Raw genomic sequence first — 207411 nt, 5'->3', positions numbered from 1 at the left:
ACTTGATCCCCTGAAGAGCCGTTCAAGACCAGGACGTTGATAGGCTGGGTGTGTAAGCGTTGTGAGGCGTTGAGCTAACCAGTACTAATGACTCGTGCGGCTTGACCATATAACGCCAAAGCGATCTTGCTCTTGTTAAAAGACAAGAGACAGTGAAGCAAGTAACGCGATGAACGATCGACACATACTAAGTGTCAGCAACTAGCAGACAGATTTCATAGATTGTTGTCCACAAGACAGCAATCACCGTTTTCGCCTGGCGACCAAAGAGCTTTGGAACCACCTGACTCCATCCCGAACTCAGCAGTGAAACGAAGCATCGCCGATGGTAGTGTGGGGCCTCCCCATGTGAGAGTAGGTCATCGCCAGGCACCAAATTCGAGTAATAAGCCGATTACTTATTACTCAAACAGTTTTGCTTGACGGCAAAAGAGCTTTGGAACCACCTGATTCCATCCCGAACTCAGCAGTGAAACGAGGCATCGCCGATGGTAGTGTGGGGTCTCCCCATGTGAGAGTAGGTCACCGTCAAGCTTTAAATAAGAAAAGCCCGAACACTTAGTGTTCGGGCTTTTTGCTATGTGCTGTTTTCCTCCAAAAGGTTTCTCCATGTCTACAGTGCTTATCACCGGTGCTAATCGTGGTCTTGGTCTTGAGTTCGTCCGTCAGTACGCTGAGAGCGGCTGGCAGGTAATCGCCTGTTGTCGTTCACCTGAGCAGGCTGAGAGTCTTGCAGGGCTAGCTGAGCAATACAGTGCTGTTGAACTCGAAAGGCTGGATGTTGCTAGCGAGCATGAAATCAATGCTTTGGCTGAGCGCCTGCAGGGACGTGCGATTGATCACCTTATCCTTAATGCCGGTGTTTTGGGTGAAAAGTGTGCCAATCTTGGAGAAATGACACAGGCTGGCTGGTTGGAAGTCCTCACAGTAAATACAGTTGCTCCTGCACTGTTGATACAGGCGCTGCAAGACAATGTGGCTGCAAGTGAACACAAAGTTATTGCCGGTATCTCAACCCGCGTAGCAAGCATTGACGATAACAGCTCAGGTGGTATGTACAGCTACCGTGCCTCCAAGGCTGCCCTGAACCAGATTCTTGTGAGTGCTGCGAAGAATCTGGCGGAGCAGGGTGTAAAGACAGTCGCTCTCCATCCTGGTTGGGTGCAGACAGATATGGGCGGTGAAAATGCACTCTTCACCGTTGAAGAGAGTGTTCAAGGTCTGAGAAAGGTCATCGGTGAGCTTACACTGGCAGACTCTGGCTGCTTCCGAGTCTTTGATGGTTCTTCTGTGGCCTGGTAATCAGTTAACGCTGAATGGATTAAAAAAAGCCTCACCTTATTGAAGGTGAGGCGCTAGGGTCAACAGACCCTAGTCAGAGATTGATGCCTCGTGCTTTCAATAGGGCGGTTTTAAAATCGTCTACGCAATCCTTGGCAATTCCGGGAATCATTGCATCCTTATCTTTGCCACGCATCTTGAGGTGATAAATCAGGATGTCATCCGTTAAGGTTGAGAGATCGCCTTTATGTCCGGCTTCGTCGGCCAGTACCTGAAGGAAGTCGACAAGGTTGAGATGACCATCTTTGTTCCATTCCGGTCCCAGCAATTCAAAAAGCTCGGTAATTTTATGGCAGGTGGACATATAAATAATCCGGATCATTTAATATGGCCTGATTATACGCCAAGGATTACCTGCAAAAATTACTGACCATAAGTTTTTGCCCCGTCATCAAGATACGACTGTTCTTCGAGAGTGCTTTCTCGACCCAGGACGGAATTCCTATGGGGGAAGCGCCCAAAGCGGGCAATAACATCGCGATGATCTTTGGCGTACCAGACAGAACCTCCGGCATCTTCTTTCTTATCTGCGGGAACGTCATTCTGTAATTGTGTAAAGACTTGAATGCATAGTTCCTGGTCTTCGATTTGTTCGGAGTGCATAAGAGGCATATAGGCAAACTGGCGCTCCGAGAAGCTCAGTTGTTTATCCCACTCGTTCTCGATGCACTTATGAGAAAGTGCCAAAGCATAATCATCACCGGAGAAAGCGGCGGGTGTCTTTCTATATATACTGCGGGTGAACTGATCAGTAAGGATGATGAGAGCAAGCAGGCTTTGCGGGGAGGTAGATTCCCAGTCAATAAGTTCCTTGTTCAGAGCTTTTTCAACCAGGTTGCCGAAAGACGTATGTATCGTCTCATCAATATCATTACCACCACCGAACCAAAGTTTGCCACGTGGTTCGATGGGATAGCCGTCTTTTTGTTCGCCAAACCAAAATAAGAGAACTGATTCAAACGTGTCTTCTGACATAACTTGCCCCCCAAAGACAAGGTTGCAGTAAAGTAGGCTCCATAGAAGACACGCCCCAAGCTTTGATTTCTGAGAATAAAGTCTTAAGGCCAGTGTTTTCGCGATAGGTGACCTGAAACGGCAAATTACGGCCATCGCTGTCTTCTCTGTTATCGACACTATATTATCAGTCACTCGACAGGTGTAGATGCCGCTGTATGGAAAATCTAATTCGATTGCTGGGAGACGGACGTTTCCACTCTGGTGAAGAGCTTGGCGCTGCGATGGCAATCAGCCGTGCGGCAGTATGGAAAAAGCTGAAAACACTCTCAGACTATGGTTTGGAGCTGGATGCCGTTAGAGGGAAAGGGTACCGACTTCCGTCAGGTATTGAGCTGCTTAATCGCGAGAGTATATATAAAGAGTTGCAGGGCGAGACTGCGGCACAGCTGGCTCTCGACCTGAAAATGATTACGGCTTCGACCAATGATGATGTTCGGAACATAATCGATGATAGCCGCTGGCGTGTTGCTATTGCCGAGTATCAGAGTCAGGGGCGTGGTCGTAGAGGCAGAGTCTGGCAGAGTCCTTTAGGTGCTTCTCTCTATTACTCCATGCTGTGGCGCATTGATGGTGGGCTTACCTCTCTGGATGGTTTGAGCCTGGCTGTCGGTCTTACGGTGGTAAAAACCCTGGAATCCTTAGGTGTCAGTCCACTAGGTTTGAAGTGGCCGAATGACATTCTGGCCAATGGGAAAAAACTGGCGGGAGTGTTGTTGGAAATCAGTGGCGATCCGACCGGAAGCTGTGAAGTCGTTATTGGTATTGGTATCAATCTGTCGCTCAGTCTTGATCTAAAAAATAAAATTGATCAGCCTGTAACGGATGTACACGCGCTGCTTGGACATCCGGTCAGTAAAAACAAGCTGGCAGGACGGTTAACAGAAAACCTGGTGATGATGCTGGAAACATTTGGTCAGCATGGTTTTACGCCGTTTCAAAGAGCATGGCAGGATTATGATGCTTTTGCCGGCAGCCCTGTCGTACTACATGCCGGCAATACCACCATTACCGGGCAGGCGGCAGGTATTAGTGAAAGCGGAGCCGTTCTTATCAGGAATGAGGCGGGTGTCACGGCATATTCGGGTGGTGAGATATCTCTGAGGAAATTATGAGCATTCTTGAGATAGATGCCGGCAATACGCGTTTGAAGTGGCGCGTTACCAAACAGGGAGACGTTATTGCTCGTGGTGTGGTTAATAACACCAGTCCTGAGGATATGGTTGAAGCAATAGCAGGCGAAGTTGAGTCTACAGAAGAGTGCTGGCTGGCATCGGTACGCGGCGCTGAAGTGATTGCGGCACTCTCTCTGGCAATACAAAAAAGGTTTTCTGTGAGTGTGCAGATTCCTAAACCTGAAAATGGTGTGGGAGGTCTGTTCGTCAATGAGGTTGATCCGGCCCGATTGGGGATGGATCGCTGGCTGGCTATGTTGGGGGCTCGAAAGCTCTATCCCGATCAGCCTGTTATGGTCGTGGATAGCGGAACCGCTCTGACCCTTGATGTGGTTAATGGTGCGGGAGTGTTTCAGGGTGGGCTGATCTGCCCGGGTTTAAAGACCATGCTGAAAGCTATGGCGGATTCAGCAGATCTTTTAGTAATGCCACCTGAGCCTGTATTGGAGCGAGGTCTGACGTTTGCCAGCATTCAGGCTGTTCAGAATGGTGCCCTTACCATGGCTGTTTCATTGGTCGAGCGTGAAGCGGAGCGTTTTGGTCAGAACATCAAGGTCATCCTTTGTGGCGGTGATGGGCAGCTGTTAGCAGGGAATATGGCTATACCGGTTCAGTTAGAACCTGAACTTGTATTTGAGGGGTTAAGCGTCGCATTAAAAAATGCGGAGCGTGAGGAATAACAAAAATGGTCATGCGATGGATTCTGGCGCTCCTTGTTGCCGCTAACATCGGTTACTTCGTTTACCACGGCTGGTTTGGTCCTGTTGATGCGGATGTAAAACCTGAAAAGGAGCCGGTCGCGACATCTGGTGAAAGGATTCAGCTGCTGGATGAAGCGATTGCACGTGGTAATGCTGTGCGTGCTACAAATCCGCAGCCTGGCGTAACCGAGGTGCCTGTTCGTCGTGCACAGTTATGTACTCAGATTGGCGCATTTCAGGCTCAGGAGACTGCCGGGCAGGTTCAGCAAAGGCTGATGTCGGCATCTATTGGTAGTGAAATAAAAGAAGTGAAGGTGCCAACCGCACCAGACTATTGGGTTTTTATTCCACCTTTGCCAAGCCGTGATATGGCTCTGCGGAAGTTGCGCTCACTCCAGGCGAGCAAGATTGATAGCTTCATTATTACAGAAGGTGAGCTGGCAAATGGTATATCTCTGGGGTTGTTCACCCAGCGCGCCCATGCGGACAAGCTGCTGAAGCAGCGTTTGGCTGCAGGCTATGAAGCGGAACTCAAGGAAGTTGAGCGCTTCCAGAGTGAATACTGGATAGAAGTTCGCCGAGAAGATCGTGAGCTGTTGAGTAAAGAGTTGTGGGAAGGAATCCATTCTCGGTACGGGTTTGCCGAAAAGGTGGATAATTTGTGTGACACCACTGTTGCAAGGCCGGGGGAGTTTCAATAGTATACGCCTCGCGCTGAAGAGGCAGGTGTCGCAAACGACAGATGACTTGTTCGATGGCTCGCTAAGAGTCATAACGAAATCGTCTAAACGTTTGAAAAGCTAAAAAAACTTAGCTTGACAACGAAATGCTTCGAGATAAAATAGCGGCGCAAATCAGGTGGGGTTCCCGAGCGGCCAAAGGGATCAGACTGTAAATCTGACGCGAAAGCTTCGCTGGTTCGAATCCAGCCCCCACCACCAGATTCTAAAGGCTTGAGTTATCGGCCTTGAGGGTAGCCCAGGATGAGCTAGCTCGTAATTCAGCTCATAGGGTTGTGATGCGGGTATAGTTCAATGGTAGAACCTCAGCCTTCCAAGCTGATGATGCGGGTTCGATTCCCGCTACCCGCTCCATATTCTCTGAATAAGAGGCTCTTATAGCTCAGATGGTAGAGCGCATCCTTGGTAAGGATGAGGTCACCGGTTCAATTCCGGTTAAGAGCTCCATATTTAAAGGGGTAGACAGTTGTCTACCCCTTTTCTGTATGTGATTTTTTGTTTCCGTACTTGTAACTTGGCAGGTGCTGGGATAGAAATAGCGTACAAAGAAAAAGCCGTAACTTCTGATCGTTGGTGGTGCGGTAAAACACAGTAAGGGGTGATAGCGTTCCCGTTTGAATTTGCTTTGGGATCATGTATAGTACGCGACCCGAGGCTAAGCAATTCCTGTGGGAAATAAAGCTGTTAGGCTTCAAGGCAGTAGGCTAGTAGCTCAATTGGTAGAGCACCGGTCTCCAAAACCGGGGGTTGGGGGTTCGATTCCCTCCTGGCCTGCCAGACTCCTTCCCGGACGAATTCCTGATCTGCGAGAAAATCTGGATGAGTGGTAAAACGGACGTGGAAAACGTCAGTCGCCTGGACGGCCTTAAGTGGCTGGTAGTGGCGATTCTCGTTGCCGGTGGTGCATACGGGAATTCCTATTTCGCTGGTGAGTCTATTCTCTACCGGGCAATTGCTCTGGTGGCGCTCGCTGCGGTTGCAATCTTTGTTGCTCTGCAGACTGAGAAAGGTCAGGCATTCTGGGGTTTGCTCCGTGATGCCAAGGCTGAGGTTCGCAAGGTCGTATGGCCAACGCGCCAGGAAACTGTGCAAACCACAGTTATTGTAGTGCTTGTAGTGCTGCTCATGAGCCTGGTTTTATGGGGACTGGATAGTCTGCTAGGCTGGATCGTTAGCAGCTTGATTAGATAAGGACAGAAGATGGCTAAACGTTGGTACGTCGTCCACGCCTATTCCGGATATGAGAAGCAGGTGATGCGCTCTTTGAAAGAGCGGGTGAAGCTGTATGGCATGGAAGATAAGTTTGGCGAGATTCTGGTTCCTACAGAAGAAGTTGTAGAAATCAAGAACGGGCAGAAGCGTCGTAGTGAGCGCAAGTTCTTCCCGGGTTATGTTCTGGTTCAAATGGATATGGAAGAAGATTCCTGGCATTTGATCAAAGACACCCCTCGCGTTCTTGGTTTTATTGGTGGTACTGCTGACAAGCCTCAGCCGATCACCCAAAAAGAAGCCGATATTATTCTGCAGCGTGTTCAGGAAGGTGGCGAGAAGCCGCGTCCGAAGACGTTGTTCGAGCCAGGTGAAATGGTTCGCGTAATTGACGGTCCTTTCGCAGACTTTAACGGAGTCGTGGAAGAGGTTAATTACGAAAAGAGCCGCCTTCAGGTGGCAGTAATGATCTTTGGTCGGTCTACTCCGGTGGAGCTGGAGTTCTCTCAGGTAGAGAAAGGCTGATCTCTCGACGTTAAGTCGGGCTGAAGATGGAATTTTAAGCCCCGCCTTTTGTACAGTTTAAACAACTATGCATCAGCGGGGTTTTCAACATCCGGGGTTCACTCTCCGGTTGGGGAGCCAAGGCTAAGGCGTAAGTCTTTGTTAAGGCGTTTGAACCCTCTACGAGGTATATCATGGCTAAGAAAGTCCAGGCTTACATCAAGCTGCAGGTTGCAGCTGGTAAAGCAAACCCTTCTCCGCCTGTTGGTCCAGCACTGGGTCAGCACGGTGTGAACATCATGGAATTCTGCAAAGCGTTCAATGCTGCTACTCAGAGCATGGAACCTGGCATGCCAATTCCAGTTATCATCACTGTTTACAGTGACCGTAGCTTCACCTTCATCACCAAGACTCCTCCGGCGTCTGTTCTGCTGAAGAAAGTGTGCAAGCTGCCTAAGGGCTCCAGCCGTCCAAACACTGAGAAGGTTGGTACCGTTACTCGTGAACAGCTGCTGGAAGTTGCCAAGATCAAAGAACCTGATCTGACTGCTGCTGACGAAGAAGCTGCTATCCGCACCATCGCCGGTTCTGCCCGGTCCATGGGTCTGAACGTGGAGGGTGTGTAAGATGGCAAAACTGACTAAGCGCGCCAAGCTGATCAAAGAGAAAGTAGAAGCTACTAAGGCTTACTCTTTTGAAGAAGCTGCCAAGCTGCTGGCTGAACTGTCCACCGTGAAGTTCAAAGAGTCTGTAGAAGTGGCTGTAAACCTGGGTGTTGACCCACGTAAATCCGACCAGGTTGTTCGTGGCTCCGCCATCATGCCTGCCGGTACTGGCAAAGACGTTCGCGTAGCTGTATTTACTCAGGGCGCAAACGCTGAAGCCGCAAAAGCTGCTGGTGCTGACATCGTAGGTATGGAAGATCTGGCTGAACAGGTTAAAGCTGGTCAGATGGACTTCGACGTAGTTATCGCTTCTCCAGATGCGATGCGCGTAGTTGGTATGCTGGGCCAGATCCTGGGTCCACGTGGTCTGATGCCTAACCCTAAGGTTGGCACTGTGACTCCTAACGTTGCTGAAGCTGTTAAGAATGCCAAGTCTGGTCAGGTACGTTTCCGTACTGACAAGAACGGTATCATTCACGCTGCAGTAGGCAAGGTAGACTTCGACGCGGCTTCTCTGAAGACCAACGTTGAAGCTCTGATTGCTGAGCTGAAGAAGCTGAAGCCTTCTTCTGCTAAAGGTCAGTACCTGAAGAAGATTTCTCTGTCTTCTACCATGGGTCCTGGTCTGACTATCGACGCTTCTACTCTGGACATCTAAGAGTAGGAATCGATAGACGATTTCGTGATTGCGAAGTGGGTTTAACGATCTATCTTCGCAATTGCAAACCATCTTTGGGGTCCTCTCATTCGAGGACTGTCAAAGATCGCAGGTGTAGACAGCTCTTTTCGGTTAGTTCCGATGTTGTAGAGATTGAAAACTTAATTTCCTGCGTAGACGGTGAATCGATTGTGTGAACAATTGGCCCTTCACCGTATTAAGTGTCACTGAGCTTTGTGCCATTCTTTGTAAGCAATGTGCCCCTCAGTGAGTGAAAGCACTTTACCAAACTGGAGTAAAGCCCCATGGCGTTAGGTCTCGAAGACAAAAAAGCGATTGTCGCTGGTGTCAATGAGGCTGCACAAAGCGCTCTGTCGGCTGTAATCGCGGACTACCGCGGCCTGACTGTTGACCAGATGACTGCACTGCGTAGCGAAGCTCGCAAAAACGGTGTTTATCTGAAGGTCGTTCGTAACACTCTGGCCCGTCGCGCTGTTGAAGGTACTGAATTCGAGTGCCTGCAAGAAGCGCTGGTAGGACCTACTATCCTGGCATTCTCCCAGGTTGACCCAGGCGCTGCTGCCCGTGTCATCAAGGATTTCGCCAAGGAAAATAACGCCCTGGAAGTGAAGGCACTGGCCGTAGGCGGCAAACTGCTCGGAGCCGAGCAGATTGACGTACTGGCTAAGATGCCGACCCTGGATCAGGCGCGTGCGATGCTGATGAGCGTAATGATCGCACCTGTGACCAAGCTGGCACGTACTTTGAACGAAGTACCAGCAAAGATCACTCGTGTAATTGCAGCTGTTGCAGACGAGAAGAAGAACGCCGCTTAATTCTGTTCTTACAGATTTTTGTTGGTCTCTTGCTCGTTACTAACTTTTTTCGCTCTCATTTGAGAGCACAGGTTTTACCCTGAAAGATTTTTGGAGAAGAAAATGTCTCTGACTAAAGAAGATATCCTGAACGCTATCGCTGAAATGAGCGTAATGGACGTTGTTGCTCTGGTTGAAGCAATGGAAGAGAAGTTCGGCGTTTCCGCTGCTGCAGCTGTTGCTGTTGCTGCTGCTCCTGCTGAAGCTGGTGCTGCTGCTGAAGAACAGACTGAGTTCGACGTAGTTCTGACTTCCGGTGGCGACAAGAAAGTTAACGTTATCAAGGTTGTTCGTGCAGCTACCGGTCTGGGCCTGAAAGAAGCCAAGGCAATGGTAGACGGCGCTCCTGCTACCGTTAAAGAAGGCATCGCTAAGGCGGACGCTGAAGCTCTGAAGAAAGAGCTGGAAGAAGCTGGCGCAGCTGTAGAAATCAAGTAATTTCTGCGCAACGCACTAACGGCTCATTGAGCGTATTTCGTTAAAATGAGTCGAATGGCTGGTGCCTACGGGCACCGGCCTTTTTCCGTTCTGCGGTTTGGTAATATTTACGGTGAAAAAGTTGTTTGCCGTAGCTATTTTTCGTAAAAGCACCGTTGGCTGTTATGTGAAACGAAGCGAGCAGGTATATGCTCATGGCGGTTCACTTATTTGCAAGTGCTGGTTTTCGGGATAAGATTTTTCTGAAAACAGATGCACTTCTTCTCAGTCTTGTTAAAATGTGGGGTTATCCCCGTTTGACAGGCTTTGATGCAAGAAGCGGTACGCGCGATGCCGTGTAACGGGAAAAATCCTTCGTTCGCGAAGGTGACTGGTCTGTCCAGGCAGTCTAGTTTGAAAGCAAATGTGCTCTGGTCAACTTGGTTTGGCGGTTTATGATCCACAGGAAGGTGGGTTTGCGGGGGTAGGCACTCGGCTTGCGGCATTTATTGCGAGTGAGTTTAAACAGAATTTGATGACTTCATGTTCAACGGGGTTACCGTGGGGCAGAGGTCTTTTTCTGCGTTAAAAAGCCTAAAAATTTCCGCATTGATGTCTTTCTGTAGGCTCTGGCTTACAAAGCATAATAGCCGGACAAACCAAGTTAACCGGAGCACCGGTCGTAAGCAGTAGGGGGAAACTCCGGGCTGGCTTATGAAAAAGGAAAAGAGAGGCTACCCGCCCTCAAGACAAAGGTCGTGGCCTATGCAGGCTTGCACGACAGATCCGCAGGTGACCTAGCTGGGGAACGCTGATGGCTTACTCGTACACAGAGAAAAAACGTATCCGTAAGGATTTCGGCAAATTGCCGCAAGTCATGGATGTGCCCTATTTGCTGGCAATCCAGCTGGATTCTTATCGGAAGCTTCTGCAGACCGATACGAATCCGGAGGGGCGTAACGATATCGGATTGCACGCGGCTTTCAAGTCCGTATTTCCGATTGTCAGCTATTCCGGCAATGCTGCGCTGGAATATGTCGGATACCGTCTGGGTAATCCGGCGTTTGACGTTAAAGAGTGTCAACTGCGTGGTGTAACCTACGCCGTACCTCTGCGCGTTAAAGTCCGTCTAATCATTTATGATAAGGACAGCGCCAACAAGGCAATCAAAGACATCAAGGAACAGGAAGTCTACATGGGCGAAATTCCGCTCATGACTGACAACGGTACTTTCGTAGTGAATGGTACCGAGCGGGTTATCGTATCCCAGCTGCACCGTTCTCCTGGTGTGTTCTTTGACCACGACCGTGGTAAGACTCACTCTTCCGGTAAGCTGTTGTACTCCGCGCGTATTATTCCTTACCGTGGTTCCTGGCTGGACTTCGAGTTCGATCCTAAGGATCAGCTCTTTGTTCGTATCGACCGTCGTCGTAAGTTGCCTGCAACTATTCTGCTGCGTGCTCTGGGCTACAGCAGTGAAGAAATTCTGAACCTGTTCTTCGACAGTAACGAATACAAGATCGGCAGCAACGGAATCACCTTCGATCTGGTTCCTGAGCGTCTGCGTGGTGAAGCTGCGAGCTTCGATATCCACGATGCCGACGGCAACGTTATTGTAGAGCAGGGACGTCGTGTGACTGCGCGTCACATCCGTCAGCTTGAAAAAGCCAACATCAGCACTCTGGAAGCACCGCCTGAATACATTCTGGGCAAAGTGCTGGCCAAGCCTGTTATTCACTCTGCAACCGGCGAAATCCTGGTTGAGTGTAATACCGAGCTGACCATGGAAATCTACGAGAAGCTGCTGGCTGCCGGTGTTAAGTCTGTTGAGGTGATCTACACCAACGAGCTGGACTGCGGTGACTATGTTTCCCAGACCCTGCGTACTGACAGCACCACCAACGCCATGGAAGCACTGGTAGAAATCTACCGCATGATGCGTCCTGGTGAGCCGCCAACCAAGGAAGCTGCCGAGCAGTTGTTCCAGAACCTGTTCTTCACCGCCGAGCGTTACGATCTGTCCGCTGTTGGCCGCATGAAGTTCAACCGTCGTCTGGGCCGCGATTCCGACACCGGTTCCGGCATTCTGGACAACGACGACATCGTACAGGTTATGCGTACCCTGGTATCCATCCGTAACGGCCAAGGCGTTTGCGATGATATCGATCACCTGGGTAACCGTCGCGTACGTTCTGTCGGTGAAATGGCAGAGAACCAGTTCCGTGTAGGTCTGGTACGTGTTGAGCGTGCAGTTAAAGAACGTCTGTCCATGGCGGAATCAGAAGGCCTGATGCCTCAGGATCTGATCAACGCCAAGCCTGTTGCAGCGGCCATCAAGGAATTCTTCGGTTCCAGCCAGCTGTCCCAGTTTATGGACCAGAACAACCCGCTGTCCGAGGTTACTCACAAGCGTCGTGTTTCCGCGTTGGGCCCAGGTGGTCTGACCCGTGAGCGTGCCGGCTTTGAGGTTCGTGACGTACACCCAACCCATTACGGTCGTGTATGTCCAATCGAGACCCCTGAAGGTCCGAACATCGGTCTGATCAACTCCCTGGCTACCTATGCGCGTACCAACGCCTACGGTTTCCTTGAGTCCCCATACCGTAAAGTTGTTGATGGCAAGGTAACTGACGATATCGATTACCTGTCCGCGATCGAAGAGGGCGAATTCGTAATCGCTCAGGCTTCCGCGACCATGAACGATAAAGGCGAACTGACCGAAGATCTGGTTAACGTTCGTCACCGCAACGAGGTAACTCTGACTCCTCCGGAAAATGTTCAGTACATGGACGTTTCCCCTCGTCAGGTTGTATCCGTTGCTGCGTCCCTGATTCCATTCCTGGAACACGATGACGCGAACCGTGCATTGATGGGTTCCAACATGCAGCGTCAGGCTGTACCTACCCTGCGTGCTGACAAGCCGCTGGTTGGTACCGGCATGGAGCGCAACGTTGCCCGTGACTCCGGTGTGTGTGTGGTTGCCAAGCGTGGCGGTACCATCGAATCCGTAGACGCCAGCCGTATCGTTATCCGTGTAGCGGATGATGAGGTACAGCCAGGTGAAGCGGGTGTTGATCTGTACAACATGACCAAGTACACCCGTTCTAACCAGAACACCTGCATCAACCAGCGTCCGCTGGTAAAAGCTGGTGACTCGGTTTCCCGTGGTGACATCCTGGCCGACGGTCCATCCGTAGATATGGGTGAGCTGGCTCTGGGTCAGAACATGCGCATCGCGTTCATGCCTTGGAACGGTTACAACTTCGAGGACTCCATGCTTGTTTCCGAGCGTGTGGTTCAGGAAGACCGCTTTACCACTATCCACATTCAGGAACTGACCTGTGTGGCTCGTGATACCAAGCTTGGACCTGAAGAAATTACTGCTGATATCCCGAACGTGGGTGAGTCTGCGCTGAACAAGCTGGACGAAGCCGGTATCGTTTACGTGGGTGCAGAAGTTGAAGCCGGCGATATTCTGGTTGGTAAGGTAACGCCGAAGGGCGAAACCCAGCTGACTCCGGAAGAAAAACTGCTGCGTGCGATCTTCGGTGAAAAAGCCTCTGACGTGAAGGACACCTCTCTGCGTGTGCCTACTTCCGTTAAAGGTACCGTTATCGACGTGCAGGTGTTCACCCGTGATGGCGTGGACAAAGACAGCCGTGCTCAGCAAATCGAGAAGGCCCAGCTGGATGAAATCCGCAAGGACCTGAACGAAGAGTTCCGTATCGTGGAAGGCGATACCTTTGCCCGTCTGGCGACTGCGCTGGAAGGTCAACTGGTTGACCGTGGTCCTGGCCTGAAGAAAGGCGATGCGATCACCCGCGAGTTCCTGAACTCTCTGGAACATGAACAGTGGTTCAAGCTGGTTATGTCCGAAGAAGAGCTGAACACTCAGCTGGAAGCTGCGCACAACCAGCTGAAAGAGCTGCGTGCACAGCTGGACGAGCGTTTCGAGGACAAGAAGAAGAAGCTTCAGACTGGTGACGATATGGCACCGGGCGTCCTCAAGATTGTTAAGGTTTACCTGGCAATCAAGCGTCGCATCCAGCCAGGTGACAAGATGGCCGGTCGTCACGGTAACAAGGGTGTTATCTCCATCATCATGCCTGTCGAAGACATGCCGCACGATGAGTTCGGTAACCCGGTTGATATCGTACTGAACCCTCTGGGTGTACCGTCCCGTATGAACGTTGGTCAGGTTCTGGAAATCCACCTGGGTGCTGCGGCACGCGGTCTGGGTCACAAGATCAACGAAATGATCGAATCCCAACAGGCAATTGCGAAAATTCGCAAGTTCCTGGAAGAGATCTACAACGTGGTTGGCGCTGGTCAGACCAAAGAAGACATCGCATCGTTCTCTGATGCTGAAGTCATGGAGCTGGCTCGCAACCTGCGCGGTGGTGTACCGATGGCAACACCGGTATTCGACGGCGCGAAAGAAGCTGAAATCAAGGAACTGCTGCGTCTGGCAGACCTGGATGACAGTGGCCAGGTATCTCTGTACGACGGCCGTACCGGTGACCGCTTCGAGCGTCCGGTTTCTGTCGGCTACATGTACATGCTGAAGCTGAACCACCTGGTAGACGACAAGATGCACGCGCGTTCTACCGGTTCTTACTCCCTGGTAACCCAGCAGCCTCTGGGCGGTAAGGCTCAGTTTGGTGGCCAGAGATTTGGTGAGATGGAAGTGTGGGCACTGGAAGCATACGGTGCTGCTTACACACTGCAGGAAATGCTGACCGTGAAGTCCGATGACGTGGCCGGCCGTACCAAGATGTACAAGAACATCGTGGATGGCGACCAGCGGATGGAACCAGGCATGCCTGAATCCTTCAACGTACTGGTGAAGGAAATCCGCTCTCTGGGTATCGACATTGAGCTGGAGACTGAATAAGGGCTTGCCCCTATTTCAGAACCCAAGGGTTAATGATTCGGCGGGTGTAATGCCCGCCGGCTTCTGCGAGGAGAAGCGATGAAAGATTTACTTAATCTGCTGAAATCCCAGGGACAGACGGAAGAATTTGATTCTATTCGCATCTCCCTGGCCAGCCCGGAAATGGTCCGGTCCTGGTCTTACGGCGAAGTTAAAAAGCCGGAAACAATCAACTACCGTACGTTCAAGCCTGAGCGTGAAGGTCTGTTCTGTGCCAAGATTTTTGGCCCGGTAAAAGACTATGAGTGTCTGTGTGGCAAGTACAAGCGCCTCAAGCACCGTGGTGTTATCTGTGAAAAGTGTGGCGTAGAAGTTGCTCTGGCCAAAGTGCGTCGTGAGCGCATGGGTCACATCGAGCTGGCCGCACCGGTTGCACACATCTGGTTCCTGAAGTCCCTGCCGTCCCGTATCGGTCTGCTGCTGGACATGACCCTGCGTGATATCGAACGTGTTCTGTACTTTGAATCATACGTTGTTATCGATCCGGGTATGACCACGCTGGAAAAAGGTCAGCTGCTGAACGACGAAGAGTACTATGAGTCTCTGGAAGAGTTTGGTGATGACTTCGACGCGCGCATGGGTGCTGAAGCTGTTCAGCAGCTGCTGGGTGATATCGACCTGAAGGAAGAGATCGACCAGCTGCGTGAAGAGATTCCTTCTACCAGCTCCGAAACCAAGATCAAGAAGCTGACCAAGCGCGTTAAGCTGCTGGAAGCCTTCTACAACTCCGGCAACAAGCCAGAGTGGATGATCATGAACGTTCTGCCGGTTCTGCCGCCAGATCTGCGTCCACTGGTACCTCTGGATGGCGGTCGTTTCGCGACTTCCGACCTGAACGATCTGTACCGTCGCGTGATCAACCGTAACAACCGTCTGAAGCGTCTGCTTGAGCTGAACGCTCCTGATATCATCGTACGTAACGAAAAGCGTATGCTGCAGGAGTCTGTTGACGCCCTGCTGGATAACGGTCGTCGTGGTCGTGCGATCACCGGTTCCAACAAGCGTCCTCTGAAATCCCTGGCCGATATGATCAAGGGTAAGCAGGGTCGTTTCCGTCAGAACCTGCTGGGTAAGCGTGTTGACTACTCCGGTCGTTCCGTAATCACCGTAGGTCCTACCCTGCGTCTGCACCAGTGTGGTCTTCCTAAGAAGATGGCTCTGGAACTGTTCAAGCCGTTCATCTTCGGCAAGCTGGAGACCCGTGGTCTGGCGACCACCATCAAAGCTGCCAAGAAGATGGTTGAGCGCGAAGAAGCTGTCGTTTGGGATATCCTGGACGAAGTGATCCGCGAACACCCGGTTATGCTGAACCGTGCACCAACCCTGCACCGTCTCGGTATCCAGGCGTTTGAACCTGTCCTGATCGAAGGTAAGGCAATCCAGCTGCATCCGCTGGTTTGTGCGGCGTACAACGCTGACTTTGACGGTGACCAGATGGCTGTTCACGTTCCGCTGACTCTGGAAGCTCAGCTGGAAGCCCGTGCCCTGATGATGTCCACCAACAACATCCTGGCGCCTGCTAACGGTGAACCAATTATCGTACCTTCCCAGGACGTTGTACTGGGTCTGTACTACATGACCCGTGACCGCATCAACGCCAAGGGCGAAGGTGCTGCGTTCAAGGATACCAGCGAAGCTCTGCGTGCTTACCGCACCGGCGCCGCCGACCTGCACGCCAAGGTTAAGGTTCGTGTTACCGAATGGATGAAGAACGAAGAAGGCGAGCTCGAGCCTCGTACCTTCCTGGCAGACACCACCGTTGGTCGTGTACTGCTGTGGGAAATCGTTCCTAAAGGTCTGCCTTTCACCATGGTCAACCAGGCCATGAAGAAGAAGGCGATCTCCGGTCTGTTGAACTCTGCCTACCGTAACGTAGGTCTGAAAGAGACCGTTATCTTCGCTGACCAACTGATGTACACCGGTTTCAGCTACGCTGCGATCTCCGGTGCATCTATCGGTGTTAACGACTTCGTTATCCCACCGCAGAAGAAGCAGATCATCGACGAAGCGTACAACGAAGTGCGTGAAATCGAGCGCCAGTTTGGCCAGGGTCTGGTTACTGCCGGCGAAAAATACAACAAGGTTATCGACATCTGGTCCCGTGCCAACGAGGTACTGGCCAAGAAGATGATGGAAAACCTGAAGGTGGACAAGGTCATTGACCGTGACGGCAATGAAGTTGACCAGGAATCCTTCAACAGCGTTTACATGATGGCCGACTCCGGTGCGCGGGGTTCCGCAGCACAGATTCGTCAGCTGGCCGGTATGCGTGGTCTGATGGCCAAGCCAGATGGCTCCATCATCGAGACGCCAATTACCGCGAACTTCCGTGAAGGTCTGAACGTACTTCAGTACTTTAACTCCACTCACGGTGCTCGTAAGGGTCTTGCGGATACCGCACTGAAGACCGCTAACTCCGGTTACCTGACTCGTCGTCTCGTTGACGTGGCACAGGATCTGGTTGTTACCGAACACGACTGTGGCACTTCCCACGGCCTGCTGATGACTCCGGTTATCGAAGGTGGTGAGGTTGTACAGGATTTGGGTGAACGTATTCTGGGTCGTGTTGTGGCCGAGACTGTTTACGTACCAGGTTCTGACGAGATCGCAGTTGAAGCCGGCGTCCTGATCGACGAAGCATGGGTTAAGCGTCTGGAAGAACTGAACGTCGACGAAATGATGGTTCGTTCTTCTATCTCCTGTGAAACCCGCCACGGTGTGTGTTCCAAGTGTTACGGTCGTGACCTGGGTCGCGGTCACCTGGTTAACCCGGGTGAAGCTGTTGGTGTTATCGCTGCTCAGTCTATCGGTGAGCCGGGTACCCAGCTGACCATGCGTACGTTCCACATCGGTGGTGCTGCATCCCGTGCCGCTGCTCAGGACAACATTACGCTGAAGAGCAAGGGTTCCATCCGTCTGAGCAACATCAAGACTGTTGAGCGTAAGGACGGCAACCTGGTTGCTGTATCCCGTTCCGGTCAGCTGGCTCTGGCTGATGAATTCGGTCGTGAGCGTGAGCGTTACAAGCTGCCATACGGTGCGGTTCTGTCTGTTAAGGACGGTTCCGAGGTGGAAGCGGGTGCCGTGGTTGCCAAGTGGGATCCACACACTCACCCAATCGTTTCTGAAATCGCTGGTAAGGTTCGCTTTATCGGTATGGAAGAAGGCATCACCATCAAGCGTCAGACCGACGAAATCACCGGTCTGTCCAGCATCGAGGTTATCGATCCTAAGGATCGTCCAGCTGCTGGTAAGGACATCCGTCCTGCGGTTGAACTGGTTGACGAAAACGGTAACGAACTGCTGCTGCCAGGTTCCAACAACCCGGCTCAGTACCTGCTGCCTGCGAACGCGATCGTTGGTCTGAAAGACGGAGAAAGCATCGAGATCGGTCAGGTTATCGCCCGTATGCCTCAGCAGTCTTCCGGTAACCGAGACATCACCGGTGGTCTGCCACGAGTGGCTGACCTGTTTGAAGCCCGTAAGCCGAAAGAAGCGTCGATCCTGGCGGAAATCTCCGGTGTGGTGTCCTTCGGTAAGGAAACCAAGGGTAAGAAGCGTCTGGTGATTACTCCAACCGACGGTTCTGATCCTTACGAAGAGCTGATTCCTAAGTGGCGCCAGCTGAACGTGTTTGAAGGTGAAAACGTTGTTAAGGGTGAGGTTATCTCCGATGGCCCATCCAACCCGCACGACATTCTGCGTCTGCTGGGTGTGACTGCACTGGCGAACTACATCGTTAAAGAGATTCAGGAAGTTTACTTGCTGCAGGGCGTTAAGATTAACGACAAGCACATTGAAACTATCCTGCGTCAGATGCTGCGTAAGGTTGAAGTGACCGATTCCGGTGACTCCACCCTGATCCGTGGTGAACAGGTTGAGTACGTACGCGTACTGGAAGTGAACGACGAGATGAATGCATCTGATCGTTTCCCTGCCAAGTACGAGCGTATCCTGCTGGGTATCACCAAGGCGTCTCTGGCAACAGAATCCTTCATCTCCGCGGCTTCCTTCCAGGAAACCACCCGCGTACTGACCGAGGCAGCGGTAACCGGCAAGTCCGATCCACTGCGTGGTCTGAAGGAGAACGTTGTTGTAGGTCGACTGATCCCGGCTGGTACCGGTCTGTCCTACCACGAGTCTCGTCGCAAGCGTGACGCTGAACAGACTCTGACTATCTCTGCTTCTGATGTAGAAGCAGCGCTGTCTGAAGCTCTGAGCCAGGATGGCTTCTAAGTTCTGACTTAGAAGTTATTTCGCAAAAAGCCGGTAAGGAAACTTACCGGCTTTTTTTATGTTTGGTATTTATCGACCCTCTAACGAGGGTGTTGTATCAGAAAACTTGCCGACTCTGTTTGTGTCCATAAACGAGGATATAAACAATGAAGGTAAGTTGTTATGGAAGCGTTAAGGAATCCTGAGCGTTGGCATGGTGAAGGGAAGGGGAGCGATGAAAGCACGGCTCAAAGCGCTCGTGCTGCTGAGAATCAAACCTATCGAAGAGTCAATGTACAAGAAACTGCGGGGCTTCGTTTGCCCTCAGAATCGGGCATAAGGCTCGCTCAGGAATTGGCGGGTGCCGATATTGCGCCGAAGCCAAAAGAGTTAAGCAAATTCAAAATAGCATCTATATTCTACTCTCACTGCTTAATGTCCGTAGGCAGGCTAAAGAGAAATTGGTTGCGTCCGGCATTTGCAGCTCCATTTATTTTCTATCTAGCTCGTGCCTGTTATCGCGGGATGGCAAACCATCTTATAGGTGCTGGCTTGCCGGCCAGTATTGCCGGTGGAGTGAGTGGGGTATGCCTTGGCGTCATTTGTGTCAGCCTATGTGCTCCAAAGATCTGGGGAGTTATTGAAGGCGCTCAGGATAAGGTAGACAAGTATAAAAACAGCCAACGCCAAATAGAGGAATCCCTTGCTGCGGAGCGTGAGCAGCAGATCGAATCTGGGGATCGTCATTAGTTATACCCTGTGCAAAATCTGGTTCCCCTGCTCTGCGTGGGAATCTACAGCCAGAACATTAAAGTCTCGACTCATTTGGCATTACAGCCGATAAGAAAACTTATCGGCTTATTTTATGGTTAGATTTTCTGACTTTGCAGTCACCCCGAATCTCATTAACTCAGCAAAGCCACGGTCAAACGTGTCTTATCAGGAATAACACTGACACAGGACGCATCGTGATGATTGATCTAGGTAATGGGGCGTTAAGGCAAAGAGTGCCACGTTGGGGATGTATTCCATTTGAAGAAGGGCTCCATAATTCTACCAGGCACTGGCGGCCAGCGGATGAGCAGGCCACAGAAGGTCTACGTTTGTCATCGCTTGAAGCGATGTTTTTTGCGCAGGATTTGGCTGACAGGGATATAGATCCAAAAAAACTGGGGCACTATAAGGTGGCTCAGGTGTTTTGTCGTGCTGTTTGTAATGAATTATTGAAGCCTATGGCTTGGGGAGTCTTTGTGGTCGCGTGGGTGGGTTGGCCAATTGCATTGTTTGGGGCGTTGGTTTGGTGGGATTGGGATGACACATGGCGCGAGAGAAAAGCCGAGCTAACAAACGTCGGGCTAACAAAAAAAGTCGGGCTAACAATTTATGGTGGGGTGATTGGGTTGGTAGTCGGGGAATCCTGTTTATCCTGTGTATGCGTTAAACTTTCAAAAGCTATCAATAGAATCAAAGAGGCTGTGAATATTGCCAGGGGAAGGCAAAATGCTCAGGTACAGCTGGAGGCGTGTCTGCAAGCCGAAGAGGAGCAGCAGCTTATTGATGGGGTTGATGACGATCTGCCAAGAGAGCTGGAATGCCCGGGTAAAATGCATATCTTGTCAGACCCGGTCTATATCACTCACCATTCTGAATTGTACTCCAGTGGTTTTGTGTGGACGGGGATTGCTAAAGCAGTCAATCATCCCATCATGACAGATGAACAGTTAACAAATAAATCTGTGATTCCCTTCAGAAGGTTATCCAAGAAGCGAAAACAGCACCTTGCAGAGATAAAGCAGGCTAGCCAGGAGTGGAGAGCCAGAACGAGTCAACCGGGTTCTACCATACCTTTTCACGCTGCGGGTTAACGCTGCTCACTTTGTAGAAAAATGGACATCACTGAGATAGGCCGATCAGGAAACTGATCGGCCTATTTTATGGTTATATTTTCTGACTTTGCAGTCACCCCGAATCTCATTAACTCAGCAAAGTAACGGTCGCGCTTGTCTCATCAGGAATAACTCTGACATACGGAGAATCGTGATGGTTGATCGGGGGAATGAGGCGACGGGGCAAAGAATGCTAAGTTGGGGATATATTCCATTTGAAGAAGGGCTTCACGGTTCTAACGCTAAGCATTGGCGACCAGCGAATGAGAAGGCCACTGAAAGTTTACGGCTATCATCGCCCGAGGCGATGGCATTTGCACAGGATTTGGCTTATGGGGAAGTGAAGGTTGAGAGAAGAAAGCTGAATTGCTGCAAAGTCGTCCATGTTTTTTGTCGTACTCTCTGTACAGGAGTGAAGGATTTCTTTGTTGAAGCGGTGGCGGACAGAATACTGCTTTTACCGGGCCTAACGGCAATGGCTCAATATGTATATCAGCACTGGGATGAGTTGGAGCCGTCTGGTAAATATTTGTTCATCACCTGGTGCGGACTTTGCGGGGGGGCAGTGATTTTAGAGAGAGTGTGGTTTATTGCTCCAAGGCTAATCAACAGAATCAAAGAGGCAGTAAATACAGTCAGAGAAAGACAAGCTCATCAGACGCGTTTTGAGGCGTGTATGCACGCTGAAGAGAAGCAGCAACTGATTGACGGAGTGGATGACAACATACCAGGCAACTTGGTATGTCCGGTAAAAATGCATCTATTGTCAGATCCTGTCTATATCACTCACCATTCAGAATTGTACTCCAGTGGCTTTGTGTGGAATGGGATTGCTGGCACGATTAATCATCCAACCGTACCGAGCCGTCCATTAACGAAAGGTTGTGTGATACCCGATAGAAAGCTGTCCAGGAAACAAAAGAAACACCTCGTGAAGGTAAGGAGAGCTTGCGAGGAGTGGCGGTCTAGATTGAGCTATCCAGATTCATGTAAGCATTATCAGGCAACGGGTTAATAGAGCTCTATTTGAAGGATAATCAATAGCCATATTAAACCTGTCAGTTAAACATGATTGTTTCCAAAAAAACGCTTCGGACTTGAATTCTGTACATAAACAAAGACCAGATGGGTAACCGTCTGGTCTTTGTTTATGTACAGAGGCTCGATAGAGCAGGAACTTTAGTTAACTCGGCCACTCCACCACTTGTTGTTCAGTAAACTAAGTGTGAGTAGAGGATAATTAATATGATGCAGGTGGCAGAGCGTGCTCGCAATGAGCAGCAGATTTCAGACGGTTCAAATAGTGGAATTTCCAAGCGTCAGGGACAGGCTTTTACTGGTGAACGAACTGTCACCCAAGTAGACCAGCCAGTGGATAACAATGTAAATGGTGTTGCTGATACCCCAGAACACAAGGAAGGAGGTCTTTTTTCCAGAGCGGTCAATACATGCAAACCTTTGATAGGGGCTGGGGTGGCGTGGGCTGTGGTGATGGGTGCGGCCATTTTTTTTATCGAGGGTATTAAGCATGCTAATGCTCATGGAAGAGTGGGTGATGCTTTTAAAGTTATAGCAAAAGATCCAAGCGTAGTAGTGACGGCGCCTCTGTTCGTTACGGTTGTGGGTTTGGCAGCGCTCTTCTCATTAGGGCTTTTCTGTCACTGCGTAGAGTACGCACAACACCGTGCTGAGCAGGCTGCAATGGAGCGGCAGCGTCAGAATTAATGATGAGGCAGTATCAAGCTTGAGTTATGACCATAAACAAAGACCAAGTGGGTAACCGTCTGGTCTTTGTTTATGTGCAGGATGCCCGATAGAGCAGGAACTTTAGTTAACCCAGCCACTCCATTAGTTGTCGCTCAATAAACTAAGTGTGAATAGAGGGTAATTAATATGATGAAGGTGGCAGAGCGTGCTCGCAGTGAGCAGCGGATTTCAGACAGTTCAAATAGTGGAATTTCTAAGCGTCAGGGGCAGGCTTTGACTGGTGAACGAACTGTCGCGCAAGTAGACCAGCCAGAGAATCACAATCGGGGTGGTATTTTTGGTCCCTCAACCCCGGATGACGGAGCTATTTTAGAAAGGGCGGTTAAGTCCTGCCAACCTTGGGCTCTGTGTACATTTGCTCTTTGGCTGCCGTTTGGTCTGGCGGTGGCTGCGGGTAGTTTTTACGCACTTAGTAACATTGCTCCAGACGCTAATGGTGATGTGGGAGAGGTTTTCTCAGTTATGGCAAAAAATCCAGCCTTTGCGGTAACGTCTTATGTGTGTTTTCTGGTGGCTATGGCAGCGTTCGTCCCATGCCTGTTTTGCTGTCAGTTGTCAGTGTATATGCAAAGGCGTGCTGAGCAGGCTGAAATGGAGCGCCGAACTCTGTGAGGCGCGGTGCAAGGGCGATGAATCTAAATAGCCGGTAAGGAAACTTGCCGGCTTTTTTATAAGTTTTCAAAGGAATTGAAGGTTGTGGAGGGAAGTATGCGCCTGGAAGGAGTATCTACAGATGTAAATAAAGGGAGCTTATCCTGCGATTGTGCTGAAGCAGTAATCAATGTGTTCGGCCTTAATGTTAAAGGGGTGCGCTTGTCGTCGGCTGAAGCGATGAAGGTTGCGAAAAAAATGCGAAAGCAAAAGACGATATTGGGTGCTGGGCTTAGCTACAAAAAGATCGCTATGCGTTTTTCAGTAAGAAAATTACTGCTCGGTTTGGGGAACGCAGTTGTAAACAATAAAGTGGGTGTGAGTATTTTTTTGTTAATAGGCTCTTGTGCGTTAGCCCGTATCATTGCGCAGCCTGACGGTGGGGCAAGCGGTGCTCAAAAAGAGGATGCAGAGAAGGTTTATTGGGACTGTACAGTTGCGATATTAACAAATTTCATAGGTTTGATTGGATATATGGTTACGCCTGCTCTGAATACGGCGTACTCTTGGTTTAGGGTGGTGAACGCTGAGGACAACTTCAAACGTCAGGCTGGCAAGCAGCGATTGACTGATAAAGATGATGGTCTTCCGGAAGAGCTGGTATGCCCGGCCATGATGCATAAATTATCGGACCCTGTTTTTTTAAAAGACTCTCATGGGCTCCACTCCAGCGGATTTGTCTGGGAGTCAATTCTGAACGGTTCCAAGTACCCGTATCGGTATGTGATCAGAGCAGACGATGTTATCACTGGGGAAAATCTTAAGCCGTGGCAGAGATTAAAGATTCTCGCTGCAAGAAAGGCTTACCGGGAGTGGTGTTCGAGAGGGGTTGTAGATATGCGCCTGTTAAAAATAATAAAAGGGAGCAGTAAGGAAAAGCCGACCGGGGAACAGATCGGCTCATTAATTACCAGCTGAGTTCAAGAGAGCCGGTGTTACAAACCCTGTATCTCTCTTTCCAGCAGAATAGGCAGCCCGGAAATATCCGTCAGCTCAAAATAATTATGCTCGGCTGCATGCTCGGCGGTAACAGTTTCGTGAGCCCAGGTGGACTTATAAGGAATGTGTACGGCATGGCCGCCAAGGCGGGCTATAGGCAGCACATCGGACTTGAGTGAGTTACCGATCATCCAGAAAAACTGCGGGTCAATTTGGTGTTTGATCAGTAGTTTCTGGTAGGTGGCATCATCCTTCTCGGACACAATCTCCACAATATCAAAGAGGTCCGCTATGCCGGAGCGGGCAATCTTACTCTCCTGATCAAACAGATCACCCTTGGTAATAATCATCAGTTTGTAACCGAAATCATTTCTCAGGGTTTCAACGGTCTCTTTTACGCCGGGAAGAAGCTCTATTTTGTAAGTCATGATCGACTTGCCAATGTCGATTACGCGCTGAATATCGGCTCCAGTGACCTTCCCCTCAGATAGCTCGATCAGGCTCTCGATCATGGAGAGGGTAAAGCCCTTGGCACCATATCCAAAAATATGCAGGTTACGGATTTCCTGTTCGTATAGATGCTGAAGAAGGTTGTCGCCTTTGTAATAAGGTTCCAGCAGGGCAATCAGTTGCTTTTCGCCATCGCGGAAATAGTCTTCATTGGGCCAGAGGGTATCATCGGCATCAAAGGCGATAATTGGCTGTAGAGAATCGGACATAACCTGCCTTGTGGGTGAAATTTTCACTATATCAATAAGTTAGCGCGCGGGATTAAACCAGAATCATGGGCCCAGAGGCCACAGGGAAATTGGAAGCCTGTAAGTGTTGATGATGGTTTTGGCGTTATCAAGGTGATGTTTGTCACCGTGGCTTTTCAGAATTAAAACAATCCCGGCTTCCTTACCTGTCAGGTGGGCATAGTGGAGCGCCTGACCGATCGCTTCATGCCACTTCTTGGCAAAGTCCATCTCTATAGCGTGGGTTTGGGTGAGGCAGTCAACCCTTGGCCCTTCTTCGAGTTCGACCTCAATCTGGCCATTCATGCCTTCACACCAGACTTTCTGATACCAGTTTTCGTTGGTGGCTTGTGCGGAATTTGTTGCGAAAATTAACAAGGTGAAGCAAGCCATAGCGATAAAAAAGGCACACTTGTGTATAATCTTTGCAGGGTTCATATCGTAGAAATCCATTAAATAACGCCCGATCTGACAGGGGATAGTGATTTCCTTGCCCGCAGACTTCTTGACGCGGAAATCCACACTATTTACAATCCCGTGCCTTTTAGTGTGCCCGGCTTTTGCTTCCTTACTTAAAGGGTAGCGAAAAGCTGGGTGCGGCTGTAAGACCAGTTTTTTGGACTTGCCGCCAAATGGTTCTGGCACTTAATCCTCTGAGTGGCGGGACTTATTTACGTTTAAAAGAACTTAGAAACGCCGTTTCAGCCCTCCGGCTGAAGCGTAAACAACTGGAGAGAGTGCCTAATGGCAACTATTAACCAGCTGGTACGTAAGCCGCGTAAGCGTAAAGTCGTTAAGACTGACGTTCCTGCGCTGCAGAGCTGCCCGCAGAAGCGTGGCGTATGTACTCGTGTATACACCACTACCCCTAAGAAGCCGAACTCCGCACTGCGTAAAGTATGTCGTGTTCGTCTGACCAACGGTTACGAAGTGACTTCCTACATTGGTGGTGAAGGTCACAACCTGCAGGAACACTCCGTTGTTCTGATCCGTGGCGGTCGTGTAAAAGACTTGCCAGGTGTTCGTTACCACACCGTTCGCGGTACTCTGGATACCCAGGGTGTTAACGGCCGTATGCAGGGTCGTTCCAAGTACGGTACCAAGCGTCCTAAGTCCTAATAAGGGCCTGCGCTTTATTTGTCATAGTGTAAAGTTGTTCCAAGTGGTTGCTTAAGCTGTGACGAAATATCAGATTATTTGCATCTGGTACGTTTGCTGACAGAGGCTAAGGTTTCTGAAAAGCATTAAAGAGTAAGGCCGAGTCGAAGGCTGATCTCGGACTAACCTGAAAATCGAGGGTATTTTCATGCCAAGAAGACGCGTTGTCGCCAAGCGCGATGTGCTTCCAGATCCTAAGTTTCACAACAAGGTTCTGGCTAAATTTATCAACCACGTAATGATCAGCGGTAAGAAAGCTGTTGCAGAGCGCATCGTATATGGTGCTCTGGACAAGATCGCTGAGCGTTCCGGCAAAGACGCTCTGGAAGTGTTTGAAGCTGCTCTGGAATCCATCTCTCCAGTGGTTGAGGTTAAGAGCCGTCGTGTTGGTGGTGCTACCTACCAGGTGCCTGTAGAAGTTCGTCCTTCCCGTCGTATGGCTCTGGCTATGCGTTGGTTGGTTGACGCTGCTCGCAAGCGTGGCGAGAAGTCCATGGATCTGCGCCTGGCTGGCGAGATGATGGATGCTGCAGACAAGAAAGGTTCTGCAGTTAAGAAGCGTGAAGACGTTCATCGTATGGCAGAAGCTAACAAGGCATTCTCCCACTACCGTTTCTAAAACGTTCTTTCAGAGGATTGAGTCGTGGCCCGTAAAACCCCGATACGCCGCTACCGTAACATCGGTATCTGTGCCCACGTCGACGCGGGTAAGACCACTACCACGGAGCGCGTACTGTTCTACACCGGTCTGTCCCACAAGATCGGTGAAGTACATGATGGTGCAGCGACCATGGACTGGATGGAGCAGGAACAGGAGCGTGGTATTACCATCACTTCTGCTGCTACCACCTGTTTCTGGCGTGGTATGGATGCCCAGTTCGACGAGCATCGTGTAAACATCATCGATACTCCAGGACACGTTGACTTCACTATCGAAGTAGAGCGTTCCCTGCGTGTACTGGATGGTGCGATTGTAGTTCTGTGTGGTTCCTCCGGTGTTCAGCCTCAGACTGAAACCGTATGGCGCCAGGCGAACAAGTACCAAGTTCCTCGTATGGTCTTCGTTAACAAGATGGACCGTACCGGTGCTGACTACCTGATGGTTGTCCAGCAGCTGAAGGATCGTCTGGGTGCTAATGCTGTACCTATGCAGATGACTATTGGCTCCGAAGACGACTTCAAGGGCGTAGTCGATCTGGTGAAAATGAAGACCATTCTCTGGAATGAAGAAGACCAGGGTATGACCTTCGAGTACGGCGATATTCCTGCTGACCTGGTTGATGAATGCCAGGAAATGCACGAATACCTGGTCGAATCTGCTGCTGAATCCAGCGAAGAGTTGATGGAGAAGTACCTGGAAGAAGGTGAACTCTCCGAGGAAGAAATCAAGGCTGGTATCCGTGCGCGGACCCTGGCTAACGAAATCATCCCTGTCTTCGGTGGTTCTGCATTCAAGAACAAGGGCGTTCAGGCCGTTCTTGACGCAGTAATCGAATACATGCCTTCTCCTCTCGAGGTTAAGGCGATTGAGGGTATCGTCGGTGATGACGCCGAAGGTAACCCAATCATGGAAGAGCGTGTTGCTGATGACGCAGCGCCTTTCTCTGCACTGGCATTCAAGATTGCTACCGACCCATTCGTTGGCACCCTGACTTTTGCTCGTGTGTACTCCGGTGTCGCTACCACTGGTACTTCCGTAATCAACTCCGTGAAGTCCAAGAAAGAGCGTATCGGTCGTATGGTGCAGATGCACGCCAACAACCGTGAAGAGATCAAAGAAGCCCTGGCGGGTGACATTGTTGCTCTGATCGGTATGAAGGACGTGACCACTGGTGAAACTCTGTGTGATCCTGATCATCCGATCATTCTGGAGCGCATGGAATTCCCAGAGCCAGTAATCTCCGTTGCTGTTGAGCCTAAATCCAAGGCTGACCAGGAGAAGATGGGTATCGCACTGGGCAAGCTGGCTCAGGAAGATCCATCTTTCCGCGTTAAGACTGACGAAGAAACTGGTCAGACCATTATCTCCGGTATGGGGGAGCTTCACCTGGACGTACTTGTTGACCGTATGCGTCGCGAGTTCAAGGTAGAAGCAAACATCGGTAAGCCTCAGGTTTCCTACCGTGAGAAGATCCGTGGCTCCGTTAACGCTAACCACAAGTTTGCCAAGCAGTCTGGTGGTCGCGGTCAGTACGGTCACGTTGTTGTTGAGTTCTCCCCGGCGGATGACGGTGAAGAAGGTCTGGTATTCATCAACGAAATCGTTGGTGGTGCAATTCCTAAGGAATACATCCCGGCTATCCAGAAGGGTATCGAGGAGCAGATGCAGAACGGTGTTATCGCCGGCTATCCGCTGCTCGGTCTGAAGGCCCGTCTGTACGATGGTTCCTTCCACGAGGTTGACTCCAACGAGATGGCGTTTAAAATCGCCGCATCTCAGGCACTGAAGAAGTACGCACCTCAGGCCAACCCTGTTCTGATGGAACCTATGATGCAAGTTGAGGTGGTAACACCTGAAGACTACATGGGTGACGTTATGGGTGACCTGAACCGTCGTCGCGGTATTGTACAAGGTATGGACGATACCCCATCCGGCAAGGTCATCAATGCTCAGGTGCCACTGGGTGAAATGTTTGGTTACGCTACTGATCTGCGTTCTGCGACTCAGGGCCGTGCTACATACTCTATGGAATTCGCAGAGTATGCAGAGGCTCCAAACAGCATCGCTGAAGCTGTGATCAAGGCAAACCAGGGTTAAGTAACTCTCGTTTAGTAAATATCGCTATTCGCAAGAAGGTAAGTGAAAAATGGCTAAGGAAAAGTTTGAGCGTACGAAGCCGCACGTAAACGTCGGCACCATCGGTCACGTTGACCACGGTAAAACCACTCTGACTGCTGCTCTGACTCGCGTTTGTGCAGAAGTTTGGGGCGGCACCATGAAGGCGTTCGACCAGATCGATAACGCTCCAGAAGAGCGTGAGCGTGGTATTACCATCTCTACCGCACACGTAGAGTACGATTCTGCTGAGCGTCACTACGCTCACGTAGACTGCCCAGGACACGCTGACTACGTTAAGAACATGATCACCGGTGCTGCTCAGATGGACGGCGCTATCCTGGTTTGTGGTGCGACTGACGGCCCTATGCCTCAGACTCGTGAGCACATCCTGCTGTCCCGTCAGGTTGGTGTACCTAAGATCGTTGTGTTCCTGAACAAAGCAGACCTGCTGGCTGATGACTGCGGCGGCTTCGGCACCGAAGAATACAGCGAAATGCTGGAACTGGTTGAAATGGAACTGCGTGAACTGCTGGATACTTACGAGTTCCCAGGTGACGACACTCCAATCATCGCTGGTTCCGCTCTGATGGCTCTGAACGGCGAAGACGAAAACGGTCTGGGTACTACCGCCGTTAAGACTCTGGTTGAAACTCTGGATACCTACATCCCAGAGCCAGAGCGTGCTATCGATCAGCCGTTCCTGCTGCCAATCGAAGACGTATTCTCCATCGCTGGCCGTGGTACTGTAGTAACTGGCCGTGTTGAGCGTGGTATCATCAAGGTTGGTGAAGAAGTCGAAATCATCGGTATCAAGGAAACTTCCAAGACTACCGTTACCGGCGTTGAAATGTTCCGTAAGCTGCTGGACGAAGGTCGTGCAGGTGAGAACGTTGGTGCTCTGCTGCGTGGTATCAAGCGCGAAGAGATCGAGCGTGGTCAGTGTCTGGTTAAGCCAGGTTCTGTTAAGCCTCACACCAAGTTCGAATCTGAAGTATACGTTCTGTCCAAAGAAGAAGGTGGTCGTCACACCCCATTCTTCAAGGGCTACCGTCCTCAGTTCTACTTCCGTACTACTGACGTAACCGGTAACGTAGAACTGCCAGAAGGCGTTGAAATGGTAATGCCAGGCGATAACATCCAGATGGTTGTTACCCTGATCCACCCAGTTGCAATGGAAGATGGTCTGCGCTTCGCGATTCGTGAAGGTGGCCGTACCGTTGGTGCTGGTGTTGTTGCCAAGATCATCGAGTAATTTTTTCTGAAAGCGAGGGTTTGTTGCTCTCGCTTCTGAAAAATTTTCGTTAATCGTAGAACCCTCAGCTTCGGCTGGGGGTTTTTACGATGCGGTTGAGGGTAAGTGCTTTTTGGGGTTTGGTTGACATGGTTGTTGACAGCTCTTAAAATGCCGCTCTCTTTTGTATCTGCCCGCCGTTGAGCGGGCAGATTTTCGTTCTTTATATGCCCTAGGTAAGAAAGATGAGTCAGCAGCCTAAAGCTCAACAAATCCGAATCCGACTCAAGGCTTTTGATCATCGCCTGATCGATCAGTCCACGCAGGAAATCGTAGATACTGCCAAGCGCACTGGTGCTCAGGTTCGTGGTCCAATCCCCCTGCCTACCCGCAAGGAAAAGTTCACCGTACTGATCTCCCCGCACGTTAACAAGGACGCGCGTGACCAGTACGAAATCCGTACCCACAAGCGCCTGCTCGACATCGTAGAGCCAACAGAAAAGACTGTTGACGCTCTGATGAAGCTCGACCTGGCGGCTGGTGTAGAAGTACAGATCAGCCTTGGCTAAAAGAATTCAGGCTTGAGCGGATCCGCCTGAGAGGGCGTGAGAGGCTCTGGCTTGTGTAACGCTCTGGAATGGGCGGCCATAGCGGGTGATAGCCCCGTACACGTAAGAGGTAGACTATGTCTAGTCAAGAAAATGGCAAGCAGACCTTGGGTCTGGTCGGTAAGAAGTGTGGCATGACCCGCATCTTCACCGAAGATGGTGCATCCCTGCCTGTAACCGTAATCGAAGTAGAACCAAACCGCGTTACTCAGATTCGTTCTGAAGACGTTGATGGTTACACTGCAATTCAGGTTACCACCGGCACCAAGAAAGCTTCTCGCACTACTAAGCCAGAAGCTGGTCATTTCGCCAAAGCTGAAGTTGAAGCTGGTCGTCTCCTGAAGGAGTTCCGTCTGGAAGCAACTGAGCTGAAAGTTGGCGACGTTCTGACTGTTGAGATGTTCTCTGCAGGTCAGAAGATCGATGTTACCGGTCGCTCCAAGGGTAAGGGCTTCCAGGGTGCTGTAAAGCGCTGGAACTTCCGTACTCAGGACGCTACCCACGGTAACTCCCTGTCTCACCGTGCTCCTGGCTCCATCGGTCAGTGTCAGACTCCTGGTCGCGTTTTCAAAGGTAAGAAAATGGCTGGCCATATGGGCGACGCTCAGGTGACTGTACAGTCCCTGGAAGTTGTTCGTGTTGACGCTGAGCGTAACCTGCTCCTCGTTAAGGGTGCGGTACCAGGTGCCACTGGCGCTGATGTTGTTGTTAAGCCAGCCGTTAAGGCCGGTAACGCAGCCTGATAGGGGGTTTGAACATGGATCTGAACGTAATTGGTGCAGACGCCCTCAAGGTTTCCGACGTAACCTTCGGCGTTGAATTCAATGAAGCCCTGGTTCACCAGGCCGTTGTTGCATATCTGGCAGGCGCCCGTCAGGGTACCAAAGCTCAGAAGACTCGCAGCGATGTAAGTGGCGGTGGCGCTAAGCCTTTCCGTCAGAAGGGTACTGGCCGTGCTCGTGCTGGTACCACTCGCAGCCCTCTGTGGCGTTCCGGTGGCACCACTTTTGCCGCCCGTCCTCAGAACCACAGCCAGAAGCTGAACAAGAAGATGTACCGTGGTGCTCTTCGTTCCATTCTGTCTGAGCTGGTTCGTCAGGAGCGTCTGGTTGTTGTTTCTGAGTTCAATGCAGAAACTCCTAAGACCAAAGTTATGGTAGCTAAGCTGGCTGAGCTGAACGCTACTAACGCCCTGATCGTAACCGACACCGTAAACGAAAACGTTTACCTGTCTGCCCGTAACATTCCACACGTTGACGTTCGTGACGTGCAGGGTGTTGATCCGGTAAGCCTGGTTGCTCACGAAAAAGTCATCATGACTGTTGACGCGATCAAGAAGTTCGAGGAGATGCTGGGATGAACCAGGAAAGACTGCTGAAAGTCATCATCGGTCCCCACATTTCCGAGAAAACCTCGATTGTGGCTGAGGCCAACAACCAGTACGTGTTCAAAGTCGCTACCGACGCGAACAAGCTGGAAATCAAAAAGGCTGTCGAGCAACTGTTCGAAGTCAAAGTTAAGGCAGTAACTACTGTCAACGTGAAGGGCAAGACCAAGCGTACCATGCGTGGCATGGGCAAGCGTAACGACACCAAGAAGGCGTACGTTACCCTGGATGCTGGTCAGGAAATTGACTTCGCGGACGCTGAATAAGGAGACAGACAATGGCTGTTGTTAAGTGCAAACCCACTTCTCCAGGGCGCCGTTTTGTAGTCAAGGTCGTTAATGCTGACCTGCACAAGGGCAAGCCTTACGCTCCCCTGCTCGAGAAGAAGACCCGTACCGGCGGTCGTAACAATGCTGGCCGTATCACTACCCGTCACGTTGGTGGTGGTCACAAGCAGCATTACCGTCTGGTAGATTTCCGTCGCAACAAGGATGGCATCCCGGCTATCGTTGAGCGTCTGGAATACGACCCGAACCGTACTGCGCACATCGCTCTGCTGAAGTACATGGACGGTGAGCGTCGTTACATCATCGCACCCAAGGGTGTGAAGGCTGGTGATCAGCTGGTATCTGGCGCTCACGCTCCGATCAAAGCTGGTAACACTCTGCCACTGCGTAACATCCCACAGGGTTCTGTAGTTCACTGTGTTGAACTGAAGCCTGGCAAGGGTGCGCAGATGATTCGTTCCGCTGGTACTTCCGCACAGCTGGTTGCTCGTGAAGGTGCCTATGTAACCCTGCGTCTGCGCTCCGGCGAAATGCGTAAGGTTCTGGCTGACTGTCGCGCAACTCTGGGTGAAGTGTCCAACGGTGAGCACGGCCTGCGCTCTCTGGGTAAGGCTGGTGCCAAGCGCTGGCGCGGTGTTCGTCCTACCGTTCGCGGTGTGGCCATGAACCCGGTTGACCACCCACACGGTGGTGGTGAAGGCCGGACTTCCGGTGGTCGTCATCCTGTTACTCCGTGGGGCGTACCTACGAAGGGCAAGAAGACTCGCTCCAACAAGCGCACCGACAAGTTCATTGTCCGTCGCCGCACCAAGTAAGTTTGAGAGGATAACACTGTGCCACGTTCACTGAAGAAAGGTCCTTTTATCGACCTGCACCTGCTGAAGAAGGTGGAGGACGCGGTAGGGGCTGGTAACAAGCGCCCAATCAAGACCTGGTCTCGCCGTTCCATGATTATTCCGCAGATGCTCGGTCTGACTCTTGCGGTTCACAATGGTAAGCAGCACGTGCCTGTCTTCGTAACTGAAGAAATGATCGGCCACAAGCTGGGCGAGTTTGCAGCCACCCGCACCTACCGCGGTCACGCTGCAGACAAAAAGGCCAAGAAGCGCTAAGGGGTATTGAGATGAAAGAAGTAGCTGCTACACACAACGGCGCTCGCATTTCTGCCCAGAAGGCTCGCTTGGTTGTTGACCAGATCCGCGGTAAGAATGTTGAGGAAGCTCTGAACATTCTGGCTTTCAGCACCAAGAAAGCTGCCGTCCTGGTAAAGAAAGTACTTGAGTCTGCTGTGGCTAACGCCGAGCACAACGAAGGTATGGATATTGATGAGCTGAAGGTGTCTTCTGCTTTCGTTAACGAAGGCATGACAATGAAGCGCATCAAGCCACGCGCCAAAGGCCGTGCTGATCGCATCCTGAAGCGGTCTTGCCACATTACCGTTAAGGTTGCAGAGGTTTAAGGAGCGATCAGATGGGTCAAAAAGTACATCCTACAGGCATCCGCCTGGGTATCGTTAAAGAGCATACCTCTGTTTGGTATGCCGAAGGTGCCGACTACGCTGACAAACTGAACGCGGATCTGAAAGTTCGTTCTTACCTTGAGAACAAACTGAAGAACGCTTCTGTTAGCCGTATCGACATCCAGCGTCCTGCGCAAAGCGCTCGCGTAACCATCCACACTGCCCGTCCTGGTATCGTGATCGGCAAGAAGGGTGAAGACGTTGAGAAGCTGCGTCAGGAACTGAACAAGATGATGGGCGTGCCTGTTCACGTCAACATCGAAGAAGTGCGTAAGCCTGAAACCGACGCCAAACTGGTTGCCCAGAGCATTGCTGGTCAGCTGGAGCGTCGCGTAATGTTCCGTCGCGCTATGAAGCGTTCCGTACAGAACGCAATGCGCCTCGGCGCTAAAGGTATCAAGATTCAGCTGTCCGGCCGTCTGGGCGGTGCTGAAATCGCACGTACCGAATGGTACCGCGAAGGTCGTGTGCCGCTGCACACCCTGCGTGCTGATATCGATTACGCCACCTACGAAGCCCACACCACTTACGGTGTGATTGGCGTCAAGGTGTGGATCTTCAAGGGCGAAGTTATCGGTGGTGTTCGTGAGGAAGAGAAGGAGCAGAAGAAGCCTGCTCGTCGTCCTCGCAAGAAGCCAGCCGCTAAGAAGTAAGGAGTTTTAACGATGCTCCAACCTAAGCGCACTAAATTCCGCAAGCAGATGAAAGGCCGCAACCGTGGTCTGGCACAGCGCGGTAGCAAGGTCAGCTTCGGCGAATACGCCTTGAAAGCTGTTGGTCGTGGACGTATAACTGCACGCCAGATCGAATCCGCTCGTCGAGCGATGACTCGTCACGTTAAGCGTGGTGGTAAGATCTGGATTCGTATCTTCCCAGACAAGCCGATCACCAAGAAGCCTCTTGAGGTTCGTCAGGGTAAAGGTAAGGGTAGCGTTGAGTACTGGGTAGCACAGATCCAGCCGGGTCGTGTCCTGTACGAAATGGAAGGCGTTTCTGAAGAGCTGGCTCGTGAAGCATTCGCTCTGGCCGCCGCCAAGCTGCCTGTACAGACAGTTTTCGTTAAGCGGAGTGTGATGTGATGAAAGCGGCAGAACTGCGTGAAAAGTCTGTCGAAGAGCTGAACGCTCAGCTCATCGATCTGCTGCGGGATCAATTCAACTTCCGCATGCAAATGACCACTGGTCAGCTTCAGCAGACTCACGTCCTGAAGCAGACTCGTCGGGATATCGCCCGAGTAAAGACGGCGATCGCTGAGAAGGCAGGTAAATAAAGATGGCAGAGACCAAAAAAGTCCGTACACTGACCGGCACGGTCGTGAGCGACAAGATGGACAAAACCATTACTGTCCTGATCGAGCGTCGTGTAAAGCACCCGCTGTACGGTAAAATCGTAAAGCGGTCAACCAAGCTCCACGCTCACGATGAACAGAACGAGTGCCGCATGGGTGACAAAGTTGTTATCCGTGAGACTCGTCCTCTGTCCAAGAACAAGTCTTTCGAGCTTGTTTCTATCGAAGAGCGCGCAACTCAAATATAAGGCTATCAACCGGGCGCGTAGTCAGCGCCCGGCTTGAGTCTGCAGTTTGAGGAGAACTGGAATGATTCAAACCGAGACTAACCTCGAAGTAGCAGATAACAGCGGTGCTCGCCGCGTTCAGTGCATCAAGGTACTGGGCGGCTCCCATCGTCGTTACGCTGGCATCGGTGACATCATCAAGGTCACCGTAAAGGAAGCAATTCCTCGCGGTAAAGTGAAGAAGGGCCAGGTAATGAATGCCGTGGTCGTTCGCACTCGTAAGGGTGTTCGTCGTCCTGATGGATCTCTGATCCGTTTCGATGGCAATGCTGCTGTTCTGTTGAACAACAACAACCAGCCTATCGGCACCCGTATCTTTGGCCCGGTGACTCGTGAATTGCGCGGTGAGCAGTTCATGAAGATCATCTCTCTTGCACCAGAAGTGCTGTAAGGAGTTACCGTGAAAAAGATTCGTCGTGACGATGAGATCGTAGTCATTGCTGGCAAAGACAAAGGCAAGCGTGGCAAGGTAATGGCGGTTCGCGCCGATGGTAAGGTCCTGGTTCAGGGCATTAACATTGTCAAGAAGCACCAGAAGCCGAACCCAATGCTGGGTCAAGCTGGCGGCATCGTAGAAAAGGAAATGCCTATCCAGGCTTCCAACGTTGCTATCTGGAACCCTGAAACCAGCAAGGCTGACCGTGTTGGCTTCACCTTCTCCGAAGAAGGCAAGAAGCAGCGCGTGTTCAAGTCCACTGGCAAAGCAGTTGACGCGTAAGGGGCTGGCAAATGGCTGAATTCAAAAAGCTGTACCGTGAGACTATTGTACCTGCTCTGATGGAAGAGCTGGGCTACAAGAACATCAACGAAGTTCCGAAGATCACCAAAATCACCCTGAACATGGGTGTTGGTGAAGCTATTGGCGACAAGAAGGTTATCGAGCACGCTGCCGGCGATATGGAAAAAATCGCTGGTCAGAAGCCTGTTGTAACCATGGCTCGTAAGTCTGTAGCTGGCTTCAAAGTTCGTGAAGGTTGGCCGATTGGCGTTAAGGTGACTCTGCGTGACGAGCGCATGTACGAGTTCCTGCAGCGTCTGGTTGACATCGCTCTGCCACGTGTTCGTGACTTCCGTGGTGTGAGTGCAAAATCTTTCGACGGTCGTGGTAACTACTCCATGGGTGTGAAGGAACAGATCATCTTCCCAGAAATCGATTACGATAAGATCGATGCTCTGCGTGGTCTGGACATCACCCTGACTACCACTGCCAAGACTGACGACGAAGGTCGTGCGCTTCTGAAAGCGTTTAACTTCCCTTTCCGTAACTAAGGTATCGAGGTTTATGGCTAAGGAATCCATGAAGCAGCGCGAACTCAAGCGTCAAAAGCTTGTTGCTAAATTCGCTACGAAGCGCGCTGAACTGAAAGCTATTATCAACAACCCAACTAGCTCTGACGAAGAGCGTTGGGACGCCACTGTGGCCCTGCAGAAGCAGCCACGTGACGCTTCCAAGTCTCGTCTGCGCAACCGCTGCCGGATCACCGGCCGTCCTCACGGTTACCTCCGTAAGTTCGGTTTGAGCCGCATCAAGCTGCGTGAAGCAGCGATGCGTGGTGATGTTCCTGGACTGACAAAGTCCAGCTGGTAAGGTCGTTGATCTAGGAGAGTGCAATAATGAGTATGCAGGACCCGTTAGCAGATATGCTAACTCGCATCCGTAATGCCCAGATGGCAGAACACGCTTCTGTCGTTATGCCAGCTTCAAAAATTAAGGCTGCTGTAGCCGAAGTACTGAAGACCGAAGGCTACATCGCTGACTACAAAGTAGAAGGCGACGTTAAGGCTCAAATGACTGTTGAGCTGAAGTACTTTGAAGGCAAGGCTGTTATTGAAGAGATCAAGCGCGTAAGCCGTCCTGGTCTTCGTAACTACCGTGCTTCCGCTGACCTGCCAAAGGTTAACGGCGGCCTGGGTATTGCTGTAGTTTCCACCAGTAAAGGCGTGATGACTGATCGTGCCGCCCGTGCTCAGGGTATTGGTGGTGAAGTTATCTGCACCGTATTCTAAGGGAGTATCGGAATGTCTCGTGTAGCGAAGGCACCGGTTGAACTTCCAAACGGTGTACAAGTAACTCTGTCTGCTGGCCACATCGCTATCAAAGGCGGTAAAGGCACCCTGCAGATGGACATCCATAACGCAGTGGAAATCAAGCAGGAAGACAACGTCCTGACTTTTGAAGCTCGTGATGGCAGCAAACTGTCTCGCGCAATGTCCGGTACTACCCGTGCATTGGTGAACAACATGGTAACTGGCGTATCTGCGGGCTTCCAGAAGAAGCTGCAGCTGGTCGGTGTTGGTTACCGTGCCCAGATGAAGGGCAAGACTCTGTCTCTGTCCCTGGGCTTCTCCCACCCGGTAGACTATGAGCTGCCAGAAGGTGTGAGCGCTGAGACCCCAACCCAGACTGAAGTAGTTATCAGTGGTATTGACAAGCAACTCGTTGGTCAAGTAGCTGCTGAGATCCGCGACTTCCGTCGTCCAGAACCTTATAAGGGCAAGGGTGTCCGTTACGCTGACGAAATGGTTCGCCGTAAGGAAGCCAAGAAGAAGTAACGGTTAGGTAAATAAGGGTAAAGTTATGAGCGAAAAGAAAGTAAGCCGTTTGCGCCGTGCAAAGCGCTCTCGGATGAAAATGCGCGAACTTCGCGTTGCCCGCCTGACCGTGCACCGCACTCCACGTCACATCTATGCACAGGTGATTGACGCGGAAGGCGGCAAGGTTCTGGCAGCGGCTTCTACCGTAGAAAAAGATCTGCGTAGCGAAGCAACCGGTAACGTTGAAGCAGCCAAGAAGGTTGGTGCTCTGGTCGCAGAGCGCGCCAAAGCAGCTGGCCTGACCAAGGTTGCCTTTGACCGTTCCGGTTTCAAGTATCACGGTCGTGTCAAGGCTCTCGCAGACGCAGCCCGTGAAAACGGTCTGGAATTCTAAGGGGTGGGAGCTATGGCGAAAGACGATCGCAAAGACAAGCAGACTCAGGGCGATGACCTGATCGAGAAGCTTGTTCAAGTTAACCGTGTAGCCAAAGTAGTTAAGGGCGGCCGTATCTTCGGTTTCACCGCTCTGACTGTTGTTGGTGACGGTAAAGGTAAAGTAGGCTTCGGTCGTGGTAAGGCGCGTGAAGTGCCAGCCGCTATCCAGAAGGCTATGGAAGCTGCACGTCGCAACATGATTCAGGTTGACCTGAATGGCACAACCATTCAGTATCCTGTTAAAGCTGCACACGGTGCTTCCAAGATTTACATGCAGCCTGCTTCTGAAGGTACCGGTGTTATCGCCGGCGGTGCAATGCGTGCCGTTCTCGAAGTAGCTGGTGTACAAAACGTACTGGCCAAGTGCTACGGCTCTACCAATCCAGTTAACGTTGTTCGTGCTACCTTCAACGGTCTGAAGAGTGTTCGCGCTCCACAGGACGTTGCAGCGAAGCGTGGCAAGACTGTCGAAGAGATCCTGTGAGGTTCACATGGCAGAGAAGAAGATCAAAGTAACGCTCGTTAAGAGTGTCAACGGTCGACTCGAAAGCCACAAGGCCTGTGTTAAGGGTCTCGGTCTGCGTCGAATCGGCCACACTGTTGAAGTGGAAGATACCCCTTCCGTTCGCGGTATGGTGAACAAGGTTAACTACCTCGTTCGCGTCGAAGGAGAGTAAGAATGAAACTGAATACTCTGTCTCCGGCCGAAGGTAGCCGCAAGGCTGGCAAGCGTGTCGGTCGTGGTATCGGTTCCGGTCTGGGCAAGACTGGTGGCCGCGGTCACAAAGGTCAGAAGTCACGTTCCGGCGGTAGTGTTAAGCCAGGTTTTGAAGGCGGTCAGCAGCCACTGCAGCGTCGTCTTCCTAAGTACGGCTTTACTTCCCGTCTGGCTCGTGTAACTGCCGAAATTCGCCTGGCTGAACTGGCCAAGGTGAGCTCTGAAGTTATCGATCTGGAAGCTCTGCGTGCAGCCGACCTGATCAACTCCAGCATCAAGCGTGCGAAAGTTGTTCTGTCTGGTGAAATCAGCAAAGCAGTCACCATCAAGGGATTGGCGGTCACCAAAGGTGCCCGTGCCGCTATCGAAGCAGCTGGTGGTAAGATCGAGGACTAAATGGCTAAGACATTACCTGTCGGAAATCAGAGTGGTCTGAGCGAGCTTTGGGCTCGCGTCAGATTTGTGTTCCTTGCCATCCTGGTATACCGGATCGGGGCTCATATCCCCGTTCCAGGTATCAACCCGGATCGTTTGGCACAGTTGTTCAGTCAGAACGAAGGCACCATTCTTGGTCTCTTCAACATGTTCTCCGGCGGCGCGCTGGAGAGGATGTCTGTTCTGGCACTGGGGATCATGCCGTACATCTCTGCATCTATTATTATGCAGCTGATGACGGTGGTAAGCCCTCAGCTTGAGCAGCTGAAGAAGGAAGGTGAAAGTGGTCGTCGCAAGATCAGCCAATACACCCGCTACGGTACTGTTATCCTGGCCCTGATTCAGGGAACAGGTATGACTGTTGGCCTGGCAAATCAGGGTGTGGCCTTTGCTACCGATTTCAGCTTTTACTTCGTAGCCGTCGCAACATTTGTGACAGGTGCCGTGTTCATGATGTGGCTCGGCGAACAGGTTACGGAACGTGGTATCGGTAACGGTATCTCGATTCTGATTTTTGCAGGTATTGTCGCAGGACTGCCGGGCGCCATCGTGCAGTCCTTCGAGTCAGCCCGTCAGGGTGATGTAAATATCCTGGCCCTGCTGGTGATAGCCGTACTGGCGATTGCCATCATCGCAGGTGTAGTATTTATGGAGCGTGGTCAGCGCCGCATTACTGTAAACTACGCCAAGCGTCAGCAGGGTCGTAAGGTGTTTGCTGCTCAGAGCAGTCATCTGCCTCTGAAAGTGAATATGGCTGGTGTTATTCCTGCCATCTTCGCTTCCAGTATCCTGCTGTTCCCAGCGTCTATTGCCCAATGGTTCGGCCAGGGCGAAGGCATGGGTTGGCTGCAGGATATTGCTCTGGCCCTGGGGCCAGGTCAGCCGCTGAACATCGTATTGTTCTCTGCTGGCATCGTATTCTTCTGCTTCTTCTACACTGCGCTGGTCTTCAATCCGAAGGACGTTGCAGACAACCTGAAGAAGTCAGGAGCATTTATACCCGGTATCCGTCCGGGTGAGCATACCGCGCGCTACATTGATGGCGTGTTGACCAAGCTCACCATGGTTGGCGCTGTTTACATGACAGCAGTCTGCCTTCTGCCACAATTCCTGGTGGTTGGCTTTAACGTCCCATTCTATCTGGGTGGTACGTCTCTGCTGATCGTCGTAGTGGTGGTTATGGATACCATGGCGCAGATTCAGTCTCATCTGATGTCAAGTCAGTATGAGTCCCTGATGAAGAAAGCTAATCTTAAGGGCTATGGTCCAGGCGGCATGATCCGCTGATCATTTCCTGGATTGTAAATAGCTCTGCCGATAGTGGAGAGAACCATGAAAGTTCGAGCTTCTGTTAAGAAGATCTGCCGCGATTGCAAGATCATCAAGCGTAACGGTGCTGTTCGCGTAATCTGCAGCAAAGAGCCCCGTCACAAGCAGCGTCAGGGCTAATATCGCTCAGGCTGGACCAAGGTCGAGACCGAGCATTTACCTTACGCGGGTAACGCCTGGCAAAAGCGTCTATGCTTGCATGCCGGGCTGTTGCTTTAAACGTGGTTAGCATGTAGTATGCTCAACCTTTCGACTTGGGTTTGTCCTTCGCGTTGCAATTAGGCGAAACTCACGGAGACGATTGAATGGCCCGTATTGCTGGCGTCAATATCCCGGATAACAAACATACTGTTATCTCGCTGACCTACATCTATGGTGTTGGTAAGCACACTGCTCAGAACATCTGTGCGACTACTGGTGTTAATCCAGCCGCCAAAATCTCTGAGCTGAATGATGATGAGATCGAAAAGCTGCGTACCGCCGTCGGTGAATTCACCGTCGAAGGTGACCTGCGTCGTGAAATCAGCATGAATATCAAGCGTCTGATGGACCTGGGCTGCTACCGCGGTCTGCGTCATCGTCGCAATCTTCCGGTTCGTGGCCAGCGCACTAAGACTAATGCGCGTACCCGTAAGGGCCCACGTAAGCCGATTCGTAAGTAAGAAGAACTGGTTCTTCCAGTCGTCTTGATACAGGAACAATTCTGATATGGCAAAGCCAGGTATTCGTTCACGTAAAAAGGTGAAGAAGACAGTTGTGGACGGTGTTGCACACATCCACGCTTCCTTCAACAACACCATCGTGACAATTACCGACCGCCAGGGCAACACGCTCTCCTGGGCCACCGCTGGTGGTTCTGGTTTCCGTGGCTCTCGCAAGTCGACTCCATTTGCTGCCCAGGTAGCTGCGGAGCGCGCGGGTAATGCAGCCGCTGAGTACGGTCTGAAGAATCTTGACGTTTGTGTAAAAGGCCCCGGCCCCGGCCGTGAGTCTGCTGTTCGCGCACTGAACGCCTGCGGTTACAAGATCACTAACATCACTGATGTTACCCCGATCCCGCACAATGGCTGCCGTCCGCCTAAAAAGCGTCGCGTGTAATAGGAGATAGGGTCAAATGGCAAGATATATCGGTCCCAAGTGCAAACTGTCTCGTCGTGAAGGTACTGACCTCTTTCTGAAGAGCGGTGTTCGTCCACACGAGTCAAAGTGTCGCGCTGAGGCAATCCCAGGCCAGCACGGCCAGCGTCGCGGACGTCTGTCCGACTACGGTGTCCAGCTGCGGGAAAAACAGAAAGTACGTCGTATCTACGGTGTACTGGAAAAGCAATTCCGTAACTACTACAAAGAAGCAGATCGTCTGAAGGGCGCAACCGGTGTAAACCTGCTGCAACTTCTGGAAGGTCGCCTTGATAACGTAGTATACCGTATGGGCTTTGGCTCCACTCGTGCAGAAGCACGTCAGCTGTGCAGCCACAAAGCTATTATGGTAAATGGTAAGACAGTCAACATCCCGTCCTACCAGGTTAAGCCTGGTGATGTTGTCGCTGTCCGCGAAAAGGCTAAGAACCAGCTGCGTATCAACGCTGCTCTGGAACTGGCCGCCCAGCGCGGTTTCTCCGTGTGGGTAGAGGTTGATGCCAAGAAGAAAGAAGGTACTTTCAAGGCACAGCCTGAGCGGAGTGATCTGTCAGCCGACATCAACGAGAACCTGATCGTCGAGCTGTACTCCAAGTAAGGGATAGATAACTAGGTGGGGTGTTCATCCATGCAGAACTCGGCTACAGAATTTTTGACTCCGCGTCACATCGACGTTGAGGAGCACAGCCCAACGCGTGCCAAGATTACTCTCGAACCTCTTGAGCGTGGTTTTGGTCACACTCTGGGCAACGCGCTGCGGCGTATTCTGCTGTCCTCAATGCCCGGTTGCGCTGTTGTCGAAGCCGAGATCGACGGGGTGCAGCATGAGTACAGCACAGTAGAAGGTGTGCAGGAAGACGTTATCGACATCCTGCTCAACCTGAAAGGTCTTGCTATTCGCATGACCGGTCGCGATGAAGCGACTATTACCCTGTCCCATCAAGGGGCTGGTGTTGTTACTGCTGGTGATATTCAGCTGGATCATGATGTTGAGATCCTGAACCCTGAGCATGTAATTGCTCATGTTTCTGAGAAGGGCAACCTCAACATGAAGCTGCTGGTTCGTCGCGGTCGCGGTTATGAAACTGCTGATCAGCGTCGTTCCGACGAAGACGAAAACCGTTCCATCGGTCGTCTGCAGCTGGATGCCACTTACAGCCCAGTGCACCGTGTTGCCTATGTTGTTGAGCGTGCGCGTGTTGAACAGCGTACTGACCTCGACAAACTGGTACTGGATCTGGAGACCAATGGTACTCTGGACCCAGACGAAGCGATCCGTCGCGCTGCAACTATTCTGCAGCAGCAGCTGGCCGTATTCGTAGACCTGGAAGGCGATGCTGAGCCGGAACCAGAACAGAAGGAAGATGAGGTTGATCCTATCCTTCTGCGCCCTGTAGATGATCTGGAGCTGACTGTACGTAGCGCCAACTGCCTGAAGGCAGAGAACATCTACTACATCGGCGACCTGATCCAGCGCACTGAGGTTGAGCTGCTGAAAACCCCGAACCTGGGCAAAAAGTCCCTTACCGAGATCAAAGACGTTCTCGCTTCCCGTGGTCTGAGTCTGGGCATGCGCCTGGATAACTGGCCACCTGCAAGCCTGAAGTCCGACGACAAGGTTTCAGCTTAACCACCAGTCTCAATCTGGTAAGGATGAAGAATCATGCGTCATCGTAAGAGTGGACGTAAGCTTAACCGGAACAGTTCACATCGCAAAGCGATGTTCAAGAACATGACTGCTTCCCTGGTTGAGCACGAAGTGATCAAGACCACTCTGCCAAAGGCCAAAGAACTGCGCCGTGTAGCAGAGCCTATGATCACCCTGGCTAAGGAAGATTCCGTAGCCAACCGCCGTCTGGCATTTGACCGTCTGCGTAACAAGGCAGCTGTTGGTAAACTGTTTACCGACCTGGGCCCACGTTACAAAGAGCGTCAGGGTGGTTACATCCGTATCCTGAAGTGCGGCTTCCGTCAAGGCGACGCTGCTCCAATGGCATACGTAGAACTGGTTGATCGTCCAGTTGCAGTTGAAGCTGCTGACGAAGAGTAAGATCGCCAGATCTAAGAAAAACCGGGCTTAATGCCCGGTTTTTTTATGCCTGTTATTTCCGTTTTGTTAAGTCTTCACTCCTTCCATCTTTTTAGAACCACTCGATAACATCCTCTTCTGCAAAGCGGGTTTTCTCGAAAGGCTCATTTTCTCGATAGCCAAAGGCCACCATAACACTGACACCAAATTCGTCTGCGACCATCATCTTCTCAGCAACAAGGATCTGCTCGAGCTTATCCCGGCCGAAGCCCTCAATTGGGCACGAGTCGATGCCTATCTGTGCCGCCACACTCATCATATTTCCAAGAGCGATGTAAGTTTGTTTGCAGGCCCAGTCGAACATCGCTCGTGGTGATTCGGTAAGCTTAAAGTCCTGAAGCTGGAACTCCCGATAGAAGTCACCTTTCATCTTGACGACATCCTCCGGGAGCTTGCTGACATTACGCATGTGGTTTTGGATATAGTCCGCCCCGTAATGCATGCTGGTTTCTTTCCGGGCAAGGATAATGACAAAGTGGCTTGCTGTCGGAAGTTGCCCCTGAGCTCCCCAGCATACGGGTTTGATCTTGTCTCTCAGCTCGGAATTCTGGATAACAAGAAACTTCCAGGGCTCAAAGCCAAACGAACTTGGGGATAAACGCGCAGCTTCCATAATAAAACCGAAGTCTTCATCAGGAATTTTCTTTCTGGCATCAAAGCTCTTGCAGGCGTGACGGAACTTGAAGGCATCTATGATTTGTTGGCGAAGTTGAGAGTTCATAAGTCAGACCAGTTACAACAAAACCTGCATCAGATTTTAGTCGCCGTTGTAGGTATTCGGTTGTTAGGTGCTTTTTGTGAGTTTTTGTAACGCTTTGGCGGATTTTGATTGAAACGGTTATTCAAGATTGCCTCGTACTGTGCTACCAATAGCACTCGCTTTCCCAACCAAAAGAACACAAACGCTATGACCATTCAGTCCTTTCACCCACCACGGCGTACTCTTATGGGCCCTGGCCCTTCTGATGTTTATCCCCGTGTGACGGAAGCCCTGGCACGTCCGACCATTGGTCATCTTGATCCGGAATTTGTTCGGATGATGGATGAGATCAAGCAGCTGCTTCAGTTTGCGTTCAAAACAGAAAACCCGCTGACTCTGCCTGTATCTGCTCCCGGTTCAGCTGGTATGGAAACCTGTTTTGCTAATCTGGTGGAACCGGGTGATAAGGTTATCGTCTGTATTAATGGTGTGTTCGGCGGTCGTATGAAAGAGAACGTCGAACGCTGCGGTGGCGAAGCCATCATTGTGCAGGGCGAATGGGGACGGGCTGTTGATCCGGCTGCTGTTGAAGAAACGCTGAACGCCCACTCCGATGCCAAGATCGTTGCTTTTGTTCACGCTGAAACCTCTACAGGTGCGCGTAGTGATGCGAAGGCGCTTTGCGCACTGGCACGTCAGTATAACTGCCTGACTATTGTTGATGCTGTAACTTCATTGGGTGGCAGTGAGCTGGAAGTGGACGCCTGGGGTATTGATGCCATCTATTCTGGCACACAGAAGTGTCTGTCCTGTGTTCCCGGTCTTTCTCCAGTTAGCTTCAGCGCTAAAGCGGTTGAGAAGATCCAGAACCGTCAGACCAAAGTGCAGAGCTGGTTCCTCGATCTCAATCTGGTTATGGGTTACTGGGGGCAGGGTGTTAAGCGTGCTTACCACCATACCGCTCCGGTGAATGCTCTCTATGCACTGCATGAGTCTCTGGTGATTCTGCAGGAAGAAGGTCTTGAGAATGCCTGGGCGCGTCATCAGCAACATCACAATGCCTTGGTTGCCGGACTGGAAGCTATCGGTATGAGCATGGTTGTTCCTGCGAGCGAGCGTCTGGCTCAGCTTAACCTTGTGTCAGTGCCGGAAGGTGTTGATGAAGCCGCTGTTCGAGCGCAGCTATTGGCCGACTATAACCTTGAAATTGGTGCCGGTCTGGGTGACTTTGCCGGCAAGGTATGGCGTATTGGTTTGATGGGCTGTGCAGCCACTAAAACCAATGTTCTGTTCTGCCTTGGCGCCCTTGAAACTGTTATGAACAAGAGTGGCGCGACTCAAGCGGCACTGGCTGTTTATCAGCAGTAATTCTTCTATCTCTATATTGGTCGGAATGCAGTGATATTCCGGCCGATTTGATCTGCCACAAGTTTCCTCACTCGTCTCTCAAGTAGAATCCATCGCGTTTTCTGGTGCCTTCAATTAACCGCCAGATATTCTGACCTTGTTAGGGATAGCGTGTTCAGCGCGATCTTCAGGACTCTGAGTGACCGACTTTCTTCTCTCGCAAATTCTGGCGGGCATCGCCATTTGCTTTGATATGCTTTCTTTTCAGTTCAAAGACCGTAAAAAGCTGCTCGGTTGCTTGTTCTGCGCCTGTATCCTGCTCTCGACACACTTTGCATTGCTGGAGCAATGGACAGCTGCGGGTATGTTGCTGATATCGACCTGTCGCTACTTCACCAGTATTTTCACAACCTCAAAAAAAGCCGCAGCTGTTTTTATAGTGGCTTCTCTTACCACAACATTCTTCACCTTCAACGGTATTACCAGTGTGCTGAGTTGTTCTGCATCGGTGCTGCAAACGACCGCTGCGTTCAACAAGAATGACAAGACTCTACGATTGCTGATGATGGCAGGGATTTGTCTTTGGATCACTCACAATACACTGGTTCAGTCGCCTATGGCTGTCGTGGTAGAAGTCCTGTTTATGGCCAGCAACCTTGTGGGCTTTTATCGCTATTATCTTCGTCCTGCCCTAGGGCCTGTTGACGTTTTATGATGCGGCTCAGTGAGACTGGAAGCCGTTCATCGTTAGGAAGGCTTGTGAAAATCGTAGTTGCCCTACATTAAACAAGCCTGACGCAGCGAGGGGCGGCTTCCAGCCTCACCCGAAGGGCTTTCCCGAGAGTTTCCATGGCGTTGTTGCAGCGATTTGAAAGAGAACCACTATTCCTTCATCGCTGCGCCCGTTTGCCCCCTTGCGGGGTAGCCCTGAAAACTCTCGGGAAAGCTGAGCGCGATCATAAAACGTCAACGGGCCCTAAGTCTTTAATGGCTTAGTAACCAGATTGTTAGACGTCTAGCCGGTTAAATCGAACATTCCCGTCACTCCAGAATCCATTGTTAAGGATTCTGGAGTGATAACCGGTGAGAAGATGATACAGAACAATAATAGTGGGCTGGTTCCGGTGCAGGGGGTACCACCGTCAACTATTGAGCCGATGGAGCAGTCAGGGCCTCTGGCTCAGTTTGCTGATCTGCCGGTCACGGTTGTGGCTCATGTCTTGAAATACCTGCCATTGGCAGACCTCCGCCGCTTTATGCGGGTGAGTCATAGCTGTTATCAGCTGGTTCAGAATGAAAGTCTGCAGGAGCACACTTTTGCCAGTGATAACGGATCATTGGCTATGCCGGCCTTTTACCAGAAAGATCGCTTTGTGCGTTTGGTCAGCCCCTGGCTTTCACGTATGAATCCAGATGCCGTTGTTGCTCTGAATGCTCAGCGCGAACGCTCTGACTTTCCTCTGTTGTTGAATTACACCATTGCTTCAACTCTTAACAGCCTGTCTGAATTAACGCTGCACAGTGTCTATGAGACTGAGCATGTAACAGAAAGCTATAGCGCAGGTCTGAATCATTCTCATGATGGCCAGTGGATACTCGCCTATCAGCGTAGGCATGCCGCCTATAACAGTCTTGTTTTTTTTGATCTCGGATGGCCTTACCGACCCTGTCCGGTCTCCATCTTCCACTGTCGTAGCCGTATTGAATCCACCCACTTTTCTCACGACGGCTCGGTGCTTACCGCTCAAATGTCGAACCAGTTATTTCATTGGTTTGAGAAAAATAACCAGGGAGAATGGGCGCTGTATGAAACTCTGAGGATACCTTTATCACATGCAGACGTGACCGTCTTATTGAATCCGAATAGGGTCATCTGCAAGCTGCCTATAGAGGACACACACAACACTTTAGATGCCGGATTAAGCCTGCCTCAGGATGCTAATAACAACTGGCAAAAACAGAATCTGCCCATTTATTTTATTACAGCAGCATCACTGCATGTCAGCCCTGATGGCCACTATATAGTCACTCGTGTGCCGAAGGTTGATTGTGAGCCGGATCATCCTGTGATGGAAATGGAACTCTGGAAACATACATCTGATGGATATGTCCGCTTTGATGGCTATACCGCACAAAGCTCGATAGAAGTTGTTAAATTCGTGGAAAATAATACGCTGCTTTTACAGACCTCGAGTTCCGTACTGCTTCTGCATATCAGCGATGCCGGCATCCTGAATGAAAGTAGCAGCTTTCATATACCTCGCTGTAATAGGCTTTATGATTATTGCCGTGTCACCATGAACCCAGCTAAAGCTGGTTTCTTTCTTCATGATGACAGCGAGTGGACGACGCGCTTTGTGTTCTTCAAGAGCGATGGGGTGGTTGTTCAGGGGGCACCTGTTCCTTCTCTGCCCATTAGAAACCTTATGGATGTAAATTATTGGATCAATCCTGCAGGCGATCATCTGGTTATCAACGATGATAAAGAATTGTGTGTTCTCTCGGAAAATAACTGTAAGGAATGGCAGGTCAGCTTTCGATTGAACACTATGGACAGCTACACAACCTCTTTTAGTCCGAACCAGCAGCACCTTGTGATTCGAGAGTGGGAGTATAATGAGCTTTCGCCCATGCCGCGCAGTTATGATGTGCATGTTCTGACGTTTGCCAGGCAGCGTTGCCAATGGTTGTATTCGCAGCGGATAGAGTCGAATTCTCCTATCACCTGCACCTCTTTTAGTAAGAATTCCTGCCTGCTGGCGACCGCATCGGAAGCGCATGATGTTCACCTGTATGGCTGGAGTGCAGGTCATGAATGGGTGTTAAAGTCAGCAATGAAGTTTAATTATCGTATTTTTGATGTGAGTTTCGTCAGAGATAATATGCATCTTTGTGTGACCACAGCGGATCATTGCCTTCATTATCTTGAGATTGGATGCAAGAAAGATCCACAGCCTCAGATCTGGTCGTACTGCTTACAATTGAGATGATGGAACAAAGTTAGTCGTGAATGGCTAATCCCATGGAAGGTTTGTTGATCGATTATAAGGTCGCTTCCTACCCCTTTTTCTGGTGAAAGAGCCCTGCTACAATCCAGCCCGCTTCGCCTCTCCCTGCCATGCATGAGGAGAGGACTTCACAACAAGTCCTATAAAAGCACAAAAAAATCGCGTCGTTTCTTCTATCTTCACTGCTATGCAGAAGTTGATAGGTCGCCTGTATACCCCATTATCTGTAAGCACCTCGCGTCGGATGTGGGATCACTGTTTTCTGATACTTGTGTGAATATGATTAAGAAGTACTTTTACCTGTTAGCGATCGGCCTGATCTGGGGCTCCCAGTTCCTGTTCCAGCAGAAAGCTGTTGCTGATCTTTCCCCTGTCTGGGTTGGTGCCGGTCGTGCTGTTGTTGGTGCTGCAACCCTGTTTATTCTTGCGGCCCTTTTTGGCATCAAAGGTGGCAGCAGCAAACGCCATCTGACTTACTTTGGTATCGCTTTCCTGGAAGCCACTATTCCTTTCGTTGGTGTGGCCTGGGGGCAGCAGTATCTTGATACCGCTGTGGTTGCCATCCTGATGGGTACCATTCCATTTTTCACTATTCTGCTGTCACCACTGGTTATCCGTGGTTCCCGCATAACTGCAGCCGGCCTTGCCAGTGTGGTGATTGGTTTTATCGGTCTGGTTGCTCTGTTCTATCCACAACTGGCTTCCGGTTCTGGTCAAGCCAGTCTGGTCGCAGCGCTGGTTATTATTGGTGCCTCTGCCAGCTTTGGTGTTGCACTGCTTATCCTGAAAACCATTGATGATGAGCATCCGATTCTGGTTGCCCGCAATGTTCTGAGCTTCGCTGCCATCCAGCTGCTGGTCGTGGCCAGCTTTGTACAGCTGCCATGGACTCTGGAAATCTCTACCGGTGGTGCAGTGTCTGTACTGTATCTCGGTGTAATGTGTGCCGGTGTCGTTTACTTCCTGTATATGGCACTGATCTCAGAAGCTGGTCCGGTGTTCGCTTCCATGAACAACTATCTGGTACCGCTGGTGGGTGTTCTGCTGGGCGCTACTGTGAACAATGAAGCTCTGCCTGCAACCACCTGGGTGGCTCTGGCCCTTGTGGGTGCGGCACTGGCTGTGAACCAGCTGGGTAGTCGTAAGCCTGAAGAGAAAGGTGAAGCGGCGACTGCCTGATGATTTTGGCTCCCACGCTCAGCGTGGGAGCCAGCGTTTCCATTAACTTGTCAGCATCGGCTTAAGGAATCGGCCGGTATGGGAGACTTCCATATCAGCCACTTCTTCCGGTGTGCCGGTAGCAATGATCTGGCCGCCGCCATTACCGCCTTCCGGCCCGAGATCGACAATCCAGTCAGCGGTCTTGATCACATCAAGGTTGTGTTCAATGACCAGCACGGTGTTGCCGTGGTCGCGCAGCCGGTGCAGAACCTTGAGCAGCAACTGAATATCTTCAAAGTGCAGACCAGTGGTCGGCTCATCGAGGATATAGAAGGTCTTGCCGGTATCGCGCTTGGACAGTTCCTTGGCCAGCTTAACACGCTGGGCTTCACCGCCGGAGAGTGTGGTGGCGTTCTGGCCCAGACGGATATACGACAGGCCAACATCCATCAGGGTTTCTAGCTTACGCTTCAGAGCCGGAATCGCATCGAAGAATGGCAGAGCCTCTTCAACGGTCATCTCCAGCACTTCATCAATACCCTTGCCCTTGTACTTCACTTCCAGGGTTTCACGGTTGTAGCGTTTGCCCTTACAGATATCACAAGGCACATAGATATCCGGCAGGAAGTGCATTTCTACCTTGATAACACCATCGCCCTGACAGGCTTCACAGCGTCCGCCTTTCACGTTAAAGCTGAAACGTCCCGGCTTGTAGCCACGGGAGCGGGCTTCCTGAGTGCCGGCAAACAGCTCACGAATCGGGGTGAAAATGCCGGTATAAGTCGCAGGGTTGGAGCGAGGCGTACGGCCAATCGGGCTTTGATCAATGTCGATACACTTATCTACGTGATCCAGACCGTCCAGCTTTTTGTAAGGCGCGGCTTTTAGCGTGGTTGCACCGTTCAGCTTCTCCGCCAGAATCGGATAGAGCGTGCTGTTGATCAGGGTAGATTTACCCGAGCCGGAAACACCGGTCACACAGGTCAGCAGGCCAACAGGTACATCCAGAGTAACGTCTTTCAGGTTATTTCCGGTGCAACCGGACAGCGTCATCATCCGCTTCTGATCAACAGGAATGCGCTTTGCCGGAATCTCTATACGACGAGTGCCTGACAAATACTGGCCGGTAATCGAGTTTTCATTGGCCATCACCTCGGCTGGTGTCCCGGAGGCAACAATCTGCCCGCCATGTACACCTGCGCCCGGGCCAATATCAAGAACATAGTCTGCGGTGCGAATGGCATCTTCATCGTGCTCAACGACGATAACTGTATTTCCAAGATCACGCAGATGGGTCAGGGTTTTGAGCAGACGATCATTATCTCGCTGGTGGAGGCCGATAGACGGCTCATCAAGGATATACATCACCCCCACAAGGCCGGCACCAATCTGACTGGCCAGTCGGATACGCTGGGCTTCACCACCGGAGAGAGTGTCGGCACTGCGATCTAGGGTTAGATAGTTCAAGCCGACGTTATTCAGGAAGCTGAGACGCTCCTTGATCTCTTTAAGAATCTTGGAGGCAATCGCGCCTTTTGAGCCGGTCAGGTTCAGCTGCTCAAAATGTGCCAGCGCCCCTTCCACGGCCATATGAGTCACTTCCGGCAGAGTGATCTCTTCAATAAAGACATTACGGGCTTCTTCCCGCAGACGTGTGCCCTTACAGCTTGGGCAGTTCTGGGTGGCAACGTATTTGCTCAAATCCTCGCGGACAGACTGGGAGTCTGTATCTTTATAGCGGCGTTCAAAGTTCGGGATGATGCCTTCAAAGCGATGGCGCTTTTTGTAGATATCGCCACGGTCATTGATGTAGCTGAAATCAATCTGCTCATCACCGGAACCGTACATGATCATGTCCTGATCATGTTTGGAGAGTTCATCGAACGGTGTATCCAGCGAGAAGCCACAGTGCTTGGCCAAGGACTTCAACATATGGAAGTAATAAACGCTGCGCCGGTCCCAACCGCGGATTGCCCCTTCGGCCAGAGTCAGTTCCGGGTTGTGAATAATGCGGTCAGGATCGAAGAACTGCTTAACACCCAGACCATCACAGCTTGGGCAGGCACCGGCCGGATTGTTGAAGGAGAACAGGCGCGGTTCCAGCTCATTAATGCTGTAGCCACACTCAGGGCAGGCAAACTTGGCGGAGAACACGATGTCATCGGCATCGCCTTCCATAAAGCTGACAGTTGCAAGACCATCCGCCAGGTTCAGGGCTGTTTCAAAGGATTCAGACAGGCGCAGCTGCTGGTCATCCCGCACCTTGATACGGTCAACAACCACTTCAATAGTGTGCTTCTTGTTCTTCTCCAGCGCGGGTGCTGAATCAATATCGGTCACGATGCCGTTGATACGGGCACGGATAAAGCCCTGGCTCTTCAGCTCACTGAACACATGCAGGTGTTCCCCTTTGCGGGCACGCACGATAGGAGCCAGCACCATAATCTTTGAGCCTTCCGGCAGAGCCAGTACCTGATCGACCATCTGGCTGACGGTCTGGGCTTCCAGTGACAAGTGGTGCCTTGGACACTTTGGTGTACCCACACGCGCGAACAGCAAGCGCAGGTAGTCGTATATCTCAGTGATGGTGCCGACAGTGGAACGCGGGTTGTGGCTGGTGGATTTTTGCTCAATAGAGATGGCCGGGGACAGACCTTCAATATGGTCAACATCCGGCTTTTCCATCATGGAAAGGAACTGGCGGGCGTAGGCTGACAGGGATTCCACATAGCGCCGCTGACCTTCGGCATACAGCGTATCGAATGCGAGCGAGGATTTGCCGGAACCGGATAAGCCGGTGATCACAATCAGCTTATCTCTGGGCAATTCCAGATCGATATTTTTAAGGTTATGAGTACGCGCACCACGAACGGTTATGGAATCCACAAGCTAACTCCGACTGATAACCGGTTGATTATAAGGCACTGCGTCATGTGAATCATCGGTCGACCGTATATCCATTGGAAAAGCTCACTGGAAAAACGTTGGAACCTCTACCATAGTCTCCTGCCGCGCGAACTTATGGGGCTGTTTCAACAGGTCGGTTCATAAGAATGGATAGAAAAGAAAGAGCGGTCCACCAAGCGGTCAATGTTGTGTTGCACAGTCATCTCAAGGCTGTAGCACTGGTTCTGTTGTGTTTATGTTCATCGTCAGTCTTTTCTATGAAGAGAACACAGATCGGCGCGCAGCCAAGTCCACCGGATAATTCAGGTCATTCGGGACCACCCACACCTACGGCAGATACTGACTCTGATGGTCTGACCGTACTGGTTGATAATTTTGTCACCACACCCACCTCTACGACCCCTCACCCACTGGGCGCTGTGGGGCAGAGCAGTTTTAAAATTTCGTCATTGGATAAGGTCATACCCTTTGTTCCTTCTTTGGAGTTCCGGGCAGAGCGATTAAGCAAGCAGCTGGATGAGAACCCCATTCTGCCAGCACTGGAGAGTATGGTTTTTCGGTTGCGGCAGTATGAAGGGGAGGTTACCGAGCCTGATGTGGAAACCCTGCAGGCGCAATTAATGAGGCAGCAAAACTGTTTTTCGCGGGGCGATATGGATGGAGCCATTCAGGTGGTATTGGAATCTATTCAGTCAGGCCTTGAAGAGAGTAAGGAACATTGTGCTGCGGCCCTGACTCACTTTCTTTCTGCCTTGCGTTTGCTTGAGAATCTGGACAGTTACTACAAGTCCAGCAGGCTGCTTGTGAGGCCCAGCAAGCTGGATTGGCTCTGGTATCAACTACAGATCATTCTGGGGTATCAGGATAACTTTGCTCTCTTTCAGTCCGAAGATGTTCAGAAAAGTATCAATAATGGTAATGCTGATCTTCTCCGCCTGCGGGCATTAGCATCCTTGTTGTTGAACGGTGAGCAGTGTGTTTCTGATTACGCTGTTCTTTCCGGCATTACGCCGAGTCCGTTGATGATCCAGAGGCAGGGGCTGTTTCTGTTGTTATTGATCAGGGCGCAGATGCAAAGGTTCAATCAGGCTGTCTCGACCATGGATATTATTGCAGCAGGCCAGCGTCTTCATGTTGTTGGCCTGCACATGGGCACTGCTCGCAATCATCCGGATTTAAAAGGAGAGATTGGTCAGGCCCGGGTCAGACAGCTGGAGGATCTGTATAAAGAGGCCTGGAGTATCTATAGCGAAAAGGCCGGTGTGAGTTCTGAAGCGGGTATAACAATGCCGCCTGTCGGTCATCAGTCCCCTTATGTTCGACCGAACACTCCGCTGACTGGTGTGCCTTCTCATGGAAGCAGCTGGTCACAGACTACGCCATCCTATAATGCGGTGATCAGTTCCCCGTGGCCGACGACATCAACCGGCCCGCACCTGCCACAGCTACAGCCTATGACTGGAAGCCCGTTGTGGGCCTCACCAAAATTTCCCCAATAAAAATCAACAGACCGTCAAAGCCATGGCTGGTATCATAACGGCACCGGAAGGATAAGAAATCGTATTACAAATGAACCAACTGGAAGTCAGAGCGGCTGGTGCCCTTTCTCTTGTTTTTGCCCTCCGTATGCTGGGCCTGTTTATGTTGCTGCCCATCCTGGCCTTATCAACAGAACAGATAGATGGTGCAACACCAGCCCTGATTGGTGTTGCCATGGGCGCTTATGGTCTCAGTCAGGCTGTTCTTCAGATTCCGGCCGGACTGCTTTCCGATCGTATTGGCCGTAAGCCGGTGATTGTGGGTGGGCTGTTAATCTTTTTTGCTGGCAGCCTGTTGGCTGCCAGCAGTTCCTCTGTGGAAGCTTTAATTGCGGGACGTTTTTTGCAGGGCGCCGGTGCAATCGCAGCGGCGGTAACTGCTTTATTGGCTGATCTTACCCGGGAAGAAAACCGCACCAAATCCATGGCCATTATCGGTATGAGTATTGGCGTATCGTTCTGTACGGCGATGGTTCTTGGGCCGCTGCTGAACGATACGTTTGGATTGTCAGGCCTGTTTATGGTTTCTGCGGTTATGTCTGTGTTGGCTATTGGTTTGGTGATTTGGGGCGTGCCAACACCGGTCAGGCAAAAGGCTAACCGGGAAACAGTTACGGCGCTTTCCAGTCTTCGGCAGATACTCGGTCACCGTCAGCTTCTACGTTTGAATGCCGGCGTATTTATTCTGCACTTTATTCTGATTGCCTTGTTTATCCATCTTCCTCTGGCCCTGCAGAACCTCGCTGGCCTGCCGGCTGATCAACACTGGTGGGTTTATCTGCTGACGATGGTCATATCCTTCTTCGCCATGGTGCCGTTTATTGTGGTGGGGGAAAAACGTCGGATGATCAGGACGGTCCTGCAGGGGGCAATATTACTGCTGCTGGTGGCCCAGTTGCTGATCTGGAAAAGCAGCGCGAATCTCGGATTTCTGGTTGTGAGTGTCCTGCTGTTTTTTATGGCATTTAACTACCTGGAAGCTACATTACCGTCGCTTGTCAGCCGCATTGCACCGGCCGGAAGCCGGGGGACTGCAATGGGTGCCTTTTCAACCTGCCAGTTTCTGGGGGCCGGTATTGGTGGTCTGGTTTCCGGGTACATTTATCAGCAGTTTGGCGAGACAGGAATATTTATTTTGGTGGCAATTGCGACTGCCCTCTGGTGGCTGTTGTCTGTTACCATGAACAATCCCCCCTATGTCAGCAGTCTGGTAATGGACTTGTATCCGGTGGTTCCTTCGGAAGCCAGCCGGGTCAGTGATGGTATTGCCACAGTGACAGGTGTTCGGGAAGTCTCACTGGCTGTCGAGGAGCAGACCGCGTATCTGAAAGTCGACAGACAGCAACTGGATGAGCAGCACCTGCGCCAGTTTGGAGACTGGTAAAGTTTCAATTCGTTGTCCCGGGATGCGACAGCGAAAGAGTTTTTGAATACGATTATTGAAGACAGTTTTGGAAACGGGAGATAGAAATGGCGAGCAGCGGTATCAATAAAGTCATACTGGTGGGCAATCTCGGTGGTGATCCGGAAGTTCGTTACACCCCAAATGGCAGCGCTGTCGCCAACCTGAGCGTTGCTACCAGCGACTCCTGGGTGGACAAGAACACCAACCAGCGTCAGGAACGTACCGAATGGCACCGCGTGGTGATCTTCGGCAAGCTGGCTGATATCGCCGGCCAGTACCTGAAGAAAGGTTCCAAGGTTTACCTGGAAGGCAAGCTGCAGACCCGTAAGTGGCAGGATCAGCAGGGCCAGGATCGTTACACCACCGAAATCGTGATCGATGGTTTCAACGGTCAGATGCAGATGCTGGACAGCCGTGGTGGCGAAGGCGGCTCCAATAACTACGGTGGCGGTCAGCAGGGTGGCGGTTACCAGAACCAGCAGTCCAACAGTGGCTACGGTCAGTCTGCTCCACAGCCACAGTCCAATCAGGGCTATGGCAATGCTGCACCTCAGCAGCAGTACCAGAACAACCAGCAGTCCAACAGTGGCTACGGTCAGTCTGCTCCACAGCAGCAGTCTAACCAAGGCTACGGCAATGCTGCACCTCAGCAGCCACAGTCCCAGCCAGCCAACGCAGGTTACGGCCAGCCGCAGCAGCGTCCACAGCAGCAGGCTCCTGCCGCTCAGCCTCAGCCGGCAGCCGCTGGTGGCTTTGACGACTTCGACGACGACATCCCGTTTTAATTAAAACGGAATACCATCGTTCAATTCAAAACCCCCGCTTCAGAAATGAAGCGGGGGTTTTTTATAAGAGCGTTATTAGATCCCATTATTAGAAGCTGCTATTGGAAGCAGCAGCCACTCTCAACTAGTCTGGATGACCAAATTATAAGAAGCAGGGAACAGCGTTTTTCAGAGCGCTTTCAGGGCGTCTTTGTAAGGCGTCTCGTATGATAAGTATGGAAAGATTTCACGCGTGCACTGAGTCATCTTCATGTGGTCATCAATACGCAACAAGATTGTACTCTTTGCCATTTTCCCCCTGACGGTTATCTACAGCATTATTTTTGCTGTCCATATTCTTGAGACACTGCGTGCTGCCAAGGTCAATGTTGAAGAATTTATGGAGCAGCAGGCCGGGCATTTTTCCGGACTGCTTAATAACCAGCTGCAGTTTATTGAATCCATAGGTGAGACATTTACCCAGAGTCTGGCCTGGGAGCAAACGCTGGCGGATCGTAAAATTCTGATCAGCAACACTCTTCACTTTGACACCTCTATCCATGCCATCCTCTCAGGTTCACCCGGCAAGGGAGTTGTGTACTCCCTGAATAAAAATCATCTGACAGAGCAGCCCTGGAAGAACGTTCAGGGGAAAAAGATTGTCACCAACCAATGGGGCTGGAGTCTTCCTATCGACAGCCCAATCGATGGTCAGAAGGTGGTTGTCTACAAGCTTCACGGTCTGGATAACCTGTACTTTACCGTTGCCGTGAAAACCCTGTTGGATGTTCTGAACAAGGAAAATCCGCGTAACCTCCGGTTTGAAATCGTTAACCGGGACAGCACCTTTATTTACTCGGATATGCGTTCAACCCGACCCGATAAATCCCTGCTGAATACAGCGGAACGTATCGGGTCCGCGTCTCTGCTTGAGTTGGTGAACGGACCTATTAAAAACGGTATGCGGGGTATAGGAACGGTTTATTTTCGGGACTGGCCGACCTGGTATTTCGCCAGTCCGGTGCCGCAGGCCGGCTGGATGCTGCTGACACATACCCGCGAAACCTATGCCCTGGCCGATGCCCGGCAATCGGCCATATTCAGTGGTTTGTTTCTGTTGCTGGCACTGTTGGTTATTACAGCCTGTGTGCTCAAAGTTTCTGGGTTGATTACCAATCCTCTGGTCAGGCTTACACAGGCTGTGGATAAGCTTGGTGATGGTCACTGGTTTCTGGATTATCGGCATCGTTCCAATGATGAAACCGGGCGGCTGGCGCGCAGTATCAACGCGATGGCGGCGCGACTCTCTGAGCGGGATGAAGCCCTGAAAGAGATGCGAGCAAGCAATATCAGCCATATCGCTGAAAACCTGCGTGGACGTTATTTCTATTACATGCTGGATGAACGGGGGCAGCTGATTTATATCAGCCCATCGGTGAGTGATATCCTGGGATACAGCTCTGAAAGCCTGCTGGAATCTGCGGGCCATTCCTTCCTGAGGTCTTCACAGTTCCGGAGATTCTATCGCTCGGTGCGGGGTGTTCTGCGCGGCCAGACCAAAAATGAAACCCTGCAACTTGAACTGCCCCATCAGAGTGGCACAACCCGTACTCTGGAGCTCATCAATGTACCGATAGTGGAGCTGAACGGCAGCATCAGTGGTGTTGAAGGGATGGGCCATGATGTGACCGAGCTGGTGAGTGATTCCAGAAAATTTCGCGGGCTTCTGGAAGCGGCACCGGATGCCATCATCATTACAGACAAGTCACTGACCATCTTGATGGTGAATGAAAGGGCGGAGAGTCTTTTTATCACCGATCGTTCTGATCTGGTCGGTAAGCCTCTTGCGATTCTTGGTCGTAACCAAAATAAACCTTTGTTTCCGCAACGCATCACGCCCGATGAAGTCACCAGTCGACAACTCAGCTTTGAAAGCCTGTGCTCGAAAAGTGACGGTAAGCTCTTCCCGGTGGAGATGGCAACCAGCCCGCTGGTTACAGAGACGGAAACCCTGATCACCATTGTTATCCGTGATATCAGCGACCGTAAGCGGGCAGAACGCGATCTTCGCCATGCTCGTGATCTGGCTCGGGTTGGGGATAAAACCAAAACCCAGTTCCTCTCTAATATGAGCCATGAACTCAGAACCCCCCTGAACGGTATTCTCGGGCATGTGCAGCTGATGCTGCGTGAGAATGGCTTGTCGGACGATCAAAGGATCAGTCTGGAAACGATCGGGGACTGTGGCGAACATCTGTTGATGCTGATTAACGATGTACTGGATCTGACCCGCATTGAATCAACCCGTCCAACTGTGCAGCTGGCCAGTATCAATCTGCGCACAACACTGGATAAGGTCTGCCGGATTCTCAGCCCGCGGGCGCAGCGTAAGGGTTTGGATATTCAACTCAATGTTGATGATCACCTGCCGGAGTATGTGCTGACGGATGTGACCAAGCTTCGGCAGGTTCTCATTAACTTGCTGGGGAATGGCATCAAGTTTACTGACAAGGGCCATATTCAGTTGAAGGTTGTGAAAGATAACGACCGGATTGTGTATATCGTCAGCGATACCGGAATTGGCATTGCGGTGGAAGATCAGGAAAGTATCTTTTCACCTTTCCAGCAGGCCAGAGCAGACAGCACCCGAGGAGGTACCGGTCTGGGGCTGACAATCTGTCAGCGCCTGGTGACGGCTATGGGAGGAGGATTGAAGGTGGCCAGCTCGCCAGGCTGTGGCAGTCGCTTCTATTTCTCTCTGCCGTTGCGCAAATCCGAAGCGCAAAGTGAAGCAGCCAATGAACTGCTCACTGATAGCTCCTGTCAGGTCAGGCTGGAGCCAGGTAAGCAAATCAGAATTCTGGTGGTGGATGACAGCTTTAATAATCGTCGATTGCTGGTGCGGCTTCTGGATGATGCAGGCTTTGAAACCCTTGAAGCCGTGAATGGAGAGGATGCTCTGCAGAGCATCAAGAGCCGTCAGCCGGAACTGGTGTTGATGGATATCCATATGCCGGTGTTAACGGGCGTTGATGCGTTGCGGCAGCTACAACATGATGGCAATCCTGTTCCGGTTATTGCCCTGGCATCCAGCCTGACCACTGAGTCTGATCAGCAATATCAGGAACTGGGGTTCAGCGGTTATATCAGCAAGCCGTTCAAGCTGGATTGTCTGCTGAATGAAATAGGTCGGGTGCTGAATATCGAATATGTCCGAACGGGTGATGACCATGCCTGAAGTCAAAGGCTCTGGAAGAGCCTGCGATAGGCGAAAGCGATAAAGATCGTGGCGAGTAAAGCCAGAAAGGCATAGCGTCCAAGGTACATAAACGGTGTTTTGCCGACCATGGGGGTAAGTTCTCCATCAACCCTGTCCTGTTCGGGAAGGAAGCGCCCTTCAATGATCCCCATATGGTTGATCTCGGCGGAAACACCCTGATTGCTGTAACGCACAACCGGTCGTCCAGTTTCCAGCGCCCGGGCTCTGTCAGCATGGAGCAGCCGCTCCCGGATAACATGTCCGCGATAGGGAATATCAAACGCCACAATAATCTCTGAGCCGGATACAGTATCTATCGCCAGAAATGGCAGGCCGTCCGTACCGTTATTCATTACCAGCAAGCGGTTGGAATCAACTGAAGGGTGGCGGGCGAACGCAGACTTTTTGATCGGCAGCCGTGAGAGGTTGCAGTTCTGCATATTGACTGCAGGTTTGTGGGTTCTGAGCTTCTCCAGAGAACAGCCTTCCCCTTCTCCAATACTGCAGAATACATCCGGACAATGTTCTGGTCGGGGCATCAAAACCAAAAAAGCACTGTCTTTGTTATTACTGAGATCAGGCAACTTTTGCAGCAGATAGGGACGATGGGCATCAGCATCGACACCCCCCAATATGATGAGTCTGGGAATCGGGTTGGAGGTGTCTGTAAAAAAACTATCCGGCTTATCGGGATTGCTGTTGATCTGCAGGCGATAGTGAAAGACCCGGTTGTCGTAGCGCCGGGTCCACTCGGTATCAGGCAGGCAGAAGGTACTGAGCAGCATGATTATCAGACAGGGAAGCAACCAGTAAAACTTCGCTCTTTTACGGTTGAGGAGAGCATAAAAAGAGGCTGCGAACAGGCAGGATAACAGTACCAGAAGAAAGCCAGAGCCGAGCACTCCCAGAATGGGAAGCACCGGATCCCAAAGGTGTCCCAGAACAGCATAACCGCTGATTAATAAAGGGAAACTGGGAGGGATCAGTGCATAGATCAGTTCAAAAAGTCCCCACAGTGCACTGAACAGAATACTGCTGGCGACAGTAAAGCGCTGCACATTCATCAGCTGACAACAGGCCGGATAGAGCCCCATGATAAAGGTGCAGATACACGCCGGAACAATAAACAACATCAGTGCCCCGCTGACCAACTCTTCCGTTGAATGACTGTTGCCCAGGTAAAGACTGTTGAAAATCCACAGTTGCCCTGAAATGAAATAGGCGATGGAAAAGCCAGCCACGGTGCAGAATGTCAGCCACTTGTTAAAGGACTGGAGTCGGTAATACAGCAGAGCAAAGCCGAGCAGGGAAAGCGGCCAGAAGTTCAGGGGAATCTGTCCCAATGGAATAAATATGCCGGCAGTCAGTCCTGACGAAAGTTCAAGCAGTGGAGCTGCGCTGTTTTTTTTCATGGCCCTGATCAGTCATCCGGGGTCACGAATATAGACCCTTGCTGTACAAATAGAAGATCTCTCCTAGGCTCAGATGCCTGCAAACAGCCCCTGACAGGGGAGGAATGCTGTAACGAATGTTCAGCTCAGGCTCCCTGAATAATAAACAATGCGATGGTTGGATGGGTTTGCAAACCCTCGGCCGAAGGGGGCGTTCTTTCTTATTTTTCTTGCTTCTGATGAGTGTGTTAAATGCCAGTGCCCGTGAGCTGGGATTACGGCGCTGTGTTACCAGCATGTGGTATGACTCAGACAAAATTATTGGTCTGCTGGAACAGTTTGAAGATGATCGGCGTTCTCAGGGCGGCGAATCGGATGATGGCGAAGATGAGTGGATGACGGTACGGGCCTATGAGAAGCCTGAGATGGACTTTCGCTCTGAAGTGCAAATGTGCTCAGGATCTCCTTGTAAGAATCCTATGCAGGAGAAGAGTCTCGATTATGTAATCGATGTGAACTGGGGTTTTATGATCCCGTCGACACCAAAAGCAACGCCCCTGAATACGCCTGTACCTACGCCCAGGCCGGTTTCATCCTCGGCTTACGTTATGTACCCCTCACCAATTGCCCCCTTATCCGACAAGCGTGAGGATTTTCCATTTATCGCTTCGCCACTTTCTGTCACCCAGCATAGAGCAGAAGTGGGCGGGCCAGAAAGCGTACCGCCAAATAACAGCCCGGATATGGTGAGTTTTGAAAGTCAGGCTTCGGTCAGCTCGGATAGCTTGAGCCCGCAGGTTCTCCCCGGTGTTGATAGACAGGGGATTTTGTTTATCAGGCGTCTTGGGCAGCACGAAAGTGCGGAGAACAAATCCCTGCTGAAAAGCGCGTATGACAAAAAGCGCGCAGCTGAAATGAGCATGATTTGTAATGTGATGGAGCGATCAGGTGACCCGTCGGGTTATTACTATTATCTCTGCTGTGCTTTTGAGGGGTTGGAGAAAACGCCTGATCTGGTCAGTCTGGTAAAAAATCGGGAGGCAGGCACCAGTAAGTCAGAGAAAAGAGAGAACAAAAAAGTCATCAAATTCTTTTCGGAAATTGAAAGGCAGTACGAAAGGAAAATGATGAAGGTCGGCGATCTGATGCACTTTGTTTATAAGGGGCGGAATATTGCTGCGAAGATTGTAGGTGTGGGCACCAGTACCGTGGTTTTTCGGTTTGAAACCTTTGATGGTGATGACAGTGATGAGGAAATAAACAGCCTGAATAAGCTATTGCCTGAATTTGCTTTTCGTCGGATCACCTTTACCAACAAAATGAAATCAGAGGTGTTCTGGTTTCACCAGCTGGCCCAGATCAGCTTTCTGAATGAGCATGATGTGGATATTTTGCCGGTAAAAATATGGACGGAAGAAGACGCCGTCTCTGTTTTCATTGCTCAACCCTACCTGGAGGAACCTGAGCGCCTTGAGTATTACTTTCAGGAAATCAGTCAGGATGCCACCCGCACCCGTGTGAATGTGAATGGTGCTGATCTATCCATTGAGGACTTCCTGACCATTGTGACCAACGAAATTGTCTCTGGTATCAAGAAGCTCAGCAAGATCAACTCGGATTTCACCCTGGGGCGTGAAGGCAGGACGGATACCAAAGTTATGGAGGGGTTTCTTGATGCAAAGTACCCCAACTATGCCGTCCGGCGTAACTCGAAAACAGGAAGAATAGAACTCCAGTATTTTGACCTGTTCCCGGCCCATCTCAGGCTTTTTGAACGGCATCCGATGGATAGCAACGGTCATACCCAGTATGAGATTTTTGATACCTATTTTCAGCGGGGTGATGGCGAACAGCCTTTGATCAGCAATGGCATGGTGGGAGCTTATAAAAAGAAGTACGTCGATTATAACAACCCTGAAAAGATGTTGATGAAGCTTGGAGCCAGTGGCGTCGAGCTGATCTTTGATGGGGTGGATTATAAAGAAGCCAGAGATGTTCTGATTAACCGGGTTGTGTCTCCCGAAATGAGTCATCGCATGAGTCTGGTGGAATATATTGTTGGGCGAATCAATTCAGCGGCCAAAAAATATGACGTAAAGAGCAGCATTACCTTCGAGAAGATTGTTGATTACTGGGATCGTCGGGTTAAGACCAATATGCTGCTCAGGCTGGCTCTTAACTTTCTGGAAGAGGCTCAGATCATGAGCTGGTTTGAGCTGAAAGAAGCCTCCCAGTTAATGTCCAGCTCAACGGATGAAGATGCTCTGTTGGCATGGGCAAAACGGCTTTATCAGGATGATGAAAAATTCAAAGCCTTTATGCAGGCTGCCCATCGGGGGGAGATACAACCTGATCCTGCCATCAAACTTTTTCAGGCGCTGGTGGAGCGTTACAGCACACCCATGCCGGAAGATGATGAACAGACCTTTGTTAAGACGCTCTATCCATTATTGGCCGAAAGAAGAATAAACCAGAGACCCATCGGTGTATCCGAACTGCAATGGCAAGAAAAACAATACCTGAAGCAACAGGCTTTGGAGCGAGCAAAACAAAAGCCGCTGGCACCGCCATCGCTGCTGGAACAACATTTGTCTCCGGAGCTGGTTTTTGCGCTTCAGGCCGAACAGCAAAAGCAGTCATTTCGTATCAAACGACCTGCTCCGGGTAGCCGACGAAAAAGCGGTACACCTTTGGGGCCACCTTCAACCAAGAAACCCCGTAGCCAGCCAGCCGTAACCGTTCAGGTTGTAGACAAAAACCCGGTTATCGCGATATCCGGTGCGACATCGAAAACCCACAATGTTGCACTGACAGCACTGGCCAGTCAGATTGCATCAGTTAAAAAGCTCACACCGGATGTTCCGGATGGGAGTCTGGGGTTGCTGATTACCCATGGCTTACGACCATTTAATAACTTCATTACCAGACCGTCCTTTCCACAGGGTATGAGGCGTTACGATACCGGCGGGTTGAAGCATGTGAGCACGGCGCCTTATATGGTGCGCAAGCTTGGGCCGGAAACGGAAACGTTCAGTCGGGTAGTATCCGAATATGGTTACAGTGTGTTCGATGTACTGGGTCCGGTAATGAGTGATATTGAGAGGAAGAATGAGGGTTTCTACACGCGGCAGGCGATACTTTCTGCGCTATCTGGCCTTCCAAGAGGCAGCCAGACCAGCGGTGACGATGGCAGTGAAAGCTTGATTCAGCCTCAGGATCAGAGCGTCATTAAAACCATCCTGGTACCGATGACAGTATGCAAACAGTTTGAACAAACGATTGAAGCGGCTTTAAAAAAATACCGAAACCATGAGTTTATCGATCAGCAGGACCCTCAGGGCGAGATTGAATTTCTGCAGAAGCTGGCTGTTTCTCAGGATGTAAAAATTGTTATTGAGAACACAGATGTCTCCGGGGCAAAAACCATCTATTGGCTGGAAGCCTACAAGCTGACGGATGGAGTTTGGGCTGCTCTTTATGATCAGGTGGATTCTGTGCGCTCAGAAGCGAGTATCTCTGCCGCTCAGTTTAATAAAAAGAACTGGATCAAGCTGTCCCGGGTTGTGACTGCAGGGCAACACCCACAGGATGGCCTGCGTGCGCAATGGTCCATGACAGGATCTAGTTATAAGCAGGAAGCTCGCGCGGCTAAAAGTACATTGCCTGAGGTAAGCTGGGGTAATGGCACCGGTCGTTTCTATTCGCCGCGTACTTATGTCACTTCCACTATTGATGGCGGCTTACAGTTCCCCGCATCCCCAGTGATTATCTCCAGTGCGAGCAGTTTCCAGACACCGTCAGTGACGTCTATTCCTTCTCTTACGGTTTCAGGCGGTATGGTGGGTGAACATACAATGAATCCATCAAATAACTTCTGGCTGCCAGGTGGTACCATCAAGGCTCAGAACAAGAGTTTTTTATTTCCGCCTCCCCCCCATTAAAGTCAACAGCCCCTAAACTATTCTGCGACTCAGACTTTTTGTGGAGTGCAGGTTTGGAAAGCACAGCGACAACCGGGCAGTATGTGATTGGAATCGGAAGTGAGCGGGGAACACCACTGGAGGTTGTCGGTCAGGGCATTATGCAGTGTCTTGATCAGTATGATATCGAAATGGGAAATGTGGCCTGCATTGCCAGTGTTCATATGAAAGCCCATGATCCTGCCTTCAAAGCCTTTGCCAGAATTCACGAAGTTCCACTGATCACCTGCAACACTCAGGAGATGAAAGCTGCCAGGCTAAAAGCCGGTTGTGGTGCAAGGCAACCGTGGTTTACTCAGGATGAAGTCAGCCGTCTCTCCGCACTTTATTTCAGTGGTGCTTCACAGTTGATGTACCCACCGTTTTACTTTTTTATTGGTCATAATCACCACCGGATTACCGTTTCGGTGTGTAAGGTGTTGCGCTATATACCTATAAAACAGCCGGCGTGATCTGGCTTTTTTACGTCGTATAAGGTACAAACGCTCCCCAGATAATAATCTACATAAACAACGCCTTCAGGTTGTTTTTACTCTTGCAACCCAGGCGGGGGAAGATCAAGTGAGTGCGCACAAAGCCATCCCAGATTTGTCATCCTATGGTGTTACAAATGCCACGGAAATCTTAAGGAACCCAAGTTACGAGACTCTCTTTGCGGAAGAAACCCGTCCAGAGCTGGAAGGGTATGAGAAAGGCACAGTCACCGATCTGGGTGCTGTTGCAGTGAATACCGGTATCTTTACCGGCCGCTCCCCAAAAGATAAATATATCGTTCGTGACGACACCACCAGAGATACCGTCTGGTGGTCCGATCAGGGCAAAAACGACAACAAGGCCCTGTCTCAGGAAAACTGGGAACACCTCAAGACGCTGGTGGGGGATCAGCTGTCCGGCAAGCGTCTGTTTGTTGTGGATGCTTTCTGTGGTGCTAACCCGGATACCCGTCTGGCTGTGCGTTTTATCACTGAAGTGGCCTGGCAGGCGCACTTTGTGACCAACATGTTTATCCGTCCTTCCGAAGCGGAACTGGCTGACTTTGAGCCAGACTTCGTGGTGATGAACGGCGCTCGTTGCGTAAACGAGAACTGGGAAGAGATGGGCCTCAACTCTGAGAACTTTGTCGCCTTTAATCTGACCGAAAGAATGCAGCTGATCGGCGGCACCTGGTACGGCGGTGAGATGAAGAAAGGTCTGTTCTCTGTTATGAACTACCTGCTGCCGCTGAAAGGCATTGCTTCCATGCACTGTTCTGCCAACGTCGGTAAAGAAGGCGATGTGGCGATCTTCTTCGGCCTATCCGGCACTGGTAAAACCACTCTGTCCACCGATCCTAAGCGTGAGCTGATTGGTGATGACGAGCACGGCTGGGATGATGATGGCGTGTTCAACTTTGAAGGTGGCTGCTACGCCAAGACCATCAAGCTGAGCAAAGAAGCCGAGCCGGATATCTACAACGCGATTCGTCGTGATGCCCTGCTGGAAAACGTGGTTGTTCGTGAAGATGGCTCCATCGACTTTGATGATGGCTCCCGCACTGAAAATACCCGTGTTTCTTACCCGATCTATCACATTGATAACATCGTTAAGCCTGTGTCCAAGGCTGGCCATGCGACCAAGGTTATCTTCCTGGCTGCGGATGCCTTTGGTGTTCTGCCTCCGGTTTCCCGTCTGACTCCTGAGCAGACTCAGTACCACTTCCTGTCCGGTTACACCTCCAAGCTGGCCGGTACCGAGCGTGGTATTACTGAACCAACGCCAACCTTCTCTGCCGCTTTTGGTGCCGCTTTCCTGAGCCTGCACCCAACCAAGTACGCTGAGATTCTGGTTAAGCGCATGCAGGATTCCGGTGCCAAGGCTTATCTGGTTAACACCGGCTGGAACGGAACCGGCAAGCGCATCTCCATCAAGGATACCCGCGCCATTATCGATGCCATTCTGGATGATTCCATTGATGATGCAGAAGTTCAGGTGCTGCCACACTTCAATCTGGAAGTACCAGTAGCTGTACCGGGTGTTGAGAATGCTGACATTCTTGACCCTCGCAAGACCTGGGAATCGGAAGGTGAGTGGGAAACCCGTGCCTGTGATCTGGCCCAGCGTTTCATTAACAACTTTGACCAGTACACCGACAACGATGCCGGCAAGGCGCTGGTTGCCGCTGGTCCACAGCTCTAATCAGTTACCTGCAATAGATCGAAGGGGCAGACACTCGTTTGCCCCTTTTTCATTTCTGCTCCTCACAAAACAATCACTAACTCTCTGGTCATGCACTGAATGTGTGAAAATAGTTAGTGTCATCGCTCCTGCTGACTTAGCACCGGGAGCGCCTGTTTATGCTGTCCTGTAAAACGATTATGAATGACCTTGTCTGTCCGCTGTGCGGAGAAAGCCATATCAAGCCCTGGTGGCAGGATAAATATCGCGAATACCTGCGCTGCCAGAACTGTCAGCTGGTGTTTGTGCCCAAGGTCTGGCATCTCTCCAATGAGGAAGAGAAAGCCTGTTACGACCTCCACGAAAACAGTGGTGATGATAGCGGCTATAGGCGTTTCCTTAGTCGGATGTTTGATCCGATAACCGCTCTGGTCAGGCCGCCGGCTATTGGTCTCGAATTTGGTTGTGGCCCGGGGCCAGTTCTGGCCGAGATGTTTGCCGAGGCCGGCTTCACCATGAAAGTCTTTGATATTTACTACGCCAATAACCCCGATGTTATCGATCCGGAGATCACCGGGGAAAGTTATGACTTTATTACCACCACGGAAGTCGTTGAGCACCTGAGTGAGCCAAATCAGGTTCTGGAACGCTTGCTCAAACTGCTGGCACCCGGAGGGATGCTGGGTATTATGACCAAGCTGGTGATGGATCAGGAAGCCTTTAAAACCTGGCACTATATTCGTGATCGCACCCATATTTCCTTCTTCAGCAAAGAAACCTTTGAATGGTTTGCTCAGCAACATAACTGCCAGGTTGAGTTTGTTGGTGCTGATGTGATTCTACTGAGAAAGCAGCTCTCCTAGATCTTCTATAGTTACCGGAACGAAAGAACCAGTAGGGGGAGTATATGGGGAGGGGAGAACGAATAGGTATCGGTTTGATGGTATTTGCCTTCTTTCTCGGTGCCGGAAATCTGATCTTTCCTCCCTGGGCCGGACAGCTTTCCGGTGAAAACCTCTGGCTGTCCCTGACCGGCTTTCTGCTGACGGATGTTGGCCTGTCCATGCTTGGTATTGTGGCGATTGCTCTGGCCGGTTCCCCCGAATCCTTAACCCGTGATATTCCCGGCTTTCTTGCGCCGATGTTCTGGATTGCTGCCTACGTAATTATCGGGCCGGCGTTTGCTGTGCCCAGAACATCGGTTGTGGCCTTTGATGTCGGCATCAGACCCTGGTTGCCGGGGGACGAACAAAGCTACCTCGCCCTTTACTCGATAGTCTTTTTCGCCATATCTGCCTGGCTGTGTATTTTTCCGGGACGCTTAATTACAGTGGTTGGGCGCATCCTTACCCCGGTTCTGTTGCTGGTTTTGCTGGCGATTTATATCGCCATGTTCCTGCAGCCACCAGTGACCTTTGGTCCAGGTCTTGGTCCCTGGGCTAATCACGCAATGCTGGAAGGTGCCGTGCAGGGTTATCAAACTATGGATACTCTGGGCGCACTGGCATTCGGTCTGGTGATAACTTCGGCAGTAAAAAACTATGGCGTTACGAGTCGTCGGGAGCTGGTACGTTACACCTCCGAAGCTGCAATTATTGCCGGCATTGCCTTGTCCGTGGTTTATATCGGGCTGTTCTATCTGGGTGGTATCAGCCGTGAACTGATACCGGATGCAGCCAATGGCGGCATTATCCTTTCTTACATGGTGGTGTATCTTCTGGGGGATACCGGGCAGGCTGCTTTGACGGTTGTAATAACGCTGGCCTGCTTAACCACTGCCGTTGGGGTAACAACCGCCTGCGGTAATTATTTCCACAGCCGCTGGCCTAAGATCAGTTACCGGTTCTGGGTGATACAGATCTCTTTTCTCGCCATGATTGTGGCCAATGCCGGTTTGAATACGCTGCTCAAACTCTCGGTCCCGGTGGTGCTGACCATCTATCCGGTAGCGATCATGATTATCTCGGTGGAGCTGATACGAACCTGGGTTGTGATTAACCGGGAAGTGGTACGCGCTTCATTGCTGGTAGTGGTGATCTTCAGCGCGGTTGATGGTTTGTACTCGACCGGCCTGATTGATTCATGGACCTTTGTCCGATATATCCCGTTGTTTGAAAATGGTCTGGGCTGGATGCTGCCCGGGCTGTCAGTATTGCTTGCGGGATGGTTATTTTTTCTGCTCAAAGTCCGCTACGCCTTGAGATAACTATATATCTATGCCATTGTTTAGCGAAATGTACGTACAAGTGATGTGAGAGCAATGTCTTTTAACCCGTCCATTAACCTGATTCTAGTCGTCGTGGTGATTATTCGATCGCTGCGGGGCGTTTCTATGGGCTAACGAAAGACACAAGCCAGATTGATGAAAACCCCCGCTCCGAAAGGACCGGGGGTTTTCTTTTATGGGCGCAAACAGGCATCTGGGGAGAGATGTGATGGAGAACAGTAGTACAGCGGAAAACTTAGACGACAACCCATTATCAGCCGAGCCCGGTTTGAAGGGCGCTGACTATGTGGTGCGTGTTCTGGCCAGCCGGGGGATTAACACGGTCTTTGGTTATCCAGGTGGTGCAATTATGCCGCTGTACGATGCGCTCTATAACAGTCCGGTCGAGCATGTGCTGTGTCGACATGAACAGGGTGCCGGTATGGCGGCGATTGGCTTTGCCCGTGCCAGTGGCAAGACCGGTGTCTGCATCGCTACCTCCGGACCGGGAGCAACCAATCTGGTCACGGCTCTGGCTGAAGCCATGCTTGACTCGGTACCGCTGGTGGCCTTGACCGGACAGGTGCCCACCACAGCTTTGGGAACCGATGCGTTTCAGGAAGTGGATATGCTGGGTATGAGTCTCTCCGTGACCAAACACAGCTTTCTGGTGAGCAACGTAGAAGAACTCCCCGAGATTCTTGAACAGGCTTTTCAGTTAGCCAACTCCGGGCGCCCCGGTCCGGTTCTGGTTGATCTTCCCAAGGATGTACTGCTTGCGTCGTGTGCAAGTGATCCATCATCAAATGCTGTGGCCGACACTCAGCCGGTTGCACTGCCATGGAATCTTTGTGAACAGGCGCGAGAGCTTATCTCCCAGGCATCCCGCCCTGTTTTATATGCGGGTGGTGGCGTTGGTATGGCCAATGCTGTTGAGGCACTGCGATTCTTTCAGCAGAAAACCGGTATGCCGTCTGTGCTCACGCTTAAAGGCCTTGGGGCCATAGCACCGGATACCACCGGTTATCTGGGCATGTTGGGCATGCATGGAACCCGTGCCGCCAATCTGGCTGTGCAGCAATGTGATCTTCTGGTGTGTGTCGGTGCCCGGTTTGATGATCGAGTCACTGGTCGTCTGGAAGGTTTTGCGCCCGATGCCAGGGTGATTCATCTGGATATTGACCCATCAGAGTTTGGTAAACGTCGACAGCCTGATGTTGCCTTGTCCGGTGATCTGAATATTTTATTGCCTGCCCTTGCCGTCAAAGCGCCCTGTGAAGAGTGGCTGAAAAACTGCGAGGCCATGCGTTATGAGTTCCGCTGGCGCTACGATGCGCCGGGTGAAACTATTTATGCTCCGGCACTTCTCAACACATTAAGTCAACAGCTTCCTGATTCAACCGTTGTGACCTGTGATGTGGGGCAGCACCAGATGTGGGTCGCCCAGCACATGAGCTTTACCCGCCCGGAGAATCATCTGAGCAGTGGAGGGCTGGGCACAATGGGCTTTGGTCTTCCGGCTGCAATCGGAGCAGCACTCTCTAGACAAAAGCAGCCTCGACAAGATGACCTGGTTATCTGTGTAAGCGGCGACGGTTCGATCATGATGAATATTCAGGAGCTGTCCACAGCCCGACGTCTCAACCTGCCGGTCAAGGTTGTGCTGTTGGATAACGAACGACTCGGCATGGTGCGTCAATGGCAGTCTCTGTTCTTTGAGGGGCGGCACAGCGAAACTGTATTGTCGGATAACCCGGACTTTCCCGCTCTGGCGCAGGCCTTTGGTATTCCTGCGCAAACCATACTGCATCGCCACGAAGTCGATGATGCCATTCAAACCATGTTGAACACGGACGGTCCGTACCTGCTCCATGTGGCCATTGATGCTGAAGAGAATGTCTGGCCGCTGGTGCCACCGGGCGCTGATAACCACAATATGCTGGAGGATATCTGATGATAAAACTGGACGTGATGGCGATTAACCGTCAGGCAGTTATCGAGCGTATTCTGCGCGTGGTTCGGCACCGAGGCTTTCATGTGTGCGGACTGAATATGCCGACCAATACTGGCAGTGCTGATGTGCAGGTGGAGTTAACGCTGGAGAGGGCTGGGTATGCCTGCAAAACACCGGTTGATCAGCTGGTGGCCCAGCTGATCAAACTGGTGGATGTTGTGCAGGTCGAGCAACGGAGTTAACGGTTTACTCCGTGAGTGAAACCATAATCTCAACACGGCGGTTGGCTGCGCTGGTCGGGTCTTTCGGATCAAACAAACGACGATCCGCCATACCGCTGACCTGAATAATCTTCTGGTCCGGGAAGCCATGCTGTACCAGGAAGCGTCGGGCTTCCTTGGCTCGGGCGGATGAGAGATCCCAGTTATCCTTGCCGGCTCCTTTGGCAAACTGCGTGCTGTCGGTATGGCCGAGAATAATCAACTGACCGTCGGTCGCAATCAGGCGTGGAACCATGGATTCCAGAATCTGCCGATAAACGCCGGAGAGCTTCTCACTGCCTCGCTGGAACATTGGATAGCCTTCCACTTCCAACACCTCAATACGCAGCATGGAATCCATCTCGGAGAGCACGACAGCGTTCTTGTACCGTTCAGGGAATTTGGCCAGTTCTTCATCAATCTGCTTACGGAACACATCTTTCAGGCGTTTAGCTGCAGAAGGCTGCTCGGGTTCGATGGCTGAAGGCTCAACCTGAACAATCTCTTTAGGCGTTTCGTCAACACGATCCGTTGTCACGGTACTGCTGGTGACTGTTTCGGTATGGGCCTGCAGTTTCTGCTGTTCAGCCTGTCGCTTCTGGTCTTCCTTTTCCTCGACAAGAGCAACGGCAGCATTCACACCGGCTTCATCTTCAGGAGTTTTGAAGTAGCCCGCCACACCTGCCTTTTGCGCCGGAGTCGAGAAGAAAGAGACCCACAGTACAACAAACAGGGATAACACCAGCATCACAAAGTCAGCCAGTATGGACTTCCAATGGCTTTTCTTTTTTTCGGGCCGCTGTGGTGAAGTCCGGCGAATAACGACGGGCTCATCCTTGCTCATTCACGGCTCTCCGTGGTCGGATGACTTTCCAGCAGCCAGCTTTCCAGCTGATCAAAGCTTGGACGGACTTCCGTAAACAGCATACGACGACCGGCATCCACTGCGATGGCAGAAGGGCGGCCATAAACCAGAGCTGTCAGTGCCGCACGCACACACTCAAACAGTTGCGTCTCTTCGCGGATGGCATGGGTAATGGATTTGGCCAGCGGGTTCAGCAGACCGTAGCAAAGCAGAATACCCAGGAAGCTGCCGACCAAAGCACCAGCGACCTTCATACCCAGCAGGTAAGCCGGACCATCCATAGACTGCATGGTCAGGATAATGCCCATCACCGCAGCAATAATACCGAAGCCGGGAAGGCTGTCGGCCACCGCCTGCATGGCATCCGCCGGGCGCAGGTAATCCTCGTTCATGGTCGCCAGTTCCTGTTCGAGCAGGCCTTCCAGTTCGTGGGGCAGAACCTTACCAAGTGTGACAAGACGCAGGTTATCGCAGATAAAGCTGGTCAGGCGTTCGTATTCAAGAATGCCGGACTCGATAAAGAGAACACTCTGGTCAGGGTGATCGATATGCTCTTCGAGAGCAGCAGAGCCTACACGACGGCGCACTTCAAACAGTTCAAACAGCAGCGTCAGCAGCTTTTGATAGAACTCGGTCGGGTAGCTGTTCTTGCCGGTAATAGCACGGGAAAGATAGCGGCCGGTGCGAACAATCACCGCCCAGGGGTTGGCAATAACAAAGGCTCCGATTCCACCACCGATAATGATGAAAATCTGGCCGGGCTGCCATAACGAAAGCAGCTGTCCATCACTGGCAACAAAACCGCCAAAAATGCTGGCTGCCAGTATTAAAAGTCCGAAAAATTTGAGCATGGACAGATCATTCCCTTGCTGACATGTTCGTATATGACTGGAAAGAGCACGGAGTATTAAGGCTCCGCGATGGGACGTATCTGTTACGACGCTCTCTAAACATAGTCGTGTATTGTTTGTACCAAGGAAATACCGGCATATTCATAGTTTGTTGCGGTATTTCCCCTAGTGCATCGTTAAAAGTTGGCTTTAAGGCTGGTATTCAGGGCGGTCAGGGCTTTTTTTCTGAGCTGGCAGATCCGGGCCTCGGTAAGATCAAGCGCACGGGCAATCTCTTTGAGGTTCATCTCCTTGTCGTAATAGAGATGCAGGATGATCTGCTCACGCTCCGGCAGAGCCTGAATGGCAAGAGCCAGCTCTTTGCTGCTGGCGGCTTTGAGCAAAGGCGCGACGGGCGCTTCGTGATCGGTACCAATCTCATCCCAGCTGTCGCCCCGGTCTTCACACAGGGTTTCCAGACTCAGACGGTTGGCCGCCTCAATACGTGCCTCGGCATGGTTGACGGTATTAGCAGGCATATCGAGAAAATCTGCGACTTCCCTGCTGGTCACCTGTCGTCCATGCTGTTGTTCCAGCGTCATACGAGCCTGACGAATACTCTTGCCCTGCTGGCGCAGGGAGCGGGGGCACCAGTCATGTTTGCGAAGCTCGTCCATCATGGCTCCGCGAACCCGGGTCAGGGCAAAGGCTTCAAAGGGCACACCGGTAGTGGCATCGTAGCGGTTGGCCGCTTCCAGCAGGCCGATAAAGCCTATCTGGATCAGGTCATCCACATCGATCAGCCGATGGTCCATACGATCCGCCATATGCAGGGCGATTCGTCTCACCATGGGCGCCTGCTCGTTCACCAGTTGCATAACCGGTGTGCAGTTATTCAGTACCGGGGCCGTGCCCATCAGGTACGCGTCAATGGCTGCATTCTTTACCATGACTCTTCCTTGGAGTTACTGCACGACAAACTCTGTGAAAATCAGGTTCTCGACAGAATCAACTTCGGTATTGGCCAGCATCAGGGCTTTCACCCCGGCCAGCAGGTCCTTGCGTACGCGTTCGTAGCTGTCAGCATCACTCAGGCTGACAACCGTCTCTTCCCGCAGTTTGTTGATCAGGTAATTGCGAATCTCCGGGAGGTAGAGATCAACCTTCTTCTCGAAGCTTTCGTCCCGGTAAACAATCACCGGAGTAACCTTGAGGTAGTGGCGTGGGTTACGGTCTTCCAGATTCACAATCACCGAGGCAACCGTGTGAAACACTGGCTCCTCCAGTGTTGGTGGCGCTTCACGGCGATGCCAGTACCAGGCACCGACAGCAGAGGCGATGGCGAGAACGACAATAAGAGATTTGACGAAACCACCGGATGATTTTTGTGCTTTTTCACTCATGGACTATCTATCCCTGTTAATGCCTGACGCGCATCAGGCATACGTACTGATCAGGGTTCTTCCTGCAAAAACAGGAGCCGGTGTCAGGCTCTCTTCCTGCAGAAGGAAATCACTATCGGTTGCAGTGTCGTCGGCAAGCAGAGAAGAGTGGCTTCCCGGAATAACACCATCGTTGTTGTGTTGTTCGTGACCAGCCTCATTACCAGACGAGTTCCCGGAAGAGACATCCACATCCACCAGAGTCATATCCGTGCCGTTCATGCTGTCACGCAGTCGTTCAACATGCTGCATGATCATCTCCCGCACCTGTGGTGAGGCAGAATGGAATTGCACACTCAGCTTGTTGTCATCAATACGCAGCTGGATATCCAGTGTACCCAGTGATGGCGGATCAAGGCGCAGCTTGGCTTCCCGAAGACCGTTCTCATCCGTGGCCATGCGATACACCCGCTGGCCCAGATCATCAGCCCAGTCAGGATCGTGCAACATGCCGAGAGGTGTTTCCTGTGGCGAAGCCAAAGCCTGAGTGTTGGCTGTGCCGTCCGCCCGTGTCGCTAACGCGGGAGCACTAGAGGATTGAGTGGAAACAGCAGCGGTCTGAATCACAGAAGCATCCATCATCTGTGATGGATTCATGGCGCGAGCTTCGGTACCCGACATCAAACGCTGGAGCAGAAAGGCATCGGAGAAATCACTCTCAGCCAGTTGCTCGCCGGTCGCTTGAGGAAGTATCTGTGGCAGCTCGCCAGACTCACTGCCCTGAGCAACCATCTCTTGAGCAGAATGCTGCAGAGATTGAACCAGAAGGTTTTTGTTTTCGGCAGGATGCAGGGGATTGGCAGACAGCTGTTCAGCAAGGTTCACAGCTTGTGGATATTGCACCAGAGCTTCGCTAACCCCTGCGGTTTGAACTGTTGCAGAACCTGCATCATTGCGCTGCTGCAGAGTCGGAGCCTGATTTAGAACCAGAGCCGCAGGCTTGTGCAGTTGCCCACCTTGCTCAGAGCTTGTTCCGTTGTTACCGGCTGGTTTCCAGAGAGCCTGCTGTTCCAGCAGTGGCAACAATGCCTCTGGATCTTGTACCAGCTCTTCGCCGGTTAACTCAGGTAAAGCCTCTTCCGCAGGAAGCTCGTCCAGTGTCTGGGGTTGTTCTGCGTTTACGCTAGCAGTCTGATCTACACCTTCATGACCAAGGTTCTGATCAACGGCCTGATCCATCGAGTCCTGAAACGAAGGCTGTGCCGTTTCGCCCTCAACAGGCTGCTGAGCCGGGCTGATATCGGTACCCTTCGAGGGTTGGCTTACCGCTGGGGCTGTTGATGTCTGTACTGCAATACCTGTCATAGTCGTTTACTTACCGTCATTATTGCAGCCCGGCGGTCTGGCAGTGGTGATAGGCGTCCATGGCATTGCGTTGCTTACGCATGCCTTTCAGCTTCTCGCTCAATTCATTGCGGCGGCGGGAGCAATCATCACGAATCAGTTCATAAAGCGCTTTCAGGCGCTCAACCTGATCTTTGGGCAGTGCGATCTGTTCCCGCTGTACCGCTTTCAGCTCTTCCTGAACGGCTTCATCCAGTGCTATGACCCGGTTGATATCCTTGTTGCGAAAGGCTTCGCGCAGGGACTCTTCCAGTGCCAGCAGATGAGCGGAGATCATAGGATCATTCTTGCAGGCATCAGACGGCAACATCGGCGGCTCCGTGTTCCAGCTGATCCCAGGCCGATTTGATCTCCCGGATAATGCCGGCCGCATCAATAATTTTCTGCGGGTCGTTATGACGGTTGGCCTGCATCAGGGAATCGCTGCAGAACAGGTAAAGGTTGGCCAGATTGGTGGCGACTTCACCGCCCACTTCCAGATCCAGTGCTCCGCGCAGGGCACCCAGAAGCTCGATGGCTTTGCTGATATTGATGCCCTTGGCAGCCACATCTTTGCGCTCCATAGCGCCGTGGGCCATGGCCATATGGTCGAGCAGTTTCTCGAACATCATCTGCACCAGCCGGTAAGGGCTGGCGACGGAGACACGGTTCTCCGTCTGGTTCTGGGTATAAGCGTTTAGGGCCCGCTGATAACTCATGGTCTAACTCATTAGGGTGGGGCGCTGCTTAGAGCATTCCCATCAGGGTGGACATGGATGAGTTCATCTGCTGAACAGCAAGGTCCATGGCATTAAATTCATTGAAGTAACGCTGGTAGAGGTCATCCGCACGCTTGTTGATTACTTCCCACTCGGTCTCGATATCCTTCTGGTCTTCTTCCAGACCTTCCAGACGCTCCTTGATCAGGCCATCAATTTTTGGCTTGTAGCCTTCATCGGTGCTGTCGTCTTCCTCGTCATCTTCGCTGTCCTGAGTGCCGATGTAGATCTCCAGCGAGTTCTTCATCTTGTCCAGCGCGGCATCTTTACCGATAAACAGATCAACGACTTCGGTCGGGTTGTCTTTCAGCGCTTTATCCAGAAGCTTGTTATCAACTTCCAGATCACCGTTCTGCTTGGTGACAATACCGATACTGGCCAGCGTCTTGAAGGAACTGCCTTCAATCACTTCAGACATAGCGCTGCGCAGCTGGCTGTTCAGGTTGGAGATCAGCGAGTCACCGGCAAGTGGTGCACGCACATAGTCTTCACCTGCGGCCGCCGCTTCAGACTTGGACAGGCTGTTAATTACATCTTTAAGCTTGTTGTAGCTATCAACGAAAGACTCAACAGACTTTTCCATCTTGTCGGTATCGATGGAAAGATCGACACTGACCGGCTCATTTTCTTCGGTGACTTTTTTCAGGGTCAGGGTCAGGCCGGGAATAGCATCTTCGACCTTGTTGCTTTGGGAGACTACGGTCAGACCATCAACAGTGAATTCGGCATTGGTAGCCTTGTTGATATTTTTGGCGTCTGCTTGTTGCTCAGTCGTCAGGCCTTCAATGGTGATCTTGCTGTCTGTTCCCGTTTCTTTACTGGTCAGGGTCAGAGAGGCGCCATTGGAACCCGTAATAATGGAAGCATCAACGCCCGGGTTTTCCTCGTGGTCGTTGATCTTCTTCATCACATCTTCAAGGGAATCGCCCTTTTCCATAGTGATGGTCAGAGCTTTCGCGTCTTCGCCAGTACCTACCTTAATGGTGATATCCTGGGTTTGCGCTTCACCCTCTGCTGGATTGAAAACAGACTCTTTGCTGGATTCCGCTTTCATCATCTGCCATTTGTCTTTACTGGCCAGCTGCTGAACCGCAATCTGGTAGCTGTTGGCTTTGGCATCTTCATCCAGCGATAAATCAAAGAAGTCTTCACCATCTTTGGACAGGGTGCTTTTCAGGGTGCCGAAGGTTTCCTGGTCGGAAAGGCTATCGAGGGATTTATAAAAATCCTTCAATGCAGATTCCAGCTGCTCCAGAGCCGCAGTCTCACCTTTAATATCGGTTTCCTTACGGGTGATCTGGTTGCTTTTGGCAGACAGGTCAGCCTGGGCCATGCTTTTGGCCATACCCTGGATATCCAGTCCTGTTCCCATACCGGGCATGCTGATCGACATACTTTAAACCCTGAAATCTGTTCCTGATGGCCAAACCCTGATCGGATCGCTGCCACAAGTGCTACACAGTTGCGTAAAGGAAATAGCAATTGGTATGCCAGCTGCAGCGATCGCTGAAATCTCTTGGCTGCCGGTTGATGTGGAAAGGAAAAAGAGATGGAGGAGGAAGTTTTTTTCCGCAAAGACTTCCGGCCGAATTTTCAGTTCCATTGCAGCTGGATTGGTATTCGTCTGGAAAGAAGGGTTTCTTAAATAGCTTAAATGGAAGAGGGTTGGGTTACCACGCAGAGCGTGGGAACCAGAGATTTGGGACGCGGCGCGTCCTGTTTTTCCACTCGTTCCCACGGTCCTCCGTGGTAATGCATACCGTCTCTCACGCGGAGTATTGACGAGCATGGGCGCGAGTATTAGCAGGTTAAGTGCCGTACACGTTTTTCTTCTGCTATTTTGTCGGTTCATCTCACCAATGGAGTACCTGAATGTCCTTAGAGGCTAGAGTGGCCAAGTTGGAAAGCAGAATGGATGCACTTGAAGGCTCTTTTCATGAAAACAATAACATTCTCAAAGCAACCCATGGTGTTGTGACGCTTATTCTGAAAGAGCAAGAGGACTTGAAGGTTGAAGTGATAGAGTCCAAACGGGAATGCCGCGAACGCTTTAATCAGTTAGAGCTTCTTATTCGTCAGTGCTTGCCCAGACAATAAGTCCATAACAGATTGGTGAATGTAAAAGGCGGGTCTTTTAAACTCAAAGGCTCGTTCCTACGATCGCCGAGGGAATGTAGAAGCTATCCAACAGGACGTTTATATAGAAAAAGGCCGGTCTCTTTCGAGGCAGGCCTTTGCTGTTAATGGTTATACCTTTCGGTATTAGCCCATCAGCATGGTAGCGTACTGGCTCATGCCCTTGGCCTGGGACAGTACGGTAGAGCCAGCCTGCATCATCATCTGCTTGCTGGTCATATTGGTGGTTTCTTTAGCGAAGTCCACATCCTTGATACGGCTCTGAGACTGAGTCAGGTTCTCGTTGATGTTGGACAGGTTATCGATGGTGGATTCCAGGCGGTTTTGAACAGCACCGAGGTTTGCGCGCTGCTCGTCAACTTGCTTGAGAGCGCCATCGAGAATGTCTACAGCAGCTTGAGCACCTGCGGCAGTTTTCAGGTCAATATCTGCCACAGTCAGTTCAGAACCTGCAGTCTTACCAGCTACACCGGTTTTATCCACGATTGTACCGGCTGTTTCTTCTTCGACAGCAATTGCGTTAATACCCTTTGTGCTAAGAGTGATGCCACCATTTGAATCTGCAACTGCACTAACACCACTATCATCAGTTTTAGCATTAATTGCGTCTACAATATCCTCAAGGGTATACGCATCTTCTGCAGGCGTATTTGCAGCTTTAGCGGCAAGGGTTATTTCTTCGACAGCTGGTGTTGTTCCATCAGTCGTGCCGATGCTGAATTTGACTTCGCTGCCGGCTGCAGAGCCGTTATTATTTGCTTTAGTCAGCGCATCTGAAATTTGTTTAGAGTCAATAGTGACATTTCCAGCTGCCAGATCTTCCGAGATTTTACCCTTCAGAGACGAGGTGGAGATCTCATCAATTTTAACTTCAATGGTTTCGTTGGAGTTAGAACCCACTTGGAAAGACAGAGCGCCAGCATCACCATTTAGCAATTTCTTACCTGCAAAATTGGTTGTGTTGTGGATGCGTGTAATCTCTTCCTTCAACGCATCTACTTCTTTCTGCATAGCTGCACGATCACCGTCGGTGTTGGAATCGTTGGCAGACTGCAGAGCCAAATCACGCATACGATTCAGGATATCGGTGTTCTCAGACATGGCACCTTCAGCGGTCTGAGCCATGGAGATAGCATCGTTAGCATTACGCATAGCTACATCCAGACCGTTGCGCTGAGTCTGCATACGGTTGGAGATCTGCATGCCTGCAGCATCGTCAGAAGCAGAGTTGATGCGCAGGCCAGTGGACAGACGCTCCATGCTGGAAGTCAGACCCTTCTGGGTGTTCAGCAGGTTGTTCTGCGCGATCATCGCAGTAGTGTTGGTGTTGATAGTGATCATCACTAAACTCCGTTGATTTCCAAATCAAACAATTGAAGGAAGCGCAGGCCTGCTGTTTTTAAAAGGTCATGCTGGCTGGCTTTGATTCAGAAATCGGATTGTTGGCGAGAAAATTAAAAGACAGGTACGAAAAAGCCGGACTCTTTTGAGTTCGGCTTTGGGGTAGCTTGTCGCTCCTACACAGAGCGTAGGAGCGAGGGATACTACTGATTATATCTTGCAGTATTAGCCCATCAACATGGTAGCGTACTGGCTCATGCCCTTGGCTTGGGACAGTACGGTAGAGCCAGCCTGCATCATCATCTGCTTGCTGGTCATATTGGTGGTTTCTTTAGCGAAGTCTACATCCTTGATACGGCTCTGAGACTGAGTCAGGTTCTCGTTGATGTTGGACAGGTTATCGATGGTGGATTCCAGACGGTTTTGAACTGCACCGAGGTCTGCACGCTGCTCGTCAACTTGCTTCAAGGCGCCATCCAGAATATCTACAGCAGCTTGAGCTCCACCAACTGAGGTGATGTCGAGGTCTGCAATGGAAACAACGTCACCAGCATCTGCGCCCTTTGCACCAGTTTGTTTGGTGATCGCTACGCCAGTATTAGTGCTGCTAGGCGCTACAGAATCAACAGTGATAGCGTCTTTGCCTGTAGAGGAGAGAGTGATGTTTCCATCATCGTCTGCAGTTACAGAGATAGAATTACCACTTAGGGCTGCATCTAATTTCGTTTTAATATCTGCAGCTACAGTAGTAGCTGTTGCACTGGTATTTTCGGTTAATGTTAGACTTTGTCCTGCAACACTAATCTTTGCTTCTTTAGTGGCGTCAGTGTCTTTTGCATTTGCAATCAGTTTACTGACTTCTGAGGCATCAATGGTAACGTCACCTGCTGTATAGGCTTCAGATACAGATCCTTTCAGGGATGTAGTTGAGATCTCACCAATACCGACTTTGATGATTTCATTGGAATTAGACCCAACTTGGAAAGACAGTTCGCTTGCGTCACCATTCAGTAGCTTCTTGCCGGCGAAGTTAGTTGTGTCATGAATGCGGGTGATTTCTTCTTTCAGGGCAGACACTTCTTTCTGCATAGCTGCACGATCATCGGCAGTATTGGAGTCGTTAGCAGACTGCAGAGCCAGATCACGCATACGATTCAGGATATCGGTGTTTTCAGACATAGCGCCTTCAGCGGTCTGGGCCATGGAGATCGCATCGTTAGCGTTACGCATAGCCACATCCAGACCGTTACGCTGAGTCTGCATACGGTTGGAGATCTGCATGCCGGCGGCATCGTCAGAAGCAGAGTTGATACGCAGACCGGTGGACAGACGCTCCATGCTGGAGGTCAGGCCCTTCTGGGTATTCAGCAGGTTGTTCTGCGCGATCATCGCAGTAGTGTTGGTGTTGATAGTGATCATCACTAAACTCCGTTGATTATTTTCTTAAGCTTTTGAATTAGCTCTATCAAGAAGCGCAGGCCTGCTGATGATACGAGTCAGACTTCTGGCTTTGCTGTAGAAGTCGGAGTGGATATGGGTGGACTTAAATCTGCTGGGTGAAATTATTCAACTTACCGATTTAACTCGTTCCCACGGTCTCCGTGGGAATGCATATGGGTTACCACGCAGAGCGTGGGAACCAGTTTTACCAGTTTATCTGTACGACCAGCGACCACTACTTTAAGGCAGTAGAAAAAGCCGAGATATTTTTCGACTGGGCAATCACTGTTTCAGATACCTTCTGCTGCATACCATCAGCGGTCTCCCGCGTAGTGGACTGAGCCTGATTGCTATCGGGTATATCTGGTGTTTCCACTTTGGTTCCGGCCTGGGTGAGAGCGGAATCAATCTTGGTCTGCAAGGCTCCCAGCTTCTTCTGTTCCTGCTGCACTTCTTCCAGTGCCGTTTTAATAATAATTGCTGCTTTCTGGGCACCTGAGAAGGTGGTCAGGCTGATCTGGTTCAGGGAGACAGGTTTGCTGGCATTATCCGGAGAGAGTATCTCCCGCTCGGTCTGTGCAGGTATCTTGCGCTCGGCATCCTGCCAGGCATTATCCAGAGTTATACCAATCTGGCTTAAGGATTCCGGTGTGCCAATCAATTCCAGTGAACGGGTGTCGGTATCGTAAACCGGGGTAGCTTTAATGCGGGAGTTTTTTAGCTCTTCCCGGATCATGGCAACAGCGGTTTCGCTGCTTTTGCCAGATGCTATCAGCAAGTAGAAAGTGGTTTCCAGGCCGTTCCCCTCCGGCATAAAAAACGCCAGAGTCGCATCCTGTATAAGGTGATGGCTGCGCCGAAATAATAAACCACTGTCGGCTTTATGCAGGCTTTTCCCCAATGATGAAGGCAGCAGTGAGATCAAACTAAAGCTGATGGAATCCTGCGCCCTGTCGCCAATACGGACGTTCATTTGTCTTGCCGAGCCATCCAGAAGCTTCTGCTGGCCAAAGCAGGTATCCCGGGCCAGTTGATCTATCTCACCCAAAAGCTTCTTTAAATCTTCCTGCAGAGCTTCACGTTCTTCGGGGGAATGCTTTTTCAGTGCTTCTTTGGCCAGCTTCATCATGCTGCCAAGAATACCGGTGATCTGTTTAAAGGTCTGGTCGGCCAGCTGTAAGACAGACACCGCATTATTCAGGTTTTGCAGGGTCACATTCGGATTGGGAGCAACATTTACCGAAGACAGTGTCGGAGCAACAGGTTCTGCCGGAGCGCTGCTGCTCTTTGCGGTAACCGTTGCCGTGGATTGCAGGTTTTTATTGCGGATTTGAGAGAGAGAATGCCCCGCAATTTTTTGATGAATTGTGACCAATGAGAAAACCTGCGCTAAGTCCTGTCTGCAGCTGCTTGTAAGAATCGTTAATGTGCACAGGTTATTAAATTTTCTCAGAGGGGAAGAAAATATGATCTGCCGCTATATAGTGTTGAGGAACTGTTAAGGAGATCCGGCGATGTCAGAGATTAACTGGCTGGAGATGTTTGGTTATTTAGCCACGGTACTCACGGGTATCAGCCTCAGCATGAGCTCGCTTGTCCGGTTGCGCTGGATGAACATGATCGGCAGCTTCTGTTTCGGAACCTATGGTCTGCTGATCGGTGCCTGGCCGGTGGTTGCTCTGAATTATTATCTGACTGCGATGAATATCTTCCATCTCTGGAAGATTTATCACGAACCAACCCATTTCCGCCTGGTGCCGTCGTCTGTCTCTGATGTGTACTTTCAGGAATTTATCAATCTGCATCTGACCGATATCAAAGAGTTCTTCCCGCCGTTTCATCTGCGGGATGATCGTGACTATATGGCGGTGATGATTCACCGTGATCTTGCTCTGGCTGGTTTGTTTATCTGTCATAAAACTGACGCAGACACCATGGAAGTGGATCTGGATTATGTGTTGCCGCCATACCGCGATTTAAAGCCGGGTCAGTTTGTATTTGTAGAAAACAGCAGCTTCTTCCGCGATAAGGGCGTACGTAAGGTGGTGTCTGCCACCGGCAGTGATATACACCGGGAGTATTTACAGAAGATCGGCTTTATCCAGAAGGATGACAAGCTGGAAATGATGATCGTCTGATCAGGCTACTTAGAGTCAGAATCAATAAATAAACAGTCGTCACGCCGATAACCACAGGTATTGGAGAAACTCGGGCGTGGCGCATGCTGACCTGTACCAAAACCGCAGCGATCTCTCTGACCTGTCTGCTGGGGCTGTTTAGCTCGGAGGAGCTGGAAGACCGTTCAACCGGTAAGCCAGATTCCGGGCTGGTGATGGATCTGGCCGACCTGCCGGCATCCGAAGCGGGTGATGGCGATTCTCGTAAAGATACAGATCGTAAAGACCCGGATCGTGATGTCGTCTCAACTCCTGAACTGGATACGCTGGCAATCCGTACTCTTCAGGCTTTGCCTCCCAATACCTCCTTCCGCAAAGAGCATACCGGCTATATCTACCGTGATGCCGGCACTGGAGAATTGATTGCCACGGAAGCTCAGCTGACCCGAACCACCATGAACCAGTCCGCTGCAACAGCCACGATTTATATCCCGACCGGGAAAGGTGTGGTGGCGGTCTACCATGATCACTTCAAGAATACGTTGCCGGGGCCCGGGCCGGGGGATGGGGAGCCATTACGCCATGGGTTTGTCAGCTATCTGCGTGATGCTCAGGGCAGCCTCTACAAGATTGAATACTCTGAAGCCTGGAAGACCGAAGCTAATAAAAATAATGGCTGGCGGCTGACCACTTTGAGAGGAAAGAACCTGGCCGGCCAGCAGAAGTGGCGACCAGGGATTGTGTTTACCCGCTACGAGAAATAACCCTTCATAACTATTTTAACAAGCTAAGAAACTGGGCATGGCTGCCCCAGCCTTTATCGGCCAGCAGCTGATAGAGGTTCTTCAGGAAGGTGTCGTTATGGTCCGCTGAGCGTGACAGGGAATGCACCACGCCAATCAAAAGCTCGGCATTCTTACCCTCTTCCGCCAGCGTAAGCAGATAGAAGCGGATAATAATATATTTGAGAACAAAGGCCGCGTAGCTGGTCAGCAGATCATCTCCCTGCTTCAGGCAGATTTCCGAGCTGTAAATCCAGTGCAGCATCATATTGACCAGACCGTGGCCACACTCATTGATGCACTGTTCCAGATTCGGCTGGCGGGCCTTTAACAGCTTCTCCAGATTCACCTCACCGTCGGTAAAGTTGTCCTGTAGTGCTTTCACCATTTGCTGGTGGTAGCTTGCAAGTACTTTGTTGGCGCGGAAGAAGTTGGTGCCGGTCAGCAGTTCTTTCAGCACAATGGCCAGGCCGCGTTTACCATCACTCAGGTTTAGGTAAAGGGCAGACAGCTCACCGCTGCTCTGCATACGCAGATACTCTTCACAGGCAACGGTAATATCTCTTTGGTCTTTCTGCTGGCGGGCAACAAGGCTGAACAGAATGCCGAGGCGGAACAGACGTTCATCCGGCATTTCCTTCTCACCCAGTACGGCCTGAAAAGCGGTTTGGCGGAACAGGGTAAAGCCGGAAGGTTCTTTAGCAATAATCGACTGGGCCAGACCTGCAGGAAGATTGGGGCCGTGCTCAAACATCATGGCTGAAGGATCAAGGAGAGCTTTACGGGCAGCTTCCGGGCACGACAGGGTCAGGCTGGCTTCAACCGTATTGGCAATCTTGCGGATTTTCCGTGGATAGGTTTTGCAGGTAATCGAGAGCAGTTGTTCGCCATGCTCTCCGTGAACATGACAGGTGCCATCGGTGTTCTGCAGAGGGCAGCGGCCTTCTTCAGTCAGCGGAATACGGCGGTAATCCAAATCATTCTGCTGGCGCGGACGGGTCATCTTGTCGGTGACTTCCCGCAGGCGTGGATCTGTGGTTTTGCTGTACGCCTTATACGTCTTGCGATCAATAGTAATGCGCCAGTTCTGGCAGCAGTCATGCTCGCAGTCCGGGCCGATGCAGGAGAACTCTTGATAAAAGCGAGGGTAGAGAATGTTGTTTGGCGTGGCAGTCATCAATGACCTTCCAGTCACTCAAAGTTTGGTGTGCTATCCAAGGCAAAAAGCAAGCCAGTTTTAAAAAGTTAGAGTAGCTGACAATTGCCGAAGGCGCGTGATATTGCAGGCTGACGCAGAAGCTTTGGGAGGTATCGGGGAATACCAGACACAGCATGCAGCTGTGATGCTGATATCCCCGAATGCAGTATCGCTTAGATGCCGCTTAGATATAGTTGAACAGCGTCAGCGTGCTGGAGGATGCATAACCTTTCTGGGTTGCGGTCAGCACGGTCTGTTCGATGGTCAGACGTGGAATGGCTTCTGCGTAATCCAGAGCTTCCAGAGAGCTTTGCATGGCCTTGTTGGTGGCGACCAGATCGGTGTTGGTGTCTTTTGCTTCTTCGAGCATATTAATTTCCGCACCGATATCCGTCAGGCCTTCGTTCACCGCGCCGGATGTTGCATCGATACCTTTGATGGCCGCATCAATCGCGCCCTCCAGTTCACCTTCGGCCAGCGGATCTTTGTTCAGGATGGCAACAAACTCATCCATCTGGGTAAAGAAGTCTTTGTCGCCCTGGAAGAAAAGATCGCTGGCGGTTGAGCCCAGAGTGGCGTGCTGGGAATCGCTGACCTGAACTTCACGGACACTTTCAGAGCCTTCGAAAGACCACTCTTCAACAGGGTTGCCATCGGCATCAAGAACCGGATTGCCTTTTTCATCGATGACAGGAACTTTCTGAACCGGTTCCTGCTGACCAGCGGTGCCACCAAAGATATATTCGTCACCGGCTCCTTTGGTGTTTGCCAGGGACTTCAGGGTGCTGACGGTCTGCTCAATCTCTTTGGCAATCGCCTTGCGATCTTCCAGGGAGAGCGCACCGTTACCGGCACTCAAAACCAGGTCGCGGGTACGATCAAGGTTGTTGTTCATATCCATCAGCGCACTTTCCTGGTTGCCCAGAAAAGTCGTGGCTTTGTCGATGTTGCCGGACCAGGTTTCCAGCTTGCTGAGATGGTCATCCAGTTTCAGCAGCTGCACAGAGGCAAACGGATCATCCGATGGCTTCAGAATTTCCTTGCCGGAACTCATCTGCAAAAGAGTTTTGCTGACATTACCCTGAGCCTTCTGCATGGAGCCGGACAGGGTGTTGTGCATTTGCATAGTGCTAACGCGCATTATGAACTTCCTTAACGCTTATACGGCTTGCAGCAGGGTCTGGAATAACTCGTCTGCGGTAGAGATAACCTTGGCATTGGCAGAGTACAGCTGCTGGAACATCAGCATATTGCCGGCCTCTTCATCCAGGTTCACGCCGCTCTCGCTTTGCACCCGGCTGGTGGCTTCCTGATACAGCATCTCACTGGCAGCCAGAGAGTTGGTGGCGCGGGCGCTGGAGCTGGCTACATCGCTGATAATGCTGTTCCAGCCCTGATTCACAGACTGGCCGCCAGCAATGGTTTTATCCTGCAGCTTGATAAGATCCAGCAGATTGCTGTTGTTGCCTGGCTCATCGGCTTTGCCGGAGAAGGCCAGCTTTTCCGGATCATCCAGAACCACTTCCATGGTGCCGGCCGCGCCTTTGCCCGGTTCTATCAGATAGCTGCTGCCTGCAGCCATATCACCAAGGGTCTTGCCGTCTGCGGCGGAGATGGTAATACCATCAAAGCTGATATCGCCCGTCGTAGTGTCGGTCTCGAAATCAACCTTCTCACCGCCTGGATGACGATGGACTTCTAATTCGTTCTTATCGTTCTTGCTGAACACATAGTTGTCGGCAGTCAGTTTGCTGGTGTCGTCAACTTTGATATCCAGATTCACGCTATTGGTGCCGCCAATATGGGTAGAGCGGTTGCGCATCAGCTCGCTGGAGTTGATATCGCCAAACAGCGCAGAACCGGCTGCGCCATTCAGATCAAATCCTTTCTCCATCAGTGCATTCACTTCATTAGAGAAGGCCAGTGCCAGACGGTCCAGCTCGCGCTGTGACTGGGACAGAGTATCTTCACGGAAATCCATCAGGCCGCCGATACCGCCACCCGGCTGATCGATACGCTTGGTGGCATCGTGGGACTTAACAGCCAGCTGAGTCTGGGAAGCATCCGGATAACCAGGCAGCAGAACCAGTTCATTGGTTTCACCACGGGACACCAGAGGTTCGCCGGTAGGGATGGTGACAGTGGCCGTCTGGTCCTGTTCAAAAATAATGCTCACATCCATCAGCTCAGACAGCTGTTGAATGGACTGGTCACGTTCATCCAGAAGATGGCTTGGTACATTGCCAATAGCGGCGGCAGCGGCAATCGCCTCATTGGTTTTGGCGATGGAAGCCAGCATATCGTTGGCTTCACCGGTCAGGGAACTCAGCTGGGATTCAACGTCAGCGGCCTGCTTGTTCATGGAGCTGGACAGGCTGTTGAAACGGGAAGCCAGATCTTCGGCATCTGCCAGGACTTCCTGACGGTAAGCGATCTCCATCGGATCAGCACTGGCTGCGTTCAGGGTGTCGAAGAAGCCGTTCAGTGATGGGGAAAGGCTGGTGTTTTTACCGGATACCAGAGTTTCCAGCTGCAGGTTATGGCTGGCGTTGGTGGTGTCGTAGCCATACTGGGTGGCATTGAACCAGGCCTGCTGAACAGCGTACTGGTCGCTGACCCGCTCGATATTGTTGATATAGACACCGCCGATATCGGAGGTTTTGAAATTGGCAACCTGACGGGAATAACCATTAACGCCAACGCCGGCGATGTTTTTACTGGTTACATTCAACGCCGTCTGGGCGGCATTCAAACCGGTGATACCGGTAAATATCATGCTCATGTGCGGGCCGGATAATCTCAAAAAGTGAGGCGGGCGACAGGGGAAGTCTATGTCGCCGGAAATTAATGCAGTAATCGGTTAGCGGGAAGGGTTATTAAATGAATAGAGAGGATTTTTGTAGTTGTTGAGCGCCGGACTATTCATTGTCACGGCGCTGGCCAAAATCATCATCTTCTGGCGGCAGATCATTCTCTGCATCTTCAAGATTCGCAACATAGGTGTTGAGATCATCACCGTTCAGATCGAGAAGCTCTTCCACCTCTTCCAGATCATATTTCGGGTTGGTATCCCAAGAGACTGCAAGATTAGAAGGCTTTGTGGTGGTTGTAGTGGCGGTTATGCCAGTGGGGCTAGAAATATTGGGAGCTGGAGTTGAGGGCGGTTCACCGAGGTTGGCGTTCAGTGGTTTTAACGCCCGCTCGAATGATCGGGTCATCTTGTGGTTTTTGGGATCACGCCCCCGGGCAGCCTTGATCTGTAAGAGAGCATCCCGAACCTGGAACTGTTCCTGCTCTTCCATAAAGTTGCTGTGGTTTAGCTGCTGTATACGCAGATAAATGCCATCAAAACTCTTCGCCGCCGGCCCCTGCAGCATGGTCATAGGCGCGAGGGAGACAGATTTGCAGCATTCCCCGAGATCTCTGACGGCCTCGATAAAGTCATCGGCGTCATAAGCTTCTGAGGTGTATCGGGCCATTTGATTCACGGCAGTGCGCTGATAACCCTCAATCTGATCTTTTACTCTATGGTTGGCGGCTTTGAGCTGGTTGCCTTCCGCAATCGTGAACTTGAAATGTTCCGGCCGGGTGGAGAGGTCTGTCAGCTCTTCCATATATTTAACCGGGTTGGTCTGCTTCATGGCATCCAGTCTGCCGGACAGCAGATGGAACAGCGCTTTGGGATGGGTGAAGGCCATTTTGAAGGCGTTGAAACCGCGGACGTTCAGATGCTTTCCGAGGTTTTTCCCGGCCAGTTTTGGGAGAGCATCAGGGATGGATTTGACCCGACCATCCAGAGAGGTGCCGGAAGACTGAACGTCTTTGGTTTCTGGGGGAGGTGATGTTGTTATTGATGTGTCGGAGCGCTTAAGCGGGTCCATGGGAACAGCATCCTTGCCAAGGTTGTTATTTAACCTTAGCAAGGATGGGCGAAGCTGAGAGATGTTGGGAAGGTGATCAATCTGCCTGCTGTTCAGCGACCTGACGGATTAACTGTTCAGCCACACCAAAGGTGCCTCGGTTTGCCATCTCAAACGCCAATTGGCTGTCATACATGCCTTGATAGAACTGTTCGCGGTCCCGGTTGAACAGAGAGTCCTCAGACATAACCTCAGTCGCGCTGCGCATGCTTTTCAGCATCTCTTCGGTGAGCATGGCTTCAAACTGCACGGCAGCAGCCCGAAGAGCTTCCGGTGAGTTGCTGTTCTTGTGCTGCTCCATCACCTTCGGATCGAAAGCCAGAGTAGAGGCATTAAGGTTGTTACTGATATCCATTAGATAACCACCAGTTCTGCTTTCAGGGAGCCGGCCTGCTTCAGAGCCTGCAGGACTGCCATCAGGTCTGCTGGCGTCACGCCCACACTGTTGAGGGCGTTAACCACTTCCTGCAGGGATGTGCTTTCAGGAACCGTGAACAAACGACCTTCACCCTGCTGAACCTGGATGTTGCTCTCTGGTGTGGTAACGGTCTGCCCAGGAGAGAAAGCTCCCGGCTGGCTGACGGTGCTGCTTTCCTGAATGGAGACCACCAGGTTGCCATGGCTGACTGCCGCTGGCGTGACCATCACATCTTCATTCATCACTACGGTACCGGTGCGGCTGTTGATAACCACACGGGCTGGTGGGCGAACGGTATCCACTTCCAGATTCTCCAGCATGGCCATATAGCTCACGCGCTGGTGGGAATCCTTGGGCGCGGCGACCGAGATAGACACACCATCATTGGCGACCGCGGTTTCCGGGCCAAGCAGTTCATTGATCACCCGGGCCAGATTGCGGGCATTGGAGAAGCTTGGCTCACGCAGGTGCAGAACTACATTGCCGGTGTCGTTGAAGGAGGTAGCAACGCTGCGTTCAATAACGGCACCGGAAGGAATACGACCAACAGTCGGAACGTTGATAGTGACTTCGGAACCACTGCCGCCGGATACCGAAATACCGGATACCACCAGATTTCCCTGAGCCAGTGCATAGACATTGCCGTCTACACCTTTCAAAGGTGTCAGCAGCAGGGTGCCGCCATTCAGGCTCTTGGCATCACCAATGGACGATACAGTGATATCAATCTGCTGACCCGGGCGGGCAAAGGCCGGCAGGGTTGCGGTCACCGATACGGCTGCGACGTTCTTAAGGTTGGGGTTGGCATCTTCCGGCAGCTGGATACCCAGCTGGCGCAGCATGTTGGTCAGGGACTGGCCGGTAAATTCGGTCTGACGGGTTTTATCACCACTGCCGTCCAGACCAACCACTAGACCGTAACCGATCAACTGGTTGGTGCGAACACCCTGAATATCCACAAGATCCATCAACCGACGAGCCTGTGCAGGGCCAGACACAAAGGGGGAGAGTGCCAGCAGCAGGCCAAGGAATACGGGAATAATACGATTCATAAGAGAGTGCTTTCCCTGACCTTACATTGGCATGATTGGGCTGTTGAAGAACTTGGTCAGCCAGCCAGCGTCGTTAGCATCGTTCAGTGGGCCGGAACCGGAATACATAATCCGGGCATTGGCCAGACGCATGGACATCACCACGTTATCCGGGCTGATATCTTCTGGACGAACCATGCCTTCGATGCGAATGTATTCATCACCCTGATTCAGACGCAGCCACTTTTCACCAATAATATGCAGCGCACCATTGCTGAAAACCTCGGCAACGGTCACGGTGATATCACCACTCAGGCTGTTGTCCATAGTGCTGCCGGTGGAACCTTCAAAAGCGCGATCCATTCCGGCTTCTACGTTCAACTCCTTGAGTGAACCGAACAGGATTGGGTTAGGCATGGATGCAGAACTGTTCTTGTCCATGGTGGTGCCGGAGCTTTTGCGGGAACTGGTCTTTTCATCCAGACGCACAGTCAGGATATCGCCGATCCGGAAGGCCATGCGGTCTTCAAACAGGTTGCGGGAATAGGCCGGATTGAACAGGCTGCCATGCACAACCGGCAGGGCTTCTGTTTTGGGAACAGGCATGCGAGGTGCCCAGCGTTCGGTATCCGGCTCGGCATCCTTTTCCGGAATGGCATTGCAGCCGGTCAGAAGACCCGCTGCAATGATTCCAAAGGTGCCCGCCAGTAAACGACATTGACGGAACACCATAATTACAACACCTGGTTCGCGTACTTCAGCATCTCGTCGGCTGCTGCCAGAACCTTGGTATTCATCTCGTAGGCGCGCTGGGCTGTCACCATACTTACCATCTCTTCCACCATGTTTACGTTGGAAGCTTCCAGCGAGTATTGGCGAATGCTGCCAGCACCGTCTTCACCGGGAACGGATTCGATCGGCATGCCGGAAGAGGCAGTTTCGGCAAACAGGTTCTGACCCAGAGCGTTCAAGCCCGCTGGATTAACAAAGTTCACCACGTTGACCTGACCCAGCACCTGCGGCTCGGCTTCACCGCCAACAGACGCAGAAACGGTTCCGTCCTGGCCGATGGAGATGTTGGTAGCTTCTACCGGGATTTCAATGCCGGGAGCCAGCACCATACCCTGAGCGGTAACAATTTCACCTTCAGCGCTGCGCTGGAACTGACCGTTACGGGTGTAGGCGTTGCTGCCGTCAGGCATCTGTACCTGGAAGAAACCCTGACCAACAATCGCCATATCCAGCTGATTGGTGGTGGTCTGGAAACTGCCGGTGGAGAAGTCCTTGTGGGTGCCGACGACGCGAACACCGGTACCCAGCTGCAGGCCTGTCGGGTTCTGGTTTTCGGCAGTGTTATCGCTGCCTGGCTGCTTCTGAACCTGATAGAACAGATCTTCAAAGACGACATTGTCAGCCTTGAAACCAACGGTGTTGATGTTGGCCAGGTTGTTGGAGATAGCCGACAGTTCTGCGTTCTGGGCAGTGATGCCGGTCTGGCTGATCCAAAGTGATGCGTGCATGGTTATCAGGAACCTCGAATCAAACGATCACCGCTTTCCGCCATCTGGCGTGCGGTTTCAATAGTCTTGAGCTGCATTTCAAACTGACGGCCAAGGGACATAAACGTCACCATCTCTTCCATGGCGTTCACGTTGCTGCTTTCCAGTGCACCGGAAACAACCTTGACGGTCAGGTCGGCATTGAGTGGTTCGTTATTGTCCGCGCGGAACAGGCCATCGGTCCCTTTGTTTAAAGGGGTTTCAGACTTAACCAGCTTGAGCTGACCGATAGTGACCGGCTGGGATTTAGGATCACCAGAACCCAGCACGCTGATGGTGCCATCCGGGCCGATGTGTAGCTGTTCATATTCAGGGATCACAATGGCTGCGCCACCCTGATCCAGAACCGGCTCGCCACGACCAGTCACCAGCTGACCATCCATAGTCACATGCAGCTGACCGCCACGGGTGTAGGATTCATTGCCGGTGGCGTCTTCAACGGCCAGCCAGCCTTCACCGGCGATGGCAACATCCAGGTTGCGGCCGGTGCTGGTCATATTGCCGGCCTTTTCGCTACTCCAGGTGCCGACAGTTTCTGTCAGCACGCGGGTTGGCAGACCCTGGCCGTCTACGTTCTTGGCTAGAATCTCGGCAAAGTCGGCACGGAAACCGTGGGTGTTCACGTTGGCCAGGTTATTGGCATGGAGGCGCTGCTGGAACATGGTCCGGCTGGCGCCACTCATGGCTGTGTAGATTGCCTTATCCATCGTCGTTTACTAATTCCGTTATGGAGAGCCTTAGATGGTATTCAGCAGAACCTGGGTCATTTCATTGCTGGCGCTGATGGTTTTCGCGTTCGCCTGATAGTTGCTCTGAGCAACAACCATGCTGACCAGCTCGGAGGTCAGGTTGACGTTGGAGAGTTCCAGAGCACCGGACTGCAGAGTGCCATTGGCACCGGAACCCGGCTCACCAACAATCGGAGCGCCACTTTCAGACGTCGCGCGCCAGCTGGTATTGCCGGCATCAACCAGACCGTTGTTGTTCGGGAAGGTTGCCAGAGCCACCATGCCTTGCAGGCGGGTATCTCCATTGGTATAGGTCGCGAAAATACTGCCATCGTCGGCTACCTGCAAGCCGGTGAAGCTGCCCGGCATATTGCCGTCTTGCGTGGAGGCGGAAACGCTGGAATCAGTACCGAACTGGGACAGCTTGCTGATATCCATGCTGATTGAGATTTTATCTAGGGTGCTGCCACTGACGGACAATGTGACTTTTCCGTCACCAATCAGCTTGCCACTCTCATCGAATTCAATCTTTACCGGGTTGGCAGCTACAGCGGTAGGCGTAGGCTGGGTGTCTTCCAGATAATGGACATCCCACTTGTTATTTTCAGTTTTTACATAGTAAGCAGAAACTGTCTTGGGTGTACCCTGCTGGTCATAAACGACGGTGCTTGTCGTGAAGTTGTAGCTGTCAGGATCTTTATGATCAAAGGTCGATACGTTTGGCTTTTTGGAGCGGGAATCCAGGTTGGCAGACAGTGTGGCATTCGCGGTTGCCTTGGCTGGCTGGTCGCTTTTGTCGATCTTCAGATCGGTCAGAGTACCGTTGACAATATTGTTGTTGCCATCAACCGGGTAGCCCTGCAGCTTCTGACCGGAAGCATTGACGATCATACCGTCCTTATCGACCTTGAAGTTACCGGCACGGGTGTAAAGCGCGTTGCCGTTGGCATCTTCTGTCATAAAGAAGCCGCCACCACTGATGGCTAGATCAAGGCCACTGGTGGTGTACTCAATCGCACCCTGAGCGTAGTCGGCAGACACGGCAGAGACATACACACCGCCACCCTGACCGGTTGCAGAGTAAACATCAGCAAACTGTACGCCTTTGGCTTTATAGCCAGTTGTGCTGGAGTTGGCGATGTTGTTACTGATCACGTTCAGTTCGGAGGAGGCCGCATTCAGGCCGCTGATACCGATATTGAGTGTGGACATTGAGCTGATTCCGTTCCTGAATTTTTAAAGCGAGATTCTTAGTACTGTCGAGCGACGGCCAGAGACGCCGGACCTAACGGGATGGCCGGCATGCTGTTGCTGAGCAGATTGCTGTCGGTCAGGGTGTTGGCAGACGTGGTTTCCACAAGGCCGGACTCATGCAGGCCGGGATAACGACGCAGCAGCTCGCGGTTAAAGAAGGAGTTGGCTTCCATGGCACCGTTGCCCTGATCGTGACTGATCATGCGCACATTCGGGTTACTCTGGCTTTCGGAGCCGGCTTCGCCCTGCAGTTTGGTTATGTACGACAGTGGAACAAGTCCGACTTTATCCACTTCAACCAGCACTTCCTGACCAGGGCCGGGGATTACCACGCTGGTGACATTGCTGCGCTGAGTAATGGCTGCTTCCATATCCTTGCCGTCGATAGTGGCGACAGCCTTCAGGGTGTACTTGCCGGCCGGAAGATCGTCTTCCAGATCAGTCATATCAAACTCAACGGCACCGGACTTCATCTGTTCGCCCATTGGCAGGGTGGCAACCAGCTCATCGGCACCGTTATAGATTTCCACCTTGAGGTCGTCGGCTGCGGTGGTCAGCAGAATCTCGCCGTTGATGCTTTCACCGGCTTCGATATCCATCACATTGGCCAACACCATAATTTCCTGACCAACCAGCGTGGAAGCATAAAGAGCCTGTGAAGAGTAGAGCTGGCCGCTGAGATCCTGCACCGAGCTTTGCAGCTCGCCCATAGCGGTTACGCTGGTCAGGTCTGCCAGCTGTGAAACGATCTGCTGGCTGTCCATCGGCGCGGTTGGATCCTGATAGTTCAGCTGCACCAGCAGCATTTGCAGGAAAGCTTCCGAGTCCATATTGGTTGCCGAGTTAGCGATACCGGAGGTGGCACCCTGGGCAGAAGTTGAAGCATTAAGTCCGTTAATGGATGTCATCTGTCGTCAGCTTCCTAGCGGCCCAGAGTCAGCAGACGCTGCTGCATGGCATTGGCACTGCTGAGCAGTTCAATGTTGGTCTGATAGTTACGGGAGGCCGACATCATCTCGGTCATCTCCTCCACCACGTTTACGTTCGGGTAGTAAACATTACCCTGCTCGTTGGCCATGGGGTGGTCCGGCTGATAGCGCACTTCCAGAGCCGCTTCGCTTTCCACAATCTCCTTAACTTCCACGCTGTAGGCAGAGTTCAGAGCAGTGGAGTCCATCAGATCCTGCTGGGTCTGTTCCAGCACCGCAGCAAAAACAGGCTTGCGGGCACGGTAGGTGGTTTCAGGAGTGCTGCCTGGCGTTTCTGCGTTGGCCAGGTTGCTGGCCACGGTGTTCAGACGCTGGCTTTGGGCAGTCATGGCGGAGCCAGCGATATCGTAGATGGTATTCATAGACATAGTCGTTTACTGGCCGCTGATAGCCTTTTCCAGGCTTTTGAATTTCATGTTCAGAAAGGTGAAGCTGGTTTCCCAGTCGGTACGGTTTCTGGCCCAGGCGGCCTGTTCCTGTCCGATCTCAACGGTATTACCGTCGGCTGATGGCTGACTCTGTGGGCGTTCAACCATCTGTGGTGTGGCCGTTGGCTGACCATTGTTCAGGTTCTTGCCTTCACGGGCCTGTTGCAGGGCGGTGCTGAAATCCAGATCGACGGCCTTGTATCCCGGTGTGTCGATATTGGCCAGGTTACCGGAGATAACCGTGGCTCTTTGTTCCCGATACAGCAGTGCCTGCTGATGGATGCCAAGATGTTCGTCGAAACTGATGCCCATAAGATTTCTTTTGCCCGCGATCTGCCAGAGAGGACCAGATAACTGTTGATAACAGACCGGTAGAGCAACTCCTGTGCCAAGTGTCTTAAGAGCGTCGTATAAGTATCTGCGCGCTTGAGAGCCGGGTTTGTTTTCAGTAGGGTGCGGGGAAATTTTTACAGCTCTGCGGAATAAAATTTCCGCCTGCAGTTTTCTGGCGGAAGTTGTTTATGTCGTTACGGCCTGTTCTTGCTCCATTTTTTGTTTCCTGTGTTCTGGCCTTTGGGCAGGTTGCTCTTGCTGAATCTTCTCCTTCCCAGACAGAGCAGGAAATTCGTTCAGCAGCAACACGCTTTCTGCACAACAAAGCCCGATCTCTGGCAAAGAATCTGGAAAACAGTGAGTGGCAGGCCAGTGTGCAGGTACCGAAAAGTGTTGAACGTTTCTCCCCTTGTACGGCAGATCTCACAGTGGAAGACAGCCGGGAAGAACAGGCCGGTCGGCAGCGTCTAAAGATCACCTGTGATGGCTTCCGCCGCTGGTCGGTTTATGTGAACGGCGAAATCGCTCTTAAGGCTCCGGTACTGGTTATGAAAACCACCTTGTCTGCCGGTGATGTAGTTCAGCGATCCGATGTTAGCCGACAGGTGCGCGATATCACCGCGCTGCGACAAGGCTACCTGACTCGTATGGACTATCTGGAAGGCCGGACCCTGCGTCGTCGGGCCAACAGCGGTGATGTGCTGGCGCCCGGCATGTTTGAAAAGGCTGTTGTTGTACGCAAGGGCGACCGGGTTTCCCTGATGGCCGGACATGCGGGGCTAAAAGTGATGGTGCCGGGAACGCTTCTTGAGGATGGGGCTGTGGGTGACAGTGTCCGGATCAAAAATATTTCCAGCGGAAAAACACTGGTCGGGAGAGTGCTGAACAGCACCACCGTTATCATGCCATAAAATCATGTCGTAAAAATTTGTCTGCAATCCTCTACGGCTGTTTAATATCAAGGGATTCGTGTCGATTTCCGGAGTATTGAAACGGCAGTCCTACGCAGCTTGCACACTTGTGTGCTCAACAGTTTGGAATCATGGCATGTCTGCATCACGCATAACTGGCACAGTCACCGATATGGTGGTCGCACGTACCCGCAAAATTCAGGAGCGGGACGCACAGGTATCCGAGCAATCTCCTAAGCAGGATACGCTGTCTATCAGTCAGGACGCTGCACTTCTGCAGCAGGCGGAAGCTATTGCGGCTTCTACTCCGGATATTGATATGGCCAAGGTGGAACAGGTTCGTCAGGCCATTGCCCGTGGTGAGTTGAAAATCGATTACGAAAAGCTGGCACAGAAGATGCTGGACTTTGAAGGCGCCCTCGACGCGGCGCTTGATCCTTCGTCTGAATCCTAAACAGGTTGAATGCATGCCGGCCCGTATTTTTTCGTTAACCGCCGCGGATACACAATCCCTGAAAGAGCTGAAAAGCCTTTTTGAGCAACAGGCGGTTTGCCTTCGCAAGCGTAATATCGACGGGCTACCCGAGCTGAACGAAAAGATTCTATCTCTGACCACATCTTTGCAGGGCAATGCCGGACTGCGCAGCAGCTGCCTGAAAGAGTTGGGCTTTGAAGATAACCGTTCCGGTATGCAGCAGCTTTTAGCTGTACACGGCACACCATCAGTGATTGAAGAGTGGGAAACCTTTTCCCAACTGGCGAAAGAGTGCCAGACTGCCAACAAGGTTGCCGGACGTCTGCTGACCATGCAGCAGGATCTGACTGACATTCTGCTGGGCAAGCTGGGCCGTTCTCAGGAAACCGGCTATGACCAGAGTGGTTCTGAAAACTACTATGGCTCCCAAATCTCTCTCGGCTATGCCTGATCTTCCTATCAGACCGGTCTAAAAAGCACTTGTCCTTAAAGTTGCTGGCTAGCCCAGTCAGCAACTCCACATAACAACAATAATATTCACGTCCCTTATTCTTTCTGCTCGGTCTTTCATGGTCGTGAATTGCACGTTCAGGTAACTCTGTCGTCCACATTTTTTCCACGTAGAATCTGCTCTAATCCCTCCCCGTAACCTGCCCGAAGTGTGTTTGCGCTATGCAGAAAATTCTTGTGATTGAAGATAACCGGGAAGTCGCCGGCATTCTGTTTGACTATTTCGAGGCAGCCGGCGTTGAGGTCGACTACGCCGACAATGGTGAGTTTGGTCTGGAGTTGGCACTGGCCGGAAATTTTGACCTGATTCTGCTGGATCTGATGCTTCCGCGCATGGATGGTCTGACGGTATGCAACAAGCTGCGTGAAGCGGGCAACACCACGCCGGTACTGATGTTGACCGCGTTGGATAATCGGGAAGATATGCTCAGCGGCTTTCAGCATGGCGCTGATGATTACCTGACCAAACCCTTCGATCTGGATATTCTGCAGGCGCGGATGGATGCACTTATTCGCCGTTATCGGGGGCAGGTAGCATCAGGCGTTCTCACCTTCGGCCCTTTGCGTATTAATCAGAAGACCCGCAAAGCCTATCGGGACGATCATCTGCTGGCTTTGAATCCAACCACTTACACCATTCTGGAACTGCTCTGTCTTCGCGCGCCAGAACTGGTTACCCGTCAGGAGATTGCCGAGCGACTCTGGCAGGAAGACGAGCCCCATAACGATGTGTTGCGCAGCCATATTTATCAGCTGCGTAATCAGCTCGACAAGCCATTCGCCACGCCCATTCTGAAGACTGTTCCCAAGATGGGTTATCAGTTGGAGGCGGTATGAGTTTTCGTCCCGGCTTTGGCAACCTGCGAACCCTGACCGGGCGATTGGCCGCATTCTTTATGCTGATCTCGCTGGTGATCGCGGTTGTTGTCGTCCAGTTGTTTGTCGAAGGGCTGCGCTGGTCGGAAGATCAAATGAGCCAGCGTCGTATGTTGATTGACCGGGATGAAGCGGTTGCCCGTTTTAAAACTGGCAGCAGTGGTGTTGTCAGTCTTGATGAGCTCACAATTGCCTATAACGACATGCAGCTGGTGCCTGAGCTGTACCGGGAATACCTGGAAGGTGTGGGGGATTATCTCGGTGAGCCTCTGGAGCTGCCCGGGGAGCCTGAGCACATGATCTACAAAGGGCAGTATGACGATAACGGGCAAGTTCGGGATATTGTTCTGCTCTCCCAGGTTGACCGGATTGAGTTTACCTCTGAAGAACTGGTATCTGTGGGCGCTGTGGTCGTAGGGCTGGTGATATTGCTGATGCTTGTGTTTGTTGCACTTTTGCACCGCTTATCCCGTTACCTGATTCAGCCACTGATTGATCTGGCTGAACAGCTGCAGCAACAAAGCGGTCAGTCCCAGATGCCGTTCAGTATCCCGGCACAGGCGGCTGATGAATTTCAACTGTTGACCCAACATTTGAACCTCTACCGCATTGAACTGAATGAAACCCTGAAGCGGGAAAAAGCCTTTGCCCGTTATGCCAGCCATGAACTGCGTACACCGCTGACCATTGCGAAAGGCGCAGGCAAGCTGCTTGGTCGTACTGAATTGACGGATTACCAGAGACGTCAGGCAGGACGCATCAGTGATGCTACGGAACAGATGATCATGATGGTTGATGCACTGCTCAGTATTGTTCGGCATGAACGCAATACCGATGCTGACCCATTGCGGCTGATTAAACGTGCCGAGCTGGAAAAGATTATTGCCAGTAACAGCCTGCAGGCGCAGGACAAGGCTTTGCAGCTGGAACTGCAGATAGCCGGTGAGCCGCAAACAAGGGCAACCACCGCCGTGCTGGAGATGGTGCTGGGTAATCTGCTGCGCAATGCCATTGCCGCGACACCTCGGGGAACCATTGTGGTGTTTGTTACTGAAGAGGCTCTGGAGGTGATTGATCAGGGAACCGGGTTGACCGCGACACCTGATAAAGATGGCCATGGACTGGGCTTGATGATTGTGGATGATTTCAGCCGTCGTTATGGCTGGACCTTTACCCTGGAAAATGCTGAAAAACACGGCTGTCGGGCACGGATTCTGTTTTCCCGCCAGCCTTCGTACGACACTGCTTGAAGAACTAATAATGAATAGAATCCGTCTTGTTTATCCCGTCATTTTTGTAACGGCGCTTGCCTTATGGGCGATGGCTGGAGGAATGGCTTTTAATACTGGAGACTTCTGGGGATGGCAGGAGTCCATGATGAACCTGTCGGGCCTGCTGGCGGGAATCGCTATGATCCTGTGTGTGATTCTTGCCGCACGCTGGCCGTGGCTTGATAAGCAACTGCATGGCTTGGACAAAGGCTATCGCTTGCACAAGTGGTTGGGTATAACAGCTGGGATTATGGCTGTGATGCACTGGTTGCTGAATCAGTCTGAGGGATGGGTTGTTGGTTTTGGATTGCTGGCAGAGCCGGAAGATGGCCCTGATGAAGAGCCTGTTGGGCAGTTGATGCAATGGCTTTCTCAATTGGAGGAGCTGCCACTGGCACGTGATGCCGGAGAGATCGGGTTTTATGCGTTGGTTTTTCTGGCTGTTGTGGCCCTGGTTAAACGGATACCTTATCGATGGTTCTTCCTGAGTCATCGGTTTATGGTGCCGGTCTTTCTGATGCTGGTTTATCACAGTATTGCCATGATGCCTGCCAGCTGGTGGCCGCAGCTGGTTGGTCTGTTCATGCTGATTCTTATGGTGGTAGGCGTGGTGACCAGCGTCGATATTCTTGTACGCAAATCAAGAAGGGCACGTACAGTAAATGCCACTGTTCGGAAGCTACATCATTATCCGGACAGCCAGATTCTACAGATTGATCTTTCTGTACAGGAGCAATGGACAGGGCATAAAGCGGGACAGTTTGCCTTTGTAACCTTTGATCCAAAAGAAGGCCCTCATCCATTTTCTCTGGCTCGTTCCTGGCAGAATGATGGACAGCTGCAGTTTATGGTGAAAGGGTTAGGCGACTATACCCGTACGCTTCCAGAGAATCTGAAGGAAGGGCAGAAGGTGTCTGTCGAAGGCCCTTATGGTGGTTTTAACTTTGAGGATGACAGCCCTGTGCAGGTCTGGATTGCCGGCGGTGTTGGGATTGTGCCGTTTAAATCTCGCCTCCTTCAGCTAGCGGATAATCCGGAGCATAAAGAGATCCATATGTTCTATTCGACCCAGGTTGCTGACCCACAGTTTGAAGATCAGCTCCGGGCTCTGGCAACAAAAGCCGGTATTCAGCTGTATATCGTGAATACCAGTGAGCAGCCATTGCTGGACAGCACAGCTATCTGTGGTCTGGTCAGCCGCTGGAAGGATGCGTCCTGGTGGTTCTGCGGGCCACTTACTATGGGCACAGCGCTGCAGAAGCAGCTAGCCAGTAAGGGCGTTAAGGATAAAGACTTCCATAAAGAACTGTTTAATATGCGGTGATATCTTTTTCGCCATATTTAAAAGCTCATGGCAGTCGTGCAGATTGTCCTGAGCTTTTATGGTTTAAATGAAGCCTGCTATTACGCGCAGCGATTCAGATAGTCGTCTGTTTTCTTCACTTCAGCGTAGCCAAAACCAAGCGCGAACATAAACGCCGCATGGGCATCTTCAGCCGCAACAGTACGGCCACCAAACTCCATATCGTGGGATGAGCAGGTATCTTCGATCACGGTAACGGCATAACCGAAATCAGAAGCCGCACGCACGATGGCATCAATGCACATATGGCTCATGCTTCCCATTACAGTCAGCTTTTTAATGTCTTTGGCATCCAGTAGCTCTCTCAGGTTGGTATCCAAAAAAGCGTTGATCTGGTTCTTGGTAATTACCGGCTCATCACTTAGAGGCGCAACGCTGGCGTGAATCTCTGCGCCTTCCGTGCCAGGTGCAAAGAACGGAGTGTCATCACCTGCCGGGTTTTCATGGCGGATATGAACAATAAAGTCAGAGATTTTGCGAGCTTGCTGCAGAACCTTTGCGGCGTTTGCTGCACTTTGCTCCATATTTTTCAGTGGCCACTTTCCTTCAGCGAAGTAATCATTCTGAAAATCTACAAGGATCAGGGCTTGTTCGGACATCATTGTCTCCGACGTTTTTCGTGTGGTGTTCGAGCAGAGAAGCGGTTTAGTTATTCGGAACCTGGAAGATTTCTTCCCGGATTACCTGCCAGCGACCATCTTCAAAGACCAGATCAATAGAGCATCTGATTTTGGTGTCGTCGCCTGCAACATCGTTCTTGCGGGTCAGAACGGCAACAGCATCATTGCCATTCACATGGATGTGGTGCCACTGCGTCCAATCATTCATTTTCTCACGGCCTTCTGCTGCCAGTGCGGAGAAGAAGGTAATAAACTCGCGTTTATTGGAGACCTTTACGCTATTGTCCATCTCGACAATAACGATATGCAGATCGTTGTGATAAATGGTTTCCAGTGCTTCGACATCGTAGCTGGTTGCTCGGTCGATCAGGTGTTCCATAAACGCTTTAACGGCGTCAGTCGTATGGGTAGGCTGTGTCACTGTCGTCTTCTCAAACTGCGAAAAAGAGAGTGTAGCTCCGGCAAAAAAGCGGAGCCGGAGAACATTATTGAATTTTGTAACGATCGTTATTAAATTTGGTTCGGAAATTTTAGTCAAGATGTTTTGTAACGAATGATACAAAAAAGAGCTGGCCGTCCCAGAAGCTTTGATCACGACAAGGCACTCCAGGCTGCGATCAATGTCTTTTGGGAAAAAGGCTATGATGGCGCGTCAATGAAAGACCTGACTACTGCCATGGGGATTAACAGCCCGAGTCTGTATGCGGTGTTTGGTGATAAGCACCAGCTCTATCTTGCCGCTATCGACAGATATGCCGGTGATACCGGTTGTGCACCGCTGGTAGCTTTTGATTCCGAGCCGGATATTGAGAAGGCAGTCGTTGCTTTTATGCGGGCGTCCATCGATTACGCCAACCAGAACGAACAAGGTCCGAAGGGATGTTTTATCAGTTCCTGCGTCGCGACCAGTGTGGGGCAGGTTGAAGGTGTCACCGAACGGCTTCAGCTGGCTATTACTGGCGCCGAGCAGCATCTGAGCAAACGCTTTGATCAGGAAAAAGAGAGCGGTAATCTCCCCCTCAACTTTCCATCCCGACAAAGAGCGCAGTTGATGTTCGATCTGCGCCAGGGGCTGGTACTGCGTGCCAGAGCTGAGCTGGATACAGAAGCTTTAAAGGCTGATCTGACCGTGCGGGCAAAAATGATTCTGATGCCTGAATAACACGAATAAGCAATTACGAGTGAGGCAAAATGATCAGCCTGCAGAATGATTACAAAGGCTTTCCCCTCCGACTGGATGCCCGCCGGATGGGGCAGGATCTGAATATCAGCATCTATGGTGGCAAGATTCCCCATATCGGCGGTGTGGTTATGGGGATTATGGGGCCGGCTCTGCATGAACCTGATCGCATGACCTATACCGAGCAGGTGGTTTCCTTACAGGGACATAAGGATGTTCTTCTGGCTCGACCAATCGCCGAACAGCTTGCCAAAGCCATGAGATGCACTGTGACCGTTGTGTGTGGCATTCACTATCCGGATATCCAGCCTGCGGACTTTCCGGAGATTGAACAGCGGGTGAATGGTCTTGTTACGCAACTGATTGAGAAATTGGAGAGCTGAACAATTGACCGGGCCGCTTCTCACCGATTGCTGAAATAGAGTATAAAGAGCAGACCCCTAGGCCTTGCTGGAGCTGCTCTGTGGAAATCTGCCTGTCAGTCAATGAAGCCCGCGTAATTGGATGTCTGCTGGAAAAGGAAAGCACGACGCCAGACCAGTATCCCCTCAGTCTTAACTCTCTGGTGAATGCCTGTAACCAGAAGAGCAGCCGTGATCCGGTCCTGACCCTGAGCAGTGGCGAGGTCAACCACGCTATCTCCAACCTGATGATGCAACGGCTGGTCAGCGAAGACTCCGGCGCTCGAGTCAGCCGCTATAAGCATCGTTTCTGTAATACCGCCTTCAGTAATCTGCAGTTCACCAAGCAGGAACGTGCAATCGTCTGTCTGATGTTGTTGCGCGGGCCGCAGACTCCGGGTGAGCTGCGCAGCCGCTCTGGTCGCCTGGCTGAATTTAAGGATGTCAGCGAAGTAGAAGCGGTGCTGCAGGGCATGATCGAGAATGAGCTGGTGATCCAGCTGCCTCGCGAGCCAGGCCGCCGTGAATCCCGCTTTGCTCATCTGTTTTCGGGGGAGATTGATATCTCCGCCATGGAAGCTGCCGCACCAGCGATTTCAGACAAAGCCCGTATTCGTGAGCTGGAAGCGGAAGTGGCTGAATTAAAAGCCGAGATTGAACGGCTGAAAGCTGAACGGTAAACGCTGAAAGCAAACCGATGGTAAGTATTTCTGACTGCCTGGTCAGTTATCCACAGCCCTGAAAACACTATGCCAATGTCCAAATCTGGAATTGCGATTTTTCAGGGATTGAATCATGAATACTTCCCCTCACGGTATCTTAAAAAAGACCCGGCCTCCTGCCGTGTTTAAGCCTGCCCAGCCTTCCAGTTTTCAGGACAGTCTTGAAGCCAATGCCTATTGGAACGGGATCAAAGTCTCGTTGCCCGAGGATGTCGTTCTCAAAAAAATTGATGAGTCACCCTATGACGGTACTTTTCAGCCCGCTGTTGACCGGGTTTTTAGTGACCGGGCAAGGCCGAGGCATCAGCTGTCTTTTGGAACCCGTGTTTCCATTATTGATCTGCCCGGTTTTGAAGGTGATAAGTGTACGGGTTTAAACCTGAAAACCCGCAAAGGCATTACCGAGAAAGATCCGGCAACGGCTAGAAAAGGGCAATTGCTTCTGGCTCTGGATACGATTGCTGAGGCTACGCCAGAGAACTTTTCCAGACAGGTGATCAACATTGTCTATATCCAGTTAAAGCTTATGGATATTGAGATGTTTCAGAGTCTGCTTGAGGCTGATGAGCGTTTTAAAGAGGAGCAAAAATCACATATCCGGCAGGAAGTCGACAAGCAGCTGGCGTTACTGCGCAAAGCCAAAGAGCAGCGGCTGGATGATCGCAGGAAAAGCCATGAAGAACGCCAGGCAGAGTTTTTGGGTAAATTTGCTGAGTCCGAGCTTCTGCAGAGTCAGGCTTCTTCGGACAGTAGCTTCAGTATGTCTTCATCACCTAATCAGTCTGGAGATGCTCTAACATTTTCCTTTATGGGGGACTTGAAGGAGTCTGAACTCGATACATTGAATATTTCCAGTAAGGAGAATCAAGCCGACTAGACTTGCCGCACTCTGGTCAGCTGAAAACAGGAGAGCCGCATGGCCCCATCCCTTCTCCGTTATCTGCTTTTAATTGCGGCTCTTTCCATTTTTCCGAGTGTAGAAGCAGGCGTTGATGGCTCGGATGTTCTGTTTTCGACGAGTTTTTCCGGCCATATCTTTGGGCGTCATATCTATTCAAATTATGGCGGTGATACCGTGAATGCGGATGCCGATAACCTCTATCTCATGTCTGGTTCCAGGTACGAAACCATACCTAAGAGCAGAATCTATGGTGTCAGAGTTGATTCGGACAATGAGCGCCAACTTGCGTTGACTTACACCCCGGCCATTATTGAAAGCTCGGCAAAGAGTTTTCCCGTAGAAAAACTGCAGATGAACTTCACCAGTGAAATTGCCAGAAAAAATGCTGCTATCAAACTCCAGGAAGTGCTGTTTGGCAGTGATAAAGCACTGAGTCATCATCGATTAAGAATGGTCGTTAATCCCTGGAGTGGCCGTCGGCGGGGAGAGCAGATCCAACGCGAAACGGTTGAGCTTTTGCAGGATGCAAAAATTGCCGTTGATGTAATCCACACAAATGGTGAAGGGCATGCTATCGAACTCGGCAAGGAGTTAAAGACCGATCCCAGTGGCTATGATGGTGTGCTGATTGTTGGTGGTGATGGCACGCTCAATGAATTTGTGAATGGCCTGACGGAGTTCGGGACGTCTGAATCATTGTTACCTGTTATGCACATACCTGCGGGTACCGGAAATGGTGTTGGGGCTTCTTTGGGAGTTGCTCACCCCAATCGCGCAACATTGGGGGTCATTCAGGTTTTGAAAAACTGGAACCCACAGGCGTTACCTAGAATGCCGTTGGTAAAATACACGACTGTGCTTGGTTATAATATGGAAGGAGGAGGTGCAACGGATTACCGTGTCGGTGAGACGGGCGTCAGCCTGCTGGGTTGCCAGAGTGCCATCTTGACGGATGTAGATATTGGCAGCCAATGCCTGCGCTGTATTGGTTCTACGAGGTACCCGATATGTGGACTCTGGCAAGTGCTGCGTAATCATTCACATCCTATGCAGCTGGAATTTGAATATCTTGATGATAGCGGTGATGCGGTTCAGGAAATCACTGATGATATGTCGTTACTCGCCATTGTGAATGTTCCCAAAATAGCCACAGACTTTACCCTTTCGCCGGAAGGCTCTGCTCTGGAAAAGGGGCTGGATACTGTTCATGTTGCAAGAGGTGATACCAACTTTAGGTCGCGCCTTTCCATGCTGCTGGGAATGGAAGATGGCAGCTATACCCAGAGCCCGGCCGTTCATGTGAACCGGAAACTGAAACGAGCCACAATAACCTCCAATCATACTTATCCCGCACAGAATGTGATCACGATTGATGGTGAAGTGAAGCAGGGCAGCCGCTTTAAAATGGAAACCACCGATCTGCACCTGCGGTTATTGCATCACATGGAACCTTCAACTGGCGCGACCTCCGATGGTATTGTTCAGCCCTCTGATAACGGTAACCAGGTTATGTGATTTATGGGGGCATCCCTGCAAGCGTCGAGAATTGCCATGCCGGCAGACAGTGGCGGGTGTGAAACGGTTTTGGAGTTCCTGATTCAGCGCTTCTCACGCATTGATCCGGCCATCTGGCAGCAGCGTGTGGCTGAGGGAAAGGTGCACTGGGAAGATGGCACCGTGATAACCGAACAAACGCCTTATGTGCCCCATAAAAAGGTTTGTTATTACCGGGAAGTAGAGAACGAATCGGTTGTGCCTTTTCAGGAAGAAATTATTTACCAGGATGAAAATATTCTGGTGGCCTGCAAACCTCACTTTCTCCCGGTTAGCCCGGTTGGCAAGTATGTACGGCAGACGCTGGTTAGCCGGTTGATAGAACGCACAGGTATTGAAACACTGGCGCCACTGCATCGGATTGATAGGGAAACCGCCGGGCTGGTGATGCTGGCTGTGAACCCGGAAACGCGAAACCATTACCATCGACTGTTTCGTGAGGATGGTCTGATTCGTAAGACCTATCGGGCTGTGGCGCATATTGGCGATGAGAACCGTCCGGAAGCGGGGCAGAACTGGAAGGTTGAAAATCGTATGGTGCAGGGTGATCCATGGATTCGGATGACCGTCGTACCCGGTGAAATCAATGCCCGTTCTGAAATGCGCTGTCTGGAAGTGTACGACAAGAGTGCACTGTTCGAGTTAAGCCCGTTAACCGGCAAAACCCATCAGCTGCGTGTGCATATGAGTGGTCTGGGTTATCCGCTGGTGAATGACCTGTTTTACCCGGAGCTGCAGCCGGAAGGGTCTGACGACTATGACCGGCCGTTGCAGCTGTTAGCACATCGTCTGGAGTTCACCGATCCGGTGACGGGTGAACTCCGGAGCTTTACCTCAACCCGCGATCTCCTGAAGATTTAAATCTTCTTCCAGCGAGTGGTTTTCCGGAAGCTTATCCTTCATCAGATGTGGGTAGGCTTCCGCGATACTTTTCACGATAAAGTCGAAAGGCACATCATCAAATGTACCGTGGTCTGCCAGGTACTCCATATGCCGTGAGCCGTCTGTGCTGTATTCGTGGAATATGGAATCTTCACGGCCATTAAACTCAAGTGGTTCAACACCCATATGCCTGCAAAGCTGCGCGTTGAAAGCTGGGGTGGCTTTAACCCATTGGCCTTCAAGGTACAGCTCGATAAAGCCGTGCATCACGAACACTTCACTGCGCAGGTACTCAATCAGCTGTGGGCTGGAAATATGGTTTTTTACATTGGCCAGTCCCAATCGGGCAGGTATCCCCAATGAACGACAAGCTGCACCTAACAGCACAGCTTTGGGGATGCAGTAACTCTCTCCGGTTTCCAGGCAGTAGCTGGCGCTGAGGCTTTCCGGCTGCAGTTTGAAGCTATAAGGGTTGTAGCGAATATCGTCTCGAGTGGCTTTGTAAAGACGTACGGCCTGCTGAACCGGATCCTGCTCCTGACCGACGATGCCATGCACCCAGGCCTGAATGGCCGGATGTTCGTAGTTGAAAAAGGGAGTTGGGCACAGATACTGCTGCATGGGAGTGACGCCCTCATTGTTTTTATTTTTCTGCAGTATATGGTCTGTTTCTTTTTTGGTCACTGGCGGCGTGTTGTTGCCAGGTTGATATTTTCTGCCACATACCCTCAAGGAGTTTATTGTGGAGTATGAATTTCGCCGGGACTTTGCCGGGGATCTGCAAACCAACTTTTCCATGAATCACGAGGCTATTGGCGCCTGGTTGTTGGAAGAGGTGGGTCGACGCAGCTCGGTAATGTCTGATATTTTTCGGGCGATCGAGCAGATTCGTGCCGGAGAGCGCCGCGAATACCGTCTGAATGGCGATGAGTACAATCTGCGACTGGATAGTCAGGAAGCGGAAGTTTGTGATGCAAGAATCGACTTCGAGGCCGATGAACTGATGAGTGAAGAGGCTCTGGCTGACGCTTTCGATTTTTACGATGAAGAGTCACGTGCCAGCTGTGGGCTGGATGATTTTGAGGAGATGCTCCGTGAGTGGGAGCGGTTTGTAACACGATAAAGTCAGAAGGTGACTCAGTGCGTGCGCTGATAAAGAAACGGGTTTTTGATCCTTTACAGTCTGTGCTTAAGCAGGGACTGAGCCGAAATGAGCTGGCTTTAACGCTCGCTATGGGGGTGGTGCTGGCTACCTTTCCGGTGTTTGGTGTGACCACCCTGCTGTGCATGCTGGTGGCTGCAGGCCTCCGGTTGAATCAGGTGGTGATTCAGGTCGCGAACTATATTGGCTATCCGCTGCAGTTTGTTCTGTTTATCCCTTTGATCCGGGCGGGTGAGAATATTCTGGGTCTGCCGCCTGTTTCTATTCATCCGGAGAAGGTCTTTGATCTGCTCTGGAGTCAGCCCATGAACTTTCTGGAACTCTATGGCGTTGCCATTGCGGCGGCCTGCCTGTTCTGGATCATGATCGCGATTCCGGTGATCTTCCTGTTGAAGCACCTGCTGTTGCTGTTTATCCCTGCTCGCTTAGACGCCGACGCAGCATAATGGCAGCCGTTTCATCCAGCATCTTTTGTTCTTTCCGGTTTTGAATCAGCTGCTCTTTACGCATCTGCTTCTCCAGTAAAATCTCGGTTTTTCGCACTTCCATCCAGGCTTCTTTGAGTTGCTCATCCCGACGTCGCTGTTGTGATTCCTGGATGGCGACCTGCTGGTCCTGCAGCTGAATAACCTGATCCATCTGCTGGTGGAAGTGCTGGGTATTGTTTAGTTGCAGGCCATTCATGCGGTTGCCCGGGTTCATGGTGTGCCGGGCCCGGAAGTTGTGCAGGGTTTCCAGCTGATTGCGCGCCGAGGAGAGGTTGGCCGCACCGGCCCGCACCTGATTTTCCACCTCTTCTTTCTGACGTTGCTGAAGCCCCAGCCATTGGTTCAGCGGACCAGGCCTTGCCATCAGTTATCTCCCAGTAAATGAAGCAAACGCTGGCGGCTTTCCGGCCAGCTGGTCTGCTCGCGCATCTTTTGTTGCAGCATGCCTTCCATCATCGGATAGAGCCGAATAGCTTCATCCAGAGCCGGATTGCTTCCGGCGCGGTAGGCACCCAGGGTCAGAAGATCTTTGTTCTGCCGGTAGATCGACCAGGCTTTGCGGAACTTGTTGGCGGCCTGCTGGTGATCCTGATCGGTCACCTGCGGCATCACCCGACTGATCGAGGCTTCAATATCAATAGCCGGATAGTGGCCGGATTCAGCCAGCTCTCGGTTTAGAACGATATGACCATCGAGGATAGCCCGGGACGCATCAGCGATAGGGTCCTGCTGGTCATCGCCTTCCGAGAGCACGGTGTAGAACGCAGTGATCGAGCCGTTCTCATCTTCGCCATTACCTGCCCGTTCAACCAGGCTGGGAATCATGCTGAACACTGAGGGCGGATAACCTTTGGTGGCAGGTGGCTCACCAATGGCCAAAGCGATCTCCCGCTGTGCCTGGGCATAACGGGTGAGGGAGTCCATCAGCATCAGCACGTTCAAACCCTGATCGCGGAAGCCTTCGGCAACCCGGTGGCATAGCAAAGATGCACGCAGTCGAAGAACCGGTGGCTCATCCGCAGGTGCAGCAATGACCACAGCGTGGGCCATGCCCTCTTCGCCGAGAGTATGTTCGATAAACTCCCGCACTTCCCGGCCTCGTTCGCCAATCAGGCCAACCACAACAACGTCTGCTGTGGTAAAGCGGGTCATCATGCCCAGCAGCACACTCTTACCCACACCACTGCCAGCAAAGAGACCAAGGCGCTGGCCCATGCCGACGGTTAACAGACCGTTAATGGCACGAATACCAACATCGAGAGGTTCAGAAACCGGACGGCGTTTCAGTGGGTTGATGGTGTCGCCATGGAGAGGGATTGTTGGGCCGCTTTCGAGTGGACCTTTGCCATCCAGCGGTTCACCGGCACCATTGATCACTCGCCCCAGAAGACCGGGACCAGTCGGTACACGAGAGTCGTTATGCAAAGGAATGACGGGATCACCCGGGCTCAACCCCTGGGCACGATCCAATGGCATAAGGAAAAGACGATCGCGGTCAAAGCCAACGACTTCGGCTTCAACCGGTGCCCCATGATGCGGGGCTATCAGACAGCGTTGGCCAGTTTGCAGCTGACAGCCAATGGCCTCCAGTGTTAATCCGGTTGCCCGAACCAGACGACCACGTGCTTCGATTGCCGGAATCTCAAGGGACCGTTTCTGAATGGTCTTGTAGAGGGCACTCAGATCAGCCGGCATCCGTGAACACCTCCCGGACAGTGCTCATTGCCAGTTTCAAGCGACGATCAAGCGAGGCATCAATATCTGCCTGCGAGGTTTGTACCCGGCACCCGCCGGGAGACAAGGTCTCATCATCCATAACACGACACTTAATATCGTGTTCGGTGCAGATCATGGTGACGAACTCACGATCGCGCGGATGAACCAGAATGACCGGCGTCTCACTGCTTTCTTCCAACGCTGAAAGGGCCGAGAGTAAAGACCGCTCCACGGTTTCCGAGGAGAGTTTTAATTCTTGCAAAACCACCTGCTCGGTCAGTGCACAGACCAGCTCCCGGAGTTCCTGCAACTGCTGATGCTGGAGAGCTGTCTGCCAGATCTGCATAGCTTCTGTCGTTTGTTTGAGAAGCGTGATCTGCTGATCCATTTCAGGAACACTTTTCTTCAGACCGGCATCGTAACCGGCCTGATAACCTGCAGTCTGCCCCTGCTCATGGCTGTGCTGATAAATTTCCTGATGCAACTGTTCCCGCAGTTCCTGTTCCATGGTTGCACGAGCCTGCTGAATGCCGGCCTGAACACCCTGGCTGTATGACTGATTCAGGGCTTCCTGACGCTGTTCCGGTGTTTCATGGATCAGGCCGTCATCCTTTTCCTGCTCGGCATCCAAATCAAGCCAGGGCGGTGTGGCTGAACCTTCGAGGACCAGTTCGCCCTTGCGTGCCCATGCGGGAATCTCGGTCAGGGGCGCATCGTCCTGCAGGCCGGTTTCGGTGCCGATGTCGGGAAAAGGAGGCAACATTGTGATTACACCACCAGTTCGTCGTGAGCGTGGAGTTCAACCTTCTCTTCGGATTCCAGCTTGCGGGCCAGTTCGATGATCTGGTGACGGGCATTACGCACAGCGCTGATACGCACAGAGCCAAGGTTCTCGATCTCTTCCCGCAGGTACTTGGAAGCACGCTTGCTGAGACAGCCAAGAACGCGCTGCAGACGCAGTTCCGGTACACCTTTGAGGGCCATGGCCAGAACATCCTGATCGCAGGCTTCGATAATGACAGACAGGTTGCCAAGGTCGAGATTGAGCAGGTGTTCAAAGTTGAGACGCAGCTCATCAACTTCGTTACCCAGAGAGGCATCGTTGTCGCGAATACCATCCAGCAGTGAGCTGCTGAGGTAGTCGTCCATATGGTTGAGCATTTCTGCAAGGTGACCAGCGCCGTGTATAGGCTGGGCATCGCCGCCGGAATGTTCATAAGTGGAGATCAGGTCGGCTACTGCATCCAGAGATGTCAGTGGAATCTCTTTCAGGCGTGCCAGACGATTGGCCAGATCAAGCCGTGAATGGTCAGGCAGCATGGACAGTACAGCAGAGCCCTTGTCCGGAGACAGGCAGGCCAGAACCACAGCCTGCAGCTGTGGTTTTTCGTTGCGGATCATGCCAAGGATATCGCTGGTATCCAACCACAGCAGTTTTTCCAGCGTCGGGTTAGATTCGATGGATGAAGAGAACTTCATCAGGCTGCGTGCACGCTCCTGACCCAGAGCCTGCTGCAGGGTGCGGGAGATGTAATCATTACCCGCCAGCATATCGCTGGCATCACACTCCTGAAGCAGCTCTTCGGAGGTGCGGGCCAGTTCTTCCCGGCGTACAACCGGGATATGTTCCATAGCCCGGCTCAGGGTGAGAATCTTGTCCGGTGGCATCATACGAATGACTTCACCGGCTGCTTCTTCACCCAGACCGAGCATCAGAATGGCCGCCTTCTCGATGGAAGAACGGTTTGGACGGAAGTCGTCGGTCATCTCAGGGTATTCCCCTGCGGTGATCAGACCATCTTCAACACTAAATTCAGCCATTGTCGCTTATCTTCCATCAACCCATTTTTCAATCAGCAGAGCCACCTGTTGCGGATGGTTCATGGCAAGCTGACGGGCACGTTCAATAATCTTGTCATCCGGGTGAACAGCAATAACGAGGCCGGCTTCGGCAGCGTCTTTGCTTTCTTTGTGGCTGAGGGTCTTGATACGAACCTGCTCACGTTCCCGGCGAATCTGCTTGCGGTAGAAGTGCAGTCGCAGGATCAGACCCAGTAACAGCAGTGCTGTGACACCCAGGCCAATGATGATGTAGTCACCGTATTCACCATCCAGCAGTGCATACCATGGGCTTTCCGGTGTCAGATCCATCTCGGCAGAGAATGGCAGGCTGTAGAGGCTCAGGGTATCGCCACGGGTGGGCTGCAGACCGGCGGCATCGGTTACCAGACGGTTCATGGTTTCCAGAGCTTCGGCAGACCAGCCGGTATCCGTCGCGGCCGCCAGACTGTTCACCACAATACCGATGCTCAGGCTTTCCAGCGTACCGGGTGCCTTTCGGCTCTGGGTGATTGTGCGGCCCAGTTCATAGTTGCGCTGGGTGCTGGAGCTGGAACTTACCGCACCGTTGTCGGTGTTGTTGGCCGCGGTACGGTTACTGTCGATACCGGGAACGCCCTGGGCAACAGGCTTGCTCTGGTCGTTATTGGAGATGCTTTCGCTGCGAACAACTGGCGCTTCGTTATCGAAGTTCTCGCTGGTCACCTCTTCAGAGCTGAAGTCGATATTCGCACTCACCTGTACCCGCAAATTACCTGGGCCGACCACAGGCTCAAGCAGGTTGGTGATACGTTGGGCCAGAGCCGCTTCACGCTTTTGGGTATGTTCCAGCTGCCAGTCAGGCACACCATCGATCATGGTGGTGGAAAGCATGTTGCCGTTCTGGTCGAGAACCGTGACCTTGTCTGGTGTCAGATCAGGCACACTACCGGAAACCAGATTAACGATCGCTTCAATCTGCGGTTGCTTGAGGCGGGCGCCAGGGAAAAGATCAACAAAGACAGAGGCGGTTGGTGCCGGTACATCGCGAACAAACGACGAGCGTTGTGGAATGGCGAGATGAACTCTGGCATTACGGACTGCACGCAGGCTGATAATTGTCTTGGCCAATTCGCCTTCCAGGCCCTGAGCATAGCGAGCCTGCTCAACAAACTGGCTGCGGCCCAGTTCGCCCTGTGGGCTGAGCACTTCCATGCCGACTGGCATATCAGGCGAAATACCATTGGCTGCCAGTGCCATCCGGGCATTGTTCAGAACGGTCTGATCAACCAGTACCTGACCACTATCTGGGTGAAGACTGTAAGGAATCTGACTGCTGTCCAGTGTTTCGATAACACTGGCCACATCATAGCGTTCTTGTCGGCCAAACAGAGGCTTAAGGTCGCTGTTGTCACTCCAGAAGCTAAACGTCAGAGTAACGGCAATAAGGGCGGCGGCGCCAGAAAGAGCAAGCATTCTGTGCTGCTTGAGCATCGGTATCAGCTTGCCGGATGTCGTTGAACGCAGGGCATCCAACTGTTTATTCAGCGCCGGCAAAACGGTCGAGGCCGAGAGAGTGGACATATCTCGTTAGTATCCGCAGAAGGCCGGGCTTTATACCGGCATATTGAAGACTGTCTCGTATGCGGAGACTACGCGGTTCCGTACCTGCATCAGACCCTGGAAGGCGAGGCTGGATTTCTGTCCGGCGATCATCACGCTGGCCAGGTCGGTGACAGCACCGGTTTCATAATCGGCGCGCATTTCGCTGGCCGTGCCCTGCAGTTCATTGACATGATCAAGGGCGTTTTTCAGATAAGTACCGAATTCGGTACCAGAGTTCTTTCTGCGCTCAATCGTGTTCAGCCCTGAACTCTGAATGTCATTGGTAGCCTGAATCGGCAGGCTGATAGTTCCTTCAATCATGACATATATCCTTGGATGCTAATGTGCAGAATCGGGGGCCAAAAAATAAGATGAAGATTCGGACGAAGGTGTTAAACCTTAATGCCCATTTCCCGTAAACGAGCCAGCTTGTAACGAAGCATTCGGGATGTTATCCCCAGTGCATCGGCCGCATCATTGCGGTTACCGTCGTATTGTTGCAGCGTTTCCAGAACAACCTGATATTCAGCGCGCTTCTTGGCACTGACGGGCAGGTTGTCCAGCGTTGAAGCGACAGCCATCTGTTGAATCGGAGTATTGCCTGTCGCAATCACCGTGCCGGTTTGTGCCGGCAGCATCAGATCATCAAGTTCAATGCTGACGCCTGTTGCGATAACGCAGGCACGTTGAACCAGGTTATCCAGTTCACGAATATTGCCCGGCCAGTGGTAATGCTCCATGGCCGTCATAGCCTGAGTGCTGAACTCATCCGGTATGCCTGCCAGCGCCTGGTTATGACGCTGGAGCAGGAAATATGCCAGTGGTCGTATATCTTCCCGGCGCTCACGCAGCGGTGGCAGATGCAGCGGGAATACATTCAACCGGTAGAACAGATCTTCCCGGAAACGCCCCTGACGCACTTCTTCGGCGAGATCCCGGTTAGTGGCAGCAATCAAGCGAACATTGACGGTGATAGGCTGATGACTGCCCAGACGTTCAATCTCTTTTTCCTGCAGAGCGCGCAACAGCTTAGCCTGCTGCAGAAGCGGCATTTCGGCAATTTCATCGAGGAACAGTGTTCCGCCGCACGCCTGTTCAAACTTGCCTACATGGCGGGCAGCAGCGCCGGTGAAGGCGCCTTTCTCATGACCGAACAGAATGGACTCCAGCATGCTCTCCGGCAGTGCAGCACAGTTCACAGCCACAAATGGTTTGGCACTGCGAGGGGAGCACTGATGAATATGCTGGGCCAGGACTTCTTTGCCTGTGCCGGATTCGCCGGTGATCAGCACACTGGTATCGGTACAGGCGACCCGCTCGGACAGCTGTTTGACCCGTTGGGTTGCCGGAGCTTCGGCAATCCAGTCCGCCCCGTTCTTGATCGGGGTAACGCTCTTCAAACGGCTCAGCAGACGGGCCGGTGGGAAAGGCTTGACCAGATAATCTGACGCACCTGCCCGCATAGCTGAAACCGCTTTTTCGGCATCGGCATATCCGGTCATCAGAATCACCGGAGTATTGGGTATTTCTGTACGAATCTTACTGAGCAGAGTGTGACCATCCATACCCGGGAGGTTGATATCGCTGATCACTGCATCGAAATTGTGATGGCTGCAGAAGGTCATCGCCTGCTCACCGCTTTCAGCGACACAGGTATTGTATCCAGCCAGCTTAAGAGTGTCTGACAAGGCAGAACGCAGCCGGAAGTCATCCTCAACAACAAGAATGTGCTGTGGTGCCGGCGGGCTGGAGGAGGTCATGTTGAGTGCTGCGGTCATGCGGTCTGCCCATCCGTGGTTTGCGGTTCCAAGATATCCACTGCCAGGGGCAGAGTGATTAATGCCAGAAGTCCACTGTCTACTGAAGGTAATAACGTGAACGAGCCGTCATGGGCTTCGGCGATCAGTCGGACGACAGGCAGTCCGAGACCGGTGCCTGTGCCTTTGGTAGTGTAGAACGGAGTCAGAGCCTGATGGCATTCCATGTCATTCATCCCCGGGCCATTGTCCTGTACCAGGATGGCGAGATGCTCGGCTGTGCTGCTAAGGGTTATGCCTATGCTGTCGGCACCGGCTTCCCGGGCGTTATTCAGCAGGTTGCCCAGAGCCGAGAACAGCGTGTTGCGATTACAGCGAAGCTGGTGAGCGTACTCACTGAACTGTGTCTGACAGGTAATGTTCAGATTGCTCCAGCAGCCACTGTTCAGAAATACCTGAAGATCAATGTGTAACTGCTGAAGTGTCGTAATGTCGTGCAGAACCCGTCCGCCACGGGCGAACAGCAACAGGTCGCTGATCTTCTGCTCAAGGACTGTCAGCTCGTTCTGCAGACTCGATACCAGGCGCAGGCAGTCGTCTGATGACTGTGTCTCCTGCAGGAGCCATTCGAGATTGCCGGCCTGCAGCGTGGCTGTTGTGAGAGGGGTGCGTAGCTGGTGCGCCAGAGCTGCGACCAGATGACCCATGCTGTCCAGTCGTTGCTGACGATTGATGGAGTCTTTCAGACTGTGTGAATCGGTCAGATCCTGCAGAATGATCAGCTGTCCGTTCTTCTCTGGAAGCGGGCAGGTGCTGACATGAATGCGCTTACCGTTAACCAGTGAGATTTCGTGGCCGTCATTCTGGCGATGCTGGAACAGGCGGTTGGCGCACTGGTTCCAGGCTGTGCCCGGTTCCTGTTCGCCCATAAGGCTGATTGCCACCGGATTGATCTGGCTGATTAACCCACGACGATCAACAATCACCAGTCCCAGAGGAAAGGTGGTGAACAGTTGTGGGTGGAGTCCGGTAGCAGAGTATGACATGTCAGCCTTGCTCCGGATCGAGTTCAGGTGGTGGGGTGGTCAGCAGTTGAATTTCTACCCGGCGATTGTTCGCCTGCCTGCTTTGGCCATTCAGGCTCACATACGGGTAACGCTCACCGTGCCAGCGCACATAAGGAATCATCTCCTTCGGGACACCACGCTTAAACAGATAATCTCTGACAGCTTCTGCACGCTTGCGGGAAATCTGCAGATTAACCAGTCGCTCACCGGTTACATCGGTATGGCCGTCAAGCAGGATGGTCTGGATGTCTTTGTTGTAGCTCAGATATTCCGCGATCTGATCGAGATAGCGACGATCGGAATCAGTGAGTCCAACACGGTTGGTAGAAAACCAGATCGGTTGGCTATTGATAGTTTCCAGACCAATCGGTGGCAGTGCGTTACGGCAATCATCAAAAGCCTGCATGGCCGGGTTAATGCCGATAGTGGAAATCTCCTGCGACCAGAGACGTTTATCAGTATCGGTCAGGGTGATCTCGGCCCAGTTGCCTGCAATGAGTAGATCCAGCAGATGCTGGATGTTTTGATCAAACTTTGCCTCGGTAGCCTGCCTGATTGGAGTCTGATCAATAAGTGTTCGTCTGCCTTCCTTCCAGGGAGAAGGGATTGCATAAATATTACCCTGGTGTGCCAGCCGGTTCCGGAAAGGAACATCAAAGACAGCCATCGGTTTCTTACCCGCTTTGGCAAGGAAACGCAGACTGGATGTTTCGGTGAAATCCACAGTAAGACTGCAGCTTTCAAATGCTTTTTGGTTGGTCCATGTCAGTGTTGCTGTTTCAGAAGCGTGCGATGATGCAACGGCTGATTGAACCGCAGTTGTGACAATCAGAAACTGAAGCAGCACTGAGAAACGCATTGGAGGAGTCATCTAAGAAAGGTTTGCTTAGTTATAAAACTCTTAGTGATTGGTAATAATTCGTACTTGTACGGATGATTGTGCGAATGTGACTGAATGATAATTTCCGAGAAGAAATTATAGTTTTCTCTTGTGTCTATGTTTGCTTCGTTTATTACCTGTTTAAGGGATTTAATTCCTTAGATGGTGTGTCGATATTGTTTCGTGCAAACCGAATTTTATTAGTCGTTTCCAGCGGCTCCAGATTGTGAGAATGTGGAAGTGGAGCTAGTTAAGCCCTGCAATCTTTTTGAAGTGGGTGGTCGGATGATGGCCGCCAGACGGGCTGCGGATGATCTGGCCAGACTCGTAGCCCGATCATTAACGGAAAGCCTGATCAGTATGACGGGGGATGGCGTAACTGTCAGAGCCCAAAGCCAGTTTCCTGTAACCCCTTCACGCATTAAAGAAACCTCGATAACCACGTTTATCTGTGAAAATCAGGGTACCGGTCGCAAAGGTATTGTCGATTTTGATAATGCCTTGTGCTGTGCGCTGATGGAGCGGGCCTGTGGCGGTGCCGGTGCAATCGATGGACCTCTGGAAATGCTGACTCTGGCCGAGCATCGCTTTGCCGAGCGTATTATCGCGCTGACCCTGGACCTGCTGGGGCGTGCCATGCATTGCAGCAGTGATCTGGCTCTGGTGAAGGAGCGGGATCTGGAGAAAAATGGTTTCGCATCCAAAAACCTGTTCCTGCTGACCATGACTATTGAAACGGCTACCTTCAATGGTTCTATCAAGGTCTGGCTGTCTGAAGAGAGCATGACCTTCGGCATGATGGAAAATCATGTGAACTCTGACTTGCTGATCGAAGCTCTGGGACAGGTGCCTCTGCCGGTTTCTGCGGTACTTAGCCGCCGTCAGTCAACTCTGGGTAATGTGCTCTCTCTGAAGGTAGGCGACACTCTGCCTTTAACTCTTCCGGGAACAGCAGAAGTTTTTGTGGGTGGTCAGCCGCTGGGGCAGGCCCGTGTGGTTGCCAAAAACAACAACCTTGCACTTGAACTGCAATCGGTTGTGAAGGCTGATACCCAAGGGTTGTAACTCAAGCCCTTGTTCTAGTTTCTTGTTTGATCGCTATTTGTTGGAGCGCTGCTTTTTAGAGCGCCATAAGGATTCCCCTCTGTGATTGAAGATAAAGCAGCAGAACTGATTGTTGACGATGCCTCTGAAACCATCGTGACTGTCGATAATGCGGAACTGACTGATGCTCAGTCTCCTGTTACAGCCCAGCCTGATCTCGGGTTGATCCTTGATATTCCCGTGGTTATGTCTCTGGAAGTAGGCAGCACGGAAATCACTGTGAGTGAATTGCTGACCATGGGCAGTGGTGCAGTTATCGAACTGAACCGTAATACCGGTGATCCTCTGGATGTGAAGGTGAACGGCAAGCTGGTTGGCCGTGGCGAAGTGGTTGAGACCAATGGCCGTTATGGCATTCGTCTGACAGAAGTCGTCAGCCAGCAGGAACGTCTGGGTCGCATTGCTTGATGATAAGCCGTCTCTGCCAGGTACTTTTTACTCTGGGCACTCTGCTGCCAGTCTCGGCTGTGGCGTCCGGAGAAAGTGCAGCCAGTCAGGCTGTGAATGTGATCAGCATGCTGTTTGTTGTCCTGGCGGTGATTGGGCTGCTGGCCTACGGCGTTAACCGTTTATCGCTCGGCAAACTGGGAGCTGGGCGGCACATGCAGCTGCTTGAAGTTCTTCCGCTGAGCAAAACCGAACGTCTTTGTATTGTGAAAGTAGGCGAGCAGAAATTGCTTCTGGGTGTCTCGCCTGGCGGAATCCGTACTCTCAGTTCACTCGATGAGCTGGATATCCCTGAAGGTAACACTTCCCCTTCTGTTGTCAGTCAGGCTGCTGACTTCAGTACGATTCTGGCCCGACTGGTAAAAGCCAAGTAATGGATATACGCGCAACATCCCGCTTTGCAGTGCTGGGAACTCTGTTGATAACTGCTGGTTTCTCCAGTCTGGCTCAGGCTCAGAATGTTCCTCTGCTTAATGTTATAAACGACGGAGTCAATCAGTCCTACAGCGCGCCGCTGCAAATTATGCTGCTGCTGACGCTGTTGTCGTTCCTGCCAGCCATGCTGATGGTGCTGACGTCGTTTACCCGCATAATTGTGGTGTTCTCCCTGTTACGTCAGGCACTGGGTCTGCAACAGACGCCACCAAATCCGGTACTTGTTGGTCTGGCGCTGTTTTTGACGGCTTTTATCATGACCCCGGTTTACGACGAGATAGACAGTCGTGCCATTCAGCCCTGGATGAAAGACGAACTGGTTTTTCAGGATGCTGCGGTAGAAGCCAGCAAGCCCTTGAAGGCTTTTATGCTGCGACAGACCCGGGAGCAGGATATTAAACGGATGGCGGATATCTCTGGCATTACCATTCCTGCCAGTTCCGATGCCATGCCGTTCAGACTTTTGGCGCCGGCTTTTATCATCAGCGAGCTGAAGACGGCCTTCCAGATTGGCTTTCTGCTGTTTATACCGTTTTTGATTATCGACCTTGTCGTCGCCAGTGTACTGATGGCGATGGGCATGATGATGCTCTCGCCGCTGGTTATCTCTCTGCCCTTCAAACTGATGCTGTTCGTACTCGTTGATGGCTGGAGCATGATCACCGGCACCCTGGCTGCCAGTTTCTGGTAACCGGCTGATGCCGGATAGAAAGAGCTTAGAGGGATGACCTTGCAATGACGCCTGAAACAGTTGTCGATATTTTTCGGGATGCACAGGAACTGCTGGTGTTAATGGTCAGCATTCTGATTGGCCCGGGGCTGATTGTGGGGGTCGTAGTGTCTGTGTTTCAGGCGGCTACCCAGATTAACGAACAGACCTTGAGTTTCCTGCCCAAGCTTCTGGTTACGCTGGTGACCATGGCTTTTGCCGGCCATTGGTTACTGCAGCAGATGATGGATCTGACTCAGGATCTGTTTCTGCGTATTCCGCATCTGATCGGTTAGATAATCCACAGATGCTGGCGCTTCCTGTCACCCTGAACTCTGCTGAACTCACCGCATGGCTGGGGCAGTGGCTGTGGCCGATGTTTCGGATTGCGGCTGCGGTCTGGATTATGCCGCTGTTTGGTGGGCAGAGTATTTCACCGAAAGCCCGTTGGGCATTGGTGGTGACGCTGACCTTTCTGGTTGCGCCAACGGTAGGCAGTATTCCTAAAGTTGAGGCGCTCTCTCCTGCAGCGATAGTGATCACCTTTCAACAGATTGGTATCGGTCTGGCGTTTGGATTCCTGCTGAGGCTTTGGCTGGCTTTGTTTGCCATGGTCGGTCAGATCATCTCCATGCAGATGGGTTTGGCCATGGCGGTGATGAATGATCCTTCTAACGGACCTGGTGTTGCGGTGCTGGGTTCCTGGTTCTCAACCATTGCTTCGTTGGCCTTTCTGGCTATGGATGGACATCTGGTGGCGTTTACCGTGCTGCTGGAAAGTTTTCAAACCATGCCAATCGGAACAGGCTTTGCCGATGTGATCTGGCATGACCTTGCCAATATGGGCAGCTGGTTATTTGCCGGTAGTCTTCTGGTTGCCCTGCCATCGGTCATCAGCATGCTGATCGTCAATATGGCCTTTGGTGTGATGAACCGAGCTGCGCCACAGCTCAATATTATTGCTCTGGGTTTCCCGATGACCATGCTGTTTGGCATGGTGACGGTGCTGTTCACCATGACCGCTCTGCCGGGAATGCTGGTGACACTGACAACCGAAGTGCTGCAGCTGATGCAGACACTGGCAGGAGGTTAGTGTGGCAGACACCAGTCAGGATCGCACAGAAGAACCCACGGCCCGAAAACTTCAAAAAAGCCGTGAACAGGGTCAGATTCCCCGATCAAGAGAGATTGGTTCGGCCGTCTTGATCGTGTTTGCCGGTCTGCTGTTACAGATGTACGGCCTGAATATTGTTGATGCTCTGATGGGCATTATCCGCCACAACCTCTCTGTTGATCGTCTGGCGCTGTTTGATACCACCTATATGTTGAGGCATTTGAGTGATTCCGGCATTCGGGCGGTGCTGGTTGTTTCTCCTATTCCTCTGGCTCTTATGTTGCTGGCGATTGGCAGCTCCGGCCTGACCGGTGGCTTTCTGTTTCAGACCAGCCTGCTGGAACCCAAGTTTAACCGTTTGAACCCGGTCTCCTGGTTTGGTCGTGTGTTTTCCCTGCAGGGACTGGTGGAACTGGGCAAGTCCATTCTCAAGGTGGTTCTGGTGATGGGCTGTCTGCTGGTTGTGCTCTGGCAACGTTATCCCCTGTCACTCTCTCTTGGCCGTATGCCTGTAAACAGTGCCATGGCAACGGGCGTCAGTATTCTGGGCTGGTCGTTGATGGCCTTTGGGGCTGTGCTGTTTGTGATTGCCGCGATAGATGCGCCGTATCAGATCTGGCAGAACAAGCAGAAACTGAAGATGACCAAGCAGGAGATTAAGGATGAGCACAAAGACATCGACGGTAAGCCGGAAGTAAAAGGGCGTATCCGTCAGCTGCAGCGGGAAATGTCCATGCGCCGGATGATGCAGCGCGTGCCCGAGGCTGATGTCATTATCACCAACCCGACCCATTACTCCGTCGCGCTGAAGTACGATACTGATCGTGCATCTGCGCCGTTTGTGATTGCCAAGGGTGTGGATCAGGTTGCACTCAAGATTCGTGAGATTGCCCGTGACTCTTCCAAACCGGTCATTGAAGCACCGTTACTGGCCCGTGCGGTTTATCACTCCACCAAGGTCGATCAGGAGATCCCGATGGATCTCTACATGGCGGTGGCCCAGGTTCTGGCCTATGTGCAACAGCTGTCCCTGTATCGCAAAGGGCAGGGTGGTGATACCCCGCCGACCATGGGCAAATTTGATATTCCAGAGGTTTACGATGAAGACGGTCATCGTAAACCGGGCAAGGGTGCGGAAGATGAGACGCCCTGACCGTTTTTATTGTTTAGACAAAGCAGTTTAGAGAAAGCAGTACGCAATGAGCAGTAGCATCACATCGTCGGCATCGGGGCCGGCCTATCTAAGCGTGGCGCGCCGCTATGCGGGGACGCCTGTACTGTTGCTGGCAATGCTGGCGATGGTGACTTTGCAGCTTCCGCCTTTCCTGTTGGATCTGCTGTTCACATTCAATATTGCCTTGTCGCTTATTGTGCTGCTGGTGGCGGTTTATACCCTGAGACCGCTGGAGTTTCGGGTCTTCCCGACCATCCTGCTGATAACCACCCTGTTGCGTCTGGCTTTGAACGTGGCTTCTACCCGTGTTGTTCTTTTGCACGGCCATCAGGGGGGGGATGCTGCCGGTAAGGTGATTGAAGCCTTCGGTAATGTGGTGATTGGCGGCAACTATGTGGTTGGTATGGTGGTGTTCACCATTTTGGTGATTATCAACTTTGTTGTTATCACCAAGGGCGGTGGTCGTATATCGGAAGTGACGGCCCGCTTTACCCTTGATGCCATGCCCGGTAAGCAGATGGCGATTGATGCCGACCTGAACGCCGGTCTTATTGATCAGGATACAGCCCGTAAGCGCCGAGAAGAGGTACGTCAGGAGGCCGACTTCTACGGTGCTATGGATGGTGCCAGTAAGTTTGTGCGTGGTGATGCGGTGGCCGGTTTGTTGATTCTGGCGATCAACATTATTGGTGGTGTGCTGATAGGAACCATGCAGCACGACCTGTCTTTTGGTAACGCCTTCGAGGTTTATTCCCTGCTGACCATAGGTGACGGTCTGGTTGCCCAGATTCCATCCCTGCTGTTGTCTATTACTGCCGCCATGATGGTCACCCGGGTTTCCGATGCCGAAGATATGGGCACGCAGGTCAGCAGTCAGATGTTTGCGTCCCCGAAAGCGCTGACGGTTACCGCTGCGGTGATGATCATTATGGGCAGTGTGCCGGGCATGCCTCACATGGCGTTTCTGGGACTCGGCGGTCTGGCTGGTTTTCTGGCCTGGCAGATGAGCAAAAAAGCCAAGACTTCTGCGAAAGAACAGTCCCATCGCAAGGTGATGTCGGAAACCCTGCCGGGTGAACCGGCGGAAGAGCGTCGTGATCTGTCCTGGGATGATGTCCCTGTTGTCGATGCGCTGGGGCTGGAACTGGGCTATCGCTTGATTGGTCTGGTGGACCGCAAGCGTGGTGGTGAGCTGCTGGACCGCATTAAAGGCATTCGTAAGAACCTTTCGACCCGCTTGGGTTTCCTGATTCCAACGGTGCATATCCGCGATAACCTGAAGCTGGCACCGACCGATTATCGTATCTCCCTGATGGGCGTTGCTGTAAGTGAAGGCACCATTCATCCAGAACGCTTGATGGCTCTCAACCCTGGTCGTGTATTTGGCACGCCAAAAGGGATGGATGGGCAAGATCCGGCTTATGGTCTTCCGGCGATCTGGATTGAACAGAGTGAACGAGATAATGCCGTTGCTCTCGGTTGGACTGTGGTTGATCCGGCGACGGTCATGGCAACTCATATCAGCAAGATTATGGATGATCATGCCCACGAACTGCTGGGCTTTGATGAAACCCAGAAGCTTGTGGATAAGCTGGCTTCCCTTGCGCCTCGACTGGCGGATGAGCTGGTTCCTGGCAAGATGAACCTGACCACTCTGCGCAGCGTTCTTCAGCAGTTGTTGGTGGATAGCGTTCCTCTGTCGGATATTCGCACCATCGGTGGCACCTTGCTGGACGCGGCAGGCAAGCAGACGCATCCGGTTCTGCTGGCACAGGAAGTGCGCGTAGCGCTGCGCCGTACCATTATTGATGGAATCGTCGGTATGGAAGCTCTGATTCCGGTGGTGACATTGGCTCAGGGGCTGGAACAGCTAATCCTTCAGGCTCACCAGAAAACCCTGCAGGCTGGCGGTGGCTTTGCACCGGATGCGATTCCTCTTGAACCGAATATCACCCAGCAGCTACAGCAGTTTATGCCGGATGTGACTCAGCAAATGATGGATCGTGGCCATGCGCCGGTCTTGCTGGTGGCACCACAGCTGCGACCATTGATGGCACGCTTTGCCCGCCTGTGCGCTCCGGATCTAAAAGTTCTGTCGTATAGCGAGATTCCGGATGACCGTCAGGTTGATATTGTGATGAATCTCGGATGATTAAATTATGCTTTGTATAAAATTAATTTATACAAAAACGTAGTTTTTCTGATTTCTCTTATTGTCTGCTCCGGACTAATATCGCGCACATTCTTTCAGGATGTGCGCGATGAATACTCAAGCCTCGTCTCCCCCTCTGTTTCAATCGTCCGGACATAAGCAACGTTTTGCCAAAGTACCTGCTCCTTTGGGTGGACTGGCCCTCGCTATAGGCAGCCTTGGTGGTGCCTGGGGTATTTTTGTTCCCGCCTATGCCAAATTGTTTGCTCTGCTTGTTACTCCTGTTGCTGCAGTACTGGCAGCACTGGTGATTCTGAAATATCTGACCAACCCGCATCTGGTGCGTGAAGATCTTCAGCACACTGTTATCAGCAGTGTTATGCCAACGCTGGCCATGGCGTTGATGGTGATTGGCAGCAACCTGCATATCTGGTTTCCGGAGCTGGGGCGTGCCGTCTGGCTGTTTGCCGTGGTCGCACATATTTTCCTGTTCTTTGCGTTCCTGCGTTACCGGATCAAAGACTTCCACATTACCCACATGGTGCCGAGCTGGTTTGTGCCTCCGGTAGGGATTGTTGTGGCCTGTGTGACCGGCGCGAATATGGGCTTCCCGCTGCTGACCTATCTGTTCTTTGTGTTCGGGGTGACAGCCTATGCCATCAAGCTGCCGATCATGTTGTACCGATTAATTTTCCTTGATCGTATAACCGAAGCGGCCAGCCCGACTTTCGGTATTATGGCGGCGCCTGCCAGTCTGACACTCGCAGGATATCTGACCATTTCCGAGCACCCGAGTGTGTTTGTCGTGGCGGTTCTGACACCAATCGCAGTGTTGATGACCAGCATTGTCTGGGTGGCGTTGTTCCGTCTGCTGCGTTTGCCATTCTCACCAGGTTTTGCCGCCTTTACCTTTCCGATGGTGATTGGTGCAACCGCTTTGTTGAAGCTGGATCAGTTGCTTTCAGGTATGGGTGTTGATTACCCGAACGAGGTGTTGTTTGGACTGGCAGTGGTTGAGTTGCTGGTGGCAACAGCTATCGTGATCTATGTCGCCTGGTGTTACTTCCAGCACTTTATTTTGAAGAAGTAGACGTCAGTTTTTCAGAGACTTAAGCTTCCCGCAATACCGGCTGTGGTGATGTATTAAAGATATCACCGCAGCCAGCATTCTCCCGGCAGAGATCAATAAACGACTTGAGTGTTTTGTTCTCGGCACGATCCTTATGCAGAACAATATGCATCTGACGGTGCAGGTTGATGCCTGAGACGGGTAGTGTGATCAGCTCTCCAGACTGTAGCTGTCTGTGCACAGAGAGATGGGAGATACAGGTAATCCCCAAACCTTCCTGTACGGAATTGACGATTGCTTCGGTATGCTGAATCTCGAAAACCCGATAACGGTTATCTAGTGACGGGGCTATCAGATCATCAAAAATATCCCGACTTCCCGACCCCTGCTCCCTGAGAACCCATACCTCATCCTGTAGCTGCTCAAGACTTATAAGTGACTGGTTTCTGTGGGGACAATTCGGCGCCGCCACAATCAGCATATTATCTTCCCGCCACGGAATGGATATCAGATCAGGATGTTGGCAACGCCCCTCAACAAGAGCGATATCCAGTTTGAAGTGCAGAAGTTGCTCAAGCAGGCTTTGGGTATTCTGAATAAAGGCTTTCGGAGTCACGGCCGGCATCTGTTTCTGCATCTGACTGAGCAGGGAGGGCATTAGATGATTACCAATAGTCAGACTGCAGCCAACCAGCAAAGTACCGGATAGCGCGTTGTTGGCGCTGGAAAACAGCTGCTCGATATCTGTTGCCCGGTAGAGCAGGTCACGCACATAAGGTTGCAGGTGTCGTCCATTGCTGTTGATCACCAGACGATTGCCTAGACGGTCAAACAGTTTGACGCCCAGCTGCTTTTCCAGCTCACGCAATGCCATGCTGGCAGCTGGCTGGGTAATAAACAGAGCCTTGGCGGCAAGGCTGACCTGCTGGTGCTGGGACACCGCCTGGAAAACCTGTAACTGCTTCAGGGTGATATGCATGGACGACAGCCGATGTGTGTTTGGTATTGGCAGAGAGCACTCTGTAATGAGAATACCGGTGCACGGGGAAAATACCAGATAATCCGTTAACATAGGGCGCAAGCCTCGTTATGAAACCGACCAGGATGACCCCATGCTTTATGCAGTGATGACTCAGGACGTTGATAACTCCCTTCCCCTCCGCATGACCTGCCGCGCCGAACATTTGGCCCGTCTGGAGCAGCTCAAGTCGGAGGGCCGTCTGGTTCTGGCTGGACCTTTTCCTGCAATCGACAGTAATGATCCGGGTGAAGCCGGCTTTACCGGCAGTTTGATTGTGGCGGAGTTTGAGAGTCTGGAAGCGGCTCAGGCCTGGGCAGATGCTGACCCTTACGTAGCAGCCGGTGTGATTGCCAGCGCAGTCGTTAAGCCTTACAAGAAGGTTCTGCCTTAAAGGTTTTTGATGATCAGGGACTGAGTGGCCTGTTCTTTGGCAAGAATATTCGAGGCCAACTCGATCATCAGTTGTTGCCATGCCTGTTCGGTGGTTGCATCGGACAGGCTGTTGAGAAAGTGAAACTCTCCCCGTTCCTGTTGGGCTAAAGCCTCTTTGTAGTCCGCTTCAATCTGCGCCTGACGGTATTTATCTTCCGCCATAAACATTTCAAACAGACCTTCATTGATACCCTGTGCCGTTCGGGTATTTTTGGCAGCGCTCTGTGCCAGCCGACCTGCACCAACGGCAGCCTGTGTCGTCAGGCCTGCCTTATAGCTATTCCATACGTGTCTGCCCTGATGGACAGTCGAAGGCAAGGTTGCCAAAAATGGCGCCGCAGACAGCAGTGGGGAAATATCCCGCCAGAGCCAGCGACGAGGCTGTTCTGGTAAATGCTGCTGTTGAGAGGGAACCTGCAACTCATACCAATGCTCCATCAGCTCACGGTGCCGATGCAGTGAAGGCATTGCAGTTAGTGTCGAGGGGATTGCCGTCAGGCTCATGATGATCATTCCCTTGCCGGATGCAGCCTATTAGAAAGGCAGGTCTGTTAAAGGTTTCTCCCTTGTTTAATAAAACTGACAGTCTGGTCAGCACCACTGACCGGGCTGCTTTTGTGCGTTTCCGAAAGGCTTTACAATGCTGTACAACCCCAAACCAAAAAGAAAAATAAGATGAAACGGATTATCAGTACCGGACTACCGATTCTTGTCATTCTGACATTGCTGGCGCTGTGGCTGCTGCCACCGGAAATTGAACGCCGGCATAACCTTGTGGATGAGCATGAGCCTTATCCCGTTTCCGATATTGCGGCTGATCTGCATAAAAAGCTGCTGGTTGCTGATCTGCATACCGACAGCCTGTTGTGGAGCCGTGATCTGCGCAAAGAATCGACCATCGGCCATGCCGACCTTCCCCGTCTGCGTGAAGGTAATGTGGCGATCCAGATTTTCCCTGCGGTGACCAAGTCTCCGGCCGGGCAGAATTACGAAAGCAACGCCACCGAAGCCCGTGACAATATTACGCTGCTGGCTGTTGCCCAGGCCTGGCCTACCCGTACCTGGATGAGCTTGAGCGAGCGGGCACTCTATCAGTCTGAAAAACTGCACAAGCTGCAGGAACAGGTACCTGAAGAAGTTCGCGTTGTGCGTACCTCTGGTGATCTGCAGGAGGTGCTTGGTAAACGTGCTCAAGGCAGCCAGCAGTTGGCGGCAATTCTGGCCACAGAAGGTTCCCATGCTCTGGATGGCAAGCTGGCCAATATCCAGAAACTGTACGATGCCGGTTATCGGATGATGGGGCTGCAGCACTTCTTCGATAACAAACTGGGCGGCTCTCTTCACGGAACGTCTAATGCCGGGCTTTCGGACTTTGGGCGCGCTGCGGTGAACCTGATGGAAGAGAAGAGCATTATTGTCGATGTGGCCCACTCTTCACCGCAGGTGGTTCTGGATACGCTGGCTGCGGCTTCCCGTCCGGTCGTGCTCTCCCATACGGGCTTCAACGGCTTGTGTGAGTCTCCACGTAATATCTCTGATGACCTGATGAAGCAGATTGCTGCCGCAGATGGTCTTATCGGTGTTGGCTTCTGGGAAGATGCGATTTGTGATCACACGCCTGCCGGTATCGCCAAAATGATCAAGTACGGCATCTCCGTTGTTGGCGAAGACCATGTTGCTCTGGGAACCGATTTTGATGGCTCAGTGAGAACCGGTATTGATGTATCTGAGCTGCCAGCTCTCACTGACGCGCTTGTTGCGGAAGGTTTATCTGAGCGTGAGATCAGAAAAGTGATGGGTGAAAACCTGCGTGACTTCCTGATCAAGTGGCTGCCGAAGAGCTAACTTGTATAACCTGCGCCGTCTGTCAGGGCGCAAGCCCAAACAGGCGGGGCAGGAAGAGTGAGATATCAGGAATATAAGTCACCAGCAGCAGCGCGATAAACAGCATGGCGTACATGGGAATCATGGGGCGAATGATCTCATGGATTCTCAGCCCGCTGACGGAACAACTTACGAATAAAGCATTTCCTACCGGTGGTGTAATTAACCCGATACACAGGTTAAAGATCATCACTATGCCAAAGTGCAGCGGGCTGATTCCCAGTGCGGTGACAATCGGCAGAAACACCGGCGTGCAGATCAGGACGGCCGGTGTCATATCCATAAACGCACCAACGATCAGTAGAATAATATTAATAATCAGCATGATAACGATTGGGTTGCTGGAGAATTGCGTGAGTGTCTCCGACACCAGCTCAAACAGGTCGGCATTCACCATCACCCAGGACATGCTGGCTGAAAAGGCAATCAACAATAAGGCCACAGAGGAAGTGACTGCCGATTCGAGCAGCACATCCGGAATCTCTTTCAGGGGAATCTCCCGATAACAGATCACAGACAGGAAGAAGGCGTAGGCTACAGCGATTGCGGAGGCTTCGGTCGCAGTAAACAGGCCTGCGGTAATGCCGCCAATCACCAGAACAATCAAAAACAGGCTGGGCAGGGCATCAAGAGTGACTTTACCGACCTCTTTCAGACTGGGGGCTGCCCGACGAGGATAGTTGTTGCGCATGGCGACAATCGCGGCCACGCACATCACTGAAAGCCCCATCAGTATTCCAGGCAGATAGCCGGCCAGGAACAGGGCCGCAACGGAGACACCACCGCTGCTCAGCGAATAGATAATCATGGTGTTGCTGGGAGGAATCAGCAGACCGGTTGGGCAGGATGAGGCATTGATCGCTGCCGAGTAGGCAGGATCATAACCGGCCTTTCTCTGTTCCGGTGACATCACTGATCCCACAGCTGCCGCAGAGGCAACAGCAGAGCCGGAGATCGACCCGAACATCATATTGGCGACAATGTTCACATGTGCCAGTGATCCAGGCAGCTGCCCGGCAATAACCTGAGCCAGATTAACCAGCCTTCGGGCAATCCCGCCCCGATTCATCAAAGCTCCGGCCAGTATAAAAAAGGGAATAGCCAGTAGGGCAAAGCTGCCCAGACCATTCTGTATCTTCATGGCGACCACCATGGCCGCTGTATCGAAATTAAAAAGAGTAAGCAGGGCTAAAAGTGCTGCACTGCCGATGGCAAAGGAAACCGGCATGCCCAGAAAGATAAAGGCCATAAAAACGGTAAACAGTACGCCAAGAGCGAAGGTTTCCATTAGCGATCGGTTCCGTTGGTGGGCTCAGGGAGCAATAGGAACAGCAGGCTATAACCGCAGATAAACAGTCCCGACAGCGGCAGTAGTCCGTACAGATAACTGACCGGAATACCCAGCGCCGGTGATATTTGGCCACTCTGCATAACAATCAGGGTCAGCTGACTGCCACCGTAAACAAGTACGATGGCAGCAAACAGAAAGACACCGGTTTGAATCAGAATATCCAGCCCCTGCTTTAATCTCCCGGTTGCCATGCCGTAGAGAATATCAATCGCCAGATGTCGTTTTTGCCCAAAGGTATAGGCGCCACCCAGCAGAGCAACACAGGTCATTTGCAGGCAGGCCAGTTCGTCGGTAAAGGTGCTGGGAATGGCGCAATAGCGGCTGATGATCTGCCAGAGTACAACCAGCACCAAAGCCAGCATATTCAGGCTGATAAGTACGGCCAGTGAACGATCCAGCCAGCATTTTATTCGGTATCCTGATGGTGAATCGTCTGGCTGCTGGCTCATATCATGCCCTCTTTAGCAGAAGGGTTTGTTCCAGCAGCTCTCGCTGGTCATCTTTGGATCGGAACTGCTCATAAAGCGGTGTCACACTCTGACGGAATGCTTCCCGGTCAACGGTGATCATTTTTCCGCCACTGGCCAGAGCCTTTTCCCGGGCTTCATCGGTACTCTTATGCCAGTTCTCTCGCTGCAACCGTGCAGAATAGTCAGCTGCTTCCTGCAGCCATATTTGTTCCTGTGGGCTAAGCCGGTTCCATGATTGGGTGGAAACAGTGAGGAAGTCCGGTAACGAGAGGTGCCTGGTTTCAGAGAAATAGGGAGTGACTTCAATATGCCGGGTTTCCACCCATGACGATTCATTGTTCTCCGCTACATCAACCACGCCCTGTTGTAGAGCGGTATACACCTCACCGAATGACATGGATGTTGCCGAACCACCCATCAACCGAACCATTTCCAGATTCATGGGACTGACCTGAACTCGCACTTTCATACCTTTTAAATCAGCAGGTGTGTGAATCGGCTTTTTGGCATAAAAGCTTCGATAACCGGCGACATAGGAGGTCATACAGAAAAAACCAAGAGCGCGGGTCTTTTGCATTACTGTGCGGCCAACTTCGCCATTCAATACCGCATCAAAATGCTGTTCATCTTCAAACAGGAACGGCAGGTTGAATAGGGAGAAGGAGGATTCAAAGGTTTCCAGATCACTGGCGCTGCCCTTGGCCATATCCAGTGCGCCAATCTGCAGCATTTGAAGAATTTCTGTGGATGAACCCATCTGTCCGGCGGGGTACACCTTCATTTTCAACCGGCCTTCGGAAAGCGTATTGAGTTTGTCCCGCATGGCAATAAAGGCCAGATGTACCGGATGGGTTTGATGAAGGTTGTGAGCCAGCTTTAGAACTTTGGGTTTTTCTGACGATGGTATTTCTGCAGCGTGAATATCCTGATTCAGAATCAGAGCAACAAGAACAATCGCGCAAATATAAAGGAACACATAGAGCCCACCCCGGTATTTATAGGTGGGGGAGTTGGAACATGGGTCTGATTCAGAGAACGTCCTGTCGGTTTTCATTGAAGCCCGGCAATGGTGTCAGGTTTAAATTTGTCATGGAAAGTAGACAGGAAACAGTTGGCTGTCAGGTTTTCTCAATCAGAGAATGCAAAAGAGTTTTGATGCCCTGCTGGTGGAGCTGTTCAGCAGATTGAACGACAGTCTCAATAAACTGAATGTTATGGGAGAGGTCTTCACCAAAGATATCGCTGCAGGCAATAAATGCCTTAGTTAGTTCTGAGATATTCCCCGTATGTTGTGCCGCAATTTCCCTGAGCTGTGTTGCCATTGGATCAGTGATCTCCATTGTGCTCATGCAGGATATCCAGGCGGCAATGCCAGCCGCAATCAATGAAAAATCACTGCCATGAGCCAGATGCCAGCGAACAGTATTAAGCCAGCGTTGGGGGATCTTCTGTGAACCATCAGAGGCAATCTGCGTGGTTTTGTGGGCCAGATGCGGATTCTGAAAACGGGTGATCAAGCTATCGGCATAGTCTGCAAGGTCAGCTCCGTCGGGCATCACCAAAGTGGGAGCCGCTTCGACCATGACGTGCTTTGCTGCATCAGCAAAAGTCTGATCCTCCATCACTTCCGCTACAGTTTGATAGCCCGCCAGCAGGCCGGTATAGGCGATAAAGGAATGGGCGCCGTTAAGCATGCGCAGTTTCATCTCCTCCCAGGGGCGGACATCCTCAACAAACTGCACACCGTCAATACAGTCCCAGTCCGGCCGGCCGTTCTCTCCGCCGACAAAGTTATCTTCGATCACCCACTGCTTAAAGGACTCACAGACAATGGCGCAGTTATCGCGCAGGCCTGTGTTTTGCTCCACGTTGTTAAGGTCTTCATCTGTTATTGCTGGAACAATGCGATCCACCATGGTGGAAGGGAATGCGCCATATTGATGAATCCAGCTCGCCAGATCTTTATCCAGCCGCTCGGCCATCTGCAGCACAGCCTGCCGGGTACGGGAGCCGTTATCCGGAATGTTATCGCAGCTCAGTACCGTAAAAGGGTGGAGGTCGTTACGTTTGCGCAAGGAGAGGGCTGCCACAATTAAACCAATGGCAGAGCGCGGGCTGTCAGGGTTGTGAAGATCGTGGTGAATCAGCGGATGATCATCCAGTAGTTCACCGGTGGCCGGATTCAGCCCGTAGCCTTTCTCGGTAATGGTCAGTGAGACGATGCGGATATCTGGCAAGGCCATAGTCGCCAACAACCGCTGGTGGTTATGGTTGTTGGGCTCATCGGCACCGGCAAAGTGGGTCTCGACCAGACTGCTGATTAGCCGGCACTGCAGGCCGTGTTCTTTGCTGGTTTCGGTTACGGTAAACAGATGATCCTGCTGCTTTAACTGCTCAACCAGCCGGGCTCCGCTGCGGATATTGGCGGCAACAATGCCCCACTGTTCGTCATCGGTTGAAGCCATGGTCTCATCGGTGATTAAAGCCTGATGGGCACGATGAAATGCACCAAGGCCCAGATGGACAATGCCAGGTTGCAGCGGAAGATCGTAGGTTTTGGTTTTGCGTATGGTTTTTGAGTGCTCTGCGGTTTCCCGGTTCAGCAATTTATGGGCTTGGGTTTCCATACGGCATCCATATTGAAGTCATTCGCTTCAAAGTAGAAGAGTTCAGTAAAACTGCCGGATTTTGTATCTGGTGCCGGTCTATGCCATAAATAGCGGTGTATAAAACCAACACAAACAATACAAGCAATATAAAAACTGGCTTATGGCTCATCGGGTTTTATGGCACATATAGTTCTGGCCTGGGAACTGGGGGGCGGTTTTGGGCACCTGAACCGACTGCTTTCTCTGGCGCAGGAGCTGCTTGATGCCGGTTACCGGGTTTCGCTTGTTGCCCGGGATGCTGAGCTGGCCCGTGTGCACTTCCGCCATCTTCCCATTGCTATCTATCAGGCGCCTCATATTCAGGAAGAGCTGCCGGGCTCACTGGCCCAGACACCGGCTTATGTGCATGTCCTGTTTAATGTGGGTTATGGTGATCCGGAGATTCTGGGCTGCCTGGTCAGAGATTGGTTTTATTTACTGGCCGAGTTGAGCCCTGATCTTTTAATTGCTGACCATGCGCCAACTGCGTTGATGGTTTCCCGGGATTGGGATATCCCCCGCATTAATTATGGCGATGGCTTTACTTGCCCGGCACCCACTTCCCCTTTGCCTGTGCTGCACGGTGATATTTCCCTGAACGATGTTCTGCAGTCTGAGTGGCAGATACTGGGCTGGTGTAATCAGACACTGGAACAACTCGGGCTTTCACCGCTTGAATGGCTGGGGCAGATATACGATGTCGATGAAGTGTTCCTGATGACCTGGCCGGAGCTGGATCATCTTGGCCACCGAGAGCAGGTTTGTTATCACGGTGTTCAGCCTCCCCCGCCTCGATTTAATAGCCAAAGCTATAACGCCCCGCCGCTTCAATCGTGTGGAATGCCACATTTCTTTGCTTACCTGAAGCAAACGCCATGGCTGGAAAGCCAGTTACAGGTTTTGTCGTCACTGGGTGTTTATGGTGAGGTTTATGTGAAGGATATGGCGCACTCGCTGCGCGAGCAGTACATCTGTCGCCATGAGATAAGATTATTAACCGAGCCCGCCGACATGCATGCGGTTTTACTCGGGACGGATCTTGTTATCAGTCATGGTGGTCATGAATTAACGGCGCTTTGCCTGCAGGCAGGTGTTCCACAATTGCACGTTCCTCTGAATCTTGAGCAGCAGCTGATTGCCAGACGGTGCCAGCAGACAGGCACTTCATTATCTGTTGAACCCCACCAGTTTGAAGAGCAGCTGCACAGCATGCTCCATAATCTTCGTTACTACTCAGACCAGGCCGAACAGGTGGTAGAGAAACTTACAGTTTCTCCTTTCCCGCTGCGCCGCTGCCTGGTGCTGATTGATCATTGGCTGCAGGTCAAACAGGCGGTTAATGCTGATTGATCGAATTTCATCGTGCGGTACTCTCGACGGTTTATCTCTGTCTTGATGTGAAGAGTACGATGATTCAGGTTGTAGGACACACCAATCCCGATTCCGACAGTATCTGCAGCGCGCTGGTGGCCGCTGAGTGGCTGAAAGCGGCCCGTGGTTACGATACTGTTGCCCTGGCTCAGGGTGAGCCGACCGGTGAAAGCGCGTTCATTCTGGAGCAGGCCGGCGTAGCGGCTCCTGCAATCTGTGAAACCGTAGCTGGTCAGCAGGTATGGCTGGTGGACTTCACTGACCTCTCCCAGGCGCCAAAGGGCATTGAAGATGCGGAAGTGGTGGGTGTAATCGACCATCACCGCCTGGGTGATCTGATTACCGCCAATCCACTGGAAGCCTGGATCTGGCCGGTAGGCTGCTGCAGCACCATCCTGTACAACCTGTTTGTCATGGAGAACATCGAGATCTCCCGTGCCAACGCGGTTTTGATGCTGGGCGCGATTTGCAGTGATACTGTCGCTTTCCGTTCCCCGACCTGCACCGAGAAGGATGTGATTGCTGCTGAAGCATTGGCCAAGATCGCCGGTCTGGATCTGGAAGCCTTCTGCGAAGAGCTGATGCTGGTGAAGACCAATCTGAATGGTCTGAGCATTGCGAGTCTGGTTGACCGTGATCTGAAGAAATTCCCGGTAAAAGACGATTTCGTTGTAGTTGGTCAGATCGAGATCGCCAGCTTTGATCAGGTCACTGACAAGATCGAAGCCCTGCAGGAAGAACTGGCAGGCCGTTGTGCATCTGGTGAGTTGAAGCTGGCTGCGCTGATGGTGACCAATATCTCCACCTCCGTCACCAAGCTGCTGTTCCAGGGCGAGTGGAGCAACATGCTGGCAGAGCACGCTTCTGAAACCAACATCGTTGAGATGGAAAACACCCTGAGCCGTAAGAAGCAGGGCTGGCCTTGGCTGCAGACCGTGCTGGGCGCCTGATTCCTCCCAACGCCCCTTCTGACGCTTTCGCTTCCTGTGGAAGCGTCAACTTTACTTTGCCTGACAGTAAAAAATGTTTCTAACCCAAGAGTCAGATCGCAAAGCTATTTCTGAACCGCTAAAGCTTTTCCTTATCAAAAACTGCTGAATATTTATAAATAGCAGCAGGTCAGTGATATGGAAATCCGCTCAGAATCGCGACAGCTTTTCGTAGATGAACCCTATAGAGAAAGGCGAAGTAAGCGACTCAACTTTGATACAGATATCTCTGAGCCGGATAGCAAAAGAACACGTGTCGGTACTTCTGCCTACCGGCCGACAAAGCATCCGATTATTCATCGAAAGGCGAAAACCTTCTCCCTGAAAATTCCGAAGCTGCAGCAGGAGTCGGCTCTACCGCTCTATCAGCCTTCAGACCCTCGTTTCTTTGAGATAACTCAGTCGCTGGTAAACCGCTTTCACCATGCCCCACTGCCCGGAGAAAGCCGTCAGCCCGATAAGATTGCTCGCCCGATTCATGGCGCTATTCATCAATGCCGTGCCGCTGTCTGGGTTGCAGTATTGCTCTCTATTCGTAAGGGAATGGAAGATCCGGAAGCTCTGGCCTTTCGCGGTGACTATCTGCCCTACGTGATGATTGCGGCCATGCTGCATGACTCTGGTCGCAAGGGAGAGGGGGTGGATACTCCGGAGTGGGAGAAATCCAGCGGTGAAAACTGCGAGGACTTTCTGCTGTCCATGGGGTGCCCGTCTGAGCTGGCTGCTGAATGTCGGCGAGCCATTATCAACAAGGATGGTGCTGTGAATGGCAATAAGACGCTGGTTGAGAAACTGATTCATGATGCTGACTGTCTGGAGATCATGAGGGTTCCGGAATGTCGTTCATTCGATATGAGCTATCTGGATTTGTTTCAAGATGCTCAGAACGATCCAGCTATCCAGCAACTCTTATATCAGCTTTCGAGTCAGGTTCGCGCGGTTATCGCCTACCAAGGGGATCTGGGGAGTGGCACCAGGATTGTGAATCAGGCAACAGGTTTTCAGGAGCTGGATGACTTTAAACTTTCTGGCTATCTGAATACCGCACAAAAGACAGCGTATGAATTTTCCAGCAATGTAATGGCATTCCAGCTGGGGCATTTGAAAGTTTATGCTCCGGAGTTGTATGAGCTTTATTGCCAGAGCGCAGGTGTTCCTCCTGAGCATATTATTCTTCGGCCCACAATGCTGGATAAGAAGGAGGGCCATAAAGGGTACAGCTATGACACCGGCTTTGCTGGTCGATACCACGATGCGGGTACCGGGGCAGACTATTACATTAAGGAGCCGGTCAATCCGGAATCAGCCCGCAATGAAGTCTTGATGGCGAACCTTGCCCGGGAGCTGGGATTGTATGTTCCGGAAACCAGACTTATACGGGAAAAGGGACGTACGTTCGTGGCTTCCCGCTGGGTTAATGGGCTGAGAGTTGATCGTGAAGCCTTGGGAAATGCTGACCCCAAACAGCTGGCACGGTTATATCTGGTAGCGGCTGTACTGGGCAATGTTGATATTGTTGGTTACTCCTTTGATAACACCCTCGTGGATGAACAGGGGAATCTGGTACCGCTGGATTGGGGGGAGGCGGGTGAGTTTGGTGCGCCGGGAGCATCCAAACGGAAAGAAAATTGTTTCACCGGTGTTGTCTATGAGCTGGATACCTTGCTGAATTGTGAGGATCCCAGAGTTGATAGCACCATTGATCCATCTGTTAAGCCTGCCTATCACAATGCCGTAAATGTCTTTCAGCACCTGGATCCTGACGTGGTGAAAGGTGTCGTTAAAGAGTTACTGGCCGTTGAGGGTTCACAGATCAGTCGGCTTGTAGCTGCGTATGGGCCAGATCTGCCTCTGGATCAAGCGCATCTCAACAGGGTTCTGCATGATCGTTTGGCCTATCTGGCCCGACGCTTTCCTGAATGTTGTCCATCACGGGTTACGCAGGCAGAACAGGGGGCTATTGAAGCAGCAGGTGTTGATGGCTATTCCTTGCCAGTCTCAGGACGAGATATCGTGGGTGGTGACCTAAGACTCTTCCACTACCAGGATCACAATAATCAGCCGGTCACAGAGAGCTGGGTCCGCCTTAATACTGAGGCTAACAGACGCTTAAATCAGCAGTTAGGCCTACCGCTCCACCCTTACAAAGAGCTTAAGGAATTAAAAGCCCTGATCGCAAATGTACGAGACGAGCAGTTTCTGACTCCGGAGGTACGATTCAAGATTGTGCATGCGATGAGTGTGACTCAGCGCCTTCTGGATTGGTATGAGCACTGTGCCGCAATGCTGCCGGATCAGTATTCAAAGTATCTGGAGACCTTTCAAACAAAGATCTCGTATTTGCAGGAATTACAGGCCGTACTATCAGCCAATCTGTCCTGGGGCGATGGAGAGAGGTGTGATCTTCCTTATTCTGTCTGGCAGACCTCTGAGTTGAGTATCCCGGAAGGTTGGGAGGTGGATACAGACCCTGACTCATCACACTGTGAAAAGGTATCGCCATCCAATGCCTCGGCGCGCACGCTGCGTTTCGGTCGTGCCTGGGAGAATTCTGACAGAACGACCCTTGCTCCTTATCATTATCAGCTAATGCCTCAAGGTGTTGCAGAAAGTGATCCTGATGTTGAGATCGCCTGGTTTGGTGATAACTCCCCGGAGAATCGGGCTATGGAGGGTATTTTAAGAATAAGAACGCAAGGTCTGCATAAAGATGTATCCCAAAAGCTGGTCGATGCACTGCAGGCATTAGGTATTGATACTCGGCGCCCCGATAGCGATGACATACAGACACTTTACCTTGACTCATTGATTCGTTGTTATCGGCTTACTTTCAAAGAAGAGAGTTATAAAGACGCTTTGGGCAGGAAGCCTGATCTCGCTGAGCGAGAATGCTGGTTATGTAATGAGTTAGGCTGGCAGACTATGCCTCGCTGGGAACAGAATCACCGAATTCTTTCGGGCCATTGTGTTTTTTACCGGCCAATTGAGGCCGATGATAAGCGTACTAAACAGGGGGAGTTAAAAGAGAATCTGATTGCCCACCATACCCTGAACTTTGCCAGTTCCAAAGGAGCAACGGAAAATATTGTGGGTGCCCTGTTTCATTGTGGTGGCAATCTGGCTTCTCTCGTTGATCGGAAGAGAATGGGTATTTCGACCAGTCACTCGACCTCGCACAAAGAAGATATGGCTTCAGGGGGAGGGCAATGTGTGTTTCTCCGTGTGACGGATGCTGGGGTTCTGAGTATCTGGAGTAAGCCCAATCTGGTTATCAAACCTGACACGCTATTAAGAACAGATGTAACAGCCCTGACCAAAGACCTTTATGGCAGTCAGTGTACGGGCGCCCAGCATATTTATGCGATACCTCCCGGTCCGAAAGCCTGGGCGCGACTCGCCAGCCACCCACGTAATGAAGTTATCTTGCCGTTTATCTCCATGGAAGAGGTCGAGTCTCTTCATCTGACGAATGACAAAGAACGACGTAATCTGACAGCGCTCCAGTCGAAGATTGCCAGTGCACCAGATGGACGAATGTTTAGCAGCATAATTTCTTTTGGAGCGAATCGTACGCGGGCCTCTGGCGCTACACATCAGAATGAAACATTTAAAGGTCAGTGTTTCGAGAGCAAGCAAATGCAGGGTAAAACATTTGAGAATTGCGAGTTTATCAATTGTGAAATTAGCGAACTCAACTGTGAACTGAACTTTGATTCTTTTAAAGGGAACACATTCCGGTTTTGTGATGTTGAATGTAATGACGGTCAGAAAAAACTGATGAAGTCATTGTTCATCTGTTGTCAGACAAAAGCCGGAGCATCCGTGGATGACTCCGGGCATTGTATGCAGGAACGCGCGATTGCACTGGCAACACTGAGGAATGCAGAAATACTGGGAATACTGATGCATGAGAAGCGGTTCGAGAGTATCGAACGGATCTGTCCCTATGCCCAGCTACAGCTGGATAGCAGCTATGTTTCAGATCTGATCCTGTGCCATATGTTGAATACAGTGGCTATAAAACGCTGGTCACGTCGAATGCTTTTGATCCATATACGCGACATCGGTAATGTGAAGAAATTTCTTAAACAAAATCCTGGAGCGGTTATGGGGGAAACTCTCAACTTCGAGGGAATTGAACTTCATGCCGGAGAAAGGCTGCTGCATGAGAGTTTTCAGGGGTGTTCACTACGAGGAGTGAAGTGGGTTGCCAGAAACATTGAAGAGGCTGGGTATATCAAACAGTTAGACGAGAAGGTTACCCTTCATGAGTCTGACACCAGCTCTAAGGCTGCCGTTGCAGAACTGCATTGAAATGCGTGGTAGGTAAATTCCGTTATCGCAGAGCAATGAAACCTGCCTTGAAGACGAGTATTGTGGTGATCAGACATTGATAAAATAAATCGGTCAGATAGCCGCGTGACGTCACCTCTTTTTGAACTAGCCGATATTTCCGCCTCCCTAGGGACGGAACACATCCTCGATCAGCTCACCCTGACGGTTAATCGTGGAGAAAGCCTTGTGGTTACCGGGCCTTCCGGTTGTGGCAAGAGTTCATCGCTAAAACTGTTGCTGGGTGGCTTGCCCTGGCAGAGTGGTCGTTATCTTTATAAGGGAGAAGAGGTGACTCCCGCCATGCTGCCGGACATTCGCAGCCACTGTGGTTATATCGGGCAGGAGTCTTCTTTTGGTCGTGCCATTGCCAGACAGGTGTTGATGCGCCCGTTTCAGTTTTCTGTTTATAAAGATCGGATCTTTCCTGAAGAGGCCATGTATGCGCTGCTCACTCGTTTAGGCATGGCTCATGAGCTGCTTGATAAGCCGATGCAGAACCTGTCGGGTGGTCAGCGACAGCGGATTAATATCATTCGCGCCCTGCTGCTGGAGCCTGAAATTCTGATTGCAGATGAACCAACATCAGCGCTGGATGATGAAGCTGCGCAGTCTGCAGTCGAACTGTTGCTGAATGAAAACTCGGATTTTAAGCCTCGCACCATTATCTCTGTTTCCCATGATGCTCGCTGGATCAACCATTGCAGCCGACAGGTGACCATTTACCATGGTCGTGTTGTGGCTCAGGAGGAACGACATGTCCACTACGGCTGATATCGGACTGTTGAATCTGGCGCTGTTTCTGTCACTGCTGGGAATTCCCTGCCTGTTCTTCTGGCGCTGGCGAATGGTTGATCTGAGTAAAGACACGATCGTCAGTGTATTGCGAATGACTGTCCAGCTGTTGCTGGTGGGTTTTTATCTGAGATATCTGTTCCGTCTTGATAATGTATTTCTAAATATTGGATGGCTGATGGTGATGATCACCGTTGCCAATACCCATATTGTGCGCCGTTCCGGATTGGTGGTTTCAAGGATGTTCTGGGTGACCCAGCTCAGCCTGATGATTGCTGTGATTCTGATGGTGGGCCTGTTCCTGTGGATACTGATACCCGACAGCTCGCTGGTGGATGCCCGTTACTTAATCCCGATTGCTGGAATGGTGCTGGGTAACTGTCTGCAGGGGAACATCCGGGCTCTGGATGCTTACTTTACCGAACTGAAGAACAACGAGAATGCCTTTATGGCTGATCTGTTGCAGGGCGCTACGGTTCGTGAAGCCTCCGAACCGGCTTTCCAGAAAGCCATGCGCTCTTCGATTGCCCCCAACCTTGGCAATATGGCGACACTGGGGATTGTGTCCCTGCCGGGGATGATGACTGGCCAGATGCTGGGCGGGGCTCTGCCGCTGGTGGCTGCGAAGTACCAGATAGCCATTATGGCCGCGATCTTTATGGCCATTGTTGTCGCCATCTCTTTGAATCTAATGCTGTGCCTGCGGGTGGCTTATACCCCTGAAGGCTTGATTGATAAAAGTATCTTTAAGCCAGAACCATCCTGACCGAATTCTGTTTACATCGTGCCAGCTGCTCAGCTGGCACGCCTTTCTGAAAGTTAAAGCTGTTTCCTGAATGACTGAAAAAGAAAAGATGCTCGCCGGGCTCCCCTATGATGCCTGGGAAGAGACCCTGCTCAATGAACGGACGCATGCAAAAGTTGTGTGTCATCGGTTTAACCATGCTGATCCGGCTAAACCGGACGAACGTATGGCGATTCTGGGTGAGTTGTTGGTGATAAAAGACAAAGCGCATATGGAGCCGAATTTCTTTTGCGACTATGGCTATAACATCACCTTGGGCAGTAACTTCTACGCAAACCACAACCTGACGATCGTTGACGTATGTCCGGTCACGTTTGGCGATAATATTCTGATTGGCCCTCACGTTATGATCTCTGCGGGAGGCCACCCAGTCGATCCGGTAGAACGTATGAGTGTGGAGTTCGGTAAGCCGGTATCCATTGGTAACAATGTCTGGATTGGCGGCAATGTCTCTATTTTGCCGGGCGTTGAAATTGGAGATAACTGCGTGATCGGCGCCGGTAGTGTAGTGAATAAATCTATTCCGGCGAATAGTGTGGCTGTGGGTAACCCGTGTCGGGTGATTAAGACGGTCGCTTGAGGCTTAAACAAAACAGGCCGGAATCATTTCATCCGACCTGTTTTGTTTGTTCAGGCTTGCTGCACTCTCGGCAGGCCAATCGAAATCACTGCTGCCAAAGCAATAAACGCAGCGGATATCCACAGGCACATATCCAGCCCGTACAGCTCAAAGATCCAGCCGGACAGCACTGTTCCCAGCAGTCGGCCCATAGCGTTTGCCATGTAGTAGAAGCCAACATCCAGAGACACGCCATCTTCTCGGGCATAGGCAACGATCAGATAGGAGTGCAGAGACGAATTGATGGCAAACAGAGCACCGAAGATCATCAGACCGATAACAATCACAGCCTGTGGATGCCAGCCGGTCTGTACGCCATAAGCGACAGCCGCCGTAATAATCGCCAGAGCTGCAGCCCAAACCATAGCCGAGCGACCATCACTGTTCTTGCCGGTGACTTTGGGGGCGATACTCTGGATAAAACCGTAGCCGATCACCCAGGTCGCCATAAAGCCACCAACCTCTGAGCTGGCCCAGCCGAAGGTCGCTCCCAGATAAATAGGCAGAGCAATAACAAACCACACATCCCGTGCGCCAAACAGAAACAGACGGGCGGCGGAAAGAATATTGATCGGGCCGCTTTTGGAGAACATTTCCGAGAACTTGGCTTTGTTCTTGGCCTTGCCGATATCCTGATCCAGCATCTTCAGACTGAGCAGCAGCACAACCAGCAGTACGGCAGCCATAATCACCATGGCGTATTTAAAGCCAACAGTGCTCAGCAGCAGGCCACCAATAAAGAAGCCCAGACCTTTCAGGGCATTCTTGGAACCGGTCAGGATGGCAATCCATTTGTAGAGCGTGCCCTGATTGCCATCTTTAACCAGCATTTTGATAGAGCTTTTGCCGCTCATCTTGTTCAGGTCTTTGGCAATACCGGACAGTGCCTGCGCAGCCATAACCCAGGGCACAGTGAGCATGGTGGATGGCACGGTCAGCATACCGAGAGCGACGATTTGCATACCAAGGCCAATGTTCATGGTGCGGTTCAATCCCAGCCGTGCACCCAGCCAGCCTCCGGTGAGGTTGGTGACTACGCCGAAGATCTCATAAAACAGGAACAGAGCTGCCACTTCCAGCGGTGAATAGCCGAGCGTATGGAAGTGCAGTACGACCAGCATCCGCAGGGCACCATCGGTGATGGTGAAGTTCCAGTAGTTAAAAGTGATCAGCAGGTACTGACGGATCGAACGATCCAGAGATGCCAACCGGGATTGCAACGCTTTCATTCACACTATCTCAATAAGGCTTGTGAATACCGCAGACCTTACAGGTCTGCGGAAGCCACTTTCAGAGCCAGCTCGGCTGTACGACAGGCATAACCCATCTCGTTGTCGTACCAGGCGTAGATCTTCACCATGCGGTTATCAACGACCATGGTAGAGAGCGCATCTACGATAGAAGAGCGACGATCGCCCTTGTAATCGATAGAGACCAGCGGCTTCTCTTCAAAGCCCAGAATGCCTTTCAGTTCGCCTTCAGCCGCTTCTTTCAGCAGTGCGTTCACTTCCTCAGCGGTAGTATCACGTGCAACGTCGAACACCATATCGGTGATAGAAGCGTTGGCCAGCGGAACACGGATAGCGTGACCGTTCAGACGGCCTTTCAGATCCGGGAAAATCTGGGTAATCGCTTTGGCGGAACCCGTAGTGGTCGGGATCAGGCTCATGCCGCAGGCACGGGCGCGACGCAGGTCCTTGTGTGGCGCATCCAGGATGGTCTGGGTATTGGTGATATCGTGAACGGTGGTCATGGAACCACGCTCAATACCCAGCTTCTCGTGAATCACTTTAACCACTGGTGCAAGACAGTTGGTGGTGCAGGACGCTGCAGTCACGATCGGGTGCTTGTCAGCTTCAAACAGGTAGTCGTTTACACCGACAACAATATTTTGAACGGTGTCGTCTTTAACCGGTGCGGAAACCACAACACGCTTCACACCCTGCTTCAGGTACAGATCCAGAAAGGAACGATCCTTGTGCTTGCCGGTACATTCCAGCACTACGTCACAGCCGGACCAGTCAACGGAATCAATACCGCGCTCTTTGGTGCAGGCAATGCTCTTGCCATCAATCACGATAGCGTTCTCAGTGGAGCTCACTTCGTGGTGCCAGCGACCCTGAACGGAATCAAACTCCAGCAGGTGAGCCAGTGTAGCTGCATCACCGGCGACATCATTGATCTGAACAAACTCGAATTCAGGCCAGTCGAAGGAGGCGCGCATAGCCAGGCGACCAATACGACCAAAACCGTTTACGCCGACTTTAATAGTGCGAGACATGTAAGACACTCCTGGGGGCAAAAGTGTGAAAAGAATAGATTAGCTTTCGGCTGACTCTTGGTTGAGGAGTTTGTCCATATCCAACTGATAGTTCTCTTTCAGACAGTTGGAGGCGGCAAGCCCTTCAATCACCTTGCGGCACCAGCCTGGAATATCATCAGCAATGCTGTATTCAACCCACTGGCCATGGCGTTCATCACGGAATACGCCAAGATTTCGCAGTTGAGCCAGATGGCGGGAAATCTTTGGCTGTGATTCATCCAGTGCTGCCGTCAGGTCACAAACGCGCTGTGGGCCATGGCGGGCAATTAGAAGCAGGCAGCGCAGTCGGGTTTCATCCGACAGCAGCTTAAAGAACTGATGTGGCAGCATAGGATTTACATGTATATATATGGATTTGCGTATATGTAATCACAAGCAAAATTTCTGTCAATAAGGGCTGTCAATAGATACAAAGGTTTGCAGGCAGAAGGTGCCTAAAGACACCTCTGCCTGCTGATACGTTATTAGCCAAAGTCACCGGCAATATAGTCACGGGTTTTCTGGTGGCTGGCGTTATGGAAGATGGTTTCCGTCTTGTCGAACTCCACCAGTTCACCCAGATACATAAAACCGGTGTAATCGGAAACACGCATCGCCTGTTGCATATTGTGCGTCACGATAACGATGGTGTACTTCTCGCGCAGCTCGGTAATCAGCTCTTCGATAGCCACAGTAGCGATCGGGTCCAGTGCAGACGTCGGCTCATCCATCAGGATCACTTCCGGCTGCAGAGCGATAGTACGGGCGATGCAAAGACGCTGCTGCTGACCACCGGACAGACCGCTGGCATCGGCGTGCAGCTTGTTCTTTACCTCTTTCCACAGGTGAGCACGCTTCAGTGCCTTTTTCACCCGCTTGTCCATATCCGTCTTGGAGAGGCCGCCTTTCATCTTCAGACCAAAGGTGATGTTGTCGTAGATCGACATTGGGAATGGGGTTGGCTTCTGGAATACCATACCTACCTTGGCGCGCAGATCGTTGAGATCAACACCCGGGCGAAGAATGCTTTCGTTATCCAGCAGGATATCACCGGTAGCCGCCTGGTTGCCGTACAGATCGTAAATACGGTTCAAGGTGCGCAGCAGAGTCGATTTACCACAACCGGAAGGACCGATCAGTGCGGTGACCTTGTTGTTGTAAATCGGCATATTGATCTGCTTGAGCGAAGCTTCAGCCCCTTTGTTGTAAAAGAAGCTCAGGTCTTTCACTTCCATGCGCGGAGTTGGCGCGATGTCACCGGCAGTGGACGACAGATCAACGATGTTCTCAGCAGTTGCAGATGGCATGTTCATTTTGCGGCCCTCAGGGCTTTAATCCAACGTGGCAGAGCAGTCGCCAGCAGATTGATAATCAGGATAAAAACAGTAATCAGCAGTGCGCCGGCCCAGGCCAGTTCGTTCCAGGATTCATAAGGGCTCATGGCGTACTGATAGATTGTCACCGGCAGGTTGGCCATCGGCTGGCTCATGTCGGTGGTCATAAAGTTGCTGTTCAGGGCAGTAAACAACAGTGGTGCTGTTTCACCGGTAATACGTGCCATGGAGAGCAGGATGCCGGTCATAATGCCGGGACCGGCTGCGCGATAGCACAGCTGGGTCATGACTCTCCAGCGGGATACACCCAGACCGCTGCCTGCCTCTTTCAGGGTGGTTGGTACCAGACGCAGCATCTCTTCGGTGGTGCTGACGATAATTGGCAGCGCCAGAATCGCGAGAGCCACTGTGCCAGCCCAGCCGGAGAACCCACCGGTGGTCACCACAATCACCTTGTAGACGAACAGACCTACCAGAATGGAAGGCGCGCTCATCAGCATGCCGTTCAAAAAGCGCAGGGCTTCGGCAGCCTTGGAGCTTTTCTCAGACTCTGACAGCCAGGTTCCGGCCAGAACACCCAGCGGCGTAGCAATAACGATACTTAGAGCCGTCAGCATCAGGCTTCCGATAATTGCGTTTTTCAAACCACCGTTGCTGCCAGGTCCTGGAGTGATCTCGGTAAACAGATGCAGGCCAAAGCCGGCCAGACCTTTACCTATCAGGCTGTAAAGAACGCTGGCCAGAATAACCAGTCCGAACAGGGCGCAGCCGAAGCAGGCAGCCATGAACGTATAATTTTTGAGCTTTCTTGGTGACATCCCAGTGCTCCTTATTTCTTCAGCAGCAGACGGGCAACACCCATCACCAGAAAGGTCAGAACAAACAACACCAGACCCAGACTGATCAGGGCTGAGATATGCATCTCATTGGTGGCTTCGTTAAATTGCTGAGCAATGGTCGAAGAGATCGAGCTGGCCGGCATAAACAACGATGTTTCAATACGGTTGGCACCGCCAATCACAAAGGCAACCGCCATGGTTTCACCCAGCGCACGACCAAGGCCAAGAATACCGGCGCCTACGGCCGCATTACGGATGCTTGGCAGCAGCACTCGGGTAATCACTTCAAAAGGTGTGGCACCCACACCGTAAGCGGCTTCCCGCACCACATTTGGAATAGTCTGCAGGGCATCACGGGTCAGTGCGGTAATGATTGGCAGAATCATAAACGACAGAATCAGACCTGCTGTCAGCAGACCAATGCCGATAGGTGGACCATCAAACCAGGCACCGATCACCGGCAGGCCAACCAGATTCTCCAGCGCCCAGAACTGGAAGCCTTCAGAGAACCATGGCGCGAATACAAACAGGCCCCACATGCCGTAAATAATGCTCGGCACGGCAGCCAGCAGTTCAATAGCCATACCTACAGGCTTACTGATCCAGCGTGGTGCCAGTTCAGCCAGGAAGATGGCTGTGCCAAGGCCGGCCGGAATGGCGATCACAATCGCGATCAGCGAGGAGACCAGTGTGCCGTAAATGGCAGAGGCAGCACCAAACTGGCTGCCAACAGGATCCCATTCATTACTGAATACAAAGCCCGGGCCGAATTCGCTCAGCGCCTGCCAGCCCCCGTCAATCAGGGAGATCAGGATTCCGATCAGCACCAGTAAAATTAAAATTGCGCTGGAGAAGCTCAATCGTTGGAAGATTGAATCACCATCCACTGCGCGTGCATTGGTTGTCGAAAGCATAAAGCCTTTGCTCAGGATGCTGTGTTTTTGAAACACAGGGTTTCACTGAAGTTAAAATGTGCCAGATGGTGACTTGCTGTTTCCCGCGCCAGTGGTCAGTCCCTGCCCAATTGCGCGACCGCTAGGGATGGCGGAAGTGCCAATAGTGCAGGAGCAACTATTGGCCTAGTCGGCCATCCCTGACCTTTGGAAACAGCAAGTCACTATCTGCCCACTCATGCGATTATTGAGAGACTGGCTGTCCGTTAACAGTCAGCTGGCGCAGGGAGTCTGCCACCATGACGCTGACGTTTTCCGGCATCGGGATGTAATCCAGAGCGATAGCGTGCTGGTCACCCTGGGCATAGCTCCACTCAAAGAAGTCGAGCATGCTTTTGGTCTTTGCTGCATCCGCCTGATCCTTGTGCAGCAGGATGAAAGTTGCAGCAGTGATCGGCCAGGAGTTAGCACCCGGCTGATTGTTCAGCAGCAGGTAGAAGTTGCTGGTGTTGGCCCAGTCCGCATTGGCTGCAGCCGCCTGAAAGGTTTCCATGGATGGCTGCAGGAAGGTGCCTTCAGCGCTGGCCAGCTGTGTGTGAGTCAGGCTGTTCTGTTTGGCGTAGGCGTATTCGACATAACCAATGGCACCACGGGTGCGGCGAACAAAGCTGGCGACACCGGCATTACCGTTACCACCAATGGTGGTGGCTTTGCGCGGCCAGGTGATATCTGTGTTTACGCCGATCTCGTTTTTCCACTGCTCATTCACACGGCTCAGGTAGTCGGTAAAGGTGAAGGTGGTGCCGGAACCGTCGGAACGGTGTACGACATAGATCGGCTGACCCGGGATGTTCAGGCCCGGGTTGAGAGCGGTGATACGTTCGTCATTCCACTTCTTGATATTGCCCAGATATATGTCTGCCAGCACCTTGCCAGTCAGCTTCATTGCACCCGGTGCAACACCCGGAATATTGACCACGGGCACAATAGCACCCATGGCCGTAGGGAACTGAATCAGACCTTCTCTATTCAGCTTGTCATCGGTCAGAGGTGCATCACTGGCACCAAAATCGACAGTTTTAGCGGTGATCTGACGAATACCGCCGCCGGAGCCGATGGCCTGATAGTTGACCCGGATGCCGGATTCTTTGCGGAACTCTTCAGCCCACTTGGAATACAGCGGATGGGCAAAGGTGGAACCCGCGCCGTTGATGGTGTCGTTGTTGGCCAGAGCAAAAGCGGAGGCAGCCAGCATGACGGAAGAGACAAAGACAGACTTCAGCAATTTCACTTGTACTTTACCTGTTGTGCAGTTCTTGATGCGTTAAAGGCCGTAACGGCTTTTCAAAAATGCGGCCTGTGCCGGTGGAGTCAGAGCCACTGGGCGCACAGCCTGGACTTTTGCGATCACACGATCGATGTCTATCCCGCTCTCCAGCATCAGGATGGCGGCGATAAGACCGGTGCGGCCTGCGCCACCCCGGCAGTGAATGGCGATGGTTTCCCCGGCGCTGATCTTTTTCAGCAGACGTGGAAGAGCTGTTTCAAAAGCGGCAAAGAATGGCTGTTCTGGAGCAGCGTCGTCTTCTATCGGAAGATGGAACCAGTCCAGGCCGGCATCCCGAACCGCTTTTCCCAGTTCGGGCACATTCAGAGCTTGCATATCTTCATCGGGCAGCGCAGTGACAACAGTGGTGGCACCGGCGGCTTTCAGGGTCTGCAAAGAGTTCTGCAGGTCTTCAGTTTTCGTGCCCGGACAAGGGGTGAACAGGAATGATGCACCTGTATCCAGCGGCAGTTGGTCAAAGGGGTGAGACATAAAAAGGTTCTCAGTGGGTCTTTGTCTTCAACATCGGGGCGTATAAAAACACATATATGCTTTTGCGTATATAGGAATATACGAAATACCATATATTTAAATTTAAGGATTTTCCCTAGGTGATCTGTCGAGGATAAGGCGACAAGGACAGCGTCGATTTACGGGAAAGTCAGGCGCGCTATGGCCGATAAAACAGCAGAATCAAGGAGGATGTGATGGCTATTTCAAGCAAGCTGAAAACACTGATATTGCTGCTGGTACTGGGCGCACCGCTGGCCAGTGCTGAGTTATTGAGTCTGGAGCGGGATGGTGCCAGTGAGATCATGGCGCGCATCAAGGCAACCATGAATGCACAGGCTGCCCAGGACGGATCTCTGGTGGCATCGGAGTTCAGTTATCAGGCTGATGGTGTTGAGCATATCGTGAATGTCACCGAACCTCTGCCCTCCCGTGTGCTTGTGGACGGTGAAGCGAGTGGGATCAGCCTGTACCGGGCTCAGGTTAATGCCCAGTCTGCGGTTCTGGTTATGGTTTGGGATGATGACGATATGATGCTTTCTTATCATGGCGATGATGAGAAGCGTTCGATTTATGAGGTGGCGTTTTCTGGAAATACGGCTGAAAAGCGGAAAATGGAGCCAGAGCATCCGGCGGATCATCAGGGTGAAGGCCATGCCATTGATGCTGAACTGGATGTGCCGGAAGAGTTCCAGCCTACTCAGGCTGAAATGAGTGCCGCAGCGGTTTCAGGCAGCAGTCAGCCTATACGGGTTTACGTGTTTAAGCACAATGATGTTAAAGAGAGTATTGATAGCCTGATCCATGAACACTTCGCCTGGTGGGTCAAGCAGATGGACTCCATTAACAAGCGTCATATGGCCCAGGGGAATAATGCCCTGTACAGCGAGATCGTGGTGGACTTCCGGACGGATAAAGGCATTCAGAGCTTTAACTACAAAGGTAATTCAAGTGAGCGGCTGAAAGAGCTGGCGAAACTGATGAAGGCCTATAAGAACAGCAATGTTCTGGGTGGCTCCTATAAAAGAACCAAGTTTCTGCTGATGACCGAGAAGATGATTAACTACAAAACTCTCGGTGTGGCCTATGTCGGTGGGCAGTACGGTATCGCTGCGGATGACGATGATCAGGTGGCAGCCCACGAGCTGGGCCATATGTTCAATGGTCGCCATGAGAATGCGGATATTATTTATAACGGCTGGTGGTGTGAGACGATCCTCTATTGGCAGCATGTGCCTTTCCGCTCCAGCTGCCACCGCTATACCGATGCTAATAAAGATACGATTACCAACTATCTCCGCTAGAGCGTTATAAGCCTCTAAGACTGTCCAGTTCACTAACAGGCCTGTTAGTGAACCGACAGTAACACTCTGGTTAAGCTGCTCCCTTAAGGATAACTCCGGCCAGGGAACCGCTCATGCAACGTAGCGATAGCGCAGCACTTTTCAAAGACAACGTTAGTTTTTCCAGTCATCACCTGCAGTCCAGTAGTGATGCAGAAGTTATTTGCGAGTTCAAAGGCCAATCAGGCTCCTGGTCAGTGAGTCCCCTTGAGGCGTATCGGGCTCAGCTGAAGGGTGAGAACCCTGCGGAGGAGCTGGATCTGGACGATGCTCTGGCTCTCTGTACGCGGGACTGTAAAAAGGAAAGTACCCCGGTTCGGGATCGTAGCCCGTCCTCGGACTCCGGACTTTGTATCGATTTAGGAAGTACAGGTTCACCGGGTAGTTCTGTTCCTAATCGGCGGGTGTCAGAGCCAGAGAGTACGGTTGAACTGTCTTCTGAGCCACAGTCTGTGCAGCAGGATGAAGGCTCAGAGGAAGACAATGAGATTGAAATTGTCGGTATTTCAACCAGAGAGCCTGAAGTGAGAGTTGTATCAGCCCCCTTGCTGAAACAAATTATTCCGGGCAGTGGTGAGCTGAGCGATGCGCAGCTGAATGCTATCGAACAACATGCTTATGTACTTTTTATATCTTTTTCCCAAAGTCTGGCGGCAGATCAGGCCAGTGCTCCGGTAATCAGTGGTGTGGCTACTCAACTACTGAAAGAGCCAACCCGTTCGCGAATGGACCGGCTGAAAAACCTCCAGCTGATGCTGATCAATAATACGCAACTGTTTATCCGGTTCTGGCAGGTCGGGCGTTTTCTTGTTCTGTATGCGGATCATGCCTGTGAACATGTAAGCCTACTGTCCAGGCAACAGGTTCCCCTGACGGGTGATATCCTGACTCAGGGGCGAATGATGGCAAACTATCAGGCGGCCCTGCAGACGCAAGCCCAGAAAAGCCAGTTGCTGGATAACTATATCAGACCGTTCACGGCCATATGTTCGGGAGATAAGCTGGCAGCACTGTTTCGTACTAATAATTGCTTTGCTGAACTTGGTACTGGCAAGTGGCTGCAGGGAAGTGGGGGCGGTTTTGTTGAGGGCGTAACAACACGCAATGCGGCGAATTGCTTCCCGATGGAGCCCATTTCTGCGCAGAATATGGCCGTAAACCAGTAAAATCAGCATATAGGAATTGACTGGTTTTTTGTTCGGGTTAATTTATCCCTTTCCCCTCTTTGGATTCAGGAATACCGATGACTCTGGCTGTGTTGGCGGTCTTTATACCGACATTTATTTTTGTGTCTGTGACTCCGGGTATGTGTATGACCCTATCCATGACTCTGGGTATGACCATTGGTGTTCGTAAAACTCTGTGGATGATGGCCGGTGAGCTTTTGGCTGTAGGTGGTCTTGCTCTGCTGGTTCTGGTGGGCGGTGCGGCTTTTATGCTGGAGTACCCATCCCTGTTTACGGCATTTAAAACAGTGGGTGGCGCTTATCTTTTCTGGATTGGTGTTCAGCTTTGGCAATCCAGGGGCCGGATGGCTGTTCAGGATTTGAACAAGGCTCCTGAGCGTATCAGCCGGAAAGAACTGGCTATGCAGGGGTTTGTTACCGCAATCGCCAACCCGAAAGGCTGGGCCTTCTTTATTTCACTACTGCCGCCGTTTATTGATCCGGATACGGCCATGGCACCACAAATTATTGTGATGCTGTCGTTGATTCTGTTTATCGAGTTTCTGTCTCTACTGGCTTACGCCAGCGGTGGCCGTACCCTGCGTAAGTTCCTTTCCCGCAGCAACAATGTACGTTTAATGAACCGTGTTGCCGGAACCCTGATGATGGGTGTTGGCGTCTGGTTGGCACTTACCTGAGTCAGAAGTGCAAGACTTGTATCTCTATAACTTACTGATTATTAAATAATTGTTTGGATAAGGTAGGGCTTATCGTACACTCGCGGAGTAACGAAAAGCCCTGCTCTAATGGCATTGTTCAGAGCAGGATAACGACAGCAGTGAAGTTGTATAAGGTGAGTTTATGCAAGCACCCGAAACTGCCGGCAATGCCGCTCTCCAGCAAAAACAGGGAAGTGGGTTACAACCACGCAATCTGATTATTCTGGGAGCTGATATTCTCCTGCTCTTTGCCCTGATTAATTTCCTTCCTTTTGAATCCGGTATCAATATCGGCTTGGCCATGTTGGTATTTGCCGCCATCCTGTGGCTGACCGAAGCGATTCATTTAAGCGTGACTGCTATTTCCATTCCTATTCTGGCCGTGTGCTTCGGTATCTTTAATACCAGCCAGGCCATGGAAAACTTTTCCAACCCGGTAATTTATCTGTTCTTTGGTGGCTTCGTTCTGGCAGCAGCTTTGAATGCCCAGGGCATTGATAAGTTAATTGCCGAGAAGGTTCTCAAGGCTTCCAAAGGAAAGCTATCCATTGCCTGTGCGCTGCTCTTTGTTGTGACCGCCGGTCTTTCGATGTGGATCAGCAACACCGCAACAACAGCCATGATGTTGCCACTGGCTTTGGGGATTCTGCGCCAGCTGGACTTTGGTGAGCACAAAAACACCTATCTTTTTATGCTTCTGGGGATTGCCTATTCCGCAAATATCGGCGGTATCGGCACCTTGGTGGGCAGCCCGCCCAATGCCATTGCTGCGGCTCAGGCCGGCCTGACCTTTGCCGACTGGCTGACCTTTGGTCTGACCACTGTCGCTATTATGCTGCCACTCATGCTGACGGCGCTGTACTTCTATTTCAAACCCGACCTTTCCATTGTGTGTGAAGTGAAGGCTGCAGAAACCGAGCTGAATCTGGCGGGTAAGCTGACACTGCTGGTATTTATGGCCACTGTCGTTTGCTGGATATTCTCCAAACCGATTGCTTCAGCGCTGGGTGGTATTGCCAAGTTCGATACCATTGTTGCCTTAAGTGCAGTGGTGCTGCTGGCCGGCTTGGGACTTGTGGATTGGAAGAAGATTGAAAAGACCACCGATTGGGGCGTGCTGATTCTGTTTGGTGGTGGTTTGACCCTCAGTGCCGTACTGAAGGCGACAGGGACTTCCGTCTTTCTGGCAGAAACAGTCACCGATATTTTTGGCAACACCCATATGGCGCTGTTTGTGTTTGTGGTGATCTTCTTTGTGGTGATGCTGACCGAGTTTGCCAGTAATACCGCCAGTGCCGCCTTGCTGGTCCCGGTCTTTGCCGCTATTGCCGAAGCGTTGGGGCTGTCCCCGGTTATGCTCTCTGTGCTGATCGGTATCTCGGCATCCTGTGCCTTTATGCTGCCGGTTGCAACGCCGCCAAACGCTATCGTTTACGGCTCCGGTTATATTAAACAGCGGGATATGATGAAGGCGGGCTTTGTTATTAATATGCTCAGCATGTGTGTGTTGTATGCCATCGCCCATATCTTCTGGACGATCTAAAAATTTAAACGTGTAAACAAAAGCCTCAGTTCAATGCCATTTTGAACTGAGGTTTTTTTCTTTAAGGCTGCTTCTGAGTGCGCTGATACTTCTCAAGCCAGATGGCGGAGAAAGTCTGCAGCATGGGAATCACCAAAGCCCAGATGACCGCAAGAATCAGAAGTGTCTGCCACTGCGGTTGTGCCAGCGATATATCCGACAGTTTGCTGCCAGCAAGATAGCTCAATGGCCCGGCAATCATTCCACCGAGTGACCCTAATAATTTATGGGTACCTGTCCAGTCCATGGAGTGTCGGAGTGTTGTACCAAACAGAACCCACAGACACGCAAGCCATAATGGCAGAACCCGACTATCACCCGGGAATTGCAGAATATTGAGATTGCCGAGGAAACTGTCGATAGCACTGCCGACCAGCAAAGTAACAACCAGCAGCTCACGCTCTTTTTTCCAACTGGTAACAACGGTCAGATGAACTGCCAGAATCGCGATGGTGGTAGCAAGGGCAATGGTGTTGCCGCCCAGAACACAGGCAAACCATCCCACCTGAAACAGAATGAAGTTAATTAGCTTGTTATGTTTTTCCAGCATGTGATGGATCGACCGCCCATTTTCAAACTCTTATTCATTCCATGATAACAGCGCCATCCAGTTGTGTACCGGTTCGATCCGATATTCGCCATAACAGCAGCAGGGCTGCAGCGGCGAGTCCGGTCACATAAAGACCTGTCGACCAGGCCAGCCCCGTTGCTTCGATCAAGTAAAGAGCCACAAGCGGCGTGCTGGCACCAAAACAGACAATAGCCAGATTATAAGGCACGGTTGTACCGGTCATTCGCAGACTAGCAGGCCATAGCTCGGTGTAAAGAACACTGCTGCTGCCCAGCATAAAACCAGCAACGATCGCACATAGGAACATTCCGAAAGCACATATCCACAGGTTGGAAGCTGACGTCAGCATAGATAAAGGGATGGCCGTTACGGCAGTGAATATCAGTGAAATGAGATAGACCTTCCGGTGTCCTGACCGATCAGAAAACCAGCCTCCCAAAGCACAACATATAACAAGTACCAACAGGGTCAGGGTATTTACAAACATCACCTGTCGGGCAGGCAGATCAAGATGCTCGATCATGCGCGTGGCCTGGAAGATAAAGTAGAGGTGATAAACCAGCGTATTGATGGCGACCATGAAAAACATCTGTAAAAAGGTCGAGCCGTAGGATGTCAGCTTCCTTTCTCGGGGAATGCTGCGAGCGTTGGACAGTGTGGGTAGTCGTGAACGCAGGATATAGGCGTTCAGGCAGATAATACCGCCCAGCCAGAAAGGAATACGCCAGCCCCAGCTGTACAGTGCTGAGTCCGGCAGCAGAAAAATCATTGCGGTCATCAGAGAGGCCAGCAGTGTTCCGGCCATACCACTGCTGTGAGCCAGACTGGTCAGGAATCCTCGCTTGTCCGGTGGAGCCAGCTCGCCGGCGATCACCAGAACCGAGCAGAACTCGCTGGACATGCCAAGACCTTGCAGGCACCTCAACACCAGAAGTAAGAGAGCGGCCTGACTGAAACTGTCAGAGGCTGGCAGGCAACCAATGGCGAAGGTGGTGATTCCGGTCAGGAAGGAGCAGATCATTAAGACCGTCCTGCGGCTGAAATAGTCGCCGCAGTAACCCAGAATTAAACCGCCGAGAGGACGCACCAGTGTTCCTGAAGCGAAGATGGCAAAGGTAGCCGCCAGTGATGTCAGGCGAGAATCGGATGGGAAAAATAACCGCGACAGCACCGGAGCCATCACGCCATAAAGCACATAGTCGTAATACTCTATGACATTGCCAGAGAGTAAACCAAACCAGATCTTTTGTGCTTTCTTGTGCAAACCAGACTCCCCCCAAGGAGCCGGGAGTCTAGTTCATGGGGGAAGACAGATCTGCGAGCAGGGCGGTGGGGTAACAGAACGAAGTCAAAATACCCCGTTCTGTTACATTCCGGAAACTCTTTGAACGAGCCTTTTCACATTCCCAAACAACCATCGCACAAGGTATTTCTACTTCTCGCTATCATCAGAGTTTGATGTCAGATCATCTTCATCACTGCTGGTACAGGTATCATCTTCAAATTCTACACCTGCTTTCAACAAATCCAGAGTGCCATCGAGATAGTCCCCTTCCAGCCCAAGCAAAACTGGAGAGTCATCAGGCAGCACACGTTCCAGTTCAAGCACTTGATAAGGGCGTTCTCGTAGAGCTTCCAACTCTTGCAGATCCTTCAATGTCACTACTCTGAGAGGATCTTGCACCCCCAGCCCACCAACCAGCTCCATTAACAGCCGTTTAATCGCCTCATTGGGTACCGCCACCGTTTGCAGCTTGACCCGCTTGAAAGCGGTCTCATTCGCAAACGCCTTGATCATGCGTCCCTCGATACGGGATTCGCCAAGACCGATAATCACCACAGGCACCTGAGAGAGTTGTTCGTATACGCGGATCAGCACATCATTCTTCTTTCCCTTTAAAATCTGCCGGGCAAAATCGTCACGGTTTTTTTTATTAACAGATATAGCCCGCTGAGCGTATTTGAAGGGCGCGGCAAAGCTGGCATTTTCGGTATCTAGAGAGACTGCGCTGACAAACTTCAGGTTAAGCGGTGTTTCGCCCTGGCTTTCACCACTTTGCGGCTTGCCAAATAGTTTCTGCTGCTTGGCACCGGGAATGAGATTACAGTCCGCAACAGCAATAGCCAATAATGCAGCATAAAGGTTGGTGCCATGGCCACAGAGCCGACTGAAGTCGTCCTCATCCCTCAGCTGTGAGGTTGGATGATGGGGGAAATCAATGCTGTCCGCCATGCTCTGGCGATATTCACTGACTTTTTTGCCATGGTGCTTACTGCCGGGCAGGTCAATATGTTTGTCGGCAGTCAAGGCATAAACAGCTTCCAGAAAATCGACAACCTCCGCCTGCACCAGAACTGGCATATCACTCAGATCAATCTCGCTTACGGCCACCGCATATTTTTTGGACTCGGGGAGCTTTTTATCCTGTGTTTGCTTATAGCGGGTTGGGTTAACCTCACGTACACGCCCTAGAAAGCGTTGAAGCTGAGTTAAAGAAAAACGCTGGGGCAGCTCATTGGCAAGGTCACCAAACTGACTGAGCAAAAGCGTGTGTAACGCAGCTCGCCCGCTGATATAATCGGTATCGGTCACATCAGCTCTGCGCACCAAATGCCGCGTTCCGGGGCAAAACGCCAACTGACAGTCTGCATTGTCAATAGCCTCTATATCCTGCTCAATCTGCTTAACAAGCTCTTTCCGGGAGCAGTCCTGTGTATAACGATTGATCATGATACCTGTGACCGATAGTCATCCTTTTAAGACTATCGACCTGCCAAACCAATGCTAAATAACGCCCTACACAACCAATCGGTCAGCTCTACTAACCAAACTACCCTGCCCCCGAACCTGAATGCACACAATCCCTCCAAACACTCACGTGCAAATCATTTTGGAGCGGTCACATGGACACCAACAAGAACACAATATTCCAGTCACCAAACTGGTTTAACTGCTGCAGACGCCCGTTATCAGGGACATATAGTCCTCCCTCCAGCAAAGGGCATTGGACAAGCCCGTTATCCCCCTCAAAGCCGGAACTTTCTAGAAGATCGCAAAAGCGACAAGCCGGCAGTACAAGGGGACAGTCAAGCATCGCTCAGCGCAAGGTCTCCACCAACAGGAACCCAAACATATCAAGAAGCCAGCGGTCGACTACAGCCCATGACAGGCCCCGCAGTACGACAAACAGCACTTTACGAGGCCCAGAAACCAGAGCTCTCTCCGGCTCCGATATCCAGCAAAGGCTGTACGCTTTCGACAATCTATGGCAGACCGCTCAGGAAGCCTGCCAACAGCGCTTCGACGAATTACGCAATGAAGTTCAAGTCGTTACAGAGTCTTATACACCGACCCAGAGTCAGATCATTGCCGACTTCCAGGCAGAGATTCAAGCGATGCAACGCCTGGATGTAGGCTACAAAAAGCAGCGGGAAGCGTACCGATTAATGACCAAGGCAGCACAAGTCAAAACACGCTTTGATATGGAATTTACCCGTCAGCAAGGCTTGATGCATAGTAGGTACCTTGATCTCCGACAGGAAGTCACCAGAACCTTACACCAACAAAAATCTAGAAATCTGGATGCCCTCATCGCCTTGCGATCACAGTGGGCTCTGCAATCCCCAAGCATCTCTGTGGCGCAAAGTGAAGATGAAACACAGGCGACATACACCTTGACTCTGATTGACAGAGCAATCACTCAGAACAACGAGTCTTCCTCATCTTTTGACTTTCCAGATTTCGAGACACTTATACAATCGGCCCACATTGCTCTGGATAATTTTCATAAAAAAATTGAGGAGCAACAACAAGAAGCGAGAGAAACCTGGTCAGACTGCCAACAGGAGAATATGCGGCGCAGAAAGGCACACCGAAACGATAAAAGCTACAGCGCTGTTGACCCCGATGAACTTAAGAGCGCGCTGTCTTTCTTTGGCATTCAGGGCAACACACCAAGACCCGCAATTAGAAAACGCTATCGCCGACTCGCAATGAAATACCATCCGGACAAAAGCAATAAAGAAAATAATGAAGAGATGATGAAGACGCTCAATCGGCATTATGAAGTCTTAAAGCTTCATTTTGACCTGCATAAGGATTGATATGTAACTTGAGGAACCGCATGGGATGGGTTTTTCAGATAAATGTTTAGCCGTATATTCCTCGGTCTGGCTCCCACGCTGAGCGTGGGAGCCAGTGCAGAACCATATTTATATGCGCTCGCCAGCCTTACGCTTTTTCCGTAGCTCTTCCTTGGCCTTTTTCTTCTCTTCCTGCTCGGCATGAAGAACAGCCAGTTCTGCCTGCTCTTTGGCGACCATCTCCGGGCTTTCCAGAGTGACTCGACCCATGGCGCCGCTGCGGTAGTCATTGAGTAGAATCTCTGCGACTTTGTGGGTATCTGCAACGCCACCCTTGCGCACAGCACCACGGCGGCGACCAATCTCATCAAACACTTCGATAGCGGTGTGAGGGATCTCTTTGAGGTTATAGCGTTTGAGCAGGATCTCTGGCTGGTGCTCCATCAGGTATTCCACCAGGAACATACCGACATCTTCAAACTCCAGAACGGTGTTCTTGATCGCACCGGTTACTGCCAGACGGTAGCCACACTCTTCCGGCTCCAGCTTGGGCCAGAGGAATCCTGGAGTGTCCAGCAGCACAATATTGTTTTCCAGCTTGATACGTTGCTGGATCTTGGTCACAGCCGGCTCATTACCTGTTTTGGCAATAATACGGCCCGCCAGATTGTTTATGGTGGTGGATTTGCCAACGTTGGGGATACCCAGAATCAGCGCCCGCAGAGGGGTACCTTCAAAGTTTCGGTGAGGCAGCATTTCCGGGCAAATCTTCAGCAGTTCACGCACCTTCTGAGGTTCGTGCTGGCTCATGGGAATGGCACGAATACCATGGGTCTTTTCCAGAGCTTCTTTCCAGCGCTGGGTCATATCCGGATCAGCCAGATCCGCCTTGTTCAGAATTTTGATGCAGGGGGTATCATCACGAAGGGCTGGAACCAACGGGTTCTCGCTGCTGAACGGGATGCGGGCATCGAGCACTTCAATAATAAGATCCACCTGAGGCATGGCCTCACGAATCTCCTTACGTGCCTTATGCATGTGCCCCGGGTACCAGTTAATCGCCATGCCTAGTCTCTATTCAGCGCTTGGATAAACGTATTATTGTAACGGGCTTTGGCATCAGCGTGATAGGGGCGATAAAGTCGTTAAGTGAGGAGCAAGGTCTTACTCTTCCTCGGTTGCCTCCGCTGGAAGGTTTCCGGCTTCCAGGGCTGCCAGTCTTTCCGCCTGCTTCTGTTTTTGCTCTTCCTTAGCCAGACGGGCTTTCTCGCCAAGGCTGATCTGGCCACTGACTCCGGATGGAATCTGGTCAATCTGCCCACCGGATTTAAGAAACTGCTCAACCTGTTCTGCTATCGAATCACTGGTTTCTTTAGCTTCAGGACCATCGTGTTTCAGACTGATCGTATATTCATTCTTTTTAGGCATACTTCTGGACACCGCCTGTTAATGGGGAAAGAAGTATAGATCACTCCGTGGAGCTGATTGTTTTGGAATGTAACGGCGATTACTAGTTTGATTATTGAGTTTTAAAGTATGTAGTTTGCTATTTATTTTTGCTGATTCTTTTAGTTGATTGTCTCTGCTTTGATTTTATTCAGAGCTTTTCTTCGCGTCATAACATCTTTTGATAAGTCCTCTTATAAGTGAAATACCCATTCTTGATTTCATCATTAAGGTGTCTTTTTGATATTTGTATGATGCGGGCTTTTTGAGTCCTGTAATTGTCTACGCAGGCAACATTTCTGAACTACTTTTGCAGAACCTTTTTACCGCTGTGGTGGAGTATCTATGCACGCTTTCAGTGAGAAAGCTTCCGTTGGGTATATCGCTGCAAAGAAGAACCGGTACTTTCGGTGGTTTGGGTCCCTTCTTCTTGTCTTCACGGCCACCACGGTTTTGGCCAGACCACCGATAACAAAATCCTGTGAAGGTGATGACTGCAAGAACGCAGGCTTTACCGTTAAGCGAGAAGGTCCGGCCTGTGCCCACTGTGGCAGACCTGTTGTTAACCATCAGCCCATTCGCGTTATCAATATCCAACGAAAAAAAGTGGCTTCACTACCTCTGACCGCAACGACTTCAAGTCAAGAAAATACTGACCCTCCAATATCAGAAGGTGTAGGGGGAACGCAGGTTGATTCCCAAACATGGGAAGCAGATTTCTCTATGGAAGCCAGTCCGGTAGATCTGTACTGGCTTCTCAATCTTTATATGCCGCCTATAGAAAAACATCGTAAACCCTTATCCCCAAGGGGGGCTACTTATGATGTTGGCAAGGTTTCTGATGCTTGGGAGGAAACGCTGTTTAATTCCACGGATGTCGAACTGATGACAGAGCTTATGTTCTGGCATTGGGATGGTGATCAGGAACGAATATTTGAGAAAAGGATGCCTCTTAAAGAGATTGAGTGGCCTAACTACTTACCTCTGCTTGCCGTACATGAAGCGACGGCCAAAGCCTCCGTGATGTTGGATATTCTTTCGGACGATGAAGCGCTGCACTCGCTGATGGTGGAGAAGCACAGTGCTCTAAAAGCGCTATCTCACTTTTTTCTGAATTATGATCTTGCCAGAGTGCTGGCAGCACGTCGGAATGTACTTGAAACGGTACATTGGCATTCAGAGAAGTCTCCGGGTATGAAAAAGAAGATGTATGAGGAGATGATCAGTCTGGAGCAGGGTACACGTATTGCAGGTATGGACTTACCTTCCGTGACCTATGGTGATCTTTCAGAAACAACAAAGTATGACTCTGCATTAGATAAATTACGTGAGGCGCTGAAAGCCGAGAGTAGTGTAGAGACTTTTAATACGTCCTTTGGGCAGGGGCTTAAACGACTCAATATGGCTCTGCACGGTAAGAATACATGCAGTATCGAACCTCACTTTTCAGGTGTTAAGGCTATTGCTTATGCGAGCAGCAAAGGCGTTGATGGATTAGAGAATGATTCATCAGAAGAGGGCTCAGAGCAATCTGATAACCCATCACCCATGGAAAGTTCTGTCCCTGAAGAAATACCCACAGAAGATTCTATAGTGCCTACGACTGATGCAGTGCCAACGAAGGATCAAGATAGCTCCAGTCCACCGGAATACTTCAAAGATATGATGGCCTGGGATACCGAGAAAGCACCAAAAATGACGGAGGATAATCTCAACTCTATTCTCAGTCAGCTGCAGCCTGACGATGTTATTGGACTGGAGGTGGGTGAAGTGCGATGGATCTTACGTCGATCCCAAAATGGTTTCTCACTCTATCTTCCCGGTTTCTGGGTTTCTACCGTTCAGACTGCTGATGATGCGCTTACTCTGATCACAAATCTGCACCGTGCCATGATCGCTTCTTTAGAAGATACGGCAAAAACTCGCGTCAATAATTATCATACTATGGCAAAGATGGCAGATGTGGGCGATGAGAAGCAGAAACAGTTTGATGAGTGGGAGCGCCAAAGACGCTCTTATACATTTTTAAAGCAAGTCAGAGATAAAGCTGTTCAGGTTGTCAATCACCCTTATGCGCCAGTCATGGTCGCTCTGGTTTGTGGTGTTGCTGGTCTCACCCTTCAAAAAGTCTCAAGACATTAGGCCCCGGTTAGACCTTGGTTGTACGTGTGAAACCAAGGTCTAATTTTCAAGTCTATGAACCTCCAGCAAAGTTAACGCCAAGTTAACAAAACTATAGGCAAGGAGGCAGGTATGGACGCAAGAAAGGCTGAAGGATCCTATCAGGGCGGTGCTCAGCAAGCTATTTATTCTCAGGATGGTGTTACTCCGCCAGAGCAAAACACCCGGAAACGCATCCGCAAACAATCTTCCGAGGTAACAAAGCTGCCGCCTGCCGGCACCAAGGCCCGATATGAGTGGGCTGACAAGGTTCTGCAGGAATACAAGGTCACTAATTTTGAGAAGGTGAAATGCTTCGCCAAATGGATGACCGGTTCTGCGGGCTTGGTTGCCGGTACAGGTATTGGAATCGGGTTGGGGTTTGCTGCTGTTCAGACTCTCGCACTGGTGGTGTTTGGACCTGTTGCTCCATTAGCCGGGCTTGCTCTGGCGGGGTTGAACATTGCTGTCTGTACGGCCGGTGGGGCGGTTTATGGTCTGCCTGCCAGTGGTTATTTAAGCTACAAAATGATCTCACAGCTTCAGTTCGACAAGTACCACGAGGGGGCACAAGAGTGCCGCGATAAACTGGCTGAGCTGCGAAAGGCAGGTATCACGGAGGGAGATCAAGTTGATCTTCTGAAAGAGAAAGCACATCGGCTCCATTGTGCTCTGATGGCGACTTGAAACCGGCTAAATCTGTAAGGAAATTTGATTGGTGTCTGCTTGTCAGATGCAGGCAGACACGGTTCTTTTATGAAATCAGACAGGGATAGTCATCATGATGAAAACAGAAGGAAGCAAACCACAGACGATCACCAACGTTACCCTCAGCTCAACAGATGCGGCCGATACAGCGACTGTTAACTTCTTTGGGAAGCAGGTTCAAACGAGTGCCCCTAAACCTCAGGCGACCTCAAAGGTAGAGAAGAATGAGCAGACAATGAAGTTGCTTGAAAAATACCGGGTAACGCTGAAAGACAGGATTAAATTCTTCTTTAGCCAGTGTCGCTCCAAATCATTCAGGAGCGCGTTCAAACAGGCGCGGGTCATGGGTTGGGAAAAGAAAGTCCAGGTACGGTTAAACCAACTCAAAGATATGTATACCAACGCCAATTGTGAGCTGCTTCAGACTATGGTGGATCAGGCTGTCAGTATTAGTGATAAAACGATCAAGGATGGTGATACCTTTCAACTTCTTCTGTTATCACAGGACTTGAGGGAAGCCTTGCTTGATAAGCTGGATCATGAAGGAACATATAGCGATGTAACACCCCAACAAGGTTTTACGATGCAGGCCTATGCGGACTTAATACGTAAGCAACAGGTTATCTTGAATACCTACCGGCGGGTTTTTGATGAAGCCCATAAACTGTGTTCATTGCTGGGTGTGACTCCAATGCAAACACAACGCTACCTAAATAGTCTGGCGATTTAGGGCGAGTGAGAAATCGCACAAACTCCAATATCAGGGTTTGTGCGATCTCTTTCATTCAGGATGATAGCTATTTGCAGAAGCTACCTTCTGTTAGGCGGTGAGACGTAACTCCACTTTAACCCGCTTCTGAGAGTTAGGACACTCGAATACCTGTGGGGCGGAACTGGCTGTGGCATTGTCAGCATCACTGAATTGAAGTTCCATGATGGATTTGTGAATACTGCTGTAAAAGAAGCCACAGAAATCACCGCACTTGCGAAAGCCTACTTCAAACTCATCTCCTGGCTTCATGCCAATAGTGCAAGGCACATCACTGGAAATGACTTTGGCGATGATCTTGTTCCCGACTGCCGGGAAGTTAATCTGCGGCTTTCCAGCTTGTTCCACAGATGACTCAATAGCAATGATGTTTGAGGAAGCTAAAGCTACGCCTACGCCAACCAGTCCATTCTTTACGAACTTACGTCTGTCCACTTCGCACTTTTCCTATGATGCCAGGTTGTAGATCGTGTAAAACATGAACCACACAGGCTTTGTCTGTCAGGTTCGTTTCTCTTTAGACTTCTGGCACCAAAAAGTGTGACACGATGAGAGAAAAAAATTCCTCTCATGGCATCAAGAGGCGCGGCTCACCCGACAGGAACAGCATCGTCAGAACCCGTATTGCACTGATTAGACAAAGCCGAGTAGCATCCAGCTCCTCATTCCAGGTAATGACCCTCCGCATTTTTCTTTTTTGTCACATTTTCATCTCTAAAAAGTCTCAAGAGTATTTGAAAGGCTAATCCATGACCTCAAACCTGGAACATTATATCCGTCTCGCCAAGAACGGAGATCAGGAGGCTCTTAGTCTCGTTGTCAGCCGTATCAAGGACAATATTTATGGTTTGGCATTGAGAATGCTGAACCACACCGAAGATGCTGAAGATCAGACCCACGAAATCCTCATCAAAGTGATTACACACCTTAGCGATTATCGAGAGGAGAGTGCGTTTACCACCTGGGTCTATCAGATAGCCTGTAATCATCTGCTGACCAAACTCAAGCAGAAGGCGGCCCGTCCAGAGCTAACATTCAATACGTTTGGAGAAATTATCTCTACCGTAACTATTGATGCTCCTCCTCTGGAATGTTCCAGTCCGGAAAGAGGAATTATGCTGGAGGAAGTCCGGCTTAGCTGTATGCAGGCCGCCCTGACCTGCCTGGAGAAGGATATACGCGTCGCGGTGATACTGGGCGAGACTTACGGTGTTACCAGTAAAGAAGGTGCCGTCATACTGGGCATAACACCGGAAGCATTCCGGGCCCGTCTTTCCCGTGGTCGAAAGTCTCTGCAGAAATTTATGGGTGGACACTGTGGCCTGGTCAATAAAAACAATACATGCAAATGTCACCAGCATGCTGCCGTAGCCATTAGTCGAGGTGAAAGCTGTCCGAAAAAAGACACCATCCTGCTAAAAGACGTCGCGGGAGAAGGAAGGGAAAAGTTGTTGGCTCATTTGGATGAGCTGACTGAAATCGAACGCACCATTGCGATGCTTCGTCAGTATCCGGAATATAAGTCTCCGGAGTCATTTTCTAACATCATAAGTGACCTGATTCACTCGGGAAAATATAACATTTTCAATTAACTGTCTGGCTCGGGAAACGGCAGTTATTCAGTTTCATAGCACTGGATCAGATCATCTCATCTGTTCGAGAGAGATAAACAAACGCCGACATCAAAGTCGGCGTTTATCGTTCAAGTGGTTACTGAGCTGCTACTGATTAGTTGGCAACAATGTTGACCAGCTTGCCAGGTACCACAATTTCCTTGCGGATGGTCAGGCCATCAATGAACTTCTGCACATTGGCATCGGCCTTGGCCAGTTCCTTGATCTCGTCCTGAGACGCAGTTGCTGGAACTTCCAGCTTGGCGCGGACTTTGCCGTTTACCTGAACAACCAGAGTGATGGCATCTTTCACCAACGCGCTTTCGTCCAGCTTCGGCCAGCCAGCATTCACGATAGCTTCATCGTGACCCAGCGCTTTCCAGATCGCATGACCGGTGTGCGGCACAATTGGAGCCAGCAGCAGAGTCGCAGCTTCCAGTGCTTCACGAACAACGGCACGACCCTGTTCCGATGCATCGTTGAACTTGTTGATAGCGTTGGTCAGTTCCATGATCGCAGCGATCGCGGTGTTGAAGGTCAGACGCTTGTCGCAGTCATCGGAAACCTTGGCGATGGTTTCGTGAGTCTTGCGGCGCAGGGCCTTCATATCGTCGTTCAGGGCGTTTACGTCCAGAGCCGCAACCTCAGTGCCTTCTTCCACGTGGGAAGCGATCATCTTCCAGAAACGACGCAGGAAGCGGTTGGCACCTTCCACACCAGACTCGGACCATTCCAGAGTTTGGGTCGGAGGGGACGCGAACATAGTGTACAGACGCACGGTGTCGGCGCCGTACTGGTTGATCAATTCTTGTGGATCGATACCGTTGTTCTTGGACTTGGACATCTTGCCCATACCCGCGTGAACAACCGGAGTTTCAGAACCCTTCAGGAACCAATCATTGCCACGCTGCTCAACATCACCAGGAGCGACGTAGTTCTTCACGCCCTTCTCGTTCAGGGTGTAGTTGATATCAGCCAACACCATGCCCTGGCACAGCAGGCGCTTGAACGGCTCATCGCTGTTAACCAGACCTGCGTCACGCAGCAGCTTGTGGAAGAAGCGGGAGTAGAGCAGGTGCATAACCGCGTGCTCGATACCGCCAATGTACTGATCCACCGGCAGCCAGTAGTTGGCCGCGGTTGGGTCCAGCATCTGGTCAGCCTTTGGCGAGCAGTAGCGTGCGTAGTACCAGCTGGATTCCATAAAGGTATCAAAGGTGTCGGTTTCCTGAGTCGCAGGCTGACCGTTGTGAGTCACCTTGCACCACTCAGGATCGGCCTTGATCGGAGACTGAACGCCATCCAGCACTACGTCTTCTGGCAGGCGTACCGGCAGTTCTTCCAGAGGCACGGTTACTTCGGTGCCGTCTTCCAGATAACGAATCGGAATTGGCGCGCCCCAGTAACGCTGACGGGATACACCCCAGTCGCGCAGACGGTAGTTCACCTGCTTCTCGCCTTTACCTTCGGAGATCAGCTTATCAGCGATGGCGTCAAAGGCTTTCTTAAAGTTCAGACCATCAAACTCGCCGGAGTTGATCAGGATGCCTTTCTCGGTGAAAGCTTCCTTGGAGAGGTCGCAGGCTTCGTCACCAGCAGGCTTGATCACCTGCTTGATTGGCAGGCCGTAAACATTGGCAAACTCGAAGTCACGCTGGTCGTGACCAGGAACAGCCATAACGGCGCCGGTACCGAAATCCATCAGTACAAAGTTGGCTGCCCACACTGGCACTTCTTCACCAGTGATCGGGTGGATGGCCTTCAGACCAGTATCCACACCTTTCTTCTCCATGGTCGCCATATCGGCTTCGGAGGTGGTGTTGGTCTTGCACTCTTCAATGAACGCAGCCAGAGCCGGGTTGTTCGCGGCAGCAGCTTTGCTCAGCGGATGCTCGGCAGCAACGGCAACATAGGTTACGCCCATCAGGGTGTCTGGACGGGTGGTGTAGATGCGCAGCTCTTCGCTGGAATCTTTCAGGCCAAAGGCCATCTCGATACCTTCGGAACGGCCGATCCAGTTGCGCTGCATAGCCTTAACCTGTTCCGGCCATTCGTCCAACTGGTCCAGATCTTTCAGCAGCTCGTCAGCGTAGGCGGTGATTTTGATAAACCACTGGGCCAGCTGCTTGCGTTCAACCGGGGTGTCACAACGCCAGCACTTGCCGTCTTCAACCTGTTCGTTGGCCAGTACGGTCTGGTCGTTCGGGCACCAGTTTACGGCGCTCATCTTCTTGTAAACCAGGCCCTTCTCGTAGAGCTTGGTGAAGAACCACTGTTCCCACTTGTAGTACTCAGGGGTACAGGTGGCGATTTCGCGGTTCCAGTCGTAACCGAAGCCCAGCTTCTTCAGCTGGCTCTTCATGTAATCGATGTTCTGGTAAGTCCACTTGGCTGGCGCGGTCTTGTTCTGGATCGCGGCGTTTTCAGCGGGCAGACCGAAGGCATCCCAGCCCATTGGCTGCATGACATTCTTGCCCTGCATACGCTGGAAGCGGGAGATAACGTCACCGATGGTGTAGTTACGCACGTGACCCATGTGTAGCTTGCCACTTGGGTACGGGAACATAGACAGGCAGTAGTACTTCTCTTTGCCTTCCTGTTCGGTCACAGCGAAGCTGTCGTTCTCTTCCCAGTACTTCTGGGCCTCTTCCTCAATCTTATGAGGATGATAATGCTCTTCCATCATTGCTCAGGATGCCTTGGGCCCATTCCGGAGGACCGGCGGGCGATGGGTTGACGTCAAACCCTGTAGGATACAACAGGGAGGTGCAGGGGAGTAGATCAGAGGGGGATTTTTACAGCGCTGACAAGATGGTTATCCGGGGGAATGGTCTGGCAGAACCTCAATCCAAGTGTGTGCAACTATTCCTGATGCTCCTGAACTTACAAGAGGAGAGCGTGTAATGGATCAGCATGACTTCATCGCCAAAGCCATCGATAAGGCTGCCAGCCAGCAGCGAAAGCAACAGTTTGCAGGAACACCCTATGCAAGGGCTCTGGAAGGGCGCTGGAGGAGTATAAGAACACGGGTTGCAGAGGCTGAGAGCAGTGCTTTCCATACCGCAAAGGCAATACAGGACTTAAAGCCTGAGCAGCAGGCGATTTCTCGGCAAGTCACTGCTTACAGTCAGGATGCCAGTGTCTCTTCCTGGGTTGAGGGCCTCAGAGATCAGTTAATAGCCTTGAGGGACAAGAAGGACTACAAAAGCTTCCAGGCATTACTTCTTGAACATATAAATCAGGGGCTGGTTCCCAACCGTGAGGAATGTGGCCGACTGGCGCTGGAGCAATTTGATGGCGATATCCAAATGCTCCTTCCTTTGGTGCTATTCACCCGTTTGCGTGCCATTTGCGCATACGGTAGATCTTGCAAAGCCCTTGTCGAAGGTCCAGCAGAATTTATTCTTCCTGATATGAAAATATTATGTAGAGGTATGCGTGGTCATGATCGTTCGGATACCTCCTTTAAAATGATGCGGCGTGTGCAGGCTTACATCCTGATTCAGCGCATGTTGCTTGATTCCCGCATTAGCAATCAAAGTATTGTGCTGATACCTGATCGAGGTGAGTGCTTTCGATATGCGGAGGTCAGTGCTGAGATGGCTCAGGCATACGACATCTACATGCAGAACCTGAATCGGCTGTTAGAAGCCTTTCTGACTCATGATGCCATGGCCGTTCAGGAGGTTTTGCCCCGGTGTGCTTTCGATATGACCACAGTGAACAATTTGACCTGCCAGATCGATTTGGACAGAGCTTCAGCCATTGTTGCTGATCATCTGGCTGCTCTTGTGACGTATATGGCTGACCAGCCCGGCTCAAAAGGGTGTTTCGATTTTTCGGATTTTCTGGAGGCGCTGATGGAGTCCACAGAGGGCAGTAGCTATCCATCAAGGACTCCGGATAGAGGTTAAACTTGTTTAATGGTCAGAGACGAGTTGGTATTGGATGACATAGAGGCTTTCAATACCCGGGTAGATCTCCTGAATCACGTCTTTCAGCTGAGGCAGAGTCATATTCTCCTGCTCGGCATGGAACTCGGTCAGCTCGCTGAACTTGATCGGGGTAACAGACAGGATTTTCAGCTCGCAGAACCAGCGGTCATCTTCATAAGTGGACACCTGCACCACCGAGCCGGGAACATAACCTTTCTCGGCTTCATCGCGAATGGTGATGGTTTTTTTGCCGGAGAGAATATCGGCTTCAAAACGTTCAAAGAACGTCATCTTTGACCAGTCCATAATACTTCCTGTGGCTGGTGAGTTGAAGGGAAGTGGACTGTATACCGCCTGAACAATATTTCAGCAAATTTATCCGTAAGAGATAGGTTTACTCTGATTCTGAAGACCTTCCTTTACGAAAGTGGCGAAAATAGCCCGTTCAATATCGGAACTGGTAACAGCGCCTGTTGGATTTGATTGCTCCAGAATGTGTGCTTCTTGCCTTATACGTTCAGCAACCCTGTCGAAGAAACCGCGTTCCAGCATACGCCTGACAATCATTGCGCTTTGCTCCGGGCTCAGGGCTTCCAGAATATGAGCACAAATGATTTTATCTTCCGGCGTTGGTTTATGCTGATGCAGTTGTTGAATAGACTCAGACATCTCTGGATCTTCTATACGTTGATGCAAAGAGTAGGGGTTACAGCGATCATGCTCCTGTTTTCGACAGACCCGCGTGTGGAGGCAAATGGCCAGTGAGCAGAGAGGGCAGCCATAAGCGGCTCGTTCTTCATCCTTCAGGAGAGGGACTATACAGTCTGAGTGAAAAAAATGACCACAGCAGAGCTCTTGAACAAGGGAACATTTTCTTAATTCAAAAGTACAGATCGCACACTCTGTTGCTGGATTAAGGGTTCTCATCACAATCCCGTCTTTGGTCATGACGGGAATGGTTGCTGTGTAAGAGTTGTTTTGCACTGCCCTACTTCCTTGTTGTCAGTTCAATTTGATGGTGCGCATAAGAAGCAATCCCTATGGTTTGGGCTTCTGGAGTCACGGGGAGTTCAGAAGTAATAACCGACTTGTTAGCAGAATATCTGTTCAGGCTGTCTCTTCTGTGGTGTCGAATAAGCCATGACCGGATGTCAGAAGCATGGATATCAGCTTTTGATGATCAAGATCCTCTCCGCTCAGCACACTGGCCAGTATCTCACTGCCAAACAGTTGGGGAGAGAGAACAACATCAGCTTTTACCTGTTTCACCTTGCGCATGTTCTTGGCATCGTTCACCACCAGAACGGTTTTGATATCCGGATTCATCTCCTTGGCGGTGAGTACGACAAAGGCGTTAAAGGCATCGTCGTCGGTCACAGCCAGTAAAGCCCGGCAGTCCCTCACACCTGCGGCTTCAAGAATCTCGTTATCCGTGCTGTCTCCGGTGACAATATCCAGTTTTCCGCCAGCGCGCTGTTCCAGCTGTGCCAGCTCGTCCAGAGTTTTGGTTGTAACCAGTGTTAACGGCAGGCCACGCTGTCGTAACTGAATAATCGTGCTGGCTGAAAGTACCGAGACACCGCAGACGATAAAGTGATTCTTTCTTTCCATTTGTGGCTCCCGACTTCTCACCAGCTTACTGAGACCTCTGTGGAGGATAGGCCCGAATACGGTTGTCAGGGATGTTGCAAAGACAGTGATGCCAGCCACGATCATGGAAACTGAAAACAATCGTGCTGATTCTGTTTTGGGGATGATGTCGCCGTAGCCGACAGTTGTCATGGTGACTATGGAAAAGTAGACGGCAGTGACCAAGTCATTGATAGGGGGCGCAAAGCCTTTGCCAAAGTAGAGCGAACCGTAGCTGGCATAAAACAGCAGCACGATAAAACTGATGACAGCAAAGATCCCGCCGGCGGTGGCACTGGAACGGGTGAACTCCCCCTTTAGCAGCAACAGAATCAAAAGGGTCATGGCTGTGAAGCCTGCGCGGCCATGCAGATCAGGATAGAAGTTCAGAGTGAAGGCCAGAGTTATCAATAGAATGACCAGACTCACGGCCCAGGCCAGCCTTGATCGGTAGAGCAACCCTACCGAGTTCAGAACCAGCAGGATGCCAAGCAGAAACCATGGACCACCAGAGATATCAAACCAGCTGACATCCGAAAGATCGTGTACAGAAAACAGGTCGGACAGTGTGGCCGGCATGCCCCACAGAGCTTTGAAGATCAGCAGACCGTTTAATAATACGGCAGCTGCCGCCAATATATGACGCAGCTCACGGAGGACCCCAAGGATCTTGCTGCGAAAGGGGATGGTAAATTTCAAAGCCCCGACCCATAAAGAAAGTCAGGGCAGAGTGTAGGCTCTCTTAACAGAGCCTACAGATACGTTCTGGCATGGCTGATGGGATTCGGCTGGTGGCTCAGCCACTCAATCGCACCGCTTTTCCACCGGCTATGACATCCAGAGTGATTCTACTGAGTGTTTATCCATTCATGTGTTCTGGTTCTGTCGGCATTTTTGCAATGTGATCCGGTTTGGGAATCGGCCGGCTATAGGATCTCAGGCTACATTTGACCGACAAATTTCAGCCACGTTTTAAGAACGCTGGCGTGTTGTCGATCCGGGGTTGGATTTACAAACTTGATAGATAAGTACTGTGTTTTGATGGTGTTTTTCGCGGAAAACCGAGATGGTTCACAAAACGCGCAACGCTTACGCGCCGCAACAATAAAGCTTTTGTGACGCTGAAATCTGTCGTGATAAAAACTCGTCCGACTGAAGAGCGCAGCTTTGCAGACAGCTTTCCTTGAAAGTGCATGTCCGTGCTTTCGTTTGGCTCAGTATCCAGAACATCCGGTGATAATCGGTCAGAACTCTGGGTGAGCGCACCTTTTCGTAGTGGATTCGCAGTGAAACTGAAACTTTTACCTTTGCTGATCAGTAGCATTCTGAGCAGTGGCTACGCCGTTGCCATCGATACCAGTCAGGCCATGATAAATGGCGATGCTTCTTCATTAAGGCAGTCAGGCCAACAGGTAGAAAATAAAGAATTCGGTATCAAAACGATCTTTGATCGTGGAGTCGAGCTGGACTGGGAGAGTGGTTATATCTCCAGCACGATCATTCTGACGGAAAAAGATGTTGAAGGTCGCCGGGTTTATGAGAATGCCCGCCCCGGTTTTTACATTGGCGATCTGAAGCCCAATACCACCTATGTCGCGACCCTGAACTTTTGTGATGCCAATGGAAACTGCATGTTTGATGCGCTGCGCTTCGATACGCCCGATGAAGTGCTTGGTTATAACGATAGCCGCAAAGAGAAGAACCACCTCGCCGGTGAACTGCAGGCCAACGTCCGCTTTGCTCAGACCCACACCAGCGTGATGCCAAATGGCAATGAAGAGAAGAACCGTCCGAACCTGGTTATGGAGCGTGATGCTCTGCTGTTGGTAACGCCGACAATTGAGGATGTTCATCACCTTGAACTCGAGATCCTGCAAGAGGGCGTTGTCGTTGAGCGGGTGAACATGATTCCACCGAGTGCTCAGTTTGACACCGACCAGCCAGATAATGGTCGCGAGAAGGTGATCTTCTCCCACTATGCCTGGAGCGCACCGATATCCTGGCAGTGGATGACACCGGGCATGTCCCTGCGTTTTGTCGACAGTAAAGGCCGGGAAGGTCTGCTCGCTGAAAATGAAATCGTTTTTGGTGGCGCGCCAGAGCTGGTTATCCAGAACATCGATATCGGTATGCTGACCGAGCGTCGTAACAGCTATCAGATGATCAATGATATGCCGACTCTGGCTGCGGACTACTTCCAGAAAATTCCCGTATCCAAACTGGTTATTGCCGATTACACCCCGTTTCAGCTGGACAAGGTGACTCTGCCAAACGGCAAGGTTTACACCGAGAAAAGTGATGATATAGGCGGTGTTTACGAAGGGGATATGCGCGAGAACATTGGCAAGGCGCTGGTCTCAACAGGGATCAATAATGCCAACTATGGCATCGTGGATACGGCGGGTAGCAGCCAGTCCTGGAATCGCCGCTTTAATCATATTACCGCGCACAACAACCGTGGTGTTTACAGCAACGGACAGACTAACCATGGCCTGAGCGGTGGTGGCGGTATCGTGACCCTGATCGACAGTATCGGTAACGAGTGGTCCCACGAGTTGGGCCATAACTACGGCCGTGGGCACTGGCCAAAAGGTGTATCCATTCACGATATGGAGACAGGCTGGGGCTGGGATGCCAATTATCAGCGCTTTATCGGTAACCTGCACTGGACCGGTGAAGCCACCACGACAGTGGTCGAACAGGCCGACCAGTCCGTTGAACCGTTCATGGATGCCTTCCGCTTTACCCGTGACACCATGGCCGGTGGCGAAAGCATGCGCATCGGTTTGATCAGTCGTTACACTCTGGAGCATCCGGCGGGCACCCGTCAGACCCAGAATTTCCTGAACCAGTCCAATAATCTGGACCTGACCAGCGAGACCGGTTATGCCCGCTGGGATCAGGAACAGCAAAATTATGTGTCTGCCGATGTAGATCACGCCATACCGCTTGAAAAAGGTGTGCCGGTGATCACTCTTCTGGGTATCTATGACCCAATGAATACCAACCCGAGCCAGATCTATCCGTTGATCTACTCCAACTATGGCAATGTGTATGACCTGCCAGAACCGGCGACCTCTGACATGCAGCTGGAAGGCTGGCAGCCGGTGGCAAACCTGAGTGAGGCTGATCGTGCCGCAACCACCTGGCAGACCATGAAGGTAGATGATCAACAGCAACCGCTTTGTCAGTTCAGTTATACCAATGGCAAAGGTGAAACCGCGAACTTTGTCGGTTACGAAGACCGTGAACAAAACACTTGCCAGACCACGCCGGAAATGTACTGGCTGACTGATGGTGTGCAGGAGCGTCCTGTTTCTGCCGAGGGTGACTATCAACTGCTATCTGCTAAAAACAGTCTGACCTCCGTAGTGACCTATCGTCCGACAGAGGAACTGGGTGTGCATAACCTGTGCTCTATGGATAAATCCGGAACGGCTCACGACGGCGCGGGTTATCTGTCTAACGGCAAATGCCAACAGATTCCTGATGTGAAACACAGCAACGGTGCCAACTGGAGCTATGCAACCCATCAGGGCGGTATTCGCAGCTACGCCTTTGAATCCCAGAGCCAGTGTCAGTTGACCGTTGAGAAAGAGAGTGGGGACGTGCAGCAGATTGCCCTGAGCCCATCGCGTATCTCTTCCAATCAGAGCAACAAGTTCCATGTTAACCTGCCGGCTGATGATCATCCTTCCCGTGTCAGCGTTAGCTGTACCATTCCGGGTGAAGAAGAGCTGGTGCTGGATAGCGCCATCACTGAACGTAACCCGGCAGTCGATGAGCTGATGGGCCCGGTCATTATTGGTCAAGAGCATGGTTATAGCGCTGTAGTTACGGACGTGAAGGGCGGCTGGTTTGAGCATAAAGAAGGCTTCACACCGGATAACCTGGCTAAGTTCGACAAGAGCCGTATGGCCACCATGCTGGTGGGCAGTGAAAGACCTTATGTGTGCCGTTTCCCGATGACAATTCATGGTTCTGAAAAGACGTTGCATGGTTATGTGGAATCATTGGGCGGTACTGACTTCCGCTGCACTGGTGGTACCGAGATCAGTGTTCAGGATGATCAGGGTACCCGTCCGGTACTCTCCGAGGTGAACGGATTCGAGTGGCTCTCCCTGAACAATAAGAACAAAGTGGGTGAGAGAGTGAATGCGATTGAAGGGCAGGACGCTGACCTGTGTACCCTCACAAAGGGTGGAGAATGGTATGGTGCCGGCTTCCTGAATAGCAGTGGGCAGTGTGTACAGGTCGAGGGTGTTTACTGGTCCAATGGTCGCCACTGGCTATTTTCGTCAGGTCATGGCTCCTATGCTTATCAGTAACCCTTGCTTAATCAGTAATCTTTCAAGGTAACTGAAAAGAACTGACCCCTGCCCAATGGCAGGGGTTCTTTTGGATTCGGATGCTTCACATCGCGCTCTGTCACATTGTGAAACAGAAATGTTGCGTATTTTTACGTAAACTACTCTGAGTTTTATAAATATGATAAGAGCAAAACTCATGCAGAAACCACCGTTGATCCCAGTGACGACGCTTCTGTTCTCCCTGACTTTCCTCGCTGCCATCACCCTTGTTCCCTGGTATGGATTCACCCACGGGTTCGAGTGGTATGAATGGGCCACCATGGCAGTGATTTTTATGTTCAACGGGACAGCAATTACCGCCGGATACCATCGTCTCTGGTCTCACCGTACCTATAAGGCTCACTGGAGCCTGCGTCTCTGGTTCGCCCTGTGGGGAGCCATGGCGACTCAAAACTCTGTATTACACTGGGCCTCCGGTCACCGTCGTCATCACGCGTTTGTCGATGATGATCACAAAGACCCTTACTCCGCCAGCCGTGGCTTCTGGTTCTCACATATTGGCTGGATGTTGCGTCCTTACGACGATAAACGTGATGACTTCTCCGGTATCCGTGATCTGCAGAAAGACAGCATCGTAATGTGGCAGCATCGCAATTATATCCCGCTGGTACTGGCCACCAACTTTGGTATCCCGGCTCTGATCGGTTTTATCTATGGTGATGTGGTTGCCAGCCTGCTGCTGTCCGGTGTGCTGCGTCTGGTGCTGAGCCACCATTGCACCTTCTTTATTAACTCGCTGGCCCATATCTGGGGCCGCCGTCCTTATACCGACCGCAACTCAGCCCGTGATAATGATGTTCTGGCATTCTTCACCTGGGGGGAGGGCTATCACAACTTCCACCATATCTTTCAGACCGACTACCGCAACGGTGTGCGCTGGTGGCAGTACGATCCGACCAAATGGATGATCTTTACCGCTTCCAAAATGGGATTGGCCTGGGATCTGCGCAAAGTTTCCGACTTCCGCATCGCCAAGGCGCGGGTGGATATGGAGTACAAGCGTGCCGGCCAGAAGCTGACCTGTGAGAAAGCGCTGGCTCAGCTGGAAGAACAATATGTCGCGATGGTGGCTGCGTTGAAGGAGTGGTCGGCACTGCGTCAGCAGAAGCTGGAAGCCAAGGCCGAGGAACTGAAGAAACAGTGGGAAGCCTCTGAAGCACATACCCGCTATGTTGAATTGAAAAAGGCACTCAAAGAGCAGCAAGATCGTTGGTATCTGGCTCTTAATGGCCATCTTGTCTGATCTTTTACAACAGACCTAAGCATTCGGCAGTAAGAATTCTGCTGAATGCTTCCTCTAATCACTTTTCTGCCCTTCATCTATTCTTTCCCTAATCAAGCCTGATGGAAGGGAAACCACGATGGCCTTGCCACCTAATGTCGAACGTTCCGATTTTCGCAATGCTGTTCAAGCGTGTGTGGAAGCTGAAGGAGACAAAGGTCGTTTGGTGTTTAGTGAGCAAGGTGGTCGAGTGACTGTTCAGGCTCTTCCAACCTGGTCCTTCTATCAGTGGTGTGCCAATACATTTTGGCAAAGTAGTGCTGCCCACAGGGCATTACATGATTATGCTGTTGAGGTTTTATTAAATAACACTTCTGAAGTTGCCAGTTTGAGAAACGAGCTTATCAAAGCTCTGGATCTGGGCGTATTTCCCTACCTCTCTGAGGATGAGCACAGGAAATATCGAACCTGGTCTGAAAGCAAGCGATCGAGTTCAGAAATAGAGCTGCCTCCCCGGCAATCTCCTGTTGCTCCTCTTCCCGCTCCAGATGAAACCCTTGATCACTATATGGCTGATCTAAGAAGCGGAATAAGACCCTTTGCTGAGGAAGACTATCAGGCATTGAGTATGGCGGTCTTTGATATTGCCTCAGCGTTGGCGAGGCAGGGTGATGATGAGGTTGATGCTTTTTTCAAGCCCTGGATAGGGAGACTTGTTTCCCGTCATACTTTCGACCAGGTCGTGATAGATGGCAGTGATGCTTATGGAAAAGCCGCTGGTCTTCTTGCTGACTTTTCCCGGAATGTCAGAGGTTCAGAAAGCAGCGCCAAGTTTTTAATCTTTATGGATGCGCTGAGAGCCAATCCTCAACTGGCCCATTGTGCCGAGAGAATTCTGGAATATCGCAAAAAGCCTTACCCCGAACGGGAAACTCCAATGCCTATGAGCGTTTGTTTGCCTCGGGATGGTGAAACACTGGATCAGTATATTGATACGTTTACACAGAACCAGCGTAAGGCCGGACTGCTGGAACTGAAATCAACAGAGAGATCGCATGCGATGATTCACAAGGCTTTAATAAAAATGAATCGAGCCGAGCTGGATCAGTTTTTCTTTGAATTTATCAAAAAAGATATTATTTCATGGGCTGAGTATGCTGATGAATTTACAACAACATCTTCGTCAAACTCGGATCATGTTGTGAGGTTGTATATAAGAGTGCATCGTTTTTTCAGAAAGTATGCGGAAGAATATAACACCCTGTCTAACCTTTACTTCTCAACCTTGATGCGGGCCCTGAAAGGGCATCCGATATTGTCGCCTATAGCCCAGCAGATTATGGCGGATGTTAAGGCTTAGTTTTTTTTCGGCCTCTCTTTGGTTTATTAAGAAAGCGCACGCCATGCCTTGTCATAAATTCCATAACGCTGGCATTGTTCCATTCTTTGGGTTGAAAAAGCTGTCCGCGTACTTTTTTGGGAACGATGAATTTTTGGAATTTCAAATCTGCAGTCGCATTGGTTACCCACTGGCTTTGCGTTTTGATGGACATATCTATCACACGGTCTTGATCATCATCTGCAGTTAAAAGCAGCTCTTTTTCTTTCTTTGTATTGAGAACCAGATTGAGATAGTCCCGGATGATCAGCTCGTACTCCTCGGACTCCGGATTAACAACACCATGCATAGCAGAAAGAACAATTTTGCTGTAATTGAAATGCAGGCTGTTTTTGAACCAGGCGAAAAAGTTGAGATGTTCAGTCTGCCAGTCTGTTTCCGGCTGATAGGTGTCATGTGTTGCATGTTTTGCGCCGTAGCGACCGGCACCGCCAATCACAAACAGATTACCCCAGGTCGGTAGTTTCAGTTTTTGACTCTGACGCCATAGTTTGGCGATCTCTATAAAGCTTTTCTTTGATTTACGGGAACCCTCCGGGCCTTGTCTCTGAGGTGCGACAATATAATCGGCAATGGCCTCAAACTGTTCCTTGGTTGTATGGTCAAGGATTTGCAGCACGCGGTGATTCAAAAGATCGATGCGCCCCAAATGTTTATAGGCCATATAGCGCACGGTAAATGAGTCCCACATGCGATGTTCCTGTTTGATCTCCGGTAAAGGGGGGAAGTTATAGGGAATCATTGCCTTCCATACCGGCTCCATATCATTGAGTTTGCGTTTGCTGATGCCTTGTTTAGTGAAGGCATGGGTCAGAGCCGCTGCCCAATCGATTTTGCTGTCAGGGGCCGCAGAAGGACAATCAGGCAACCGCGTAGGAGATACATCGTGGGTAATAACCACAATCTCCTTGGGGGGGAGTGAGAGTTTCTTTCTTGGCTTGTTTGGCCCTCGCCTGCGGCGTTTACTCGTTTGTGGTACACCGCCGGTTTTGCGTTTGGTGAATGTTCTTTTGCGTTTGGGTTCCACCTCTGGGCTGCTGACGGGAGAGGGCATACGTTCCGGCGATAAGTTGCGAGGACTCTGGATAGAAGGTGGTGATGGCTGGTCATCATCGTTATTCCCTTCTTCTAAGCCACCGTCGACCTCGGGGGGAAGATCTTCATCGGAAATGTTTTCCACCTCCAATTGCTCTATCGGGCTGTGGTGAGCGTTGAGTGCGGAATAGGGATAGAGCAAAGGTGCAGCCTGCGGGCGAGCTGGCGTATGTTGGGCGATATCGGGATCAGTCGCTAGCGTCGTTAACTCCAGCTGGAGATCCTCAAAGCTAAACAGGCTTTCCAGATCCTCGCGTTCCCAACCCTGCTCCCTGACTTTTTTTGGGAAGAGCGTGATAAACAGGTTAGCGAGAGTGGAGATCCCTTGTTGTTCGAGGTCTGCGTAATCTCTTTTGGCTTGATGAAGTTGTCCCTCCAAGCTTTGAGCATAGGCATGAGTTTCCTCAATTTGATGCTGAAACTGCGCTTTGTATTCTTCAAGTTCACGCTCGCATTGAGTTTTGTTTGCTACAAGTTCACGTTGGAAGTGAGACTTGCTTGTTTCCAGTTCACGCATGAACTGAGTCTTGCTTGTTTCCAGTTCATTTTTGATCTGTGCTTTGTGTTCCTTATGGGCAAACTCTTGCTGGATTTTTTGGATCTGCAGTCCTGAGCATTCCGCTGTTTTTTCATTCAGCTTCTTTTTCCAGTCTTCAATCTGTTTATCCTTGTCCTGGAGTTTGTTTTTATGGTGTTTTTCCAGCGCTTTTAAATGCTCTCGATGAAGGTCCGTTTTCGTTTTATCTTTCTCAAACCAGCGTTTGTTTCGTTTTTTTGCCTCTTCCAGTCTGGTTTTTAAATCCCGAATTTCTGAAGTCTGATTCTCAATCGTAAGAACCTTACCCTCACAAAGCAGAGTTAGATTTTCGGTACCTTTAGTTTCTTTTAAGAGCGCGGATTCCAGCTCATCCCTGTGAGTCACGAGCCTGCCATAACTCGCATCAAGACGGGTTTTCTGACTCTTAAGCTCTTTATGTTCTGCCTCGAGAGTTTCCAGTTGAAACTTCAGGCTTTCCTGATTTTTTAACGCTGTGCTGACCAGGTCCTGCAGGTTATGGATGAGCTCAAGGTGTTCAGTCTGTTCTTTCTTCAGGCTGGCAACCGCATCACCTTCCTGATCCAGATCCTCTTCAAGACCACGTATCTCTTGCCTGAGCTCCTCTTCAGAGGCCTGGCTTGATGCCAGGCTGCTCTTAAGCTGGATCAGCTTATGACTGTTCAAATCATACTGTTGTTGGGCTGATAGCAGCTGTCCCTGAAGATCGGCAATCTGTTCCGCAAGCGGTTTGGTTGGAACAGGGGGCATTGTGGTGTTGACGAAGTGCGTATATTCATTGCTCACGGGCCTGTGCTGGGGCATATGGTTATAGCGGATAAGAGAGGGAGGGTCGATGGCGTACCCCTGCACGGTTCGATCAGCCTGGGACTGATAGGGCTGCTGGGACTGCAGCAAACTGTCCGGGTTGAATGACGAGCTGCCGTCAACCGCTGTCACTGAAGATGGGTTGGAGGTTTGTGAGATGCTGGATGCTGGAGGGAGTGTTCTCGGGCGCAAGCCATGCTCTGCTGTCAAAGTGACTCTGTCCATTCCTTGTCTCCAAAAAGGCTGGGGCAATGATTAACAGACAGTGGATACGTGATGATTACTGAGCAAGAGTCAGAAGGGGTAACCGTGCCGTTAACCGGCACGGTATGGCAAAGGCTGATGGGGGGATTACAGCTCCCGGCGCTTTTGCTTCTCAAGCTCCAGTTGTTGCTCCAGCTGACGAATTTTCAGCTCAGACAGCATCTTGGGAACGGAGCAGTTTCTGTTGCTCAGGCAGTCAGATAATGGCTGATCCATGGTGATAGTCACGGTGCAATCATGCTTGAGACTGGTGCCCATGTGGTAACGACCTGAACCTTTTTTACAGGTACGGATCATCTTGGCATTCATAAGCGGATGGCGCTTGGGAGCTTCCTGCCTTTGAATCTCAGCGAAAGTCTGTGGCAGATTGATTCTGGCCCAGGTGTTGTCGTCATTATCCTTGCCAAAGCGATAATGGAAGTCGAATTCCTCGCCGGTTTCGCCAATGGTAAACAACAGATGGCCTTCGGTTTTGTTTTCCTGGGATGAACCTGTGCCCACCAGAGTCGTGGCACCGGAATAAATGGTGCTGTTGCTGTTGATAAAAAGGTCATCAAAGGTAAATGTTCCTTTGCTGCCGCGCTTGTTTTGTTCCATACGCTGGCCCGTCACCTGAATGCTGTAAGGTGTCTGGTTTTCAATTTTCAGGGTACCTTCAAAGGTGTTGAACTTACCGGCGCTGGCGGGTTGTACAGCCAGAACCAGAAGGGTGGTAGCAGCCGTCAATAAGACTTTAGTCAGAGATTGGATGGTGTTTTTGCAGCTCATGGTGTCTCTCTCCTTAACTTCGGGGGAATTCCTGCACAGTGTTAGATCATGCTGCAGGCAGGAAGTTTCGTAAGAAGTAACGGGTAGAACCCCTGACAAAGGTGTTACTTCATTGCTCTACAGAGAGGCTCGGGGCCGATAGAATGGTCTGAATGTGTGATTAAAGGCTTCGTAGTCCTGTTATGCCTGACAAATTCAATAAGCCGAAAAAGACCGGCCGCCTGCACCCCCGCAATCCCCATTCGGGCCGCTATGATCTGCCTGCTCTGGTGGAAGCCTATCCTGCTCTGGCGACACACCTGACCAAGACACCGGATAACCGGGATACGATTGATTTCAGTAACCCTGAAGGCGTGGTGGCTTTGAACAAGGCCCTGCTGGCGCATAACTATCAGGTTCAGCACTGGGCAATACCGGATGGTTATCTGTGTCCGCCAATTCCGGGCCGTGCGGATATGATTCACTATCTGGCGGATCTGCTGGCAGAGCAGACAGAAGATGGTTCTATTCCAAAAGGGAAGCAGGTTCAGGCGCTGGATATCGGCACCGGTGCCAACTGTATCTATCCCATCATCGGTGCCCGCAGTTATGGCTGGAAGTTCACAGCCTCGGATATTGATCCGGTTTCAGTAAAAACCGCTCGCCTTAATGTGGAAGCCAATCATTGTCTGAAAGGTCATATCACGCTTGTTCATCAAAAGAATGCCAAGGCGATCTTTCATGGTGTGATTAAACCCGGTCAGCACTTTGACATCACCCTCTGTAATCCACCGTTTCATGCTTCTCTGGCCGAAGCTCAGGCCGGTACACAGCGGAAGTGGCGCAATCTTCATGGCGGAAAGGGTAAGGCACCGCAGGGCGAACATCGTAACTTTGGTGGTCAGAAAGCAGAGCTATGGTGTGAAGGTGGAGAAATTGCCTTCCTGAAGCAAATGGCTGTGGAAAGCCGTGACTTTGCCGAGCAGGTGGGTTGGTTTACCTCGTTGGTGTCGAAAAAAGATAACCTGCGGCCACTGGAAGCGCTATTGAAAAAGCTGGGTGCCAGTGAAGTGCGGGTTATCAAAATGAGTCAGGGGCAGAAGATCAGCCATCTACTGGCATGGCACTTTTAAAAACACTGTGATTTGTGGTTCATAGTGGCAACCACTTACAATGCGAACCAAGACAAGAACAAGATATTTATAAAATAAAGAGCAGAGGTGGTTTGTGCTGGTTAAATTAATTCGTAATGTGCTGGGTTACACCATTGCCGGCGTGGATCTGGTGACCCGCCCACGCAAGCTGAAGCGCTCACCGGAAGCTCAGCAAGCTGTTGATCAGGCTACGCAGAAGCTGGCTTTGTACCAGTTCTTTGGTTGCCCGTTCTGTATTAAAACCCGTCGGGCTATTCACCGTCTGAACCTGAACATTGAATATCGTGATGCCAGTGGTGATCCGAAGCTCCGACAGGAGCTGGAGTCGCAGGGCGGAAAGATTCAGGTACCCTGCCTGCGTATTGAACAGGACAATGGCGACGTCACCTGGATGTATGAATCCGGCGCGATTATTGAACATCTGGAACAACACTACGCGACAGCGTAAACACAAAGCGGCCTCATTTGAGGCCGTTTGTCTGTGTAGCGTTTGAGTTAGATCCGGAAAAAGGCTTTTGCTGTGCGGGTGGTTTCCTCGGCTACCTGCTCAACAGATTTATCCAGCTGGCTGGCGATCATGCTGATCACTTCTCCCAAATAAGCTGGCTCATTGCGGCGGCTTTTCGGTTTAGGCTTGAGAGTTCTTGGCAGCAGGTACGGGCAGTCAGTTTCCACCATTAACCGGTTGGCAGGAATATCCCGAAGCAGTGGGTGCAGATGGAAGCCCCGGCGTTCATCGCAAACCCAGCCGGTAATACCGATATGAAGGTCCAGATCGAGATAGCGATAAAGGCTCTCTTTATCGGCGGTAAAACAGTGAACCACCAGATCGGCGATATCATCCCGGTAAGCCTTCACGATATCGGCAAAGCGCTTTGAAGCATCACGTTCATGGCAGAACAGCGGCAGGCCGGTTTCAATTGCCAGCTCTATCTGCTTCTCAAACACCTGTTCCTGAATCGGACGGGGCGAGAAATCACGGTTAAAGTCGAGACCTGCCTCACCAACAGCTACAACCTTGTCTTCTGCATACAGGGACTTCAGCTCATTAAAGTGCTGATCGGTGGCATCTTTGGCGTAGTGGGGGTGAATACCTGCGGTGGTGTAGCAGTAGTCTTTGTACTGTTCTGTCAGCTTCAGGCAGGCGATGGATTCTTCCAGCGTTGTGCCGGTCAGAATCATGGTGCTGACACCGGCTTCCAGGGCCCGTTCCACAACATCATCACGGTCTTTATCAAAAGCCGAGTCGCCAAGGTTGACGCCAATATCGACCAGTTCCAGCTGCATATGCTCTACCCAGAATCGTTAATGGGCAGAGCATACTGTTTGAGAGTGGCTCTGTGAATCAGTTGCTCTTGTCTTTGAACAGGCTGACAAACTGGGCGTAGCCTTCCTCTTCCAGCTTATCCACAGGCACAAAGCGCATGGCGGCAGAGTTCATGCAGTAACGCAGACCGGTTGGCGCCGGACCATCATTGAATACATGGCCGAGATGGGAGTCCGCGTTTTTGGAGCGAACCTCGGTGCGTGTCGTAAAGAGTGTGTTGTCTTCCCGTTCCACGATATTGGCCTCGACCAGAGGTCTGGTAAAGCTGGGCCAGCCGGTACCGGATTTGTATTTATCCAGTGAGCTGAACAGCGGTTCGCCGGAGACGATATCCACATAGATACCAGCTTCCTTGTTATTCCAGTACTCATTGCGGAATGGTCGTTCTGTGCCATCTTCCTGAGTGACGTAGTACTGCATCTCTGTCAGGCGCTCCTTCAACTCAGCTTTGCTGTAAGAGCTTGAGGCTGATGATGTTGAAGAAGGCGAAGTTGACGTAGGCGCGCTGATGGCGATGCCCGAGAAAAGTCCAATGCTGGTAACGGCAGCCAGGGCAAGAACGAGTTTTTTTATGGCAAGCTTTTTCATGGTGAGTGCTTTCATGATAGCCCCTGTATTTGTGATGCTTACCTGCCTATACGTGACCTTTAAGGGTTTAGATTCAGTGGCTGTTTTTTATACGGAAAATACGGAGTCTAATTATGTTGCGCAAGGTTCGTAGGCGAACAATAATTCCGCCCCATGGAAAATAATCTCTACTTTTTATTGAATACTGCCCAGCAGACCCTGTTCCGTCAGGTTGATCAACAGGCGCTACAGCTGGTGGGTGTCTCCGCTGCTCAGATTACGGCACTCCATCATCTGCAGAGCATGAATGGCTGTATGCAGGCGGATCTTGGTGATGCTCTTGGTCTTGGCAAGGCGGCAACCAGTGGCATGGTGTCCCGTCTGGAGAAGAATGGTCTGGTTAAACGTCTGCCGTCTCCAACCGATGGGCGGGGTTATAAGCTGATGCTGACCGAAGATGGGGAGAAGGCTATTGTCCGTTCCCGTCCTTTGCTGAACCAGCTGAACGTCATTCTTGAAGATGGTTTTAAGGAGAGTGAACTGGTTGTTATACGACGTTTTATGCACACGGTTGTGGATAAGCTGACTGCTGAGTAAATAACTTTCCGCGAAATCGATATAATCCCCGGCAAGATAATCAGCCCCTTTCTGGATGAGTCTCTGATGATTGAAATTAACCTGCCAATACTGAACCAGTGCTATGCCCGCCGAATGAACTGGTACCCGGCTGTGAGTAACCCGGCTTTCGGCTATCAGCGTATTGGTGGCATCGCAGAGATTCTGGATCAGTTCGATCTGATCATGCTCGACTCTTATGGGGTGCTGTGCCGGGGGATGACCCCGATTGATGGTGCGATTGATGCTATCGCCATGATGCGCAAGGCTGGTAAGGCTTTCTGTGTGGTTTCCAATGACACCATGACCAACCAGCGTGTAGCTGCAGAAAAGTATGCCGAGCGTGGCTTCGATTTCTCCAACCAGGAAGTGGTCACCAGCCTTGATATTACCGAGCAGTGGCTGGCGACTCTGGAGAATAAAGAGCGCTGGGCGTATGTCGCGCCTCAGCCGCATCCGTCTGATGAGCTGCTGACCGGTATGACCAACCTGAATGCCTTAAGCGGTATTATCCCGGAAGGTATTGAAGCCATTCTGTTTCTGGCAGGCAGCACCTGGACGTCTGAGATGCTGACCAATCTGGTGGAATCCGGCCGTGGTCGTCAGTTTGAGCTGGCTTTGGGCAACCCTGATATGGGCGCACCGAACGTGATTGATGGTCGTATTCATATCTATGCAACTCCGGGCTACTTTGCCGAAACTCTGACTCTGCAGGCTGAACAGCAGGCTTTACCACATCTCTTTGGCAAGCCGGGCAAGGACATCTTCCAGTATGTTTATGAGCAGCATGGCATCACTGACCCATCCCGCGTTCTGATGGTTGGCGATACGCTCTATACCGATATTCTGGGCGGCAATGCCATGGGCTTTAAAACCCTGTTGCTGGAGTGTGGTGTCTATCGTGGTACTGATATCGACGATGCCATTGCCGATGCGGGTATTGTTCCTGACTTTGTTGCTCCGCACCTCTAACACTTTTCTTCTGTAAGTGCTGTCGTCTAAGTGCGACAGCACGATTCGCATCCTCTCTCCACACGCAGTAATCTGGATAAATGATTGTGCGTAAATCCGTGGAGAATGATCTTGAAAACACTGATGTTCAGCACCCAAAGTTATGAACGGCCTGTTTTTGAACAAGCCGCTTCGCAGTTTGGTCAGGAAATCGTGTTTCAGAAATCCCGACTGGATATAACCACCACACGGCTGGCTGCCGGTTACAACGCCGTCTGCGCGTTCGTCAATGATGATCTCTCCACACCCGTGCTTGAAGCACTTTCCGCCTTGGATATTTCTGTTGTGGCCTTGCGGTGCGCTGGTTTTAACCAGGTAAATCTGGAGACGGCTCATCAGCTTGGTATAAAAGTTGTCCGTGTTCCTGCTTACTCACCAGAGTCTGTCGCCGAATACACCCTGGCAATGATTCTGACGATGAACCGAAAAATCCATAAAGCCTGGAACCGCGTTCGGGAAGGCAACTTCAACCTTAATGGCCTTTTGGGTTTTAACCTGCATGGCAAAACGGTTGGCCTGATTGGTATGGGTCAAATCGGGCAGGCGACAGCCAACATCCTTAATGGCTTTGGTATGAAGGTGCTGGCTTTCGACCCGGGCATGAGTGATGAACAGCTAAAAGACGCAGGTGTTGAGTCTGTTGCACTCAGTGATCTTTACCGGCGGTCCGATATTGTCAGTCTGCACTGTCCACTGAACAAGGCGACTAAACATATTATCAACGCGGAAGCTCTTGCCTGTATGAAACCGGGTGCCATGCTGATTAATACCAGCCGTGGCGCATTGATTGATACTGAAGCGGTTACGCAGTCACTGAAGTCCGGCCATTTGGGTTATCTCGGCATTGACGTTTATGAGCAGGAAGGAGATCTGTTTTTCCGAGATCTTTCAGAAGAGGTGATTCAGGATGATGTTTTCCAGCGCCTGTTAACATTCCCCAATGTGGTAGTCACCGGACATCAGGGCTTTTTCACTCACGAAGCTCTGGAATCCATAGCCATAACGACTTTGAATAATATTAATGAGCTTGAAAAGAATGGCTATTGTGAGAATGAGGTCGGCAAGGAAAAAATGGTATGACCATTTCCGGAGGGAACCTGCTTAAGTATTTGCTGCAGCCACCAGGCCTGCAGTTGCTTCTATTGGTCATTGCACTGTTGTGTTGGTTCCGTTATCGGCAGCTGGCTTTCTCGCTGGTGGCTGTTTCTTGTGTTTCGCTGTATTTGCTTTCCACTGGTGTTGTTGCCAATGCTTTGATGCGAGGGTTGGAACGGGATATTCCCATCGCTCAGATCATGGCTGGCACGGATAAGGCTGCAATGGTTGTGCTGGGTACTGGCGTTCTCTCCAACACACCGGAATACGATAACGAGCCCCAACCCAGTGCTCTTTTGACTCAACGATTACGTTATGCACATAAGCTGGCAGTTGATACCAGCCTGCCAGTGTTGGTCACGGGCGGAAGCCGTTACGGTATTAACGAAGCGGATGTGATGGCAACGTACCTTTTGAATGTCGGGCAGTCTGTTCAGTGGCGGGAAGACCAGAGCTGGTCCACCGAACAAAATGCTGAACACACGGCAGGGTTACTCAAACCGGAAGGTATTGAAACGGTTTATCTGGTCAGCCATGCCTGGCATTTGAGGCGGGCATGCCAGCTATTCATCAGAGAAGGCTTTAACTGTATTCCTGCACCTACCGCTTTTGCCGGTAAACCCGTTCGTTACTCCCGCGTGAGTGCCTGGCTGCCGGATGCCTTGGAGCTGCGTAAAAGTCAGCTGGCACTGCACGAATATATGGGGATGCTTTGGCTGACTCTTAAACGCTGACTGTTACTAAAAAAAGAAATCCATTATCTTTAGAAAATAATTAAAAAACGGCTAATAAATATCCAACGGATGGGTGTACATATGCTTGCGCAATTAAAGGGACGGCTACCATTCCTGACCGCTGTTACAGCATTCTCTTTCTTATTGACTGTTCTCTTCAGTTTTCAGGCTCGGGCTGTCTCGCCGGAAACTCAGAAAATCTATGATCTCTCCGGTCTTGAACAGCAGTTTGCCTTTCTCAGCCACACCTTTACTCAGGAAGGTCTGCGGATGGGGCGCAATGAACTTCCAGATAATGATATGAACCGGGTGATGCTGGAACGTTTGGAAGCAGGTCTCCAGAAAAAATATGCTCCAGAAAAACTGCGCATGGCAGTACTTAAGGTGCTGAATCAAGAGCTGGATGCCACGATGACCGCCACCATTATCAGTATGATGGAAGGAGCTGTGTGGCGACGGGCCGTTGAGCTGGAGAAACGGGCCAATGATCCGGCGAACCAGAAAGAACTGGAGAAGTATGTCTCTGTGCGTCTGCAGTCCGAGCTTCCCCGGCAGGTGCGTCTGGATCTGATTCGTGAGCTGGTGGACAGAAGTCAGGCTGTGGATCTGACAACCGAACTGATGATCAGTGGCTCACTGGGAGCGGCCGGCATCCTGATGGGCGAGGGTGAAATACCTCCTCAGTTTGAAGAAGGTATTCGCCAGCAGATGACAGGCATGCGCAGTGAATACGAAGAGATGGTGATTCGCCAGTTTCTCTACACCTACCGTTATATGTCCGATGAGCAGCTAAGGGAGTATGTCTCCTACTACCGCACGCCGGCAGTCCAGAACCTGAACAAGGCCGTCTCTTTGGCTCTGACCGAAGCCATGCGCTAGTTTTAATGAGAAGCCTGCAGAGAGCATGACAGCAGGTTCTTGATTGGTCAGGGACGATAATAATGGGCAAGGTTCCAGGTTTTTCCGGACACAGAGTCGGCAGCAACCCGCAAAACAACCGGCCCAAGGCTGCGCGCAAACAGGCGCGAGGCAAGTCCGGTAGCCGTCAGGTACGGGGCCACAGTAGTCATAAAGGCCATAGCCATAAAGCCCATTCCCGAGAGTCGCGTTATTACACCCGTTCTTCAAATTACACCAAGGTGGAGGTGGTTTCGCCTCCGCAGCACCGGCTGGTGCAATCGGATTTGAATGGCTGGATGTCTGATCTGGTTAATGCTGATAACGAAGTGCCACCCAGATTTATCCCCGAACGGCTGGGCTCTTCCGGCGAACATATTCCCCTTGAACAGCTGCCAAAAGTGCCCTCGCCGACAACAGAAACAGCCCCGGCATTACAGCTCTCCAAGTCTTATGAGGGTTACCTGAATCAGCTTGATGGACTGAAAGACCAGTTGGGCGGCGCCCCCAACCATGATGGGAAACGGCCTGTTCTGAATCGGGATAAGGTATTCTGGGGGCGTTCCGTTCAACATGTGCGCTTGTTGATAAGCAGGGCCATCAATGGCAAATGGTTCCCTCCGGTACTTTGGAAAGCTTTAGGCAAACACTTTCATATTAAAAATGGTTTGACCCATTACGAATACCTCTCTCTGGCGATTCAGAGCATCAGCCAGATGAAGAAACATATGGACGAAATTAAGTTCCGGCTGCAAGAAGGGAAGAATCCTGCTGATTACTTCCATGAAGTGACGGGGCTGACTTTTCATAAATCTTATCTGCCCCCGCAAATGCTTGGGAATCTGCTGGAAAATTATGTGGAAGTCTTTGAGCTTCAGTTTGAAAAAGCCGTTGCGGGAGGCAGGTTACAAGAGTTTCTGGAACAAGCCATGCCGTTTCGTGATGTCTGCTTTGAAGCGCGATATAGGAGTATGGCCAGTTATGTCGGCGCCCAAAGTGAAGGGAGTGATGCCCTTAATACGGAACTGGTTGTGGATTATGACTCGCAGTCTCCGGTGGAACAGGTGTTCAGTGAAGAGATTCGCAAGTTCTTTGTTGAGCATGGCCCGGAGAATATGAACCGTGAAGCTATTCGAGAGCACTTAATCAATCAGGGGGTAATTGGTAAGGTTTTTGCCGGAGGGCTGATCGATTCAGATACCTACGCCGCCTATCTTGGGCAGGAAAAAGAAAGCAAAGACATTGAGATCACGGAAGAGGTTCTTGATCAGTATCTGGAGTTTGCTGAAAATGAGCTTTATTTGTTCTAGTTCCAGCATTCATTACAAAGAGGCCCACATAACGACAGTCGTTGTGTGGGCCTTCTCTTTTAATAGCTTTAGTAGCTCTTGAAGATACGACGAATATCTTCACGCTCTTTGGTTGCAGTCAGTGCCAGCTGCAGCAGAATACGGGCTTTCTGTGGATTCAGAAGGCCAGCAGCAACAAAGCCACATTCACTGTCATTGACTTCACCCGCTTCGGTCACTGCACCGATCAGCGCTCTTGAAGCGCGAATCACATGCATGCCCTGACTGGTAGCCTTTTTCAGGGCATCACCAACCAGACTATTGAAGTTACCGTTACCGAAGCCAGCATGAACAATGCCGTCGTAACCGGCAGCAATAAAGGCTTCCACCGCAAGTACACTGTCGGCACCGGCGTGTGCATAAACAATGCCTACCCGTGGCAGTTTATCCAGCTGGTCTACCTGAAACTCGGAGTCTGTCGTGTGCAAGCGTTGTGGTTTGCGCTGGAACTCAACGGTCTGGGCATGGATATGTCCCAGCGGGCCAAAGTTTGGCGACTGGAAGGTATGAATAGCTGTGGTGCAGGACTTGGTCACATCCCGGGCACCGAAAACGGTGTCGTTGGTGACCACCATCACGCCAAGACCTTTGGAGTCCGGACATACGGCAGTTGCCACAGCTTCAAACAGGTTCATTGGGCCGTCGGCACTGTGGGCATTGGCCGGGCGCATGGCACCGGTCAGCACAACAGGCTTGTCGGAGTGTACGGTGAGATGCAGGAAGTAGGCGGTTTCCTCCATGGTGTCTGTACCATGGGTGATAACCAAACCGTCAACATCATCCTGTGCCAGCAGCTCGTTACAGCGACGGGCCATCTTCAGCCAGGTGGCTTCGTCCATATCCTGGGAGCCGATACTGGCAATCTGCTCGCCGGTAATATCAGCCAGGTCCCGAATCTCGGGAATCACCGAGAGCAGGTCATCAACACCAATCTGTGCAGACGTATAGGTGCCGCCGGTTTCACTTTGAGCCGAACCGGCAATGGTGCCGCCAGTGGCGAGAATGACAATATGAGGCTTTCGGGACATGACTGTATGAGTATGGGTGTTTGAAAAAAGTTATCTGAAAATCAGCTAACTCTCAAAAGGATAGAGCAGGGCTAAGCCTGTTCGGCAAGCGTAATGGCAGACCGCTCAGGAAACAAGAGGGAGGCCTGCGTATAACGTTGTGTCAGACAGGGTCTTCCCACGACAGAATATGTTCACGCACAAAGAAGTGCAGAGACTCTCGACTGAGCCGGCCGACCAGCTGAAGCTTCTGCACGGCAGAGGCTTCATATTGCAGGAAATTGGCAAGGACCAGAGTCGTTAGCCCGGGGATATTCTCACGCTCTGCATATTTCCAAAACCTTGCAATGATCCGCGCATCCTGTGGGCTGTAATCGGTGACCTTGCAATCACAGATAAGCTTAGTGATTTGTTGTGTGGGTAGTTCTTGTTTCAGTGCCTGAATCACCATCTGCCCTCTGTATTCACAGGGTTGTATATATTTCTGAAACAGTTGATAGATATCTTTTTCACTTTTGGCTTCTGCCAGAGCTCGAATACCGGTAAAGGGCTCATCTGAGTAGATAAGGTAGTTATTGAGCCAGTGAATATAATCATCCCGGAAGCCAGCTCCCTTAAGGTTTTGCCAGGCACGGGTCAGTGAAACAACTTCATCGTGACTTTTGGAGAACAGGTTGCAGCTATAAGACAGTTCTCCAATAGTGTGTTTATGAATGCCGGAAGCGATCAGCTGATCTCGGAACTGGGCAACGCTCAGTTCCTCGGGGAAACGTTTAGGGCGAACCCAGCTCCATAGATAAGTGCCAATAGCCCGAAAGGTATCAGTTACCACCTGACAGGTGCGATTGCCGAGGTTTTTGGTGGGCTTGGTCAGCTGAGAGAAATTGATGGCTGGAGACTCATGCATAACCTGTTTCAGACGCATACTTAGCTGATCCACAACCCGAACAGTGGCGGGCTGTTGTAGCCGCTCCAACTCGATACATGCCATAGCCAGAAGATAAATAATATTTTCCAGCAACAGTGAAGCCGAGTCCGGCATCTCCAAAGCCAGCTGCAAGGCCTGATCGCACCAGCTTCCAATAAACTCATCAAGATGTTGTTGCTGCGTACTCTCATGGGCGAGTTGGTGAAGGTGGTCGAGTGCGAGCTGGCAATGGTCACCCAGCTCATTGGTCAGACGATCAAAGCCTTTTTGTACGGATACGGGAACCATACACTGCAGCAGGGCGTTTTCGTCAGGTGATGCGGCATAAATATTGTGGCCGCCCCATTGGCACTGGGGCATTGGTTCATTGCATCCACAGTCCGGGCAGACAAGATTTGTCTGGAATGCAGGCAGGTACCAGGTTGGGACAGGATACGCCATAACTGTCGTGCCAAAGCTGTGGATGGTAGACAGTAGAAAGCGACAGCCCGCGAATGTTCGCAGGCCGTCAGCAGATCAAACAAGGGTGTCAGCTGTGCTGGCGTGAAAGGCGAACTCCCAGAAGCATCAGCAGAGAGAGCGCGAGCACCGGCCAGGACCCGAAGCGCATAAAGGGCGTCATGCCGGTCATCACCGGAATCTCACCTTCAAGCACGCCTTCGCTGTAGCGCGGAATCGTGCTGATCACTGTACCCATAGGATCAATCAGGGCAGTAATGCCGTCGTTGGTAACCCGTAGCTGATAACGACCGGTTTCCAGAGAACGCATCCGTACCATCTGAAAATGCTGCTCCGGCCCGATAGACTGCCCAAACCAGGTATCGTTGGAGACGGTCAGCAGAAAACCTTTGTCGATGGCCTGCTCAGCTGCAAAGTCCGGATAAACCACCTCATAACAGATATAAGACGCCACCGGATTATCTTGAACTCTCAGCCCGGGCTGGCTCTGTTCACCGGCGCTGAAGGAAGACATGGGTAGATCGAAAAAGGCGATCAGCCCACGAATCAGAGATTCAAACGGAACAAACTCCCCAAAAGGCACCAGCTTCTGTTTGAAGTAGTTGCCCTGCGCTTCACCTAGGCCAACCAAAGAATTGAAGTAAGGACCGTTTTCATACCAGGGCATCCCCAGCACCAGTGCGGTGTCGGTATTACCGGCATGCTGGTTCAGTTGTTCCATCAAGCCGGGAACATTCTGATAAAAGGTAGGAATAGAGTTTTCCGGCCAGAACACCAGATCCTTCTGCCACTGATTGCTACTGAGGGTCAGGTACTTCTCAATGGTTTTGTCGAGATGACCGGGCTCCCATTTCAGGCTTTGGGAAATATTGCCCTGTACGGCAGCAAAGGTGACAGGTTTGGCATCCGGATTATCAGAAGTCCAGATATGGCCTTTCAGCAGGATGGCCGCAATAGCCAAAGCCGCAGTGCTGCCTGTCGTTATAAAGAGAGGCAGATTGCGTTCCATGATCAGAGCGACAAGACAGGCACTGCTCAGTGCCTGCAGCAGGGAGAGGCCATAAACACCGGTGATCGGCGCTAGACCCGAAAACGGAGTATCGAGAAGGGTGTAACCTGCAAACAGCCAGGGGAAGCCGGTCAGGAACCAGCTGCGCAACCACTCGCCTAGAACCCAGAGGCCGGCAAACAGCAGAACCTTTGACCACAAGGCCCGTTTCTGACTCAACCGACTGAACAGCCAGCCCAGAGGGGCAAAGAACACCACAGACAGCGCCAACACAAACACGGCGGTTAACAGAACAGCAAGAGGAACCGGAGCACTGCCAAACTGGTGAATGCTGACATAGACCCAGCTTGCCCCCGTGCCGTAAAGACCCAGCCCGTAAAACAAAGCACGGTAAGCCGCTTTACGTGGTGTGGTGTCATTCAGCAGGAAAAATAATACGCCCATACTGAGCAGCATCAGTGGCCAGTAGCCAAAGGGGCTGAACGCCAGAGGCGCAATGGCGCCAGCAACGGCAGAGAGAAGTAAGTTACGCCAATCCTTCACAGTATCAGGTACGCTATCCGTTCGTGTGTTGAAAGAAAAACGGCCAATTCAAGATTGGCCGTTTTGCAGTTATTACCTTGGTTCGATAAACACAAGGCTATCAGGCGTTGGTCACCCGCAACAGTCTTATACGACGATTGTCCGCATTCAGAATCTGGAAGCAGAACTTATCGATAGAGACAGTTTCATTGCGCTTTGGAAGATGACCGAACTGCTGCATAACAATGCCGCCGATCGTATCAAACTCTTCATCGCTGAATTCAGTTTTGAAGTGTTCGTTAAAGTCTTCGATAGGCGTCAGTGCCTTAACGACAAACTCATCATTACCAAGCGGCTTGATAAAGCTATCTTCGTCGACATCGTATTCGTCTTCGATATCACCAACGATCTGTTCCAGAACGTCCTCGATGGTCACCAGTCCGGCAACACCGCCGTATTCATCAATGACGATAGCCATGTGATTGCGGTTGGTACGGAAGTCGTTCAGAAGCACATTCAGGCGCTTGCTTTCAGGCACGACGGCCGCATGGCGCAAATGGTTCTTGATATCGAAATTCTTGCGGTTGTCCTGAAGGATCAGGGGCAGAAGATCTTTGGCCAGCAAAATGCCGAGAATCTCATCCTTGGTATCCCCGATAACCGGAAAACGGGAGTGAGCGGACTCAATCACTTCCGGCAGAAACTGCTCTGGTGTTTCATCGGCATTGATGCACACCATCTGGGAGCGGGGGATCATTATCTCACGGACCTGCATTTCGGAAACCTGCAGGGCACCTTCAATAATACGGAGAGCTTCGCTGTCGAGCAGATCGCTGTGCTCAGCATCACGGAGCTGGGCAAGCAGCTCATCACGGGTCTGGGGGTCGCCGGAGAAAACGTGTTTCAGTTTCTCCAGCCAGGTTCGGTTGCCATTGCCCGGGTTGTCGTCAGCCATGGTCTTCTGTCTTGTCCTCGCTACTCGTTTCTAAATTATTTAAATAAGACGGATCGTAAGGATCCTTAAAGCCCAGTGATTGCATTATCCCTGTTTCCAGAGTTTCCATCACTTCGGCTTCATCATCTTCAATATGGTCATAGCCCAGCAGGTGCAGTGTGCCATGGATAATCATGTGCGCCCAGTGGGACTCAAGGGTTTTACCCTGTTCTGCAGCTTCCCGCTCAACGACTGGCGCACATATCACCAGATCGCCCAACAGTGGCAGGTTTAGTTCGGCAGGCAGATCGGAAGGGAAAGAGAGCACATTTGTAGCGTAATCCTTGTTACGCCACTCATTATTGAGCTCTCGCCCTTCTTCTGCATCGACGATAACAACGCTGATCTCAGCGTCATCTCGCTGGAAATCATCATCGGCAAGAACGGCAGCTGTCGCCCATTGGGTGAGCTGCGCCTCGGAAGGCAGGTTAACGCTTTCGCTGTTAACCTGCAGATCGATAAATACGTCCATCAGTTGTGGGAGCCTTTCCCCGCATGTGACTTGTTCACTGAGTTTTGCTCAGTGGCAGAGGTTAGCTGATCATGGCGATCATAGGCTTCTACAATGCGTTGAACGAGAGGGTGGCGAACCACGTCACGGGAGCTGAACTGGGTCATACCGATACCTGGAACGCCTTCCAGTACTTCCATGGCGTGGCGCAGACCGGAACGGACGTTGCGTGGCAGGTCGACCTGGGTAATGTCACCGGTAATCACGGCGGTAGAACCAAAGCCGATACGGGTCAGGAACATTTTCATCTGTTCCATAGTGGTGTTCTGGGATTCATCCAGAATGATGTAGGCGTTATTGAGTGTACGGCCACGCATGTAGGCGAGAGGCGCCACTTCAATCACGTTCTTTTCAATCAGACGGGTGACCCGGTCGAAGCCCAGCATTTCGTAGAGGGCATCGTAGAGAGGGCGCAGGTAAGGGTCGATTTTCTGGGATAGGTCGCCAGGCAGGAAGCCCAGCTTCTCACCGGCTTCAACCGCCGGACGCACCAGAAGAATACGTTGAATCTCTTCCTGTTCCAGTGCCTGAACCGCACAGGCAACCGCTAGATAGGTTTTACCGGTACCAGCTGGCCCAATACCAAAGTTGATATCGTTGCTGGTGATGGTTTTTACATACTGCTGCTGATTCTTGCCCCGAGGACGAACCAGCCCCTTGCGGGTGCGAATAACAATGTCCTGCTCTTCTTCAACAATTTGCGGCTCCATGCCACTTTCCTGCAGCAGCAGGTGCACCATCTCCGGGGTGAGATGGGTGTTCTCGGCGGTCTCGGCATAGAGACGCTCAATCAGTTCCTTGCCCGTCTGTACCGGTTCGTCTTCACCAGACAGGGTAAAGCTCTGGCCACGGTTGCTGACGCGGATACCCAGACGGTTTTCGATGTGTTTGAGGTGTTCATTGAACTGGCCGCAGAGTTCGGCGAAGCGACGGGCGTCGATCGGTTCCAGATCGAACTGAAGGGAGTCAGGTTGTGTGTTCAAAATTGATTATTCAGCCTGTGTTGCAGCTTTTCTCGCAAGCACTTTAAAGGATATATCGGTGCCGGCAGCTTGCAAAGCCAATCGGCAGGCTGGTCAATCCTCTTTCTGCGAGAGTTTTAGAAGGAGGGAACTATACCACCGGACGAATCCGGTGAGTAGACGGCGGTCAATCTACCGGCTTGGCCTTCATGCCATCCATACACAGGCGCAGGGAGGCTTTGATATCAAAACTGGCGCCTTGCGGAATGCCTTTATCCAGAATGTCATCGATCATCATCATGGCATGGCCATGAATCTGGGCCCAGCAGCTCTTGGCCATAAACCAGGCCGGGAAGCTATTGTTCAGGCTGCCCTGATTTATGGCTTTCTCGACCACCTCAACCAGAGCGGCAAAGGCGGCAGGTGGTACGCCATGCATAAATTCGGGCTTGCGCCATTCCGCCAGAGCCGGGCCAAACATCAAACGGTAAAGCTCAGGCTTCTCCCGGGCAAAATCCAGATAGTCCTCTGAACCAGCCATCAGGGCTTCAAAGGCGTCGGGATGATCTGCGGAACGTTGGCGAATACGCTGTTCCAGCCGCTTGAAACCTTCAACGGCCAGCGCCACCAAAAGCAGGTCTTTATTGGGAAAGTGCCGGTAAGGGGCGGTTTGGGAAACCCCCACATCACGGGCAATGGCGCGCATGCTGATTTTATCAGGGCCCACATTGTCCAGCTGCTTGAAGGCCGCACACAGCAGTGCTGCACGGAGATTTCCGTGATGGTATCGCTGGTGGGTTTCGGCGTTAGGGGGGATTTCTTCTTTGAGCATTGGCCGGACTGATTACGTGTATAGAGCTATTTTGGGAAGCAAAGTTGACGCTGTCAATATTGTTGACAGTGTTAACATTAATACCTAGAGTCCACCTCATAACATGAATAAAACCGCCTAAAACGGATAACAACAGCGCATGCGCATCTTTTCCTTTTCCCGTCGTTCTGGGGCCAGTTCCAACCATTTGTTCAAAAGCATGCTTTTAAAAGGCACGGCTATCGCAGCCGGCCTTGGTATGAGTCTGCCGCTGGTGACTTCTGTCCAGGCCAGTGAAGCTGTGACCCGTTCTGTGGAAGTGCAGACGGTCAGCTATCAGGAAACGGCTCGGCCTATCAGCATCAGCGCATTGCTGGCTTATAAATCCACCCAGAAACTGGCGTTCAAGGTTGGCGGGCCAGTCGCAGAAATCCTTGTTGAGGAAGGCGATGCGATCAAAAAAGGCCAGACCCTTGCCCGTCTGGATACCGAAGAGGTTCAGGCCCGCGTTCAGGAAGCGGAAGCCCGCTTTGAAAACGCCACCCGCAATGTTGAACGTCTGGAAAAACTGTATCGCAACAAGGTCGTCTCACTGGACCAGCTGCAGGATGCCGAAACCGAACTGGATGTGGCTCGCTCTCAGTTGAGCGTGGCACGTTTTAATTTGCGCTACTCCACCATTCAGGCTCCACAGGATGGCCGGATTATTCGCCGGATGATTGAGACCAGCGAGCTGGTGGCCCCAAATCAGGTGGCCTTTGTGCTGGCGGATGAATCCCGTGGCTGGATTATGCGCACCGGTTTATCCGACCGGAAGGTTGTGTTGATCAAACACGGCGATCCGGTTGAGGTTCGTTTCGATCCCTGGCCTTTAAAAGCCTTCAACGGAAAAGTGAGCGAGATCGCTGAGGCAGCGGAAGAGCGCTCCGGTCTGTTTGAGGTTGAGATTGCGCTGGATCCGGTGACAGAAATACGACTGCGTGATGGTTATGTTGGCCGTATCCACATCGAACCGGGCGTAAAAGAGCGTGTGGTGAAGCTTCCGGCACTGTCACTGGTATCTGCCATGAGCCCGCTGGGCACGGTTTACGTTCTGAACGACGACAACACAGTATCCTCCCGCTCCGTTCGTATTCACTATCTGGATGGTGGTGATGTTGCCATTTCCGGTGAGCTGCAGGATGGCGAACAGGTTGTCACCACCGGCGCAGCCTTCCTTGATCAGGGTGACAAGGTTCGTGTTGTTGGCGAAGGGGAAGGGTAAACACCATGCAGTTACCCCGTATAGCCATTAACAACTTCCAGTTCACGCTGGTTGTTCTGCTGTTGCTGATTTTGCTTGGGGCCGTGTCGCTGATGACCATGCCTCGCTCAGAAGATCCCCAGTTTGATTTTCCTGCGGCCATGGTGCGCGTGGTTTACCCCGGCACCAATCCGGTCGATATGGAAAAGCTGGTGCTGGATCCCATCGAAGAAGCCATTAAAGAGCTGGACGACATCAAGGAGCTGAAAGGTGACGTGGAAGACGGCCTGGCCGTTATCCGTGTCGAGTTTCTGTTTGGCTCGGACCCTGAAGAAAAATACGACGATGTGGTTTCAGAGGTCGCCAGAGTCCGAGAGGACTTGCCTGACGGTATTCAGTTCCTGTCTGTAGAAAAAATATCCCCCGCAGATGTCAACATCCTTCAAATCGCTCTGATGTCCGAAACCGCCAGCTATCACGAGTTGAAGCTGCAGGCTGAGGCTCTGGAGAAGAAGCTGGAACGGGTCAGTGGTGTTAAACGCGCTGATGTCGAGGCCCTGCCGGAGCAGCAGATTCATATTCGGGCTGATCTGTTAAAGATGCAGGCGTTGAATATCAGCCTGCAGGATCTGTTGAATGCAGTAAGAGCATCCAGTGTGAACCTGCCCGGCGGTCATGCACTGGCCGGTGAACGACGGATGACGGTAAGAACCAGTGGTGATTTCCGCGACCTGAATCAAATACGCAGAACCGCTGTCGTCTCTTCTCCGGCCAAGGTGATCTACGTCGAGGATATCGCTGCCGTTACCCAGGCGGATGCTTTGCCTTCCCATGAAGCCCGATACAACGGCCAACGCAGTGTTTTTGTCTCGGTTGTTCAGCGGAAGGGCAGCAATATTATGGCCGTGCTGGAAGGGCTGGATGAGGTTATCGATAACTTTGCTCCCAAGCTTCCGCAGGGTATGAGCCTGGCCTATGTCCACGATCAGGGCATCAGTGTTGATAAGCGGCTGAGTGACTTTATGAACAGTCTGCTGCTGGGTCTTGCTCTGGTGGCTGGTATTACCCTGATTGCCCTTGGTCTGCGCTCGGCCTTTGTGATCGTGATTGCCATACCCATGTCGGTGGTGATTGCCCTCGGCTGGGTGGACCTTGCCGGGTTTGGTTTGCAGCAGATGTCGATCGTTGGGCTGGTTATCGCTCTCGGTTTGCTGGTGGATAACGCGATTGTAGTGACGGAAAACGTTGGTCGCTTCCTTCGTGGAGGGCATGACCGGCAGACCGCAGCCATGGAAGGTGCCAGTCAGGTCGGCTGGGCAGTCAGTAGTGGTACATTGACGACCATGCTCGCCTTTATGCCGATGTTGTTACTGCAAACCGGTGCGGGAACCTTTGTACGTTCCATGCCCGTAACAGTGGTACTGACGCTGCTGGCTTCTCTGCTGATCGCTCTTAGCCTGACGCCTCTGATGGCCAGCCGCTTCTTCCCTACCAATGTGAAGAAGGAACCAAAGCTTCTGCAGTGGATTGAGCAATTGTCCCAAGGGCCTTATGCCCGTTCTCTGGCTGGTGCACTCGGCCGTCCATGGCTGGTGTTGATTATCTCGATTGCGATGTTTGCCGGCAGTTTGAGTCTGCTGCCAATGGTTGGTGTCAGCATGTTCCCCAAAGCCGACAAGCCAATGGTTTTGGTGAATATTGATGCGCCGGAGAATTCCAGCTTTGAGCAGACCAAAAGCCTGGCGCTGGATGTTGAAGATATCCTGAGCCGTTATCCGCAGGTTGTGTCTGTTACGACCAATATCGGCAAGGGTAACCCGCGGATTTTCTATAACGAGATTCCTAAACGTCAGGTGCCTTCTTACGCTCAGCTGCTGGTGCAGATTGAGAGTGGCGATGATATTTATCGGGGCGATTTTGTCTCCAGTGTGCGGGAAGACTTCGCTGCCTTCCCCGGCGCCAAGGTTACGGTTAAAGAATTGCTGCAGGGCCCTCCTTACGAAGCACCTATTTCCATCCGTGTCTTGAGTGATGATCTTGCTTTGCTGCGCAGTCAGGCCGAGCTGGTTGCCAAGACCATGGAAAGCATCGAGGGAACAGTCAGCGTTGATAACCCGCTGGCGCACCGGAAGATTGATATGCACGTGAATATCAATCGTGAGAAGGCGGCTATGTTTGGCGTGCCGATCAATGCCATTGACCAGGCTATTCGCGCCAGCCTCGTTGGTGTGAATGCCGGACAGTTCCGTGATGAGAGTGGTGAGGATTATCCGATTCTGGTGAAGTCTTTGGGGGAGGCTCAGCCCCAGGTCGATGATTTTGAAAACATGATGATTCGCTCCACCAATGGTGCGTTGGTACCGCTGCCTCAGTTAGCCAGTTTTGAGCTGCGTGATGCGCTGGCGCGTCTGCAGCATCACGACACTGAGCGTATGTCCCGGGTGACGTCAGATGTGTCACCTGGTTATCAGGCTGAAGCAGTTACCAATCAGTTGATTGTTGAGCTGGAGAGTCTGGAGTGGCCTGAAGGTGTCAGCTATCAGGTGGGTGGTGAGCAGGAGAAGCGTAAAGAGTCCTTCGGCGGTATGGGGCAGGTGGTACTGGTTGCTCTGATGGGGATCTTTGCTGTGCTGGTGCTGCAGTTTAAATCCTTTACCCAGCCGGCCATCATATTTGCGGCAATCCCGTTTGCCATGACTGGCTCTATCCTGGCTCTGCTGTTCACCGGCAATACCTTCTCCTTTACCGCTCTGGTGGGTTTAACCTCGCTGGTCGGTATCGTGGTGAACAACTCCATCATCCTGGTGGATTATGCCAACCAGCTGCGTCGTGGCGGACATAAGCTCAAGGATGCTGTGATCGAAGCTGCGGTTACACGTCTGCTGCCAATTATCCTGACCACGCTGACTACCATCGGTGGGCTATTGCCACTGACACTGGGTAACTCGTCCATGTGGGCGCCAATGGGCTGGAGTATCATTGGTGGCCTGGTGGTTTCAACTGTACTGACTCTGTTTGTCGTACCGGTGCTTTATCTGCTCTTTACACCGAAAAGAGGCTAGTTCATGACTAATAAAAATTTGAAAACGCTGCTCGATGAAATGGAGCGAGTCTCTGAGAAAGGATCCAAGCAGCAGGTCTTTACTGCAGAGGTGACCTCCAACTGGACGCAGGGGCGTGCCTGTTTTGGTGGCCTGCAGGGGGCGCTGGCAACCAGAGCCATGCGACTTTCACTGGATGAAGATATCCCTCTACGCAGTCTGCAGGTGAGCTTTATTGGTCCGATTGCTGTCGGTGGTATTGAGATTCTGGTGCGAATACTGCGTCAGGGGCGCAATGTGACTCAGGTGCAGGCGGAAATTATTCAGGATGCCAAAACCTGCTGCATTATTACTGCTTGTTTTGGTGTTCCCAGGATGTCCAGTATTCAGGTCGAGAGTGAAGCCTTCCCTGAAGGTGTTGCCGGCCCTGATGGTCTGGTTGATCTGCCCTACCTGAAAGGTCTCACTCCCGAGTTTACCGCTCAGTACCATATGCGCTGGGGAATTGGTGGTGTGCCGTTTACCCGCCAGAAGGGCAACTCGACCGGTATCTGGGCCAGGCAGAGGGAAGAGAGCGAAGAGATCACTTCGATCGAAGATCTGATTATGTTTGCGGATCTTCCTCCGACACCGGCATTGTCAAAGCTTGCCAAGCCGGCGCAGGCCAGTTCGCTGACCTGGATGCTGGAGATTCTTGAAGATGATTTTGTCGCCCGGAATGATGACTGGTGGTTTATTCACACGACAGTTGATCATTACAGTCATGGCTATGGTCAGCAGCAGTACACCATTTACAGCCCGGACAAAAAAGCGGTTGCACTTGGACGACAGGTTGTCACTGTTTTTGATTGATACCCTTCTATAAAATAAAGCTCTGGTTCAGGAACAACCTCCGGGTCAGAGCTTTATACCCTCTATGCGTTTCTTGATTTAATTCTCATTTTTCAATGCCGACTAGATGAGAGATCTAAGAGACTGTGCATGTTTTGTGATTTTGAGCACGACAACAAAACATCAACAGGCCCTAGAATACCTCTCGAAGTACTGACCTGTTTGTAGTCTGGGGCTGGGATGAAACGGCTTTACAACTTTTTTGACTATGATGTCGCCGTTATCGCGGTTTTATCGATCGTCGTGGTCTTTTTAGCCACAGAGTTCGAGCTGTTCGATCAGTTTTATCAGTATTCCAAAAATAATCCTCATCTTCGGCTGGACGAGCTGGCCGCCCTTCTCATTATTCTTTCTCTGGTCTTTATCTTTATCGGTGTTCGTAAATGGTTTGATGCCAAGAAAGCCTATATGCAGCTGGAAGAAGCTCTGGAAGAGCGGGAAGATGCACTGGAAAAGGCTCGGGAACTGGCGCGTTGTGATGAAGTGACCGGACTGCTAAACCGTAAGGGGTGTCTGGAATACCTGCACGACAGTCTGGTGCGGGCCAGCCGGAGTGACTGTAAGACAGCTTTGATGCTGGTGGATATTGATCGCTTTAAAGTGATCAATGATCACTACGGGCATAAAGAAGGCGACAAACTCTTAACTCAGTTTGGACAGCGCATGCAGAGCCTGCTGAGACAGACTGACTATGTTGCGCGAACAGGTGGCGATCAGTTTGCCGTTATCCTGAACCATCTGGCTGATTACTCTGGTGCGGCCCGGGTTGCACGCAAGATTCTGGATAGCCTCGATGCGCCGTTTGATGTACGCGAGGAATCTACAAACCTGACCTGTAGTATCGGTATCTCCGTGTCCCCCCAGGACAGCAGTGAATGTTCCCAGCTGATGCATGATGCCGATCTGGCCATGTATCAGGCCAAGGCCAGTGGCCGCAGCACCTATAAGTTCTACACCAGCGTGTTGCAGGCTGAAGTCGTTGGCAAACTTGCGCTGGAGAAGGAGCTTCGGGAAGCGATCAAGAATGAAGAGCTTGAGCCATGGTTCCAGCCTCAGTATGAGCTGAAGACCCTTAAGCTCATTGGCTTTGAAGCGCTGGTCCGCTGGAATCACCCTACACGGGGTGTTTTGCCTCCGGGTAAATTTATTGATCTGGCAGAAGAGACCGGCCTGATCATCAATATTGGTGAGATCGTGCTGGAGAAGGCCTGTGCACATCTGAAGACTATGCAGAAGATGTCCAGCCAGTCTCTGAAGATGTCGATTAACCTCTCCCCGCGTCAGCTGGAGAGCGACAATCTGGTGCCGTTTATCAAGCGAATCGTGACCAAGAACTGCATCGATCCGCGTAATGTGGTTCTGGAAATCACCGAAAACCTGCTTCTGCAGAAGACTCGAGAAGTTCTCGATACCCTGGCACAGCTGAAGAGTATGGGTATCCGGATTGCACTGGACGACTTTGGTACAGGCTACTCAGCTATCGCTTATCTGCAGCAGTTCCACTTTGACCAGATCAAGATCGACCGCAGCTTTATTCAGCATGCCCACGAGAATGGCAAGGATATACGCTTGGTGAAGCTGATGCTGGGTATTGCGACTCACCTGGGTATGGATATTGTTGCGGAAGGCATTGAAGTTAACGAGCAGCTGTCAGCTCTGCGCGATCTGGATTGCCCGCTGGGGCAGGGTTATCTGTTCAGTAAACCGGTGATCTTCTCCGATGCCGAGAAACTGATTCTCAAAAACGAAGAACATATCAAGACTGTTCCGGAAGAAGACGAGGCAGAACGCTCGCTTACCGTAGCTCTGGCAGGATAAATAGAGACTGAACGTAAAAGGCCCCGGTTTAACAGCAGTTAAACCGGGGCCTTTTTTATAAGGCTTTTAATCAGGCAACAGCGGCAGCGGTGCGGAAGCCCGGCCAGTTGCCGTCCAGTTCGGAAACAACCAGCACGCCACGCAGACTGTGTGGCAGAGCTTCGCCAATCTCCACATCAGCAAAGTGGCCGATCAGACGTGGGTTATCACACTGGAAGTTGACCACGCGGTTGCACTCGGTCCGACCCTGCAGCTGGCCCGGGTCTTTCTTGGAGAAACCGGTCACCAGAATACGCTGGGTAGAGCCCACCATACGACGGCTGATCTGCATGACCTGCTGATCGATACGGGTTTGCAGAATTTTCAGACGCTGCTTCTTGGTCTCTTCAGTCACATCATCCGCATAATCAACAGCCGGAGTGCCAGGGCGCTTGCTGTAGATAAAGCTGAAGGAGGCATCAAAGCCAACTTCGGCGATTAGGTTCATGGTGTCTTCAAAGTCCTGATCGGTCTCGCCCGGGAAGCCGACGATAAAGTCAGAAGACATTTTCAGATCAGGGCGAATAGCCAACAGACGGTTGATCTTGTCCAGATAAACGTCAGTGGTGTGCTCACGCTTCATGGCGGCCAGAATATTGTTGGAACCACTCTGAACCGGCAGATGCAGATGGCTGACCAGTTCCGGTACTTCGCCATAAACATTGATCAGGCTGTCGGAAAACTCCAGCGGATGGGATGTAGTGAAACGAATACGGTCAATGCCGTCGATCGCTGCTACAACAGTAATCAGCTCGGCCAGATCGACAGTGCTGGTATCGTCGGAACCATCATGGCGTGCACCCTGATAGGCATTCACGTTCTGACCCAGCAGGTTGATTTCGCGAACACCCTGTTCGGCCAGGCCGACACATTCCGCGATCACGTCATCAAACGGACGGCTCACTTCCGGGCCACGGGTAAACGGTACGATGCAGTAGGTGCAGTATTTGCTGCAGCCTTCCATAATGGATACGAACGCGCTTGGGCCATCAACACTTGGTTCTGGCAGGTTGTCGAACTTCTCGATCTCCGGGAAGGTCACATCGACAACAGGGATGCCATTGCTCTTGGTGGCATCAATCATTTCCGGAACACGGTGCAGAGTCTGAGGGCCAAACACCATATCAACGAAGCCGGCACGCTTGCGAATGGCTTCACCTTCCTGACTGGCTACACAGCCGCCCACACCAATCACCAGGTTCGGGTTCTGCTCCTTGAGCTTTCTCCAGCGACCCAGCTGGTGGAACAGTTTTTCCTGAGCTTTTTCACGCACAGAGCAGGTGTTGACCAGCAGGACATCAGCTTCTTCAGGGTTGTCCGTCAGCTCCAGTTCATGGGTTTCACCGAGCAGGTCTGCAATGC

At 51.5% G+C, this 207411-nt stretch carries 204 protein-coding genes, 4 tRNA genes, 3 rRNA genes and 1 pseudogene (1 of these 212 cut by a window edge); 131 read left to right on the top strand and 81 right to left on the bottom strand.

The features are described from left to right. The 4 genes from EHSB41UT_RS17790 to EHSB41UT_RS17775 all read left to right on the top strand — a co-directional run. Window positions 1-109 (top strand): 23S ribosomal RNA (locus EHSB41UT_RS17790); the annotation flags it as partial. A gap of 146 nt (window positions 110-255) precedes the next feature. After that, window positions 256-371 (top strand): 5S ribosomal RNA (rrf, locus tag EHSB41UT_RS17785). 47 nt (window positions 372-418) lie between these two features. Beyond that, window positions 419-534, top strand: a 5S ribosomal RNA gene (gene rrf / locus EHSB41UT_RS17780). Window positions 535-609: 75 nt separating this feature from the next. Next, the gene (locus EHSB41UT_RS17775; RefSeq protein WP_087112190.1) at window positions 610-1302 is read left to right on the top strand and encodes an SDR family oxidoreductase; all 693 of its coding nucleotides are present in this window, start codon (window positions 610-612) and stop codon (window positions 1300-1302) included. A gap of 73 nt (window positions 1303-1375) precedes the next feature. Here EHSB41UT_RS17775 and EHSB41UT_RS17770 read toward each other — a convergent pair whose 3' ends face one another. Beyond that, window positions 1376-1645: a YihD family protein gene (locus EHSB41UT_RS17770; RefSeq protein ID WP_087112210.1), complete on the bottom strand. Its 270-nt coding sequence runs from the start codon at window positions 1643-1645 to the stop codon at window positions 1376-1378. Between the two features lie 59 nt (window positions 1646-1704). Next, the gene (locus EHSB41UT_RS17765; protein WP_165767312.1) at window positions 1705-2316 is read right to left on the bottom strand and encodes a DUF924 family protein; all 612 of its coding nucleotides are present in this window, start codon (window positions 2314-2316) and stop codon (window positions 1705-1707) included. A gap of 197 nt (window positions 2317-2513) precedes the next feature. On the opposite strand from EHSB41UT_RS17765, the gene birA reads away from it, so the two are divergent. The 21 genes from birA to EHSB41UT_RS17660 all read left to right on the top strand — a co-directional run bounded on the left by birA (window position 2514) and on the right by EHSB41UT_RS17660 (window position 23669). Beyond that, window positions 2514-3470 (top strand): bifunctional biotin--[acetyl-CoA-carboxylase] ligase/biotin operon repressor BirA, encoded by a 957-nt coding sequence (gene birA, locus EHSB41UT_RS17760; protein ID WP_087112188.1) that lies wholly within the window; start codon window positions 2514-2516, stop codon window positions 3468-3470. Next, on the top strand, window positions 3467-4210 hold the full coding sequence (locus tag EHSB41UT_RS17755; RefSeq protein WP_087112187.1) for a type III pantothenate kinase: 744 nt from the start codon (window positions 3467-3469) through the stop codon (window positions 4208-4210). Before birA ends, EHSB41UT_RS17755 begins: the two co-directional genes overlap by 4 nt. Window positions 4211-4215: 5 nt before the next feature. After that, complete coding sequence (locus EHSB41UT_RS17750) at window positions 4216-4932, top strand: SPOR domain-containing protein (RefSeq protein ID WP_087112186.1); 717 nt, start codon at window positions 4216-4218, stop codon at window positions 4930-4932. 156 nt (window positions 4933-5088) lie between these two features. Further along, a tRNA-Tyr gene (locus tag EHSB41UT_RS17745) sits at window positions 5089-5172 on the top strand. A 79-nt stretch (window positions 5173-5251) separates the two neighbouring features. Beyond that, window positions 5252-5325 (top strand) — tRNA-Gly (locus tag EHSB41UT_RS17740). Window positions 5326-5342: 17 nt separating this feature from the next. Continuing rightward, window positions 5343-5418: transfer RNA gene (locus EHSB41UT_RS17735), tRNA-Thr, on the top strand. A gap of 254 nt (window positions 5419-5672) precedes the next feature. Further along, a tRNA-Trp gene (locus EHSB41UT_RS17730) sits at window positions 5673-5748 on the top strand. Between the two features lie 42 nt (window positions 5749-5790). After that, window positions 5791-6162 (top strand): preprotein translocase subunit SecE, encoded by a 372-nt coding sequence (gene secE / locus EHSB41UT_RS17725; RefSeq protein WP_087112185.1) that lies wholly within the window; start codon window positions 5791-5793, stop codon window positions 6160-6162. A gap of 9 nt (window positions 6163-6171) precedes the next feature. After that, the gene (gene nusG / locus EHSB41UT_RS17720) at window positions 6172-6705 is read left to right on the top strand and encodes a transcription termination/antitermination protein NusG (RefSeq protein WP_087112184.1); all 534 of its coding nucleotides are present in this window, start codon (window positions 6172-6174) and stop codon (window positions 6703-6705) included. 173 nt (window positions 6706-6878) lie between these two features. Continuing rightward, a complete protein-coding gene (rplK, locus tag EHSB41UT_RS17715) occupies window positions 6879-7310 on the top strand; it encodes a 50S ribosomal protein L11 (RefSeq protein WP_087112183.1) in 432 nt (143 codons plus the stop codon). Between the two features lies 1 nt (window position 7311). Continuing rightward, window positions 7312-8007, top strand: a complete 696-nt coding sequence (gene rplA / locus EHSB41UT_RS17710) for a 50S ribosomal protein L1 (RefSeq protein WP_087112182.1) — start codon at window positions 7312-7314, stop codon at window positions 8005-8007. A gap of 305 nt (window positions 8008-8312) precedes the next feature. Further along, complete coding sequence (rplJ, locus tag EHSB41UT_RS17705; RefSeq protein ID WP_087112181.1) at window positions 8313-8843, top strand: 50S ribosomal protein L10; 531 nt, start codon at window positions 8313-8315, stop codon at window positions 8841-8843. Window positions 8844-8945: 102 nt separating this feature from the next. Next, window positions 8946-9320 carry a 50S ribosomal protein L7/L12 gene (rplL, locus tag EHSB41UT_RS17700; RefSeq protein ID WP_087112180.1) on the top strand — a complete coding sequence of 125 codons (375 nt, stop codon included), beginning with the start codon at window positions 8946-8948 and terminating at the stop codon, window positions 9318-9320. Between the two features lie 793 nt (window positions 9321-10113). After that, a complete protein-coding gene (gene rpoB, locus EHSB41UT_RS17695; RefSeq protein ID WP_087112179.1) occupies window positions 10114-14193 on the top strand; it encodes a DNA-directed RNA polymerase subunit beta in 4080 nt (1359 codons plus the stop codon). Window positions 14194-14271: 78 nt separating this feature from the next. Next, window positions 14272-18468, top strand: a complete 4197-nt coding sequence (gene rpoC / locus EHSB41UT_RS17690) for a DNA-directed RNA polymerase subunit beta' (protein ID WP_087112178.1) — start codon at window positions 14272-14274, stop codon at window positions 18466-18468. A gap of 162 nt (window positions 18469-18630) precedes the next feature. Next, on the top strand, window positions 18631-19197 hold the full coding sequence (locus EHSB41UT_RS17685) for a hypothetical protein (RefSeq protein ID WP_087112177.1): 567 nt from the start codon (window positions 18631-18633) through the stop codon (window positions 19195-19197). Window positions 19198-19418: 221 nt separating this feature from the next. Next, window positions 19419-20312 (top strand): hypothetical protein, encoded by an 894-nt coding sequence (locus tag EHSB41UT_RS17680; protein ID WP_087112176.1) that lies wholly within the window; start codon window positions 19419-19421, stop codon window positions 20310-20312. A 175-nt stretch (window positions 20313-20487) separates the two neighbouring features. Beyond that, window positions 20488-21348, top strand: a complete 861-nt coding sequence (locus EHSB41UT_RS17675; protein ID WP_087112175.1) for a hypothetical protein — start codon at window positions 20488-20490, stop codon at window positions 21346-21348. A gap of 230 nt (window positions 21349-21578) precedes the next feature. Continuing rightward, window positions 21579-22058 carry a hypothetical protein gene (locus EHSB41UT_RS17670; protein WP_087112174.1) on the top strand — a complete coding sequence of 160 codons (480 nt, stop codon included), beginning with the start codon at window positions 21579-21581 and terminating at the stop codon, window positions 22056-22058. A 168-nt stretch (window positions 22059-22226) separates the two neighbouring features. Next, complete coding sequence (locus tag EHSB41UT_RS17665; RefSeq protein WP_087112173.1) at window positions 22227-22712, top strand: hypothetical protein; 486 nt, start codon at window positions 22227-22229, stop codon at window positions 22710-22712. Window positions 22713-22808: 96 nt separating this feature from the next. Beyond that, window positions 22809-23669: a hypothetical protein gene (locus tag EHSB41UT_RS17660; protein ID WP_087112172.1), complete on the top strand. Its 861-nt coding sequence runs from the start codon at window positions 22809-22811 to the stop codon at window positions 23667-23669. Between the two features lie 17 nt (window positions 23670-23686). Here the strand turns inward: EHSB41UT_RS17660 and EHSB41UT_RS17655 are convergent, their stop codons facing one another. Both EHSB41UT_RS17655 and EHSB41UT_RS17650 read right to left on the bottom strand, forming a co-directional pair. Then, a complete protein-coding gene (locus EHSB41UT_RS17655; protein WP_087112171.1) occupies window positions 23687-24409 on the bottom strand; it encodes an HAD family hydrolase in 723 nt (240 codons plus the stop codon). A gap of 63 nt (window positions 24410-24472) precedes the next feature. After that, complete coding sequence (locus EHSB41UT_RS17650) at window positions 24473-25072, bottom strand: hypothetical protein (protein ID WP_087112170.1); 600 nt, start codon at window positions 25070-25072, stop codon at window positions 24473-24475. A 99-nt stretch (window positions 25073-25171) separates the two neighbouring features. Between EHSB41UT_RS17650 and rpsL the strand changes: the two genes are divergently transcribed. The 32 genes from rpsL to rplQ all read left to right on the top strand — a co-directional run bounded on the left by rpsL (window position 25172) and on the right by rplQ (window position 43610). Continuing rightward, a complete protein-coding gene (rpsL, locus tag EHSB41UT_RS17645; protein ID WP_087112169.1) occupies window positions 25172-25546 on the top strand; it encodes a 30S ribosomal protein S12 in 375 nt (124 codons plus the stop codon). A 187-nt stretch (window positions 25547-25733) separates the two neighbouring features. Beyond that, the gene (gene rpsG / locus EHSB41UT_RS17640; RefSeq protein ID WP_087112168.1) at window positions 25734-26204 is read left to right on the top strand and encodes a 30S ribosomal protein S7; all 471 of its coding nucleotides are present in this window, start codon (window positions 25734-25736) and stop codon (window positions 26202-26204) included. 24 nt (window positions 26205-26228) lie between these two features. Beyond that, window positions 26229-28343 (top strand): elongation factor G, encoded by a 2115-nt coding sequence (gene fusA, locus EHSB41UT_RS17635; protein WP_087112167.1) that lies wholly within the window; start codon window positions 26229-26231, stop codon window positions 28341-28343. A 49-nt stretch (window positions 28344-28392) separates the two neighbouring features. Next, window positions 28393-29616, top strand: a complete 1224-nt coding sequence (gene tuf, locus EHSB41UT_RS17630; protein ID WP_087112166.1) for an elongation factor Tu — start codon at window positions 28393-28395, stop codon at window positions 29614-29616. Window positions 29617-29840: 224 nt separating this feature from the next. Further along, window positions 29841-30164, top strand: coding sequence for a 30S ribosomal protein S10 (gene rpsJ / locus EHSB41UT_RS17625; RefSeq protein WP_087112165.1), 324 nt, complete (start codon window positions 29841-29843; stop codon window positions 30162-30164). 116 nt (window positions 30165-30280) lie between these two features. Next, window positions 30281-30946: a 50S ribosomal protein L3 gene (gene rplC, locus EHSB41UT_RS17620; protein WP_087112164.1), complete on the top strand. Its 666-nt coding sequence runs from the start codon at window positions 30281-30283 to the stop codon at window positions 30944-30946. 14 nt (window positions 30947-30960) lie between these two features. After that, a complete protein-coding gene (gene rplD / locus EHSB41UT_RS17615) occupies window positions 30961-31563 on the top strand; it encodes a 50S ribosomal protein L4 (RefSeq protein WP_087112163.1) in 603 nt (200 codons plus the stop codon). Next, the gene (rplW, locus tag EHSB41UT_RS17610; RefSeq protein WP_087112162.1) at window positions 31560-31856 is read left to right on the top strand and encodes a 50S ribosomal protein L23; all 297 of its coding nucleotides are present in this window, start codon (window positions 31560-31562) and stop codon (window positions 31854-31856) included. Before rplD ends, rplW begins: the two co-directional genes overlap by 4 nt. Before the next feature lie 11 nt (window positions 31857-31867). After that, the gene (rplB, locus tag EHSB41UT_RS17605; RefSeq protein ID WP_087112161.1) at window positions 31868-32692 is read left to right on the top strand and encodes a 50S ribosomal protein L2; all 825 of its coding nucleotides are present in this window, start codon (window positions 31868-31870) and stop codon (window positions 32690-32692) included. A gap of 18 nt (window positions 32693-32710) precedes the next feature. Further along, complete coding sequence (gene rpsS, locus EHSB41UT_RS17600) at window positions 32711-32989, top strand: 30S ribosomal protein S19 (protein WP_087112160.1); 279 nt, start codon at window positions 32711-32713, stop codon at window positions 32987-32989. A gap of 11 nt (window positions 32990-33000) precedes the next feature. Next, window positions 33001-33336 carry a 50S ribosomal protein L22 gene (rplV, locus tag EHSB41UT_RS17595; RefSeq protein WP_087112159.1) on the top strand — a complete coding sequence of 112 codons (336 nt, stop codon included), beginning with the start codon at window positions 33001-33003 and terminating at the stop codon, window positions 33334-33336. 11 nt (window positions 33337-33347) lie between these two features. Further along, a complete protein-coding gene (gene rpsC / locus EHSB41UT_RS17590) occupies window positions 33348-34049 on the top strand; it encodes a 30S ribosomal protein S3 (protein ID WP_087112158.1) in 702 nt (233 codons plus the stop codon). 12 nt (window positions 34050-34061) lie between these two features. Further along, on the top strand, window positions 34062-34475 hold the full coding sequence (gene rplP / locus EHSB41UT_RS17585) for a 50S ribosomal protein L16 (protein ID WP_087112157.1): 414 nt from the start codon (window positions 34062-34064) through the stop codon (window positions 34473-34475). Further along, the gene (gene rpmC / locus EHSB41UT_RS17580; protein ID WP_087112156.1) at window positions 34475-34666 is read left to right on the top strand and encodes a 50S ribosomal protein L29; all 192 of its coding nucleotides are present in this window, start codon (window positions 34475-34477) and stop codon (window positions 34664-34666) included. Before rplP ends, rpmC begins: the two co-directional genes overlap by 1 nt. A 2-nt stretch (window positions 34667-34668) precedes the next feature. Beyond that, window positions 34669-34932 (top strand): 30S ribosomal protein S17, encoded by a 264-nt coding sequence (gene rpsQ / locus EHSB41UT_RS17575; protein ID WP_087112155.1) that lies wholly within the window; start codon window positions 34669-34671, stop codon window positions 34930-34932. Window positions 34933-34993: 61 nt separating this feature from the next. Further along, a complete protein-coding gene (gene rplN, locus EHSB41UT_RS17570; protein WP_087112154.1) occupies window positions 34994-35362 on the top strand; it encodes a 50S ribosomal protein L14 in 369 nt (122 codons plus the stop codon). 9 nt (window positions 35363-35371) lie between these two features. After that, on the top strand, window positions 35372-35689 hold the full coding sequence (gene rplX / locus EHSB41UT_RS17565; RefSeq protein WP_087112153.1) for a 50S ribosomal protein L24: 318 nt from the start codon (window positions 35372-35374) through the stop codon (window positions 35687-35689). Window positions 35690-35700: 11 nt separating this feature from the next. After that, window positions 35701-36240 (top strand): 50S ribosomal protein L5, encoded by a 540-nt coding sequence (gene rplE / locus EHSB41UT_RS17560; RefSeq protein WP_087112152.1) that lies wholly within the window; start codon window positions 35701-35703, stop codon window positions 36238-36240. Between the two features lie 13 nt (window positions 36241-36253). After that, the gene (gene rpsN / locus EHSB41UT_RS17555) at window positions 36254-36559 is read left to right on the top strand and encodes a 30S ribosomal protein S14 (RefSeq protein WP_087112151.1); all 306 of its coding nucleotides are present in this window, start codon (window positions 36254-36256) and stop codon (window positions 36557-36559) included. A 26-nt stretch (window positions 36560-36585) separates the two neighbouring features. Further along, window positions 36586-36978, top strand: coding sequence for a 30S ribosomal protein S8 (gene rpsH / locus EHSB41UT_RS17550; protein WP_087112150.1), 393 nt, complete (start codon window positions 36586-36588; stop codon window positions 36976-36978). Window positions 36979-36990: 12 nt separating this feature from the next. After that, a complete protein-coding gene (gene rplF, locus EHSB41UT_RS17545) occupies window positions 36991-37524 on the top strand; it encodes a 50S ribosomal protein L6 (protein WP_087112149.1) in 534 nt (177 codons plus the stop codon). A 25-nt stretch (window positions 37525-37549) separates the two neighbouring features. After that, a complete protein-coding gene (rplR, locus tag EHSB41UT_RS17540) occupies window positions 37550-37900 on the top strand; it encodes a 50S ribosomal protein L18 (protein ID WP_087112148.1) in 351 nt (116 codons plus the stop codon). A 12-nt stretch (window positions 37901-37912) separates the two neighbouring features. After that, a complete protein-coding gene (gene rpsE / locus EHSB41UT_RS17535) occupies window positions 37913-38425 on the top strand; it encodes a 30S ribosomal protein S5 (protein WP_087112147.1) in 513 nt (170 codons plus the stop codon). Between the two features lie 7 nt (window positions 38426-38432). Further along, window positions 38433-38618 (top strand): 50S ribosomal protein L30, encoded by a 186-nt coding sequence (gene rpmD, locus EHSB41UT_RS17530; protein ID WP_087112146.1) that lies wholly within the window; start codon window positions 38433-38435, stop codon window positions 38616-38618. A 2-nt stretch (window positions 38619-38620) separates the two neighbouring features. Beyond that, window positions 38621-39055 carry a 50S ribosomal protein L15 gene (gene rplO, locus EHSB41UT_RS17525; protein WP_087112145.1) on the top strand — a complete coding sequence of 145 codons (435 nt, stop codon included), beginning with the start codon at window positions 38621-38623 and terminating at the stop codon, window positions 39053-39055. After that, window positions 39056-40381 (top strand): preprotein translocase subunit SecY, encoded by a 1326-nt coding sequence (secY, locus tag EHSB41UT_RS17520; protein ID WP_087112144.1) that lies wholly within the window; start codon window positions 39056-39058, stop codon window positions 40379-40381. Window positions 40382-40426: 45 nt separating this feature from the next. Then, a complete protein-coding gene (rpmJ, locus tag EHSB41UT_RS17515; RefSeq protein WP_087112143.1) occupies window positions 40427-40543 on the top strand; it encodes a 50S ribosomal protein L36 in 117 nt (38 codons plus the stop codon). A gap of 185 nt (window positions 40544-40728) precedes the next feature. Continuing rightward, the gene (gene rpsM / locus EHSB41UT_RS17510) at window positions 40729-41085 is read left to right on the top strand and encodes a 30S ribosomal protein S13 (protein WP_087112142.1); all 357 of its coding nucleotides are present in this window, start codon (window positions 40729-40731) and stop codon (window positions 41083-41085) included. Window positions 41086-41131: 46 nt separating this feature from the next. Then, window positions 41132-41521, top strand: coding sequence for a 30S ribosomal protein S11 (gene rpsK / locus EHSB41UT_RS17505; RefSeq protein WP_087112141.1), 390 nt, complete (start codon window positions 41132-41134; stop codon window positions 41519-41521). 16 nt (window positions 41522-41537) lie between these two features. After that, window positions 41538-42158, top strand: coding sequence for a 30S ribosomal protein S4 (rpsD, locus tag EHSB41UT_RS17500; protein ID WP_087112140.1), 621 nt, complete (start codon window positions 41538-41540; stop codon window positions 42156-42158). Between the two features lie 30 nt (window positions 42159-42188). Further along, window positions 42189-43190: a DNA-directed RNA polymerase subunit alpha gene (locus EHSB41UT_RS17495; RefSeq protein ID WP_087112139.1), complete on the top strand. Its 1002-nt coding sequence runs from the start codon at window positions 42189-42191 to the stop codon at window positions 43188-43190. 33 nt (window positions 43191-43223) lie between these two features. Continuing rightward, complete coding sequence (gene rplQ, locus EHSB41UT_RS17490) at window positions 43224-43610, top strand: 50S ribosomal protein L17 (protein WP_087112138.1); 387 nt, start codon at window positions 43224-43226, stop codon at window positions 43608-43610. A 91-nt stretch (window positions 43611-43701) separates the two neighbouring features. Here the strand turns inward: rplQ and EHSB41UT_RS17485 are convergent, their stop codons facing one another. Then, a complete protein-coding gene (locus EHSB41UT_RS17485) occupies window positions 43702-44370 on the bottom strand; it encodes an NAD(P)H-dependent oxidoreductase (protein WP_087112137.1) in 669 nt (222 codons plus the stop codon). A 186-nt stretch (window positions 44371-44556) separates the two neighbouring features. Between EHSB41UT_RS17485 and EHSB41UT_RS17480 the strand changes: the two genes are divergently transcribed. The 4 genes from EHSB41UT_RS17480 (at window position 44557) to EHSB41UT_RS17465 (ending at window position 49883) form a co-directional block, all read left to right on the top strand. Continuing rightward, complete coding sequence (locus EHSB41UT_RS17480) at window positions 44557-45717, top strand: pyridoxal-phosphate-dependent aminotransferase family protein (RefSeq protein ID WP_087112136.1); 1161 nt, start codon at window positions 44557-44559, stop codon at window positions 45715-45717. A 178-nt stretch (window positions 45718-45895) separates the two neighbouring features. Beyond that, window positions 45896-46411 carry a YgjV family protein gene (locus tag EHSB41UT_RS17475; protein ID WP_087112135.1) on the top strand — a complete coding sequence of 172 codons (516 nt, stop codon included), beginning with the start codon at window positions 45896-45898 and terminating at the stop codon, window positions 46409-46411. 376 nt (window positions 46412-46787) lie between these two features. Beyond that, the gene (locus tag EHSB41UT_RS17470) at window positions 46788-48686 is read left to right on the top strand and encodes an F-box protein (protein ID WP_133060565.1); all 1899 of its coding nucleotides are present in this window, start codon (window positions 46788-46790) and stop codon (window positions 48684-48686) included. Window positions 48687-48983: 297 nt separating this feature from the next. Next, complete coding sequence (locus tag EHSB41UT_RS17465; protein WP_087112209.1) at window positions 48984-49883, top strand: DMT family transporter; 900 nt, start codon at window positions 48984-48986, stop codon at window positions 49881-49883. 42 nt (window positions 49884-49925) lie between these two features. On the opposite strand, the gene uvrA is transcribed toward EHSB41UT_RS17465, so the two are convergent. Continuing rightward, window positions 49926-52751, bottom strand: coding sequence for an excinuclease ABC subunit UvrA (gene uvrA / locus EHSB41UT_RS17460; protein ID WP_087112133.1), 2826 nt, complete (start codon window positions 52749-52751; stop codon window positions 49926-49928). Window positions 52752-53029: 278 nt separating this feature from the next. On the opposite strand from uvrA, the gene EHSB41UT_RS17455 reads away from it, so the two are divergent. The 4 genes from EHSB41UT_RS17455 (at window position 53030) to EHSB41UT_RS17440 (ending at window position 59717) form a co-directional block, all read left to right on the top strand. Next, window positions 53030-54271, top strand: a complete 1242-nt coding sequence (locus EHSB41UT_RS17455) for a hypothetical protein (protein WP_087112132.1) — start codon at window positions 53030-53032, stop codon at window positions 54269-54271. 70 nt (window positions 54272-54341) lie between these two features. Beyond that, the gene (locus EHSB41UT_RS17450) at window positions 54342-55694 is read left to right on the top strand and encodes an MFS transporter (RefSeq protein ID WP_087112131.1); all 1353 of its coding nucleotides are present in this window, start codon (window positions 54342-54344) and stop codon (window positions 55692-55694) included. Between the two features lie 86 nt (window positions 55695-55780). After that, complete coding sequence (ssb, locus tag EHSB41UT_RS17445) at window positions 55781-56500, top strand: single-stranded DNA-binding protein (RefSeq protein ID WP_087112130.1); 720 nt, start codon at window positions 55781-55783, stop codon at window positions 56498-56500. A 250-nt stretch (window positions 56501-56750) separates the two neighbouring features. After that, window positions 56751-59717 (top strand): ATP-binding protein, encoded by a 2967-nt coding sequence (locus tag EHSB41UT_RS17440; RefSeq protein WP_087112129.1) that lies wholly within the window; start codon window positions 56751-56753, stop codon window positions 59715-59717. A 2-nt stretch (window positions 59718-59719) separates the two neighbouring features. Here EHSB41UT_RS17440 and EHSB41UT_RS17435 read toward each other — a convergent pair whose 3' ends face one another. Further along, the gene (locus EHSB41UT_RS17435) at window positions 59720-61150 is read right to left on the bottom strand and encodes a hypothetical protein (protein WP_087112128.1); all 1431 of its coding nucleotides are present in this window, start codon (window positions 61148-61150) and stop codon (window positions 59720-59722) included. A 218-nt stretch (window positions 61151-61368) separates the two neighbouring features. On the opposite strand from EHSB41UT_RS17435, the gene EHSB41UT_RS17430 reads away from it, so the two are divergent. From EHSB41UT_RS17430 to ilvM, 7 genes are all read left to right on the top strand, one after another. After that, window positions 61369-65070 carry a hypothetical protein gene (locus tag EHSB41UT_RS17430; protein ID WP_133060564.1) on the top strand — a complete coding sequence of 1234 codons (3702 nt, stop codon included), beginning with the start codon at window positions 61369-61371 and terminating at the stop codon, window positions 65068-65070. A 53-nt stretch (window positions 65071-65123) separates the two neighbouring features. Then, complete coding sequence (locus EHSB41UT_RS17425) at window positions 65124-65561, top strand: cobalamin biosynthesis protein (RefSeq protein ID WP_165767310.1); 438 nt, start codon at window positions 65124-65126, stop codon at window positions 65559-65561. A 109-nt stretch (window positions 65562-65670) separates the two neighbouring features. Then, the gene (gene pckA / locus EHSB41UT_RS17420) at window positions 65671-67284 is read left to right on the top strand and encodes a phosphoenolpyruvate carboxykinase (ATP) (protein WP_207626687.1); all 1614 of its coding nucleotides are present in this window, start codon (window positions 65671-65673) and stop codon (window positions 67282-67284) included. 158 nt (window positions 67285-67442) lie between these two features. Then, entirely contained in the window at window positions 67443-68126 is a 684-nt protein-coding gene (locus EHSB41UT_RS17415; protein WP_242667355.1) for a class I SAM-dependent methyltransferase, read from the top strand. A gap of 44 nt (window positions 68127-68170) precedes the next feature. Then, window positions 68171-69469, top strand: a complete 1299-nt coding sequence (gene brnQ, locus EHSB41UT_RS17410) for a branched-chain amino acid transport system II carrier protein (protein WP_087112125.1) — start codon at window positions 68171-68173, stop codon at window positions 69467-69469. Between the two features lie 196 nt (window positions 69470-69665). Next, entirely contained in the window at window positions 69666-71423 is a 1758-nt protein-coding gene (ilvG, locus tag EHSB41UT_RS17405) for an acetolactate synthase 2 catalytic subunit (protein WP_341350354.1), read from the top strand. Then, on the top strand, window positions 71423-71665 hold the full coding sequence (gene ilvM / locus EHSB41UT_RS17400) for an acetolactate synthase 2 small subunit (RefSeq protein ID WP_087112124.1): 243 nt from the start codon (window positions 71423-71425) through the stop codon (window positions 71663-71665). Before ilvG ends, ilvM begins: the two co-directional genes overlap by 1 nt. Before the next feature lie 4 nt (window positions 71666-71669). Here ilvM and EHSB41UT_RS17395 read toward each other — a convergent pair whose 3' ends face one another. The 9 genes from EHSB41UT_RS17395 to EHSB41UT_RS24505 all read right to left on the bottom strand — a co-directional run bounded on the left by EHSB41UT_RS17395 (window position 71670) and on the right by EHSB41UT_RS24505 (window position 78660). Next, the gene (locus EHSB41UT_RS17395; RefSeq protein WP_087112123.1) at window positions 71670-72527 is read right to left on the bottom strand and encodes an OmpA family protein; all 858 of its coding nucleotides are present in this window, start codon (window positions 72525-72527) and stop codon (window positions 71670-71672) included. Next, entirely contained in the window at window positions 72524-73399 is an 876-nt protein-coding gene (gene motA / locus EHSB41UT_RS17390; RefSeq protein ID WP_087112122.1) for a flagellar motor stator protein MotA, read from the bottom strand. Before motA ends, EHSB41UT_RS17395 begins: the two co-directional genes overlap by 4 nt. Before the next feature lie 176 nt (window positions 73400-73575). Beyond that, a complete protein-coding gene (locus EHSB41UT_RS17385) occupies window positions 73576-74328 on the bottom strand; it encodes a sigma-70 family RNA polymerase sigma factor (protein WP_087112121.1) in 753 nt (250 codons plus the stop codon). Window positions 74329-74343: 15 nt separating this feature from the next. Next, a complete protein-coding gene (locus tag EHSB41UT_RS17380; protein ID WP_087112120.1) occupies window positions 74344-74781 on the bottom strand; it encodes a flagellar basal body-associated FliL family protein in 438 nt (145 codons plus the stop codon). A gap of 33 nt (window positions 74782-74814) precedes the next feature. After that, entirely contained in the window at window positions 74815-76125 is a 1311-nt protein-coding gene (locus EHSB41UT_RS17375; protein WP_087112119.1) for a flagellar hook-length control protein FliK, read from the bottom strand. Between the two features lie 19 nt (window positions 76126-76144). After that, window positions 76145-76474 (bottom strand): flagellar protein FliT, encoded by a 330-nt coding sequence (locus tag EHSB41UT_RS17370; protein ID WP_087112118.1) that lies wholly within the window; start codon window positions 76472-76474, stop codon window positions 76145-76147. Next, complete coding sequence (gene fliS, locus EHSB41UT_RS17365) at window positions 76461-76862, bottom strand: flagellar export chaperone FliS (RefSeq protein ID WP_087112117.1); 402 nt, start codon at window positions 76860-76862, stop codon at window positions 76461-76463. Before fliS ends, EHSB41UT_RS17370 begins: the two co-directional genes overlap by 14 nt. A 28-nt stretch (window positions 76863-76890) precedes the next feature. Next, window positions 76891-78315: a flagellar filament capping protein FliD gene (gene fliD / locus EHSB41UT_RS17360; protein WP_087112116.1), complete on the bottom strand. Its 1425-nt coding sequence runs from the start codon at window positions 78313-78315 to the stop codon at window positions 76891-76893. A 3-nt stretch (window positions 78316-78318) separates the two neighbouring features. Further along, window positions 78319-78660, bottom strand: coding sequence for a hypothetical protein (locus EHSB41UT_RS24505; RefSeq protein WP_133060563.1), 342 nt, complete (start codon window positions 78658-78660; stop codon window positions 78319-78321). Window positions 78661-78833: 173 nt separating this feature from the next. Here EHSB41UT_RS24505 and EHSB41UT_RS17355 point away from each other — a divergent pair, with 173 nt between their 5' ends. Then, window positions 78834-79019, top strand: coding sequence for a hypothetical protein (locus EHSB41UT_RS17355; RefSeq protein ID WP_133060562.1), 186 nt, complete (start codon window positions 78834-78836; stop codon window positions 79017-79019). Between the two features lie 165 nt (window positions 79020-79184). On the opposite strand, the gene EHSB41UT_RS17350 is transcribed toward EHSB41UT_RS17355, so the two are convergent. From EHSB41UT_RS17350 to EHSB41UT_RS17340, 3 genes are all read right to left on the bottom strand, one after another. Beyond that, entirely contained in the window at window positions 79185-80399 is a 1215-nt protein-coding gene (locus tag EHSB41UT_RS17350; protein WP_207626686.1) for a flagellin, read from the bottom strand. A 225-nt stretch (window positions 80400-80624) separates the two neighbouring features. After that, complete coding sequence (locus EHSB41UT_RS17345) at window positions 80625-81818, bottom strand: flagellin (protein WP_207626685.1); 1194 nt, start codon at window positions 81816-81818, stop codon at window positions 80625-80627. A gap of 256 nt (window positions 81819-82074) precedes the next feature. Then, window positions 82075-83214 (bottom strand): flagellin N-terminal helical domain-containing protein, encoded by a 1140-nt coding sequence (locus tag EHSB41UT_RS17340; RefSeq protein WP_165767309.1) that lies wholly within the window; start codon window positions 83212-83214, stop codon window positions 82075-82077. 139 nt (window positions 83215-83353) lie between these two features. Between EHSB41UT_RS17340 and EHSB41UT_RS17335 the strand changes: the two genes are divergently transcribed. Both EHSB41UT_RS17335 and EHSB41UT_RS17330 read left to right on the top strand, forming a co-directional pair. Continuing rightward, a complete protein-coding gene (locus EHSB41UT_RS17335) occupies window positions 83354-83977 on the top strand; it encodes a YgjV family protein (RefSeq protein WP_087112111.1) in 624 nt (207 codons plus the stop codon). A gap of 83 nt (window positions 83978-84060) precedes the next feature. Further along, window positions 84061-84720 carry a hypothetical protein gene (locus EHSB41UT_RS17330; RefSeq protein ID WP_087112110.1) on the top strand — a complete coding sequence of 220 codons (660 nt, stop codon included), beginning with the start codon at window positions 84061-84063 and terminating at the stop codon, window positions 84718-84720. Between the two features lie 10 nt (window positions 84721-84730). On the opposite strand, the gene fliB is transcribed toward EHSB41UT_RS17330, so the two are convergent. The 13 genes from fliB to flgB all read right to left on the bottom strand — a co-directional run bounded on the left by fliB (window position 84731) and on the right by flgB (window position 96575). Beyond that, complete coding sequence (gene fliB, locus EHSB41UT_RS17325; protein ID WP_087112109.1) at window positions 84731-85915, bottom strand: flagellin lysine-N-methylase; 1185 nt, start codon at window positions 85913-85915, stop codon at window positions 84731-84733. 205 nt (window positions 85916-86120) lie between these two features. Beyond that, a complete protein-coding gene (gene flgL, locus EHSB41UT_RS17320; protein WP_087112108.1) occupies window positions 86121-87077 on the bottom strand; it encodes a flagellar hook-associated protein FlgL in 957 nt (318 codons plus the stop codon). Between the two features lie 18 nt (window positions 87078-87095). Then, window positions 87096-88718, bottom strand: a complete 1623-nt coding sequence (flgK, locus tag EHSB41UT_RS17315; protein WP_087112107.1) for a flagellar hook-associated protein FlgK — start codon at window positions 88716-88718, stop codon at window positions 87096-87098. 136 nt (window positions 88719-88854) lie between these two features. After that, window positions 88855-89817, bottom strand: a complete 963-nt coding sequence (locus tag EHSB41UT_RS17310) for a hypothetical protein (protein WP_087112106.1) — start codon at window positions 89815-89817, stop codon at window positions 88855-88857. Between the two features lie 76 nt (window positions 89818-89893). Beyond that, entirely contained in the window at window positions 89894-90211 is a 318-nt protein-coding gene (locus EHSB41UT_RS17305; RefSeq protein ID WP_087112105.1) for a rod-binding protein, read from the bottom strand. Continuing rightward, the gene (locus EHSB41UT_RS17300; protein ID WP_087112104.1) at window positions 90211-91326 is read right to left on the bottom strand and encodes a flagellar basal body P-ring protein FlgI; all 1116 of its coding nucleotides are present in this window, start codon (window positions 91324-91326) and stop codon (window positions 90211-90213) included. Before EHSB41UT_RS17300 ends, EHSB41UT_RS17305 begins: the two co-directional genes overlap by 1 nt. A gap of 21 nt (window positions 91327-91347) precedes the next feature. Further along, a complete protein-coding gene (flgH, locus tag EHSB41UT_RS17295) occupies window positions 91348-92037 on the bottom strand; it encodes a flagellar basal body L-ring protein FlgH (RefSeq protein ID WP_087112103.1) in 690 nt (229 codons plus the stop codon). Between the two features lie 2 nt (window positions 92038-92039). Beyond that, window positions 92040-92825 carry a flagellar basal-body rod protein FlgG gene (flgG, locus tag EHSB41UT_RS17290; RefSeq protein WP_087112102.1) on the bottom strand — a complete coding sequence of 262 codons (786 nt, stop codon included), beginning with the start codon at window positions 92823-92825 and terminating at the stop codon, window positions 92040-92042. A gap of 5 nt (window positions 92826-92830) precedes the next feature. After that, window positions 92831-93571 (bottom strand): flagellar basal-body rod protein FlgF, encoded by a 741-nt coding sequence (flgF, locus tag EHSB41UT_RS17285; protein WP_087112101.1) that lies wholly within the window; start codon window positions 93569-93571, stop codon window positions 92831-92833. A gap of 30 nt (window positions 93572-93601) precedes the next feature. Further along, entirely contained in the window at window positions 93602-94804 is a 1203-nt protein-coding gene (flgE, locus tag EHSB41UT_RS17280; protein WP_087112100.1) for a flagellar hook protein FlgE, read from the bottom strand. 38 nt (window positions 94805-94842) lie between these two features. Continuing rightward, a complete protein-coding gene (locus tag EHSB41UT_RS17275; RefSeq protein ID WP_087112099.1) occupies window positions 94843-95754 on the bottom strand; it encodes a flagellar hook assembly protein FlgD in 912 nt (303 codons plus the stop codon). A 14-nt stretch (window positions 95755-95768) separates the two neighbouring features. After that, window positions 95769-96203 carry a flagellar basal body rod protein FlgC gene (gene flgC, locus EHSB41UT_RS17270; protein WP_087112098.1) on the bottom strand — a complete coding sequence of 145 codons (435 nt, stop codon included), beginning with the start codon at window positions 96201-96203 and terminating at the stop codon, window positions 95769-95771. A gap of 6 nt (window positions 96204-96209) precedes the next feature. Further along, the gene (gene flgB / locus EHSB41UT_RS17265; protein WP_087112097.1) at window positions 96210-96575 is read right to left on the bottom strand and encodes a flagellar basal body rod protein FlgB; all 366 of its coding nucleotides are present in this window, start codon (window positions 96573-96575) and stop codon (window positions 96210-96212) included. Window positions 96576-96784: 209 nt separating this feature from the next. Here flgB and flgA point away from each other — a divergent pair, with 209 nt between their 5' ends. From flgA to EHSB41UT_RS17235, 6 genes are all read left to right on the top strand, one after another. Continuing rightward, entirely contained in the window at window positions 96785-97507 is a 723-nt protein-coding gene (gene flgA / locus EHSB41UT_RS17260; protein ID WP_087112096.1) for a flagellar basal body P-ring formation chaperone FlgA, read from the top strand. 136 nt (window positions 97508-97643) lie between these two features. After that, window positions 97644-97961: a flagellar biosynthesis anti-sigma factor FlgM gene (gene flgM, locus EHSB41UT_RS17255; protein WP_087112095.1), complete on the top strand. Its 318-nt coding sequence runs from the start codon at window positions 97644-97646 to the stop codon at window positions 97959-97961. Window positions 97962-97974: 13 nt separating this feature from the next. Further along, a complete protein-coding gene (flgN, locus tag EHSB41UT_RS17250; protein ID WP_087112094.1) occupies window positions 97975-98433 on the top strand; it encodes a flagellar protein FlgN in 459 nt (152 codons plus the stop codon). A 221-nt stretch (window positions 98434-98654) separates the two neighbouring features. Then, window positions 98655-99329, top strand: a complete 675-nt coding sequence (locus EHSB41UT_RS17245; protein ID WP_087112093.1) for a response regulator transcription factor — start codon at window positions 98655-98657, stop codon at window positions 99327-99329. Then, window positions 99326-100618 carry a sensor histidine kinase gene (locus EHSB41UT_RS17240; protein WP_087112092.1) on the top strand — a complete coding sequence of 431 codons (1293 nt, stop codon included), beginning with the start codon at window positions 99326-99328 and terminating at the stop codon, window positions 100616-100618. Before EHSB41UT_RS17245 ends, EHSB41UT_RS17240 begins: the two co-directional genes overlap by 4 nt. A 10-nt stretch (window positions 100619-100628) precedes the next feature. Continuing rightward, entirely contained in the window at window positions 100629-101963 is a 1335-nt protein-coding gene (locus EHSB41UT_RS17235) for a ferredoxin reductase family protein (RefSeq protein ID WP_165767308.1), read from the top strand. Between the two features lie 80 nt (window positions 101964-102043). On the opposite strand, the gene EHSB41UT_RS17230 is transcribed toward EHSB41UT_RS17235, so the two are convergent. Together EHSB41UT_RS17230 and EHSB41UT_RS17225 are read right to left on the bottom strand one after the other, a co-directional pair. Then, on the bottom strand, window positions 102044-102601 hold the full coding sequence (locus tag EHSB41UT_RS17230) for a cysteine hydrolase family protein (RefSeq protein WP_087112090.1): 558 nt from the start codon (window positions 102599-102601) through the stop codon (window positions 102044-102046). A 46-nt stretch (window positions 102602-102647) separates the two neighbouring features. Next, entirely contained in the window at window positions 102648-103043 is a 396-nt protein-coding gene (locus tag EHSB41UT_RS17225) for a nuclear transport factor 2 family protein (protein WP_133060561.1), read from the bottom strand. Between the two features lie 132 nt (window positions 103044-103175). Between EHSB41UT_RS17225 and EHSB41UT_RS17220 the strand changes: the two genes are divergently transcribed. The 6 genes from EHSB41UT_RS17220 (at window position 103176) to EHSB41UT_RS17195 (ending at window position 108241) form a co-directional block, all read left to right on the top strand. After that, window positions 103176-103784, top strand: a complete 609-nt coding sequence (locus EHSB41UT_RS17220; RefSeq protein WP_087112088.1) for a TetR/AcrR family transcriptional regulator — start codon at window positions 103176-103178, stop codon at window positions 103782-103784. A 29-nt stretch (window positions 103785-103813) separates the two neighbouring features. After that, entirely contained in the window at window positions 103814-104185 is a 372-nt protein-coding gene (gene lpdD, locus EHSB41UT_RS17215) for a prenylated flavin chaperone LpdD (protein WP_087112087.1), read from the top strand. 80 nt (window positions 104186-104265) lie between these two features. After that, window positions 104266-104883: a YceH family protein gene (locus EHSB41UT_RS17210; RefSeq protein WP_087112086.1), complete on the top strand. Its 618-nt coding sequence runs from the start codon at window positions 104266-104268 to the stop codon at window positions 104881-104883. Between the two features lie 115 nt (window positions 104884-104998). After that, window positions 104999-105802, top strand: a complete 804-nt coding sequence (locus EHSB41UT_RS17205; protein WP_087112085.1) for a hypothetical protein — start codon at window positions 104999-105001, stop codon at window positions 105800-105802. A 39-nt stretch (window positions 105803-105841) separates the two neighbouring features. Continuing rightward, the gene (locus tag EHSB41UT_RS17200) at window positions 105842-107341 is read left to right on the top strand and encodes a diacylglycerol/lipid kinase family protein (RefSeq protein ID WP_087112084.1); all 1500 of its coding nucleotides are present in this window, start codon (window positions 105842-105844) and stop codon (window positions 107339-107341) included. A gap of 3 nt (window positions 107342-107344) precedes the next feature. Further along, on the top strand, window positions 107345-108241 hold the full coding sequence (locus EHSB41UT_RS17195; protein ID WP_087112083.1) for a pseudouridine synthase: 897 nt from the start codon (window positions 107345-107347) through the stop codon (window positions 108239-108241). Here the strand turns inward: EHSB41UT_RS17195 and EHSB41UT_RS17190 are convergent. Continuing rightward, window positions 108215-108883 carry a transglutaminase-like domain-containing protein gene (locus EHSB41UT_RS17190; protein ID WP_087112205.1) on the bottom strand — a complete coding sequence of 223 codons (669 nt, stop codon included), beginning with the start codon at window positions 108881-108883 and terminating at the stop codon, window positions 108215-108217. The two genes, EHSB41UT_RS17195 and EHSB41UT_RS17190, sit on opposite strands and share 27 nt — an antisense overlap. A 121-nt stretch (window positions 108884-109004) precedes the next feature. Between EHSB41UT_RS17190 and EHSB41UT_RS17185 the strand changes: the two genes are divergently transcribed. Then, window positions 109005-109385, top strand: coding sequence for a YacL family protein (locus EHSB41UT_RS17185; protein WP_165767307.1), 381 nt, complete (start codon window positions 109005-109007; stop codon window positions 109383-109385). A 17-nt stretch (window positions 109386-109402) separates the two neighbouring features. Continuing rightward, entirely contained in the window at window positions 109403-109870 is a 468-nt protein-coding gene (locus EHSB41UT_RS17180) for a DUF2062 domain-containing protein (RefSeq protein ID WP_165767306.1), read from the top strand. On the opposite strand, the gene fliJ is transcribed toward EHSB41UT_RS17180, so the two are convergent. The 9 genes from fliJ to EHSB41UT_RS17135 form a co-directional block, all read right to left on the bottom strand. Further along, window positions 109836-110276, bottom strand: coding sequence for a flagellar export protein FliJ (fliJ, locus tag EHSB41UT_RS17175; protein ID WP_087112080.1), 441 nt, complete (start codon window positions 110274-110276; stop codon window positions 109836-109838). The genes EHSB41UT_RS17180 and fliJ overlap by 35 nt on opposite strands. Further along, window positions 110276-111607 (bottom strand): flagellar protein export ATPase FliI, encoded by a 1332-nt coding sequence (fliI, locus tag EHSB41UT_RS17170; protein ID WP_087112079.1) that lies wholly within the window; start codon window positions 111605-111607, stop codon window positions 110276-110278. Before fliI ends, fliJ begins: the two co-directional genes overlap by 1 nt. Next, the gene (locus EHSB41UT_RS17165; protein WP_087112078.1) at window positions 111597-112391 is read right to left on the bottom strand and encodes a FliH/SctL family protein; all 795 of its coding nucleotides are present in this window, start codon (window positions 112389-112391) and stop codon (window positions 111597-111599) included. The genes fliI and EHSB41UT_RS17165 overlap by 11 nt, the downstream gene beginning before the upstream one ends. A gap of 5 nt (window positions 112392-112396) precedes the next feature. After that, window positions 112397-113449 carry a flagellar motor switch protein FliG gene (locus tag EHSB41UT_RS17160; RefSeq protein WP_087112076.1) on the bottom strand — a complete coding sequence of 351 codons (1053 nt, stop codon included), beginning with the start codon at window positions 113447-113449 and terminating at the stop codon, window positions 112397-112399. A gap of 6 nt (window positions 113450-113455) precedes the next feature. Further along, window positions 113456-115030, bottom strand: coding sequence for a flagellar basal-body MS-ring/collar protein FliF (fliF, locus tag EHSB41UT_RS17155; RefSeq protein WP_087112074.1), 1575 nt, complete (start codon window positions 115028-115030; stop codon window positions 113456-113458). A 30-nt stretch (window positions 115031-115060) separates the two neighbouring features. Continuing rightward, on the bottom strand, window positions 115061-115372 hold the full coding sequence (fliE, locus tag EHSB41UT_RS17150; protein WP_087112072.1) for a flagellar hook-basal body complex protein FliE: 312 nt from the start codon (window positions 115370-115372) through the stop codon (window positions 115061-115063). A 71-nt stretch (window positions 115373-115443) separates the two neighbouring features. Continuing rightward, entirely contained in the window at window positions 115444-116829 is a 1386-nt protein-coding gene (locus EHSB41UT_RS17145) for a sigma-54-dependent transcriptional regulator (protein WP_242667354.1), read from the bottom strand. Next, window positions 116826-117854, bottom strand: a complete 1029-nt coding sequence (locus EHSB41UT_RS17140; protein ID WP_087112070.1) for a sensor histidine kinase — start codon at window positions 117852-117854, stop codon at window positions 116826-116828. Before EHSB41UT_RS17140 ends, EHSB41UT_RS17145 begins: the two co-directional genes overlap by 4 nt. 1 nt (window position 117855) lies before the next feature. Then, complete coding sequence (locus tag EHSB41UT_RS17135; RefSeq protein WP_165767305.1) at window positions 117856-118734, bottom strand: OmpA family protein; 879 nt, start codon at window positions 118732-118734, stop codon at window positions 117856-117858. A 255-nt stretch (window positions 118735-118989) separates the two neighbouring features. Here EHSB41UT_RS17135 and EHSB41UT_RS17130 point away from each other — a divergent pair, with 255 nt between their 5' ends. The 9 genes from EHSB41UT_RS17130 (at window position 118990) to EHSB41UT_RS17090 (ending at window position 126980) form a co-directional block, all read left to right on the top strand. Then, window positions 118990-119820, top strand: coding sequence for a FliM/FliN family flagellar motor switch protein (locus EHSB41UT_RS17130; RefSeq protein ID WP_133060560.1), 831 nt, complete (start codon window positions 118990-118992; stop codon window positions 119818-119820). Window positions 119821-119901: 81 nt separating this feature from the next. Then, window positions 119902-120267, top strand: a complete 366-nt coding sequence (gene fliN, locus EHSB41UT_RS24860) for a flagellar motor switch protein FliN (protein ID WP_242667352.1) — start codon at window positions 119902-119904, stop codon at window positions 120265-120267. Further along, entirely contained in the window at window positions 120267-120680 is a 414-nt protein-coding gene (gene fliO / locus EHSB41UT_RS17120; protein ID WP_087112065.1) for a flagellar biosynthetic protein FliO, read from the top strand. The genes fliN and fliO overlap by 1 nt, the downstream gene beginning before the upstream one ends. Then, window positions 120680-121432: a flagellar type III secretion system pore protein FliP gene (fliP, locus tag EHSB41UT_RS17115; RefSeq protein WP_087112063.1), complete on the top strand. Its 753-nt coding sequence runs from the start codon at window positions 120680-120682 to the stop codon at window positions 121430-121432. Before fliO ends, fliP begins: the two co-directional genes overlap by 1 nt. A gap of 44 nt (window positions 121433-121476) precedes the next feature. Next, window positions 121477-121746 carry a flagellar biosynthesis protein FliQ gene (fliQ, locus tag EHSB41UT_RS17110; protein WP_087112061.1) on the top strand — a complete coding sequence of 90 codons (270 nt, stop codon included), beginning with the start codon at window positions 121477-121479 and terminating at the stop codon, window positions 121744-121746. 11 nt (window positions 121747-121757) lie between these two features. Then, window positions 121758-122543, top strand: coding sequence for a flagellar biosynthetic protein FliR (gene fliR / locus EHSB41UT_RS17105; protein ID WP_087112059.1), 786 nt, complete (start codon window positions 121758-121760; stop codon window positions 122541-122543). A 1-nt stretch (window position 122544) separates the two neighbouring features. Then, complete coding sequence (gene flhB / locus EHSB41UT_RS17100) at window positions 122545-123717, top strand: flagellar biosynthesis protein FlhB (protein WP_087112055.1); 1173 nt, start codon at window positions 122545-122547, stop codon at window positions 123715-123717. A gap of 46 nt (window positions 123718-123763) precedes the next feature. Beyond that, the gene (gene flhA, locus EHSB41UT_RS17095) at window positions 123764-125890 is read left to right on the top strand and encodes a flagellar biosynthesis protein FlhA (protein ID WP_087112053.1); all 2127 of its coding nucleotides are present in this window, start codon (window positions 123764-123766) and stop codon (window positions 125888-125890) included. A 109-nt stretch (window positions 125891-125999) separates the two neighbouring features. Then, entirely contained in the window at window positions 126000-126980 is a 981-nt protein-coding gene (locus tag EHSB41UT_RS17090) for a TDT family transporter (protein WP_087112051.1), read from the top strand. A gap of 19 nt (window positions 126981-126999) precedes the next feature. Here the strand turns inward: EHSB41UT_RS17090 and EHSB41UT_RS17085 are convergent, their stop codons facing one another. Next, on the bottom strand, window positions 127000-127938 hold the full coding sequence (locus tag EHSB41UT_RS17085; RefSeq protein ID WP_165767304.1) for a LysR substrate-binding domain-containing protein: 939 nt from the start codon (window positions 127936-127938) through the stop codon (window positions 127000-127002). Between the two features lie 133 nt (window positions 127939-128071). On the opposite strand from EHSB41UT_RS17085, the gene EHSB41UT_RS17080 reads away from it, so the two are divergent. Continuing rightward, window positions 128072-128371, top strand: a complete 300-nt coding sequence (locus EHSB41UT_RS17080) for a YciI family protein (protein WP_087112048.1) — start codon at window positions 128072-128074, stop codon at window positions 128369-128371. On the opposite strand, the gene EHSB41UT_RS17075 is transcribed toward EHSB41UT_RS17080, so the two are convergent. Next, a complete protein-coding gene (locus EHSB41UT_RS17075; protein WP_133060559.1) occupies window positions 128368-128916 on the bottom strand; it encodes a hypothetical protein in 549 nt (182 codons plus the stop codon). The two genes, EHSB41UT_RS17080 and EHSB41UT_RS17075, sit on opposite strands and share 4 nt — an antisense overlap. A gap of 171 nt (window positions 128917-129087) precedes the next feature. Here EHSB41UT_RS17075 and EHSB41UT_RS17070 point away from each other — a divergent pair, with 171 nt between their 5' ends. Then, window positions 129088-130257 carry a dipeptidase gene (locus tag EHSB41UT_RS17070; RefSeq protein WP_087112044.1) on the top strand — a complete coding sequence of 390 codons (1170 nt, stop codon included), beginning with the start codon at window positions 129088-129090 and terminating at the stop codon, window positions 130255-130257. A 22-nt stretch (window positions 130258-130279) separates the two neighbouring features. Here EHSB41UT_RS17070 and EHSB41UT_RS17065 read toward each other — a convergent pair whose 3' ends face one another. The 4 genes from EHSB41UT_RS17065 to EHSB41UT_RS17050 form a co-directional block, all read right to left on the bottom strand. Next, window positions 130280-131584, bottom strand: coding sequence for a TRAP transporter large permease (locus EHSB41UT_RS17065; RefSeq protein WP_087112042.1), 1305 nt, complete (start codon window positions 131582-131584; stop codon window positions 130280-130282). Beyond that, window positions 131584-132096, bottom strand: a complete 513-nt coding sequence (locus EHSB41UT_RS17060) for a TRAP transporter small permease (RefSeq protein WP_087112040.1) — start codon at window positions 132094-132096, stop codon at window positions 131584-131586. The genes EHSB41UT_RS17065 and EHSB41UT_RS17060 overlap by 1 nt, the downstream gene beginning before the upstream one ends. Window position 132097: 1 nt before the next feature. Beyond that, the gene (locus tag EHSB41UT_RS17055) at window positions 132098-133093 is read right to left on the bottom strand and encodes a TRAP transporter substrate-binding protein (RefSeq protein ID WP_207626683.1); all 996 of its coding nucleotides are present in this window, start codon (window positions 133091-133093) and stop codon (window positions 132098-132100) included. Window positions 133094-133235: 142 nt separating this feature from the next. Then, a complete protein-coding gene (locus tag EHSB41UT_RS17050) occupies window positions 133236-134744 on the bottom strand; it encodes a mannitol dehydrogenase family protein (protein ID WP_087112036.1) in 1509 nt (502 codons plus the stop codon). Between the two features lie 159 nt (window positions 134745-134903). Between EHSB41UT_RS17050 and EHSB41UT_RS17045 the strand changes: the two genes are divergently transcribed. The 6 genes from EHSB41UT_RS17045 to EHSB41UT_RS17020 all read left to right on the top strand — a co-directional run bounded on the left by EHSB41UT_RS17045 (window position 134904) and on the right by EHSB41UT_RS17020 (window position 143637). Then, window positions 134904-136115 (top strand): glycosyltransferase, encoded by a 1212-nt coding sequence (locus tag EHSB41UT_RS17045; protein WP_087112034.1) that lies wholly within the window; start codon window positions 134904-134906, stop codon window positions 136113-136115. Further along, window positions 136112-137086, top strand: coding sequence for a manganese-dependent inorganic pyrophosphatase (locus EHSB41UT_RS17040; protein WP_207626682.1), 975 nt, complete (start codon window positions 136112-136114; stop codon window positions 137084-137086). The genes EHSB41UT_RS17045 and EHSB41UT_RS17040 overlap by 4 nt, the downstream gene beginning before the upstream one ends. 177 nt (window positions 137087-137263) lie before the next feature. Continuing rightward, entirely contained in the window at window positions 137264-141439 is a 4176-nt protein-coding gene (locus tag EHSB41UT_RS17035) for a hypothetical protein (RefSeq protein ID WP_087112032.1), read from the top strand. Window positions 141440-141544: 105 nt separating this feature from the next. After that, window positions 141545-142231, top strand: a complete 687-nt coding sequence (locus tag EHSB41UT_RS17030) for an ABC transporter ATP-binding protein (protein ID WP_165767303.1) — start codon at window positions 141545-141547, stop codon at window positions 142229-142231. Further along, complete coding sequence (locus tag EHSB41UT_RS17025) at window positions 142215-143018, top strand: ABC transporter permease (protein ID WP_165767302.1); 804 nt, start codon at window positions 142215-142217, stop codon at window positions 143016-143018. Before EHSB41UT_RS17030 ends, EHSB41UT_RS17025 begins: the two co-directional genes overlap by 17 nt. Window positions 143019-143088: 70 nt before the next feature. Beyond that, window positions 143089-143637 (top strand): sugar O-acetyltransferase, encoded by a 549-nt coding sequence (locus tag EHSB41UT_RS17020; protein ID WP_087112026.1) that lies wholly within the window; start codon window positions 143089-143091, stop codon window positions 143635-143637. Between the two features lie 50 nt (window positions 143638-143687). Here the strand turns inward: EHSB41UT_RS17020 and arsJ are convergent, their stop codons facing one another. The 8 genes from arsJ to EHSB41UT_RS16980 form a co-directional block, all read right to left on the bottom strand. Beyond that, complete coding sequence (arsJ, locus tag EHSB41UT_RS17015) at window positions 143688-144905, bottom strand: organoarsenical effux MFS transporter ArsJ (RefSeq protein WP_087112024.1); 1218 nt, start codon at window positions 144903-144905, stop codon at window positions 143688-143690. Between the two features lie 38 nt (window positions 144906-144943). Next, a complete protein-coding gene (locus EHSB41UT_RS17010; RefSeq protein ID WP_087112022.1) occupies window positions 144944-145957 on the bottom strand; it encodes an ArsJ-associated glyceraldehyde-3-phosphate dehydrogenase in 1014 nt (337 codons plus the stop codon). A 39-nt stretch (window positions 145958-145996) separates the two neighbouring features. Next, complete coding sequence (locus EHSB41UT_RS17005; protein ID WP_087112021.1) at window positions 145997-146329, bottom strand: metalloregulator ArsR/SmtB family transcription factor; 333 nt, start codon at window positions 146327-146329, stop codon at window positions 145997-145999. Window positions 146330-146463: 134 nt separating this feature from the next. Further along, window positions 146464-147285: a phosphate ABC transporter ATP-binding protein PstB gene (pstB, locus tag EHSB41UT_RS17000; protein ID WP_242667351.1), complete on the bottom strand. Its 822-nt coding sequence runs from the start codon at window positions 147283-147285 to the stop codon at window positions 146464-146466. Window positions 147286-147287: 2 nt separating this feature from the next. After that, the gene (pstA, locus tag EHSB41UT_RS16995; protein ID WP_087112018.1) at window positions 147288-148130 is read right to left on the bottom strand and encodes a phosphate ABC transporter permease PstA; all 843 of its coding nucleotides are present in this window, start codon (window positions 148128-148130) and stop codon (window positions 147288-147290) included. A gap of 11 nt (window positions 148131-148141) precedes the next feature. Beyond that, window positions 148142-149101, bottom strand: a complete 960-nt coding sequence (gene pstC / locus EHSB41UT_RS16990) for a phosphate ABC transporter permease subunit PstC (RefSeq protein WP_242667350.1) — start codon at window positions 149099-149101, stop codon at window positions 148142-148144. Window positions 149102-149288: 187 nt separating this feature from the next. Continuing rightward, window positions 149289-150335 (bottom strand): phosphate ABC transporter substrate-binding protein PstS, encoded by a 1047-nt coding sequence (pstS, locus tag EHSB41UT_RS16985; protein WP_242667349.1) that lies wholly within the window; start codon window positions 150333-150335, stop codon window positions 149289-149291. A 33-nt stretch (window positions 150336-150368) separates the two neighbouring features. Beyond that, entirely contained in the window at window positions 150369-150863 is a 495-nt protein-coding gene (locus EHSB41UT_RS16980) for a phosphatase domain-containing protein (RefSeq protein WP_087112015.1), read from the bottom strand. A 215-nt stretch (window positions 150864-151078) separates the two neighbouring features. Between EHSB41UT_RS16980 and EHSB41UT_RS16975 the strand changes: the two genes are divergently transcribed. The 4 genes from EHSB41UT_RS16975 (at window position 151079) to EHSB41UT_RS16960 (ending at window position 155652) form a co-directional block, all read left to right on the top strand. After that, the gene (locus EHSB41UT_RS16975; protein WP_087112012.1) at window positions 151079-152185 is read left to right on the top strand and encodes a hypothetical protein; all 1107 of its coding nucleotides are present in this window, start codon (window positions 151079-151081) and stop codon (window positions 152183-152185) included. Between the two features lie 113 nt (window positions 152186-152298). Continuing rightward, window positions 152299-153390 (top strand): hypothetical protein, encoded by a 1092-nt coding sequence (locus EHSB41UT_RS16970; RefSeq protein WP_087112010.1) that lies wholly within the window; start codon window positions 152299-152301, stop codon window positions 153388-153390. Window positions 153391-153467: 77 nt separating this feature from the next. After that, window positions 153468-154088, top strand: coding sequence for a LysE family translocator (locus EHSB41UT_RS16965; RefSeq protein WP_087112008.1), 621 nt, complete (start codon window positions 153468-153470; stop codon window positions 154086-154088). 163 nt (window positions 154089-154251) lie between these two features. Beyond that, entirely contained in the window at window positions 154252-155652 is a 1401-nt protein-coding gene (locus EHSB41UT_RS16960) for an SLC13 family permease (RefSeq protein ID WP_087112006.1), read from the top strand. 61 nt (window positions 155653-155713) lie between these two features. Here the strand turns inward: EHSB41UT_RS16960 and EHSB41UT_RS16955 are convergent, their stop codons facing one another. The 3 genes from EHSB41UT_RS16955 to EHSB41UT_RS16945 all read right to left on the bottom strand — a co-directional run bounded on the left by EHSB41UT_RS16955 (window position 155714) and on the right by EHSB41UT_RS16945 (window position 158993). Then, a complete protein-coding gene (locus EHSB41UT_RS16955) occupies window positions 155714-156241 on the bottom strand; it encodes a DUF2878 domain-containing protein (protein WP_087112004.1) in 528 nt (175 codons plus the stop codon). A 34-nt stretch (window positions 156242-156275) separates the two neighbouring features. Next, window positions 156276-157526: an MFS transporter gene (locus EHSB41UT_RS16950; protein WP_087112002.1), complete on the bottom strand. Its 1251-nt coding sequence runs from the start codon at window positions 157524-157526 to the stop codon at window positions 156276-156278. Between the two features lie 168 nt (window positions 157527-157694). Further along, window positions 157695-158993, bottom strand: coding sequence for a hypothetical protein (locus EHSB41UT_RS16945; protein WP_087112000.1), 1299 nt, complete (start codon window positions 158991-158993; stop codon window positions 157695-157697). A gap of 173 nt (window positions 158994-159166) precedes the next feature. Between EHSB41UT_RS16945 and EHSB41UT_RS16940 the strand changes: the two genes are divergently transcribed. Continuing rightward, window positions 159167-160366 (top strand): J domain-containing protein, encoded by a 1200-nt coding sequence (locus tag EHSB41UT_RS16940; protein ID WP_087111997.1) that lies wholly within the window; start codon window positions 159167-159169, stop codon window positions 160364-160366. 108 nt (window positions 160367-160474) lie between these two features. Here EHSB41UT_RS16940 and ylqF read toward each other — a convergent pair whose 3' ends face one another. Next, window positions 160475-161410: a ribosome biogenesis GTPase YlqF gene (gene ylqF, locus EHSB41UT_RS16935; protein WP_087111995.1), complete on the bottom strand. Its 936-nt coding sequence runs from the start codon at window positions 161408-161410 to the stop codon at window positions 160475-160477. A 99-nt stretch (window positions 161411-161509) separates the two neighbouring features. Beyond that, on the bottom strand, window positions 161510-161773 hold the full coding sequence (locus tag EHSB41UT_RS25040; protein WP_087111993.1) for a hypothetical protein: 264 nt from the start codon (window positions 161771-161773) through the stop codon (window positions 161510-161512). A 363-nt stretch (window positions 161774-162136) separates the two neighbouring features. Here EHSB41UT_RS25040 and EHSB41UT_RS16925 point away from each other — a divergent pair, with 363 nt between their 5' ends. From EHSB41UT_RS16925 to EHSB41UT_RS16915, 3 genes are all read left to right on the top strand, one after another. Next, window positions 162137-163933: a hypothetical protein gene (locus EHSB41UT_RS16925; RefSeq protein WP_087111991.1), complete on the top strand. Its 1797-nt coding sequence runs from the start codon at window positions 162137-162139 to the stop codon at window positions 163931-163933. A 111-nt stretch (window positions 163934-164044) separates the two neighbouring features. Then, on the top strand, window positions 164045-164638 hold the full coding sequence (locus EHSB41UT_RS16920; RefSeq protein ID WP_087111989.1) for a hypothetical protein: 594 nt from the start codon (window positions 164045-164047) through the stop codon (window positions 164636-164638). A 94-nt stretch (window positions 164639-164732) separates the two neighbouring features. Further along, window positions 164733-165389, top strand: a complete 657-nt coding sequence (locus tag EHSB41UT_RS16915) for a hypothetical protein (protein WP_087111987.1) — start codon at window positions 164733-164735, stop codon at window positions 165387-165389. Between the two features lie 90 nt (window positions 165390-165479). Here the strand turns inward: EHSB41UT_RS16915 and EHSB41UT_RS16910 are convergent, their stop codons facing one another. Next, the gene (locus tag EHSB41UT_RS16910; RefSeq protein WP_207626681.1) at window positions 165480-165863 is read right to left on the bottom strand and encodes a TIGR04076 family protein; all 384 of its coding nucleotides are present in this window, start codon (window positions 165861-165863) and stop codon (window positions 165480-165482) included. Window positions 165864-166177: 314 nt separating this feature from the next. Here EHSB41UT_RS16910 and EHSB41UT_RS16905 point away from each other — a divergent pair, with 314 nt between their 5' ends. Then, the gene (locus tag EHSB41UT_RS16905; RefSeq protein WP_087111985.1) at window positions 166178-167020 is read left to right on the top strand and encodes an RNA polymerase sigma factor; all 843 of its coding nucleotides are present in this window, start codon (window positions 166178-166180) and stop codon (window positions 167018-167020) included. Between the two features lie 136 nt (window positions 167021-167156). On the opposite strand, the gene leuS is transcribed toward EHSB41UT_RS16905, so the two are convergent. Beyond that, entirely contained in the window at window positions 167157-169724 is a 2568-nt protein-coding gene (gene leuS, locus EHSB41UT_RS16900; protein WP_087112198.1) for a leucine--tRNA ligase, read from the bottom strand. A 220-nt stretch (window positions 169725-169944) separates the two neighbouring features. Between leuS and EHSB41UT_RS16890 the strand changes: the two genes are divergently transcribed. Beyond that, complete coding sequence (locus tag EHSB41UT_RS16890) at window positions 169945-170955, top strand: hypothetical protein (protein ID WP_087111981.1); 1011 nt, start codon at window positions 169945-169947, stop codon at window positions 170953-170955. Window positions 170956-170961: 6 nt separating this feature from the next. On the opposite strand, the gene yqfB is transcribed toward EHSB41UT_RS16890, so the two are convergent. From yqfB to kch, 4 genes and pseudogenes are all read right to left on the bottom strand, one after another. After that, window positions 170962-171282: a N(4)-acetylcytidine aminohydrolase gene (gene yqfB, locus EHSB41UT_RS16885; protein ID WP_207626680.1), complete on the bottom strand. Its 321-nt coding sequence runs from the start codon at window positions 171280-171282 to the stop codon at window positions 170962-170964. A 69-nt stretch (window positions 171283-171351) separates the two neighbouring features. Next, the gene (locus tag EHSB41UT_RS24855) at window positions 171352-171645 is read right to left on the bottom strand and encodes a hypothetical protein (RefSeq protein ID WP_242667348.1); all 294 of its coding nucleotides are present in this window, start codon (window positions 171643-171645) and stop codon (window positions 171352-171354) included. A 108-nt stretch (window positions 171646-171753) separates the two neighbouring features. Next, window positions 171754-171903, bottom strand: a pseudogene (locus EHSB41UT_RS25035) (RING finger protein); the annotation flags it as partial. A gap of 180 nt (window positions 171904-172083) precedes the next feature. Further along, the gene (gene kch, locus EHSB41UT_RS16875) at window positions 172084-173304 is read right to left on the bottom strand and encodes a voltage-gated potassium channel protein (protein WP_087111977.1); all 1221 of its coding nucleotides are present in this window, start codon (window positions 173302-173304) and stop codon (window positions 172084-172086) included. 587 nt (window positions 173305-173891) lie between these two features. Here kch and EHSB41UT_RS16870 point away from each other — a divergent pair. From EHSB41UT_RS16870 to EHSB41UT_RS16860, 3 genes are all read left to right on the top strand, one after another. Further along, window positions 173892-176933: a M66 family metalloprotease gene (locus tag EHSB41UT_RS16870; RefSeq protein ID WP_207626679.1), complete on the top strand. Its 3042-nt coding sequence runs from the start codon at window positions 173892-173894 to the stop codon at window positions 176931-176933. A 178-nt stretch (window positions 176934-177111) separates the two neighbouring features. After that, window positions 177112-178218 carry a fatty acid desaturase gene (locus EHSB41UT_RS16865; protein ID WP_207626678.1) on the top strand — a complete coding sequence of 369 codons (1107 nt, stop codon included), beginning with the start codon at window positions 177112-177114 and terminating at the stop codon, window positions 178216-178218. Window positions 178219-178447: 229 nt separating this feature from the next. Next, window positions 178448-179557 carry a hypothetical protein gene (locus tag EHSB41UT_RS16860; protein WP_133060556.1) on the top strand — a complete coding sequence of 370 codons (1110 nt, stop codon included), beginning with the start codon at window positions 178448-178450 and terminating at the stop codon, window positions 179555-179557. Here EHSB41UT_RS16860 and EHSB41UT_RS16855 read toward each other — a convergent pair. Both EHSB41UT_RS16855 and EHSB41UT_RS16850 read right to left on the bottom strand, forming a co-directional pair. Next, window positions 179547-182033, bottom strand: a complete 2487-nt coding sequence (locus EHSB41UT_RS16855; protein WP_133060555.1) for a coiled-coil domain-containing protein — start codon at window positions 182031-182033, stop codon at window positions 179547-179549. The two genes, EHSB41UT_RS16860 and EHSB41UT_RS16855, sit on opposite strands and share 11 nt — an antisense overlap. A 372-nt stretch (window positions 182034-182405) precedes the next feature. Next, window positions 182406-183086, bottom strand: coding sequence for a hypothetical protein (locus EHSB41UT_RS16850; protein WP_087111970.1), 681 nt, complete (start codon window positions 183084-183086; stop codon window positions 182406-182408). Between the two features lie 182 nt (window positions 183087-183268). Here EHSB41UT_RS16850 and rlmF point away from each other — a divergent pair, with 182 nt between their 5' ends. Both rlmF and EHSB41UT_RS16840 read left to right on the top strand, forming a co-directional pair. After that, a complete protein-coding gene (rlmF, locus tag EHSB41UT_RS16845) occupies window positions 183269-184198 on the top strand; it encodes a 23S rRNA (adenine(1618)-N(6))-methyltransferase RlmF (RefSeq protein ID WP_087111968.1) in 930 nt (309 codons plus the stop codon). 94 nt (window positions 184199-184292) lie between these two features. Further along, entirely contained in the window at window positions 184293-184667 is a 375-nt protein-coding gene (locus EHSB41UT_RS16840; protein WP_087111966.1) for a glutaredoxin family protein, read from the top strand. A 47-nt stretch (window positions 184668-184714) separates the two neighbouring features. Here the strand turns inward: EHSB41UT_RS16840 and EHSB41UT_RS16835 are convergent, their stop codons facing one another. Together EHSB41UT_RS16835 and msrB are read right to left on the bottom strand one after the other, a co-directional pair. Next, window positions 184715-185506: a TatD family hydrolase gene (locus EHSB41UT_RS16835; protein WP_207626677.1), complete on the bottom strand. Its 792-nt coding sequence runs from the start codon at window positions 185504-185506 to the stop codon at window positions 184715-184717. Between the two features lie 58 nt (window positions 185507-185564). Continuing rightward, window positions 185565-186149: a peptide-methionine (R)-S-oxide reductase MsrB gene (msrB, locus tag EHSB41UT_RS16830; protein WP_242667347.1), complete on the bottom strand. Its 585-nt coding sequence runs from the start codon at window positions 186147-186149 to the stop codon at window positions 185565-185567. 138 nt (window positions 186150-186287) lie between these two features. Here msrB and EHSB41UT_RS16825 point away from each other — a divergent pair, with 138 nt between their 5' ends. The 6 genes from EHSB41UT_RS16825 (at window position 186288) to EHSB41UT_RS16800 (ending at window position 191775) form a co-directional block, all read left to right on the top strand. Beyond that, window positions 186288-186710: a MarR family winged helix-turn-helix transcriptional regulator gene (locus EHSB41UT_RS16825; RefSeq protein ID WP_087111964.1), complete on the top strand. Its 423-nt coding sequence runs from the start codon at window positions 186288-186290 to the stop codon at window positions 186708-186710. Window positions 186711-186776: 66 nt separating this feature from the next. Further along, window positions 186777-187700 (top strand): HAD-IIA family hydrolase, encoded by a 924-nt coding sequence (locus EHSB41UT_RS16820; RefSeq protein WP_087111962.1) that lies wholly within the window; start codon window positions 186777-186779, stop codon window positions 187698-187700. A gap of 111 nt (window positions 187701-187811) precedes the next feature. Further along, the gene (locus EHSB41UT_RS16815) at window positions 187812-188819 is read left to right on the top strand and encodes a 2-hydroxyacid dehydrogenase (protein WP_087112193.1); all 1008 of its coding nucleotides are present in this window, start codon (window positions 187812-187814) and stop codon (window positions 188817-188819) included. After that, complete coding sequence (locus EHSB41UT_RS16810) at window positions 188816-189568, top strand: YdcF family protein (RefSeq protein ID WP_087111960.1); 753 nt, start codon at window positions 188816-188818, stop codon at window positions 189566-189568. Before EHSB41UT_RS16815 ends, EHSB41UT_RS16810 begins: the two co-directional genes overlap by 4 nt. Before the next feature lie 144 nt (window positions 189569-189712). Beyond that, a complete protein-coding gene (locus EHSB41UT_RS16805) occupies window positions 189713-190447 on the top strand; it encodes a hypothetical protein (protein WP_087111958.1) in 735 nt (244 codons plus the stop codon). A gap of 62 nt (window positions 190448-190509) precedes the next feature. After that, entirely contained in the window at window positions 190510-191775 is a 1266-nt protein-coding gene (locus EHSB41UT_RS16800) for a hypothetical protein (protein WP_087111956.1), read from the top strand. A gap of 68 nt (window positions 191776-191843) precedes the next feature. Here EHSB41UT_RS16800 and EHSB41UT_RS16795 read toward each other — a convergent pair whose 3' ends face one another. The 7 genes from EHSB41UT_RS16795 to EHSB41UT_RS16765 form a co-directional block, all read right to left on the bottom strand. Beyond that, the gene (locus tag EHSB41UT_RS16795; protein WP_087111954.1) at window positions 191844-192842 is read right to left on the bottom strand and encodes a type II asparaginase; all 999 of its coding nucleotides are present in this window, start codon (window positions 192840-192842) and stop codon (window positions 191844-191846) included. A 142-nt stretch (window positions 192843-192984) separates the two neighbouring features. Further along, window positions 192985-194190 carry a hypothetical protein gene (locus EHSB41UT_RS16790; RefSeq protein ID WP_133060553.1) on the bottom strand — a complete coding sequence of 402 codons (1206 nt, stop codon included), beginning with the start codon at window positions 194188-194190 and terminating at the stop codon, window positions 192985-192987. Window positions 194191-194278: 88 nt separating this feature from the next. Further along, a complete protein-coding gene (lnt, locus tag EHSB41UT_RS16785) occupies window positions 194279-195760 on the bottom strand; it encodes an apolipoprotein N-acyltransferase (protein WP_133060552.1) in 1482 nt (493 codons plus the stop codon). 100 nt (window positions 195761-195860) lie between these two features. Continuing rightward, a complete protein-coding gene (locus tag EHSB41UT_RS16780) occupies window positions 195861-196694 on the bottom strand; it encodes an HlyC/CorC family transporter (protein WP_087111949.1) in 834 nt (277 codons plus the stop codon). Continuing rightward, window positions 196687-197205 carry an rRNA maturation RNase YbeY gene (gene ybeY / locus EHSB41UT_RS16775; protein ID WP_087111947.1) on the bottom strand — a complete coding sequence of 173 codons (519 nt, stop codon included), beginning with the start codon at window positions 197203-197205 and terminating at the stop codon, window positions 196687-196689. The genes EHSB41UT_RS16780 and ybeY overlap by 8 nt, the downstream gene beginning before the upstream one ends. Further along, the gene (locus EHSB41UT_RS16770; RefSeq protein ID WP_087111945.1) at window positions 197205-198227 is read right to left on the bottom strand and encodes a PhoH family protein; all 1023 of its coding nucleotides are present in this window, start codon (window positions 198225-198227) and stop codon (window positions 197205-197207) included. The genes ybeY and EHSB41UT_RS16770 overlap by 1 nt, the downstream gene beginning before the upstream one ends. Before the next feature lie 166 nt (window positions 198228-198393). Beyond that, a complete protein-coding gene (locus EHSB41UT_RS16765) occupies window positions 198394-199038 on the bottom strand; it encodes a TetR/AcrR family transcriptional regulator (RefSeq protein ID WP_087111943.1) in 645 nt (214 codons plus the stop codon). Between the two features lie 139 nt (window positions 199039-199177). Between EHSB41UT_RS16765 and EHSB41UT_RS16760 the strand changes: the two genes are divergently transcribed. The 4 genes from EHSB41UT_RS16760 to EHSB41UT_RS16745 all read left to right on the top strand — a co-directional run bounded on the left by EHSB41UT_RS16760 (window position 199178) and on the right by EHSB41UT_RS16745 (window position 206010). After that, window positions 199178-200281 carry an efflux RND transporter periplasmic adaptor subunit gene (locus EHSB41UT_RS16760; RefSeq protein ID WP_087111941.1) on the top strand — a complete coding sequence of 368 codons (1104 nt, stop codon included), beginning with the start codon at window positions 199178-199180 and terminating at the stop codon, window positions 200279-200281. Window positions 200282-200286: 5 nt separating this feature from the next. Next, window positions 200287-203322, top strand: coding sequence for an efflux RND transporter permease subunit (locus EHSB41UT_RS16755; RefSeq protein ID WP_087111939.1), 3036 nt, complete (start codon window positions 200287-200289; stop codon window positions 203320-203322). Between the two features lie 3 nt (window positions 203323-203325). After that, window positions 203326-204153, top strand: a complete 828-nt coding sequence (locus EHSB41UT_RS16750) for an acyl-CoA thioesterase (protein ID WP_087111937.1) — start codon at window positions 203326-203328, stop codon at window positions 204151-204153. 219 nt (window positions 204154-204372) lie between these two features. Further along, a complete protein-coding gene (locus EHSB41UT_RS16745; RefSeq protein ID WP_087111936.1) occupies window positions 204373-206010 on the top strand; it encodes a putative bifunctional diguanylate cyclase/phosphodiesterase in 1638 nt (545 codons plus the stop codon). Window positions 206011-206080: 70 nt separating this feature from the next. Here the strand turns inward: EHSB41UT_RS16745 and miaB are convergent, their stop codons facing one another. Continuing rightward, window positions 206081-207411 carry the 3' portion of a tRNA (N6-isopentenyl adenosine(37)-C2)-methylthiotransferase MiaB gene (miaB, locus tag EHSB41UT_RS16740; protein WP_087111934.1) on the bottom strand. Its footprint extends 64 nt past the window's final position, so the window shows 1331 of its 1395 coding nt (coding positions 65-1395); its start codon lies beyond the right edge, outside the window; the stop codon is at window positions 206081-206083.

This window comes from Parendozoicomonas haliclonae (genome assembly GCF_900174585.1).
Lineage (GTDB): Bacteria > Pseudomonadota > Gammaproteobacteria > Pseudomonadales > Endozoicomonadaceae > Sansalvadorimonas > Sansalvadorimonas haliclonae.
This window is presented reverse-complemented; position numbering and strand designations above follow the sequence as displayed.

What these genes read in the sequence shown, in the direction of transcription:
- EHSB41UT_RS17775 (WP_087112190.1), top strand. Translation starts at nt 610, where the DNA reads ATGTCTACAGTGCTTATCACCGGTGCTAATCGTGGTCTTGGTCTTGAG.
- EHSB41UT_RS17770 (WP_087112210.1), bottom strand. Translation starts at nt 1,645, where the DNA reads ATGTCCACCTGCCATAAAATTACCGAGCTTTTTGAATTGCTGGGACCG.
- EHSB41UT_RS17765 (WP_165767312.1), bottom strand. Translation starts at nt 2,316, where the DNA reads ATGTCAGAAGACACGTTTGAATCAGTTCTCTTATTTTGGTTTGGCGAA.
- birA (WP_087112188.1), top strand. Translation starts at nt 2,514, where the DNA reads ATGGAAAATCTAATTCGATTGCTGGGAGACGGACGTTTCCACTCTGGT.
- EHSB41UT_RS17755 (WP_087112187.1), top strand. Translation starts at nt 3,467, where the DNA reads ATGAGCATTCTTGAGATAGATGCCGGCAATACGCGTTTGAAGTGGCGC.
- EHSB41UT_RS17750 (WP_087112186.1), top strand. Translation starts at nt 4,216, where the DNA reads ATGGTCATGCGATGGATTCTGGCGCTCCTTGTTGCCGCTAACATCGGT.
- secE (WP_087112185.1), top strand. Translation starts at nt 5,791, where the DNA reads ATGAGTGGTAAAACGGACGTGGAAAACGTCAGTCGCCTGGACGGCCTT.
- nusG (WP_087112184.1), top strand. Translation starts at nt 6,172, where the DNA reads ATGGCTAAACGTTGGTACGTCGTCCACGCCTATTCCGGATATGAGAAG.
- rplK (WP_087112183.1), top strand. Translation starts at nt 6,879, where the DNA reads ATGGCTAAGAAAGTCCAGGCTTACATCAAGCTGCAGGTTGCAGCTGGT.
- rplA (WP_087112182.1), top strand. Translation starts at nt 7,312, where the DNA reads ATGGCAAAACTGACTAAGCGCGCCAAGCTGATCAAAGAGAAAGTAGAA.
- rplJ (WP_087112181.1), top strand. Translation starts at nt 8,313, where the DNA reads ATGGCGTTAGGTCTCGAAGACAAAAAAGCGATTGTCGCTGGTGTCAAT.
- rplL (WP_087112180.1), top strand. Translation starts at nt 8,946, where the DNA reads ATGTCTCTGACTAAAGAAGATATCCTGAACGCTATCGCTGAAATGAGC.
- rpoB (WP_087112179.1), top strand. Translation starts at nt 10,114, where the DNA reads ATGGCTTACTCGTACACAGAGAAAAAACGTATCCGTAAGGATTTCGGC.
- rpoC (WP_087112178.1), top strand. Translation starts at nt 14,272, where the DNA reads ATGAAAGATTTACTTAATCTGCTGAAATCCCAGGGACAGACGGAAGAA.
- EHSB41UT_RS17685 (WP_087112177.1), top strand. Translation starts at nt 18,631, where the DNA reads ATGGAAGCGTTAAGGAATCCTGAGCGTTGGCATGGTGAAGGGAAGGGG.
- EHSB41UT_RS17680 (WP_087112176.1), top strand. Translation starts at nt 19,419, where the DNA reads ATGATTGATCTAGGTAATGGGGCGTTAAGGCAAAGAGTGCCACGTTGG.
- EHSB41UT_RS17675 (WP_087112175.1), top strand. Translation starts at nt 20,488, where the DNA reads ATGGTTGATCGGGGGAATGAGGCGACGGGGCAAAGAATGCTAAGTTGG.
- EHSB41UT_RS17670 (WP_087112174.1), top strand. Translation starts at nt 21,579, where the DNA reads ATGATGCAGGTGGCAGAGCGTGCTCGCAATGAGCAGCAGATTTCAGAC.
- EHSB41UT_RS17665 (WP_087112173.1), top strand. Translation starts at nt 22,227, where the DNA reads ATGATGAAGGTGGCAGAGCGTGCTCGCAGTGAGCAGCGGATTTCAGAC.
- EHSB41UT_RS17660 (WP_087112172.1), top strand. Translation starts at nt 22,809, where the DNA reads ATGCGCCTGGAAGGAGTATCTACAGATGTAAATAAAGGGAGCTTATCC.
- EHSB41UT_RS17655 (WP_087112171.1), bottom strand. Translation starts at nt 24,409, where the DNA reads ATGTCCGATTCTCTACAGCCAATTATCGCCTTTGATGCCGATGATACC.
- rpsL (WP_087112169.1), top strand. Translation starts at nt 25,172, where the DNA reads ATGGCAACTATTAACCAGCTGGTACGTAAGCCGCGTAAGCGTAAAGTC.
- rpsG (WP_087112168.1), top strand. Translation starts at nt 25,734, where the DNA reads ATGCCAAGAAGACGCGTTGTCGCCAAGCGCGATGTGCTTCCAGATCCT.
- tuf (WP_087112166.1), top strand. Translation starts at nt 28,393, where the DNA reads ATGGCTAAGGAAAAGTTTGAGCGTACGAAGCCGCACGTAAACGTCGGC.
- rpsJ (WP_087112165.1), top strand. Translation starts at nt 29,841, where the DNA reads ATGAGTCAGCAGCCTAAAGCTCAACAAATCCGAATCCGACTCAAGGCT.
- rplC (WP_087112164.1), top strand. Translation starts at nt 30,281, where the DNA reads ATGTCTAGTCAAGAAAATGGCAAGCAGACCTTGGGTCTGGTCGGTAAG.
- rplD (WP_087112163.1), top strand. Translation starts at nt 30,961, where the DNA reads ATGGATCTGAACGTAATTGGTGCAGACGCCCTCAAGGTTTCCGACGTA.
- rplW (WP_087112162.1), top strand. Translation starts at nt 31,560, where the DNA reads ATGAACCAGGAAAGACTGCTGAAAGTCATCATCGGTCCCCACATTTCC.
- rplB (WP_087112161.1), top strand. Translation starts at nt 31,868, where the DNA reads ATGGCTGTTGTTAAGTGCAAACCCACTTCTCCAGGGCGCCGTTTTGTA.
- rplV (WP_087112159.1), top strand. Translation starts at nt 33,001, where the DNA reads ATGAAAGAAGTAGCTGCTACACACAACGGCGCTCGCATTTCTGCCCAG.
- rpsC (WP_087112158.1), top strand. Translation starts at nt 33,348, where the DNA reads ATGGGTCAAAAAGTACATCCTACAGGCATCCGCCTGGGTATCGTTAAA.
- rplP (WP_087112157.1), top strand. Translation starts at nt 34,062, where the DNA reads ATGCTCCAACCTAAGCGCACTAAATTCCGCAAGCAGATGAAAGGCCGC.
- rpmC (WP_087112156.1), top strand. Translation starts at nt 34,475, where the DNA reads ATGAAAGCGGCAGAACTGCGTGAAAAGTCTGTCGAAGAGCTGAACGCT.
- rpsQ (WP_087112155.1), top strand. Translation starts at nt 34,669, where the DNA reads ATGGCAGAGACCAAAAAAGTCCGTACACTGACCGGCACGGTCGTGAGC.
- rplN (WP_087112154.1), top strand. Translation starts at nt 34,994, where the DNA reads ATGATTCAAACCGAGACTAACCTCGAAGTAGCAGATAACAGCGGTGCT.
- rplE (WP_087112152.1), top strand. Translation starts at nt 35,701, where the DNA reads ATGGCTGAATTCAAAAAGCTGTACCGTGAGACTATTGTACCTGCTCTG.
- rpsN (WP_087112151.1), top strand. Translation starts at nt 36,254, where the DNA reads ATGGCTAAGGAATCCATGAAGCAGCGCGAACTCAAGCGTCAAAAGCTT.
- rpsH (WP_087112150.1), top strand. Translation starts at nt 36,586, where the DNA reads ATGAGTATGCAGGACCCGTTAGCAGATATGCTAACTCGCATCCGTAAT.
- rplF (WP_087112149.1), top strand. Translation starts at nt 36,991, where the DNA reads ATGTCTCGTGTAGCGAAGGCACCGGTTGAACTTCCAAACGGTGTACAA.
- rplR (WP_087112148.1), top strand. Translation starts at nt 37,550, where the DNA reads ATGAGCGAAAAGAAAGTAAGCCGTTTGCGCCGTGCAAAGCGCTCTCGG.
- rpsE (WP_087112147.1), top strand. Translation starts at nt 37,913, where the DNA reads ATGGCGAAAGACGATCGCAAAGACAAGCAGACTCAGGGCGATGACCTG.
- rpmD (WP_087112146.1), top strand. Translation starts at nt 38,433, where the DNA reads ATGGCAGAGAAGAAGATCAAAGTAACGCTCGTTAAGAGTGTCAACGGT.
- rplO (WP_087112145.1), top strand. Translation starts at nt 38,621, where the DNA reads ATGAAACTGAATACTCTGTCTCCGGCCGAAGGTAGCCGCAAGGCTGGC.
- secY (WP_087112144.1), top strand. Translation starts at nt 39,056, where the DNA reads ATGGCTAAGACATTACCTGTCGGAAATCAGAGTGGTCTGAGCGAGCTT.
- rpmJ (WP_087112143.1), top strand. Translation starts at nt 40,427, where the DNA reads ATGAAAGTTCGAGCTTCTGTTAAGAAGATCTGCCGCGATTGCAAGATC.
- rpsM (WP_087112142.1), top strand. Translation starts at nt 40,729, where the DNA reads ATGGCCCGTATTGCTGGCGTCAATATCCCGGATAACAAACATACTGTT.
- rpsK (WP_087112141.1), top strand. Translation starts at nt 41,132, where the DNA reads ATGGCAAAGCCAGGTATTCGTTCACGTAAAAAGGTGAAGAAGACAGTT.
- rpsD (WP_087112140.1), top strand. Translation starts at nt 41,538, where the DNA reads ATGGCAAGATATATCGGTCCCAAGTGCAAACTGTCTCGTCGTGAAGGT.
- EHSB41UT_RS17495 (WP_087112139.1), top strand. Translation starts at nt 42,189, where the DNA reads ATGCAGAACTCGGCTACAGAATTTTTGACTCCGCGTCACATCGACGTT.
- rplQ (WP_087112138.1), top strand. Translation starts at nt 43,224, where the DNA reads ATGCGTCATCGTAAGAGTGGACGTAAGCTTAACCGGAACAGTTCACAT.
- EHSB41UT_RS17485 (WP_087112137.1), bottom strand. Translation starts at nt 44,370, where the DNA reads ATGAACTCTCAACTTCGCCAACAAATCATAGATGCCTTCAAGTTCCGT.
- EHSB41UT_RS17480 (WP_087112136.1), top strand. Translation starts at nt 44,557, where the DNA reads ATGACCATTCAGTCCTTTCACCCACCACGGCGTACTCTTATGGGCCCT.
- EHSB41UT_RS17470 (WP_133060565.1), top strand. Translation starts at nt 46,788, where the DNA reads ATGATACAGAACAATAATAGTGGGCTGGTTCCGGTGCAGGGGGTACCA.
- EHSB41UT_RS17465 (WP_087112209.1), top strand. Translation starts at nt 48,984, where the DNA reads ATGATTAAGAAGTACTTTTACCTGTTAGCGATCGGCCTGATCTGGGGC.
- EHSB41UT_RS17455 (WP_087112132.1), top strand. Translation starts at nt 53,030, where the DNA reads ATGAAGAGAACACAGATCGGCGCGCAGCCAAGTCCACCGGATAATTCA.
- EHSB41UT_RS17450 (WP_087112131.1), top strand. Translation starts at nt 54,342, where the DNA reads ATGAACCAACTGGAAGTCAGAGCGGCTGGTGCCCTTTCTCTTGTTTTT.
- ssb (WP_087112130.1), top strand. Translation starts at nt 55,781, where the DNA reads ATGGCGAGCAGCGGTATCAATAAAGTCATACTGGTGGGCAATCTCGGT.
- EHSB41UT_RS17440 (WP_087112129.1), top strand. Translation starts at nt 56,751, where the DNA reads ATGTGGTCATCAATACGCAACAAGATTGTACTCTTTGCCATTTTCCCC.
- EHSB41UT_RS17435 (WP_087112128.1), bottom strand. Translation starts at nt 61,150, where the DNA reads ATGAAAAAAAACAGCGCAGCTCCACTGCTTGAACTTTCGTCAGGACTG.
- EHSB41UT_RS17430 (WP_133060564.1), top strand. Translation starts at nt 61,369, where the DNA reads ATGAGTGTGTTAAATGCCAGTGCCCGTGAGCTGGGATTACGGCGCTGT.
- EHSB41UT_RS17415 (WP_242667355.1), top strand. Translation starts at nt 67,443, where the DNA reads ATGCTGTCCTGTAAAACGATTATGAATGACCTTGTCTGTCCGCTGTGC.
- brnQ (WP_087112125.1), top strand. Translation starts at nt 68,171, where the DNA reads ATGGGGAGGGGAGAACGAATAGGTATCGGTTTGATGGTATTTGCCTTC.
- ilvG (WP_341350354.1), top strand. Translation starts at nt 69,666, where the DNA reads ATGGGCGCAAACAGGCATCTGGGGAGAGATGTGATGGAGAACAGTAGT.
- ilvM (WP_087112124.1), top strand. Translation starts at nt 71,423, where the DNA reads ATGATAAAACTGGACGTGATGGCGATTAACCGTCAGGCAGTTATCGAG.
- EHSB41UT_RS17395 (WP_087112123.1), bottom strand. Translation starts at nt 72,527, where the DNA reads ATGAGCAAGGATGAGCCCGTCGTTATTCGCCGGACTTCACCACAGCGG.
- motA (WP_087112122.1), bottom strand. Translation starts at nt 73,399, where the DNA reads ATGCTCAAATTTTTCGGACTTTTAATACTGGCAGCCAGCATTTTTGGC.
- EHSB41UT_RS17385 (WP_087112121.1), bottom strand. Translation starts at nt 74,328, where the DNA reads ATGGTAAAGAATGCAGCCATTGACGCGTACCTGATGGGCACGGCCCCG.
- EHSB41UT_RS17380 (WP_087112120.1), bottom strand. Translation starts at nt 74,781, where the DNA reads ATGAGTGAAAAAGCACAAAAATCATCCGGTGGTTTCGTCAAATCTCTT.
- EHSB41UT_RS17375 (WP_087112119.1), bottom strand. Translation starts at nt 76,125, where the DNA reads ATGACAGGTATTGCAGTACAGACATCAACAGCCCCAGCGGTAAGCCAA.
- EHSB41UT_RS17370 (WP_087112118.1), bottom strand. Translation starts at nt 76,474, where the DNA reads ATGTTGCCGTCTGATGCCTGCAAGAATGATCCTATGATCTCCGCTCAT.
- fliS (WP_087112117.1), bottom strand. Translation starts at nt 76,862, where the DNA reads ATGAGTTATCAGCGGGCCCTAAACGCTTATACCCAGAACCAGACGGAG.
- fliD (WP_087112116.1), bottom strand. Translation starts at nt 78,315, where the DNA reads ATGTCGATCAGCATGCCCGGTATGGGAACAGGACTGGATATCCAGGGT.
- EHSB41UT_RS17355 (WP_133060562.1), top strand. Translation starts at nt 78,834, where the DNA reads ATGGATGCACTTGAAGGCTCTTTTCATGAAAACAATAACATTCTCAAA.
- EHSB41UT_RS17350 (WP_207626686.1), bottom strand. Translation starts at nt 80,399, where the DNA reads ATGATCACTATCAACACCAACACTACTGCGATGATCGCGCAGAACAAC.
- EHSB41UT_RS17345 (WP_207626685.1), bottom strand. Translation starts at nt 81,818, where the DNA reads ATGATCACTATCAACACCAACACTACTGCGATGATCGCGCAGAACAAC.
- EHSB41UT_RS17335 (WP_087112111.1), top strand. Translation starts at nt 83,354, where the DNA reads ATGTCAGAGATTAACTGGCTGGAGATGTTTGGTTATTTAGCCACGGTA.
- EHSB41UT_RS17330 (WP_087112110.1), top strand. Translation starts at nt 84,061, where the DNA reads ATGCTGACCTGTACCAAAACCGCAGCGATCTCTCTGACCTGTCTGCTG.
- fliB (WP_087112109.1), bottom strand. Translation starts at nt 85,915, where the DNA reads ATGACTGCCACGCCAAACAACATTCTCTACCCTCGCTTTTATCAAGAG.
- flgL (WP_087112108.1), bottom strand. Translation starts at nt 87,077, where the DNA reads ATGCGCGTTAGCACTATGCAAATGCACAACACCCTGTCCGGCTCCATG.
- flgK (WP_087112107.1), bottom strand. Translation starts at nt 88,718, where the DNA reads ATGAGCATGATATTTACCGGTATCACCGGTTTGAATGCCGCCCAGACG.
- EHSB41UT_RS17310 (WP_087112106.1), bottom strand. Translation starts at nt 89,817, where the DNA reads ATGGACCCGCTTAAGCGCTCCGACACATCAATAACAACATCACCTCCC.
- EHSB41UT_RS17305 (WP_087112105.1), bottom strand. Translation starts at nt 90,211, where the DNA reads ATGGATATCAGTAACAACCTTAATGCCTCTACTCTGGCTTTCGATCCG.
- EHSB41UT_RS17300 (WP_087112104.1), bottom strand. Translation starts at nt 91,326, where the DNA reads ATGAATCGTATTATTCCCGTATTCCTTGGCCTGCTGCTGGCACTCTCC.
- flgH (WP_087112103.1), bottom strand. Translation starts at nt 92,037, where the DNA reads ATGGTGTTCCGTCAATGTCGTTTACTGGCGGGCACCTTTGGAATCATT.
- flgG (WP_087112102.1), bottom strand. Translation starts at nt 92,825, where the DNA reads ATGCACGCATCACTTTGGATCAGCCAGACCGGCATCACTGCCCAGAAC.
- flgF (WP_087112101.1), bottom strand. Translation starts at nt 93,571, where the DNA reads ATGGATAAGGCAATCTACACAGCCATGAGTGGCGCCAGCCGGACCATG.
- flgE (WP_087112100.1), bottom strand. Translation starts at nt 94,804, where the DNA reads ATGTCCACACTCAATATCGGTATCAGCGGCCTGAATGCGGCCTCCTCC.
- EHSB41UT_RS17275 (WP_087112099.1), bottom strand. Translation starts at nt 95,754, where the DNA reads ATGACATCCATTAACGGACTTAATGCTTCAACTTCTGCCCAGGGTGCC.
- flgC (WP_087112098.1), bottom strand. Translation starts at nt 96,203, where the DNA reads ATGTCTATGAATACCATCTACGATATCGCTGGCTCCGCCATGACTGCC.
- flgB (WP_087112097.1), bottom strand. Translation starts at nt 96,575, where the DNA reads ATGGGCATCAGTTTCGACGAACATCTTGGCATCCATCAGCAGGCACTG.
- flgA (WP_087112096.1), top strand. Translation starts at nt 96,785, where the DNA reads ATGTCGTTACGGCCTGTTCTTGCTCCATTTTTTGTTTCCTGTGTTCTG.
- flgM (WP_087112095.1), top strand. Translation starts at nt 97,644, where the DNA reads ATGTCTGCATCACGCATAACTGGCACAGTCACCGATATGGTGGTCGCA.
- flgN (WP_087112094.1), top strand. Translation starts at nt 97,975, where the DNA reads ATGCCGGCCCGTATTTTTTCGTTAACCGCCGCGGATACACAATCCCTG.
- EHSB41UT_RS17245 (WP_087112093.1), top strand. Translation starts at nt 98,655, where the DNA reads ATGCAGAAAATTCTTGTGATTGAAGATAACCGGGAAGTCGCCGGCATT.
- EHSB41UT_RS17240 (WP_087112092.1), top strand. Translation starts at nt 99,326, where the DNA reads ATGAGTTTTCGTCCCGGCTTTGGCAACCTGCGAACCCTGACCGGGCGA.
- EHSB41UT_RS17235 (WP_165767308.1), top strand. Translation starts at nt 100,629, where the DNA reads ATGAATAGAATCCGTCTTGTTTATCCCGTCATTTTTGTAACGGCGCTT.
- EHSB41UT_RS17230 (WP_087112090.1), bottom strand. Translation starts at nt 102,601, where the DNA reads ATGTCCGAACAAGCCCTGATCCTTGTAGATTTTCAGAATGATTACTTC.
- EHSB41UT_RS17220 (WP_087112088.1), top strand. Translation starts at nt 103,176, where the DNA reads ATGATACAAAAAAGAGCTGGCCGTCCCAGAAGCTTTGATCACGACAAG.
- lpdD (WP_087112087.1), top strand. Translation starts at nt 103,814, where the DNA reads ATGATCAGCCTGCAGAATGATTACAAAGGCTTTCCCCTCCGACTGGAT.
- EHSB41UT_RS17205 (WP_087112085.1), top strand. Translation starts at nt 104,999, where the DNA reads ATGAATACTTCCCCTCACGGTATCTTAAAAAAGACCCGGCCTCCTGCC.
- EHSB41UT_RS17200 (WP_087112084.1), top strand. Translation starts at nt 105,842, where the DNA reads ATGGCCCCATCCCTTCTCCGTTATCTGCTTTTAATTGCGGCTCTTTCC.
- EHSB41UT_RS17195 (WP_087112083.1), top strand. Translation starts at nt 107,345, where the DNA reads ATGGGGGCATCCCTGCAAGCGTCGAGAATTGCCATGCCGGCAGACAGT.
- EHSB41UT_RS17190 (WP_087112205.1), bottom strand. Translation starts at nt 108,883, where the DNA reads ATGCAGCAGTATCTGTGCCCAACTCCCTTTTTCAACTACGAACATCCG.
- fliJ (WP_087112080.1), bottom strand. Translation starts at nt 110,276, where the DNA reads ATGGCAAGGCCTGGTCCGCTGAACCAATGGCTGGGGCTTCAGCAACGT.
- fliI (WP_087112079.1), bottom strand. Translation starts at nt 111,607, where the DNA reads ATGCCGGCTGATCTGAGTGCCCTCTACAAGACCATTCAGAAACGGTCC.
- EHSB41UT_RS17165 (WP_087112078.1), bottom strand. Translation starts at nt 112,391, where the DNA reads ATGTTGCCTCCTTTTCCCGACATCGGCACCGAAACCGGCCTGCAGGAC.
- EHSB41UT_RS17160 (WP_087112076.1), bottom strand. Translation starts at nt 113,449, where the DNA reads ATGGCTGAATTTAGTGTTGAAGATGGTCTGATCACCGCAGGGGAATAC.
- fliF (WP_087112074.1), bottom strand. Translation starts at nt 115,030, where the DNA reads ATGTCCACTCTCTCGGCCTCGACCGTTTTGCCGGCGCTGAATAAACAG.
- fliE (WP_087112072.1), bottom strand. Translation starts at nt 115,372, where the DNA reads ATGATTGAAGGAACTATCAGCCTGCCGATTCAGGCTACCAATGACATT.
- EHSB41UT_RS17145 (WP_242667354.1), bottom strand. Translation starts at nt 116,829, where the DNA reads ATGACCGCAGCACTCAACATGACCTCCTCCAGCCCGCCGGCACCACAG.
- EHSB41UT_RS17140 (WP_087112070.1), bottom strand. Translation starts at nt 117,854, where the DNA reads ATGTCATACTCTGCTACCGGACTCCACCCACAACTGTTCACCACCTTT.
- EHSB41UT_RS17135 (WP_165767305.1), bottom strand. Translation starts at nt 118,734, where the DNA reads ATGCGTTTCTCAGTGCTGCTTCAGTTTCTGATTGTCACAACTGCGGTT.
- fliO (WP_087112065.1), top strand. Translation starts at nt 120,267, where the DNA reads ATGATAAGCCGTCTCTGCCAGGTACTTTTTACTCTGGGCACTCTGCTG.
- fliP (WP_087112063.1), top strand. Translation starts at nt 120,680, where the DNA reads ATGGATATACGCGCAACATCCCGCTTTGCAGTGCTGGGAACTCTGTTG.
- fliQ (WP_087112061.1), top strand. Translation starts at nt 121,477, where the DNA reads ATGACGCCTGAAACAGTTGTCGATATTTTTCGGGATGCACAGGAACTG.
- fliR (WP_087112059.1), top strand. Translation starts at nt 121,758, where the DNA reads ATGCTGGCGCTTCCTGTCACCCTGAACTCTGCTGAACTCACCGCATGG.
- flhA (WP_087112053.1), top strand. Translation starts at nt 123,764, where the DNA reads ATGAGCAGTAGCATCACATCGTCGGCATCGGGGCCGGCCTATCTAAGC.
- EHSB41UT_RS17090 (WP_087112051.1), top strand. Translation starts at nt 126,000, where the DNA reads ATGAATACTCAAGCCTCGTCTCCCCCTCTGTTTCAATCGTCCGGACAT.
- EHSB41UT_RS17085 (WP_165767304.1), bottom strand. Translation starts at nt 127,938, where the DNA reads ATGCATATCACCCTGAAGCAGTTACAGGTTTTCCAGGCGGTGTCCCAG.
- EHSB41UT_RS17080 (WP_087112048.1), top strand. Translation starts at nt 128,072, where the DNA reads ATGCTTTATGCAGTGATGACTCAGGACGTTGATAACTCCCTTCCCCTC.
- EHSB41UT_RS17075 (WP_133060559.1), bottom strand. Translation starts at nt 128,916, where the DNA reads ATGAGCCTGACGGCAATCCCCTCGACACTAACTGCAATGCCTTCACTG.
- EHSB41UT_RS17070 (WP_087112044.1), top strand. Translation starts at nt 129,088, where the DNA reads ATGAAACGGATTATCAGTACCGGACTACCGATTCTTGTCATTCTGACA.
- EHSB41UT_RS17065 (WP_087112042.1), bottom strand. Translation starts at nt 131,584, where the DNA reads ATGGAAACCTTCGCTCTTGGCGTACTGTTTACCGTTTTTATGGCCTTT.
- EHSB41UT_RS17060 (WP_087112040.1), bottom strand. Translation starts at nt 132,096, where the DNA reads ATGAGCCAGCAGCCAGACGATTCACCATCAGGATACCGAATAAAATGC.
- EHSB41UT_RS17050 (WP_087112036.1), bottom strand. Translation starts at nt 134,744, where the DNA reads ATGGAAACCCAAGCCCATAAATTGCTGAACCGGGAAACCGCAGAGCAC.
- EHSB41UT_RS17045 (WP_087112034.1), top strand. Translation starts at nt 134,904, where the DNA reads ATGGCACATATAGTTCTGGCCTGGGAACTGGGGGGCGGTTTTGGGCAC.
- EHSB41UT_RS17035 (WP_087112032.1), top strand. Translation starts at nt 137,264, where the DNA reads ATGGAAATCCGCTCAGAATCGCGACAGCTTTTCGTAGATGAACCCTAT.
- EHSB41UT_RS17025 (WP_165767302.1), top strand. Translation starts at nt 142,215, where the DNA reads ATGTCCACTACGGCTGATATCGGACTGTTGAATCTGGCGCTGTTTCTG.
- EHSB41UT_RS17020 (WP_087112026.1), top strand. Translation starts at nt 143,089, where the DNA reads ATGACTGAAAAAGAAAAGATGCTCGCCGGGCTCCCCTATGATGCCTGG.
- arsJ (WP_087112024.1), bottom strand. Translation starts at nt 144,905, where the DNA reads ATGAAAGCGTTGCAATCCCGGTTGGCATCTCTGGATCGTTCGATCCGT.
- EHSB41UT_RS17010 (WP_087112022.1), bottom strand. Translation starts at nt 145,957, where the DNA reads ATGTCTCGCACTATTAAAGTCGGCGTAAACGGTTTTGGTCGTATTGGT.
- EHSB41UT_RS17005 (WP_087112021.1), bottom strand. Translation starts at nt 146,329, where the DNA reads ATGCTGCCACATCAGTTCTTTAAGCTGCTGTCGGATGAAACCCGACTG.
- pstB (WP_242667351.1), bottom strand. Translation starts at nt 147,285, where the DNA reads ATGCCATCTGCAACTGCTGAGAACATCGTTGATCTGTCGTCCACTGCC.
- pstA (WP_087112018.1), bottom strand. Translation starts at nt 148,130, where the DNA reads ATGTCACCAAGAAAGCTCAAAAATTATACGTTCATGGCTGCCTGCTTC.
- EHSB41UT_RS16980 (WP_087112015.1), bottom strand. Translation starts at nt 150,863, where the DNA reads ATGTCTCACCCCTTTGACCAACTGCCGCTGGATACAGGTGCATCATTC.
- EHSB41UT_RS16975 (WP_087112012.1), top strand. Translation starts at nt 151,079, where the DNA reads ATGGCTATTTCAAGCAAGCTGAAAACACTGATATTGCTGCTGGTACTG.
- EHSB41UT_RS16970 (WP_087112010.1), top strand. Translation starts at nt 152,299, where the DNA reads ATGCAACGTAGCGATAGCGCAGCACTTTTCAAAGACAACGTTAGTTTT.
- EHSB41UT_RS16965 (WP_087112008.1), top strand. Translation starts at nt 153,468, where the DNA reads ATGACTCTGGCTGTGTTGGCGGTCTTTATACCGACATTTATTTTTGTG.
- EHSB41UT_RS16960 (WP_087112006.1), top strand. Translation starts at nt 154,252, where the DNA reads ATGCAAGCACCCGAAACTGCCGGCAATGCCGCTCTCCAGCAAAAACAG.
- EHSB41UT_RS16955 (WP_087112004.1), bottom strand. Translation starts at nt 156,241, where the DNA reads ATGCTGGAAAAACATAACAAGCTAATTAACTTCATTCTGTTTCAGGTG.
- EHSB41UT_RS16945 (WP_087112000.1), bottom strand. Translation starts at nt 158,993, where the DNA reads ATGATCAATCGTTATACACAGGACTGCTCCCGGAAAGAGCTTGTTAAG.
- EHSB41UT_RS16940 (WP_087111997.1), top strand. Translation starts at nt 159,167, where the DNA reads ATGGACACCAACAAGAACACAATATTCCAGTCACCAAACTGGTTTAAC.
- ylqF (WP_087111995.1), bottom strand. Translation starts at nt 161,410, where the DNA reads ATGGCGATTAACTGGTACCCGGGGCACATGCATAAGGCACGTAAGGAG.
- EHSB41UT_RS25040 (WP_087111993.1), bottom strand. Translation starts at nt 161,773, where the DNA reads ATGCCTAAAAAGAATGAATATACGATCAGTCTGAAACACGATGGTCCT.
- EHSB41UT_RS16925 (WP_087111991.1), top strand. Translation starts at nt 162,137, where the DNA reads ATGCACGCTTTCAGTGAGAAAGCTTCCGTTGGGTATATCGCTGCAAAG.
- EHSB41UT_RS16920 (WP_087111989.1), top strand. Translation starts at nt 164,045, where the DNA reads ATGGACGCAAGAAAGGCTGAAGGATCCTATCAGGGCGGTGCTCAGCAA.
- EHSB41UT_RS16915 (WP_087111987.1), top strand. Translation starts at nt 164,733, where the DNA reads ATGATGAAAACAGAAGGAAGCAAACCACAGACGATCACCAACGTTACC.
- EHSB41UT_RS16905 (WP_087111985.1), top strand. Translation starts at nt 166,178, where the DNA reads ATGACCTCAAACCTGGAACATTATATCCGTCTCGCCAAGAACGGAGAT.
- leuS (WP_087112198.1), bottom strand. Translation starts at nt 169,724, where the DNA reads ATGGAAGAGCATTATCATCCTCATAAGATTGAGGAAGAGGCCCAGAAG.
- EHSB41UT_RS16890 (WP_087111981.1), top strand. Translation starts at nt 169,945, where the DNA reads ATGGATCAGCATGACTTCATCGCCAAAGCCATCGATAAGGCTGCCAGC.
- yqfB (WP_207626680.1), bottom strand. Translation starts at nt 171,282, where the DNA reads ATGGACTGGTCAAAGATGACGTTCTTTGAACGTTTTGAAGCCGATATT.
- EHSB41UT_RS24855 (WP_242667348.1), bottom strand. Translation starts at nt 171,645, where the DNA reads ATGTCTGAGTCTATTCAACAACTGCATCAGCATAAACCAACGCCGGAA.
- EHSB41UT_RS16865 (WP_207626678.1), top strand. Translation starts at nt 177,112, where the DNA reads ATGCAGAAACCACCGTTGATCCCAGTGACGACGCTTCTGTTCTCCCTG.
- EHSB41UT_RS16850 (WP_087111970.1), bottom strand. Translation starts at nt 183,086, where the DNA reads ATGAGCTGCAAAAACACCATCCAATCTCTGACTAAAGTCTTATTGACG.
- rlmF (WP_087111968.1), top strand. Translation starts at nt 183,269, where the DNA reads ATGCCTGACAAATTCAATAAGCCGAAAAAGACCGGCCGCCTGCACCCC.
- EHSB41UT_RS16835 (WP_207626677.1), bottom strand. Translation starts at nt 185,506, where the DNA reads ATGCAGCTGGAACTGGTCGATATTGGCGTCAACCTTGGCGACTCGGCT.
- msrB (WP_242667347.1), bottom strand. Translation starts at nt 186,149, where the DNA reads ATGAAAGCACTCACCATGAAAAAGCTTGCCATAAAAAAACTCGTTCTT.
- EHSB41UT_RS16825 (WP_087111964.1), top strand. Translation starts at nt 186,288, where the DNA reads ATGGAAAATAATCTCTACTTTTTATTGAATACTGCCCAGCAGACCCTG.
- EHSB41UT_RS16820 (WP_087111962.1), top strand. Translation starts at nt 186,777, where the DNA reads ATGATTGAAATTAACCTGCCAATACTGAACCAGTGCTATGCCCGCCGA.
- EHSB41UT_RS16810 (WP_087111960.1), top strand. Translation starts at nt 188,816, where the DNA reads ATGACCATTTCCGGAGGGAACCTGCTTAAGTATTTGCTGCAGCCACCA.
- EHSB41UT_RS16800 (WP_087111956.1), top strand. Translation starts at nt 190,510, where the DNA reads ATGGGCAAGGTTCCAGGTTTTTCCGGACACAGAGTCGGCAGCAACCCG.
- EHSB41UT_RS16795 (WP_087111954.1), bottom strand. Translation starts at nt 192,842, where the DNA reads ATGTCCCGAAAGCCTCATATTGTCATTCTCGCCACTGGCGGCACCATT.
- EHSB41UT_RS16790 (WP_133060553.1), bottom strand. Translation starts at nt 194,190, where the DNA reads ATGGCGTATCCTGTCCCAACCTGGTACCTGCCTGCATTCCAGACAAAT.
- EHSB41UT_RS16780 (WP_087111949.1), bottom strand. Translation starts at nt 196,694, where the DNA reads ATGGCTGACGACAACCCGGGCAATGGCAACCGAACCTGGCTGGAGAAA.
- ybeY (WP_087111947.1), bottom strand. Translation starts at nt 197,205, where the DNA reads ATGGACGTATTTATCGATCTGCAGGTTAACAGCGAAAGCGTTAACCTG.
- EHSB41UT_RS16765 (WP_087111943.1), bottom strand. Translation starts at nt 199,038, where the DNA reads ATGCTCAAAGAAGAAATCCCCCCTAACGCCGAAACCCACCAGCGATAC.
- EHSB41UT_RS16760 (WP_087111941.1), top strand. Translation starts at nt 199,178, where the DNA reads ATGCGCATCTTTTCCTTTTCCCGTCGTTCTGGGGCCAGTTCCAACCAT.
- EHSB41UT_RS16755 (WP_087111939.1), top strand. Translation starts at nt 200,287, where the DNA reads ATGCAGTTACCCCGTATAGCCATTAACAACTTCCAGTTCACGCTGGTT.
- EHSB41UT_RS16750 (WP_087111937.1), top strand. Translation starts at nt 203,326, where the DNA reads ATGACTAATAAAAATTTGAAAACGCTGCTCGATGAAATGGAGCGAGTC.
- EHSB41UT_RS16745 (WP_087111936.1), top strand. Translation starts at nt 204,373, where the DNA reads ATGAAACGGCTTTACAACTTTTTTGACTATGATGTCGCCGTTATCGCG.